The sequence below is a fragment of the Chitinophaga sp. CF118 genome (assembly GCF_900112615.1).
Taxonomy (GTDB): Bacteria; Bacteroidota; Bacteroidia; order Chitinophagales; family Chitinophagaceae; genus Chitinophaga.
The window spans coordinates 230,686-461,371 of record NZ_FOMK01000005.1 but is presented as its reverse complement, the minus strand read 5'-3'; the positions used below and the strand labels follow the sequence as shown (position 1 = coordinate 461,371).

At 42.2% G+C, this 230,686-nt stretch carries 184 protein-coding genes, 4 tRNA genes and 3 pseudogenes (2 of these 191 running past the window's edge); 80 read left to right on the top strand and 111 right to left on the bottom strand.

Annotated elements, in window-relative coordinates; translation table 11 throughout:
- A protein-coding gene (locus tag BM176_RS22190) for a M1 family aminopeptidase (protein WP_090106506.1) crosses the window boundary here: on the top strand, positions 1-2,443 show its 3' portion. It extends 98 nt beyond the left edge of the window; the window shows 2,443 of its 2,541 coding nt (coding positions 99-2,541); its start codon lies off the left edge, out of view; the stop codon is at positions 2,441-2,443.
- Between the two features lie 67 nt (positions 2,444-2,510).
- On the opposite strand, the gene BM176_RS22185 is transcribed toward BM176_RS22190, so the two are convergent.
- The 4 genes from BM176_RS22185 to BM176_RS22170 are packed head-to-tail and all read right to left on the bottom strand — an operon-like array spanning position 2,511 to position 7,823.
- Positions 2,511-3,914 carry an MBL fold metallo-hydrolase gene (locus BM176_RS22185; protein ID WP_090106505.1) on the bottom strand — a complete coding sequence of 468 codons (1,404 nt, stop codon included), beginning with the start codon at positions 3,912-3,914 and terminating at the stop codon, positions 2,511-2,513.
- A gap of 13 nt (positions 3,915-3,927) precedes the next feature.
- Positions 3,928-4,410 carry a DUF4442 domain-containing protein gene (locus BM176_RS22180; RefSeq protein ID WP_090106504.1) on the bottom strand — a complete coding sequence of 161 codons (483 nt, stop codon included), beginning with the start codon at positions 4,408-4,410 and terminating at the stop codon, positions 3,928-3,930.
- 1 nt (position 4,411) lies between these two features.
- Entirely contained in the window at positions 4,412-6,466 is a 2,055-nt protein-coding gene (gene ppk1 / locus BM176_RS22175; RefSeq protein ID WP_090106503.1) for a polyphosphate kinase 1, read from the bottom strand.
- Positions 6,467-6,479: 13 nt separating this feature from the next.
- Entirely contained in the window at positions 6,480-7,823 is a 1,344-nt protein-coding gene (locus BM176_RS22170) for a Pycsar system effector family protein (RefSeq protein WP_090106502.1), read from the bottom strand.
- A 142-nt stretch (positions 7,824-7,965) separates the two neighbouring features.
- On the opposite strand from BM176_RS22170, the gene BM176_RS22165 reads away from it, so the two are divergent.
- Complete coding sequence (locus tag BM176_RS22165) at positions 7,966-8,811, top strand: SdiA-regulated domain-containing protein (RefSeq protein ID WP_090106501.1); 846 nt, start codon at positions 7,966-7,968, stop codon at positions 8,809-8,811.
- 10 nt (positions 8,812-8,821) lie between these two features.
- A complete protein-coding gene (locus tag BM176_RS22160; RefSeq protein WP_090106500.1) occupies positions 8,822-12,478 on the top strand; it encodes a BamA/TamA family outer membrane protein in 3,657 nt (1,218 codons plus the stop codon).
- Positions 12,479-12,551: 73 nt separating this feature from the next.
- Here the strand turns inward: BM176_RS22160 and BM176_RS22155 are convergent, their stop codons facing one another.
- The 4 genes from BM176_RS22155 to BM176_RS22140 all read right to left on the bottom strand — a co-directional run bounded on the left by BM176_RS22155 (position 12,552) and on the right by BM176_RS22140 (position 18,663).
- On the bottom strand, positions 12,552-14,888 hold the full coding sequence (locus BM176_RS22155; protein WP_090106499.1) for a GAF domain-containing protein: 2,337 nt from the start codon (positions 14,886-14,888) through the stop codon (positions 12,552-12,554).
- Between the two features lie 281 nt (positions 14,889-15,169).
- Positions 15,170-16,390, bottom strand: coding sequence for a diaminopimelate decarboxylase (gene lysA / locus BM176_RS22150; RefSeq protein WP_090106498.1), 1,221 nt, complete (start codon positions 16,388-16,390; stop codon positions 15,170-15,172).
- Between the two features lie 117 nt (positions 16,391-16,507).
- Entirely contained in the window at positions 16,508-16,963 is a 456-nt protein-coding gene (locus BM176_RS22145) for an RNA-binding S4 domain-containing protein (RefSeq protein ID WP_090106497.1), read from the bottom strand.
- 329 nt (positions 16,964-17,292) lie between these two features.
- Positions 17,293-18,663 (bottom strand): dipeptidase, encoded by a 1,371-nt coding sequence (locus tag BM176_RS22140; RefSeq protein WP_090106496.1) that lies wholly within the window; start codon positions 18,661-18,663, stop codon positions 17,293-17,295.
- A 181-nt stretch (positions 18,664-18,844) separates the two neighbouring features.
- Here BM176_RS22140 and BM176_RS22135 point away from each other — a divergent pair, with 181 nt between their 5' ends.
- Positions 18,845-19,216, top strand: coding sequence for a sigma-70 family RNA polymerase sigma factor (locus tag BM176_RS22135; RefSeq protein WP_090106495.1), 372 nt, complete (start codon positions 18,845-18,847; stop codon positions 19,214-19,216).
- A gap of 31 nt (positions 19,217-19,247) precedes the next feature.
- Complete coding sequence (locus BM176_RS22130; protein WP_090106494.1) at positions 19,248-19,880, top strand: hypothetical protein; 633 nt, start codon at positions 19,248-19,250, stop codon at positions 19,878-19,880.
- 13 nt (positions 19,881-19,893) lie between these two features.
- Here the strand turns inward: BM176_RS22130 and BM176_RS22125 are convergent, their stop codons facing one another.
- Positions 19,894-20,358: a response regulator gene (locus tag BM176_RS22125; protein ID WP_090106493.1), complete on the bottom strand. Its 465-nt coding sequence runs from the start codon at positions 20,356-20,358 to the stop codon at positions 19,894-19,896.
- A gap of 422 nt (positions 20,359-20,780) precedes the next feature.
- Between BM176_RS22125 and BM176_RS22120 the strand changes: the two genes are divergently transcribed.
- The 3 genes from BM176_RS22120 (at position 20,781) to BM176_RS22110 (ending at position 22,746) form a co-directional block, all read left to right on the top strand.
- On the top strand, positions 20,781-21,371 hold the full coding sequence (locus tag BM176_RS22120) for a LemA family protein (RefSeq protein ID WP_090106492.1): 591 nt from the start codon (positions 20,781-20,783) through the stop codon (positions 21,369-21,371).
- 11 nt (positions 21,372-21,382) lie between these two features.
- On the top strand, positions 21,383-21,838 hold the full coding sequence (locus tag BM176_RS22115; RefSeq protein WP_090106491.1) for a TPM domain-containing protein: 456 nt from the start codon (positions 21,383-21,385) through the stop codon (positions 21,836-21,838).
- Between the two features lie 116 nt (positions 21,839-21,954).
- The gene (locus tag BM176_RS22110) at positions 21,955-22,746 is read left to right on the top strand and encodes a TPM domain-containing protein (protein ID WP_090106490.1); all 792 of its coding nucleotides are present in this window, start codon (positions 21,955-21,957) and stop codon (positions 22,744-22,746) included.
- A gap of 183 nt (positions 22,747-22,929) precedes the next feature.
- On the opposite strand, the gene BM176_RS22105 is transcribed toward BM176_RS22110, so the two are convergent.
- The 4 genes from BM176_RS22105 to gap all read right to left on the bottom strand — a co-directional run bounded on the left by BM176_RS22105 (position 22,930) and on the right by gap (position 29,844).
- Positions 22,930-26,094 carry a two-component regulator propeller domain-containing protein gene (locus BM176_RS22105; RefSeq protein ID WP_090106489.1) on the bottom strand — a complete coding sequence of 1,055 codons (3,165 nt, stop codon included), beginning with the start codon at positions 26,092-26,094 and terminating at the stop codon, positions 22,930-22,932.
- A 54-nt stretch (positions 26,095-26,148) separates the two neighbouring features.
- Entirely contained in the window at positions 26,149-27,396 is a 1,248-nt protein-coding gene (gene dctA, locus BM176_RS22100; RefSeq protein WP_090106488.1) for a C4-dicarboxylate transporter DctA, read from the bottom strand.
- A gap of 123 nt (positions 27,397-27,519) precedes the next feature.
- Positions 27,520-28,716: a phosphoglycerate kinase gene (gene pgk, locus BM176_RS22095; protein ID WP_090106487.1), complete on the bottom strand. Its 1,197-nt coding sequence runs from the start codon at positions 28,714-28,716 to the stop codon at positions 27,520-27,522.
- 111 nt (positions 28,717-28,827) lie between these two features.
- Positions 28,828-29,844, bottom strand: coding sequence for a type I glyceraldehyde-3-phosphate dehydrogenase (gap, locus tag BM176_RS22090; protein WP_089782300.1), 1,017 nt, complete (start codon positions 29,842-29,844; stop codon positions 28,828-28,830).
- Positions 29,845-29,997: 153 nt separating this feature from the next.
- Here gap and BM176_RS22085 point away from each other — a divergent pair.
- The 3 genes from BM176_RS22085 to BM176_RS22075 all read left to right on the top strand — a co-directional run bounded on the left by BM176_RS22085 (position 29,998) and on the right by BM176_RS22075 (position 32,825).
- A tRNA-Glu gene (locus BM176_RS22085) sits at positions 29,998-30,069 on the top strand.
- A 328-nt stretch (positions 30,070-30,397) separates the two neighbouring features.
- Complete coding sequence (locus tag BM176_RS22080) at positions 30,398-31,408, top strand: J domain-containing protein (protein ID WP_143097878.1); 1,011 nt, start codon at positions 30,398-30,400, stop codon at positions 31,406-31,408.
- 247 nt (positions 31,409-31,655) lie between these two features.
- Complete coding sequence (locus tag BM176_RS22075) at positions 31,656-32,825, top strand: ATP-binding protein (RefSeq protein ID WP_090106485.1); 1,170 nt, start codon at positions 31,656-31,658, stop codon at positions 32,823-32,825.
- Positions 32,826-32,982: 157 nt separating this feature from the next.
- Here BM176_RS22075 and BM176_RS22070 read toward each other — a convergent pair whose 3' ends face one another.
- The 5 genes from BM176_RS22070 to BM176_RS22050 form a co-directional block, all read right to left on the bottom strand.
- On the bottom strand, positions 32,983-33,318 hold the full coding sequence (locus tag BM176_RS22070; protein ID WP_143097877.1) for a hypothetical protein: 336 nt from the start codon (positions 33,316-33,318) through the stop codon (positions 32,983-32,985).
- A 96-nt stretch (positions 33,319-33,414) separates the two neighbouring features.
- Complete coding sequence (locus BM176_RS22065; protein WP_090106483.1) at positions 33,415-34,455, bottom strand: Fic family protein; 1,041 nt, start codon at positions 34,453-34,455, stop codon at positions 33,415-33,417.
- Positions 34,456-35,570: 1,115 nt separating this feature from the next.
- Entirely contained in the window at positions 35,571-36,578 is a 1,008-nt protein-coding gene (locus BM176_RS22060; RefSeq protein WP_090106482.1) for a hypothetical protein, read from the bottom strand.
- Between the two features lie 8 nt (positions 36,579-36,586).
- Positions 36,587-37,567, bottom strand: a complete 981-nt coding sequence (locus tag BM176_RS22055; RefSeq protein WP_090106481.1) for a hypothetical protein — start codon at positions 37,565-37,567, stop codon at positions 36,587-36,589.
- A gap of 351 nt (positions 37,568-37,918) precedes the next feature.
- The gene (locus BM176_RS22050) at positions 37,919-38,146 is read right to left on the bottom strand and encodes a transposase (RefSeq protein WP_218162262.1); all 228 of its coding nucleotides are present in this window, start codon (positions 38,144-38,146) and stop codon (positions 37,919-37,921) included.
- Between the two features lie 210 nt (positions 38,147-38,356).
- On the opposite strand from BM176_RS22050, the gene BM176_RS22045 reads away from it, so the two are divergent.
- The 3 genes from BM176_RS22045 (at position 38,357) to BM176_RS22035 (ending at position 41,355) form a co-directional block, all read left to right on the top strand.
- On the top strand, positions 38,357-39,160 hold the full coding sequence (locus BM176_RS22045) for an aldo/keto reductase (protein ID WP_090106480.1): 804 nt from the start codon (positions 38,357-38,359) through the stop codon (positions 39,158-39,160).
- 116 nt (positions 39,161-39,276) lie between these two features.
- Positions 39,277-40,254: an aldo/keto reductase gene (locus BM176_RS22040; protein ID WP_090106479.1), complete on the top strand. Its 978-nt coding sequence runs from the start codon at positions 39,277-39,279 to the stop codon at positions 40,252-40,254.
- A 186-nt stretch (positions 40,255-40,440) separates the two neighbouring features.
- Positions 40,441-41,355 carry a helix-turn-helix domain-containing protein gene (locus BM176_RS22035; RefSeq protein WP_090106478.1) on the top strand — a complete coding sequence of 305 codons (915 nt, stop codon included), beginning with the start codon at positions 40,441-40,443 and terminating at the stop codon, positions 41,353-41,355.
- 697 nt (positions 41,356-42,052) lie between these two features.
- Here the strand turns inward: BM176_RS22035 and BM176_RS22025 are convergent.
- Both BM176_RS22025 and BM176_RS22020 read right to left on the bottom strand, forming a co-directional pair.
- Positions 42,053-42,496 carry a hypothetical protein gene (locus BM176_RS22025; protein WP_090106476.1) on the bottom strand — a complete coding sequence of 148 codons (444 nt, stop codon included), beginning with the start codon at positions 42,494-42,496 and terminating at the stop codon, positions 42,053-42,055.
- 90 nt (positions 42,497-42,586) lie between these two features.
- Positions 42,587-43,291, bottom strand: coding sequence for a DUF4386 domain-containing protein (locus BM176_RS22020; protein WP_090106475.1), 705 nt, complete (start codon positions 43,289-43,291; stop codon positions 42,587-42,589).
- A 295-nt stretch (positions 43,292-43,586) separates the two neighbouring features.
- On the opposite strand from BM176_RS22020, the gene BM176_RS22015 reads away from it, so the two are divergent.
- The 6 genes from BM176_RS22015 to BM176_RS21990 all read left to right on the top strand — a co-directional run bounded on the left by BM176_RS22015 (position 43,587) and on the right by BM176_RS21990 (position 53,668).
- Positions 43,587-44,168 carry an RNA polymerase sigma factor gene (locus tag BM176_RS22015; protein WP_090106474.1) on the top strand — a complete coding sequence of 194 codons (582 nt, stop codon included), beginning with the start codon at positions 43,587-43,589 and terminating at the stop codon, positions 44,166-44,168.
- Positions 44,169-44,242: 74 nt separating this feature from the next.
- Positions 44,243-45,172, top strand: a complete 930-nt coding sequence (locus tag BM176_RS22010; RefSeq protein WP_090106473.1) for an ABC transporter ATP-binding protein — start codon at positions 44,243-44,245, stop codon at positions 45,170-45,172.
- A complete protein-coding gene (locus BM176_RS22005; protein WP_090106472.1) occupies positions 45,169-47,418 on the top strand; it encodes a Gldg family protein in 2,250 nt (749 codons plus the stop codon). Before BM176_RS22010 ends, BM176_RS22005 begins: the two co-directional genes overlap by 4 nt.
- A gap of 6 nt (positions 47,419-47,424) precedes the next feature.
- Positions 47,425-48,489 (top strand): FecR family protein, encoded by a 1,065-nt coding sequence (locus tag BM176_RS22000; RefSeq protein ID WP_090106471.1) that lies wholly within the window; start codon positions 47,425-47,427, stop codon positions 48,487-48,489.
- 176 nt (positions 48,490-48,665) lie between these two features.
- Positions 48,666-52,292, top strand: a complete 3,627-nt coding sequence (locus tag BM176_RS21995) for a SusC/RagA family TonB-linked outer membrane protein (protein ID WP_255373570.1) — start codon at positions 48,666-48,668, stop codon at positions 52,290-52,292.
- Positions 52,293-52,303: 11 nt separating this feature from the next.
- Positions 52,304-53,668, top strand: coding sequence for a RagB/SusD family nutrient uptake outer membrane protein (locus BM176_RS21990; RefSeq protein WP_090106469.1), 1,365 nt, complete (start codon positions 52,304-52,306; stop codon positions 53,666-53,668).
- Between the two features lie 186 nt (positions 53,669-53,854).
- On the opposite strand, the gene BM176_RS21985 is transcribed toward BM176_RS21990, so the two are convergent.
- Together BM176_RS21985 and BM176_RS21980 are read right to left on the bottom strand one after the other, a co-directional pair.
- Positions 53,855-54,043: a hypothetical protein gene (locus BM176_RS21985; protein ID WP_090106468.1), complete on the bottom strand. Its 189-nt coding sequence runs from the start codon at positions 54,041-54,043 to the stop codon at positions 53,855-53,857.
- Between the two features lie 226 nt (positions 54,044-54,269).
- Positions 54,270-55,205, bottom strand: coding sequence for a hypothetical protein (locus BM176_RS21980; RefSeq protein ID WP_143097876.1), 936 nt, complete (start codon positions 55,203-55,205; stop codon positions 54,270-54,272).
- Positions 55,206-55,679: 474 nt separating this feature from the next.
- Between BM176_RS21980 and BM176_RS21975 the strand changes: the two genes are divergently transcribed.
- Positions 55,680-56,492, top strand: coding sequence for a dienelactone hydrolase family protein (locus BM176_RS21975; RefSeq protein WP_090106466.1), 813 nt, complete (start codon positions 55,680-55,682; stop codon positions 56,490-56,492).
- A gap of 193 nt (positions 56,493-56,685) precedes the next feature.
- Here the strand turns inward: BM176_RS21975 and BM176_RS21970 are convergent, their stop codons facing one another.
- Positions 56,686-57,141, bottom strand: a complete 456-nt coding sequence (locus BM176_RS21970; RefSeq protein ID WP_090106465.1) for a MaoC family dehydratase — start codon at positions 57,139-57,141, stop codon at positions 56,686-56,688.
- Between the two features lie 734 nt (positions 57,142-57,875).
- Here BM176_RS21970 and BM176_RS21965 point away from each other — a divergent pair.
- Positions 57,876-60,884, top strand: coding sequence for a glycoside hydrolase family 9 protein (locus BM176_RS21965; protein WP_090106464.1), 3,009 nt, complete (start codon positions 57,876-57,878; stop codon positions 60,882-60,884).
- Between the two features lie 60 nt (positions 60,885-60,944).
- Here BM176_RS21965 and BM176_RS21960 read toward each other — a convergent pair whose 3' ends face one another.
- Positions 60,945-61,721 (bottom strand): CHAD domain-containing protein, encoded by a 777-nt coding sequence (locus BM176_RS21960; protein ID WP_090106463.1) that lies wholly within the window; start codon positions 61,719-61,721, stop codon positions 60,945-60,947.
- Positions 61,722-61,789: 68 nt separating this feature from the next.
- Positions 61,790-62,476, bottom strand: a complete 687-nt coding sequence (locus BM176_RS21955; RefSeq protein ID WP_090106462.1) for a sterol desaturase family protein — start codon at positions 62,474-62,476, stop codon at positions 61,790-61,792.
- 305 nt (positions 62,477-62,781) lie between these two features.
- Here BM176_RS21955 and BM176_RS21950 point away from each other — a divergent pair, with 305 nt between their 5' ends.
- The 3 genes from BM176_RS21950 to BM176_RS21940 all read left to right on the top strand — a co-directional run bounded on the left by BM176_RS21950 (position 62,782) and on the right by BM176_RS21940 (position 67,193).
- Positions 62,782-65,799, top strand: coding sequence for a T9SS type A sorting domain-containing protein (locus BM176_RS21950; RefSeq protein WP_090106461.1), 3,018 nt, complete (start codon positions 62,782-62,784; stop codon positions 65,797-65,799).
- A gap of 87 nt (positions 65,800-65,886) precedes the next feature.
- Entirely contained in the window at positions 65,887-66,258 is a 372-nt protein-coding gene (locus tag BM176_RS21945; RefSeq protein WP_090106460.1) for a nuclear transport factor 2-like protein, read from the top strand.
- Positions 66,259-66,404: 146 nt separating this feature from the next.
- Positions 66,405-67,193, top strand: a complete 789-nt coding sequence (locus BM176_RS21940) for a glycoside hydrolase family 16 protein (RefSeq protein ID WP_090106459.1) — start codon at positions 66,405-66,407, stop codon at positions 67,191-67,193.
- Between the two features lie 92 nt (positions 67,194-67,285).
- On the opposite strand, the gene BM176_RS21935 is transcribed toward BM176_RS21940, so the two are convergent.
- The gene (locus BM176_RS21935; RefSeq protein WP_090106458.1) at positions 67,286-67,672 is read right to left on the bottom strand and encodes a response regulator; all 387 of its coding nucleotides are present in this window, start codon (positions 67,670-67,672) and stop codon (positions 67,286-67,288) included.
- Between the two features lie 184 nt (positions 67,673-67,856).
- On the opposite strand from BM176_RS21935, the gene BM176_RS21930 reads away from it, so the two are divergent.
- Positions 67,857-67,928 (top strand) — tRNA-Glu (locus BM176_RS21930).
- Between the two features lie 86 nt (positions 67,929-68,014).
- On the opposite strand, the gene BM176_RS21925 is transcribed toward BM176_RS21930, so the two are convergent.
- Both BM176_RS21925 and BM176_RS21920 read right to left on the bottom strand, forming a co-directional pair.
- A complete protein-coding gene (locus BM176_RS21925) occupies positions 68,015-69,271 on the bottom strand; it encodes an ATP-binding protein (protein WP_090106457.1) in 1,257 nt (418 codons plus the stop codon).
- A gap of 419 nt (positions 69,272-69,690) precedes the next feature.
- Entirely contained in the window at positions 69,691-70,551 is an 861-nt protein-coding gene (locus BM176_RS21920) for an SDR family oxidoreductase (RefSeq protein ID WP_090106456.1), read from the bottom strand.
- A 173-nt stretch (positions 70,552-70,724) separates the two neighbouring features.
- Between BM176_RS21920 and BM176_RS21915 the strand changes: the two genes are divergently transcribed.
- From BM176_RS21915 to BM176_RS21905, 3 genes and pseudogenes are all read left to right on the top strand, one after another.
- On the top strand, positions 70,725-71,099 hold the full coding sequence (locus BM176_RS21915; RefSeq protein WP_090106540.1) for a winged helix-turn-helix transcriptional regulator: 375 nt from the start codon (positions 70,725-70,727) through the stop codon (positions 71,097-71,099).
- Between the two features lie 302 nt (positions 71,100-71,401).
- Positions 71,402-71,608, top strand: a pseudogene (locus BM176_RS21910) (helix-turn-helix domain-containing protein); the annotation flags it as partial.
- A complete protein-coding gene (locus BM176_RS21905; RefSeq protein ID WP_090106454.1) occupies positions 71,605-72,480 on the top strand; it encodes an aldo/keto reductase in 876 nt (291 codons plus the stop codon). The pseudogene BM176_RS21910 and the gene BM176_RS21905, both read left to right, overlap by 4 nt.
- Positions 72,481-72,659: 179 nt before the next feature.
- On the opposite strand, the gene BM176_RS21900 is transcribed toward BM176_RS21905, so the two are convergent.
- Both BM176_RS21900 and BM176_RS33145 read right to left on the bottom strand, forming a co-directional pair.
- The gene (locus BM176_RS21900) at positions 72,660-73,661 is read right to left on the bottom strand and encodes an aldo/keto reductase (RefSeq protein WP_090106539.1); all 1,002 of its coding nucleotides are present in this window, start codon (positions 73,659-73,661) and stop codon (positions 72,660-72,662) included.
- Positions 73,662-73,751: 90 nt separating this feature from the next.
- The gene (locus BM176_RS33145) at positions 73,752-73,871 is read right to left on the bottom strand and encodes a helix-turn-helix domain-containing protein (protein WP_369823750.1); all 120 of its coding nucleotides are present in this window, start codon (positions 73,869-73,871) and stop codon (positions 73,752-73,754) included.
- Positions 73,872-74,004: 133 nt separating this feature from the next.
- Here BM176_RS33145 and BM176_RS21895 point away from each other — a divergent pair, with 133 nt between their 5' ends.
- The 7 genes from BM176_RS21895 (at position 74,005) to BM176_RS21860 (ending at position 81,063) form a co-directional block, all read left to right on the top strand.
- Positions 74,005-75,579, top strand: a complete 1,575-nt coding sequence (locus tag BM176_RS21895) for a Na+/H+ antiporter (protein ID WP_090106453.1) — start codon at positions 74,005-74,007, stop codon at positions 75,577-75,579.
- Positions 75,580-75,702: 123 nt separating this feature from the next.
- Complete coding sequence (locus tag BM176_RS21885) at positions 75,703-76,491, top strand: HipA family kinase (RefSeq protein ID WP_090106452.1); 789 nt, start codon at positions 75,703-75,705, stop codon at positions 76,489-76,491.
- Complete coding sequence (locus BM176_RS21880; RefSeq protein ID WP_090106451.1) at positions 76,469-76,852, top strand: DUF3037 domain-containing protein; 384 nt, start codon at positions 76,469-76,471, stop codon at positions 76,850-76,852. The genes BM176_RS21885 and BM176_RS21880 overlap by 23 nt, the downstream gene beginning before the upstream one ends.
- A gap of 3 nt (positions 76,853-76,855) precedes the next feature.
- Positions 76,856-77,542, top strand: coding sequence for a VIT1/CCC1 transporter family protein (locus BM176_RS21875; RefSeq protein ID WP_090106450.1), 687 nt, complete (start codon positions 76,856-76,858; stop codon positions 77,540-77,542).
- A 119-nt stretch (positions 77,543-77,661) separates the two neighbouring features.
- Entirely contained in the window at positions 77,662-79,068 is a 1,407-nt protein-coding gene (locus tag BM176_RS21870) for an ATP-binding protein (protein WP_090106449.1), read from the top strand.
- Positions 79,069-79,092: 24 nt separating this feature from the next.
- A complete protein-coding gene (locus BM176_RS21865; protein ID WP_255373569.1) occupies positions 79,093-80,784 on the top strand; it encodes an FAD-dependent oxidoreductase in 1,692 nt (563 codons plus the stop codon).
- A gap of 6 nt (positions 80,785-80,790) precedes the next feature.
- Positions 80,791-81,063: a UBP-type zinc finger domain-containing protein gene (locus BM176_RS21860; protein ID WP_090106448.1), complete on the top strand. Its 273-nt coding sequence runs from the start codon at positions 80,791-80,793 to the stop codon at positions 81,061-81,063.
- Positions 81,064-81,285: 222 nt separating this feature from the next.
- Here BM176_RS21860 and BM176_RS21855 read toward each other — a convergent pair whose 3' ends face one another.
- The 9 genes from BM176_RS21855 to BM176_RS21815 all read right to left on the bottom strand — a co-directional run bounded on the left by BM176_RS21855 (position 81,286) and on the right by BM176_RS21815 (position 93,961).
- On the bottom strand, positions 81,286-82,437 hold the full coding sequence (locus BM176_RS21855; protein ID WP_090106447.1) for an acyltransferase family protein: 1,152 nt from the start codon (positions 82,435-82,437) through the stop codon (positions 81,286-81,288).
- The gene (locus BM176_RS21850; protein ID WP_218162260.1) at positions 82,430-84,628 is read right to left on the bottom strand and encodes an alpha-N-acetylglucosaminidase; all 2,199 of its coding nucleotides are present in this window, start codon (positions 84,626-84,628) and stop codon (positions 82,430-82,432) included. Before BM176_RS21850 ends, BM176_RS21855 begins: the two co-directional genes overlap by 8 nt.
- Before the next feature lie 9 nt (positions 84,629-84,637).
- Positions 84,638-86,005 carry a glycoside hydrolase family 27 protein gene (locus tag BM176_RS21845; RefSeq protein ID WP_090106445.1) on the bottom strand — a complete coding sequence of 456 codons (1,368 nt, stop codon included), beginning with the start codon at positions 86,003-86,005 and terminating at the stop codon, positions 84,638-84,640.
- Between the two features lie 89 nt (positions 86,006-86,094).
- Complete coding sequence (locus BM176_RS21840) at positions 86,095-87,690, bottom strand: RagB/SusD family nutrient uptake outer membrane protein (RefSeq protein ID WP_090106444.1); 1,596 nt, start codon at positions 87,688-87,690, stop codon at positions 86,095-86,097.
- Positions 87,691-87,709: 19 nt separating this feature from the next.
- Complete coding sequence (locus BM176_RS21835) at positions 87,710-91,006, bottom strand: TonB-dependent receptor (RefSeq protein WP_090106443.1); 3,297 nt, start codon at positions 91,004-91,006, stop codon at positions 87,710-87,712.
- A 316-nt stretch (positions 91,007-91,322) separates the two neighbouring features.
- A complete protein-coding gene (locus BM176_RS21830) occupies positions 91,323-92,489 on the bottom strand; it encodes a FecR family protein (RefSeq protein WP_090106442.1) in 1,167 nt (388 codons plus the stop codon).
- Between the two features lie 73 nt (positions 92,490-92,562).
- Positions 92,563-93,138 carry an RNA polymerase sigma factor gene (locus BM176_RS21825; protein WP_090106441.1) on the bottom strand — a complete coding sequence of 192 codons (576 nt, stop codon included), beginning with the start codon at positions 93,136-93,138 and terminating at the stop codon, positions 92,563-92,565.
- Between the two features lie 120 nt (positions 93,139-93,258).
- A complete protein-coding gene (locus BM176_RS21820) occupies positions 93,259-93,513 on the bottom strand; it encodes a hypothetical protein (RefSeq protein WP_090106440.1) in 255 nt (84 codons plus the stop codon).
- A gap of 64 nt (positions 93,514-93,577) precedes the next feature.
- Positions 93,578-93,961, bottom strand: a complete 384-nt coding sequence (locus BM176_RS21815; protein WP_090106439.1) for a hypothetical protein — start codon at positions 93,959-93,961, stop codon at positions 93,578-93,580.
- Between the two features lie 811 nt (positions 93,962-94,772).
- On the opposite strand from BM176_RS21815, the gene BM176_RS21810 reads away from it, so the two are divergent.
- Positions 94,773-94,994, top strand: a complete 222-nt coding sequence (locus BM176_RS21810; RefSeq protein WP_090106438.1) for a hypothetical protein — start codon at positions 94,773-94,775, stop codon at positions 94,992-94,994.
- A gap of 232 nt (positions 94,995-95,226) precedes the next feature.
- Positions 95,227-95,451: a hypothetical protein gene (locus tag BM176_RS21805; protein WP_090106437.1), complete on the top strand. Its 225-nt coding sequence runs from the start codon at positions 95,227-95,229 to the stop codon at positions 95,449-95,451.
- Between the two features lie 388 nt (positions 95,452-95,839).
- Here BM176_RS21805 and BM176_RS21800 read toward each other — a convergent pair whose 3' ends face one another.
- From BM176_RS21800 to BM176_RS21780, 5 genes are all read right to left on the bottom strand, one after another.
- Entirely contained in the window at positions 95,840-96,130 is a 291-nt protein-coding gene (locus tag BM176_RS21800; protein ID WP_090106436.1) for a helix-turn-helix domain-containing protein, read from the bottom strand.
- Between the two features lie 13 nt (positions 96,131-96,143).
- Entirely contained in the window at positions 96,144-96,359 is a 216-nt protein-coding gene (locus BM176_RS21795; RefSeq protein WP_143097875.1) for a hypothetical protein, read from the bottom strand.
- A complete protein-coding gene (locus BM176_RS21790) occupies positions 96,305-97,321 on the bottom strand; it encodes a hypothetical protein (RefSeq protein WP_090106434.1) in 1,017 nt (338 codons plus the stop codon). The genes BM176_RS21795 and BM176_RS21790 overlap by 55 nt, the downstream gene beginning before the upstream one ends.
- A gap of 443 nt (positions 97,322-97,764) precedes the next feature.
- Positions 97,765-98,256 (bottom strand): hypothetical protein, encoded by a 492-nt coding sequence (locus BM176_RS21785; protein WP_090106433.1) that lies wholly within the window; start codon positions 98,254-98,256, stop codon positions 97,765-97,767.
- Positions 98,257-98,376: 120 nt separating this feature from the next.
- On the bottom strand, positions 98,377-100,914 hold the full coding sequence (locus tag BM176_RS21780) for a phosphocholine-specific phospholipase C (protein ID WP_090106537.1): 2,538 nt from the start codon (positions 100,912-100,914) through the stop codon (positions 98,377-98,379).
- Between the two features lie 141 nt (positions 100,915-101,055).
- Between BM176_RS21780 and BM176_RS21775 the strand changes: the two genes are divergently transcribed.
- Positions 101,056-102,486, top strand: a complete 1,431-nt coding sequence (locus BM176_RS21775; RefSeq protein WP_090106432.1) for a cation:proton antiporter — start codon at positions 101,056-101,058, stop codon at positions 102,484-102,486.
- A gap of 353 nt (positions 102,487-102,839) precedes the next feature.
- Here the strand turns inward: BM176_RS21775 and BM176_RS21770 are convergent, their stop codons facing one another.
- From BM176_RS21770 to BM176_RS21730, 9 genes are all read right to left on the bottom strand, one after another.
- Complete coding sequence (locus BM176_RS21770; protein ID WP_177230482.1) at positions 102,840-104,171, bottom strand: lytic transglycosylase domain-containing protein; 1,332 nt, start codon at positions 104,169-104,171, stop codon at positions 102,840-102,842.
- Between the two features lie 13 nt (positions 104,172-104,184).
- On the bottom strand, positions 104,185-105,627 hold the full coding sequence (gene gatA, locus BM176_RS21765) for an Asp-tRNA(Asn)/Glu-tRNA(Gln) amidotransferase subunit GatA (RefSeq protein WP_090106430.1): 1,443 nt from the start codon (positions 105,625-105,627) through the stop codon (positions 104,185-104,187).
- 212 nt (positions 105,628-105,839) lie between these two features.
- Positions 105,840-106,076 (bottom strand): Sec-independent protein translocase subunit TatA/TatB, encoded by a 237-nt coding sequence (locus tag BM176_RS21760; RefSeq protein WP_090106429.1) that lies wholly within the window; start codon positions 106,074-106,076, stop codon positions 105,840-105,842.
- A 384-nt stretch (positions 106,077-106,460) separates the two neighbouring features.
- Positions 106,461-106,808: a 50S ribosomal protein L19 gene (rplS, locus tag BM176_RS21755; protein WP_090106536.1), complete on the bottom strand. Its 348-nt coding sequence runs from the start codon at positions 106,806-106,808 to the stop codon at positions 106,461-106,463.
- Positions 106,809-106,930: 122 nt separating this feature from the next.
- Positions 106,931-107,602: a tRNA (guanosine(37)-N1)-methyltransferase TrmD gene (trmD, locus tag BM176_RS21750; RefSeq protein ID WP_090106428.1), complete on the bottom strand. Its 672-nt coding sequence runs from the start codon at positions 107,600-107,602 to the stop codon at positions 106,931-106,933.
- Positions 107,603-107,604: 2 nt separating this feature from the next.
- Entirely contained in the window at positions 107,605-108,126 is a 522-nt protein-coding gene (gene rimM, locus BM176_RS21745; RefSeq protein WP_090106535.1) for a ribosome maturation factor RimM, read from the bottom strand.
- Between the two features lie 89 nt (positions 108,127-108,215).
- Complete coding sequence (gene rpsP, locus BM176_RS33070) at positions 108,216-108,659, bottom strand: 30S ribosomal protein S16 (RefSeq protein WP_090106427.1); 444 nt, start codon at positions 108,657-108,659, stop codon at positions 108,216-108,218.
- 135 nt (positions 108,660-108,794) lie between these two features.
- Entirely contained in the window at positions 108,795-110,120 is a 1,326-nt protein-coding gene (gene ffh / locus BM176_RS21735) for a signal recognition particle protein (protein WP_090106426.1), read from the bottom strand.
- 399 nt (positions 110,121-110,519) lie between these two features.
- Complete coding sequence (locus BM176_RS21730) at positions 110,520-111,395, bottom strand: sigma-70 family RNA polymerase sigma factor (protein WP_218162259.1); 876 nt, start codon at positions 111,393-111,395, stop codon at positions 110,520-110,522.
- A gap of 361 nt (positions 111,396-111,756) precedes the next feature.
- Here BM176_RS21730 and BM176_RS21725 point away from each other — a divergent pair, with 361 nt between their 5' ends.
- Positions 111,757-112,137: an START-like domain-containing protein gene (locus BM176_RS21725; protein ID WP_090106424.1), complete on the top strand. Its 381-nt coding sequence runs from the start codon at positions 111,757-111,759 to the stop codon at positions 112,135-112,137.
- Between the two features lie 9 nt (positions 112,138-112,146).
- Here the strand turns inward: BM176_RS21725 and BM176_RS21720 are convergent, their stop codons facing one another.
- Positions 112,147-112,755 (bottom strand): hypothetical protein, encoded by a 609-nt coding sequence (locus tag BM176_RS21720; RefSeq protein WP_090106423.1) that lies wholly within the window; start codon positions 112,753-112,755, stop codon positions 112,147-112,149.
- A 134-nt stretch (positions 112,756-112,889) separates the two neighbouring features.
- Between BM176_RS21720 and BM176_RS21715 the strand changes: the two genes are divergently transcribed.
- The 3 genes from BM176_RS21715 to BM176_RS21705 all read left to right on the top strand — a co-directional run bounded on the left by BM176_RS21715 (position 112,890) and on the right by BM176_RS21705 (position 116,763).
- A complete protein-coding gene (locus BM176_RS21715) occupies positions 112,890-114,344 on the top strand; it encodes an LptF/LptG family permease (protein ID WP_090106422.1) in 1,455 nt (484 codons plus the stop codon).
- 42 nt (positions 114,345-114,386) lie between these two features.
- A complete protein-coding gene (locus BM176_RS21710; RefSeq protein WP_090106421.1) occupies positions 114,387-115,049 on the top strand; it encodes a phosphatase PAP2 family protein in 663 nt (220 codons plus the stop codon).
- 88 nt (positions 115,050-115,137) lie between these two features.
- Complete coding sequence (locus tag BM176_RS21705; RefSeq protein WP_218162258.1) at positions 115,138-116,763, top strand: ArnT family glycosyltransferase; 1,626 nt, start codon at positions 115,138-115,140, stop codon at positions 116,761-116,763.
- 51 nt (positions 116,764-116,814) lie between these two features.
- On the opposite strand, the gene BM176_RS21700 is transcribed toward BM176_RS21705, so the two are convergent.
- Positions 116,815-117,555 (bottom strand): superoxide dismutase, encoded by a 741-nt coding sequence (locus BM176_RS21700; protein ID WP_090106419.1) that lies wholly within the window; start codon positions 117,553-117,555, stop codon positions 116,815-116,817.
- A 442-nt stretch (positions 117,556-117,997) separates the two neighbouring features.
- On the opposite strand from BM176_RS21700, the gene BM176_RS21695 reads away from it, so the two are divergent.
- From BM176_RS21695 to BM176_RS21670, 6 genes are all read left to right on the top strand, one after another.
- Positions 117,998-119,101, top strand: coding sequence for a ThiF family adenylyltransferase (locus tag BM176_RS21695; protein ID WP_255373568.1), 1,104 nt, complete (start codon positions 117,998-118,000; stop codon positions 119,099-119,101).
- 38 nt (positions 119,102-119,139) lie between these two features.
- Positions 119,140-119,850 (top strand): hypothetical protein, encoded by a 711-nt coding sequence (locus tag BM176_RS21690; protein WP_090106417.1) that lies wholly within the window; start codon positions 119,140-119,142, stop codon positions 119,848-119,850.
- Positions 119,851-119,914: 64 nt separating this feature from the next.
- Positions 119,915-122,068, top strand: a complete 2,154-nt coding sequence (locus tag BM176_RS21685; protein WP_090106416.1) for a sensor histidine kinase — start codon at positions 119,915-119,917, stop codon at positions 122,066-122,068.
- A 99-nt stretch (positions 122,069-122,167) separates the two neighbouring features.
- The gene (locus tag BM176_RS21680) at positions 122,168-123,265 is read left to right on the top strand and encodes a sensor histidine kinase (RefSeq protein ID WP_090106415.1); all 1,098 of its coding nucleotides are present in this window, start codon (positions 122,168-122,170) and stop codon (positions 123,263-123,265) included.
- Positions 123,249-123,665 carry a response regulator gene (locus BM176_RS21675; RefSeq protein ID WP_090106414.1) on the top strand — a complete coding sequence of 139 codons (417 nt, stop codon included), beginning with the start codon at positions 123,249-123,251 and terminating at the stop codon, positions 123,663-123,665. Before BM176_RS21680 ends, BM176_RS21675 begins: the two co-directional genes overlap by 17 nt.
- Positions 123,666-123,721: 56 nt before the next feature.
- Positions 123,722-123,794, top strand: a tRNA-Ala gene (locus BM176_RS21670).
- A 47-nt stretch (positions 123,795-123,841) separates the two neighbouring features.
- Here the strand turns inward: BM176_RS21670 and BM176_RS21665 are convergent.
- The 3 genes from BM176_RS21665 to BM176_RS21655 all read right to left on the bottom strand — a co-directional run bounded on the left by BM176_RS21665 (position 123,842) and on the right by BM176_RS21655 (position 126,884).
- Complete coding sequence (locus BM176_RS21665) at positions 123,842-124,318, bottom strand: DinB family protein (protein WP_090106413.1); 477 nt, start codon at positions 124,316-124,318, stop codon at positions 123,842-123,844.
- A 49-nt stretch (positions 124,319-124,367) separates the two neighbouring features.
- Positions 124,368-126,296 carry a gamma-glutamyltransferase family protein gene (locus tag BM176_RS21660; protein ID WP_090106412.1) on the bottom strand — a complete coding sequence of 643 codons (1,929 nt, stop codon included), beginning with the start codon at positions 126,294-126,296 and terminating at the stop codon, positions 124,368-124,370.
- Positions 126,297-126,503: 207 nt separating this feature from the next.
- On the bottom strand, positions 126,504-126,884 hold the full coding sequence (locus BM176_RS21655) for a SnoaL-like domain-containing protein (protein ID WP_255373567.1): 381 nt from the start codon (positions 126,882-126,884) through the stop codon (positions 126,504-126,506).
- A gap of 480 nt (positions 126,885-127,364) precedes the next feature.
- Between BM176_RS21655 and BM176_RS21650 the strand changes: the two genes are divergently transcribed.
- The 7 genes from BM176_RS21650 to clpX all read left to right on the top strand — a co-directional run bounded on the left by BM176_RS21650 (position 127,365) and on the right by clpX (position 134,848).
- The gene (locus tag BM176_RS21650) at positions 127,365-128,273 is read left to right on the top strand and encodes a helix-turn-helix transcriptional regulator (protein WP_177230481.1); all 909 of its coding nucleotides are present in this window, start codon (positions 127,365-127,367) and stop codon (positions 128,271-128,273) included.
- Positions 128,274-128,290: 17 nt separating this feature from the next.
- Positions 128,291-129,466: a M20 metallopeptidase family protein gene (locus BM176_RS21645; protein WP_177230480.1), complete on the top strand. Its 1,176-nt coding sequence runs from the start codon at positions 128,291-128,293 to the stop codon at positions 129,464-129,466.
- A 43-nt stretch (positions 129,467-129,509) separates the two neighbouring features.
- Positions 129,510-130,703, top strand: a complete 1,194-nt coding sequence (locus tag BM176_RS21640; RefSeq protein WP_218162257.1) for an MFS transporter — start codon at positions 129,510-129,512, stop codon at positions 130,701-130,703.
- 418 nt (positions 130,704-131,121) lie between these two features.
- Positions 131,122-131,203, top strand: a tRNA-Leu gene (locus BM176_RS21635).
- A gap of 230 nt (positions 131,204-131,433) precedes the next feature.
- The gene (tig, locus tag BM176_RS21630; protein ID WP_090106532.1) at positions 131,434-132,816 is read left to right on the top strand and encodes a trigger factor; all 1,383 of its coding nucleotides are present in this window, start codon (positions 131,434-131,436) and stop codon (positions 132,814-132,816) included.
- Positions 132,806-133,507 carry an ATP-dependent Clp endopeptidase proteolytic subunit ClpP gene (gene clpP / locus BM176_RS21625; RefSeq protein WP_090106409.1) on the top strand — a complete coding sequence of 234 codons (702 nt, stop codon included), beginning with the start codon at positions 132,806-132,808 and terminating at the stop codon, positions 133,505-133,507. The genes tig and clpP overlap by 11 nt, the downstream gene beginning before the upstream one ends.
- Before the next feature lie 105 nt (positions 133,508-133,612).
- Positions 133,613-134,848, top strand: coding sequence for an ATP-dependent Clp protease ATP-binding subunit ClpX (gene clpX, locus BM176_RS21620; protein WP_090106408.1), 1,236 nt, complete (start codon positions 133,613-133,615; stop codon positions 134,846-134,848).
- Positions 134,849-134,979: 131 nt separating this feature from the next.
- On the opposite strand, the gene BM176_RS21615 is transcribed toward clpX, so the two are convergent.
- The gene (locus BM176_RS21615; protein ID WP_090106407.1) at positions 134,980-135,969 is read right to left on the bottom strand and encodes a hypothetical protein; all 990 of its coding nucleotides are present in this window, start codon (positions 135,967-135,969) and stop codon (positions 134,980-134,982) included.
- Between the two features lie 140 nt (positions 135,970-136,109).
- Between BM176_RS21615 and BM176_RS21610 the strand changes: the two genes are divergently transcribed.
- On the top strand, positions 136,110-136,304 hold the full coding sequence (locus BM176_RS21610) for a hypothetical protein (RefSeq protein ID WP_090106406.1): 195 nt from the start codon (positions 136,110-136,112) through the stop codon (positions 136,302-136,304).
- Positions 136,305-136,613: 309 nt separating this feature from the next.
- Here the strand turns inward: BM176_RS21610 and BM176_RS21605 are convergent, their stop codons facing one another.
- From BM176_RS21605 to BM176_RS21580, 6 genes are all read right to left on the bottom strand, one after another.
- Positions 136,614-138,239 carry an NADP-dependent glyceraldehyde-3-phosphate dehydrogenase gene (locus BM176_RS21605; protein WP_090106405.1) on the bottom strand — a complete coding sequence of 542 codons (1,626 nt, stop codon included), beginning with the start codon at positions 138,237-138,239 and terminating at the stop codon, positions 136,614-136,616.
- 515 nt (positions 138,240-138,754) lie between these two features.
- Positions 138,755-139,894, bottom strand: coding sequence for an acyl-CoA dehydrogenase family protein (locus BM176_RS21600; RefSeq protein ID WP_090106404.1), 1,140 nt, complete (start codon positions 139,892-139,894; stop codon positions 138,755-138,757).
- A 10-nt stretch (positions 139,895-139,904) separates the two neighbouring features.
- Positions 139,905-140,801 (bottom strand): ComEA family DNA-binding protein, encoded by an 897-nt coding sequence (locus BM176_RS21595; protein WP_090106403.1) that lies wholly within the window; start codon positions 140,799-140,801, stop codon positions 139,905-139,907.
- Between the two features lie 127 nt (positions 140,802-140,928).
- Positions 140,929-141,693 carry an MBL fold metallo-hydrolase gene (locus BM176_RS21590; RefSeq protein WP_090106402.1) on the bottom strand — a complete coding sequence of 255 codons (765 nt, stop codon included), beginning with the start codon at positions 141,691-141,693 and terminating at the stop codon, positions 140,929-140,931.
- Positions 141,690-142,346 (bottom strand): hypothetical protein, encoded by a 657-nt coding sequence (locus BM176_RS32975; RefSeq protein WP_255373566.1) that lies wholly within the window; start codon positions 142,344-142,346, stop codon positions 141,690-141,692. Before BM176_RS32975 ends, BM176_RS21590 begins: the two co-directional genes overlap by 4 nt.
- 34 nt (positions 142,347-142,380) lie before the next feature.
- The gene (locus BM176_RS21580) at positions 142,381-143,940 is read right to left on the bottom strand and encodes a T9SS response regulator signal transducer PorX (RefSeq protein ID WP_090106401.1); all 1,560 of its coding nucleotides are present in this window, start codon (positions 143,938-143,940) and stop codon (positions 142,381-142,383) included.
- A 291-nt stretch (positions 143,941-144,231) separates the two neighbouring features.
- On the opposite strand from BM176_RS21580, the gene BM176_RS21575 reads away from it, so the two are divergent.
- From BM176_RS21575 to BM176_RS21530, 10 genes are all read left to right on the top strand, one after another.
- Positions 144,232-145,458 (top strand): HD domain-containing protein, encoded by a 1,227-nt coding sequence (locus BM176_RS21575; protein WP_090106400.1) that lies wholly within the window; start codon positions 144,232-144,234, stop codon positions 145,456-145,458.
- Between the two features lie 45 nt (positions 145,459-145,503).
- On the top strand, positions 145,504-146,553 hold the full coding sequence (gene lpxD, locus BM176_RS21570) for a UDP-3-O-(3-hydroxymyristoyl)glucosamine N-acyltransferase (RefSeq protein WP_090106399.1): 1,050 nt from the start codon (positions 145,504-145,506) through the stop codon (positions 146,551-146,553).
- A gap of 36 nt (positions 146,554-146,589) precedes the next feature.
- Entirely contained in the window at positions 146,590-148,011 is a 1,422-nt protein-coding gene (locus BM176_RS21565) for a bifunctional UDP-3-O-[3-hydroxymyristoyl] N-acetylglucosamine deacetylase/3-hydroxyacyl-ACP dehydratase (protein WP_090106398.1), read from the top strand.
- A 2-nt stretch (positions 148,012-148,013) separates the two neighbouring features.
- Positions 148,014-148,808, top strand: a complete 795-nt coding sequence (gene lpxA / locus BM176_RS21560; protein ID WP_090106397.1) for an acyl-ACP--UDP-N-acetylglucosamine O-acyltransferase — start codon at positions 148,014-148,016, stop codon at positions 148,806-148,808.
- Positions 148,805-149,431, top strand: coding sequence for an ABC transporter ATP-binding protein (locus BM176_RS21555; RefSeq protein ID WP_090106396.1), 627 nt, complete (start codon positions 148,805-148,807; stop codon positions 149,429-149,431). The genes lpxA and BM176_RS21555 overlap by 4 nt, the downstream gene beginning before the upstream one ends.
- A gap of 55 nt (positions 149,432-149,486) precedes the next feature.
- A complete protein-coding gene (locus BM176_RS21550; RefSeq protein ID WP_090106531.1) occupies positions 149,487-150,785 on the top strand; it encodes an MFS transporter in 1,299 nt (432 codons plus the stop codon).
- Between the two features lie 2 nt (positions 150,786-150,787).
- Complete coding sequence (locus BM176_RS21545) at positions 150,788-151,627, top strand: MBL fold metallo-hydrolase (RefSeq protein ID WP_090106395.1); 840 nt, start codon at positions 150,788-150,790, stop codon at positions 151,625-151,627.
- 74 nt (positions 151,628-151,701) lie between these two features.
- Complete coding sequence (locus tag BM176_RS21540; protein WP_218162256.1) at positions 151,702-152,082, top strand: co-chaperone GroES; 381 nt, start codon at positions 151,702-151,704, stop codon at positions 152,080-152,082.
- 46 nt (positions 152,083-152,128) lie between these two features.
- A complete protein-coding gene (locus BM176_RS21535; RefSeq protein WP_090106394.1) occupies positions 152,129-153,679 on the top strand; it encodes a helicase HerA-like domain-containing protein in 1,551 nt (516 codons plus the stop codon).
- Between the two features lie 24 nt (positions 153,680-153,703).
- Positions 153,704-154,756, top strand: coding sequence for a Gfo/Idh/MocA family oxidoreductase (locus BM176_RS21530; protein WP_090106393.1), 1,053 nt, complete (start codon positions 153,704-153,706; stop codon positions 154,754-154,756).
- A 192-nt stretch (positions 154,757-154,948) separates the two neighbouring features.
- Here BM176_RS21530 and BM176_RS21525 read toward each other — a convergent pair whose 3' ends face one another.
- Both BM176_RS21525 and BM176_RS21520 read right to left on the bottom strand, forming a co-directional pair.
- Positions 154,949-156,865 (bottom strand): RecQ family ATP-dependent DNA helicase, encoded by a 1,917-nt coding sequence (locus tag BM176_RS21525; protein ID WP_090106392.1) that lies wholly within the window; start codon positions 156,863-156,865, stop codon positions 154,949-154,951.
- Between the two features lie 267 nt (positions 156,866-157,132).
- Positions 157,133-159,235 carry a heavy metal translocating P-type ATPase gene (locus tag BM176_RS21520; protein WP_090106391.1) on the bottom strand — a complete coding sequence of 701 codons (2,103 nt, stop codon included), beginning with the start codon at positions 159,233-159,235 and terminating at the stop codon, positions 157,133-157,135.
- 115 nt (positions 159,236-159,350) lie between these two features.
- Here BM176_RS21520 and tsaE point away from each other — a divergent pair, with 115 nt between their 5' ends.
- Positions 159,351-159,764, top strand: coding sequence for a tRNA (adenosine(37)-N6)-threonylcarbamoyltransferase complex ATPase subunit type 1 TsaE (gene tsaE, locus BM176_RS21515; RefSeq protein WP_090106390.1), 414 nt, complete (start codon positions 159,351-159,353; stop codon positions 159,762-159,764).
- Positions 159,765-159,832: 68 nt separating this feature from the next.
- A complete protein-coding gene (locus BM176_RS21510; protein ID WP_090106389.1) occupies positions 159,833-161,050 on the top strand; it encodes an alanine dehydrogenase in 1,218 nt (405 codons plus the stop codon).
- A gap of 5 nt (positions 161,051-161,055) precedes the next feature.
- On the opposite strand, the gene BM176_RS21505 is transcribed toward BM176_RS21510, so the two are convergent.
- The 4 genes from BM176_RS21505 to BM176_RS21490 all read right to left on the bottom strand — a co-directional run bounded on the left by BM176_RS21505 (position 161,056) and on the right by BM176_RS21490 (position 164,450).
- The gene (locus BM176_RS21505) at positions 161,056-162,297 is read right to left on the bottom strand and encodes a PorT family protein (protein WP_143097874.1); all 1,242 of its coding nucleotides are present in this window, start codon (positions 162,295-162,297) and stop codon (positions 161,056-161,058) included.
- 120 nt (positions 162,298-162,417) lie between these two features.
- Positions 162,418-163,218 carry an undecaprenyl-diphosphate phosphatase gene (locus tag BM176_RS21500; protein ID WP_090106387.1) on the bottom strand — a complete coding sequence of 267 codons (801 nt, stop codon included), beginning with the start codon at positions 163,216-163,218 and terminating at the stop codon, positions 162,418-162,420.
- A gap of 71 nt (positions 163,219-163,289) precedes the next feature.
- Entirely contained in the window at positions 163,290-163,559 is a 270-nt protein-coding gene (locus BM176_RS21495) for a DUF3098 domain-containing protein (protein WP_090106386.1), read from the bottom strand.
- A gap of 15 nt (positions 163,560-163,574) precedes the next feature.
- Complete coding sequence (locus BM176_RS21490) at positions 163,575-164,450, bottom strand: cell division protein FtsX (RefSeq protein ID WP_090106385.1); 876 nt, start codon at positions 164,448-164,450, stop codon at positions 163,575-163,577.
- A gap of 98 nt (positions 164,451-164,548) precedes the next feature.
- On the opposite strand from BM176_RS21490, the gene leuS reads away from it, so the two are divergent.
- Complete coding sequence (gene leuS / locus BM176_RS21485; RefSeq protein WP_090106384.1) at positions 164,549-167,317, top strand: leucine--tRNA ligase; 2,769 nt, start codon at positions 164,549-164,551, stop codon at positions 167,315-167,317.
- 182 nt (positions 167,318-167,499) lie between these two features.
- Complete coding sequence (locus BM176_RS21480; protein WP_090106383.1) at positions 167,500-169,029, top strand: ATP-binding protein; 1,530 nt, start codon at positions 167,500-167,502, stop codon at positions 169,027-169,029.
- Here BM176_RS21480 and BM176_RS21475 read toward each other — a convergent pair.
- Together BM176_RS21475 and BM176_RS21470 are read right to left on the bottom strand one after the other, a co-directional pair.
- Positions 169,026-169,697, bottom strand: coding sequence for a peptidoglycan DD-metalloendopeptidase family protein (locus BM176_RS21475; RefSeq protein WP_090106382.1), 672 nt, complete (start codon positions 169,695-169,697; stop codon positions 169,026-169,028). The genes BM176_RS21480 and BM176_RS21475 overlap by 4 nt on opposite strands.
- Positions 169,698-169,759: 62 nt before the next feature.
- Positions 169,760-171,061 carry a M20/M25/M40 family metallo-hydrolase gene (locus BM176_RS21470; RefSeq protein ID WP_090106381.1) on the bottom strand — a complete coding sequence of 434 codons (1,302 nt, stop codon included), beginning with the start codon at positions 171,059-171,061 and terminating at the stop codon, positions 169,760-169,762.
- A gap of 96 nt (positions 171,062-171,157) precedes the next feature.
- Between BM176_RS21470 and ruvB the strand changes: the two genes are divergently transcribed.
- Positions 171,158-172,186, top strand: a complete 1,029-nt coding sequence (gene ruvB, locus BM176_RS21465; protein WP_090106380.1) for a Holliday junction branch migration DNA helicase RuvB — start codon at positions 171,158-171,160, stop codon at positions 172,184-172,186.
- Positions 172,187-172,319: 133 nt separating this feature from the next.
- Here ruvB and BM176_RS21460 read toward each other — a convergent pair whose 3' ends face one another.
- From BM176_RS21460 to BM176_RS21430, 7 genes are all read right to left on the bottom strand, one after another.
- On the bottom strand, positions 172,320-173,228 hold the full coding sequence (locus BM176_RS21460; protein WP_090106379.1) for a bestrophin family protein: 909 nt from the start codon (positions 173,226-173,228) through the stop codon (positions 172,320-172,322).
- A gap of 33 nt (positions 173,229-173,261) precedes the next feature.
- Positions 173,262-173,741 (bottom strand): hypothetical protein, encoded by a 480-nt coding sequence (locus BM176_RS21455; RefSeq protein WP_143097873.1) that lies wholly within the window; start codon positions 173,739-173,741, stop codon positions 173,262-173,264.
- A gap of 97 nt (positions 173,742-173,838) precedes the next feature.
- Entirely contained in the window at positions 173,839-175,200 is a 1,362-nt protein-coding gene (locus tag BM176_RS21450) for a HAMP domain-containing sensor histidine kinase (RefSeq protein WP_090106377.1), read from the bottom strand.
- Positions 175,197-175,886 carry a response regulator transcription factor gene (locus tag BM176_RS21445; RefSeq protein ID WP_090106376.1) on the bottom strand — a complete coding sequence of 230 codons (690 nt, stop codon included), beginning with the start codon at positions 175,884-175,886 and terminating at the stop codon, positions 175,197-175,199. Before BM176_RS21445 ends, BM176_RS21450 begins: the two co-directional genes overlap by 4 nt.
- Before the next feature lie 70 nt (positions 175,887-175,956).
- Complete coding sequence (locus tag BM176_RS21440; RefSeq protein WP_090106375.1) at positions 175,957-176,658, bottom strand: response regulator transcription factor; 702 nt, start codon at positions 176,656-176,658, stop codon at positions 175,957-175,959.
- An 80-nt stretch (positions 176,659-176,738) separates the two neighbouring features.
- Entirely contained in the window at positions 176,739-177,530 is a 792-nt protein-coding gene (locus tag BM176_RS21435) for a DUF3108 domain-containing protein (RefSeq protein WP_090106374.1), read from the bottom strand.
- Positions 177,531-177,537: 7 nt separating this feature from the next.
- The gene (locus BM176_RS21430) at positions 177,538-178,497 is read right to left on the bottom strand and encodes a lysylphosphatidylglycerol synthase domain-containing protein (protein ID WP_369823749.1); all 960 of its coding nucleotides are present in this window, start codon (positions 178,495-178,497) and stop codon (positions 177,538-177,540) included.
- 64 nt (positions 178,498-178,561) lie between these two features.
- On the opposite strand from BM176_RS21430, the gene ruvC reads away from it, so the two are divergent.
- Both ruvC and BM176_RS21420 read left to right on the top strand, forming a co-directional pair.
- Entirely contained in the window at positions 178,562-179,122 is a 561-nt protein-coding gene (ruvC, locus tag BM176_RS21425) for a crossover junction endodeoxyribonuclease RuvC (protein ID WP_255373565.1), read from the top strand.
- A gap of 144 nt (positions 179,123-179,266) precedes the next feature.
- Complete coding sequence (locus tag BM176_RS21420) at positions 179,267-179,974, top strand: response regulator transcription factor (protein ID WP_090106371.1); 708 nt, start codon at positions 179,267-179,269, stop codon at positions 179,972-179,974.
- On the opposite strand, the gene BM176_RS21415 is transcribed toward BM176_RS21420, so the two are convergent.
- From BM176_RS21415 to rsmA, 4 genes are all read right to left on the bottom strand, one after another.
- The gene (locus BM176_RS21415; protein ID WP_090106370.1) at positions 179,952-180,347 is read right to left on the bottom strand and encodes an HIT family protein; all 396 of its coding nucleotides are present in this window, start codon (positions 180,345-180,347) and stop codon (positions 179,952-179,954) included. The genes BM176_RS21420 and BM176_RS21415 overlap by 23 nt on opposite strands.
- A 95-nt stretch (positions 180,348-180,442) precedes the next feature.
- On the bottom strand, positions 180,443-180,916 hold the full coding sequence (gene greA, locus BM176_RS21410) for a transcription elongation factor GreA (RefSeq protein WP_090106369.1): 474 nt from the start codon (positions 180,914-180,916) through the stop codon (positions 180,443-180,445).
- A 153-nt stretch (positions 180,917-181,069) separates the two neighbouring features.
- Complete coding sequence (locus tag BM176_RS21405; protein WP_090106368.1) at positions 181,070-181,999, bottom strand: NAD(P)-dependent oxidoreductase; 930 nt, start codon at positions 181,997-181,999, stop codon at positions 181,070-181,072.
- 1 nt (position 182,000) lies between these two features.
- On the bottom strand, positions 182,001-182,753 hold the full coding sequence (rsmA, locus tag BM176_RS21400; protein WP_090106367.1) for a 16S rRNA (adenine(1518)-N(6)/adenine(1519)-N(6))-dimethyltransferase RsmA: 753 nt from the start codon (positions 182,751-182,753) through the stop codon (positions 182,001-182,003).
- 104 nt (positions 182,754-182,857) lie between these two features.
- Here rsmA and pdxA point away from each other — a divergent pair, with 104 nt between their 5' ends.
- Complete coding sequence (gene pdxA / locus BM176_RS21395) at positions 182,858-183,922, top strand: 4-hydroxythreonine-4-phosphate dehydrogenase PdxA (protein ID WP_090106366.1); 1,065 nt, start codon at positions 182,858-182,860, stop codon at positions 183,920-183,922.
- Here pdxA and BM176_RS21390 read toward each other — a convergent pair whose 3' ends face one another.
- The 10 genes from BM176_RS21390 to BM176_RS21345 all read right to left on the bottom strand — a co-directional run bounded on the left by BM176_RS21390 (position 183,923) and on the right by BM176_RS21345 (position 196,790).
- Positions 183,923-184,768: a class I SAM-dependent methyltransferase gene (locus BM176_RS21390; RefSeq protein ID WP_090106365.1), complete on the bottom strand. Its 846-nt coding sequence runs from the start codon at positions 184,766-184,768 to the stop codon at positions 183,923-183,925.
- 227 nt (positions 184,769-184,995) lie between these two features.
- Positions 184,996-185,643, bottom strand: coding sequence for a hypothetical protein (locus BM176_RS21385; RefSeq protein WP_143097872.1), 648 nt, complete (start codon positions 185,641-185,643; stop codon positions 184,996-184,998).
- Between the two features lie 37 nt (positions 185,644-185,680).
- Positions 185,681-187,834 (bottom strand): TonB-dependent receptor, encoded by a 2,154-nt coding sequence (locus BM176_RS21380; RefSeq protein WP_090106363.1) that lies wholly within the window; start codon positions 187,832-187,834, stop codon positions 185,681-185,683.
- 170 nt (positions 187,835-188,004) lie between these two features.
- On the bottom strand, positions 188,005-189,582 hold the full coding sequence (gene atpA / locus BM176_RS21375; RefSeq protein WP_090106362.1) for a F0F1 ATP synthase subunit alpha: 1,578 nt from the start codon (positions 189,580-189,582) through the stop codon (positions 188,005-188,007).
- A gap of 85 nt (positions 189,583-189,667) precedes the next feature.
- Positions 189,668-190,228: an ATP synthase F1 subunit delta gene (gene atpH / locus BM176_RS21370; RefSeq protein ID WP_090106361.1), complete on the bottom strand. Its 561-nt coding sequence runs from the start codon at positions 190,226-190,228 to the stop codon at positions 189,668-189,670.
- A gap of 94 nt (positions 190,229-190,322) precedes the next feature.
- The gene (gene atpF, locus BM176_RS21365) at positions 190,323-190,817 is read right to left on the bottom strand and encodes a F0F1 ATP synthase subunit B (RefSeq protein WP_090106360.1); all 495 of its coding nucleotides are present in this window, start codon (positions 190,815-190,817) and stop codon (positions 190,323-190,325) included.
- Positions 190,818-190,930: 113 nt separating this feature from the next.
- Positions 190,931-191,203 (bottom strand): ATP synthase F0 subunit C, encoded by a 273-nt coding sequence (atpE, locus tag BM176_RS21360; RefSeq protein WP_089782152.1) that lies wholly within the window; start codon positions 191,201-191,203, stop codon positions 190,931-190,933.
- A 42-nt stretch (positions 191,204-191,245) separates the two neighbouring features.
- Positions 191,246-192,421 carry a F0F1 ATP synthase subunit A gene (gene atpB / locus BM176_RS21355; RefSeq protein WP_090106359.1) on the bottom strand — a complete coding sequence of 392 codons (1,176 nt, stop codon included), beginning with the start codon at positions 192,419-192,421 and terminating at the stop codon, positions 191,246-191,248.
- A gap of 124 nt (positions 192,422-192,545) precedes the next feature.
- Entirely contained in the window at positions 192,546-194,309 is a 1,764-nt protein-coding gene (locus BM176_RS21350; RefSeq protein WP_255373564.1) for an ABC transporter ATP-binding protein, read from the bottom strand.
- 276 nt (positions 194,310-194,585) lie between these two features.
- Positions 194,586-196,790: a hypothetical protein gene (locus BM176_RS21345; protein ID WP_090106357.1), complete on the bottom strand. Its 2,205-nt coding sequence runs from the start codon at positions 196,788-196,790 to the stop codon at positions 194,586-194,588.
- A gap of 441 nt (positions 196,791-197,231) precedes the next feature.
- Between BM176_RS21345 and BM176_RS21335 the strand changes: the two genes are divergently transcribed.
- The 3 genes from BM176_RS21335 (at position 197,232) to BM176_RS21325 (ending at position 200,064) form a co-directional block, all read left to right on the top strand.
- Positions 197,232-197,978 carry a DUF1003 domain-containing protein gene (locus tag BM176_RS21335; RefSeq protein ID WP_090106355.1) on the top strand — a complete coding sequence of 249 codons (747 nt, stop codon included), beginning with the start codon at positions 197,232-197,234 and terminating at the stop codon, positions 197,976-197,978.
- 159 nt (positions 197,979-198,137) lie between these two features.
- Positions 198,138-198,821, top strand: a complete 684-nt coding sequence (locus BM176_RS21330) for a response regulator transcription factor (protein WP_089782147.1) — start codon at positions 198,138-198,140, stop codon at positions 198,819-198,821.
- A gap of 196 nt (positions 198,822-199,017) precedes the next feature.
- Positions 199,018-200,064 carry a sensor histidine kinase gene (locus BM176_RS21325; protein WP_255373563.1) on the top strand — a complete coding sequence of 349 codons (1,047 nt, stop codon included), beginning with the start codon at positions 199,018-199,020 and terminating at the stop codon, positions 200,062-200,064.
- A 185-nt stretch (positions 200,065-200,249) separates the two neighbouring features.
- Here the strand turns inward: BM176_RS21325 and BM176_RS21320 are convergent, their stop codons facing one another.
- The 7 genes from BM176_RS21320 to BM176_RS21290 all read right to left on the bottom strand — a co-directional run bounded on the left by BM176_RS21320 (position 200,250) and on the right by BM176_RS21290 (position 209,566).
- Positions 200,250-201,563, bottom strand: coding sequence for a porin (locus BM176_RS21320; RefSeq protein WP_255373562.1), 1,314 nt, complete (start codon positions 201,561-201,563; stop codon positions 200,250-200,252).
- Positions 201,564-201,778: 215 nt separating this feature from the next.
- Positions 201,779-203,263, bottom strand: a complete 1,485-nt coding sequence (locus tag BM176_RS21315) for an MBOAT family O-acyltransferase (RefSeq protein ID WP_090106353.1) — start codon at positions 203,261-203,263, stop codon at positions 201,779-201,781.
- A complete protein-coding gene (locus tag BM176_RS21310; RefSeq protein WP_090106352.1) occupies positions 203,260-204,501 on the bottom strand; it encodes a GDSL-type esterase/lipase family protein in 1,242 nt (413 codons plus the stop codon). The genes BM176_RS21315 and BM176_RS21310 overlap by 4 nt, the downstream gene beginning before the upstream one ends.
- Positions 204,473-205,870: a GDSL-type esterase/lipase family protein gene (locus BM176_RS21305; protein ID WP_090106351.1), complete on the bottom strand. Its 1,398-nt coding sequence runs from the start codon at positions 205,868-205,870 to the stop codon at positions 204,473-204,475. The genes BM176_RS21310 and BM176_RS21305 overlap by 29 nt, the downstream gene beginning before the upstream one ends.
- An 81-nt stretch (positions 205,871-205,951) precedes the next feature.
- Positions 205,952-206,482, bottom strand: a complete 531-nt coding sequence (locus BM176_RS21300; RefSeq protein WP_143097871.1) for a glucosaminidase domain-containing protein — start codon at positions 206,480-206,482, stop codon at positions 205,952-205,954.
- A gap of 207 nt (positions 206,483-206,689) precedes the next feature.
- The gene (aspS, locus tag BM176_RS21295; protein WP_090106349.1) at positions 206,690-208,438 is read right to left on the bottom strand and encodes an aspartate--tRNA ligase; all 1,749 of its coding nucleotides are present in this window, start codon (positions 208,436-208,438) and stop codon (positions 206,690-206,692) included.
- An 81-nt stretch (positions 208,439-208,519) separates the two neighbouring features.
- A complete protein-coding gene (locus tag BM176_RS21290; RefSeq protein ID WP_090106348.1) occupies positions 208,520-209,566 on the bottom strand; it encodes an NAD(P)/FAD-dependent oxidoreductase in 1,047 nt (348 codons plus the stop codon).
- Between the two features lie 262 nt (positions 209,567-209,828).
- Here BM176_RS21290 and BM176_RS21285 point away from each other — a divergent pair, with 262 nt between their 5' ends.
- Positions 209,829-211,055, top strand: coding sequence for an alginate lyase family protein (locus BM176_RS21285; protein ID WP_177230478.1), 1,227 nt, complete (start codon positions 209,829-209,831; stop codon positions 211,053-211,055).
- Between the two features lie 112 nt (positions 211,056-211,167).
- On the opposite strand, the gene BM176_RS21280 is transcribed toward BM176_RS21285, so the two are convergent.
- The 9 genes and pseudogenes from BM176_RS21280 to BM176_RS33135 all read right to left on the bottom strand — a co-directional run.
- The gene (locus BM176_RS21280) at positions 211,168-213,543 is read right to left on the bottom strand and encodes an ABC transporter permease (RefSeq protein WP_090106346.1); all 2,376 of its coding nucleotides are present in this window, start codon (positions 213,541-213,543) and stop codon (positions 211,168-211,170) included.
- A 15-nt stretch (positions 213,544-213,558) separates the two neighbouring features.
- Complete coding sequence (locus BM176_RS21275) at positions 213,559-214,944, bottom strand: alpha/beta hydrolase-fold protein (protein ID WP_090106345.1); 1,386 nt, start codon at positions 214,942-214,944, stop codon at positions 213,559-213,561.
- A 760-nt stretch (positions 214,945-215,704) separates the two neighbouring features.
- Positions 215,705-221,740 (bottom strand): alpha-2-macroglobulin family protein, encoded by a 6,036-nt coding sequence (locus BM176_RS21270; RefSeq protein ID WP_177230477.1) that lies wholly within the window; start codon positions 221,738-221,740, stop codon positions 215,705-215,707.
- 214 nt (positions 221,741-221,954) lie between these two features.
- Positions 221,955-222,839 (bottom strand): succinate--CoA ligase subunit alpha, encoded by an 885-nt coding sequence (sucD, locus tag BM176_RS21265; RefSeq protein WP_090106343.1) that lies wholly within the window; start codon positions 222,837-222,839, stop codon positions 221,955-221,957.
- Positions 222,840-222,903: 64 nt separating this feature from the next.
- Positions 222,904-223,707 (bottom strand): ABC transporter ATP-binding protein, encoded by an 804-nt coding sequence (locus BM176_RS21260; RefSeq protein WP_090106342.1) that lies wholly within the window; start codon positions 223,705-223,707, stop codon positions 222,904-222,906.
- A 13-nt stretch (positions 223,708-223,720) separates the two neighbouring features.
- Positions 223,721-224,467 carry an MlaE family ABC transporter permease gene (locus BM176_RS21255; RefSeq protein WP_090106341.1) on the bottom strand — a complete coding sequence of 249 codons (747 nt, stop codon included), beginning with the start codon at positions 224,465-224,467 and terminating at the stop codon, positions 223,721-223,723.
- 31 nt (positions 224,468-224,498) lie between these two features.
- A complete protein-coding gene (locus tag BM176_RS21250; protein WP_090106340.1) occupies positions 224,499-225,530 on the bottom strand; it encodes a hypothetical protein in 1,032 nt (343 codons plus the stop codon).
- Between the two features lie 386 nt (positions 225,531-225,916).
- Positions 225,917-226,912, bottom strand: a pseudogene (locus tag BM176_RS33140) (phosphate acyltransferase); the annotation flags it as partial.
- A gap of 75 nt (positions 226,913-226,987) precedes the next feature.
- Positions 226,988-228,214, bottom strand: a pseudogene (locus BM176_RS33135) (malic enzyme-like NAD(P)-binding protein); the annotation flags it as partial.
- A 123-nt stretch (positions 228,215-228,337) separates the two neighbouring features.
- Here BM176_RS33135 and BM176_RS21240 point away from each other — a divergent pair.
- Positions 228,338-228,778 carry a DUF4293 domain-containing protein gene (locus tag BM176_RS21240; RefSeq protein ID WP_090106338.1) on the top strand — a complete coding sequence of 147 codons (441 nt, stop codon included), beginning with the start codon at positions 228,338-228,340 and terminating at the stop codon, positions 228,776-228,778.
- A gap of 352 nt (positions 228,779-229,130) precedes the next feature.
- Here the strand turns inward: BM176_RS21240 and uvrA are convergent, their stop codons facing one another.
- Positions 229,131-230,686, bottom strand: the 3' portion of a protein-coding gene (uvrA, locus tag BM176_RS21235) for an excinuclease ABC subunit UvrA (protein ID WP_090106337.1). Its footprint extends 1,261 nt past the window's final position; 1,556 of the gene's 2,817 nt are visible here — the last part of the coding sequence; its start codon lies off the right edge, out of view — the gene reads right to left on this strand; the stop codon is at positions 229,131-229,133.

Sequence of the window (230,686 nt, the reverse complement as noted above, 5' to 3'; positions counted from 1 at the left end):
CTCCAAACAAAATGATCCCCTGTTAAAGATCTACCGGGGCACAAGCACCAGAGTAAACGACCTGATAAACACCAAACTGGATGTTCGTTTCGATTATGCCAAAAGATACCTCTACGGAAAAGCCTGGATAACACTGAAACCCCACTTTTACGCTACAGACTCTCTGACACTGGATGCTAAAGGTATGGAAATCAAACAAATAGCCCTGATAAAAAATGGTAAAAATACTCCTCTGACATATAACTACGATAGTTCCCGTCTATATATAAAGCTGGATAAGTCCTATCAACGTACAGAGTCCTATATAATATATGCTGAATATACCGCCCGCCCGGAGCAAGTGAAAGCAGAAGGCAGCGCGGCAATTACGGATGCTAAAGGATTGTATTTCATCAATCATGATGGTGCCGAACCTAATAAACCTATCCAAATATGGACACAGGGCGAAACAGAATCCAACTCCGTATGGTTCCCGACAATAGACAGGACCGCTCAGAAAATGACTGATGAGATCAGTATGACTGTGGAAAAGAAATATGTGACCCTCTCCAACGGTAAACTGGTAAACCAGAAAGATAATGCAGACGGTACCCGCACGGATACCTGGAAGATGGAACTCCCCCATTCTCCCTACCTGGTGATGATGGCTGTAGGAGATTTCGCGATTGTAAAAGACCAATGGCGTGGTAAAGAAGTAAACTACTATGTAGAAAAACCATATGCTCAATACGCTAAAGCCATTTTTGGGAATACCCCGGAGATGCTTACTTTCTACTCAGATATTCTGGGATATGAATATCCCTGGGCTAAATATTCCCAGATAGTGGTAAGAGATTATGTATCAGGGGCGATGGAAAATACCACCGCTACCCTGCATGGTGATTTCCTACAAAAAACTGACAGGGAACTCATTGATAATAACCACTATGATGAAGCTGTAGTGGCACATGAACTGTTCCACCATTGGTTTGGTGACCTTGCTACTGCAGAATCCTGGAGCAACCTGACCCTCAACGAATCTTTTGCCGACTATAGCGAGTATCTCTGGCTGGCACATAAATACGGAAAAGATATGGCCGATGATCATGCCTACAAAGCAGCTCAAAGCTATATCCAGTCTACAGAATACTCGGGAGACAAAGATCTGGTTCGTTTTCACTACCGCGATAAAGAAGATATGTTCGATGCCGTAAGTTACCAGAAAGGTGGCCGCATTCTGAATATGCTGCGTAATGTAGTGGGGGACAGTGCGTTCTTCAAATCGCTCAATCTTTACCTGAAAACCAATGCCTTTAAACCAGCTGAAGCGCATCAGCTACGCCTTGCTTTCGAAGAAGTAACCGGCGAAGACCTGAACTGGTTCTTTAACCAATGGTACTTCGGACAGGGATATCCTGTTCTGGATATCAGCTACAATTATGATGATGCGGCCAAAAAAGCCACTGTAATCATCCAGCAGAAACAAAAGGGAGATAAAATATTCCAGCTGCCTATTGCTATAGATGTATATGCAGGTGGTAAAAAACAACGTCATCTCGTTACCATCAATGATAAGTCTGAAACGTTCACATTTGCCAGCGCAACAAAACCCAGCTTCATAAATGTGGATGCAGAAAAGGTAATCCTGGATGATAAAGACGACCACCGCGATATCAACACTTACATTTTTGAGTATGCAAATGCACCTCAATATCTGGATCGCCGTGAGGCTATTGAAGCCTGTCTGAAAGAACAAACAACAAATCCGGCTGCACGCAAAACTGTGATAGCTGCAATGAAAGATAAGTTTTACGGACTTCGGGCAATGACTATCTCAGGTTTGGACTTAGAGGATGAAAGCGTAAAAACAGCAGCTTTACCAATATTACAGGACCTGGTTAAAAATGATGAAAGCTCCTCTGTAAGAGCTGCTGCATTGAAACAACTCGGAAAACTGAATGACAAACAATTCATCCCGTTGTTTGAAGCATCTACGAAAGACCGTTCTTATGCGGCAGCTGGTGCGGCATTAGCGGCCTTGTCTCAATTGGACATTGATAAGTCGTACACCGTGGCTAAACAGATGGAAGCTGAATCCAAAGGTGCGCTGAGCAATGCTATTGCTACCATATACGCCCGGAAAGGTAATGACGGGGATGTGGCCTTCTTTGCAAAAACATTTGACGAAGCTAACGGACAAGAAAAATTTGAAGCGGCCATGCAGTATATAGGCATCCTTGCCAATGTTAATAATACCGAAACAGTGATCAAAGGATTGGATCAGATCAAAAACATGGCAAAATTGTTCAACAATAAAATGGTGAATAATTATCTGATCAAGATGCTTCAACCACTTGCTAAGAAGAAACAGGATCAGGCATCTCTGGCTACTCCAGAACTGAAAGCGGCATTAACAAAACAAAGCGATTATATCACACAGCTTGTGAATGAGTTGAATAAATAAACATTTACATTATTATCAAACTCCGTTAGAACTCCTCCTGTAGGGGTTTTCTAACGGAGTTTGTATTTTATAGAAGATTCACTACTGAATGCCTTTCAGGAATTTCAATTGCTGGAAATCCTTTTTTAAGTAGCCAGTCGCGCAGAACCTGCTGTACTTCATACTCACCATGTACCAGGAATAATTTCTTTACATCCTGAGGATGCTGACATGCTAACCACTGTCCAAGATCTTCGTAATCCCCATGTGCACTCATGGAACGGATAACGCCTATTTCTGCCTTTACTTCATGATGCGTACTATAGATAGAAACTTCCTTGGCCCCCCTCATAAGCTTGCCACCCAATGATTGTGGCTCACAATAGCCCACAATCAGGATGGTATTCCGTGGGTTATCAATATTATTGGCGATATGATGTTTTACCCGTCCTGCTTCTGCCATACCAGAAGCTGAAATGATCACACATGGTTCTTCCCGGAAGTTAAGCTGCTTGGATTCGTCTACTGTTCTGATATAATGTAAGCCGGGAAAATCAAATGGATCTTCATCTATCTCCAGCAATTTCGACACAGTTTTATTAAAAACTTCAGGATGGCTTCTTACTACTTCGGTAGCTTCCAGTGAAAGTGGGCTATCCACAAATATGTCTACCTTCGGTAACTTACCCTCCAGTTGCGCACGATTCAATGCATATAATAGTTCCTGGGTACGCCCTACACTAAATGCCGGAATGATTAATTTACCTTTCTTTTCTTTACAGGTGTGCCGTATATAATATATCAACCGGTCATCGGAAGCTTCTGCTTCTGCATGTAAAGTACTGCCGTAAGTAGATTCCATCAGGATGTAATCTGCCTGGGGAAATATATCCGGAGCACGGAGTATGGCATCATTATACCGGCCAATGTCTCCACTAAAAGAAATCTGTGTGGTCTTTCCGTTTTCAGTGATACGTAGGTGAACGGCTGCACTTCCTATAATATGTCCGGCATCAGTGAATAATATTTCCAGGTCATCATCTACCCGGAACCACGTTTTATAATTGACTGCCTTAAGGGCGCTTACACTCTTTTCTGCGTCACTGATCTTATACAAGGGTTCGATTAATGGCTGCCCTTCTTTTTGCCGTTTTTTATTGCTATATTTTACATCATCTTCCTGGATCTTTGCGGAATCCAATAACAGGATTTCTGTAAGATCGCGGGTAGCGGGCGTACAATAAATAGTTCCTTTGAATCCTTTTTTTACCAGCAGGGGAATCAGTCCGGAATGATCTATATGCGCATGAGACAGGATCATATGTGTGACCTGTGCGGCATCAAAACCAAAATTTTCATTCATGACACCCGTTTCCTTTCCCATTCCCTGGAACATACCACAATCCAATAAGATCTTTTTGCCGTTATTTAAGGTAATGAGGTGTTTCGAGCCGGTTACGGTGCGTGCCGCACCATGAAATGCTATCTTCATATCGTCGTTTAAATTATGCCTTTGCCTTAAAGGACCAGGTGATTGCGAAAGTTGCAATTACTGTACCATCCTGACTCTTTCCAGTACTGACAGCAGTAAAGGTCACTCCTTCTCCGGACATAATCGCTTCATCTATAGCGTTTGATATCGCCACCCCGTCTTCACAGGTAAACCATGTTTTACCAGTTGCTTTTTTGAGGAAGGTTGCTTCCATTCCGGTTACCAGCATAGATACCTGTTTTGGAGAAGCCGCCTGCGTATACATGATTGCCAGCAGCCCCGTGCTCATCTCTGCCGCCATACTCAGGCAGGCAAAATAAGTGGACCGGAAAGGGTTCTGAGATAACCACCTGTAAGGCACCACAGTTATACAACTTTCCTCCTTCAATTGTTTTACCCGCACTCCTGCCAGCCATGCGCTGGGTAATTTCCATAACAGGTAAAGTGAGAATTTAAGGGAATGCTGTGCAAAGCGGATAAATGCAACTTTAGTCATATCAGTTGTTTAATGCTGTTACATAGGCATGAATCGCCATCTGAGCATTTACCGGAGTGCTACCCGGCTCCTGTTTCACCGGAATGTTATACATATTTTCATCCAGCATCACGGCGTTGGTATTATCTGCCAGCTGCAAGCGGATAATCTCTTTCAGCTGTTCCTGTAAGGCCGGGTCATAAATAGGGAAACAGACTTCAATACGGCGATGAAGATTTCGGTTCATCCAGTCGGCCGATCCCATATATACCTCTTCTTCTCCATTATTATGAAATATGAATATCCTTGCGTGCTCCAGGTAACGGTCTACGATTCGCCTTATTGTAATATTACTATTTTCCGGCAAAATGCAGCAGATACTGCGTACAATCATCCGGACTTCCACACCGGCCTCACTGGCTTCATACAGTTTGGCAATCATATCCTTTTCCTGCAGGTTGTTCAGCTTAATAGTAATCCTGGCAGGTTTACCTTCCCTGGCATTAGCAATTTCCCGGTCTATCATTTCTGAGAAACGGTCTACCAGGTTAAACTGAGCTACCAATAGATGTTTAAATGGCAGATAATTATACCGGACTGGTTGCTCTCTTGTTTGCAGGTAAAGGAATAACAGTTCCAGCTCCTGCGTCATACCCCTGTGGGCAGTGAGCAGCACATGATCTGTATAGAAACGGGCGGTGCTTTCATTGAAATTTCCGGTTGCCATTAATCCTGCATAATCCCAAACATACCCACGACGCCGTTTAACCAGCGCAATCTTGGCGTGTACCTTTAGTCCGGGAATACTATAAATGATCTTAACGCCTGCCGCCTTCATCTTCTTTGCCCAGCGGATATTATTCGCTTCATCAAAACGGGCTTTCAGTTCCACGAAAACAGTTACCTGTTTGCCATTACGGGCGGCACTGATTAATGCATTGGCTATCTGTGAGCTGGCAGCAATCCTGTACAATGTGATATATATTTCCTGTACGGTAGGATCCAGAGCTGCTTCATTAAAGAAACGGAGAATATAATCATATCTCTGATAAGGAGCATGAATCAGGATATCCCTGTTCAATACTTCTTCCAGCAAACGGGGCACCGTTTCCAGTGAATGTATATTCACTGCAGGCTGACGGGGATATGTGAGCTGGGGTGACTTCACTGGCATAGGCAGATCCATCAGATCTTTCAGGTTGTGATAACGGCCTCCCCTTACCATCTCTTCCGGCAGGATCCGGAAAAATCCAGCCAGCAATTGTCTCAGCGGCAAAGGCATGGCAGCATCATACAGAAAACGGGTAGGAATGCCCAGTTCCCTTTTGGCAATCATTGTTTCTACCTGTTCAAGCACATCATTCGCCAGTTCATTCATATCTGTTTCAGCATCCCTGGTAATCTTGATACTATAACAACCATTCACTGTATAACCGGGAAAGATAAAACCGATATTCTCACGGATCACATCATCCAGCATCACAATGTAAAATACATTGTCTACAGGAGCTAATTCCGTAAAACGTGGCAGCTGATTGCTGGGAATATTAACCAGTGCATATTTCAGCATATCCGGCTCTGCCTCCGAAGAAAGAGAAACCACTACGTACAACTGGTTATTTTCCAGGAATACCTCTTCCGGTTTACTTAAATGCAGCCATAATGGTTGCAGGAAACTTAATACACGCGTCAGAAAATATTCCCGTATATCTGCCTGATGAGAGGCATGAACCGGTTCATTATAATAAAGATGAACATGATTGTTGTGTAAAGCTGGCAACAGATCCCGGGTAAGGGTTTGCCCAAATTCTCCCAGTTGCCGGCTTATTTCCTCCTGTATAGCGGGAAGTGTGCTACCTGAAATAGCATTGTTTCCTGCCGCAGCCGGATCATTGCGCAGCAGATGGTCTACTGCCAATACCGCCGGCATCCGCACACGGAAAAATTCATCCAGGTTGGAGGAAAAAATAGAGAGAAATTTGATACGCTCGTATAAAGGTACTGAAGTATCGTTAGCCATGCATAACACCCGGTAGTTGAAGGACAACCAGCTTAGATCACGGTCAAACAGCGACATATTTATCCATTTATTAGTTCTTCACCGGGAAAAAAAGTACGGCTATCATGAATGCCAGTACCGATATAACCAAACCAAACATAAACACGTTGTACGCTATACGTAGTTGTTTATATTTCTTACCCAGCACTACTCCCAGATGATAAATATCCTGGATCATGCTTGCATATACATAGTCAGTATCTTTCATCATTTCTGTCATACCCCATGTATAATCTTCAAGGGACACCTTATGAAAATTACCGAAGAATAGCAGATTGGTTTTCTTCCTGTCAATATCCTCCCGGGTAAACGTACCTGTATTAACATTGGGACGGGTAGCCAATACTGCAAAGATGATAGTGACTACTCCCGTAAGTAAGAAGATCACTGCAGGAATAATCAGGTTAGGATAATCTTCCAGTCTTCTAAACAGTACACCCAGTATCACGGATACGATAATTGAATTCACCGAGATCATGATATGTGCCTTACTGTCTGCCATAGAACTCAGGCGAATATGATTAGTAGAAGTGGTACGGAACATGGTTTCGACGCCGCGTCCCGGTTTGGGTTCCTTTTCCTTTTCCTTCTTCTTATCTTTGTTGTTTTTCTCAGGCTCTTTTACATCTCCATTTTTACGCTCGGCAATGAGCTTTTCAACAGTTGCATAAGCAGCTTCTGCATCGTCTTCTTTTGCACCTTTTTTGCCGGCAGCTACTACCACAGCCTCTACCTGTTTGGCTTCGCCCTTATTTTTTTTCCTTGCTTTCTCCAGCTGTTTTTCCAGCTTCTCTTTCAGCCGGGCAATGTTCTCTTCTATCTGCTGTTGCAGCAATGTTCTGCAATAGGCTGTATGATAATGCTGTTCTTCCAGCAGGCGAAGGGAACCTTCGGTCCATACAGCTCCGGGAATTTCCTTGCCATAGGTCAGTTCCATTTCCTGGTGCAGCAGTTTGGTTCTGTTTTTAAAGTCTTTAGTTCCCAGGTTAAACAGATCTGCATCACACACAATCTGCTCTAACAGGTTATGAGGATCCTGTGGCATTTTAGTGGCCATGATACAGTCCTTCACCTGCTGTTGTATATTTAACGGAACCTGTTGTATATTTAAGAAGTTCACTGCCAGCTCGGCTCCCTTCTCTTCATGCGTTTTTGCCTCTCCCAGAAGGTACCCAAGATCATGAAACCAGGCAGCTATATACACGATCAGCAGGTCTGTATTTTCCAACCTGTAATGTGCTGAAATCTGCTCTGCTGCTGCTACTACCTGTCTTGTGTGTTCTAGATTATGATACACCAGCTTTGGATGCGGGTGTTCCTTGTACTGTGCCGTTACATATTGTTGGGCAGCCTCTATGATTAAACCTGTTTGCATAAGCACTAGTTAAAAAAGCAATACTGATTACAGCAAGTTACTGCATTTTTAAGTTAATTTTATTTCATGAATGCTAAATACAGAGTGCTTTAATAAAACGTTCACAATTCTTTATTAAGCATCCAACACTAATTCTTTCATTATGCGCATACGTTATTTTGTTATTTTTCTCCTGTTGCTGTCCTGTAACCAGTTCAAAAACCGGCAGGATAAGAATTTCACATCTCCCAAAGGATATGATTTCCGTGAGTCCTCCCGTTTCTACGTAAGGCAATCCATGCAGGAGATTTCTGGTATTGTGCTGGCTCCCGATGAACAGCATATCCTGGCTATCAATGACGAACAGGGCAGGGTATTTTCCCTGGATATTACAGCCAATAAGCCCTATACCTCCTGGAAGTTTGACAAAAGCGGGGATTATGAAGACATTGCTACCAACGGAAAAGACTGGATGGTACTGAAAAGCAACGGGCATCTTTATGAGGTAACCGGTCTCTATTCAGACTCTACAGATGCCATCTCCTATAAATTTACCGGAGGGGGTAAACAGGAGTTTGAAACACTTTATTTTGATTCTGCCCGTAACAGCATGGTGATGATCTGCAAGAATTGTGAAGTAGATAAAGGATCAGGGAAGACAACAGCCTACGGCTTTAACATGGGTAGCATGGAATTTGATGAGAAACCTGTTTACCAGATTAATATAGAAGATATCGCAAAACTAACAGATACAAAAATCGCACAGTTCAAACCTTCTGCGGCAGCTATCCATCCTATTGAGAAAAGGTTATATATCGTTGCTGCTGTAAACAGGATGCTGGTAATCACAGATCTTAATGGCAAAGTACTGGAAGCGCACAATTTAAAGCATTCAATATTCAGACAACCGGAGGGGATTACGTTTGCTCCAAACGGAGATATGTATATATCAAATGAAGCAGCAGATGAAGCACAGGCAAATATTTTAAAATTCAAATATCACCATTGAATTTATAACGATGATGAAAATATTAAAACATATACTCCCATTTTTACTTCTTCCTATCCTTTCACACGCCCAAACAGATAGCCTGGCCCGCAGGATAATCTTAATAGGCGATGCTGGAGAACTCCATCAGGATGGGCATAACCCAGTAGTAGATGCTGTAAAAAAACGTTTTGATCTGCAGGATGCCCGGAACACTGTATTGTTCCTGGGCGATAATGTATATCCGCTGGGTATGCCCGATGCGGGATCTTCCCACTTTGCTGAGGCCAAACAGATCCTGGATTACCAGGTAGACCTGGTGCGTAATACCGCGACACAGGCCATCTTCATTCCGGGTAATCACGACTGGAAAAAGTCTAAACCCGATGGATGGCAAACCGTGGTGAATGAGCAGCTTTATATAGATTCATTACAACTGCCAAACGTAAATTTCCTGCCCAAAGATGGTTGTCCTGGTCCCGTAGAAGTTGCACTGGACAAGAACGTGACGCTCATTATCATGGATACGGAATGGTGGTTATTCCCCTTTGAGAAGCCGGGAGCAGAATCGTCCTGCAACAGTAAAACCAAAGAAGATGTACTGACGGAACTGAGTGATATTGTGAGCCGGAACCGGAACAAACTGATCATCTTTGCTGCTCATCATCCTTTCCGCAGTTATGGAATTCATGGTGGATATTATACTCTCAAACAACATATCTTCCCATTTACAGATTTCAAATCAGGCCTCTATATTCCGCTGCCTGTTGTGGGATCCATTTATCCTCTCACGCGCGGCGTGTTTGGCACTCCGGAAGACATTCCAAATCCGCAATACCAGCAATTGATCAAAGGCGTGGAAGCCGCTATGAAACCACATGGCCCGGCCGTATTCGTTTCCGGTCACGACCATACCCTACAGTTGATCAAAGACCAGCAGAACTATTATGTGGTTAGTGGCAGCGGGGCTAAAGAGACCCGTGTGAAGAAAGGCAGTAAATCACTGTTTGCCAGTAATGAAAATGGTTATACTGCCCTGGAGATCTCCCGTAGCGGAGTGGTATCTGTAAAATACTATACGGTAGAGAAAGCTGATGTTCCTGTATACACAGCACAGCTCTTCAGTCTGCAGGATATTCGTTTACAGGAAATAGCCAATACCACTCCCCCGGCAAGCGCACTTCCGCCTACCGTGCTAATGGCTGCAGATACACAGTACACCAATAAAGGCAGTTTTCACCGCTGGCTGCTGGGTAGCAACTACCGGCAGGTATGGGCTACACCACTGAATTTCCAGGTGCTGGACCTGCATAAAGAACAAGGCGGATTAAAAGTTTTACAACGTGGAGGCGGACAGCAAACACTGTCATTACGACTCGAAGACAGCTCTGGTGAGGAATGGGTATTACGCTCTCTTAAAAAGTATCCTGAGAAAGCTGTTCCGGAAGCATTAAGAGAAACGGTGGCTAAAGATGTAGTGCAGGATCAGATCTCCGCAGCTAATCCTTACGGCCCGCTGGTAGTCGCTCCCCTTGCAGAAGCTGCGGGGATACCTCATAATAATCCTAAGTTCGTATACCTCCCGAAAGATACTTCGCTGGGCATCTATATGAATACTTTCGGTGATGACGTATACCTGTTTGAAGAACGGGAGGCAAACGTAAAAGGCAAAACACTCAATACCACTAAACTCCTGGAACAGATCCACGGAGATAATGATAACACCGTTAACCAACAAGCTACTTTAAATGCCAGGCTGCTGGATATTATGGTGGGCGACTGGGATCGTCACGACGATCAATGGCGCTGGGGTGTAGATAAAAACAAGAAAGAAAAGACCAAAGTATATTATCCTATTCCGCGCGACAGGGACCAGGCTTTCTTTGTCAACGAAGGAGCCCTCCCCCGCCTGGCAGCACGTAAATGGGCATTACCGAAATTTCAGGGATTCCGTAAAACCATTCCGATTGTAAGCAGACTTAATATGACTGCCCAGCCCTTCGACCGTTCCTTCATGAATGAACTTGATGAGCAGGAATGGAAGGACATTGCCCATACATTTGTACAAAAGATGACCGACAGCGTACTGGCAGATGCAGTAAAACACTTACCTGATACCATCAGATCCCTGGTAGGTGAGCGTACTTATACTACCATGAAAGCACGCAGGGATATCCTGGAAAATGAATCACAGAAGTTTTACCGCTTCCTGGCTAAAGATGTAAATATTACAGGTTCACAAAAAAACGAACTGTTCTCTATCGAACGTTTACCTGAAGGCCGTGTATCCGTTAATGTGAATAAGCTGAATAAAAAAGGAGAAGTGGAGCAAAGCATCTATTCCCGCATCTTTGATCCCAAAGATAGCCATGAACTAAGGCTCTACGGACTGGGAGGTGAAGACCGCTTTGAGATCAAAGGAGATAATCATACTTCTATAAAGATCCGTATCATTGGAGGAAAGGATGCTGATACTTATGTTGACAGCTCTGGCATGCGTGCCGGCAACCATATCCGCATCTATGACCTTACCAATGGTAAAGACAGTTTCTTATTAAGTGGACATGAAAGAAAGACACTGTCTTCAGATCCCTCTGTAATACGTTATGAGCGCACTCCTTTCAAATATGATTTGCTGTTTCCCCTGGTTGCAGGAGGATTCAATAAAGATGATGGTCTCTCCCTCGGGTTAGGCTTTCAGTTCGTTGGTCAGGGATTCCGTAAATCTCCATTCGCAGTAAGACATACCCTTACCGCAAGCCATTCACTGGCAACAAAGGCATGGCAGTTCCGCTATCTCGGGGAATTCACAGATTTCTTCCGTAATACGGACCTCATGTTATCTGCTACTGTTAAAGCTCCGGATAATACTATCAACTTCTTTGGATACGGTAACGAAACAGTGTTTGATAAAAGCGGAGGCAAAACAATCAGCTACTATCGCTCACGTTTTAGCCTGTACGATTTACAACCATTACTACAAACAAAGATATCACCGGATGTGCGGTTGATCTATGGTCCTACATTCACTTACTACAAAATGGACAAGGATGATAATACCAGCCGCCTGATAAACGACTTTGTTCATAACGGTCTTGACTCCCTCGATGTACACCAACCAAAGACCTACGCAGGTTTAAAACTGGGATTACAAATAGATACCCGTGACAATAAAATTGCGGCGACGAGAGGAATATTCTGGAGTACTTATCTTCATGGTAACCAGGGGCTGAATCAGCAACAAAGGCATTACCTCCAGTTGCAAACAGATCTGAGCATCTACACCAGCTTTAACGTTCCGGCCAAACTGGTATTGGTTACCCGCTTTGGTGGTAGTAAGATCTGGGGAGCATATGAATACTTCCAGGCAGTTACTGCAGGCGGCGTACAAAACCTCCGTGGTTATCGTAATTACAGGTTCACCGGCAACAGTATGGTATTTAACAATACTGAGTTACGACTGAAACTGTTTGAATTCCGTTCTTATCTGTTCCCTGCCAGCGTAGGACTCATTGCGTTTAACGATGTGGGACGGGTATGGCAGAAAGGTGAAACTTCAAAAGTATGGCATGATGGTTATGGTGGAGGATTATATTTCTCGCCCATCAATATGTTCATTCTTTCGGCAACTATCGCAAGATCCGAGGAAGAAGTATTACCATATATTTCATTTGGATTCAAATTCTGATAGTCTTATATAAAAAGAGAAGAGCCTGTATCGCAAATGCTATACAGGCTCTTCTCTTTTTATATAAGAAATATTAATCTTCCATATTTACTTTCACACGTAAAGCCCTTAAACCACTTACACCCTGCAGGTCTTCAAGATCCAGGATCTCAACATCAGATGACAGGATCTTTTTATTTTGCAGAAAGTTGATATATTTCAGATATTCTTCCATCTCTTTCGCATATGCATATACGATAGCGATAGTACCTGGCTGGGTAAGGCGTTCTCCCGTTTGGCGGATTCTCACTTTATCAATCCGTTTTTTGATAATCTCATAACGGATATTGTAAGCTCCTTCCACATCAAAGCGACGTTCATCCTGTCGGAAACTAATATCGATTGGATTACTATGAGCCAGCACCAGTTGTGTGGTTAACAAAGGTACTTTCAGGCTTGGAATCAGCCGGTGTGTGAGCCTCGCAATTTCTGCCATAGAAGAAATCTGCCACAGGCGCAGGTTACGCAGATACAGCAGATCAAACTTACGGTTCTGTGCAATGGCCTGTCCTATATATATATTATATTCTACCCCATCTGTGCGGTACTTTTCAAAGTAACATGGGAACGACTGCTGAATCTTCTCCTTTTCTACATCCAGGTAATCACTTATTTCGGCATTGATCTGCGCCAGACTTTCTTCATACTCCTCACGGTGATGCTGGATATGTCCTTCAGACCTGTCTACAAGTGAAAAATAACGTTCCAGTGCCGGCTGTAATACAGGATGGCTCTCGTACAGATGGCGGAACAGTGGCTGAATCTCCTCATCCAGGTAATCATTCACTTTCAGTTCATCTTCAGAAAGCATTCCACTGGTAATACCGGTGATCAGGTCATTATTTTTAAACTGTAACTCTTCAAGGAGAGGCAGATAGATGGTCTTACTGGCATACTCCAGTGTATCTTTTATCAGCAGTAACTGTTCCTTGAGGTCATCATGAATTGCATTACTACGTTCCGTAGAAGAATTCCTGATATCTACTGCGCCATATAAGGGATATACATCTTCAAATGCGATGTTCCCGATATCTTCACGTTCTTTCTTTGGTGTATGCAGATAATGCCATGCAGCATCTACAAACTTCCATTCAACAGCAGGCTGTAAGGCAGTGAACTGTTCTTTTATTACCTGGGTGATCCGGTTTTTCACGATATCCAGTCCGCGGTTCAGCAACATAATCACCAACGGATAAGCAGGTAAAGCTTTACCCATCGTTTGTGCCGTAATCTTGTTGGGTTCAGAAGAAGCCAATTCTACGATGCCCAGCAATTGATCATCATGCCATACAGGGCACATTACAAAGCTCCTGATTCCTTTATGCGGCAGGTATTTCAGGAATGGATAAGTAATGGGTGTTGTTTCATTCACATCGGAAATGAGCAGTGGCTCATGGTTTGTCATCACATGCTGCTGTAATTGCTGAAACAGCAGCTGCTGTTGTTTATTATTACCGATTACGCCCAGCATCAAACCACTATCACAACGATTACATTCCAGTACATAACGCCCGTTTATTTTAGGAACCGGAATAATATGTACGCTGATATCAGGTTCCTGCATCATAGATTGTACTTCTTCTTCCATGCGGCGGTAAGTTTGATTTTCATTACCATCTGTCATGTTAAGAATCAGGTTCCTCATACTATTCTGCACTTCCTCATGGGTAACATCCTGCATGGTCCATATCACAAATCCTTCAAGCGCAAAGTTCTTCAGTGGTATTAATTCCTGTAATACTTCCAGCGAAAACTGTCGTTTACAAAGGCTATCATAAGGGACTGCAGGAATTTCTCCTTTTACCTTTACATCTACAAAGCGGGGATCGACATGTAGCTTTACATATTTCTTCAATCCATTTCCACCAGGCACTGCTATCTGATGAATAATTTCATCCTGATAAGTTACCGGGTATTGATATACTTTTTCCAGTATCAGTTTATATAGCCATTCCTGTTTATCACGTTTTACCTTTTCCTCGGACATACCTTCCGGTACTTCTATCAGTTGATCGCCTTCGGGTGTAAACAGTTTTTTGAAGAGATCTGAATAATAAAAAATAGCAAATTTATTGGGGATACCTATGCCATAGATATCCTTATCCATGTCTATTGTAACTGGAAAAATAGTAGCCAGGATCAGGTCAAGATATTCCTGGTAAGCAGACATGTCATCAGCTCCGGCGATAGGTCCCAGCAGAGCCGGATTACCTTCAAAACGTTTTATGATCTGTTGATAATATGCGGCACGTGCATCTTCCTTGTTTGTTGCCTTTTGTTTCAGAAAATTTACATAAGGGGCGAAAGAGATATGGCTGTCTATCAAGGCCTCTTCTTTAAATATTTCCGAATTGGCGGATAATACTTTCATAATCTAAAGTGTGTAAAATTGACTCATCTTATATATGCAGACGGTTGAGAACATAAAATATTGTGTCTGTTCAAAGCAGGTGACAGTATGCAGGATTAAGCTGAAGGTTGATAGATAATTTTAGCAAAGTTATAACAAATCAGGTATATCAAACGCAAAAAAAATTGCAGATCTGCCGTGGCAAACCTGCAATAATATTTTAACATTTGTAATTGTTTATAATTCTATCTGGTAACAAAAATGCAATTTATCTTGTTACGCAGCGGTGACTTTTGTCTTACTTATAATTCGATCTGGTTACGTAGTAAATCCTCTAAAACATCTCTTTTACGGATCAGTTGAGCTTTGCCATCTTTTATTAATACCTCAGCTGGTTTCAGGCGGGAGTTAAAATTTGATGACATTTCAAACCCATAGGCGCCGGCATTATAGAATACCAGGTAATCACCTTCTCTTACTTCGTTCAGTTTGCGATCCCATCCGAAAGTATCTGTTTCACAGATATTTCCCACTACGGTATAGATCCGTTCTGTTCCTTTAGGATTGGAGATATTACGGATCAGGTGGAAGGCATCGTAGAACATAGGGCGGATCAGGTGGTTAAAACCTGAATTTACACCTACGAACACAGTTGCTGTTGTTTGCTTGATTACATTCGCTTTTACAACAAAATAACCACTCTGGCTTACCAGGAACTTACCTGGTTCAAACCATACCTGAAGGGGACGGGTATATGTTTTATTGAATTTATTGAAGGCATCTGACAGTTTTCTACCCAGCAATGACATATCTGTTTCCGGATCGCCAGTCTGGTAGGCTACTTTAAATCCACTACCAAGGTCAATAAATTCAAGGTCGGGGAAGTTAATAGCCAGTTCAAACATGATATCTACTCCACGCAGGAATACATCCACATCTTTGATCTCGGAGCCGGTATGCATATGCAAACCAGTCACTTTCAGTTTGGTGCTCTTCACGATCCGTTCAATATGACGCATCTGGTGAATAGAAATACCAAATTTACTGTCTACGTGGCCGGTGGAGATCTTGTAATTCCCTCCTGCCATGATATGTGGGTTCAGTCTGATACAGATAGGATAGCTATCGCCGAAGCGGTTACCAAACTGTTCAAGGATGGAGATATTATCAATATTGATGTTCACCCCCAGGTCTTTCGCAGCAATGATCTCGTCGAGATCCACACAGTTAGGGGTAAAAATTATGTTTTTAGGATCAAAGCCGGCCTTCAGTCCCAGTTGTACCTCATTGATAGATACAGTATCCAGTCCGCAGCCAAGGGAGTTGATATACTTCAGGATATTGATATTGGTAAGGGCCTTACAGGCATAGAAAAAGCGGGCATCCGTTTTATGGAAAGCGTCTTGCAGCTTTTCGTACTGGATTTTTATTTTCTCAGCATGGTATATATATACCGGTGTTCCAAATTCTTCTGCCACTTTTACCAGGAAATCTGTGGAGAGGACATCGCTTTGTTTAGACATTTATGAATTCAGATTTACAATTTTCGCATGTAGGACGGCCTCAAAAGTGAACAGGCACTTTTGGATCTTCCTAAAAGTCTGCGAATTTACTACGCAAAATCCAGAAAAGAGAATATACTATTCTTCTTCATCTCCGTCCATGAAACCGTCCAGACTACGTCTTTCCTTTTTGGTAGGACGGCCAATCTTACTGGGACGTTTTCCGGTATCGAAGCTGAAGGCAGTACTCTGTATCACCTTATCCTCTTCGGGAGTAATATCCAGGTAGTGTTTAATGGCTTCGGCATATTGTACCCTGCTGGGTAACAGGCTGAGTACTTCAATCTTCCATTTACGGGCTTCGTTCCTGATATCATACTTATCACCTATCGCAACAGCGCGGGAAGCTTTCACGGAATTACCATTCAGTTTTACTTTCCCGGCTTCGCAGGCAGCTGATGCCTGGGAACGGGTTTTAAATATGCGGATAGCCCAGAGATATTTATCTAGCCGGAGTTTTTCTGTGTTCTGCACTATTGAAAATACTTTTTGCAAAAGTAACCCTTTTCTGGTTTTGCCTGGGTTAGTTGCCATTGAAGGTTTATCTCAATAAAGTGTGGTTTATCTTTAAACGCATGCCTAAACTATGTGTAAAGCATAGATAAAGCATATCTCTAGAGGTATGCTTTATCTATGCTTTATCTATGCTTTATCTATGCTTTACATATGCTTTATATATGCTTTATCTCTCTGTAACTGAGCATAGCAGAGTCTTTCCAGCGATTTTAAAGCACTGTTTCAGATCATTTTTACAGCTAAATTGGAATATTTATAATTTCAGATAATATATATGACCACTATTATCAATAAAAAACCCGGCTTCTGAGAAGCCGGGTTCTATGAATTATATCTGTAAAACGGGATTATTTACCCATTTCTGCGAAGTATTTGTGGAAATAAGGGATGGTTTCAATGCCCTTATAGAAGTTAGCCAGCCCGTATTTCTCATTGGGAGAGTGCAGGTTATCGCTATCCAGACCAAAGCCCATCAGGATGGTTTTAAGTCCCAGCTCTTTCTCAAAAAGCGCTACGATAGGAATGCTGCCACCACCACGCACCGGAATAGGCGCTTTGCCAAAAGTGGCTTTAACCGCTTCACTTGCTGCTTTAAAAGCAACATGATCTATAGGTGTAACATAAGGGCTACCGCCATGGTGAGTTGTTACTTTTACCTTTACAGACTTAGGAGCGATCTTTTCAAAATGTGCTTTGAACAGCTCTGAGATCTCAATCCAATCCTGGTTAGGTACCAGGCGCATTGAGATTTTGGCAGATGCTTTGGAAGGCAACACTGTTTTTGAGCCTTCGCCGGTATAACCACCCCAGATGCCATTCACTTCCAGCGTAGGCCGGATACCGGTACGTTCTATTGTAGAATATCCTTTTTCGCCCCACAGTTCATTTACACCCAGGTCCTTTTTGTATTCTGCTTCGTCAAATGGAGCAGCATTCAGGGCTGCTCTTTCTTCTTTGCTGAGATCCTGTACTTTATCGTAGAAGCCGGGAATAGTGACATGATTATTCTCATCGTGCATGGAAGCAATCAACTGGCACAGGATAGTGGCAGGATTGGCAACAGCTCCACCATATACACCGCTGTGCAGGTCACGGTTAGGACCGGTCACTTCAACTTCCATGTAGGAAAGTCCGCGCAGGCCGGTATCCAGGGAGGGATTTTCAAGGCTTAACATAGAGGTATCTGAAATCAGGACTACATCTGCTTTCAGGCGTTCTTTGTTTTCTTTAATAAAGATCCCCAGGTTGGCAGAGCCTACTTCTTCCTCCCCTTCTATCATAAATTTGATATTGCAGGGCAGGGTGTTGGTTTTAGCCATTGTTTCAAATGCTTTGACGTGCATATAGAACTGGCCTTTATCGTCCGCGCTGCCGCGGGCGTAGATCTTATCGTCTTTAATTACGGGCTCAAACGGACCGCTGTCCCACAATTCAAGCGGATCGGCAGGCTGTACATCATAATGACCGTATACGAGTACGGTAGGCAGTGCTTTATCGATGATTTTTTCACCGTATACGATCGGGTGGCCAGCAGTAGCGCATACTTCCACATTATCGGCTCCCGCATCCTGCAAACCCTGCTTTACCATTTCAGCACAAGCCTTTACGTCTTTGCTGTAGCCAGAGTCTGCACTAACAGAAGGAATGCGTAGCAGTGCCAGCAGTTCATCCAGAAAACGATCTTTATTCTTTGCCTGATAATCTTTCCAAACTTGCATGTTTCTGTAGTTAACTTTTTAGAATGGGTGCAATTTAAGGGAAAGTCATAAATTAAACTTTATTGGATTTAGCTGTTATTTACTCTCGTTAACAAGGCATTAACAATTTTATGAATCTTTTATTCGACCTTAAGCGCCTGTTTCCATTAAATCGTACACCAATACAAAACCCCTTTATAGTATGCAAATCAGCGAGGATACCGCTATGTTATCCGCATTAAAGGATAACAGCCTCAATGCCTACCAGTATTTTTTCATGAAGTATTATAAACCCCTTTGCATTAAAGCATGCCAGATGATCGGCAATATGGAAAAAGCAAAAGAAATAGTACAACAACTATTCATTGAAGTATGGAAAACTGGTACATACAGAAGTATTGAACATTCACCGGGAGGTTTTTTTTATCAGCTTGTTTGTCAGCAATGCAGAGAAATAAAGACAAATGAGGACAAGGAAACAGAACGTTTGAAAACACAATGCCCTCCCTGTAAAACAGGACCAGCATTGATACCTCAGGCATTGCACTCACATTTGCTTGTAACCACACAATAAAACTATTGTCTATAATCTCTTCTTTATAAAAATGAAGTACGACCAAGAGTATATATACTCATTACTATTGCGAAAGCAACTTGGCGAATTGTCTGAAGTGGAAAACAAGTTGTTGCAAAAGGTGATGGAAACCGACGAGCAGGTGCGTAACTGCTATTACGAACAGGAAGAAGCAAAACGTTATACATTCAATGCTTTCCTGGAAGATCTTCGCGGGGAGCATGACTGGTACAAAATAAATGCGGTATTAAAGCCCAAGCCACTATACACCAGGATTTTTTATTTCCTGAAAAGATACAGCACTCTTGCTGCGATTCTTTTTACGGGAATGGCAATAGCGGTGTTTCACAGCAGGCGTAATACCCGCAAAGTTCCTGCTACGGCTGTACATCTTGCTCAGCATAAACTACGGTATCATTCTTTTGTAAAACGCGTTAAGAACGACACCATCTATAAGCATAATTCTATTAAATGGAATAAACTCATAATTCCTCCGCAAGCGGATTCTCTAATTGAGGTCTCTGGTGGGACTAAAGTACATCTGAATGGCAGTCTTACTAAAGACAAGCCACTGATAGGCTTTCTGAATGAAGTATGTAAAGGATTAGAGCTTGAATATAAAGTGTATGATGAAACTATACATTTCCCATTACGCAAGCCTTAAAATAAAGTTTTCTTTAAGAAATTAATTTCTGACGCAATAGAAACTCCAGCTTCTCATTTACGTCCAGCAGTTTTGCTGTTAACTCCTTATTTTCTTTACGGAGAGAGTATACTTCGTATGCTTTTTCAATATTATGCCTTAATTCTTCTTCGTTCCATGGTTTAGAAAAGTATTTATATACCTGACCTTTATTGATGGCATCTATTACGGCATTAATATCCGCATAACCGGTGAGTAAAATACGGATAGGTTCCGGATACTTATCAAGGATGGATTCGAAAAACTCTATGCCTGTCATTTTGGGCATCCGTTGATCGGAAATGATGATCTGGATTTCTTCTTTCCCGAGCAACGCTTCTGCCTCTTCCGCAGAGACTGCCGTAAAAACTGTATAAAGTCTACGGAAAGATGCTTTAAAGGCATTTAGATTATGGATTTCATCATCAATATACAGAATATGGATGTGTTGTGCACTCATTGACGCAGACTTAAATTCAATTTAATTAAAAATAAAAGCGTTACAAACGAATGAAAGAAGGGATAGGTATGAATAATTAAAGTTTGTCTATTAAAAATAGCATAACTCCCTAAAAGACAGGGTGTTCCATATCTTTTCATTAGGAAATAACAGTAAAATTATAGAGAAACATGCATTTGGAGTGTGTTTTTTTCGACAATGACAATAACTTTTCTGTGAAAGTAAAGTAACGACGTTTTATCGTTCTACGAACACTTACAAATTAAAAAAAGCGATCAGGTTTGTTTTTGCTTTTTGACTAATTTCGTGTAGGTTTGAACAACTCAGTACGGTTATGTACTAATATGCACATAACCAAAGTGATATACTCATCGTATTGTTTAATGTGACGAACCGGCATTTAACTCTAAATTAAAACTCAAATGAAAAAAAGTACACTCGTTATCGTGATTATTCTCGCCGTTGTTGTTATTTTCGGCGGTTGTGGCGTTTCAAAATATAACTCGCTGGTACAGCAGGATGAAGTAGTAAAAAATAAATGGGGAGCTGTGCAAAGCCAATATCAGCGCAGAGCAGACCTGATACCAAATCTGGTAAGTACTGTAAAGGGAGCTGCCAATTTCGAGAAAGAAACTTTAACGCAGGTCATGGAAGCCCGTGCAAAAGCTACGCAAATCACGGTGAATGCAAACGATCTTTCTCCTGAAAAAATACAGCAGTTTCAGGCAGCACAGGGACAATTAAGTGCTGCATTGGGCAGGTTACTGGCAGTGTCTGAAAGTTATCCTGAATTAAAAGCTAACCAGAATTTCCTTGATCTGCAGGCGCAACTGGAAGGTACAGAAAACAGGATCACTGTTGCACGTAACGATTTCAATGATGCTGTAAAAGGCTATAATAGTGGAGTACGTACTTTTCCTGGTAATATCATTGCAGGAATAGGTGGATTCCATCAGAAAGGATATTTTGAAGCCGATAAGGGGTCTGAAAATGCACCTAAAGTGCAATTCTAAAAATCTGTTTTATGGGCATATTTTCTTTCAAAAAGAAAGAGTTATTGACCGAAGCTGAAAAGCAACGGCTGGTACAGGCCGTTCGGGCAGCCGAAAGGCTTACAAGCGGAGAAATACGGCTGTACATAGAAAGTCATTGCAAGTTTGTTAATCCGGTAGACAGGGCACAGGAAATATTCCTGCAACTTGGTATGGAGAAAACAAAACGCCGCAATGGAGTACTACTCTATATTGCCCTTAAAAGTCGTCAATACGCCATTGTAGGCGACAAAGGTATTCATGAAAAAGTGGGGAGTGATTTCTGGCAGAAAGAATCCCAGTTATTACGCACCCATTTTGCCAACGGCCGGATATTTGACGGCATTGAGGCCTGTATAAAAGAAACAGGAGAATCATTATGCCTGTATTTCCCGTTTGAAGCAGGCGATGATAATGAATTACCGGATGATATTGTTATCGGGAGATAAATAATAATGGGGCTGAATCAATAAAATTCCTGCTACAACTATAAGTGTTTAAGCACTTATTGCAGCTTTATCAGGAAACCTTTGTTGGATCAGTCCCATTTATAAAATTATATACAATGAGGAAATTTGGCTTGATTTGGCTGATTGCGTTATTGATCTCTACAGTTACCGGATGGCAGGTACAGGCACAGGATATTCCTCCCCGTCCTAATCCTCCGCGACTGGTAAATGATCTGGCAGGTGTACTGCTGAGAGATGAGGCAGATATGCTGGAAAGCAAACTAATAGCCTATAACGATAGTACCTCTACGCAAATAGCTGTAGTTACCGTAAAAACAACAGGGAACTATGATGTTAGCGAAGTAGCCCTGAAAATACTACGGGACTGGGGGGTAGGGACCAAAGAGAAGAATAACGGTATAGTACTGCTGATAGCTGTTGATGACCGGAAAATAAGAATAGAAACCGGGACCGGTATGGAAGGAGTACTTCCTGATGCTATCGCCAACCGGATCATTGACCAGATTATCGCTCCTAACTTTAAAGAAGGACATTATTACCAGGGGATAGATGAAGGCGTAGACAAAATTATACAGGCAGCAGCTGGTGAATACAAAGGTATTCCCAAAAGCCGCAAAGGTGGCGGCGGAGCTGCCATGCTGATAGGATTCATAATCATTGTAATCATCATTTCCATTATTAATAACCGCCGTGGTGGCGGTGGTGGTACTACCATCAGCAGACGCGGATGGGGAGGCTGGATAGGACCTATTATTGCCGGTGGCCTTAGTAGCGGTTTTGGAGGTGGCAGTCGTGGCGGAAGCTGGGGCGGCGGCGGAGGAGGAGGCGGTTTCGGGGGCTTTGGAGGAGGCTCCGGGAGCGGTGGAGGAGCAAGTGGAAGCTGGTAATGTCTTAATTATACCTTGTTAATGTAGCTTTATAAATTGTTAATGATCAATAAATACGCTGTATTTATTGATCATTAACAATCCCTCTTTATCAGCATCCCTACACGTGTTAATTTTTAATTCTGTCCGTAAACAGGATATTGGCTTTTACAAGAAAGGATATTGACCCTTATACAAGAAATCTTATACCTCACTCATCGGGAACCATACATTTACCCTTGTTCCACAGGGTGTCCCTGCATCATCAAAAAGATCTTCAATATCAAATGTGGCATCCAGGTTAAAACGATTATTATATAGTGTCAGTCTGTCCCTGGTAATTTGCAATCCCCTTGAATGATGCATATGCCCGGATTGCTGACGTAAAGCGGAAGCACCATCTCTCCCTATCCCATCATCCTTAATAATACACAACACACGATCTTTAATCTTATGAAAAGCAATGCTCACATGCCCTTTTTCTTTTTTATACAGTAATCCATGCCAGATGGCATTCTCTACAAATGGCTGTAATACCATCGTCGGGATATCTGTGAAGTCTGCATCCAGGTCATCATCCACGGTAATACTATAGCTGAACTGATCGGCAAAACGAAGTTTCTCCAGTTCCAGATAATTTTCCAGCATCTTTATTTCCCTGGAAACCGGGATGATATTCAGTTGGGAAGTATCCAGCACATTCCTTATGAGGCGGGCAAAACGACTCAGGTAAGATAATGCCTGCTCAGTTTCATTCTTCATCATAAATGTCTGGATAGAGTTAAGCGCATTAAAGATGAAATGAGGATTCATCTGCGCACGCAGCGCTTTCATTTCCAGTTGAGCCATCTGTTGCTGAACCGCTGTTCTGCGTCTGGCTTCCTGTTTAATATAGTATATGCGTAGTTTGAAATAAAGGTATATCAGGAAGATGATCAGCAATAAACACAGCACCTTAAACCAGGTGGTTTGCCAAAAGGCTGGTAGAATATTGATCCGTAATTCTGTGATACCGGCAGAAAAAGTACCAGCCGTATTCACACTCCTTACCCTGAAGGTATAGTTACCAGGTGGTAGATTGGTGTATCTGGCTACCAGCATACCTTCTGCTTTTACCCATTTTTCATCTACGCCTTCCAGTTGGTAGAGATACCGGATTACCTCATGATGATATTGCAGGCTTTTAAATTCGATACTGATAATATTCTGTCTGTAAGATAGCATAACCGGCTTCCCCAGAGATAAGTGTACAGAGCTGTCCATTGTTTTGAAACCGATGATGGTTACATCAGGAGGAGGAGGCGCAGTTTTCAGTCCGTCCGGGTCAAATATTATAAAATGGTCGGATGCACCCACCATCAACCGCCCATCCTGCAGCCGGGTAATATATCGTCTTACCTTGCGGTTATTATCAATAATATCATCTGTTTGTGTAAATGTGCTGATGGAAAAATTGGTGCTGTTAAAACGGTAGAATCCAAGCTGCGTAGTAAACCACAGGCCGTTATGGTCATCCTTCTGTATGCTCAGGACCCATTCATCAAAGAGGGCACCGTTTATCTTTAATGATTTCACGTTACCCGTCCGGGTATTATAAAACCATAATCCATGGTCTGTACCGGCTACCAGGGTAGTATCGTTCAGCATATTGATGCTGGTGATATTGCTGATAGAGAGTTTATCGATATGAAAAATAATTGCCGAACTGACAGTTTGAGTAAAGCGGTTAAACCTTATCAGTCCGGCATCGCTGGTAGATAACCAGAGCAGAGAATCCTGCTGTAAGGCAATATCCATGACCGTTATAGGGCGCTTCAGATAATTGGTGAGCGCCGGGTAGTGATAAAAACGGTTATGCTTAGGGTCCCAGCGGGCCAGTCCTTTTTTGTATAAGCCTATCCATACCGCTGTATCATTTTCCACCTCCATGGCCATCAATGTTTGTTCACCGAAGAGAGGGGATTGGTGATGTGCTGTAAAAATTCCTTTCTGCGGATCGAAGACGGATAACCAGCCATTTTCTTGTCCCACCAGGACTTTTCCATCGGGCATTTCAGCAAAGCTCCATACAAGGTTGTGATCTTCCGGCAGGAAATGCAGGGAATCATTCTCTCCGTGTGCTAATTGTTTTTTGAATGCCAGTGTCGGAGCCAGCCAACTGAAACCTTTGCCCCAGTAACCTGCATAGATATTGCCTTTACTATCCTGGAATAATCCCGTCACTTCGGCTTTGGGTAGTTTGCCGGAAGAGCCTTTAAATACGGTATGATTATTCATGATCCGGAAGGACTTATCTGACAGGCTCAGAATATTCACGCCTGCATCAGTGCCTATCCACAGGTAGCCATCACGGTCGCTCAGGAAACAATTTGCTTCGAAAGCGTAGTGTAGTCCACTTTCATCTTCATTATCGGCAGTGATATTTATTGTAAAGCGATGGCTGCTATCGTCGAAACGGTAAACACCTCCCAACTCGGTAGCAACCCATGTATTATGGTCCTTGTCTGTACAGAAGTCGGTGATTATATTACCGGGAGGATCTCTTTTACGGTCAGATTTCAGAGGCAGTTTATACCTATCAAGAACACCACTATCAAGATGATAACAATAGAGCACACTGTGGCCACGGACGGACGCCCACAATCGGCGTTGTTCATCTATATAAAATTTCCGGACGCTGCCATTTACAGCCAGCAAAGGGTTTCGCAATGGATTATTAGTTGCACTGTACAGGCGTCTCCGGCTCTCATCCAGCATATATATACCATTCCTTCCGCTGATCCACAGATTGCCCATATCATCTTCAATGATGGCACTATACATTTCCCGTCTTAATACTTCCGGAAGATGAGCCGGTTTTACAAACTGTTCTTTTGAGGCATCATATTGCAGTAGTCCTTCCTGTGTGGTGATCCAAATTATTCCAGTGTGGTCTTCAATGATCTGACTACAATTCAGGTTTCCCTGTACAGCCGGCAGAATATCTGTCTTCAGCACTTTTACCTTTGCCATAACGGGATCATAATACCGGATATTATCCGGCGCCCCCATCCAGATACGACCTTGTTTGTCTTCGCACAGGCATATATCGTCATAATAAATAGAACCGGGAACTTTATCGAAGCTGGCGATAGTCACCAGGTTTTGTCCGTCATAGCGTTGCAATGCGGTACTGGCTATCCAGATAAAGCCTTTTCTGTCCTGCATAATAGCAGATACATGATTGCTGGCCAGACCGTTCCGGATATCCAGGTGCATGAAAGAATAAGAGATATCGGAATCCTGTGCTTTTGCAGGCAGAAAGCAAAAAGCCACCACCCATAAAAAGGCGGTAAAGCAACACAGACCTTTGGAGAGGATCGATATCATACAGTGGGAAAAGATAAGGGGTTATTCAGCAAATGGTTGCACCCTTATCTAAAATTAAGTATTATGTGTTGCTTGACGATACATTTCTTCATCAAACGCATTTTCGCTTTTAGCCATTACGATAGTTGCCACTCCGTTACCTATGAGGTTGGTAATAGCACGGGCTTCAGACATAAATCTGTCTACCCCTATCAGGATGGCCAGTCCTTCTACAGGAATCACCTTGATCACTGATAAGGTAGATGCCAAAACGATGAATCCACTTCCGGTAATTCCTGCAGCACCTTTTGAGGTGATCATCAGGATGCCCAGTACTGTTAGTTCCTGCCATATTGTTAAGGGCACATTAAATACCTGCGCCAGGAATATAACTGCCATAGACAGGTAGATACTGGTACCATCCAGGTTAAAGGAATATCCCGCAGGTACTACCAGGCCCACAACCTCCCGGGAACAACCTAGTTTTTCCAGCCGTTCCATTAATCCTGGCAGGGCAGATTCGGAAGAAGAGGTACCCAGCACCAGTAATATTTCGTTACGTATATATTTCAGATAGCGCCACAGGCTAAAACCATAAAAACGGGCAATGCCATTCAAAACCACAAAAATGAAGAGGAACATTGTCAGGTATACACACCCCATTAGTTTCACCATTGGGGTGAGTGATTGCAATCCAAAACTGCCAATAGTGTAAGCCATGCCGCCAAAGGCTCCCAGTGGTGCCAGCCGCATAATGAACTTCAGGATATTAAAGAAAACCTCTCCCAGTCTTTCAAAAGTTCCAAGTAATGATGAAGCAGCGGGGCCATTCAGTTTGGTGATACCATAACCAAACAGAATAGCAAACACCAGCACCTGCAGGATATCCCCTTTCGCAAAAGCATCTATAGCGTTTGAAGGCACGATATGCATCAGAAACTCTGTCCAGTTGAATGCCGCAGCATCTTTTTCTATTTTGGCAAGGGCAGATGCATTTGTATTGGTAAAGATAACCCCATAGCCGGGTTTCAGCAGATTTGCAACAACGATTCCTATTGTAATTGCCAGGGTAGTAACGATCTCAAAATACAGCAGGGCCTTTCCTCCTACCCGTCCTACTTTTTTCATATCTCCCATCCTTGCAATACCCAATACGATGGTAAGGAATATGATGGGAGCTATCAGCATTTTGATCAGGTTAATAAAAACTTCGCTTATCACTTTGCCGGTACCGGCAAAACCGGGAAAGAATGCACCTACGAGTATACCGAGTATTATTGCGATGATTACCTGGAAATATAAATGCCGGAAAAGTTTGCTCATACTCATCAATATACTCAAAAAATGTAAAATGTTTAATAGTGGCAGGAGATATATAATTCAAAACGCCCGACACTGGCTGCAAAAGCAACCGTGTAGGGCGTTTGAATTATATGTTGAAGGAGATTATCCTTTGATTGCAGCGATACCTGGTAAGGTTTTACCTTCAAAGTATTCCAGCAGTGCACCACCACCGGTGGATACGTAGCTTACTTTGTCGGCCAGGCCAAACTGGTTTACAGCAGCAACGGAGTCGCCGCCACCTACCAGAGAGAAAGCACCCTGTGAAGTAGCTTTAGCGATAGCATTTGCCACTGCTTTTGTACCATGCTGGAAGGCAGCCATTTCAAACACACCCATAGGACCGTTCCACAGGATGGTTTTTGATTGCTGGATAGTTTCGCTGAATATTGCTACTGATTTTTCGCCTATATCCAATCCCATCCAGCCGGCAGGGATGTTATCGTTGCTAACCGCCTGGGTATTTGCATCGGCAGCAAACTTGTCTGCAGCGATAGAATCTACCGGAAGGATCAGCGCAACGCCTTTAGCTTTTGCTTTCGCCAGCAGTTCGAGTGCCAGGTCCAGTTTTTCTGTTTCACACAGTGAGCTACCTATTTCTTTACCCTGAGCTTTCAGGAAAGTGTAAGCCATACCTCCACCGATGATAATATTATTTGCTCTTTCCAGCAGGTTTTCTATGATGAGGATTTTATCGCTCACCTTAGCACCACCGAGGATAGCGGTAAACGGTCTTTCAGATTTGTGTAATACTTTTTCTGCGTTACCTACTTCAGCTTCCATCAGCAGGCCGAATATACGTTTATCTGAAGGGTAGAATTCAGCAATAACAGCGGTAGAAGCGTGAGCACGGTGAGCGGTACCGAAGGCATCGTTCACGTAAACATCTCCCAGTTTAGAGAGTTTTTCTGCAAATGTTTTATCTCCTTTTTCTTCTTCTTTGTAGAAGCGGAGGTTTTCCAGCAGTAGTACCTCTCCAGGTTGCAGGCTGGCGGCTGCAGCTTCTGCTACGGGGCCAACACAGTCTTCTGCAAACTTCACGGTAGTACCTTCCAGAAGTTTCACCAGGTGGTAAACCAGGTGTTTCAGGGAATACTTATCAGTAGGACCATCTTTTGGACGACCCAGGTGAGACATCAGGATCACGCTACCGCCATCTTTCAGGATCTTTTTGATCGTAGGAACGGCAGCAGTCATGCGGGTATCATCAGTAATTTCATATTTATCATTCAGGGGCACGTTGAAGTCAACACGCACGAGAGCCTTGTGACCGCTGAAATTGAAATCGGAGAATTTGCTCATTTGTGAACTATTTTAAGATGGAGAGGTCTGGTGAGTAAATGGTAAATGGTGAACAGTGAATGGTGATCATTCACCATTTACCATTCACCATTTACACGATCATGTGATAACTTATTTGCTGATCAGGCCGGCAAAGTACTTAACGGTACGTACCAGCTGGGATACGTAGCTCATTTCGTTATCGTACCAGGAAACGGTTTTAACCAGTTGTTTGTCGCCAACAGTGATTACTTTGGTTTGTGTAGCATCGTACAGGGAACCGAAGTGGATACCGATGATGTCGCTGCTCACGATTTCGTCTTCGGTATAACCGAAAGATTCGTTAGAAGCTGCTTTCATAGCGGCGTTGATTTCTTCTGCTGTTACTTTTTTGTTCAGGATGGTAGTCAGTTCAGTTAAAGAACCGGTGATGGTTGGTACGCGTTGAGCGCTACCGTCCAGTTTGCCTTTCAGTTTAGGCAGTACCAGGCCGATTGCTTTAGCAGCACCGGTGCTGTTAGGAACGATATTAGCGGCAGCAGCACGAGCACGGCGCAGGTCACCTTTTGGATGAGGAGCATCCAGGGTGTTCTGGTCGTTTGTATAAGCGTGGATGGTGGTCATGAAACCTAATTCAATACCGTATTTATCATCCAGAACTTTTGCCATTGGAGCCAGACAGTTGGTAGTGCAGGAAGCGCAAGAGATAACGGTTTCGCTACCATCCAGGATGTCATGGTTTACGTTGAAAACAACAGTTTTCAGGTCGCCGGTAGCAGGAGCGGAAATAACAACTCTTTTAGCGCCAGCAGTAATGTGAGCAGCAGCTTTATCTCTATCTGCGAAGAAACCAGTAGATTCAATTACCACGTCAATGCCATGCTGTCCCCAGGGAATTTGAGAAGGATCTCTCTGTGCGTATATTTTAATTTCTGCACCGTCTACAGAAATTGAGTTTTCAGAATGCTTAACGTCTGCATCAAAACGACCCTGAGCGGAGTCATACTTCAGCAAATGAGCTAATACAGCGGGACTTGTAAGGTCATTAATAGCTACCACGTCTATGCCGGGCATTTTAGAGATCTGACGGTATACTAAACGGCCAATACGACCGAAACCATTAATACCGATTTTAAGAGTAGTTCCCATTTTACACTGAGTTTGTTAAGATTGAAAAAAATTGAGTAGCGAATTTACAAGCAATACAGGGATTAAGCAATATAAATTTAAGTTAAGCAAGTTTTTTTTGAAAATATCAAAATAGACCCTACCTTTGCAGTCCTAAAATATAGGAATGTATTCGCCGCGTTGGTAAATCGGTTAATACACCTCCCTTTCACGGAGGAATGACGGGTTCGACTCCCGTACGCGGTACACGAATTATAAAGCCTTGTAAATGAAAGTTTACGAGGCTTTTTGTTTTAATCTCCTGATAGATAAATCGAACCTGGAATATTTACAATATCAATTACATCATCACGAGCCTTATTATTAATACAATCCCAGAAAATCATATATGCATTTTTGGGCGTTTATATACACATCCTTATTTTTGAAATAAAAAAACATGCAGCGGAATCTGTTTGACAGCACCCAAAACAATAATGACGCTCCTCACAAACCTGTTCAGATAAAAAACAGTAACATTCCATTATCAAAGGAACAGCAAGCCTTCAACAGGCTCTCCAAACGTATAGAAAAATTGCAAAAACAGATATCGGACGAAACTGATAAGCTGGAACATTTAAACAGCTTGTATCAAAAAGATGTCCATCCTCATATACTTGAATTGGGAAGATTGAAGATCGAAATTTGCCATTTGCTGAATAAGAAAAGAACAGATATAAAATTATCCCGTACTCAAAATCAAAAGCTAGATACTTTGCTACTTGATTTCTTAAACGATGCTTTTAGCGTGATAGAACCCACTGATGAAACTAAAGAACTATATAAAAAGTATAGCGGCTTAAACTATGAGGAAGAACTTTCGCGGCAGGAATCTGCTATGAAAGAAGACTTCAGTGCAATGCTGTATGAAGAGTTTGGACTACAAATTGACCCATCAATACTTACAGAGAACCCCGACTTCGATAAGATAGAGGAAGAACTTAAAAAGCAGTGGGAGCAGAAAGAAAGCGAGAAAGGCGCGAAACCCAAAACTAAAAAACAACTGGAAAAAGAAAAGCTGGAACAGCAAAAGGAAGCGTTAAAAAATAAAAGCATTCGCAGCATTTACATTGCCCTGGCTAAAATTTTACATCCTGATACCGAACCAGATGAGATATTGAAAATAGAAAAAGAGGAAATGATGAAGAAGGTAACGGTTGCATACGAAAATAAGGATTTGATGCAATTGTTGCAGCTCGAAATGCAATGGATAAAAGGACACGATGAAAATTTCAATAATATGCCCTCCGCAACGTTGAATGTTTATATTCAATTATTGAAAGATCAGGTGAAAGAACTTGATGAGGAACTGCACATGTTACATTTAAACCCTATATTTTCTGCTGTACAGGCATTCTCCCATTTAAGTAAATCTATTGCTCCACTGGAATTAATAAGGGAAGGGGTAAATTATCGGGCATTAAACAAAAAAATACAATCCGATATTCATCAACTGATGCATAGCCATAAAACTCAGGTCGCTGTTACACAGTTTATCAAGGACTTTTATATTGATCCTAAGGAAACTTTTTTTTATGAATTATGAGGGCTTTTAGTTAATTGCTTAAAATCTGGCAGGTATAAGTTGGACATTTGTCCGGTCAGTTGGACACTAAAAGGGAACAATACAGTTGATGCATTGTTCCCTTTTTATTTTCTGCCAATAACCTTGCTAGTCCGGCCACATGGAGGTAAAAACAAATATGCGTCCCATCCTCGGATTTCCCCATTAACCATACTAGTTTTAAGAATTTATCCTTGCAAATCGAATATTTAATATTATAATTGCAAGGATGATTACACGCAAAGCTAAGTCTGAAATTGTCCAATTACTGGAAGAATTCTCTGCTGTAGGCGTTTTAGGGCCACGGCAGGTTGGAAAAACCACTTTGGCAGAGGAAATAGCGGCCTCATTTACACCTGACCCCATTTATCTTGATCTGGAAAGCCCCACTGACAGAGCTAAACTTAACGAGTCAGAAGCATATTTTGAATTGCACAAAGGCAGACTAATTATTCTTGATGAAATTCAGCGTGTTCCTGAATTATTCCAAATTTTACGTGGGGTTATCGACCGACAACGTCGGCAAGGGCACAAGACCGGACAATTCCTTATTTTAGGATCGGCTTCTCTTGATCTTTTAAAACAATCTTCAGAATCATTAGCAGGGCGTATTGCTTATAAGGAACTTTCAGGTTTGACGGTATCTGAAGTCAATCAGGCAGATCAGGACCAATTATGGTTAAGGGGAGGCTTCCCGGATAGCTTCTTAGCCAGAAATGATCCGGCGAGTTTACGGTGGCGAATGAATTTTATAAGCACCTATCTGGAACGAGATGTTCCTCAATTCGGGGCCAGAATACCTGCGACAAGCTTGCGATTACTCTGGACAATGTTAGCACATAGCCAGGGCGGACAAATCAATATAGCGCAAATGGGTGCAAATCTGGGCGTTACAGCCCCAACAGCAAAACGTTATATTGAACTATTAGAAGATTTACTATTGATACGTACATTACGACCGTGGTCTGGAAATCTCGGAAAACGACTTGTAAAATCTCCCAAAATTTATATTCGTGACAGTGGACTGACTCATGCTTTATTAAATCTTACAACACTGGATGATGTTTTAGGCCATCCGGTTGTCGGTGCAAGTTGGGAAGGCTTTGTCATTGAGAATCTATTATCATGTTTACCTATTGGTGCTACCCCCTGGTTTTATCGTACATCCGCAGGAGCAGAAATAGATCTGGTAATTGAACAAAGCCCCGGCAAAAGATGGGCAATAGAAATTAAGCGATCGCTTGCTCCAACCCTGTCAAAGGGTTTTCATTTTGGATGTGAGGATATTCAAGCCACTAACCGCTTTATCGTTTATCCGGGCAAAGATCGTTTCCCCGCGGCTCATGATGTGACTGTTTTGCCTTTGATCGATATAATGAATGACTTAAGAAATATGTAATAATACAATTTAGAGCATTAAATACTAAACATTCTATAGAAATCTTCCACCCAGAAGTTCGACAGTTGTCCGGTCCGTTGTACACGAAACGTAAGGCCTTGTAAATGAAAGTTTACGAGGCTTTTGTTTTAATCCCTGATAGGTAAGTCGAACTCTACTATCCCATAGCAGCATATATGATATCATTGCGCACATCAGGGTTCAATTCAATCAAATCTTCTTCACAGATAAGGTTGCCCATTAATTGAGCAACTAGAATCAGCAGATAAGTCGATCCTTTCATATTATCATATCGCCGTGCTATGTGCTTATCAAAGTCGTGAACGGATTTAAATAAGTTATGATAGATATCCCTGTTATCCTGTTGCTCATTTTTCCACTTTTGCAAAATGGCATCAAATTGTTGCAAGCCTTGCTGAAATTCTTTCTGCAAACCCTTTTCTATCACGTCCCTAGCAATGCGCTTATCTTTTTTGGAAAGTTCGACTGACATATTAAATATGTTGATCAATTTCGTAATCATTATGCGGACCGGCTTCACTCGTGATTCAGATCAAATATTTATAAACTGCCTGCTCTTCCTCAATTACTAAAAATAAGTCTTCACCGCGAATTCAAATTGACTCTTAAAAATCTCTTTAAAAGCGCTCATATTATTTTGTTCGTAAAATATAAGCATTGCTTTTTTATATTCGATAGAATCCACTGTCCGGAATGAAATAGGGCAATATTGATGTGCAATTAATATAGCATTGCTCACTATACGCGCTGTCCTCTTATTCCCATCTACGAATGCCTGAATATATGAAAGCAAGACTAGCGTAAGAAGTGCTTTCTCAAATACGCTGCTTTTGCTATTTACTAGTTCGCACATGTCTCTTAATGCATCTCTGATCTGATGCTCATTATCCAACGGCTTATAATTTGTTCCTGAAATACCAACCCTTCTTTGCCTGATATTTCGATCAACGCCTAAATCTTTGACTAATAAGCTGTGAATATCTTCTATTCTTGATACTGTTAAGGGAACAACGTAATCCGGATGCTCAATGATAAAATTTATTGCTTCTTTATGATTAAGCAGCATGATCGCATCATCCTTTGGTTTACCTGCCGCGGTTTCTTTTTCCTTAAGTAAACGTTCTGTTTCAAGAAGTGAATATGTATTGCCTTCAATCTGGGATGATTTCCAACTTAAGTCAATGGCAAGTCGTTCCATCTCTTTATCATATGATGATGCCGACAGATGGGAAACATTATTTTTAAATTCATGTTGGAGAGAATTCAGGTATCGCTCTTCATCATCTGTAAAAAGGTTTGCACGACTTAAGACTTCAGCAATTAATGATAGATTAAAGTTCTCTTTTATTTGCCTTTCATCAATTTCCTTTTCAAAGTATGCCTGAACATCAATTGGGTGGGATAATTCATAGGATGGACTTAGGACATATTTCGTTCCTTTACCCTTTCCCTCTGTTATTATTAAATTATCTGATGTCAGCTTAACTAATATCCGCTTTAATGAAGTATACCCAATAGTAAACTCCAGACTTTCGTGGATCATTTTAGAAGAACTAGAGGGATTTTCTTTGATAAATCTGAGGATTTCAGTTTGATGGTTATCTGCCATTTTTATGCATTTTTCATTTCAAGCCCAAAAAAAAGACAAATGTAGCCCAAATAATGCATTTTTTGGGCTACAATCAGCCTATAAATGGGCTTGAAATTAATTGGGAATGGATTTTCCTGTTAAATCGCATGCTCCCTATTCCCAAAGGCTGCAGATTCTCCTTAATGACCTGCTTATTAACAAGTGGAATTACCCGTTCAGTTATATAATGTCCTTTGGATGAGTTTCATGTATATGGTAAACTTTATTTAAAGATTGTAAAGTTTCATGTATATCGTAAACTTAATATTGTCGTGCCCTCTGTGGCTTAAAGTGTTGTCTAAAAAATGAGGTAAGGTGATGAAATCCTCACATAGGCCGTCAAATTCATTGGCGTAGATCAATATTTGGCCCCATGCGACAGATAATTAATTTAATCACTAGCCTTATCATATTAAAATCCCCCACCCAAAAGTTCGACAGTTGTCCGGCCCGTTGTACACGAAAAAAGGAACATCGAAACGATGTTCCTTTTTTCGTATTAGCAATTCCTCACGGTGAGATCAATGAGATAGACTTGAATCTGAACACGAAATTTTGCCGTATTACCGGGTAATTCTGCATTATCATTAACGATTGCTGCATTTCTATCAATTAGCGGGTAATGAGGGATCGCCAGTTCACCATTACCTGCCAGCTGCCGGAGCAGGTCACTTCTAAGAAGCTTATTGGCGCGCACATGCAGGCAGGCAGTTTATAATACTTAATCATATCTCTCCATTTTTTGTGTATGCGAACTCCTCTATGCAGGGCACGCACCATATGGATCATACATCTACATAATATATACTGTTCCCTCCAGGGAGTCTGATAAATCATCCAGCGTATAAGCTGCCTACATCCTGCCAAGATATCAACTCTCAACTCATTGTCCTTTTTAACAGCTTGATTAAATGCAATGATTGAATCGATATCGTCCTTTATAATTTTGATGTTGCCTGTAATCGATATGATGAATGACCTGAAAAATATGTAGGTATTTCTTTTACATTACTTAAGTAAATTATAAAAAATTAGCCTTCTTTATGATAGTGCTGCGCATTATCATAAAGAAGGCTAAAACAGGCAAACTATAATTAGAATTGCACCGTGGTACCACCTGCAAAAGCGGTATCTGTAAGGAAGATATTTGTATTCACATCAGCTGTTCTGCCGGCGGCCGGCTGTGTAACATTGATTGTTGTGAGCATATTTCTTCTTGGATATAACGACTTAGTTCCCATTGGCACAATTGTACCATCAAATTTTACAAAAGTAAACGTAAGATTAACCGGTTGATAGATCGTATCGCTATAACGGAAATGATCCGCTGTATAAATACTTAAATGTTCATCATAGCCTCCGTACTGGCTGAATGTTTTAGTTTTCATCTCCCCGTCATATTCGACTTTCAGAGTACCATCTTCAAAATTGATCAGGTTATAATTAATACCAAAACAGATCCTGCGGAGAGCAAGATTAAGAGATGAAGAAGTATCTGCGGCACTAAACTGCACCGACTGATAATAAGTTTCCAGTTCCGGATATACATACGCGCCGGTTTCTCCTGTAAAGGGATTCTCTAATACAGGCATGTAGGTTACGCTATCCAGAAAAGTTGGATTCAGTGCATCAGGCGAATTAGGAACAGCAGTATTATATACCATTTCATTTTTTACCGGCTTATCAAATGGTCTGTAGAGATACACATATCCTCCGGAAGTACCTGCCGGTGGTATGCCATAACTGGTTCCTTTTTTAATGGCAGCTACCCGTATCAGATATAGCTCATTCTTTGTCAGCTCCAGCACAATTCCTTCAGGTGAATTGTAAAGGCCCTGAGCATATGGAGCTCCGTTTAGCAGCCGTACATCTACGGCATAAAAAGTACTGTCGAAGATCGATCTGGCAGCTACAGAAACTGGCAATTTCTTCCCATTTTCCATAGGGGTTGTGACGGTAGTGATACCGCTTATTCGTACACCTACCTTTATTTTCTCAACACTGATCTCAGTTTCAGGTGTCAGCTTCTCAGACTTTTTACATGCATAAAAAGCAGTTACCACTGATAGACACAGCGCGACTAATATATATTTCGTTTTCATGTTGATAATTAGAGATTAATGATGTCAGAACTACTCCAGTCTGTTTCTGTAAGCTGAATATTTACACCCTCATTCACAGTAGATGTAGAAGTTGGCAATGTAACATTAACTGTAGTTACATAGTTTCTTTGGGGAGGGTATAATTCTTTACTACCAAGGGTAACAACTGTGCCATCAGGTTTTTCCCATTTAATAGTGGCCAGGATACGCAACCATGCAGTAGGCTGATCAGCATACCTGTAATCATCTACAGTATATATAGCGATGCCGCCCATATCCTGTGGTGTAAAATATTTGGTAAGCATAGCACCAAAGCTATAACTCACAATTAATCTTCCACCGGTAAAATTGGAAGCTGTATAACGTATGCCAAAAGCGATCCTTTTCACCGGTATCGTGATGGTTTGGGAAGAATCTGCATAGACATCTACTTTGCCAATGTAAGTATCCATTTCAGGATAGTATGGAGAAAATGCACTGACAGTATCCTGATCGAACATATTAGAATAGGTAAAGTCTTGAAGGAAAGTACTGTCTGTTACATTGTAGCTTAATGTGTTGTCGAGATACCTGTTAAAGGGGCGCTCAAAGCGACGTCCTGAACCAGGTAATTCTTCGTACCATGGTCCAAGGCCACTGCCTCTTGTTACGACAGCTACCGTCACAGTATAATTTTTATTGGCAGGTAATGACAACACGATACTGTCTCGATTTGTAAAAAGGCCCGCAGCAAATGGCTTTGCATCACTACGAACATCAACAGCGTACATTATACCGCTTAAAATAGATTTGGCATATACATAGTTATGCGCTTGTCTTGTTCCGTTTAAAGGAGTTTCGGTGAATGTAATATCACCACTCAGACGGATACTGATGTTTTGTTTGAAATCGTTTGTCGGCTGAGGAGCAGGAAGTGTATCGTGGGTTTTATTACAGGAGAACGATACACCCACAAAGCAACAAACAATCAATACAGATTTTAGGTTCATTGTATAAGGGATTATGTTTTTATAAAGATATGTCAATTATATAATTCAACTTATTAGTTTCTAAAAGGAAATATTAATAGATGGCGTTGCAACTTTCAATTATGATTAAGACGGAGTAATTCGATACAATATTTTTACATTATCCGGTAAAAAACCTAACAATCTCTTAAAATCATACACATAGAACTTCGACATTTGTCCGCCCCGTTGTACTTAACGAAATGTTAATAATTTTAACATTTAGAATACTAAAAAGCTCATCTTATAGATGGGCTTTTTTATTGGTTTACAGCTAGTTATTCGGTTCGAACTTTTACGGATCAATCCCCAATGTTGTGGAGCTGGAGCTTTTTAAGCATACAATTGTGTTAGTCTGAACAGAAAGAATTCGACGCTTCTTACTCCTCTAAACTGACTTCTGAATGCCTTGATCTTTGCATTAAAAGATTCGGCAGATGCATTTGTAGATCTATTATCGAAGTAATTCAGGATGGTTTCATAATGATGCTCTATGGATCTGGATATGGTATTGAAAGCTTTAAAGCCAGATTGCCTGACGCTTTCATGCCACCTGGCCAATCTTGCCAGACCAAGTAGTTTTGGTAGTGTGGATGTCTGTCTCCGTTTTTCTCAAAAGCAAAGTCAGACACTCAATTGACCGACAAGACAAAACGGACAACCAAGCCCAGCCACCACGCTATACAATTTGACTACAACAAATACCAACTCGGATACATTTCATCGGACGACTATTAAGAATTTTGCAATGAAATTTAAGTAAGTGCAAAAATGGAAAATGTAATATTAAACAATGGAGTAACGATGCCGCTGCTTGGTTTTGGCACGTACTTGCTTCGAGACGGTTTTGAGTGTGAGCAGTCTGTACTAAATGCTTTAAATATCGGCTACAGACTTATAGACACAGCTTCGGTATACAATAATGAGGAATCGGTGGGCAGAGCGATTAAAAAAAGTAATGTCAAACGGGAAGAAATCTTTGTAACTACAAAATTTTTGCCAGCGGATATAGGGTACGAAAAAACAAAGAGTGCCTTTGAAGCATCACTAGCAAAATTGGGTCTTGACTATATTGATCTGTACTTGATACATCTCCCGCAGGGAGACGTAAGCTCATCCTGGACTGCAATGGAAGAATTATACAGAGAAGGTAAAGTAAGGGCTATAGGTGTAAGTAATTTCAATATGAATCAGATTCAGAATTTACTGAAGCAGCATAGTGTGATACCAGCAGTCAATCAAGTGGAAACACATCCATTTTCCCAAAAAACAGAAATGCAAAAAGGTTTAAAATCTCAAGGCATACAGTTGGAGTCCTGGGCACCCTTTGCTCAGGGTAAAAATAATCTTTTTAACAATGAACCTTTAATAATGCTTTCAAGCAAATATAATAAAAGTATTGCCCAAGTGGTTCTACGATGGTTAATTCAGAAAGAAGTCGTTGCTATTCCAAAATCAGCAAATGTGAAAAGGATCAATGAAAATTTCAATGTATTTGACTTTGAGTTGTCTGCCGATGATATGGAAACTATCAAATCGTTAGATCAAGGTGGCGGACTAATTTATAGTGTTTGAAAAACGTTTGAAAACTTGACTACAACAATTACCAATCTAACTACTTTTTATAGAACGACAATCAAGAATTTTGTACTTGAGATTTATTCAGTTTTAGAAACAATCAAAAAAGAATTATGCAAAAAAGAAAATTAGGGAATAGCGGATTAGAAGTTTCCGCATTAGGTTTTGGCTGTATGGGTTTAAACTTTTTGGATGGCAAAGGTCTTGATAAAAAAGATGCCATAACACTACTGCGCAACGCAGTTGAAAGGGGTATCACATTTTTTGATACCGCAGAAGCCTACGGGCCTTACACCAATGAAGAACTTGTTGGCGAAGGATTACAGCCTTATAGAAAAGACGTTGTTATAGCAACAAAATTTGGTTGTAAAGATGCTAGACCAACAACAGGTTTAGACAGCAGACCCGAAACTATCAGAGTAGTAGTCGAAGCATCTTTAAAAAGATTAAAAACAGATTACATCGATCTGCTTTATCAGCACAGAGTTGACCCCAATGTTCCAATAGAAGATGTTGCAGGTACAGTAAAAGACTTGATACAAGAGGGTAAAGTAAAATATTTCGGTTTATCGGAAGCAAGCGCAAAAACTATTCGCAAGGCACATTCAATTCAACCTGTAACAGCATTACAAAGCGAATACTCTTTGTTTTGGCGTGAGCCCGAAAATGAGATCATACCAACATTAGAAGAGTTAGGAATTGGTTTCGTTCCGTTCAGTCCTTTGGGCAAAGGCTTCCTCACAGGTACAATAAATTCAAAATTAGCGGATGTCGACCGCAGAAATGTCATTCCTCGTTTCAGCGAAGAGAACATAAAAGCCAATCTGGTTCTAGTGGACGAACTTTCTAAGATTGCTAACCAAAAAAATGTTACAACCGGGCAATTAGCATTGGCTTGGATCTTAGCTCAAAAGCCCTGGATAGCACCAATCCCGGGGACTACAAAATTGCATCGTTTAGAGGAAAACATTGGCAGTACAAATATTGTACTAACAGCTGATGAGCTAGCAAAGATTAACACAACAGTAAATGGAATTACACTTGTGGGTGACCGCTATCCTGAAGTTTTAGAAAAACAAATAGATAGATAATAAAGCAAAACAAAGTGTGTGCAACAATAAGGTGTGTGCAGGAACAAGTAATGAGCTTGCACACAAAACCTTACACAGCAGACGAAAGAATATGCAATATCTTAAAGAAAAAGTTGTAGCTGTTACAGGTGCAAGTAGTGTCATTCGTCTGTCAAAACAAAGTTGATTACATTTATAACTAAAAAAATGCAACGAGAATCTAACATAACTCATATTAAAAGTATATCGCAACTTGTACGGATATTGGGACTTCCTGCGCCATTGCATCCATTAATTGCATTGGTTGATTACAATAATGTTTCGATTGAAATGTTTCCAAGAGGGCAAAAAACAAGTTTCGATTTTTACAAAATTTCCTTTAAGCCTACATTCACAGGACAAATAAAATACGGACAAGCATATTACGATTTTGAAGAAGGCGGATTAGCATTTTTGAAGCCAAAACAAATTGTTTATCCACCAGAAAACATAGAAAGCTATGAAGGTCTTGCTTTGTATTTCCATTCGGACTTTATACGAAATTATCCATTAGGAAACACAATGAATCAATATGGCTTTTTCTCTTACGATGTTTCAGAAGCCTTATTTTTATCTGCAAGAGAAAAAGAAGTTATAGCCAGTTTATTTGCTTCAATAGCCAATGAATTAGACAATAATATTGACGGTTTCAGCCAAGATGTTTTGGTGTCGCAAATAGAATTGTTGTTGAATTACAGCAATCGTTTTTACAATAGGCAATTTATTACGAGGAAAGCAATCAATCACGACATCATAACTGCTTTGGACAAACTTTTAAACAACTATTTTGAAGAGGAAAACAGCCTGAAGAACGGTTTGCCATCCGTGAAATATATCAGCACAGAATTGAAGCTATCGCAACGCTATTTGAGTGATATGTTGAGTTCATTGACAGGACTAAACACACAACAATACATTCAGAATGTAATCATAGAAAAAGCCAAAGAAAAATTATCAACGACAAATCTATCCGTTTCGGAAATTGCTTATGAATTGGGCTTTGAACATTCACAGTCGTTCAGCAAACTTTTCAAGACAAAGACAAACGTTTCGCCTCTGGAGTTCAGACAGTCGTTTAATTAAAAGACGACAGAAAAGCAGCCTGCTAAAAGCCAATGCCACTAACAAGGGTTTGGTGTCCAACAGCCAACCCTTTGGAATCAATTATAATAGTTGCCAGAATAGCTTCTCCTTTAAGAGCGGGACGTCCGGACGTTTATCAACATAGATATCAAGTAATGCCGATATTGCCTTTTCAAAATTAATTGTGCCTATTACAACCTGATAGTATAAACGGTAATTAGGCTTACTTTTTTCTTCAACTCCTTCCCATGGCAATGCTTCTTCATTCAAATATGCAATAGAACCAAAAGAACTTGTCAGATCCTCGGGCCTATTAAATGTTTGTGGTGATAATACTTCAAGAGCCAGGAAGAAAGTACATCAGATGGGTTATTAATTGGGGGTTTGTTCATAACAAATAAGTGGAAAGAGGTCAAAGAGTAAAATTTACATAATTCAGATCGAAAACATGTCTTTAAGGCAGGTCTTTAAAGATTAGTTTATAGATGATATACTTATCAGATATATTTAATATAACAAATTCTATCCTTACAAATCGAATATTTAATGTTATAATTGCAAGGATGATTACTCGTAAAGCTAAGTCTGAAATTACTCAATTTGTACCAAAGGAGACGAGAACAATACAGACGTGTTCTTCTCGTTTTTATTTTGCCGGCTTTTAAGACTACACTTTATCGTGTTCAAATATTTTGACTTACTTCCGCTTCTCATCATCTTTAGTCATAAGGACATATTTTCTGAAAGCATACTTCCAAGGCATCGCGATAATCGGCAGAGGCACTAATGCAAATACGAACGTCATCCCTTCTGCTGGTGAACCGGCTAGCTGATTTGACATCCACAATGGATAAGCAACCAGTATTAACCATATGGTTTTATAAAGTATTTCCAGCATCACCAGAGGAAGCATCCTGAGCGGATACAAGATGCCCAATAATGATAGAACAGAATAAGATGCCCAAACGGAGAAGTTCATAGCTTCTGCAGGATCCCATGCTCCTTTGTGCGTAAAAATAAAGGTCCAGGCATCCTTTCCCAGAAAAAGAGCCATCAGTACATATAATAATCTTAAAAGGTAAATCTTAATTCTGGAGACTCCTTCCCATCGTTCGTAATCGGGACTGAAAATGTTTATCATGATAATGATTTATGTTAATGGTATGAGATAAATACTATACACCTTATTCCATAGGGCGCCTTCTTTTGCACCTCGTCCTGTTTAGTCCAACTATTGTATGTCTTTTTCAGATGATTTATTCTCTTTCACTCCCATAATCAGAAGCCATAAGCTAACTGAAAATTCTCCGACAAAGGAAGGAATCATAATGTAAGGAAAAAGCGTGCTCGCAAAATTTGGTGAAAGAAACATGGCATAGCTGTTAATTACATAGCATAAACCAGCGAGACCATAGAGTACTCCTAATATCCGGGGTAAAAATGTAGACTTAATAATAAGATAGCCAATTATTAAACAGTAAAATCCAAAGAATACCAAACCTATAGCATACCCTTCTGCCTGAAGATCAAGAGCATGATTTGACAACATTGCCAATTGATCAGGTTGAAATGATTTCAGGTATTGTCCTCCTCCTAAAAAAAGCAAAGGAGAAGCCTGATTCAGTAAGTTAACTGCTATAATTGCCGTTTGTATAATTACAAAGAAGATAGCAAGTGTGGCAAGATATTTATTGACCTGCTTAAACAGAATATAAAAAATAAGTATACATGGAAGACCGATAACGAAATTAGTGAGGTCCGCAACAAAACCCAAACGATATAACATTTCAGATGCCTGAATGTTGTGAGCAGTTGTTATAGCATCGCCAGATACCCTTAATGCCTGACGAACAAATACTTCGGCGAAAAGACCCGTGCCAATAACGATCAGATAAAGCAGCCCTGCTATCCTTGCTAATTTTTTGTTTGTCATCATTTTAATCTGCTCTTTTGTAGATATATTATTTTATAGCACAAGCGTTGATTTTCACTATAGCTATAATTTGTTATTTAAAACTTAAGAAGAAAATAAGTCAGAAGAATGTCCCTATACAATATAAATATAGAATTTTATATATTAAAATACTGTTACCCAGCTAAAATCTGATGTAAATTAAAACCAGGGTGTAAACCTGCATGTAACCAGTGACGGTGCCTTTGAGCCGATAAAAGAGTATGTCCTGCTATTTGCGGCTGAACATTTGTAGCATTTTTCATTAATTTGCAAATTAATGAACCGGTATGGAGAAATGTCGAATGAGGAATTGACAGACCTTTTAAGGTCTGGCGACAGGTCTGCATTTGCTGAGATCTATCACCGTTATAAGTTTATCCTTCACAATCATGCGTGGCAGAAGACCCGCAATCAGGAAGAAGCACAGGATGCAATCCAGGACGTATTTACCACATTATGGGATAAACGGGAAAGTATCAATGTAGGCAGCAACCTTGCCGGATATCTGTATAATAGTGTACGTAATCATATCCTGAATACGATCGCCCATAAGGAAGTACAAACCAAATACATTATTTCTATACAGAAATTTACTAAAGAACAATCTGTTATTACAGATTACCGCGTTCGGGAGAATCTGTTTAAAGCATTAATAGAAAAAGAAATTGCGGCCTTACCCCCAAGAATGCGCGAAGTATTTGAACTGAGTCGTAAACATCACCTGAGTCATAAAGAGATTGCTATAATCATGGGCACAACAGAGCAGACTGTCAAAAAGCAAATGACCATTGCCCTTAAAATTTTGCGCAGAAAATTAGGGTTAATGACCTGGATTATATTCTGCCTCCTTTACCGGTAAATTTTTTTTTATCTTCTTATACCTCCACACCAGGTATCTCCCTGTCTTACTATTATCAACCATACATCCATACATTGGGACAACACATAGTAAGAATAGAACACCTTTCCCACAGATATAGCAAAGACTGGGCTATATGGGATATTAATATAGAGCTCAGCCAGACAGGCGTTCTGGGGCTTCTGGGATCAAATGGGGCGGGAAAATCGACAACCATGAACATCCTCTGCGGGGTATTGAACCAAACCGCAGGTAAGGTATATATTGATGGTACCGACCTACAGCAATACCCCGAGAAAGCCAAAAGATTACTGGGCTTTCTGCCACAGCATGCTCCGCTACACCTTGATCTGACAGTAGATGAATACCTTATCTATTGTGCGCATATCCGGGATATTGCTCAGAAGGACATCAAAACCATGCTTAATGAAGTAAAAGACAAATGTGGCATTGCCGCTTTTGGTAAAAGACTGATCCGGAACCTTTCCGGAGGATATCGCCAGAGAGTAGGTATTGCACAGGCTATCATTCATAAACCGAAACTGGTTGTGCTGGATGAGCCAACTAACGGGCTCGACCCTAACCAGATTCAGGAAGTACGTAAACTGATCCGGGAAATCGCGGAAGAACGTTCCGTCATTTTTTCCTCACATATTCTTTCCGAAGTACAGGCCACCTGTAAACATATCCGGATGATTGAAGGAGGCAGAATGGTGTTTGCAGATACAATGGACGCCTTTAATAATTATATCCTTCCCAATTCCATGCTGGTATTCATGCATAACCCTCCGGAACTGAACGAACTGTTGTCCATACCCGGTATTACCAGCGTAGAACTATTACATGATCAAAGCATCCGTATGCAGTTTAATGCATCTACTACCATCTCTAAACAAATTATAGAAATGAGTGTGTTCAAAGGCTGGCAATTGAGTGAGATTATACTGGAAAAAAGTTCTCTGGATGAAATATTTGCACAGCTCTCTAATAGGAATTCAAGATGAAAAAGATATTAAAAATTGCTAAACTGGAGTTGAGCGTCCTTTTTTACTCTCCTGTAGCCTGGCTGGTGCTCGTAATTTTCATGGTGCAATGCAGCATGCATTTCTTCAGTTTGTATCAGAGTATGCAGGAAGGCTTATCTGCGGGAATAAGTATCAATAACCTTACCTATTCAGTATTCCCGGATCAGCCGGGCTTATTTGAAGATGTACTGCAAAATCTGTATCTGTATATTCCTTTGCTGACAATGGGTTTAATGAGCAGGGAAACCAGCAGTGGCTCTATTAAACTGCTATTATCATCCCCTGTAAAAATCCGGGAGATCATACTTGGCAAATACCTTGCAATGGTGGGTTATGGCTTCCTGCTGATTATCATCCTTGCCATTTATTCAGTGATTGCCATTTTCACTATTAAAGATGCGGATACCGGTCTGATAATTTCCGGATTAATTGGCTTGTTCCTGCTCACCTGTACTTATGCAGCAATTGGCCTGTTTATGTCAAGCCTTACTTCTTATCAGGTGGTAGCAGCTATTAGCACCCTGGCCGTTTTTGCAGTGCTCAGATTTGTAGGATCTGTAGGGCAGGAAATTAATTTCCTGCGGGACCTTACTTATTTTCTATCAATTTCGGGAAGAGCTGATGATATGCTGAAAGGGCTAATCAGTACCAAAGACGTACTTTATTTTATACTGATCATCCTGTTATTTCTCTCTCTGTGTATCATGCGCTTACAGAATGGCAGAAAAAGGAGTTCACTGATGGTACAAACGGGAAAATATACTGCCATAGCTGGTGTGATATTGATGTTAGGATATATAAGTTCACGCGCTGCACTAACTGGGTATCTGGATATGACAGCTACAAAAAAACGTACGCTGACAAGAGAGACACAGGCGATTGCCAGACAGGTGGACGGTGCGCTGAAAATAACTACCTATGTAAATCTGCTGGATGATAATATATACTTCGGATTACCTGCAGCAAGGAATACTGACCTCCAGAGATTTGAACAGTTCCGGCGATTCATACCAGGATTAATATTTGACTACATATATTACTATGACGATCCGGTAAAGGAAGATTATGTACCTGGCATGAGTAGTTATCAGCTCGATCTGAATGGCTTAAATACACAACAGAAAGCAGAAAAAATAGCTGAAAACATGGGACTGGACATTGATATGTTTATGCCACCTTCGGCCATTCATAAGATAGCAGACCTGACACAGGAGAACAATAATATTGTGCGGACCGTTGAATATAAAGGAAGGAAAAGTGTATTACGCCTCTATAATGGTTTTGACCAGTTTCCTTCAGAAAGGGAAATTGCCGCAGCCATCAAACGCTTACTGATGCCGGCACCGAAGGTCGCTTTTATTACGGGTGATAATGAAAGAAGTATCACTAAAAAAGGAGACAGGAACTACCATATGATGGCTGTGATGAAAAGAAACAGGATTGCGCTGATCAATCAGGGATTTGATGTGATAGATTTAAATCTTCACACACAAGAGATTCCGGATAGCCTGAGTGTATTGATATTGGGAGATCCGGCAATTGAACCAGATAGCGTTGAAATGAAGAAAATTACTGCTTATCTTGATAAAGGAGGGAATATGTTTATCGCTGGCGAGCCCGGCAGGCAGCAACTTCTAAATCCCCTTCTTCGGTTAATGGACATACAGATGAAAGAGGGCATACTCGTAACACCAAGTAAAGACGATGCCCCCGATCTGATGTACGGACAACTTACACAGGGCGATGCAGTAATAGCGATGCCGGGTGCTGCTGCACTGGAATATATGGATCATGGCAGATTTGCGGTAGATACCCAGGTTGTAAGTGCTGCTACGGGTTGGAACAAATCAGGTAAGGTCGATCTATCAGCCGCACTGAGCTACCAACCCGGTGATCAGAAAGGCGTATTTCCTATTATACTGGCATTAACGAGAAAATTAAATAATAAGGAACAAAGGATAGTAGTTTCGGGAGATGCAGACTTTATGAGTAATACAGAACTGGCACATCCAAGAGGTTTCAACCAGGTTTTCGTGAATGAGCTCTTTAAATGGTTCAGTTATGGGGCATTCCCTTTAGATATCAGCAGACCTGCTATGACTGATGATTCTCTCCTCCTGAACAGGAAACAGATTGCAGGATTAAAGCTGCTCTTTCTGGATATCGTACCTGGATTACTGATAGCACTGGGGGCATTTATTCTTATCAGAAGAAAAAGAAACTGATCTTATATGGATGAGCAGGCAATCAAAGTTTTGCTGGATAAATACAAAGAAGGAAGAGCTACGGAAGAAGAGTTGGCTTTACTGGAAAGCTGGTACTTAAGCTACGAGGAACAAGGACCTTCAGAATTGTCTATGAACGACCGTTTAAAAGCGGTAGACAAGGTATGGCTGAAACTGGAAGGACATAAGACCCGGACGATAAGGGCATGGCCCAGAATAGCCGCCGCAGCAGCTATACTGATCCTGTTTTCTGTGGGGATGATATATTTTTACGGTCGTCATGAAACAGTTACTGTAAAGCAGGATGTTGCACCCGGATCAAACAAAGCTATTCTGACTTTAACGAACGGGAAAACGATCAACCTGAGTAATCTTAAAACAGGTGTTGTCATTAATACGTCTGCGCTTACCTATAATGATGGTACCCGTATAACTGATGATAGTAAAACCTCCTCTCTGCAGCAGATGATCCTTCATACGCCGAAGGGAGGTACTTATCAGATCGTTCTGCCAGATGGGACAAGAGTATGGCTGAATGCGGCATCAACACTGAAATTCCCGGCAACATTTGCAACACAGAAAGAGCGGAAGGTAGCACTGAACGGGGAAGCTTATTTTGAGGTAGCACTCAATGCAAAACAGCCTTTCAGGGTAGATACAAAATCACAACAGGTAGAGGTATTAGGCACCCACTTTAACATCAATGCTTACGATGAGGAGATGACTGCAAAAACAACATTGCTGGAAGGTAGTATCCGTGTGGGGGCATTGTTACTGAAACCGGGAGAACAGGCCGTGGGGGCAGTAAAAGTCACCGATGTCGATATTGATGAAATAGTGGGCTGGAAAAATGGCTATTTCGTTTTTGAGAATGAACAGCTTCCTTCCATCATGCGTAAAATTGCCAGATGGTATGATGTGGATGTCGTATTCAAAGGAGATATACCTGCTGATGAATTTGGTGGCCGGGTAACCCGGTTTGTCAATCTATCGCAGGTGCTCAAGAAGCTCGAGTTAACAAATAAAGTTCACTTTAAAATAAATGGGAGGACAGTTACTGTAACTAAATAAACGGGGATCATACAGTGAAAAGCCAGCAGTGCTCGTAACACAACTGGCCTTATGACTGGATCACGGTAATAGAATCGGGGATTATATCAACCAAAAAACCAGACAAGCAAATGTATCAAAATTATGCCATGAAAATTGGCGTGCTGAGAAAGCATGTCCAGAAACTATTGTTAATAATGAAATTAACAACCATCATATTGCTGATAACTTTCATGCAGGTAAGTGCGGCTGGATATGCACAGAAGATCACGCTATCTGAAAGCAATGCGGGTTTAAAACAACTGTTTATTAAAATCCAGCAGCAGAGTAATTATGATTTTGTGTATACAAAACAACAGTTACAAATTGCGAAGACTGTCAACATTCATGTAAACGCAATGGAGGTAAAGGATGTTTTAAATCTCATCTTCAAAGATCAGCCATTAACCTATGTTATAGATGATAAAACAGTTGTAGTTAAAGAACGGGAGATGATTTCCACAGAAGATCTTCCAAGCTCATTTGATATACGGGGACAGGTATTGAATGAAAAGGAATTACCGTTGCAGGATGCTACTGTGAGAATAGCCGGCTCCCGAAAACAGCAATTAACAGATATAGATGGGAAATTCTTTTTTACGAATGCGCCCAATCAGGGAAAGCTGATTATTTCTTATATAGGCTACCGGACAGATACGATTGCTATCAACGGGAAAACGGACTTTACCGTTAAGCTTGATCCCCAGGCAAAAGCAATTCATGAGATCAGCATCGTATCTACCGGGTATCAGGATTTGCCCAAAGAACGGGCAACTGGTTCATTTGAGATAATTACTAAAGAACAGCTCCAGCATAGTACAGATCTGAATCTTATCAGGCGGCTGGAAGGGATCACTAACTCAATGGACTTCAGGAATGATCTGCGTCCCGTAAATTCAAGCAATCCCAATGCACAGCGTTCGCCGCTGGCCAACTTAACTATCAGGGGAAAAAACACGTTGAATGAGGCTGTCAATGCTGATCTGAATGGAAATTTCAGTGGTCAGCCGCTGGTAGTGATCGATGGTATCGCCAGCCCGTATTCTATTGACAGGATCAATCCTAACGATGTAGAAAGTATCACCATTCTAAAGGATGCGGCAGCAGCATCTATCTGGGGGTCGAGGGCAGCGAATGGGGTGATTGTTATAAAAACAAAACGGGGAGGCTATAACAGGGCTGCCCGGGTTTCATTTAACAGTAGTGTTACCACATCTCAAAAGGTAAACCTGTTCTATAATAAAACCATGAGTATTTCGGACCTGATAGATGCCCAGATACTACAGTTTACCAATGCGGATAAGCCCTTACCTTCTATCAGTATCAGCAGTCTTTACGGACAGGAACCTGTTTCACCGGTGGCAGAAATAATGGATGCGTGGAAGAATAAGGGTACCCTTACAGCAGCAGAAGCTAATGCACAACTGGACGCCTTAAGAGGGAATGATATCCGAAGAGATTATACCAGATACTTCCTGCGCAATCCGGTAACGCAGAGTTATTCACTGGCTGTAGATGGTGGTTCTGAAACCTTTAACTACCGCCTGTCCGGCGGTTATGACAGAGGCATCAATAATACAAGAAATTCAAGTCAGGACCGGTTTGCGCTGACTTATAATTCTGCATTCCGGCCGGTTGAAAAACTGGAATTACAGGCAAATATTTCCTATAATTTTCAACAGAATAATGAACAGGCCGCAGATAACAGGATCACAGGTGTTTCTAGTGCCCCGTTTTATCCATATAGCCGTCTTGCAGATGATCATGGTAATGCATTGGAGATTGCCAAAATGTATCGTCCGGGTTTTGTAGATCTTTTTGAGAAAACATATCCAACGCAGTTCCTGAGCTGGCGGTATAAACCATTGGAAGATATCAATGAAGGATATAATAAACTCAGGGCGCAGAATATCAACCTGAATTTCAATGCTAACTATAAGATCGTAACAGGATTGTCTGTTCAGGTTTCTTATAATTACAATACAGGCCGGACTGAAGATAATACCCTATACAGGCAAAATTCTTTTTTCATGCGTAACCTGATCAACTATTTTACTACTTCGCTGGCCTCCAGCAATCCTATAACCGGCGATCCCGTTACGCCTTACGTAAGACAGCTTCCACTGGGTGGACAGTATAATATCAGTCTGAACCACTCCGGTAATCAGGCATTAAGAGGACAACTGAATTATGATAAAACATGGAAGAACAAACACCAGTTGTCTGCTATTGCCGGAATAGATGTAGCACAGAATTATAATATTGTAAGAAGTAATGGTTTCTATGGCTATGATGAAAATACCCTGCAAAGCAATAATAAACTGGATTATAAAACCATGCTTCCAATTGTTTTTTCGGAGGATTTCAGTGGGTACAACGGAGAGTATATCCCAAACCTGGATGCCGGTTTTATAGACAATAAGATCAGGACGTTCAGTTGGTATTCAAATGTGGCTTATACATATGACAGCCGGTATACTTTATCTGCCAGTATCCGTAAAGACTTGTCCAGTGAATTCGGACGTGGAACAAATCAGAAAGGGGCACCTTACTATTCAGCAGGAGGTAGCTGGAATATTCATCATGAAAAATTCTATCCCTTTGAATTCTTACCGGTGCTAACATTCAGAACCACTTTTGGTTATAACGGAAACGTTAATCCATCTGTACTGGCCAGACCGCTGGTAACCTATTCTATAATCAATGGTGTTAATGGTCTTCCTTATGCCTATACCAGTTATGGTACCGGCATTTCCAACAGTAAGCTACGTCCTGAAAAAACAGGGATCTGGAATATAGGAGTGGATTTTGGATTGAAAGGCAACCGCATATCAGGCAGTATACAGTACTATGTTAAAAAGACTTCTGACTTAATTGCCAATGGAGCATTGGACCCCAGTACCGGTTATTCGAACATCACCTATAACACAGGTAACTTACTGGGACATGGTATTGACATCTCCCTGAATTCATTAAATGTACAGGCCGGAAAGTTCAGGTGGAACAGCAATTTTCTTTTCAGCTACAATCGTGTAAAAGTTACGAAGTTATACGCGACGGCCGCAAGTGCTGCAGGCCAGGTGGTATCAAACAGTTCCGGGTCTTACAATGAAGGGTATGATCTTTCCCGGTTATTCGGGTATAAATGGGCCGGGCTGGATCCAGCAACAGGTGATCCGCGAGGATATATTGATGGGCATCCGGTTACTATTGCTAATTCAGCTGATGGTAATACAGCCTATACTAATATCCAGAACGCACCCATTACCTCACTGAAATATTTTGGATCGGCAGTACCGGTATGGTATGGATCTTTTCGTCATACTTTTACTTATGGGCCTCTTTCTATTTCTGCCAGCATCTTATATAAAATGGGGTATTATGTAAGAAGGCCGCTTGCTCAGGTATTGAATTACAGTCAGCTGTACAGCACAAATGCTACAATACAGGGTATCGAATATCAGAACAGATGGCAGAAAGCCGGCGATGAATTAACCACAAATGTTCCTTCTGCAGTGTATTCATCTTCTAATCAGAACCGTGATAACTTTTATTATTACTCAGAAGTAAATGTGTTGAAGGGGGATCATATCCGCTTACAGGAAATAAACTTCTCTTACCTGATACCTTTTGCAAAAAGCAAGTTTATTAAGAATCCAAGAGTGTATGCGAACATCAGTAATCTGGGAATCATCTGGAAAGCGAATAACAAAGGAATTGATCCGGAAGTATTTGATTATCCTAATCCAAGATCCTATAGCCTTGGTTTCTCTACAAACTTTTAAATCTTACGATAATGAAAATATTCTCAATACTATTACTGTTCTGTCTGGGGTTTGCTTCCTGCAAGAAATATGTAGATATAAAAAAGAGCAGCGCACAATCTTTCCTGGAAACAGCCAATGACTGTCAACTGCTACTGGATAACTACGATCTGTTTAATACCAATTATCCTTATGACGGAGAATTATCTGCAGATGATTATTACCTCGATGATGCGGGTTACAACCTTGACCGTGTAACGATCGAAGCCCGTACCTTTTATACCTGGCAGTCAAATGCGATCCGGACTTCAGCTGATGAATGGGTAGGACCGTATAATAAAATTTATCATGCTAATCTGATACTGGAAACATTGGCTACACTATCAGGTACAGACATCAATAATCTGAAAGGTAGCGCACTGTTTATGAGAGCATATGCATTATGGAACCTCGCACAGTTATATATCAAACCATATAGTACTGCTACGGAACAGGATCCCGGACTGCCCATTCATCTGAAATCAGATATCAATGATGTACCAGGAAGAGGCACTATTAAGGACACCTATAATCGTATTATAGCAGACCTGCAGGAAGCTGCTACCCTGTTAAACATTACTTCAGCAATATCATCAAGGCCAAATAAAGCAGCAGCCTACGCCATGCTGGCAAGGGTATATTTATCTATGGGAGATTACCCCAATGCCCTGACCAGTGCAAATGATGCGCTACAGTTACAAAAAAACTTACTGGATTACAATACTATTGATACAAACACATTAACACCATTTGTACGGTTTAACAAAGAAGTCATATTTCAATCCGTCAAAGGGAAAGAAGATGCACTGGATCCAGGTTATGGTGAAGGCAACAGCGCCATTATTGTTCCTGAACTTATTAATGAATATGCCGACAATGATCTCAGGAAAGCTCTCTTCTTTAAAGAAAATGTGAGTGATGTAGATTATACTACCCCACTGGGCACTTACCGTTTTACAGGTAACTATGAACCTTCCGTTTCCTCAGCTCAGTTTAATGGACTGGCGGTGGATGAATTATACCTTATAAGAGCAGAAGGTTATGCCCGGACTAATAATGCAGCGGCTGCCATAGCAGATATAAATACCTTACTGCGTAGCAGATGGACAACCGGCACTTACACTGACAAAACGACAACTGACACTTCCGCTGCATTGGCGATAGTATTGACAGAAAGGAGGAAGGAATTGGTAATGCGTGGACTGCGCTGGACAGATTTGCGCAGATTGAAGGACAAAACCCTGACGCGCACTGTTAACGGAACTACCTATACCCTACTACCAGCTGATAACCGGTATACCTTGTTGATTCCACAGGAAGTGATTACAAATTCCAAATTAGCCCAGAATGTAAGATAGGAATTCAATAACCAACCATCCAGCCCCGGTCAATGAAAGTTGTACCGGGGTTTTTACTTAGTATAATCATTTACGTGGTACTCAAGCCCTGTTTTTATTTTTGATGCACTCCCTTTTTTATTGGAATTATACATAAATTGTACAGATCTATAATAAATTCCCATCTACCATGAATAAATGGAAAATCTATGCAATAGTCATGAGTTTCTTAACATTTGGAGCTTTAAAAGAAACATTCCGCGTATTCACTTCAAATGATAAGGATATTGTCGATAACAGAATGTCGGTCATACCAATTGCAGTCAGCATGTCCGTCGTTTTTTTATTCCTCTCTATTCGGTTCTGGAGAAAGTCTTCAAATAATATGTAATTCATATCTATAATTTAGCAGGATGTCAAAATCCTCTACATAAAAGTTCAACATTTGTCCGGTCCGCGGTATATAAAAAGGGAATGATACTGTTAGATGTATTGTTCCCTTTTTTATTTTCTGTTAATCTACTCACAACTTGTCATATAGTTGATGCCTCAATGACTCAGTTGCAGAAAAGGTAGGCATCCATTTCAGATGCCTAAGCCTCATTGATAATTTTTATACGGATTACTTATTTTTCAATTCTTTTAAACGGTTATCCAGTTCGGATAGTAACCTCTGCTGATTTAATATGAGTTGTTGTTGTGTAGCTAATTGTTTATTCTGATCAATCAGATATAAAGTCAATTCTTCAATCTTCTGTAATAGCTTAGCCTGATTTTCGCCTACATCAAGACCATTCTTTTTGACCTCTGTTTCGGAAGGTATTTCAGGTAGATGTTTTTCCCGCTTAATATATTCTTCCAGATCCATTAAAGATGGCAATTGATAATCCGGCTGAAATACAAAATCTGACCATCCCGTCTGGGTCACCTTTAATTTGACAGCCGTAATTGTTCCATTCACAGCTAATTTTGATTGAGGAATGACTGTACCTATTCCTACATCACCAGTCTTCGTTATCCTTATCCGTTCCGCATTCCCGCTCCAAATCGCGAAATCTGAAGTAGTATTAATTGTACCAACATAGGGTGTATAATTTGTACTAACATCCCAGGTCAATATACCTATATTACCATTTGGAGCAGAGGCAAACACCGCTTTTGAACTACTTATTAGATCACTGGCATTAATGCGACCATCTACATCAAGTTTTACAGAGGGGGCAAGAACACCAATACCTACATTCCCACTATTAAAAATATGATTAGTAGTATTCTCTCCTGTATAATAAATTGAATTATCGGGTCCGGAACCTATAATTCCTTTTCTTACACCGTTAGGTCTGAAAAATTCAATATATCCTGCATTACTGGCATCTCCTGAATGCATACTCACAGCGCCTCTTGTTCCCGTATAATCTGCCCCTACCTTTGCTGTTCCAGAAATAAAAAGATTCGAATTAGCCTGGGGGCCTGCAAACTGGTTTTCAATATAAGTTTGTCCTTTTGTCAATAATGTAACAGTACTGAGACAAATAGAGAGAAGTAGTGTCTTTTTCATAAATAAAAATTAGTTTAAATAGAACGATTAAAAATAGTTTATTCCAGCCTACTATTTCTGATTGTATCTCTTTGCTTTCTGCCAAAATCAACATCGCCAGATTTATAACTAGCACACGTTACTATTCTGTCAAAATCCCCCACCCAGAAGTTTGACATTTGTACGGTCCATTGTACACAAAAAGGGAAGATTACAGTTAATGTATTGTTCCCTTTTTACTTTCGGCCAATCCTGCCATCTAGAGGTCAGGCTTCTTACATCTTATTAAGATGAAGCGCAGGTAATAGCAGCTTCAGCAACTGCTGAACTTCATTTTCATCCTGATCCTTAATGCCATACTGAGTGAAGCGGAAACTATTGCATATCTTTTTCAGATGATTTATTCTGATTTTCGACCTCAACTCCGATGAGGCGATTCAACCTGTACTGAAATGGTTATATTAGTATATGTTCAATTCACTCAAATACTATCAAATGAAATTCAATTTAACTAACCTGATCGTTGCTATCATAGTAGCTTTCAGCATGACTGCCTGTAATATCAGCACTGATACCCATCAGCTTATAGTTAAAAATGAAGACGTAACCATCCTGGCAGACAGTGTTACAATGAATTGTTTCGTTGCCTATAGTGATGACACTACTTCTAAAAAACCAATTGTGCTAATCGTACCTGAATGGTGGGGCCTGGATACCCATGTAAAAACCAGGGCTAACCAGCTGGCAGAATTGGGTTACCTCGCTGTTGGTATCGACATGTATGGTAACAGTAAAGTAGCTTCGGACCCAGGCACCGCCAAAACTTATGCGACTCCTTTCTACACGAATCCACAGTTGGCATTAAGCAGACTGCAGGCTGCACTGGCCAAAGCAAAAACTTATTCTCTGGCAGATACTTCCCGAACTGCTGCTATTGGTTACTGCTTTGGTGGTGCTATGGTATTAAATAGTGCCAAACTGGGTCTTCCTGTAAATGGCGTAGTTAGTTTCCATGGCAATCTTGCAGGTGTGCCTCCTGTTAAAGAACTGCTCAAAGCACAGATTCTGATTTGCCATGGTGCCATAGACCAGTTCGTTTCCGCTCAGGAAGTGGCTACTTTCAAGAAGCAGATGGATTCTGTGGGTATTCCTTATACTTTTAAAGAATACGCTAATGCAACACACGCGTTTACGAATCCTGCGTCTACAGAGAATGGTAAGAAGTTTAATTTGCCTATTACTTATAATGCGGCTGCAGATACTGCTTCATTTAATGACATGAAGGCATTTTTTGGAAGGATATTTTGAAGAATAAGACGTGCACTATAAAACTCAAATCTCCCACGAAAAAGGCCCGGCATTTTGTCCAGTCCGTTGTACAAGATAAGAAGGTTGCTCCAGTGAGCAACCTTCTTATCTTCCTAGCCATTTCTTTAACTATTAATCTTTTAACATGAATTAAAAATATAAATCTCCTAATCATAGGAGCGGTTTACATGCCTCAAAAGTGGTATAGAAATACCACATCACCTGTGTAAGCCGGTTTTGCCTTCCCCTTAATACTGAGAGTGGCTCCAATTATCACTTTCGTAACACCTCTTAAATCCACTATAGATTTGAGTTTCGCTTTCAATTGAACTTCGTCGTTCACAAGCACCGCCTGGCCAAACTTAAACTGCTCTATACCGTAGTTTATTTCCATTTTAACATTGCGGATTTCTGCAATTTGCTTCCATAGATAGGGAATTAACGCCAACGTCAAATAACCATGAGCAATGGTGGTTTTGAAAGGTCCTTCATTTTTTGCTCTTTCTTCATCGCAATGGATCCACTGATGATCAAGCGTTGCATCCGCAAATTTATTGATCTGTTCCTGATCTATTTTATGCCACTCCGAACTGCCTATTTCTTTACCCTCGTATGCTTGATACTCTGCGAAACTATTGACGATTACCATAATTTTCCCGTTTATTATTTATAATTTACAAAAACCTGGCGATACAAAGTACATCACCAGAATAAGCGAATTTATAACCTACTCCTATTTTTTTATATATCCAAACATTATTTCATTTATACTATCCCTTTTCTAAAAGATTCCCATTGATCTTCTAATAATCCGAATACCCCAAAGATAGGCTCAATTAGTTTCCAATGTCTATTGATATTGCTCTGATATAACCGGGTTCTTGCCTCTACTCAGTTTCTCTTATATGCTCACCTATCGAATATTGTTTACGAATTCGGTTTAAAGACTGAGGGCGGACCAGCATGAGGAGAAACTAAGAGCGGTAATCGAAAGAGAAAAGAATGATCGCCAATTCTAAAAAAGAAAACTTAATACCCTTTTCTAAAAGAGTTTAAAGGTAAATATGCAAAGCTTTTTTATGTATAACTGACAGCTTTTAATCAGATTAATATTTTTTTTAATAAACGTTTGCTTATCGCATATAATTCCCGTAAACTTGTAAAACCATATCGTTCACCTTGTCAAAGGAAGAAAGACTGATAATAATGCTGCTTTGTCAGGTACTTTTCTCTTGGCTAAAACCTATTTTCACCCAACACTTTCTTTTAAAAACCATATCGAACCTATATTAAAGGCTATTCAACCCATAATACCTGATAGCATCAGATAAGTTCCAATGGAATAATCATTGTTCATTAAATTTTAATCATAAACTACTCCTGATGAAACCCAGATTTTTACTCGTAAAACCAGCGCGCGCGAATAAATTACGCCTGCACATTCCCTTATTCATCCAAAAATGCAGCATGTTAGTTGCCATTTTACTAATGGTGTCCCTCAAACTAACTTATGCACAGAATTTCAATTATGCAGAAGCATTGCAAAAGTCGATGTTCTTCTATGAGGGCCAGCGATCCGGACAACTTCCTTCGGATAACCGGATAACCTGGCGTGCTAACTCTGCCATGAATGATGGTAGTGATGTAGGCCATGACCTGACAGGCGGCTGGTATGATGCCGGAGACCATGTTAAATTCAATTTCCCAATGGCCTTCTCTGCAACCATGCTGGCATGGGGCGCTGTAGATTTTGCCGGGGGGTATAACGCCTCCGGACAAATGAAATACCTGAAAAGCAACCTTCGGTTTGTAAATGATTATTTTATACGCTGCCATACAGCTCCCAACGAATTATATGGGCAGATTGGCAACGGTGGCACTGATCATGCCTGGTGGGGATCGTCAGAAGTAATGGCAATGTCCCGCCCTTCCTACAAGATCGATCAAACGCATCCGGGTTCAGACCTTGCTGCCGAAACCGCAGCGGCTATGGCAGCAGCAAGCATGGTGTTTAAAACAGACGATCCGTCATACAGTTCCACATTGCTTAGCCATGCCATACAGTTATACAATTTTGCCGACACTTATCGCGGAAAATATAGCAGCTCAATTACCGATGCCGCAGGATATTACCAATCCTTTAGCGGCTATAATGATGAACTGGTATGGGGGGCTATATGGTTATACCGCGCTACCGGCGACGCAGCATGGCTCGCAAAAGCAGAAAGCTATTATGCTAACCTCTCTACAGAATCACAAAGTTCTATCAAGTCTTATAAGTGGGGAATTGCCTGGGATGACAAATCATTTGGATGTTATGCCCTGCTGGCAAAACTTACAGGCAAAACTCAGTACAAAGAAGATATAGAACGGCACCTTGACTATTGGACAGATGGCTATAACGGGCAGCGTATTACCTATACTCCCGGTGGCCTCGCGTTCCTGGATGTATGGGGCGCATTAAGATATGCTATCAATACGGGTTTCCTGGCAGTCTACTACAAGGATGCGGCCACTACAACTGCAAAAGGAACAAAGTATAATACTTTTGCGCTGCAACAAATGAATTATGCACTGGGTAATAATCCCGGCAATCGCAGTTACGTATGCGGTTTCGGAAACAATCCTCCTACCCAGCCGCACCATCGTACAGCTCATGGAGCCTGGGCGAATAATCTTAATGGTCCCCCAACAGCAACAAGGCATACCTTATATGGTGCATTGGTAGGAGGCCCGGGAAACAATGACGCCTACACGGATGATCGCTCTAATTATGTAAACAATGAAGTTGCCTGCGATTACAACGCCGGCTTTTCAGGACTGCTTGCAAAACTTGTTGAAGATTATGGAGGAACACCACTGGCCAATTTCCCGGTTGCAGAAACTCCTACCGGCGAATTCCTGATCGAAGCAAAACTAAATGGTAGCGGAAATACCTATACTGAATGGTCTGTTTGGGTAAACAATCACACAGCCTGGCCTGCCCGCATTGCTTCAAAACATGCCTTCCGGTTATTTATTAATATTACAGAAGGACTGACTGCGGGTTACTCTCCTGCAGCTTATGTTGTTTCATCTAACAATTCGGATGTTACTTTTACTCAATTAATGCCCTGGGATTCTGCTCAGCACATTTATTATACTGAAGTAACGTTTAATTCCAGTATCAAAATCTGGCCAGGCGGACAGGGTGAGTCAAGAAAAGAATCTCAGATACGCATACGACTTCCTTATGAAGCCAGTGCTGCTGCCTGGAATCCTTCAAACGACTGGTCGACACAGGGCGTTGACGGCACCCTTAAAGAAGTTTCCAACATCCCTCTTTATGTAGATAATGCACTTGTATATGGTAGTACGCCAACCCAAGCTGAGGTGGTACACGTTACGGGAGCAAGTATAAGTCCTGCAACAGGTTCCCTGAATATCAACACTACCCTACAGCTCACCGCCGCTGTAGTGCCTGCCAATGCTACAAATAAAAGTGTGACCTGGAGTTCCAGTGCTCCCGCTATTGCAACAGTAAGCAGCACCGGCCTTGTAACAGCCCTCGCCCAAGGCACAGCCATCATCACTGCTACTACTGTAGACGGAGGTTTTACTGCCAGTTCTAATATCACAGTTACCAATGTGGTAGTACCGAAACAATATACCCTTACCTCAGCTGTAACCGGCTCAGGATCCATCACCCTCAATCCTGCAGGTGGTACTTACGCCGAAGGGACTCAGGTTACAATTACTGCAATCCCGTCAAATGGATATAAGTTCAGCAACTGGAGCGGAGCGATATCAGATACCATCAACCCTGTTACTGTTACAGTAAATGCTAACATAGCCATAACGGCAACCTTTACTCAAACCGTAAACCAGGGCAGCTGTGATAATCCTAGTGTTGTAACACTTCCATTCCAAAAAGAAGGTACAGGAGAATACTGCTTCGTTATTTCAGGTAATATTTCATACATCAATTCCTGGAACCTGACCCTTCTGGAAATTAATGGAGTTAACTACACCAACACATGGTCTAACAGTTTCCCGGCAAGGGTGAACGGTAATTATTATGTTCATTATGTTGGCCCGTATGCATGGTCACACTTTGAGGCAGCCGGAAGTGAGTCTGGTGCAAGACAGACCCTTACAACTGAGGGAAAGTTCGCCAGTGCCATTTATCCTAACCCTGTTACACAACACAGTTTTGCTCTCCGTTTGTCCGACCCGGCTATTACGGATGTGATAGTAACACTTACGGATATGTCTGGTAAGGTAGTATTGAAGAAAACTGCAAAAGCGAATGAAACTTTTACTATTAGTTCTTCAATACCTGCCGGGATCTATAATGTTGATGTTATAAGTAAGAATAAAAAAGTGATGAGTACGAAGTTGATGATACAGTAATCATTATATAATTAGAAAAAACCAACCTAAAGTAAAAAAGCTGTCAGCACTGACAGCTTTTTACTTTATATCTTCCTGTTTAACCTTATCCCAAAACCCATCGCTGATTGCATGAATAGTTGTATCTGTTTTTTCCTGTTCTTTCTGAAGCTTGTTGAGTGTTACTTTATTCCCGGCTTTGCGGGAAATTAACAGATTAACAGCTAAGGCCGTATCATGCCATTTACCGATAGCATCCTGCAACTGGTCGAGATAATTAATGTTTAACTTCAACGTGTCAACTAACCGTTTGTGAAGTATCCCATGAACATATATGAGCCTTTTTATTTTCTTTCGGGCCTGATGAAGTTGATCCGTGGATGATACAACAACAATGCTGGCTATTGCCTTTAATTGCCTGGAGAACCAATGTTTGATATCGCTATTCCGGACAGGACCTAATGCTTTTAGAAGAGATTTGACTTCATTACTGATATCCTTATTGTAGCGGGTTGTATGTGAACGGAACTTCACGGATTCCTCCTGGACGATATGAGTCTCTTCGGTGCCAAATTCTTTATGATTATTATCGAACTTTTTCATCATTTGCAGGTTGATATTGGCTTCCCGGATAATTCCTGCATGATGAAATATTTCCTTTATGTTCTTAAGCTGCACGGCTCGCTCCTTCCCCTTATATAACTTCATGAATTTTGTGAAAGCCTTTATCTTTTTAATTTCCACACGTAATTTGTGTAGTGCTTCCTGGTTCCCTGAGTTCACAAAGGCGTGTAACTGGCATCGCATCTCCAGCCATCTTTTAATGAGGTATTTTTGTTGCCTTTTCCTTTTAAGCATACCAGCACATTATAGCCAAAGGTAGCACTATTTCCCCTGCAGGTATTCTATCACTAAATACCCTTCTTTTACTTTTTATATGTACTTAAAATCCTATCCCATATACTGGTATAAAAACCAAAGTTATAGTGTATATCCTGGTGATGATGATGATGGAAGGTAGAGGTACCGAGATACTTCACCAACGGCAAACCCCGTACTTTCTCCGGTAATGGCTCCATACCAAGATGTCCCGCCAATCCGAAGATTACATTTACAATAAGGTAAACCATCACAGCGTAAATATTAAACGCATACAGCATCAGTAAGATCAACCACAAACCTCCAAAACCGAGGGCTTCTACCGGATGAAGCACGAACAGATCAATAGGTGTTGGATTTATCGATTGATGATGTAACTGATGTACATCTTTGAATAAAAATGTTTTATGAATGATATAGTGGAATATAAACATGAGGAGATCCATAGCAAAAAAGAGGAAAAGAAAATCCAGGATTATGATCCACGAAACATCAGTTGCAATACTGATAATATCATGTTTCCACATCAGGAAACCGGCGTAAGTAACAACGGTATTTAATATATTAGTAAGGCCACAGATCACCCACTCCCTTGATGTATAGGAATACGAACCTTTATAAAACAACTTACCGGATAACAATACGAGTATAGTGATCAATCCATTCTCGGCAAGAAAGATAAACCACAGTGCTAATGCTGGAAGATGCAATAAATAATCAAGTACATTACCCATAAAGACACAATTTAAATTCTTTTATTATTAAATCCGTGAGCACTTCTCAATAATAATATCTCTTTTCCTGTGTTCTATGTTTTCTAAACACCCCTCTCTGGTGATCAGGCATTAACTAATTAATAATCAATTATCTCCTGATTTTTAAAATCAGGAGATCTATAAAGATTCCACAACGCCCTCCACATATAGATAAAAAATACGAATACCGTGACATTCCTTCCTCAATGGCTGTTCACAATAAGAAACATTCCTATACCGTTTAATATCAAACCTAAGAGACTACCGTACTATAAAACCTATACATGAAACAATCTAATTTCCTATTTGCTCTATTATTTGCCGTACTGTCTGCCCATGCAGGGGATATTGTGCTTCCGGCAGTAGCTTCTTCAATAAAATTTACCAATCCTGTAGTAGCATCCAACATGTCGTTCGGCATTGAGACAAATACTACCGGAGAAGGATATACTGAAATTACTACCATTGATGGCGTTCCATGCAGAAAGATTCCAGCAGGTAAATTTATGTATGTAAACTGTAACCGAACGGCTGTCCCTTCCACTGCAAAAAAGATCATTCTGTCTATCACCTACTATGATAACAGTATGAGCTACCTGTGGCTGAACTATACGCGGACCGGCACCGGCTGGGGTGGCGCCGACTTTAAAAAATCAAATACAAAAAAATGGATCACCCGTCTTGTAATTATCAATGATGCCGGATTCGACGGCTCTATGGGTTATGGTGGCGACATCAGAATGGGCTTCGGTAGCGAAGATAATTACATCAAAGACATAACTGTATATATAGGAGCATTAACACCTGATGCACAGCCAGTTCCTGCCAAACCTAATAATCCTACCGAATTTAAAGGCAAATCATATGCAGGTTATCAGCTCTGGCACGAAGCTGGTCCACAGCCGAAAGACTGGAGCCATTGGGCATATGGTATGCTGCCAGCTGCAGGAAGAGGAAATCATAACACAGAAACATTCCCTTATCTGGCAGATTATCAGAACAATGCTAATGTAACCATGTACCCTACCAACTTTGCAAACCTGGGAAATGGTAGTCCGGCTAAATTGTACAACTCTACAGATAAAAGTGTTATCGACGTACAGATGTCATTACTTCAGAAAGCTGGTTTTGATGGTGTAGCTATTCAAAGAAATGCTCCCGTGGGCAAAGATCTAAAATATACTTCTTCGGATGATTATTATGTAAATATTAAAAATGCCTGTGAAGCAAATGGCCGGTCATTCTATGTGATGTATTGTATGCCGGATATTAATAACGGCGCGGGATTATCAGATGATCTTGTAGATGGGATCAAAAGAGATTGGGTATACCAGATGGAACAGATTTATGCGCTTACTTCATCATCTGCATACGCTACTGTAAATGGCAAACCCGTAGTTGAATTATGGGGATTGGGATATTCAACTATTACTGTTGATAAAGCACAGGCATTAGCACTTGCGCAATTTTTCAAAGACAGAGGTTGTTATGTAATTGCGGGTGTACCGCGCGACTGGCGACTGATGGACGGTGGCTCCCGTAAAGATTTTGCCGACGTGTATAAGGCTTACAACATGATCTCTCCCTGGACTGTAGGAGTATATAGCGATACAACTGGCGCCAATAGTTTCAGAACAGATTACATGATCCCCGACAAACAATACTGTGATCAGAATGGAATGGATTTTTATCCGGTGATATTTCCCGGAAGTGCATGGTCACAACATGTTTACGGATATCCTAACGATACAAAAAGATTAGGCGGACAATTCCTCTGGAAACAGGCACGCAACATAAAAAGTCTGGGCATTCAGTCAATGTATTTTGCTATGCTGGATGAATTTGAAGAGTCTACCAATATCATCAGTGCGGCAACAGATTATTTTGATATTCCTACCGATCAGTATTTCGGAACTCTTTCTATGGATGGTATCTGGACTTCGTCCGACTATTACCTGCGACTGGCAGGGGCTGCATCAAGGATGCTCACCAGTACAACTACACCAGCAGAAATACCTATTCCTTATTCGAATGGTCCTATTTATTACAGGAATAGCTTTGAAAGCAGGGTAGCCAAATGTCTTATAGATAATGTAGCAAAGGATATCATCTCTCCCATTGATGCCTGCTTCTATAAGAATACCTTACTGTCCGGAACATCAGTAAGCAATACTACAGTAGCTATCGTAAACGAACCAACTTTCACTAAAAATGGTATTTACTCTGTAAAAATTAATGGTACTGCCACTGGAGCATCTAACTATTATTACAAAATATCAGAAACAAAGATTGCGGTAAAAGCAAACCAACAACTGAGCTTCTGGAAATATACAGTGAGCAATCCCGGTAAATATACTTCAGTGGATCTCTCCTTTAAATCAGGTAAAGTGCTGCGTAATCTAACCGCATACAAAGACAATAAGGGGAATATAATGCATCCCTCCACAGCCAGGGGTACCGTTGGCGCATGGGAGAAATTCAGCTGCCAGATTGGTAAGGGAGAGCTGATAGGTGATGAGATCAACGGTATTATTATCGCTTACGATAATCCTTCTTTAAACGGAAATTTCACTGCATACTTTGATGATATTATTATTGAAGATGCTAAAGATACCACTACAACTACTACCAAAGCTCCTATCGGAAGCACTATATCATTAATGAATGGCGGTTTTTATGTTTCTTCCGAAAATGGAACTACTGCTATGAACTGCAACAGAACCAGCGTTGGTGTGTGGGAAAACTTTGAAGTAGTGGATGCCGGCAATGGCGCTATCGCGTTGAAAGGGAATAATGGATTATATGTTACATCTGCAAGCCCGATGTATTGCACAGGTACCGCCATCAATAACGATACAAAATTTACCTGGATAGAACTCAATAATAACTTGGTAGCATTACAGGGAACCGCAGGAACATATGCCTGCTCAGAAAATGGCGCCGCTGCCATGAATTGTAACCGCACAGCTATCGGCGGCTGGGAAACCTTTAACTGGACCGCGCTTTCATCTGCAAGAATGGCTTACGTTGTAAAAGAACCTATCATCCTGCAAGCAGGATTAAAAGTATATCCTAACCCTGCCAGTTCTTACGTGATTGTTAGTTATGAATTGAAAACACCATCGCCTGTAGTGATCCAGATTGCCAACATGCATGGTGATGTAGTGAAGTCTGCCAGGGTTAATTCCCAGTCAGGTCAGCAACGATTGAATGTTACCCTGACGGATCTGACTTCTGGAATTTATATGGTAAAGATTATGGCAGGCGGTACAACTGAAACAAAAAAATTAGTTGTTTATTAATAATGTCCTCGCATGATGTAACCCCGGGAAGCTGTCTCCTGACAGTGGGGGCAGCTTCCATATTGAAGTTATTCGTAACTTTAATCAATGAAAACTTTAAAAGATAATGTACTAGCTCTGAATGAGCTGATCATAAATGATGAAACAGTAAAGGCAATGGAGTTATTCTATGCACATGATGTGCAGATGCAGGAAAATGAGGATACACCAAGAAAAGGAAAAGAAGCATGCATAGCGTATGAGAAGATGCTACTGGAAACATTTAAATTAGTAAGTACCCTTATTGATCAGGCTATTAATGAAGAAAGGAATGTTGTATTTAGTGAGTGGGAACTTCTGATCACCAATAAGGAAACGAATAAAACAAGTCGGCGGATTGAGGTATCTGTACAGCACTGGCACGAAGGACTGGTGGAAAGTGAAAAGTTTTATTATAACAAAGCACCGCAAAAAATGTAGAAAGCCCTGAGGGGCTTTTTTTATTATCCCCCAAAAAGTTTAGCCCAACATCAAAGTTTAACATTTTTAGATTGTCATTATTACAGACACCTGCGCAGGAAAACCTATCCATATATTTTTTTCACCTTAAAATAAACCATTCTTTTATGCACAAAATTGCAATGCTGATCATCTCTTTGGCTGTATTATCCAGCTGTAGTAAAGAGGTTGTTCAAAACACCCCCGCCCCACAAACAACAGTACAAAACGAGTCGGCCCGCAAATCTGTTGCTGCAGCTTCTACCATCAGTTTCAGCGGTTATACCTGGGAAGTAAGAACACAGTCCGGTACTTCCGGTCCTGGTCCAAACTACTGGAGCAACAGTTCCAGCAATGTATGGGTAGATGCTAACGGTTTCCTGCATCTGAAAATCAGAAAAGATGCTACTACCGGCAGATGGTTATGCTCAGAAGTAACTACCACCCAATCTTTCGGTTACGGTTCTTATGTATGGGAAGTAGAAGGCGCTGTAGACAAACTGGATAAAAACATTGTACTGGGCCTGTTTAACTACAAAGCTGGTGATGATGGTCATCATGAAGTAGATATCGAATTTGCACGTTGGGGTAACAATGCATGGCCTAACTTTAATTACACTGTATATCCGGCTTCAGGATCAGGCAACGTTTCTCAATCTTATGAGTTGGCCTTGAATGGTACCTATACCACTCATACATTCACCCGCACCAGTACTGCCGTATCTTTCAAAGGATACCACGGACATACAACAGCTCCGGCAAACGCATTCTTCCCATGGACTACCCCCAGTGGATACAATGTAAGTACACTCGCATTACCAGTACACATGAATCTATGGTTGTATGGAGGCAATGCTCCTTCAAATCAGACAGAAGTAGAAATTATCATTCACTCTTTCAAATTTACGGCAGCGTAATATTGAGGACATTTCAGTTCATATAAAAAATAGAGGGCGTATCATCTTTTTGATGCGCTCTCTTTTTGTTGCCATGTACCCTGGGTTGATTGTTAGTCGTCAGAAATGAATCCATATAGTTCTTTGGCAAACTCATGGTACCGGGCTTCATTATCCGGTTTTTCAAAATGCCTCACGGCTCCCAGTTGCTGACATTTTTTTATATTATCATCAGCAGGTGAACTGGCAAACGTGACTACAGGGATTTCTCTGAATGCCTCACTTGTTTTTATATAATACAATACATCGTATCCTGGAACAACGTCAGACAGGATAAGGTCAGGGTAAAAGATATCCGACTCCTCCATAATACTCTTCAGTTCATCTCCATTTTCTGCTATGGCTAATACATTGAAGAGACCGGAACCTTCAAAGGTTTCTTTAATGAATACCTTCCCTTTTGCATCATTTTCTGCGATCAGGATGTTAAGCTTTCTCATAATACTCCAAAGGTAACTCCTTCATTTACATATTTACAGCTGTCTTTTAAACATCCCATATAGTCTTGATAATCAAATTTCAAAACATGGAAAATCGGTGCATACAAGTATTTCTGTTTTGTATTCAAAAATAAATTTTGAATGATTCAGTATTTTCATACCTTTGCCATCCCAAACACGAAATGCCGCGTTGGTAAATCGGTTAATACACCTCCCTTTCACGGAGGAATGACGGGTTCGACTCCCGTACGCGGTACACGAAAAGAAGGTTGCTCAAATTGAGCAACCTTTTTTATTTTGACTACCTTACCATTATACACCCAATCTGGAATTTCAACCGCATTATTGCCATAATATATGAAAAGGAACAGCCCAGAGATTTTTTCCAAAAGGGACAACTTCCTTTCCTGAATACAGCACCGCTCCTCCTATAAACTCTTTTTCTGTAAGTTCCGCCAATGTCTGAATTCCTTTGAAATCGTGAATATTGACCGACTCTGATTTTTTTATTTCTATAGCAAACACAGAGCCATCCGGTTTTTCCAATACAAAATCAGCTTCTTTTCCATCGCTTGTCCTGAAATGGAAAAGCTTTGCTTTCGTTTCACTAAAGGTCAACAGCTTTGTGAGTTCCGTGGCGATATAATTCTCGAGGACATGCCCGAAAAGATCCGGCTTATTTTTTTCAATATCTTCCAGATTTAAATCCAACATATGGCAAAGCATCAATGTATCCGTCAGATAACCCTTCGGCGATTTGACAAGCCTCTTACCAATATTGCGATACCATGGCTCAACATCAAAATTCAGAAACATCATTTTTAAGATATTGCGATAGAATTTCGACGTTACAGGATTAAGACCTATATCACGAGCAACATCTGCATCATTCAAAAGACTACCTGAGCGAATTGCCAGAATGCGCAGGAGGTTAGGAAGAACAGATATTTTTTCCAACTCTGCCAGAAGCCGCACGTCCCGCTGCAAAATAGTAGTAAGGTATCCATCAAACCATATTCCCCGCTCACTAGCACTTTTATCAGCGATTTCTGGAAAGGTTGCTAGTTTTATGGCGTCAGTGATACTTAATCCACGGTTACTGATATTAGCAAAGTCAAGATTAACCAGTCTATCCAATCCGTTTCCTTTGCCTTGTGAGGCCTCTGCCGTACAAAAAGGATAAAGTGTAAGGACTGTCATACGTCCCACAAGTGGATCAGATAATTTTGGCAAGGCTAGAATATTGGCGGAGCCTGTTAAAAGATACCGGCCATTCGCATTTGCTTTATCGTGTAATCGTAATTCATCAACGACAACCTTTAGAGCACGGAAAAGTTCAGGGACAAGCTGAACCTCATCAATGATTAAAGTGTCTTTATAAGCAGATAAAAAACTTTCCGGAGCTGATGCCGCTGCCGCCATTTGCGTAGGGCGATCAAAGGAGACATAAGCCGCAGGGTTATTACTACCAATTTGTTCCCGAAGATTTTGTACGAGCGTACTTTTACCGGATTGCCTTGCTCCATTCAGGAAAACTACAGGACTTACATTTAGAGCCTGTAGCAATCGTGGGGTAATATGGCGGGGTAATGTTTTCATATTTTGCAAAAATAAAGATAACCTTTATAATTTCAAAAGCCAATCTTCACTTTTGCAAAGCCAAATTCACCTTAATTACCAATAAGGATAGCTCTTTTCAATGTAAGAAGGGAAAACAACAAGAGAGCATGAATGATAATGTTGTTAACAAACCCATCTTTATAATTCGGCTATCATATTCATTAACATTTTATGCCATATCTTTTCTACCCTCACATCACTCCTCCTGACCGCCTTTGTTCTATAAAGATTAATAATAATCCCTATTTCTCTCAGGCTACATATCCGCCTAAAATCACCCACCCAAAGTTCAACATTTGTCCGGTCAGTGGTACACGAAGAAGGGGTGCTCACTTGAGCAACCCTTTTTATTTAAATAATTCCAAAATCTGGTAAGACGGAGGATGAATAACGTTTCTTTACACCAGCATTTTCAGGCAATCTTTTAGATCAACAGGCTTCCTGCCTAGTATGTTTTCAAGTGAAGTATCTGTTATATCAAACTCGCCGGCATCAATAGCTTCAATACCGCTTGATACCATAGCAATAATAGTTTCAGGAACTCCGACTTTCTTCATTTCTTTTTTCATCATTTCAAGCGAAATGGTGCTATATATTAGTGGCTTGCCGGTATTGTAGCTAATCATCGCAGCAATTTCACCACAGGAATAAGATTGGCCGGAAGCAATTTCATATACCTTATTTTGATGCGGCAATGGCTGGCTGATAACATTAGCTAACGCCTCCGCGATGTCCGTTCTGGAAGCAAAATTATTTTTGGCATTGCCTGCAGGAAAATACCATGTTCCACTTTCCAGGGCATTACCCAATAATTGAGGTACCGCTTCTGCATACATTGTGTTGCGAAAAATAGTGTAGGGAATACCGGTTTGCTGAAGATACTGTTCTGTATGACAATGTTCAATAGCAGGAAGGAATTTTGCTGTGTCAGAAGCTTTCAACACGCTTGTATAAACAACATGTTTGATTTTATTTTCTTTTGCTGCATTGATCACATTGATGTGCTGCTGTTTTCGTTCACTGCTCTCCGGGGATGCAGATGAAACAAACAATAATATGTCCACTCCCTCAAATGCCTGTACCAATGAACCATAATCGTTATAATCAGCTATCCGTATTTCTATTCCCTTTGTTGTTAATGTAGCTGCCTTTACTGAGTCTCTTGCCATAGCTACAATGCTGCTAATATTTTCTTTCTTCAAAAGAAAATCAAGAGTTGTTCCACCTAAATGGCCTGTTGCGCCGGTAATTAAAATCATCTTTGTGTGAGTTTTGAATATTATTGTCTTTGTTTGTTACTGTAATGCCAGTTACTTTTGAGGTGGTAAAAGTAGATACACAATAAGGGTATTTCCAATATGGCACCTGAACCTTAGCTACTTACCTTGACGAAACAATTGCTGACAACCAATCTGATAAAATGGAAAATAATATGGAAAAATATATGGATCATGTTGATTGCCCTATCCGAGACATACTAGACAGGTTTGGCGATAAATGGTCTATTCTTATTTTATGTCTGCTTGGCAGCAAAGGAAAGTTACGGTTCACAGAGATCAGTAGCCATATCAGTAACATCTCACAAAAGATGCAAACGGCATCATTGCGGTCACTGGAAAAAGACGGATTAATAGTGCGAAAATTATACGCGGAAGTACCCCCACGCGTGGAATATGAGTTGACCACTCTGGGTAACAGCCTTGTTCCCTATATAGAAGGTTTGGCAGATTGGGCTTTAAAAAACAAAGAGACTATTACAAAACACCGGAAGATGTACTCAAAGCATCCACAGCAAAACAAAAATTAAGTTCTTTTATGATGACAGCGTAACATCTGAGATGTTTCTCTTTTTTATTTTCAGCCAATACCTACGCTAGTCCAACCATATAGTGGAGTACTTCATTACCCGAGGTGTTCCACACTCATCTTTAACAATTGGTGGTAATCTTCATTTATATCATTGAAAATATTGTGCAGACTAAAGCAAATACTTGATACCTCACCATTTTGTATCAATCATCCTCTATACTTTTACAACAGTAATACAAGACGAAATGATGGCTAAGATAGAAGTAGGAAACGGGGCACCATGCCTGCTACTTCTATGAGCAAAGAATCTTACTGGAAGCTAAAAAGCTACTGGCCGATACAGCTTTGCCCATCGGAACGATAGCTTACAAGCTGGATTATGATGTTTCAAATTTTACCAGGTTCTTCAAAAGGTTCGTGGGAATAACTCCTTCATCATACAAGAAATCTATAGTCAATCATCCAGAGTGGACATTTCATTTAAAAAGAAAAAATAAACTAAAATGAGTAATAGAATAATCACTATTGGAGCGGGCACGGCAAGCCCTCTAACCGCCCGTACACCAGGTTACGGAACCATGCGCCTAACTGGTAACGAAGTATGGGGCGAACCACGAGACCGCGATGGGGCCATTGCACTTTTGAGAAGAGCCGTAGAGTTGGGTGTCAACTTTTTCGATACCGCAGATTTTTATGGCCCCGGGGTAACCAATCGACTTTTGGCAGATGCATTGTATCCTTACCCTGCTAACCTTATTATTGCTACAAAGGTTGGAGCGATACGAGGGGCTGACAAAAGCTGGCTACCATACAGTAAGCCTGAAGAATTAAAGAGAAGTGTAGAAAACAACCTTAAAGAATTGAAACTGGAGCAGCTGCCCCTGGTGCATTTTGGAAAGGCATTGAATAGTCCGGGAGATTATGAAGAATCCTTTGCCACCATGTTAGAGCTGCAGAGAGAGGGTAAAATCCTGCATTTAGGACTTACTAATGCGACCATTGATCAGTTTAACACCGCCATTACAATGGGTACAATTGCCAGCGTAGAAAATATGTATAGCTATACTCAACGGGTTACTGATCCTAACAGTCCTTACGGAATGCAGGGAGGTGAGATACTCTCTTTGTGCGAGAAACATCAGATTCCTTTTGTTCCTTATTTTTCACTCCAAACGTCTCTGCCAACTGAGCAGAACAAGATGAAAGAGGTAGCTGATGCTAAAGGTGTCACTGTTGCGCAGCTCAACATCGCGTGGCTGCTTCATCAATCTGCGTGGATACTACCCATTCCGGGAACTACATCCATCCAACATCTGGAAGAAAATATAAAAGCAACTGACATTTCGCTTTCAAAAGAAGAGTTGACTTTTTTAGGCTAACCAGTTGACAATATTAATTTCTCCCAGATATTCTACGCTTTTAAACCTCGCCAATTATCAATACATTTTTCATTGTTCTATATATTTTCTTTTCGGGTATATCAGCAAGCTCAATATTTAATCTTCCAACATGGAAAGCAGGCCCTAATCAAGCCTTGTACGAATTGATCTTAACTACATTACCTGTCTACTAATTTTTGCAAATTTTCAGGATAGCGGTTGCCTTGCACTTCAATTTGTGACGCGGCACTGTCAATTTCCTGTAAGTCGTTTGCGGTAAGTTCTATATTGATTGCACCAATGTTTTCTTCCAAACGATGCAGCTTAGTAGTACCCGGTATTGGAACTATCCAGGTTTTTTGTGCAAGCAACCAGGCCAATGCTATTTGGGCAGGCGTTGCATTTTTGCCTTTGGCAATATTACCAAGCAGATCAACCAATGCCTGATTTGCTTTGCGGGCCTCAGGTGAAAAGCGGGGAACTATGTTGCGGAAGTCGCTACTATCAAACATAGTGTTTTCGTTGATTTTTCCTGTAAGGAAACCTCTGCCCAATGGACTATATGGCACAAAGCCAATACCCAATTCTTCTAATGTTGGGATGATTTCTTTTTCTGGTTCTCTCCACCAAAGAGAGTATTCGCTTTGTAGAGCGGCTACAGGTTGTACAGCGTGTGCTTTACGGATGGTTTGTGCTCCTGCTTCTGAAAGTCCGAAGTGTTTTACCTTGCCTTCTTTAATTAAATCCCGCACTGTGCCAGCAACATCTTCGATTGGTATGTTAGGATCTACACGGTGTTGGTAGAATAAATCAATGGCGTCAACTTTTAATCTCTTAAGTGAAGCTTCGGCTACTTCCCTAATGTGTTCAGGGCGGCTATCCAATTCGTTCCATCGGCCACTCCCATCTGCATTAGGTTTGAAGCCAAATTTAGTTGCAATAATTACTTCGCCACGGAAAGGTGCAAGGGCTTCGCCAACTAATTCTTCATTTGTGAAAGGGCCATAAACTTCGGCAGTATCAAAAAAAGTAACGCCACTTTCTACAGCAGAGTGGATAAGGGTAATCATTTCTTTTTTATCAGCAGCAGGGCCATAGCCAAAGCTCATACCCATACAGCCAAGACCTAAAGCTGAAACCTCTAAACCACTATTCCCAAGTTTACGTGTTTGTTGTTTCATATCCATAATTTTTTGTCGTTAATTATGGATACAAAATTAGAGATGCTTAATATGGCAACCTTACGAAAAAGAAACAATATCTTACGAAAATCAAACATTTCTGAATTTAACAGGGCTCTGCTGTACGTGCTTCTTGAAAAAGTTATTGAAATGGGTTACCTCGTTAAAACCTAAAGCGTAGGCAATTTCGGATGCTGTCCGGTAAACCACTCCCAAAGCCTGAAAACTCTTGTATAGCAAGTCTTTTCAAAGTATAAGTTATGCCAATAAAAACTGTTCCTTTAAAGCTGAATCAATCACATATCAATCCATATCTTCGTATATTGTTTAAATAATTATATAAATGCTGGAACATTTTCCGTTTTACCTGACCCTTATCGTAGCCATTGTATTACTCATAATGCTGGCTAACAAAATAAAAGTGGCATATCCTGTATTGCTGGTGTTGGCCGGATTAACAATTAGTTTTATCCCTGGTATTCCTACAATACACATTGATCCGGAACTTATTTTTATCATCTTCCTGCCCCCATTGCTCTATGAAGCTGCCTGGACTATATCATGGAAAGAATTGTGGCGCTGGCGACGTATCGTCAGCAGTTTTGCCTTTCTGGTGGTGTTCCTTACGGCAATGTCGGTTGCTTTTGTGGCCAATCATTTTATTCCCGGGTTTTCACTGGCCCTGGGCTTTTTGTTAGGGGGCATCGTATCTCCACCGGATGCGGTAAGTGCAAGTGCGATATTAAAATTTGTAAAAGTACCCAAACGGATGTCTTCTATTCTGGAAGGTGAAAGTTTGCTGAACGATGCATCGTCGCTCATTATTTTTCGCTTTGCGCTAATAGCAGTAGCCACCGGGCAATTTATCTGGCACGAAGCTGCATTGAGTTTTAGCTGGATGCTGTTAGGTGGAGTGGGCATAGGTTTGCTGGTGGGATGGTTGTTTATGAAAGCTCATAAATACCTGCCTACTGATGCCAATATGGATATTGCACTGTCTCTTGTTACACCTTATATGATGTACATTACTGCGGAAGAAGTACATAGTTCTGGTGTGCTGGCTGTGGTAAGCGGTGGTTTATTTTTATCTAACAAAAGGCATCTTTTCCTGAGCAGCACTTCACGACTGCGTGGTGTAAATGTTTGGGAAAGTTTGTGCTTTATACTGAATGGGTTAGTATTTATTATTATTGGATTGGATTTGCCCGAAATTACGGCCGGACTTGAAGGGGTAAGCATTTCATCTGCTATTGATTATGGTGTATTGATTACTCTTGTTTTGATCCTGGGAAGACTTTTATCTGCGTATGGTGCTGTAATTGTTACGCTTATTGCGCGATACTTCATAACAGTTGCGGATAGCAGAAATCCTGGCTACAAAGTTCCATTCGTACTCGGTTGGACGGGTATGCGTGGCGTGGTGTCACTTGCAGCTGCTTTATCCATACCGGTACATCTTAGTGATGGTTCTGCCTTTCCACAAAGAAACCTTATCCTCTTTATCACGTTTATCGTTATCCTGTTAACCTTATTATTGCAAGGATTGACATTGCCGTATATAATCAGAAAAGTAAATATGCCTGATCTTGACCCAACCTTGCCCGAAGAAGAAGCATATAACCTGATACGAAAGCAATTGGCTGAACATGCCCTGCAGCATTTGAAAACGAATTATAGCGAGCAATTAAACAATCAACCTGTATTGCAACAAATGGCCCGTAAATGGGAAGATAGCAGTCTTTCAGCTAATTATACAGATATGGTAGTAGAGTGCAAAACCATATATCTTGATATTCTAAACCAACAAAGGCAGTGGCTGATAAATAAAAACAAAGAGGAAAAAACTTTAGACGAAGATATCATCCGCAAGCATTTTAGATACCTGGATTTGGAGGAAGAGAAACTTGGTTTCATATAAATCCTCCTCCTGCCAGCATACTCGCACAGGTTAATAAATTATTCAGGGAAGATGTTCTGATAGAGATTGAAGCAACGGCTGTTATTCCTGTTAAATAAAATTTGGTTAATTTTCGGCTCACTTATGGATAATAATCTCAGAACTGTTAATGTGATAAGATATGTCACACCATTGCGCGAAGGAGGCTCATTACCTGCTATCGCGGAAGCCGATGATGGCTTCCTGTATGTACTGAAATTTCGTGGCGCCGGACAAGGCGTGAAAGCTCTCATTGCCGAATTGATTGGTGGAGAGATAGCCCGTGCACTGGGCATAAAAATACCAGAACTTGTATTCGCCAACCTGGACGAAGCTTTTGGAAGAACAGAGCCCGATGAGGAAATACAGGATCTGCTCAAAGCCAGTGTAGGACTCAACCTTGCACTGCATTATCTTTCAGGTGCCATTACCTTCGATCCTACTATCACTACCGTACCACCGAAATTGTCCTCACAAATCGTATGGATGGACTGCCTGCTTACCAACGTAGATCGTACCGCCCGCAATACTAATATGCTGATATGGCACCAGGAATTATGGCTGATAGACCACGGTGCTTCACTTTACTTCCACCATTCCTGGCAAAATTGGGAAGAACAGGCTAAACGCCCGTTTGCACACATTAAAGATCATGTACTTTTGCCACAGGCATCCGAACTGGAAACTGTAGATGCGGAATTCCGCGCCATCCTTACTCCTGAAAAGATCCAGGCAATAGTAGCAATCATACCCGACGAATGGCTCACCGCCGGCACAACAGATGAGACAGCAGAAGAACGCAGACAGGTGTATGCTCAATTTTTGATAACAAGAATCGAATCCTCAGAAATCTTTGTAAAAGAAGCACAAAATGCAAGAAAAATACTTATTTGAGTATGCCGTTATACGCGTTGTGCCACGGGTTGAACGGGAAGAGTTTCTCAACATCGGTGTCATTCTCTATTGCAAACAGAAACGCTTTTTACAAACGATCTATACTATCAATACAGAACGGATACTCTCCTTCTGTGATTCTTTAGATATCGATATCCTGGTGGCTTATCTGTGTGCTTTTGAACAGATTTGCAAGGGCACTGAAGAAGGTGGCCCCATCGGCAAACTTGATATAGCATCCCGTTTCCGCTGGCTCACAGCTACCCGTAGCAGCATCCTGCAAACATCCAGAGTACACCCGGGATTCTGCATAGATCCACTCGAAACATTGATGAAATTACATACCCAACTGGTTTTATAACTTATGAAGCATACAGAACAACATTTAAAAAGCTCTGACTTTATTACGGATATGGTGATTGGCATGAGCGACGGACTAACCGTTCCTTTTGCGCTGGCAGCAGGCTTAAGTGGTGCTGTAAACAGTAATACTATAATCATTACGGCGGGTATTGCCGAAATAGTAGCCGGTTGTATCGCAATGGGCTTAGGCGGTTTCCTGGCAGGGAAAACTGAACTGGAACATTACCAGAGCGAATTAAAAAGAGAACATGATGAAGTGGAAAGTGTGCCTGACAAAGAAATGGAAGAGGTAAAGGAAATCTTCGCAGAATATGGATTAAGCCCGGAAGCCCAGAACATAATTGCCCAGGAACTATCGAAAGACAAAAACAAATGGGTGGACTTCATGATGAAGTTTGAACTGGGACTGGAAGCTCCAAATCCTAACCGTGCGCTGCAGAGTGCTCTTACTATTGGTATTTCCTATTTCGTTGGCGGATTACTTCCTCTGTCCGGTTATATCTTCACCTCCACTCCACAGCAGGGATTGGTAGTATCTGCCATCCTCACCATCATCTGCTTATTCGTATTTGGATATTTTAAAAGTAAAGTAACAGGACAACCACCCATGTCCGGTGCATTAAAAGTAACCCTGATAGGATTACTGGCTGCCAGTGCGGCATTTGGTATAGCCAGACTGGTGGCATAAATAAAATACTCCTTTTCCCGGTTTCCATCAATGTCAATATAACGGATGGTTTTATACATATCATCGGTCACAATAACTAATATTGGTTTTATAAGTAACTTTAATAGAACTACATCTTTATGAATAAAAAAGTAACTGTTGAATGGCTTCAATCTATTGAGGCTATAAAAGATGTTCCTGCTGATCAGCTCCAATGGCTGATAGACCAGAGTGAGCAGGTGACCATCCCTGCCGGTGGGTTTTTATTCAAAGCCGGTGGACCGATGGAAAATACCAATTTCATCATATCAGGGAAAGTAAGAATATGCCGGATAATGAATAATAAGGAGGCACAGGAAGTAGCCCGGTTTGAAGAAAAAAGTATTATCGGTTATCTCCCGTTTTCACGAGGATTAGTGTCCGCGAATGACTGTGAGGCAATCGTTGATACAGAAGTCATGAACTTCCCCCTGGGAAGAATGAATAACCTGATCAAGAGTCATTTTGAACTTACGCAGGCGCTTGTTCACATAATGACCAACCGGGTACGCGACTTTGCTGCCTATATCCAGCAAAATGAAAAGATGGTGGCATTAGGTAAACTCTCCGCCGGACTGGCACATGAACTGAATAACCCGGCGGCGGCAGTTGTACGTGGTGCTGTATCTTTAAAAAAACATTTACAGCTATTACCGGAAACCTTTAAAGACATCATCTCCATACGCATGAGTCCTGAAGATGTGGATATTGTGAATGACAGAATGTTCGCTGTATTAAACAGGAATGAACATCCAACATTGTCTCTCATGCAGCGGTCAGATAAAGAAGATGAATTAACAGAATGGCTGGACGATCATAACATAAACAATAGTATTGAACTGGCTGAAAATTTCGTTGAATTCGGTTTTGGCATTGCAGACCTGGAGGCCTTTAAGGAACATATACCAACTCCTTTCCTCCCTCCCATCTTCAACTGGATCAATAAAAACCTGGTCACCGAAAGAATGGTAAGTGATATTGAGGATGCTTCTTCACGAATCGCACACCTCGTAAACTCCATCAAAACATTCACTCATATGGATCAGGGGCTGGAAAAACAGCTTACAGACATTCATTCGGGTATCCAGAACACACTGACCATCCTCCAATATAAATTGCGTAAAAACAATATTGAATTAATCCAGCACTTTGATACTAACCTGCCGGCAATAACAGCGCATGTAGGCCAACTGAATCAGGTATGGACAAATCTGCTCGATAATGCACTGGACGCAATGGAGGTGAATCAGAAAGGGATACTTGAAATAAGAACAGAGATAGATGGTGATTGCATTCAGATAACCATCACAGATAACGGACCGGGTATACCAGCCGATGTTAAATCGAAAATCTTTGACCCCTTCTTTACTACAAAAGAAGTAGGAAAAGGCACAGGACTGGGACTTGATATTGTGAATCAGATAGTACGCCGGCATCGTGGTACTATCAGGGTCAACTCTGTTCCGGGTCATACCGAGTTCATTGTTCACCTCCCTATCAATGGATAATTTGTATATTTAAACTGGTAGTCTATGCCAATCAAAGACGCTGAAAAAACAATGAGTTTACCTATCATTCTATGTATTGATGACGATGCACAGGTATTACGTGCATTAGTACGGGATCTTAAAACCAAATACCGCGACCACTATAAAATAATCAGTACCGCAGTCGTTAACGAAGCACTGGATAGCTTACTGGAACTGAAGAACAAAGGGGAAACAATCGCCATGTTCATTACAGACCAGCGGATGCCTGTCATGGAAGGAGTTCCCTTCCTTGAAAAAGCTATCAAATTTTACCCTGAGGCAAAACGTGTGCTGCTCACTGCTTATTCCGATACAGATGCTGCTATCAAAGCGATCAATACCGTGCAGCTGGATTATTACCTGGTAAAACCCTGGGATCCACCTGAAGAGAAATTATACCCTATTATAGATGGATTACTGGAAGACTGGCAAACTATCTATCATTCGGACTTCAAAGGTATTAATGTAGTTGGGCATCAATATTCGCAGAAGTCTCATGCCATCAAGGATTTCCTTGCCGGGAACCTTATTCCATACAAGTGGCTGGATATCCAGACAACAGAAGAAGCGGAACGGCTACTCACCCTGAATAACCTTTCCAGCAATGATTTGCCCGTTGTTTTCTTCGAAGATGGGACTTACCTCGTAAACCCATCTATCCTGGAGATTGCGGGAAAAGCCGGACTGAATCCACATGTTAAACATGATGTGTACGATGTTGTAATAATCGGTGGAGGCCCTGCAGGATTAGCGGCCGGCGTATACGGTGCTTCAGAAGGTTTAAAAACATTACTGATTGAAAGACGTGCCCCCGGCGGACAAGCAGGTACCAGTTCCCGTATAGAAAACTATCTCGGCTTCCCCACTGGATTGAGTGGCGCAGAACTCACACGCAGGGCTGTGACACAAGCCGCTAGACTTGGTACTGAACTGATCACTCCTCAATCAGTAAAAGACATTCAGCAGAAAGATGGTTATAATAAAATCATTCTGGAAGATGAAACAACGATCAATACCCGAAGTGTGATCATTACCACAGGTGTCGATTACAGAACACTGGACAAGAAAGGGATTTCCGACTTTACAGGAGCCGGCATCTACTATGGTGCTGCGATGACGGAAGCGACAGCCTGCCGGGATAAAGAGGTCTTCATCGTTGGTGGCGGTAACTCTGCCGGTCAGGCAGCTATGTACTTATCCAAATTTGCCCGGAATGTATATATCATGATTCGCAAAGAAGGGCTGGAAAGTACTATGTCTGCTTATTTGATAGAACAGATCAAAGGAACCTCCAATATTACGGTCAGAGGCTGTACTGAAATTGTAGAAGCAAAAGGATCTGATAAGTTAGAACAACTCGCTTTAATCAATGTTGATACCAAAGAAACAACTCTTGAAAAAGCCGATGCACTTTACATCTTTATTGGAGCAAAACCTTTTACCGACTGGATTGCACTCAATATTATCAAGGATGAAAAAGGGTTTATTGAAACAGGCCGGGAATTGAAGAGTTATGAAAATTTCAATAAAATATGGAAACAAAACCGCGATCCCTATCTGCTTGAAACCAGCTGTCCGGGCATCTTTGCTGCCGGTGATGTGCGTGCTCACGCAATGAACCGGGTAGCTGCCGCTGTGGGCGAAGGTTCAATGGCCATTAGTTTTGTACATAAATATCTTGCTGAAGTAAAATAATTAAAAATGGAACAACCAGATATCTGTAAACACCTTCAGGAAATACATACCTTAAAGGTAGAACATGAACATGTATGTGAAGAGTGTATAAAAACCGGAGATGAATGGTTACACCTGCGCACCTGCCAAACCTGTGGTGTTACCTTATGTTGTAATGATTCACCTAACCAGCATATGGATAAACACTACCATAAAACCAAACATCCTGTGATCTCATCGGCAGAACCGGGAGAAAGATGGTTGTGGTGTAATGTGGATGAGATCTTTGTAGAATACTAATTTATTATTATCGGGACATTGAATGCTATTGATCATAAATACACTGTATCTGCCTGTTTAGTTTCTTAATTTAACTTTAGAATAAGATTTTAGATCAGAACATTATTGTGCTTCACTTGATCATCACGGCAGATAAGGTATTTATTGATCAATAGCTCCCACTTTATCAGCAGTTCTATACTTTCCTTGGTTGTGAATTGGGCAGCATAAAAGTGTTACGAACTATACTTTCAAAAACAACTTGTTCCTATATAGAAAATAAAGAAAACATAATTGTACCAGCGTAACAGATATCGCAGCAAATACAGGTTGCCATATCAATGGCATAAGATGAATCAATCCACCGAAGATGAAATTGCTGGTATACGCAAAATTGACCATCCCTTCTGCTGCCATATAGATAACGATCGAATTAGTACCTATGATGATGAATGGGAAAGCCCAGCGTTTCCATTCCAGCACATCTATCACAAAGTAGAACACTGAAAACAGTATCAGACTCCACCCTCCCACATACAACACAAATGAACTGGACCATAACCGCTTGTTGATAGGAAATACTATATCCCATAACAATCCCAATAGCAATAAAAGAATTCCTGCAGCAAACAATGCTGCTGCTTTTTTATACATGGAGAGAGCTGATCTTTGCAGGAAAGTTCCTGTTAACATACCAAGTAATGCAGTGGCAATAGCAGGCATGGTGGATAAGAAACCTTCCGGATCATGTACCCCATCATGTAGCTTACCGGGAATCAGTAACCGATCCATATAAGATTCCAGCGAGCCTTCCATCGTCAGGACACCGGCACCATGACCAGGAACGGGCACCCACATCATCAACGCCCAATACCCCAGCAAAATGCCGGCAAACCATACGATCTGTTTGCGCACATTAAAGTTGAGATAGATCAATCCTCCAAAGAACCAGGCCAACCCTATTCTACCCAGTACACTGGGCAAACGGGTATTCTCCAGCCCATTGAATTTCAGCAACCCATTCACTACCATCCCCAGCAAAACCAGGATCAGCATACGCCGCAGCATAGACCGGTAAATCTTCCGCTTTTCAGCACCGGGAAGTAACTCCGGCGAGGCCACACCTGCCAGCTCCATTTTCTTTTGCAGCGAAAATGGCATTGTCATACCTGCAATAAGCAGGAACAGCGGAAAAATCATATCATAAAAGGTGCATCCATTCCATACGGTGTGATGCAATTGATCAGACATCCAAATAAATACAGGCCAGTGAGTAGCCTTCGCCAATTCATGCACGATGTGTTCCCCACTCATGATCCAGAACATATCAAAACCACGCAATGCATCTAATGAAAGTAACCGCGAAGAGCGAGGTACAGTGACTGTCTTATTCATATGCAGCTTCTATTTCAAGATGATACTTATTGTACATCTCCTGCGCTACTGTAACAGGATTACCCGATACTTTCACAGGAAAAACTTTCTGTTCATTCACCCATTTCCATTCCCACTGACTGATCTTCTTCTCAAATGCTGTTAGATCAGGAGTAATATCTGTTCGCAGGGAAGAGTCAAGCAATCCAAAGAACTGTTGCCAGCGTGCTTTGTAAAAATCATGCAGCAGGCCACTCCATTGCCGGTTGGAATATTCATGTAACGGACTTTCCGCATCTCCCCAGAGGGTAATCAGGTCACGGGCATTACGTTCATATAATGCTTTCTCTTGCGGCGTAGTTCCCCACTTCCTGGCATCTGCCAGCCAGGGTCCCAGCATGAAATCCTTTTTCGTTGCCAGCAACCTGTCCATGTCTTCGATCAGTTGTAAGAATGCGCTGCTTGTTTTCTTGAAGGCGACGCTGTCTTTTGCCCTGTAAGCACTGATCCATTTCTTTTGTAATGGTAAAGCATAGTTAGCCATTACCTGCCGGGTTACATCTATCAGGTCATATGTAAAGCCGTCTGTATTAGCACTTGATTTGATAAACAATTCCCATGCAGACAGCAACTCCTTTGGTGGATAGTTCAGCAATGTTCTGGTCCATTTTGTTGTAGAATCAAAAGTTGGACGACCGGTAATAATAGATTCCGCCCCATCTCTGATCAGTTGACCATTATAAACGGTATGCCGTAGTATCTGCCAGGCTTTCAGCAAGCTATCGCTTTGCGTACCGTATCTGTTTAACACATATTTGCGCAACCATTCGTTCAATTGTACCGGCTCCGTTTGCCACGTATGCTGCATAGTGAGTTCATACATCACAGGATTTTGCTCAATGGCTTCCATCGTCAATCCTATCCCGGCTAACCTCCGGGAAGCGCTATCATGCAACGCTAACGCCGGACCGGCAGCCACACCATCCATACGGCCAAACAGATTCACGTTCCCGCCAAAGTTGTTCAGCATATTCCAGATCCAGGGCTTCCCATAAAAAGCATCCGTTCTTTTCCATACCGGTTCTATTTCTGCTGCCAGATCCAGTAAGATCATCTTATTATCAGGTACAGCTTTTAGCAGCGCTTCTATCTGTGGTGCTTTCCAAAATTTACGATCACTATAAAACAACCATCCCTGCATTACCCAGGTGGCAGCGGTATCGGCCTGTTTCATTCCTTCATAGATCCGGGCGCTCAATGCTGACAGATAAGCTGGTTCGTCAGAAGGAGGTTCGTTCTCATTAAATGTATCTGCGGAGTATAAATGATCTGTGCCGAATAAACGGGTTTGTGTTTGCAGAAACTGTTTTCCTATTTGAGCAAACATAGGATCTTCAGCATCCAGGATATAAGTATCAGCAAAACCATTGCTCCAGTTGGTAGCCTTTAGTTTTGCATTTGGAAACTTCTTTTTAAATGCTGCTGGAACATGCCCGGTAAACGCCGGTAATACAGGGCGCATACCTAATGCCCTCTCCTGCTTAAGAATCTTCTCTTGCAAAGTTTTGTGGCTCTTCATCCAACTGAGTGGTAGCGGGCCTCCCCATCCATCCAGATTACCCATCCAGAACCATCCAAAATATGCCGGTCCGCAAAAGAAATCTTCCAGGTCTTTATCTGTGAAACCCATTCCTTTATACACTTCATACCAGGTATATTCTTCTCCGGTAACAGCCAGCGGCATGTTGATTCCATGCAGTGCCATCCAGTCTATCTCTTTCTGCCACCGCTCCCAATCCCACCAGCTCATACTGTAGTTGAAGGTGCAATAATTCAGATAATAACGGTATTCATAAGGTGTGGTTTTTCTAATCTTTGCTACCGCAGGTATTTTAGCCGGCAGTTTTAAGTTGGTGCCATTCCAGGTGATCTGGCAATGACAGTACTCTGTGAGATAATAATACAATGCAGAAGCTACGGCCACACCATTGTTTCCCCGCAATACGATCTTATTCTGACGGCTTTCTATTTCAAACACATCTTTCTGTAACTCCTGTGGCAAAGGTTCTACCACGAATACAGCGGCTTGTTGCGGTACCACTCTTTTTATCAGTGCAAGAGAAGCCTCTTTATTCAACTGTGCAACAGCCGGAAGTTGCATAGCAATCACTATTACGCAGATCATACGTAACAATTTCGTATATGTTTTCATGAGATACTATTACCTGGTAAACCGGAACAAGGCTGTTCCATGTGGATTGACCAGTTGTTTAAAACTATTTTTAGCAACACCTGCCGTTGTCTGTTTCCAGAGATCTTTTACCTGCCAGCTGCCTTTAATTCCCAAATCAGAAAAATTAACAGACACCTCACGAGGTTCATCTCCCAGGTTAAAGAAAGCAACATTCCAGTTGTTGGTTCCAGGCATCTGCGATACCCATACTACCGCATCATCTTTCCGGTATAACTGCCGGTTATTAATACTATGCTGATCAATATCCAGCACATCTTTATTAGTCAGTAACTGTAATACAAACGGAGTGTTCTCAGGCATATTACCTCCCATCATCAGCGGAGAACGGAACATGCACCATAATGTCATATGTGTACGTTGCTCATCTTCCGTGAACCGGGAAAACCTTTCCTGCAATACAGGACCGCGTTTAGATACTTTACCGAATTGCAGCATATCTGCATCTGGCCAGTAACCGGGAGCACCTATGCCCATCCATTCAGCACAATGATCAAACTGCTGCTTCAACTGTTTCCAGCTATCCCAGAAATCACCAGAGATACGGGATAGGTTGGAGTTCGCCTTTATGCTGGGCATATCCTTCTTAAGGTTCTTTGGAGAAAGACTTAATACAATAGGCCGGCCACTTTGCACTATTGCTTTGTGAATAGCTTCCGCCTCTGCCTGGTGATACACCATGTTAGCATCATCGGCCGTCATATCATCCATTTTAATATAATCCACTCCCCATGATGCATAGAGTGTAATCAGCGAATTATAATATTCCTGTGCGCCTTTTTTAGTAAGATCAAGGCCATACATATGATTCAACCAGGGACAGATAGATGCCTGATCCGCTACTGTAGCCGCAGTGGCATCAGTACCCAGGATCTTTGTGTTAGCCCATACTGCCTGCCTGGGAATGCCACGCATAATATGAATACCAAACTTTAAACCGAGTGAGTGTACATAATCAGCCAGGGGCTTAAATCCATTGCCATCTTTAGCTGATGGGAACTTTGTAACATCAGGCAACAATCGACCGTATTCATCCATTGTACACCAGGGAACATAAGCACCATCTTCCAATCTGAATTGTGGGGCATTGGAAACCTTTGCTCCGGGAGGGTGTGGATAGTACCAGCAATAATCAACAATTACATATTCCCAACCGTATTGCTTCAGGTTTTTCGCCATGTAATCAGCATTCGCTTTTACTTCATCTTCATGCACAGCACCACCAAAACTGTTGTAACTATTCCAGCCCATTGGAGGGGTAGTTGCTAATTCTTGTCCGAAAGACACTTTACTGATAAAACAGCAGAAAGAAAAGAGAATAAGATGTGAGACCTTCATGATTGATTATTTTATATTCATAACGGGGTCCGGAATAAACTAAATGCTCCGGACCCCGATAAGGTATATAAAAAAATTAATTACACCAACTAGTATCCAGGATTCTGATCAAGTTTTGGATTCAGCGCCCGTGCAAAAGTGGGTATAGGATAGATGCGGTGATTTACGTCTGCATCCGTTTTATATCCCCATGAGCCTTCAAACTTACCAAAACGGATCATATCATTTCTGTGCCAGGCTTCGTACACCATTTCACGATTCCTTTCTGCATAAAGATCGTCCAGTGTTACTGAGCCTAAAGCAGCCGTATTACGGATCGTTCTTACATTATTGATAAGGGAAAGTGCGGTTTGTCCATTGGTTTCTGCAGCTCCGCGTAAAATAGCTTCAGATTTCATGAGAAGGATATCTGCATACCGGAAAATCGGAAAGTCATTATCCTGGTTACGGGAAGTAGAGGTACTGTCCGGATAGAATTTAATACAACGGTATCCTTCTGCCCAGCTCTTTTCATCATTACCACAATCAAAGTTATCTACATTGGTAAGCACGATAGCCGGAGTAAGGTCTAACTCGTAGTTATATGCCGCTGTTGGATTACTACCGGAATAGCTGGCATCATAACCTATATTGGTAGTAGAGATCACAATAGGCTTTCCACTGTAATCATACTGTTTGCCCTTTAAAAAAATATCATTTCGCACATCACCAGTCTGATTAAAGTAACTATAATACTCTGGCATTATGCTGATAGCACCACTGGGTGTATAAGGCAGGCTGTATTTGGCTTTCATTGCCCGGTGAAGATAATACCGCGCAAAGAACTGCCCGCTTGTTTGCGAATTCTGAGTAGCTGAATTAGTACAAGGCACAGCAAAGATAAATTCCTTGATACTGGGGCCATTGTTGATGGCAAACATGCCTCTGTAATTGCTTTCCAGCGCAAATTTACCTGCAGTGATTATACTATCGCACATTCTTACAGCGTCAGCGTTACGCTCTGTGCCTGTATATATTGTTGCATTCAGGTACATTTTAGCAAGTAATGCAAATGCACCATACTTTGTTGGCCGGCCGTATGTACTGGCGTCTACTGTTGTACTGAGACTAGGCAAAGCGTCCAGTACTTCTTTCTCAATGAAGGCAAATACATCTGCACGTTTGGTAGTACCGGGCTGTGTGGTATCTCCGAAAGTAGTGATCACCGGAACATTACCATAACTATCCATTAGGAAATAATAAGCCAGTGCACGCATGGTCTTTACTTCTCCAACGATCTGCGGATCAGGTACTACAGCAGAATTAGCAAAGGTAGATAACACCTGGTTACAGGTACTGATGGTGGTTGTCAGGAATGACCATGCTCCCCCCACATTACCATTATCAGGATTCCAGGTATGCAGATGCGTCTGCTGGTACTTACTACCATCAAACCAGTTACCACCTCTTGCGGGTAGTATGCTTTCATCGGTACTTAATGATTGCAGGAACCAGTATTCTCTGGTTAATGTAGCATTACCAAAAGCCGTATACACCGGGCCGGATGCCAGGATAAACTGTGCTTGCGTTTTTGGAAAGTTTTCAGGATTCAGTTTACTTTCTACGGGCACATCCAGATCATGACAGGCGCTTAAACAACCTGCCATCAGGAATGTGAATAATATATGTTGAAGAAGCTTATTCATAACTAATAATTTTATTTATTTAAAACGAAGCGTTTAATCCTACCAGGACAGTGCGCGTTTTAGGATAGAAATTATTTGAGTCCACACCAGGGGTTAACCCGCCCAGGTTTACCTCAGGATCAATGCCTTTGTATCCTGTAATGGTGAACAGGTTATTACCGCTTACATATACACGCAGGGAAGAGAGGTTCTTTGAAATATTCTTAAAGGTATAAGCAACCGTTGCATTATCCAGTCTCACATAATCTCCCTTCTCAATAAAACGGCTTGAATACCTATAGGCATTGATATCCTTTGCAGATTCCCCGGCAGAAGATACCAGCAAATTGTTTATACTGGCAGTAGAAGGTCTGTTCAGATCCGCCTGGGTTGCATTGAAGATATGGTTACCTAATGTTGAACGGAAGAAGAAATTAACTGACAGTTGTTTGTAGTTAAATGTATTATTCCATCCCAGCAATAATTTAGGTTGTGCATTACCGGCATAATAATAATCCTTCAGATTCGTAAGCGTAGCTACATTCGAAGTAACTTCCCCTTTTGAATTATAGAACTGTGAAACGCCGTTTGCATCCTTACCTGCATATTTAAAAGTGAAGAACTGTCCTACCGGATGGCCTGATTTTATCAACTGCAGGGTGGATCCTGTCTGCCCGCCACCATCTGGTTGCATCAATGCAATAGAATCCAGTCTGAACCGGCTGTTAGACATCGATTCAATATTATTTACATTATGCGCCACGTTCAGGGAAGTAACCCACGAAAAGTCTTTACTCTTTACAGGCGTCACATTAATACTGAATTCTATCCCTTTATTAGTCATTGTTCCTGCATTCGCAAGTAAAGTAGATACAGGATATTGTGTGGTTGATACGGGATAATTCCAGATCAGATCGGATGTTTTCTTGTTATAGACATCTACCGAACCTGTGATCAATCCATTTAACAATGTATAGTCCAGACCAATGTTACTCATTGCTGTCTTTTCCCAGCGCAAATCAGGGTTTGCATTCTGCGAAGGACCAATAGCAGTTACCCATGCACCGTTGTAATAAAGATAACCGGCAGCACCATATTGTAGTTTAGAAATGTATGGATCAAATCCAAGGGAGTTACCTGTTATGCCATAGCCTACACGTAATTTCAGATCACTCACAATATGCTGTCTTTTCATGAATTCTTCGCTGGTAATATTCCATGCTGCAGATATGGAAGGAAAATATCCCCACTGATTATCTTTACCAAAAGCAGAAGAGCCGTCACGTCTCACTGCTGCCTGTAAAAAATATTTACCTGCATAATTATAATTCAACCTGGCAAAGTCCGATATAAGACGCAGCTTGGTATAATAGTTATTTCCCCAGTCTACTTTGTAACCCGATCCACTGCTTCCAAGGCTGATGCCATAATATCCCAGCGCATCGGAAGGGAAATTGTAGTTATTACTCTGGAACCCATCGTTATTGCCATCCTGCTGATAAGAATAACCAAACAGTGCATTAATGGAATGTGCGCCTAATTTCTTATCATAGGTCAGGTAGGTTTCTGCAATAGTATTGGTATTCTGGAATGATGTTCTGTAAGCAAGGCCATTAGTGGCTCCTGTAGGAAGCAAAGAATTATAGTTGGTCGTATAATAGCTGTTATAATAAGTGCCTCCTGTTTTTTGTACATTCTGCCAGGCCACGCTGAGATTGTATTTAAACCCGAAAGGCAATTTCAGTTCTGCAGTTACATTTGCGATCATTGCCTTGGTTTGCAGCTTACTGTATGCATTGGTCTGCAAGCCTACCGGGTTGAAATACTTTTCACGCTTAAAGTTCTCTGTAAGACTGCCATCTGCCTGGTACACAGGAACAGTCGGTAAATACTTTACCATATTCTCCAGCAGATAACCTTTGTTGGTATTCTCCGGGGAATTTACAGCACTCGTCAGATCAGTAACCTGCAGGTTAGGAATATTGTCGGAATTCGTCACTGAATTACTGAGAGAGAATCCCAGTTTCAGCTTATCATCAAAAGCCTTTTGCTCAATGAATAAACGACCGTTATAACGTTCCGACTGTGTCCCTTTGATAATCCCCTCTTTCTTAAAATAATTAAGACTTACGCTATATAAAGTTTTATCGCTTCCTCCGCTTACTGCTATATTATGATTATGAGAAACACCGGTTTTACGTTCTACTTCTTTCTGCCAGTCTGTATTACCTCCCTGGTCATCGATAGGATCAAATGCAAGGCTGTTCTTTGTCACAAAGTCTCTCAACTGAGAAGCATTCATCATCTTCATTTTGTTAGACACTTTCTCGAAACCTACATAGCCGCTATATGATAATTGAGTAACTCCTCTCTTCGCTCTCTTTGTGGTGACCATGATTACACCATTCGCTGCGCGTGTGCCATAAATAGAAGTAGCGGCAGCATCTTTCAGTACATCAATAGAGGAAATATCATCCGGTGCAATCAATGTGATGTCTACACCCGGTACACCATCTACCACATAAAATGGTTGTTGTGCTGCTCCGGTACGCAATGTAGATGCACCACGCAGTACCATCGTAGATGTTTTATTTGGATCCCCACTGCTGGTTACATTCAAACCGGATACTTTACCCTGTAACAATTGCGCAGGATCATTGATAGGTCCACGGTTCAGATCTTCACTTTTAACAGAGGTTACAGCACTGGTCAGTTCTTTTCTACTCTGACTACCATACCCTACTACCACCACATCGGTGAGGCCCAGGGCACTGGTAAGCATGGAAACGGCAATATTACTACGCCCTCCAACAGCTACTTCCTGTGCCTTGAAACCGATAAAGCTAAACACAAGTACGGCATCATCAGCTACACCGCTAAGTGTATACTCACCACTGCCATTTGTTTGTGTTCCTTTAGTAGTTCCTTTTACCTGTACGGATACACCAGGTAAGGGGCTCCCTTTATCATCAGTTACTTTACCCACTACGGTCAATGCAGGTGCGGCTGCAGGTTGTACCACCATAGTGCCGGCGCTCCCGGCCAGCTTAGCCTTTACCACCACTGTTTTATTTACCATCTCATAGGTAAGTGGCTGATCTTTGAATATGATGTCCAGTACTTCGTGCAGATCTTCATTCTCAACGCTTACACTTACCTTTTTTGCCTGCTGCAACATTTGCAGTTTATAAAAGAAGGTGTAGCCGGTCTTCTTTTTGATCTCCCGGAACACATCCTCCAGCGGACGGTCCTTAAGCGACAAGCTCAACTTTTGTGCATAGCCTGCGGCATTAACCTGCAGGAAGGCGACGGTGAGCAGAAAAACAGTTAGTTTCATAACGAGAAATATTTTACGGTGCATTCGGGCACCCTTGCAGCTAGCTGCGATTCTGGTTGGTAAAAGCCCCGACAAAGAATGGGCCTTCACTTGATCATGCAATTGCATAACTTTACAGTGTTAGGGTTTAAGTAATAAATAGTCTCAGCGGATTGTTAATTAATGACCTGGCAATTCAGGGGCGGGCTCAATCGCCCCTTTTTCGCGCCATATGGGCAGTCTTTTCTTACGGTGATTTTTCCATAACGAATAACGTGTTTAATATTTGGTGGAATCGTGCTCTTCTCTAACGCTTTACAATAACCTTTCTACAGCATTATGGTTTTACGATAATCTTCCTTCCCTGTACATTTAAATTCACGCCGCTTGCTTCCAGGATCTTTAATACAGAAGACATGTTTTCATTCCTGAACATTTCCCCCCGGAAGTGATCTTGTGGAATGCCCTCAGGATAAACAATCTCCATATCATACCATCGGCCCAGCTGACGCATTACATCTTCTATAGTGGCATCGTTAAAAGTAAAAAGTCCGTTCTTCCATGCGATTGTGGCATCGAGATCAGCCTTTACTACTTTCATATCTCCGTTGTCGTCTAGTTGTGCCTGTTGTCCCGGTTTTAGCACCACATCTTTATTTTCCTGTTTCACTTTCACTGCGCCATCTACCAATGTTGTTTTGATGGCCTGCTCATCTGCATAGGCCATCAGGTTAAAACTTGTACCTAATACCTGCACTTCCATCTTATTCACCTTGACCATAAAGGGCTGCTGTGCATTTGTGGCAACTTCAAAATATGCTTCCCCCTTCAACTGTACCTGCCTGGTTTTGCCCGTAAAAGCGGTAGGAAAAGTGATACTGCTCGCAGAGTTCAACCATACAATTGTACCATCAGGCAGGGTTACCTGATATTGTCCGCCACGTGGAGTAGAAAGGGTATTCATTGCTGCCGGTTCCCCGCTGGCAGATTCGTGGCCATTATTATATGCCAGCTGACCGCTTTTCAATTTGATCACTGTAACTGTTCCCTGTTTGCTTAATGCACCGTTCTGCGCATCTTCCAGCACAATTACGTTTCCATTTGCGAGAGTAAGAGTGGCTTTATTACCACCGGGAGCAATATCAGACACATTGCCGGATTTCTGCCCTAAAAGTTGTTGTTTGTTGTCAGGATGTATGAGCCACCGGCCTCCAGCCAGTATTAGCAATAATACTGCGGCAGCAGCACTGCCCCACCAAATCTTCCTGTTACGTCCTGAAATATGTTTTACTGAAATTATTTCGTGTAGTAGTTTCTGGCTTTGCTCTTCGGTATAAACAGGAGGAATGTTTCTTGTTTCCTGCCACACATCATCCATCACAGCTTTCAAAGCATCTTCATTTTTGCTGTCCGCAAGCAGTTGCATCAGTTCTTCCTCCTCCTGCGGAGTCACTGTACCATTAAAATAACGGCGCATTAGATCTTCTAATAACTGGTCAGACATGATAGTGATTTTGGTTCCTTACATATTAAAGACACCAATAAAAACAAAACCGGGTAGTCCGTTTCTGTTTTTTTTAAAAAATTCTGAAAAGGATGAATAAAATGATGTGGTGGAGATGGGCGCGCACATAGGTAGTGATTGAGCGCAAAGCGGCTGACAAATGTTTACGGGCGGTTTCAGGAGATATCTGCATATGCCGGCTTATCTCTGCATATGCCATACGGTGATGCTGTTTCAGGAGGTACACCTTTTTTTGTTGGGTAGGCAATTTGGCGACTGCCTGTTCTATTAGTGGGGTATAATCGTTCTCATCTGCTACTTCGGGAACAACTTCCTGCTCATGTTCCCAGGTTTCACGACGTACGCGTTCCCGGGCAATCTGCCGCAGACAGTTAAATGTCTCATTACGGGCTAATATATACAGGTAACTTTCGATTTGTCTTACTTCCAGCAAGCGTTCCCGCTGCGTCCAGATCTTCATAAATACATCCTGGACAATCTCTTCTGTAAGGGCTGCAGATTTAGTCCACCCCAGCACAAAGCCACCTAACCTGTTATGGTTGGCGTGGAATAACTCAGCAAAGGCAGCTTCGTCTCCGGCAGCTATCCGTTGCAACAGTTCATTGTCCTTATGCTCGCAGTTATACATACTGAACACCCCTTGGCAAAATAGGTAAAATACTCCCCCTTACCTAAAAATACAAAAATGTCCGGATGAACAAAGCGGATTATAAAATAAACGCTACAAATGATTGCTCACAAGAATTAGTTAGAGACTTACTGGCAGCCCGTTATAAAATGCCTGAAATGCATTCTTTTCAGACCAAACGCTAACGCTAAGATTCTCTTTTTTCTCATCCAATTTAATTTGTATTTCCAAACTATCCGTACCTAATCCCATTTCCTCTTCAGAAATCAAAAATTGAAGTTGATCATTTGGAGGTAGCATAAAAGTTTCTCCAACAGGTTCAAAGGCAATTAACATATTGTTATTAGTACTATTTGATAATTTAAAGCTTTTCATTTTATTTAAATAATGTGAGGAGGTTCATAGTATTTATCCCCTGCCGGAAAGTACCTGCAGCTTATTATCCTAAATAAGAATCAAAGGAATTCTTTAAATACATCTTCCCCTTTGTATAAAACTCATAATTATTCTCGTCATTTATTACACCTATTGTTACTCCATCAATATCAATAGAATACCTGAGTTCTACGCTTTCCAAACACGAGTCTGTTTCAATTATAACGTCTTCTCCTACAGGAACCATAAATAGGAATCCTTCTGGCTCTACAAAACAAGAAAGCTCTGAAAATCTAGAGTTTTCTTGTTTTACAAACTCGCCAAAACCCTTTGCTGGCTTACATATACAACAAATAACATCATTTGCCCTCTTAGTTCGATATGAATCTTTCTCAAAAACTAATTTTTCAGGAAATACCGCCCCAATGCTTTGTTGCTTTTCGCTCAAATTCGCTGTAGCATAGTGTTTGGATATATTGGGCAGTAGCTATCCGCAAAAGTTAAGTTGTTCTTTAACATTGGAATAACAAAAAGAAAATCTTTAAAGTGTAGTTTAGCATAAATAGTAAATAAATAAAATCCGTTTAGCCTTTTCAGACAAACGGATTTAAAGATGGTACTACCTACAAATGGTAGAATATATGCGAAAATCTATACGAGGGAATCAGCCTAAATTCCCGTGGAAAACTCTGGTGGAGTTAGTCCTAAAGGCCGTACCAGTTTTGATCCTTTTACATGATCATTTCTAGTAGTTTAACAAATGGCTGGGAGTCGGAAGCTCTCAGCCTATTTGTTTGAAGGCAATTTATCACCTTTTAGTCAAAAAAGTGAATTTAAATTATTCATGGAATCCCTTTTTCTATTGCTATAAGAATTAAAATTCATATTAAATTATTGATTTTCAATTATTTGAATAAAATCATGTAAGACTTAACTGCTTTATATTTTTTAATTAAATACATTCTTTCCAAGTTTCCCTTTTTCTATTGTTATAAGAATGGTACCTGTTGCTGCTAATAAATTCGAAAATAGATTGACAAGGTCTATAACTTATCGGTATTGTAGCAGAGCTTGTTTATAATTCAGGAATTTATACCTTGATTACCTTCCAGCATACCGGATAATACTTTCAGTTCGGACCCGACTTTGTCCTCATGTGCTAGAAGGGTGTTTTCATAATCACACCCTGTTCTTACAGGTACTAGCTCTATTGGTCTTGTCGTTCCATTTTTCGTATATTTAGTATCAAAATATTTTATATGGCAATATTTGTAAAATCTTCAGAAGAACAAGAATTCGGAAGGTTAGTAAACCTTGATTTGGTTACTTGCATAAAAAAGGGAGATAATAAAATCTACTTTTCTTTTGATAAGGACAATGCAATATTATGGGCATACCATGATATTAAACTATTAGAATCTGACTATCGACTAATTGAGGGCAAAGCTGTTGCATTAGTTGATTGGGGGCAGGAAATATAATTTATGCTCAAACTTATCATTTGCAATGTTCTTAACATCCCCTATCTCTGAAATATTTTCACTACCAGAAGCCCCTTCATTTATATAGAATCCCCTTTCCATTTTCCGTATCCAGAGCAATGTAATAGTCTATATATCTTTTCAAGGCCTAATCGATCGCGATTTCTTATATGTCCATTATATCTTTGAATTGTCCATATTGGGTTATATTTAATAGATAAAAACCACTGTTATGCATTATTATCAAGTGAGTTATTTGTTACATGAACCAGGTAATGGATCTTCTGGACATTGGTATCTTTATGATTCAACTAAACCCTATAATCCTAATACTTTGAAAGATCTACTGAGAAGTCTACATCATGGAGCTGCTGTAACATTAATAGAACCTCTTACAGAACTGACGAAAGAAAAATATGATGAGTTAAAGAGGTTACTTACTGGTAAGGCTTTTTAATAGTGTGGAGCGTTCAGTCCCCTTTTATTTTATCTTAAAGAAGTTAAAACGGATTGGGATAAGTTTCATCCCTTCTGCTAAATTAGCAGCTGGGCATTAATTTTTGCGCTTGTAGACATGGAAGAGACGGAAAATTATTTTTAGTTCTGAATCACTCTCTATCATGGTCATCATATATTTATTGAAAGCAAAGTATTCATAGTATTGGCATGCGAAGTGGAATATTTTTATAAGCTGTGGCCGGAACTGAATTTCTCGGTTGAAAGCGATCTGAATAAAGTGTTGGAAGTGAATAAGCGTTTATGAAGCTGCAGTAACAATACGGATAAAGAAAAGCCCGGCATGAAGAAGCGTATCTCTCCACCGGGCATTTTCGTTTATGCATTAGCTATTTTATGAACTGCAGAATACGCTGCTGGAAATTAGGGAAGAGATCATTGAATTTTTCCCTTGCCTCTTCATTCATGTCCGTCTCTGGGTTAATAGCCACCAGCGCTATGAATGCCGGATCGGTTTTAAACACCTTTGCTATTTTGTCCAGTGTTTCCTCGCTGGGGTTTTTCTTCCCACTTTCAATAAGGGAAATAGCAGATGCTGACAGTCCTGTTTTTTCAGCCAGTTCAAGTTGCTTCATGCCATGTTTCCTTCTAATTGTTGCAACAGCGTCTCCCCAATTCATATGTTTAGATTTTTTAATTATCAAAGAAATCTGAACCCTTATCGATCAGATGGAGGATTACATTCCAGAAACCGTTCCAGTCCACCCTATAAGACTTCATTTTTATCTTTTCCCTGAGTGCTATCAGGTCTTTATATATCTCTGTGTCCACTCCATTAAGTGGGCCTTTACTTTCTAATTTAGCGATGGCGTGTTCAACCAATTGCTGCTGTTCCTGCTTATCTGACATTTGATGATAAATTTAAAGTGATTAAATGTTATTCCGTTTCCAATGTTTGTTGTAACGAAATCACTATCACTGTCTTTTCCATCAAATGGGGTGATGCGCATAGATCTTATGATTGTACGGATAAAAGACCGTACGTCCGTAGTTAATTGTTGCAGCTGCTTATAGGCCCACTTAATCTGGCGTCTAATCTTCTTCTGTAGCTTTTCCACCTGCTCCTCAATAGCAGTTTCTATCTTCCAGAACTGAGCTGTGAGCGTTTCGATAAGAGTTGTTCCTCCGTCCTGACCCTCACCTCGCACAAGACCCCAATCCTCTTCATGAATGGGATCAGTTAGAATGCTTAATTCCAGAGGTTCGGGCAAAAGTTCAAATATCGCAGGCGTTAAATACTTCCGCCTATCTCCTGCCACCTGGTGTTTTAATCTGCCATTCTTTCCATCTTCCAAAAGCTCGCAACTCAGCGCTTCAATTCCCTTTGGGCTTCTGAATGGGCGACAAACGAAGAAATAATTTAACAGCCGAGCAAAGGGCTCAGCAAAGGCAATATTAGCGGTTGTTAGGGTCTTAAAGGCACCGGTATACCCAGTGACTATATTACCTAATATCGAGTTAATCGGATATAAATGCTCAATATAGTGGTCCCAGGTTTTATAGCCACTAAACTGATCATAATAAGCTTGCGCAGCATTGATATTACGCTGTAGGGTTTTCGTTGCCCCCCCATGATGTAATGATCTGGTTTTGTCCCAATAGCTCATATTGTACAATGCCTTATTTGGAACACGAGCAGTTTTAAGCACATTTCCCAATTTTGCTCCTTGTGCAGTGCAGTTTGCTACTTTCACCCAGTTCTCGATGCCACGGGATTGTATCAGGGCTTTGGGCACCGTGATCTTTTCAACCGCCGTTACTGTCGGTTGAATCTTCTTTTGTGTGGCTATGAGCTGATGTAGCAATTTCATATAGCAAATCTACGGCGCGGTTGCGAAGTTTCCAAGAAAATCTTTAGCTTTCGGTTAAAATCTTTAGCTTTAGGTAAATAAAATTACCTGTAGGTAAACTGTATATATTGAATTTTGCTATTGCTTTTCGTGCTGTGTCAATATCGGCAGCTGGATAGTCAGGTCCATTGTCGCCCTCCGATTAAAGGGACCGTACCTACATATGGCCCGAAGGCGATTAGTGGGCGGGAAGGCTTTAAAGTGAAAGTGACGTTGTACGGAATGGTATTGTTGGAACTTCCTAAATGTAGGTACATTTCTGAGGACGACGATTGGAATAGCCGAGCCTTGCTTAGCAGGGCTTGTAGTATCATATCGGTACGACATACCTGTAGGTAGGAGGGCAGGTATCCTTTCCCTTCGCAAAACTGTCGGTTTGCTAAACCGACAGTTTTGCGAAGGGATTAGACGTCAATTTTATAAACTCCCCCTGAACTGAATTCATATCCTGAATCTTCCCCTGCTGCCAAAACAAGTGCAATATCTCCAGGAGTATATTTCGCCTCAAGCATTGCCCAATAATCTATTTTAGATGAAGTCGCAGCATCAACAAATTGATCGTAATCAGAATTAGAGATAAAATCAATAAAAATGCTCTCCTCAACAAAAACAATTAATCCTGTATCTGTAGCAAAACACAGAGCAGCATCACTAGAGTCGATATCTTCATCCAAATATTGAATAAATTCTATACTAAATAGGTTATTTCTATTTAAGAACTTAGCATAGGGTGTATCCAAATCGGGAAATAATTTCACCTTAATGTCCTTTCCAAAATTACTTGCATCCAGTACGTTGATGTTTTTCTTTATTTTAGTACAATATAAAACGTCAATGACAAAATAGACCTTATCAATGTTCAATTTTATCTGGCCTCCATTAACTGATATATTCATATAAAATATTAAAATTCAAACTTCTTCCTACACTTCACACATAGGAGATTTCCAAGACCAAAACGACTTAGCATTCCTTCTGCCTGATAAAATATTTCCGCTGCCTCAGGATGATAGTTCTTAAATCTTCACTCTTCCCATCAACGGATCGCTGAAGCTTTCTTTGCCGTTCTCTACACGTCCTGCAAAGCGTTGTTCAAATGCTTCAAATCCTTTCACGCATACGCTGAAATCATACCAGCCAAAGCTGCGGCTCAGATCAAGGGCAATTTTAGTGGTACCAGATGGCTCAACTACCAATGTATGATTCCCACTTTTATAAGCATGATCCGTAATCTCAATAGTATAGTGTTTGCCACCAGAACAAACCACTTCAAGGTTTCCCGTAAACAGTTTACCCTTTACTTCATTCCGGCAAATAATCTCCAGATCGGGATCATTGACATTCCCTCTAAACTCACGGAAAAATCCATTTGGCCCATATACTCTCAGATGATGTTCCTGATTTTCAAATTGAGAAAGTGGCCATGCATCTGAAAGCTGATCACCTGCTGCAACAGCATACGACCATGCCCTCACCGCTTCCATTTTATCTTTATCGTGTCTTGACTGATACTTGCCCGGCGCATATACATTGAATGGTGCACCAGCTGCCTGCTTTCCGAAAATGTTATTCCCTGCCTGAAAATTGATGACGAATGTATTATCCTTTGAAACACGTCCATTTACAGACAGCTCATAAGGTAATGCGCAGGAATGACGGATGCCTTCTTCCTGCCTGGGCATCAATGCTGAAGAGGCCGGATCATGGTTGATGGCTGCAACATCGGCCGGTGTTAGCTGCCGGAAACCTGATGGAACATTCTTAAACTGTGCCTTATGAATACTTTCAATAAATGGAACTTTGTCTACATAAGAAGGCAACTCTATTTTCTCTCCGTTGTATGGACGGAATACAGATGTAAGATCTCCACATACCGTACGACGCCATTCGCTGATATTTGATTCAGTGATCGTCTTCTTTGCTTTATGCTCAAGGAATTTCTCCAGGAACTGTAATGAAGAGGTGTGATCAAATACTTCAGAATTTACCCACCCGCCTCTGCTCCACGGAGATGCAATTACAAGAGGAACCCTGTAACCAAGACCAATTGGACTTTCGCGCACATCCTCCTCCTTCATTCCTACTTTACGTAGCTCCTGTTCGCGGGTAACAAATTCTGTTGCTGTATCGATATTTTTAGAGGTAACTCCTGTTCCAGGTTTGTGAGGTGCTACAAATGGAGGTACGTGGTCAAAGTCACCATCGTTTTCATCATAAGCTAATATAAACACAGTCTTCTTCCATACTTCCGGGTTCTGCGTAAGGATATCCATCACTTCAGATACATACCAGGCACCATACCATGGAGAGCCGGGATGATCAGAGAAATTCCCGGGAGCGATCAGCCAGGATACTGTTGGCAATTCTCCTTTTTTCACATCTTCCCGGAACTGATGTAACACATCTCCCTTTGGTACTTTCATCTCCCTTTCGGTATCACCATCCTTATAACGAAGTGTGGTTAATTGATGATAACCTGGATCTTTTTTATTAGTGACGAAAGCCTTTTCATGCAGGTTCTTTTCCCGCTGTGACAGCTGATCAAACTTTTCAGGACGCCATTGTACCACATATTCTCTCCGTGTTGTCAGTTCTTCCTGTTTTTTCAGTAATAATTCCTGGCTTTCCTGCTGCTCTTTTCCTGCAGGTAATGTCTTTACTTTATCTTCCAGCGTCTTTATTTCAGCAGGTAATTCGGTCAATCTTTTTTGAATATATTTATAATGGGAGATAGAGAATCCTACATGATACTGCGTAAACCATTCCAGCGGATTATCTGTGAAATTAGCTAGCCAGTCATCTTCATCTCTATCAAAACCAACACCCACACTAATTTCATTCTGATATACCTTCCAGGAGATCCCATTCTCTTCCAGTCTTTCAGGGAAAGTAGTCCAGTTGCCAGGAACACCATAATCAGATTCACTATTTCTCACATTAGGCCGGGAATCGGCTTCGGGTCCGGAACGAAGTTTCCCTGTCCAGAAATAAAGCCGGTTGGGAGTGGTACCCGTCAGAGAGGAACAGAAATTCTGGTCGCATACCGTAAAGGCATCTGCCAGGGCATAATAAAATGGAATATCCTCCCGGGTGTAATACCCAAGGGTAAGCGGCATATCCTCATACTCCTTATTTCCTGATTTTTTCACATCCAGCCATCTGTCATATTTTCCATCATTGCGGGCATCTACCTGGTTTTCCCATGCATGCGGGAGAGAGCTCATCCAGGTAGCCTTTGAATCTTTTAGGTCCAACCGGAAAGGTGCATAAGTCTGGCCAGCTTCGTTTGACTGTAACCATACCAGATTTTTATTGGGTAGGGTAATGGCCCTCGGATCATTGAAGCCACGTACGCCTTTCAGTGTGCCATAACAATGATCAAAGGAGCGATTTTCCTGCATCAGCAGTACAACATGTTCTGCATCCAGGAAGGTACTTCCTGCAGCAGGATCTATGGCCAGCGCCTTTTGAATAGAAGCCGGCAATACGCCCAGTAAACCTGCACCGCTTGACAATAATGCGGCCTTTTTAATGAAATCTCTCCTGGTATCCATATGTTGTACAATATACCCCATAAAGAGCTAAGCGACAATTACTCACTAAAAAGTTTAAAGCTATTTAACATGCAAAAAGGGACAAACATGCCTTCAACATGATAATAATTATTATCTTTCTCGCAATTAATAAGGACTGATATGAATAAACGACTGTTGTTGTACCCGCTGATTATTGGTTTTTTCGGATGCCTGATCTGGTTTATCATCAAACAAGGTGATAATTTGTCTGTGCGAAACAGACATAATATTACGACTACTGAAGTAGCTCCGGCTGCTGCAACAGCCAGTACAGGAGAAACTGTATGGAACGCAATAGTGCATAATATACAGCATCCGCTAGCTCTGTTGCTATTGCAGATCATATTGATTTTAATAACAGCAAGAGTATTCGGCTGGCTTGCCGGACGTATTGGGCAACCTGCTGTGGTAGGAGAAATTATAGCAGGTGTTTGTCTTGGACCTTCCCTGCTGGGCTGGCTTTCGCATAGTACGAGTCAATTCCTGTTTCCTGCAGATAGCTTTAAAAATCTTCAGTTCCTGAGCCAGATCGGACTTGCGTTCTTTATGTTCGTAGTAGGAATGGAACTGGATACACATAAGATAAAGAACAAAGCCCACGACGCTGTAATGATCAGTCATGCCAGTATTGTGGTGCCTTTCTTCCTGGGTGTCTGGCTTGCATATTATATTTATCCGCAATTCTCACCTGAGAATGTTAGTTTTCTCTCCTTTGCCCTGTTTATGGGTATTGCTATGAGTATTACCGCATTTCCGGTGCTGGCGCGTATTGTGCAGGAGCGAAAACTGACTGGCACACCATTGGGATTACTGGCTATTACCTGTGCTGCTGCGGATGATGTTACTGCCTGGTGCATCCTTGCTGTTGTGATCACTATTGTAAAAGCAGGAAGCCTCTGGAGTGCTGCATTAACCCTTGGAATGGCTCTCATTTTTGTAGGGACTATGTTGTATGTGATCAAACCCTGGATCGCTAAAAAGTTCCAGCAATTTGCAGCAAAAGACAAAGAGAAATCTATTGTAGCCCTGGCTTTCCTCATGCTGCTATTTTCCGCATGGGCTGCTGAGGTAATCGGTATTCATGCTTTGTTTGGTGCTTTCCTTGCAGGAGTGATCATGCCTGCAGAAGTTTCCGTGCAGAAATTATTAACGGATAAACTGGAAGACGTGAGTGTATTATTGCTGCTTCCAATCTTCTTTGTTTTCACCGGACTGCGTACACAAATAGGTTTGCTGGGACAAGGCCATCTCTGGGCTGTATTTGGAATGATCATGCTGGTAGCTGTAGGTGGTAAACTGGGAGGAAGTGCTGCCGCTGCCAAACTCATGGGGCAGTCATGGACAGATTCACTGGCAATAGGCGCCCTCATGAATACCCGCGGATTAATGGAACTGGTAGTATTGAATATCGGTTATGATCTTGGTATCCTCTCTCCTGAAATATTTGCGATGATGGTATTGATGGCATTAGCAACTACCTTCATGACTGGTCCTTTACTGGATCTCGTGAAAAGGATAGAAGCAAATCGTTTGCAAACTAGCAGGGTATAACACTAATACCCTTTCTATAAAGCAGAAACCCGCAGAGCCTATGGTTTTGCGGGTTTCTTATTTATAGAAATGAGTCATCATAAAAGAATGGAATTGATAAGATCATCGTGTAATTTCTTTCTGAGTACAGCACTCATGGTAAGTGTCATTGCTCTTGTTGATCATAAATACACCTTGTCTGCCGTGATGATTAGGTGAAGTTTAATAAAGATCTGATCTACAATCTTATTCTAAAGTTAAATTAGAAACCAAAACAGGCAGACGCAGTGTATTTATGATTAACAATAGCAATGCACGAAAACAGGAAAGGCTAACCTTGCGGCTAGCCTTTCCTGTTTATTATAATATCTTATTTATTTTGCTGTCTTCTTTGCAACAGTTGAAGTAGTTTTCTTAGCAGCAACTTTTTTCTTAGTTACTGATTTGTGCTTTACTGTTGTTTTGTGTTTTACCGAATACTTGGAAGACTTTGCTTTAGTAGTCTTAGTATGGGTATATGTAGATGTTCTCTTAGCCTTAGCTTCCGTAGCAACAGCCATTTTTGGTGCTGGTGGTGGGAACTTGGATTTATCTACACCTGCAACTTTATCATCCAGCATCATCTGAATAGATTCTTTCAGGATCTCTTCTTTTTCTGCCTGGAATGCTTTCATTTTATCTTTAGGTACGCGTAAGTCGTAACTATTATCAGGGCCGGACATCATTCTCTCAAAATCAGGATTCAGATGATCCAGTTCTGCCTTTTCCATATTCAGGCGTTTGGCGATTGCCTCCATCCTGTATTTACCTGTGATATTGAACTCTACGGTATTGAACATTTCATCTTCGGTCAGTTCTGCTGATGCAAGAGATACAGCAGCTGCAGCAGCAGGTATATTTGCAGGAATGATTTTCACTCCGTCATCACCTACACCGAAGAAGTTATTAAAGCGATCCAGAATATAACCGGTCGCAATGAATTTGTACACATGATTACGGGATTCTGCAGGCAGAAAATATTGCATGCCCCAGAAATCACTGCGTCCACTCGCATTCATAGCGCGCTGTACGCCACCCGGACCACAGTTATAAGCAGCTACAACAAGCAGCCAGTCGCCGAATTGGTCGTATAATTGATTTAAGAATTTCGCGGCAGCCACGGTTGATTTGTAGAAATCTTTCCGTTCGTCAGTTTTTTTACCAACGCTCAGTCCGAAAATGCGTGCAGTACCGGACATAAACTGCCAGGCACCTACAGCACCAACGCGGGAACGGGCATTAGTATTAAAGCTGGATTCAATCACTGCCAGGTATTTCATTTCTTCAGGAATACCATTTTCTCTGAAGATTTTCTCAACCATAATAAAATATGGTTGTCCTTTGGCAATCATTACTTGTAAATGCTGGCTATACCTGCTTGCGAAGTTATTGATGTAACCTGCTACAATGTTGTTGTTGATTTGTTCGTAGACTTTTGGGCTACTGATGTTGGCAGGTAAACTTTGTGCATTTTTGCGCACAGCCATTGATGTTGCCGATGGGGCCACCGTAGTGTCCTTGGGCAAATGAACTTTGTGATTCAGCACCGTTGTATCAGCCACTTCATAAGAAGCCACCATCTTTTCGGGTACTCTGCTGTTTCCTTTCACTTCTGAATGCCATGCACCCAGAGTAGGTAACAGCAGTGCTAGTAAGATTTTCCTCATACACATATTTATTTTAAACAGGAGTGACCTGTCTGATTTGCATTACATGCGCTGCAATGCTTAACAGGTTCGCTTCGCTAAATTGCTTTGTGATGATCTGTACACCATACGGCATTCCGTTTGAATGCCGCTGCAAAGGGACCGAAATTGCCGGAACCCCTGCCAGATTTGCTAGTACCGTATAAATGTCAGCGAGGTACATAGCTATAGGATCGTCTGTTTTCTCCCCTATTTTAAATGCCGTTGAAGGCACTGTTGGCATTATGATCGCATCGTACTGGGACAGGATCTCTGATAATTTATCTACTACCAGTCGTCTAACTTGTTGAGCTTTCGTGTAATAGGCATCATAATAGCCTGCACTCAGCACAAATGTTCCCAGTAATATACGCCGTTTTACTTCCATTCCAAACCCTTCAGACCTACTTTTTTTATAAAATTCAACCAGGTCCAGGTTCTTCAAGGGAGTTCTATGCCCATATTTTACTCCATCGTACCTTGAAAGGTTGGAGGAGGCCTCTGCTGTAGTGAGCACATAATATGCCGGCACTACATAATCCAGATAGGCGAAATTCGCGGCTGTGACAGTATTTCCCGCGTTTTCAAGTTCTTCAAAGAAACGGCTGTAGCCTTCCATCATTTCAGCATCCAGTCCCGGGTGATGCTGCGCATCTTTTAAATACGCTAATTTCCAGGATTTATTGTGCATGGATGTTTGATAATCAGGTACTTTTTCTGTAGCCGCTGTACTATCGTACTCATCTGGTCCTGCAATAGTCTGCAGAACTATTGCCACATCCGCAATATCCCTGCCAAAAATGCCTATCTGATCAAAAGAAGAGGCATAAGCAATCAGCCCGTACCGTGAAATGCGGCCATAGGTAGGCTTTAAGCCTACTATACCGCAAAAATCCGCCGGCTGTCTTACCGAACCGCCTGTATCACTACCAAGGCTTACCATACACAGATCAGCCTGCACAGCCACTGCCGATCCACCGGAAGAACCTCCGGGTACCCGGGTGTTATCCAATGCATTAAGAACAGGACCATATGCTGAGTTCTCATTTGTGGAACCCATTGCAAACTCATCACAGTTAAGATTACCAATGATAATAGCATCTTCTGCCAGCAGCCTTTCTACGGCAGTGGCAGAATACAGGGAAGTAAAGTCTTCCAGCATGCGCGAAGCGGCGCTTATTTTATGCCCTTTATAACAGATAACATCCTTGATGCCCACAACAACACCCCCAAGCGTACCCAACTGCTCCCCCTTTTGCAAACGGGCGTCGAGTGCCTGTGCTTTTTCCAGGGCTTCTTCTTCAAAAACTTCCAGGAATGCATTCAGGTGTTTTGTCTTTCCAATACGGACAAGATACTGTTGTACCATTTCCGTACAGGACGTTCTGCCGGCGTATAATGCTTCGTGAAAAGCCGATATACTGCTGAATTTAGACAAAGACCAAACCAGTTAAATTGCTTGAAAAAATAAGATTAATCAGTCAAACGTGAAAGCCAGGATATACTGGTTAAATAACTCAGTCGGCAACAACCCGGGATATACCGGTGGCGTATTGGTCAGATGTAGCATTCAAGCTCTCGTCCCCCAATTCAGTTTGATAGGTCAGGATATCATATCAAGTCCCTTTTTACAGGGACTGCCCAGGTATATCAAACACTCTTCTGATCAGTAGTAGAAGGCTGTTCTTTTATACCATCTTCGATTTCCTTACGAACATTGTTCTTGGCATCGTTAAATTCACGGATACCTTTTCCAAGTCCTTTCATCAGTTCAGGTATTTTCTTACCACCAAACAATAACAATACAACCATTGCAATTAAAAGTATTTCTGTCATACCTAAGTCTTGGAATAATAAGAAAGGAGATTTTACGATAACAGCAGTCATTTTCTCAGTTTTAAAATGTTAAGCAAACAAAGATAGACAAATATATTCGGGAATTCTTCACTCCTGGGTTGGGTTGGGAGAGTTTTAATTTTATTTTAAGCGTAAGGGCCTGCGGCTTATAAACATGGGGTACAGGCTCTGCTGATAGAATACTGATGCCTGTTCACCACAAGAAAAGAAGCCTGTTCGGAATGCTTACAGGCATTGGCTTAATTTTAACTTTTCCATAACCTGGACAAAGAGGTTCCAGCTATTGGAATAGAAGCGTTCGTTAAACACATAAAATAGAAAAGGTGAAGACTGCAAGTTCATGCGACCTTCACCAATTAAATAAAAACGGAGACCGGAAGGGTCCCCGTTATCACTAATTTCCCTGTATTTATACTAAACCCTTTTCTCTTTAATACGGGCAGCTTTACCAGCACGTTCGCGCAGATAATACAATTTAGCCCTTCTTACTTTACCTACTTTATGCAGTAAAATACTATCGATGTTTGGAGAGAACATAGGGAATACCCTTTCTACACCTACTCCATCAGATATCTTTCTAACTGTAAAAGAAGCAGTAAAGCCAGTACCCTGGATTTTAAGAACGTCGCCCTTAAAGGACTGGATCCTTTCCTTATTACCTTCTACAATTTTATAATTTACAGTGACGTTGTCACCGGCCTTAAACTTAGGGTATGTTTTGTTACCTGTCAGTTGCTCGTGAACAAAAGAAATAGCGTTCATCATTCAAATATTTATCGGAGTGCAAAGGTAATTTAAGAAATATCAAAATCCAAATTAAATCAGAAAGAAATTTGAGAATCTGGCTGCACTACCTTTCCCATCAACTCAAATTGCCCGGATTTTTATAATAAGTCAGGACGGCGTTCCTTAGTGCGTTCTACTGCCTGGTCATGCCGCCAGTTATCAATCTTTTTATGATCCCCGCTCAGCAGCACATCCGGTACTCTCCAGCCACGGAACTCTTCCGGACGGGTATATACAGGAGGTGCCAGCAGATTATCCTGAAAAGAGTCCAGCAAAGCCGAAGTTTCATCATTGAGCACCCCGGGTATCAGACGGCCGATGGTATCTACCAGTACCGCAGCTGCCAGCTCCCCACCGGAAAGCACGTAGTCTCCTATCGAGATTTCCTTTGTAACAAAATGCGTGCGGATGCGCTCATCAATTCCTTTATAATGCCCGCACAACAGTAACAGGTTTCCTTTAAGGGATAACTGATTAGCTATCTGCTGGTTGAGCGTTTTTCCATCGGGGGTCAGATAAATGATCTCGTCGTATTTCACGGTTTCCTGTAAGGTCTCAATAGCCCTTACCACTGGTTCTATCATCATCACCATACCAGCCCCGCCGCCAAACTGGTAGTCATCTACCTGTTTTTGCTTCTGCGTGGAGTAATCCCGGAGGTTATGCACATATACCTCCAGCAGGCCCTTTGTTTGCGCTCTCTTTAAAATGGAGTGCGAAAAAGGGCTTTCCAGCAGCCCGGGTTGTACGGAAATGATATCTATTCTCATGATTACGCTAAGTATATATCCACTAATCCTTCCGGAAGGTCTACATGTACGATCTGCAGCTTCTTGTCCACCTTTACCAGCGATTGCTCATTCAGGGGCAGCAATACTTCCTTTTCACTGATCACTATCTTGGCCAGAACCTGCATCGGCATCTCAATAATCTCTTCAATAACACCCAGTATACCCAGTTGCTGATCATGTACCGTAAAGCCCAGTAAAGATAAAGGAGCAGAAGAGGCTGTCTGTTTCTTGAAATCCGCTTCTTCCATATATACCCCCATTTGTAACAAACGGCGGGCATCTTCCTTATTATCAATGCCTTCGAACTTTACAAACACATGCTCATGGTCTTTAATACTCGTCTTTTGTACAAAGTACGGAATAAAACTATTCTTGCGTTCTTCCACGAAAAGCGCTTCCACTCCCTGCAGACTGGTTCTTTTACCCAGACTATGTTTGAGGATGAACTCTCCCTGTAAGCCGAATACGGCAACCAGTTTACCGATACTAAAGTAATTATTCATATGCTTTTTACGACTCCTCCCGGCCATGAAAAAGGGAAATATTTGCACGCAAATATTTCCCTTTTCAATATGATTTTTAAAAAGCTGGATTAAGCTTCAGCGCCGCTTTCAGATTGCGAAGCAGAAGCGTCTTCTACCTTCTTAATAATTGGCTGAACTGCTCTTGGCTTTTTGTTATCACGACGGGCAGCAACTTTCTGCTCGTGTTCAGCCTGCCATTGTTCAAATTTCTGGAAAGCAGTAGGCTCATCAAACAGACCCAGCTTAACACCTCTCAGCAAGTGCTTCAGGTAAAGAACGCCCTTAAATGACAGGATTCTTCTAACTGTGTCAGTAGGTTGTGCACCTTTCTGCAACCAACGCAATGCTTTTTCTGTATCTATATTGATAGATGCAGGAACAGTCAGCGGATTGTAAGTACCGATCTTCTGGATGAATTTACCATCTCTGGGCGCGCGAGCGTCGGCAACTACAATAAAATAAAATGGTCTCTTCTTAGCGCCATGACGTTGTAATCTGATCTTTACTGGCATAAATAATTCGAATTATTTTTTTGCGAGTTTAAAAAAAATATTTAATCGGGCTGCAAAAGTACGTAGTAAATAAGGAAGTTCAAAATATTTTCTATAGAATTAAGATAACAGGCCTCAATTCCAGCTAAATATCTCTTATTTCCCCAACGCTCTTAAGCCTTTCCCGCCTGCTCCAAATTTATTCATCGTTTTCATCATTTGACGCATCTGGTCAAATTGTTTCATGAATTGATTTACATCCTGGATCTCTTTACCTGCTCCTTTGGCAATACGCTTGCGGCGACTGCCATCAATCACATCCGGATTACTACGCTCCTGGGGGGTCATTGAACCTATCATCGCTTCAATACCCTTGAACGCATCATCACTGATATCCAGGTCTTTAATAGCCTTTCCAACACCCGGGATCATCCCCATCAGGTCTTTCAGGTTACCCATTTTCTTGATCTGCTGTAACTGCTCACGGAAGTCATCAAAGTCAAACTGGTTCTGACGGATCTTCTTTTCCAGTTTCTTTGCCTGCTCCTCATTGAACTGCTCCTGAGCACGCTCTACCAGGGTAGTGATATCACCCATCCCCAGAATACGCTGTGCCATACGCTCCGGATAGAACACATCCAGCGTATCCAGCTTTTCGCCCATACTTACAAACTTGATGGGTTTCTCCACCGTATATTTGATCGTAAGGGCCGCCCCGCCACGTGTATCACCGTCCAGCTTGGTCAATACTACCCCGCTGAAATCCAGCCGCTCATTGAACGCTTTGGCTGTATTCACCGCATCCTGTCCTGTCATGGAATCCACCACAAAAAGGATCTCGTTGGGCTTTACTGCTGCCTTCACGTTCGCAACCTCTGCCATCATCACTTCATCTACAGCCAAACGGCCGGCAGTATCTATGATGATTACATTATAACCATTCTGTTTTGCATGCTGGATAGCATTCTCCGCTATCTTTACCGCATTTTTATTCTCAGGTTCGTTGTATACTTCTACCCCAATCTGCTCTCCAAGTACTTTCAACTGGTCAATCGCCGCCGGGCGGTAAATATCTGCCGCTACCAGTAAAGGTTTCTTTCCTTTCTTCGTTTTCAGGAAGTTAGCCAGTTTACCGGAAAAGGTCGTTTTACCCGACCCCTGCAAACCTGCTATCAGGATTACCGTAGGATTGGATTTGAGATCCAGTTCGGCCTCTGCCCCTCCCATCAGTTCTGCCAGTTCGTCCTTTACGATCTTCACCATCAGCTGGCTGGGAGAAATGGCGGTAATTACCTTTTCACCCAAAGCCTTTTCTCTTACCCTGTCGGTAAAGTCTTTGGCGATCTTATAGTTTACGTCAGCATCCACCAGTGCGCGGCGTATTTCTTTCACCGTGCTGGCCACATTTATTTCACTGATACGGCCTTCACCTTTCAGTTGCTTGAATGCTGAGTCGAGCCGCTCTGATAATGATTCGAACATTAGTAATTTATTTTTTTTAAAATCAACCCCGCTGACAACAGGGCTCAAGGGTTGCAAAAATAGTATAAAGTAGCATGCAAACCAGTGGGTAGCTATAATTAACAAAATTAAATGATCCTGAAAGTTAGAGTCTGCAATAAGAGCCTGCCACGAAAAGCATATTTAACAGGTGGTAAACGGGAGGTAAACGGGAGGTAAACAGGTGTTTGTTCGGTAAATACCTGTTTACCTCCCGTTTACCTCCCGCTTACCACCTGTTTATATATTAACTCATCAGCCACTTATTACGGTAGTACACCAATGCAAAAAGGGTGAATACCTTCCGGTACTCACCCTTTAAAATATATTAAAGAGATCCTCTAATCAGATTTACTAATTTGATTTAGCAACTTTCCCGAATTAACTTCCGAGATAGTTTCTCAACAGTTTGCTGCGGGAAGTAGTACGCAATTTGGTAATTGCTTTATCCTTGATCTGGCGTACTCTTTCACGGGTAAGGCCAAATTTTTCGCCTATATCTTCCAGGGACATCGGATGTTCAACCGCAATACCAAAGTAAAGGATTATCACATCTTTCTGCCTGTCTGTCAGCGTAGAAAGGGACCGTTCTATTTCGCGACGTAATGAATCATGATGTTCCAGCGCCTCATCTGCACTTACTGCATTGGGATTAGCCAATACATCCAGCAGGGAATTGTCTTCACCATCTATGAAAGGAGCATCCATTGAAACGTGACGGGCGGCAACGCCTAAAGTAGCTTCTACCTCTTCCGTATTGATTTCAAGAATGGTAGCTAACTCATCGGGAGATGGTTCTCTCTCAAATTCCTGTTCCAGCTGGGAATAAGCCTTGCTGATCTTATTGCTCAAGCCCACTTTGTTAAGCGGCAGGCGCACGATACGGCTTTGTTCTGCTAATGCCTGGAGGATAGATTGACGGATCCACCATACAGCATAAGAGATAAATTTGAAACCACGGGTTTCATCAAAACGCTGGGCCGCTTTAATAAGGCCGAGATTCCCTTCGTTTATCAGATCACTCAATGACAATCCCTGGTTCTGGTACTGTTTTGCAACAGACACCACGAAACGCAGATTGGCTTTGGTGAGCTTTTCGAGGGCTCTCTGATCCCCTTGCTTAATGCGGATAGCCAGATTCACTTCTTCCTCCGGAGTGATTAAATCCACCTTCCCAATTTCCTGCAGATACTTCTCCAGAGATTGAGATTCTCTATTCGTGATGGACTTCGTGATTTTCAGTTGGCGCATTGACATAAAGACTCGGAACAGTTACAGGTGAATAAAATGTTACCTTTTTGATGAATGCAAGACAAAAATAAGTTTTTTTAGACAGTACCCAAAAAAAATGTTTACTTATTAAATCCTTTTCAAGCAAAAACGTTTGATCATTCATAAGTTTGTTATTGAAACCCTCAAACGTATATCAGGCAACAAAAAGCACCTGAATTTCCCTCTCAAATGCTAATGTATTTCTATTTTTTATAATAGAATTGTTATTTATAAAGTGTAAAAAGATTTGGGCTAATTATTAAAAAAAACGTGAAATAATTTTGACAGAATAAATAATTTTCTATAATTGCAGCCAGATGATATTGAATTACTAATTACTTGAGCGATGTCAAAGAAAGTGCAATATGAGTTAGAATACCCCGTACGGTGCTCACCAAGTATCTTATACGAGTTCCTATCTACCCCGGCAGGTTTACAGGAGTGGTTTGCAGATAAAGTAGATTACCGCGACGGCGTGTTCTCCTTTTCATGGAATGGTTCACCCGAAGAAGCAGAAGTACTGGAACAACAGGAAAATGAGTACATACGTTTACATTGGAAACATGCACCCAAAGAAGAATTCTTTGAATTTCGCATCCAGATATCCGAAGTAACTACTCAAACTATCCTGATTGTCAAAGACTTTGCCGAGAAAAAAGAAATAGCAGATCAATCCCAGCTGTGGGATTACCAGGTAAAAGACCTGTTCCACAGAATTGGTAACTAGTTGATTATGTTACTTATTAACTAATATCTGTAGCAGTAATGCGTAGTCCATTACTACTTCAGGTATTATTTTTTCCCAAAGAGCTAATTTATAAGGTTTAGCGAGTTTAATAAAAGGTAGCTGGTATATAAGATGCGCAAATTCCTGTGCCTGCATAGCTGATATTAATTTGTAATTCCCATTCCCGAAATCATGCTCCCAAGGATTGTTCTGAACGTAGATCTGGAACTGATGTGTGGCCAGTATTGACCATGCGCCTGCCAGTATTTCGCTATACCTGTCTTTTATCCCTCCGGATAAATGCAGGGTGGCACTAAAATAATGTCCCCACCAGAACATCGTCCTGAAGGCAAAAATATCCTCCCGGCTAAAATAACGGGGGTAATCCAATATTGCATACGGTAACTCCTTATACCGCTCTCCTCTGGAAATCTTCCCCCCTTTTTCAAGACAACCCTCCGGAAAAGGGAAATAAGCCGTTACAGGATCCGCTTCCAAAGCAGGCTGTAATGCTCCAAAAAGCTCCATCACTTTCTGTAAAGCACTGTTTTTCAAATAGATCCAGCTTGCATTATTAATTAATTCCTGCTCTTCAGGCGTCAGTGAGGAAATCTTCATCCTGTAAATTTAAAGTACCTATTAAATAATTTAACTGTATTTTAAACTGCTCTTCTTACGGAAATCATCTTAAATTTGTAAGATTTGTACAAAGTTCGGATTGCGATCCGGAAGTATATAACTAACTGCCGGCTGTGAAAAAACTGGATAAGCTACTTGTTAAAACGTTTATTGGCCCATTCGTGGCTACCTTTTTTGTTACCTTATTCGTATTGGTGATGCAGTTCCTATGGAAATACATTGATGACCTTGTGGGTAAAGGACTGGATACACCTGTGATTATTGAACTGATTACCTATACAAGCGCAAACCTGGTTTCCCTGGCATTGCCCCTGGCCGTACTCCTTTCTTCTATCATGACTTTCGGGAATCTGGGCGAAAGCTTTGAACTGGTTGCACTTAAATCATCCGGCATCTCCCTGCTCCGCTTCATGCGCCCTCTTCTGTTTGTTTGTACTACTATCGCGGTGCTGGCATTCCTCTTTAATAACTATGCTATGCCAGTGGCCAACCTCCGGGCTAAGTCACTTCTATACGATATCACCAATTCCAAACCTGCCTTTAACATTAAAGCAGGAGTATTTTATACCGATATACCGGACTATACCATTAAAGTAGCCAGCAAGGAAAAAGATAATAAAACCATCCACCAGGTAATGATCTTTGATCACACCTCCGGTGGCGGAGATAAACTCATCCTGGCCGAAAAAGGCACCATGCTGCTCTCGGCAGATAAACGCTTTCTATATTTCGTACTCGAAAAAGGATGGCGCTACGAAGAACGGAACAGCCGGAATACTACCACTCCGGGAGATCTTATCCGTCTCGGCTTCCGGGAATATAAAAAAGCATTCGACCTTAGCTCATTTGCCTTCAGCCGCCTGGATATGGGCCTTTTTGCCTCTAACCAGCAAATGCTGAATGTACGCCAGCTGGATAAAGCTATCGACTCCCTGGCTAAACAGGAAAAGATCTTCAGCCGTACCGTGAATGCCTATATCACCACACGTTACCCTTTCTATAAATGGCAGGATACCGGCTGGCTGGCAAGCGCACCTCCACTTAAAGTAAAACATTTTAAAGATATAATACCTGAGAAGTCCCTGCGTTATGTAACAGAGAGGACTGAACAAAATATCCGTGACGGAATCAGTAACCTTGAAGGACCTGCTAAAGAATTTGCAGATAAACATTCTACCCTGCTTCTGCATAAAGTAGAATGGCAACGTAAATTTACACTGGCGTTTTCCTGCATCGTTATGTTTTTGATTGGTGCACCACTGGGATCAATTATTCGTAAAGGAGGCTTAGGTACTCCACTCATTTTTGCCGTTATATTCTTTGTGATATTTAATATATTCTTCATGGTTGGGGAAAAGATGGCGCGTAAAGATGTAATGGCTACCTGGAGTGGTATGTGGCTTTCGAATATTGTGCTTATTCCAATTGCCGTTTTCCTGATTGTGAAAGCGCTAAACGATTCCCAACTGTTCAACAAAGATTATTACAACAAGTTTTTCAGATTGGTTAAACAATTTGTTCAAAACCTGAGAGAAAAGAAGAGTATAAAAAAGACTGCCGGCATATAGGTCCGCCGGGAGGACACAACCTACAACTTTAAAACGCGATATTTGAAAACGCTGATTACACTGTTCGGTAAGAACCTGTGGTTCTTTATACCGTTCCTGTTATGGGTAGTAACAGGTGCCGTATTACAGATTTTTTTCTTCACACATGAAGAACTGTTTCTGGCAATTAATCAGGCACATGCGCCATGGGCCGATGTGCTAATGACTGGAGTTACTTACATCGGAGATGGAATCACCTTCGGCATTATGCTGGCCATTATCCTGATGCTCAGAAAAATAAGATTGTTCTGCAATGCAGCGGCCATCTTAATTCTGGTAACAATAGTAGTACAGACTGCTAAACACTTTTTCAATGCACCAAGACCCATGCATTATTTTAGTGATCCTTCTTTGATCCATACTGTAAAATGGGTAACTGTACACGGTAGCTGCAGTTTTCCGTCAGGACATACCACCACTGCTTTTGCTATGTTCTGCTTCCTTGCATTAATCAGTAAAAATAAAATAGCAGGCGCACTGTTCATGTTCATGGGACTGATAGCTGCATGGTCCAGAATTTATCTGGCACAACATTTCTTTATTGACGTATATGTAGGTAGCATCATCGGTACTTTGTCCAGTGTATTCATTTACATGCTGTTCGAACAACGAAAAATCAATTCATCGCCCGAAATTTGTCAGGAAGCGATGGTAGGTCTAAGTTGATTTAGTTATTTTTGTTGAATTGTGAATTAGGGCAGATCAACTTAATTAACCAGGTCAACAAAAATTAACGCATCAACTAATGAATGGAATGAGATACCTGTTGATTGCCATTGCGGCTGCCATCCTTTTCATACCCTTTCTGGGGGCTGTGCACCTGTTTGACTGGGACGAGATTAACTTTGCTGAAGCTGCACGGGAAATGATTGTAAGTCATAATTACTCCCAGGTTCAGATAGATTTTATGCCCTTCTGGGAAAAACCACCATTATTCATATGGTTACAGGCGGCCAGTATGCACCTGTTTGGTATCAACGAGTTTGCTGCCCGCTTTCCAAACGCCATCATCGGAATCATTACCCTGCTCTGCCTCTACGGAATTGGTAAGAAACTGGCAGATGCCAAACTGGGACTATGGTGGGCACTGGCTTACGCCGGATCATGGTTGCCTCATATCTATTTCAAATCAGGTATCATTGATCCTGCTTTCAACCTCTTAATATTTCTCGCTATCTATTTTGCTTTCCGGATCAGCTATGCTTCCAAACCTTCGCGGATGGCGATATTGAGCGGTATATTCCTGGGACTGGCCGTATTAACAAAAGGACCGGTAGCCATCCTCGTTAGTCTGCTCACATTACTGGTATACTGGATCTGTAAGAAAGGAAAGACCGGTATCCAATTCCTGCAACTGGGTGTCATCGTGCTTTCTACGGCTATTACCACTGCCCTCTGGTTCGGTTATGAGATCATTTCTCATGGCTGGTGGTTCGTAAATCAATTCATTACTTACCAGGTGAGATTGCTCACCACTCCCGATGCCGGACATGGAGGCTCCTTCTTTTATCACTGGATAGTACTTCTACTCGGTTGCTTTCCTGCCAGTATTTTCCTGTTCTCCTATCTTAAAGGGCGTAAAGGCAGGTCTATTTACAGCGGCTCACAATCAACTGAAATAAAGGACTTCAAAATATGGATGTGGGTGTTATTCTGGGTAGTACTAATCCTGTTCTCTATCGTTGAAACCAAGATTGTACATTACTCCTCCCTCTGTTATTTCCCGCTCAGTTTCCTGGCGGCGTGGCAACTGTACCGTATTACAGAAAAGAAAGTACAACTGTCTGCATGGAGCATTGGGTTGATATTATTAACAGGGCTAATACTGGGGTTCGCGATCGCATTATTACCAATTGTAGGTGTGTACAAACAGGACCTGATCCCACATATCGACAATAAGTTTGCACAGGCTAATCTACAGGCTAACGTACCCTGGTCTGCCTGGGAAGCGTTTTATGGTGTAGGTTATATGTTGCTGATCATTATCAGTGCTGTACTACTGTTCCGGAAAAAAATGCAGACAGGTTTATTATGCCTGTTCCTGAGTACCATTTTAGCTGTGCAGGTCACAATTGTGCATTTCACGCCTAAAATTGAAAAGTATTCACAGGGAGCAGCAATTGAATTCTTCCAGTCTTTTGAAGGGAAAGATGCATATGTGCAGGTGCTCAGCTATCATAGTTATGCGCATCTCTTCTATGCGAAAATGCTGCCACCAGCTAATAAGAACTATTATAACAGGGACTGGCTGTTAAGCGGCCCGGTAGATAAGCCTACTTATTTCATTTGCCGGATTACAGATAGCGAACCGTGGAGAGCTAATCCCAACCTGGTAGTAGTAGGAGAAAAAAATGGATTCGTATTTTTTAAGAGAAAATAAAAGAAGCCCGGCACTTTTGGTAGCCGGGCTTCTTATTTATTAAAAAAGATATTAACCTTTCAGAGCTTCATTATACCTGTTCTCTACTTCTTTCCAGTTAATCACATTCCAGAAAGCAGCGATATAATCAGGACGTACATTATGATATTTCAGGTAGTATGCATGTTCCCAAACATCCAGAGCCAGGATAGGTGTACCATGTTCTTTCACGATATTATCCATTAATGGATTATCCTGGTTTGGTGTTGAGATCACAGCCAGCTTTTTAGCTGGTGTTACAATCAGCCAGGCCCAGCCTGAACCAAACACGCCTTTTGCAGCAGTATTAAAAGTTTCCTGGAATTTCTCCCATGAAGTGAAGTTGCCCGTAATAGCTGTTTTCAGTTTATCCGATGGCGTTGTTTTTTCCGGAGAAAGCAACTGCCAGAACAAAGAGTGGTTATAATGGCCACCTGCATTATTACGGATAGCTTTATCTTCCGGTTTTACTTTTGACAGGATTTCATCAAGTGTAAGGCTTTCATAAGGAGTACCTTTGATATTATCATTCAGATTTTTTACATATGCTGCATGATGTTTATCATGATGAATCTCCATTGTTGTTTTATCAATATTCGGCTCCAGTGCATCGTACGCATATGGTAATTTTGGCAGTTCAAACGGAGCTTTCGGACTGTTGGCAGATGATCTGTTTCTTGAAGTGGCAGTAGGAGCGGCAATAATGCCGGTTGGATTACTCAATGCAGCTACGCCAGCGAGGCCGGCCAGCTTAATAAATTCTCTCTTATGCATATTACAAAGGCATTAATAAATGTGAAGAACTTTTCTGATTAAACGATGTATTCAGATTGCAGCAAATTCTACACCAAATATTATTAAATTTTAATTTGTGATAATGTATCAAAAAGAAAATGAGGATTATCTATAAAATAACTGCCCTCTTGCACAATATTTTCAAATTAATTGTTATTTTACCTTACGCTTTCATGTGAAACATTTAGATTCTAATTTTATTTGACCACTTTAAAATAATTTATCCCGGTCTGCATATCAATTGTCAAGCATATGTAGAGACAGCTAACTTGCCTTTTTATCAGGCCAACACTTTATACCGGAACAGACTACTTACATTTACATGTGCTACCAGTGCGGCGTTACATAGAATCTTTTTCATATACTATATACACCATCCAGTGCCCGTAGATTGTTCAATAAAATTTTTATGCCAGGCAAAATGATAGAACTAGAAGAATATATAAAACAACAGCAACTTGAACAGGATAATTATACACCAGTATTTTACCGATTAGGGAATCAGAAAGAATACGATGCATTATTAACCCTGCTGACCAGTCAGCCCAACATAAGGGTCTACGATCAGATCCACTCTCAACTGAGTGAGTTGATGAAGATCCGTAATCCTACAAAACGCCTCACGGCAGCCGAATCGGAACAACTGCTAACTGAGTTCGTAGGTACAGCGTCTCTATTAACGGTAGGAGTATGGGTTTATTATCCATGGACCAACCGGGTAGTACATATTCTGGATGAAAAAGAATTTATCGAACTTCGTACAAGCCGGAACAAACAGAAGATCACTGACGAAGAAGCTGAAATATTAAGAACAAAGAAAATAGGTGTAATCGGCTTATCAGTTGGGCAATCGATTGCTCTTACACTGGCAATGGAAAGAATCTGCGGGGAATTAAGACTGGCAGATTTTGATACCCTGGAGTTATCTAATATGAACCGGATAAGAACCAGTATACACAACATAAATCAATCAAAAGTAGTTATAGCAGCAAGGGAAATAGCAGAACTGGATCCTTTTATTAAAATCGTTTGTTATACACAGGGAGCTACTGAAGAGAACCTGTTGGATTTTATGACGCTCAACGGCAAACTGGATATCCTGGTGGAAGAATGTGACGGGATAGATATCAAAATCATCAGCCGGATGAAAGCAAAAGCTCTCAGCATCCCGGTGGTAATGGAAATGAACGACCGTGGAATGCTGGATATTGAACGTTACGACCTGGAACCGGAATTACCCCTGCTGCATGGATTAATACCCAAAATTGATATTGCTACCTTGCAAAACCTTACCAATGAAGAGAAAGTGCCTATTCTCGGCCCCATGGTAGGAATGAATGATATGTCACCCAAAATGAAGTTCTCACTGACTGAAATCGGGAAATCGATAACTACCTGGCCACAACTGGCATCATCTGTGGTATTGGGAGGTGCACTCGTCGCAGATACCTGTCGCAGAATTATCCTGGATCAACTCCGCAGTTCCGGGCGTTATTATGTAGACTTTGAACAACTGATCAAATAAGGTAAGCGCTGCAATCTTAATATTTAAGAGCAATTAAAATGAGTATAACAATCAATGTGCGGGCCTTTATTGCTCCAGATGATCCGGAGGCATGCATGCGTTTTTACGAAGGCCATAGCAAGCTCCTGGAAATTCATTTTGGCATCGCCAAAATCACATCAGGCAATATAGACTGGCTACAGCACAGGAATACCATCGTCGTAATAGTGGAAGATGAAACCGGCACCAAAACATATGGCGGGGCCCGCGTACAGGTAGCCGACGGTGTATTACCCCTTCCAATCGAAACAGCGATCGGAAAATATGATCCAAACATTTACTCATATGTACGCAAAGGCAGCGCTGAGATCTGTGGCATGTGGAACTCCAAGGAAGTGGCAGGTATGGGAATCGGGAGTCTTATATTATGTCGTGTATGTGTTGCATTAATGCCCCAGCTCCCGGTAGATAAAGTACATGTACTCTGTGCCCCTATCACTACCCGCATGGGAAAACGTGTGGGTGCCGTTATCGACAAATCCCTGGGTAATGAGGGAACTTTCTTTTATCCCAAAGACGACTTTATCGCTACTGCCATGGTCATTGACGATATCCATGGCCTCCCCAATGCAGATCAATCCGAACAGGAACTAATCCATATTTTACGGGAAAACCCCATGCAGCACAGGCAGGAAAAAGGCCCCAAAGGCATCTTTGATGTAAACTATCAACTGGAGGTTCCAAACCTCCATCAGGTACGCAGTTTGTAATTCTGGCGAACATAACATCAAAAAGTAATAATTTACAGTTGTCTTTTATATTTAACAGGTACAAATGTCAGTACGTGCATTTTTTTCGTTTTTCATTACGGTAACACTGTTTGTTCATTCTACGCGGGCAGCGGTACCAGTCGTTTATTCGGATAGCACCAAACTACTCCAGATGGGTAGATGGGTGGATCTGTATACGGATAAGACTGACAAACTCACCATCAGCCAGGTACTTAATCAAACTTTTATAAACCTGAATGAACAGGTACCTAACCTCCAGATATCACCATACACCCACTGGGCAAGGTTTACCATTACCAACAATACCACCCTGCATAAGTTACTGCTCGAAATAGAATACCCCACAATAGATGATATCAGCTTATACGAACCACTGACAGATGGTACCTGGAAAGTAACCAGGATGGGAGAATTTCAGCCATTCAGCCTCCGGCAGTTCAATCATCAGAATTATATTTTTTCGCTTGGACTGAGGCAGGGAGAAACCAAAACCTATTACCTGAAAATCAAAGCAGGAGAACAGGCACAGCTCCCCGTTTTCCTGGGACCGGAAACCCTGATCGATAATAAAAATGCCATGAGGAACCTTTTCTTCGGCATCTACGTCGGCATTATATTGGTAATGGCACTGTATAACCTGTTTATTTACTTTTCCATCCGCGACAGAAGTTACCTCATATATGTAACCTATATTGTTTGTGTGGGCCTTACACAGGCTTCACAAAATGGTTATGCTTTCCGCTATCTCTATCCAAACAATAGCTGGCTGGCAATGCATGACACAGTACTCATTCCAATTCTAAACGGGCTTACGGCAGCCCTCTTCATACAGTCATTCCTGCATGCAAAGGAGAAATTCCCCCTGGGATATAATATCCTCACCGGTATAAGCATTGCTTACCTGGGCTGCCTGGTTCCCATGTTTGCCGACAACTATTACGTGGCACAGATATGGGTACAACTGGTGGCCCTCGCAGGATCTATCCTGGCATTATATATAGGCTTCAGGGTAGCCAAAACAAATTATGTTCCGGCTAAATTCTTCCTGGTGGCATGGTCCATCTTTCTCACCAGCGTGTGCATATTTGTAATGCGAAACTTCAATGTGCTGCCTTATAATGACTTTACCTACTATGCTTTACAGGTAGGGTCGGCGGCAGAAGTTACCCTGCTATCGTTCGCACTGGCATACAGGATCAACATCTACCGACAGGAAAAGGAACTCTCACAGGCACAATCCCTGGAGGTATCCAAAGAAAATGAACGGCTGGTACGCGAACAGAACGTGATCCTGGAAACCAAAGTAAATGAAAGGACTGTTGAACTACAACAAACCAATGATCAGCTGAATGTGGCATTAGTAAGCCTGAAAGATGCACAATCCCAACTGGTGGAAAAAGAAAAGATGGCCTCCCTGGGTCAGTTAACCGCCGGTATTGCCCATGAAATCAATAACCCAATCAATTTTGTATCATCCAATATCAAGCCTTTAAAACTGGATATAGAGGATATCAGATCATTGCTGGGCAAATACGAGCAACTTGGAAATGAAGCCGATTTCAAATCCGGATTACAGGAAATTCAACGGTACCGGCAGGAAATTGATATCGACTATATTCATGATGAGATCAATTCCCTCATTAAAGGAATTGAAGATGGAGCCAGCCGCACAGCAGAGATAGTAACAGGATTAAGAACCTTTAGCCGCCTGGATGAGAGCGATCTCAAATCTGTAGATATTCATGAAGGGCTTGAAAGTACACTCGTACTACTGCGTACTAACATTCCAAAAAATGTTACCGTGATCCGGAATTATGCAACACTGCCCAAAATAGAATGTTATGCGGGTAAGATCAATCAGGTGTTCATGAATATCCTCACCAATGCTTTCAATGCGATCAAAACATATACTTCAGGAAAGGAAGAATTTGTAACAATCACCACGAGCCAGGAGAACGGTCAGGCCATTATCAGCATAAAAGATACCGGCCCCGGCATGACACAAGCTGTGAAGGAAAAGATTTTTGATCCTTTCTTTACCACCAAAGATGTGGGCGAAGGTACTGGCCTCGGGCTCTCCATTGTATTTAGTATTATAGAAAAACATAATGGCCATATTAATGTTGTATCTGCCCCCGGAGAAGGAGCCGAATTTATTATATATTTACCTATGAGCATAAATGTCCAAACTTTCTAATATCTTTAAGTAAATCACATTTCTATGTTCCAACACGTTGATGATGAAATGTTCCCCGAATACCAATACACACAATACTGCGAAATAAAATACTAACGGATGAAAGACAACCGTATCAGGATACTGTACATTGACGATGAGATTCATAATCTAAATGCCTTTAAAGCAGGCTTTCGCAGAAGCTATGAAATCTACACAGCTAACTCGGCTCAGGAGGGCAAACAACTGCTGAAGAATATTGATGTACACATCATCATTGCAGATCAGAAAATGCCCGTATCCACCGGGGTAGAGTTTTTCAATGAGATCAAGGAAACATTACCCGATCCAATGAGGATCCTCCTTACTGGTTACACTGATGTAGAAGATATCATAGATGCCATCAACAAAGGGCATATCTATTCCTACATTAAAAAACCCTGGGATGAGCATGAATTGCACAAAACAATCAACAATGCTTTTGAAATATACCAGACACGCAGGCAACTCAAGGAAAAGATCGTAGAGCTGGAAAAAATCAATGACGAGCTGAATCGTTTCATCTATTCAACTTCTCATGACCTCCGTTCTCCCCTGATGTCTGTGCTGGGCATTATCAACCTGAGCCGCCTGGATAATTCAGTGGTAGATCCAAACGGTTATCTTGAAATGATAGAAGTCTGTATCCTCAAGCTGGATGGATTTATTCAGAAGATCATTGAATACTACCGCAATTCCCGCCTGGATGTAGAATATGAGAAGATAGACTTCAATAATCTGCTACAGGAATGTATAGGTTCATTCAAGCACCAGAACACCGCTATAGAATTCCAGGTGAATGTAGAACAGCCAGTGGATTTCAAAGGTGATACTTTCCGTATCAGCGTTATCCTGAATAATCTTATTTCGAACGCTGTGAAATATCAGAAACCGGACGAGAGTAATCCAAAAGTAAATCTGACGGTGAAAGTGGAGCCTCACAAAGCCACACTGTATATAGTCGATAATGGTATCGGTATCTTAAGTGAACATCTGAATAATATTTTCAAAATGTTCTTCAGATCTAAAAACAACAATAAGCCAGGTAGTGGCATAGGATTGTACATCGTGAAAGAAGCATTAAATAAGATTGGTGGCACAATTAATGTTGAATCCAAGTATGGAGAAGGTACACAATTTGAAATAAGCATCCCCAATAGAAATGATTTCGATTCCTGATTTGCGTGTTATTTTGATTGATGATAATGAAGTAGATCTGTTGTTGCACGAAAAACTGGTCACAATACAACAGATCAGCAGAACCGTGCTTGCTTTCAATAATGCAAATAAGGCACTGGAATTTCTATCTTCCAATATTGCATTACCTAAAATCCCTCCTACTATACTCCTGCTGGACATTCAGATGCCGGAGATGGATGGCTTTGAGTTCCTGGAGGCATTTGACAGCTACCCTTTCAAAATCAAGTCACAATGTCACATTATTATGGTTTCCTCTTCACTTGATTATCGCGATATCAGTCGTACTTACGCCAATCCGATGGTCATTAAATTATTGAAGAAACCTTTGCTGGCAGAAGAGCTGAAGAATACGATAATGGAGATTTTCAAAGAATTTTAAGGAAATGCTTGCAATTACAGGAAAAAATTTAAATTTGCACCTCGTTAAAGCCGAAAGGGGGATTAGCTCATCTGGTAGAGCGCAAGCATGGCATGTTTGAGGTGATCGGTTCGAGTCCGATATCCTCCACAATAAAAAAGTCTCACATTAAAAATGTGAGACTTTTTTTATTCCGCTTAATCCCGTTTTATAAAAACTAACTGCCCCAGGTGATAAGCCACATGCCCCGTACGACTCATCAATACACTCAACTTATTCCGGTGTGGCTCTCTTACCAGGTCTTCGTCTGTCATTGCATTATGCCGCTGCAACCATTGCTCCGGAGTCAACGCATTAAATTGAGCAGATAACTTACTGTGAATAGCCGTCCAGTATTCCCGCAACTCTTTTACAACAGGTATCGTCAACCCCGACTTATCCGGAGTCTTAATAAATGGCTCCTCTAATTCCGGATATAACTTTTCTCCAAGTCCAAGTAGCGGTAACATAGCATCGTGAACAGCAATCAGATGCCCCAGCAGGTAAACTCCGCTATTTTTCCCGGGAGCTACTTCCTGCAATAACTGCTCGTCAGAAAGGCCATTGAATAACTTTTCAGCTCTTTTTATTTGTGCATCCCATGCCAGTAAAACCGTTTTGATAACTACTTCCATTTTGTCGTTTTTTTTATTGTGATAAGCTAAGATCTATAACATTTTAAAATCACCACCCAATACCATAATCTTCTCCGTGATTACTGCTGCCACCCCATAAACTATTATGTTTCGTATCTATCAATATCGCATTGACCGGGCCGCTGGTACGTTCTCCAAAGGTGGTTATATATCCCATATTTTTCAGTGCTGTTCTTACACTGTCCGGTGTATTTTTATTGAGCAGAATACTACCGGGATGTGGCTGCCGGTCTTTGGTGGAAGTACCTCCCAATGACAACCACAACTGGTTGGTATTAATATTTGCAGCCTCAGTAGCCTGTTGTACAGTCATTCCAAATTCTACTACATTCAGGAAAAATTGCAGCAGGTTCTGATCCTGTGTATCTCCACCCTGCACACCAAAAGCAAGGAAAGGTTTCCCATCTTTCAACGCAAGAGAAGGCGTTAGTGTAACCCGCGGACGTTTACCGGGGGCAATCACATTAAAAGGACACAAAGCAGAATCAAGTACAAAACTTTGTAAACGCTGACTCATACCTACGCCTGTATGTCCCGCAATACAGGCCGGTGTCCATCCGCCGCTGGGTGTAATAGAAATGACCCAGCCATTTTTATCAGCCGCTTCCACACTTGTAGTACCACGCCACAAACGATCCATATACATACTATCAGTATTCACAGCCAGCATATTCTCTGACGCAGGATTATTCAGCAAACCGGTAACATCATGTTTGGGTACAAAACCGCCCTGCTTTTTATTGTTGACAGTATCTGTCAGTGAAAGCCTGTGCTGCAGCAACGAATGGAATGGATTTACTTTCCCTTCGTATGGATAAGGATCACCGGGACTTATATCAGAATCATTCTTTTCCGGGCGAATCAGTTTTGCACGGTCTTTTGCATATGCCTTACTTAATAATCCAACGATAGGTGTTTTAGGTGTAAAGTAAGGGTCTCCATAATAAAAATCACGGTCTGCAAAAGTGAGATTCATTGTCTGGTAAAGCGTGTGGATATATTGAGTACTATTATATCCCATCCCTTTCAGATCAAAGTTTTCAAGAATATTAAGGCTTTGCAGTAACATGGGACCTTGTGTCCATGATTGTAATTTGTACACCTCTATTCCCTTATAATTGATGTGTAAAGGTTCTTCTTCAATTGGTTTCCAGGTAGCCAGATCTTTCATTGTAATCAGTCCTCCCTGTTCCTGACAACCGCGAACAAATTCTTTTGCAATATCTCCTTTGTAGAACCTGTCGCATGCCGCCATAATAGCCTCTTTCCGGCTTTTATGTTTGCTGAGGGCCTCCTGTTCTGCTTCTACCATTTTGGTTAATGTAGCCAGCAGATCTTTCTGCACAAAAATCTCTCCGGCCTCGGGCGCTTCTCTTTTTTCACCGGGATGCGTCATGAATACCGCTTTACTGTATGGCCATTCCTTAATACGTTGTTTATTATTCTCAATACTATTAGCCGTCTGCGCTTCAATAGGATAACCTGCAGCCATTTCCATAGCAGGCGCCAGTACCTCCTTCAAACTGAGTGTACCATATTCCGCCAGCATGTAACAAAGTCCGCCGGGAGTACCTGGTGTTACAGCCGCCAGTGGTCCGTATTCGGGAGGAAAGTTATATCCCTTCCCTTTAAAGAAATCAACGGTAGCTCCTGTGGGCGCTACTCCCAGGGCATTGATGGCAATAACTTTTTTCGTGTTGGGATTATAAATGAGAGCCTGTGTTTCGCCCCCCCAGCTCAATACATCCCACATGGTACAGGTGGCCGCCAGCATGGCACAGGCAGCATCAATTGCATTCCCGTTTTTCTGAAAAATCATTGCTCCGGCGGTAGCAGCAAGCGGTTTACCGGTAACTGCCATCCAGTTTTTCCCATGTAACGGCGGTTTCTGTGTTTGCTGAGCTATTGCAATTCCTAAAACAAGGAAGAAGCTCATAAGGAGGAATAAGTGTTTCATAAGCCATTAACAGATTTAGATACGGAAAGTAAAATAACAAAATCGTGGGTATTACAACGATTCCTTACATAAGCGGCGGGTTAAAAATGGCTCAAAAGAAAACATGGCTCAGAGATACGATGTAACTTTAATTACAACATCTCTGAGCCATGTTTACAAAGTCACCGGGGCAGAATATCTATGCAGTCAGCCCCGGGGAATAATTTCTCACATGAAGAATTGTTCGGAAGCTACTTTTCCATCTCTTACTACATACGTACAGATTTCAGACATCTTACCACGGTCACGTCCTTTCATTTTTACGTCCATCACAAGTGCCAATGCGAATGCACCACCTGCCACGATCGGCTCAGAAACGGTGATACCGAAAACTTCATCTACTCCAGCCTGGAACTGATGTCCTTTTTCAATAATGGCAGAGAGCCCTTTTGTTTCCTTCTCAAATCCACCCCCGGCTTCCTGTTCAATGCTGATAGCATCATCTGCAAAAAGTTCTGTTTGTGCTTTTTCAAATTCGCCCTGGCGACAAAGTGCTGCCAAACGGCTCGCAACTTCCTGCGTAGTCATAATAACGTCTTGTGCAATCATAATAAAAGTGTTTATGGGGTATGATAATTAACTAAGTTATAGCTATTTCCCTTTAGATTCGTCTTCCTGTTACCCCGTGTTATGAAATATAATATTGGGCCTTGCCGCATTACCCTCATAGTTATTTTAGCTATGAGGATAATACACCTTTCTTTCTATTTTCCGTTGCATTTACACATACTGCATAACTTGCTGATCATGGCCCTATCACTGGTTTCGCAACAAAAAATGCACCATCATTACTGGTGGTTGTGATATGATTAAACACAGATATCGCTGATAGTAGTTCAATCGCAGTATTACGTCATAAATTGCAGAATATGCACTCCATGAAAGAACCAGAATCAGTCTTACTTTTTAATCAGCCTAATATGTGAATAATATATGATATCCAGCCAATATCCCTCAGCGCTGCAATTTGGGATACCAGCAAATATGCAGTCTCATATCCGAGTGTCATCTCAACTACCGGACCAATATATGCAATACCGGATTCCTCTTCCGGCAGAAACAAAATATGTGGAAGCCCCCTTCGGTAGTTATATAACGCAGGAGATAAAAGATCCCGACTGGGTTATTTGCTGGCAGCAATGTTTTATCAGGGAAAGAGTACGGTTGCGCCCATCAGCCAGCCAGCCTATGCTGGCAATGTATTGTATCCTCAAAGGCAATGTACCCTGTCGCCTGCAGGGCCAGGGTAAATTAATGCTGATCGAAAAAGAATATGGGTTGTATTACATTCCTTCACAATCCCAGAACATTGCAGATCTCAAAACGGGAAATTATGAAATGATCTGTATATCTTTTTCACCATCGTTTTTCAGCAAATATATTTCCCGGCACCCTTCTTTTGAAGAGATCCATCTTCAACAACAAAAACAGGCGCGCAAAGGCACTATGCTCCCGGCCATCCGGATGGATAATCCTGATCTGAAAATACTGAAGGAGATCCGTTACTGCCCCTCAGATGAAACTGCCAGAAAAACCTTCCTTCAGGGAAAACTTGATGATCTGCTTACTCTCTATTTCAATGCACTTACCCCAAAATATCTGCAGAACGGAGAGCTGACCAAAAAGCTCCGGCAGGTTTGTATCTATATCCAGAATCATTATCACAAAACACTCAACATAGCAGACCTCAGCAAGCAGGCAGGAATGCATATCAATACTTTCGAAAGAGCTTTTAAAGAATTACTCGGCACTTCTCCCAGGGGGTATATTGAACATTTACGGATGAAGAAAGCAGCCTTGTTATTATTACAAACAACACTGAGTATAAAGGATATCAGCACGAATACAGGATATAGCGGCGCTAATTATTTCACGGCCGTTTTCAGAAAGCGTTACCGTTGTTCCCCCAGAGAATATCGTAAAAACCGCTTATCTTAATGCAAAATCCGGCATTAATGGAAAAGCAGTTAACGGAAAGGCTCATCAGTATCAGAAGACAGATTCATACACAACCCGAATTAGGCTACCAGGAAATAAATACATCAAAACTTGTACGTAAAGAATTACAGGCACTGAACATTCCTTTTATCCAGGATGTAGCAGGCACAGGTGTTATTGCTACCATCACAAAGGGAACTGGTCCATGTATAGCACTGCGGGCCGATATGGATGCATTGCCGATCCAGGAAGATACGGGCCTGCCATTTTCTTCTGAGATCAATGGAAAGATGCATGCCTGTGGCCACGATCTGCATACTACTATGCTCATTGGCGCAGCCACACTGTTAAAGGAAGCATCTTTTGAAGGCACCATAAAACTCCTTTTCCAACCTTCTGAAGAAGGTCCAAATGGCGACCCGGAAAGCAAAACAGGTGCCCGCAAAATAGTAGAGGCAGGTCACCTGGATGATGTGAGGGCCGCACTTGGATTACATGTTCATCCGCTGATGCCCGTTGGCCGGATCTCTTATGCACTGGGCCCCGCACTGGCATGCACGGGCTTCTTCACAATAGAAGTACTCGGCAAAGCTGCACATGCAGGAGCCGCTCCACAACTGGGCATTGATGCCGTACTGGTGGCGGCACAGCTGGTACAATCCGCTCAGAGCATCGTTTCCCGCCACACCTCCCCTACAGAAACTGCCGTACTCTCTTTTACCAAAATAAATGGTGGCGTGGCACCAAATGTAACAGCCGATAAGGTAACCATTGAAGGCACCATCCGGTCGCTCAACCTGGATACCTACCAGATTATTATCCAGCGCCTGCAAAAAATCATCGACGGACTGATGACCGCCTTCGATGCAAAGATCATCTTCGATCTGTATTATGATCTGCCGGGCGTGATAAATGATAAACAGGTTCATAGTTATCTGCAAAACAGTTTACAACAGACCTTCGGAGAAAATAATGTAATAGAAACCGAAGCCATCCTGGCAGGAGAAGATTTCGCCTATTATTCCCGCAAAGTGCCATCCATGTTCTACTTCCTGGGTGCCCAGCATCCCGCTAATGATGGTTACTTCCTCCATCATCCCAAAGTATTATTTAATGAGGACTGTATCCCTTATGGCGCCTCTTTCCTGGCAAACGCAGCAGTTGATATGATCCGGACTTACAGTCAGGCATAAACAATTCACGTACCTTTGCAGCCGTCATGTAATTAAAAGGGAAATGAATCAACAGCATTTAAAAAAAGCAGATATTGCTTTTATGGCAGCCTGCACAGGATTGATAGTTGCCAACATTTACTATTGCCAGCCACTCGTTGTTTTAATATCAAAGGAGTTTGGCATAAAGGAAAGTATAGCCGGACGGGTTACCTACCTCACTCAAATCGGTTATGCACTTGGGTTGTTATTACTCGTTCCGCTAGGGGATATCCTGGAACGGAAAAAACAAATCCTGTTTACCACAGGTATCACTGTATTGGCATTACTGCTGGCAGCAAAAGCACCAAATTTTTTCGTATTACAGATAGCCAGTGTACTTGTAGGCATCAGCTCTATCATACCACAACTTATCCTGCCGCTGGCAGCCAGTATGGCACCTGAACATAAAAGAGGCAGCGTTATCGGCACCGTTATGGCAGGATTACTGGTCGGCATCCTTGCCTCCCGCTCTTTAAGCGGAGCCATTGGCACCCTTTACGGATGGAGGGAAATGTACCTGATTGCAGCCGGGATCTGTTCGGTACTGCTGGGATTAATGTGGCTTCGTTTTCCTACCAGCACACCTGCCTTTTCCGGAAACTATAAAGAACTGATGGCATCTGTGGCTCATTATGCCAGAACCCAGCCGGCATTACGTCTTGCCGCTTTATCCAATGCCTTATCTTTTGCAGTAGTCAGTGCTTTCTGGGTAACGATGGTACTTTTTCTTTCTGCACCGCCTTTTGGCTTCAAATCTTCAGAGATCGGTCTCTTTGGCATTGCAGGAGCAGCAGGAGCACTGGCAGCACCGCTGGTAGGCAAAATCAGCTATGGGCGGGATCCCGGGAAAACTATTCTCATAGGACTGATATGTGAACTGATCAGCTTTGCTGCTTTCTATTTTACAGGCAGTGGAATTTTCCTCCTGTTGGTGGGTATTATTTTGCTGGATGTAGGACATCAGTCCGCACAGATCATCAACCAGACAATCATTTATTCCATTCTGCCGGAAGCCCGCAATCGTTTTAATACGGTATTTATGACAACAACCTTTATAGGAGGAGCCAGTGGTTCTGCCCTTGGGTTTTTACTCTGGAATATTGGACGATGGCCTGCGGTATGTATAGGCGCTTCGCTTGTAATAATACTTAATGTATTCCTTATCTTCAGATACTATCCTAATAAAACAGGTAATATACAATCAGTAAAAAGCTAGTAAAAAGGCTCATCCTTCGTTCATCCTACGTCTTTTAACGAAGGATGAACGAAGGATGACCGAATCTAAAACCCGTCCCCTCACTGTTTACGGCCTTTTTACAGCCTTTTTGAAGTATATCTGACCAGTATTAGCCCACTTTTCTGATAGTAAATTACCATTTCTGGATTAAGAGTTTGCCTGCCCGTGAATCCTTGATCCCACACTGGATCCGCAACTTATATATACCCATGCCTTCTCTGTGCAACTGGCTTCGCTTTTAAAAGGATTGTAACAGGAGTTGATATATAATAATTTACAATACATCGATTTTCAAAAATCTCCAAAGCACATTTTTTTAATCGATAAATTATAATACCTTTGCAGACCTTTTTCGGCATATTTAAATACTGAAAAGGCAGCTCTTATAAATAGGATCGCGGGTGTGGTGAAATTGGTAGACACGCCAGACTTAGGATCTGGTGCCTCACGGTATGCGGGTTCGAGTCCCTCCACCCGCACAGAATGCTGAATGCAGAACGCTGAATTTAAAATGCTATAAACATAATTAGATGAAGCCTTCTGCATTCAGCGTTTTAACTCATAGCTTACGATCGAACTTTGCCATTTAGGCGCTAAGTCACCAAGTAACTCCCACATAGCTGCCATTCCTTCGTGCCTTTGTGACTTCATGGCAGAAATTTCAAACAAGGAATTATTATTGCTTCATACAAGAACATTTAAAACTATTATGGCAACCGTTACCAGAGAAAACATCGGTTTATTGAATGATAAGATCACTGTGAAAGTGAGCCAGGAAGATTATCTTCCGAATTTTGACAAAGCAGTAAAGCAACTCAGCAAAACCGCCAATATACCAGGATTCCGCAAAGGCATGGTGCCCGTAGGAATGGTGAAGAAGATGCATGGCCAGGCCATTTTTGCAGATGAAATACTTAAAACTGTAGAAAAAGAGCTCACCGGATACCTGCAGAGCGAAAAACTCGAGATCTTCGCACAACCCCTGCCACTGGATAGTGACAGTAAGAATTTTGATCAGTACCAACCAGCTGATTACAACTTCGGTTTTGAAGTTGGTCTGAAACCAGCTTTCAGTGTTACTCCCCTGGAAGCAGGCAAAACTACTCTCACCCGCTATAAAATAAAAGCTACTCCTGAAATGATCAACGAAGAAGTTGAGCGTTTACAGATGAAGGGTGGTAAAATGAGCGAGCCTGAAACAATCACTTCTGAAGAAAACGTGCTGAACGTAGAATTCGAAGAAAGTGATGCACAGGGCAATGTGATAGAAGGTGGTATCAAAAAAGACAACTCTCTCCTGTTAAAATATTTTTCTTCCCCAATCCAGGCACAACTGCAGGGTAAGAAAAATGGCGACACTATCGTATTCCAGCTGGCTACTTCTTTTGAGGGCGACAAACTGGGATGGATTCTGAAAGATCTTGGTTTTGACGAACACGATAAAGAAGCTGCACAGAAATACTTCAAACTCACTGTTACCAAAGTGGGTCTGATAGAAAAGAGAGAGCTGAATGAAGAATTCTTCAAAGAGATCTATCCTGCAGATAGCATCACTACTGAAGAAGCTTTCCGTGAAAAATTGCAATCAGAAATAGAAAAATACTGGGATTCCGAAAGCAGGAACCATTTGCACAACGAATTATTCGAAGTGCTGGTTCACGAAACGCCTATAGAACTGCCCAAAGATTTTCTGAAACGTTGGCTGCAAACCGGCGGTGAAAAACCAAAAACCGCCGAAGAGGCTGACAAAGAATATCCTGGTTTTGATCATCAGTTGCGCTGGACACTCATCAGCGATAAACTGATCCGCGAAAATCAACTGGATGTTTCCTTTGATGAACTCAAAGAAAGCGCCAAACAGAAAGTTATGGGCTATTTTGGTGGCGCTGCAGCTACTGATGGTGCTGACTGGCTGGATAGCTACCTGGAGCGCTTGCTGCAGGATGAGAAATTTGTGGATCAAACCTATCGTGAAATGGTGACGCAAAAACTGTTTGACTGGGCAGAAAATAAGGTAAATGTAAAGCAGGAGGAAATTACCGCCGAAGAATTTGCTAAATTACCCAATAAACATCATCATCATGAACATTAATAACGAATTCAGGAAATATGCCATCCAGCATAGAGGGATCAGCAGCCTGGTAGTAGATAGCTATACGCGTCATCAGATTAACGCCTTAACACCAAATATCATTGAGGAACGCCCAATGAATATGGCAATAATGGACGTTTTCTCTCGTCTGATGATGGATCGTATCATTTTCATGGGAGATCCCGTGAATGACTATGTAGCGAATATCGTTACCGCTCAGATGTTGTTCCTGGAATCTACAGACCGTACCCGTGATATTCAGATGTATATCAACAGCCCCGGTGGTAGCGTTTATGCAGGTTTAGGTATCTATGATACCATGCAGATCATCGCTCCTGATGTAGCAACTATCTGTACAGGTATGGCAGCCTCTTTTGGTGCCGTATTGCTGGTAGCTGGTACAAAAGGCAAGCGTACTGCTCTTAAACATGCAAGAGTAATGATTCACCAGCCTCATGGTGGAGCAGAAGGACAAACATCCGATATCGAAATCACAGCACGTGAGTTCGTTAAGTTGAAAAAAGAACTGAACGAAATCATTGCCGGTCATTGCGGCCAGCCCGTTAAGAAAGTGGAAAAGGACTCTGACCGTGATTACTGGATGACTGCTGACGAAGCTAAAGAGTATGGCATCATTGATGACGTACTGAGCAAGCACCCAAGAAAACAGCAGGAAAATAATCCTCAATAATATTTAATTCAAAAGAAGATAAGAAGGGAAAAAGGGCACCGTGTACTATGCGGAGTACCCTTTTTCCCTTCTTCCTTTGCCCCTTTTATCGTACATTTGTAAGCTATGAAAGAGTCCAAAATACGTTGCTCATTTTGCAACCGCTCTAAAGATGAAGTGCAGATACTGATTGCTGGTGCAGAAGGCCACATATGTGAGAACTGCGTAGCAAATGCTCAGGAAATCATAGAGCAGGAGCTATTTCAGCAAGCAGGCAAAAAAGCGCCTTCCCACTTTGTACCCAAAGTGTCTAAGCCGGTGGAAATAAAGAAATTCCTGGACGAATACGTAATTGGCCAGGATGATGCTAAAAAGATTCTGGCAGTAGCCGTATATAATCACTACAAACGCCTGAATCAGCAAGTTGGTGATGATGATGTGGAAATTGAAAAATCCAATATTATCATGGTGGGCGAAACCGGTACAGGTAAAACCCTGCTGGCTAAATCCATCGCACGTTTGCTGAATGTGCCCTTTACCATCGTAGATGCTACTGTATTCACAGAAGCAGGTTATGTAGGTGAAGATGTGGAAAGTATCCTGACCCGCCTGCTGCAGGTATGTAATTATGACGTGGAAGCTGCAGAGCGTGGTATCGTATATATTGATGAGATAGATAAAATTGCCCGTAAAAGCGATAATCCATCTATCACCCGCGATGTAAGCGGCGAAGGTGTACAACAGGGCCTATTGAAGCTCCTGGAAGGTACAGAAGCGCTGGTACCTCCACAGGGCGGTCGTAAACATCCAGAACAGAAACTGATCAAAGTAAATACCCAGAACATTCTGTTCATTTGTGGTGGAGCTTTTGATGGGGTAGATAAAATCATCAGCCGCAGAATCCAGACGCACTCTATCGGGTTCACTGTCAACAAAGAAAAAGAAGAAGAAAACAAAAAACATATCCTGCGTTATATCAACTCACAGGATCTGAAAGCTTTTGGTCTTATTCCTGAATTGCTGGGCCGTTTACCTGTAGTTACCTATCTGAATACTCTGGATACCGAAGCACTGAAAGCGATCCTTACAGAGCCTAAAAATGCCCTGTTAAAGCAATATAAGAAGCTCTTCATGGTAGAGAACATAGAATTCTCCATAGAAGACAGCGCTATTGACTACATCGTAGAAAAAGCACTGGAATATAAACTGGGTGCACGTGGTCTCCGTTCCATCTGTGAAGTGGTGCTGAGTGAAGCCATGTTCAACCTGCCTTCTTCCAATGAAAAAACTTTTGTACTTACAAGAGCATACGCAGAAGAGAAATTAGGCAAGTCAACACTGGTGCAGCTGAAAGTAGCATAAGATATAAGATCCTTAATAAAAGAATAGGGTGTATCATCAATGATGGTACACCCTATTCTTTTAAGATATTTCTCTTTTACAGTTGTCCCGTTATTGTTATGATTAATAACAATTGAATTGATATCTCCCTTTTACAGTTGTTTGGTTATAACAACTGAATGATCCGGAAATCCTTTTCCCGTTATCAGGTATTTATAAATATTATGTTTTCTGTCCTCACAGGTGATCGCAAATGCAAATTCTCCATAACTGTTTTTATCAGGAAACGTCACATTAAAATTGATATCATCTCCATAGATACAGGTATCCGGCATTGATCCGCCAAATGTCACATCTGTCTTCATTTTATCTATAGCCGTGAAATAGACAAGTTCTCCCTCATTTTTCAATTTAAAATCAAACATCGATCCGGCAGCACCCATGAGTGAATATGTCAGTACAGGCTCTCCCAACCTTTTGATCTCTTCCAGATGAAAAGTGCCCAATCCGAATAATGTGGTATCAAAGCGATTTTTGTTGTCTGCCATTTTCTTCAGCGTACTTTTATTCACCCATACCGGTGGAAAGTTCTTAGTAGTGTCTTCAAGTAATGCCATTATCTCAGGCACTTCGCTTGTTCTTGGTTCCATTACAGCTGCAGACAGTAATACTGCTTTGTCGTTTGCTCCTATCACCTTCGCATATTGTCTCCGCTCACCGGAAAACCGATAATAATCTTCGGTAGCAGGATGCATGATCATTCCTTCTTTTTCTTCATACTCTTTTTCTATGCGTGCTTCATACCTTACGCGACTGGCATAGCTGTCATACATATTGTAAAAGTAAAAGAAAATAAACCCGGCTATGATTAAAAGCGGGCCCGCAAAAGCGGCCAGACCAGAAGTCCAGGAATAAGGGATGGCATTGAGCCGCTGCTCCAGTGCCGGATTGATCTTATACAACTTCCCGTCTCTTGACCTCGCGCTCCAGGATAACTCAAATGGGAAGAATGGGATCCAATAAAGATGGGCGTATCGCTGTGTCAGTTCAAAATGCCTGATATCTGACTCTGAAGTGAAAATACCAACTTCATGCAGCTGTACCTTCTTTCTGCAATAGTTATTATGTCCATATATGATCATGAGATATAGGGTGTAGGTTCCTACAAATATAATCAAATTAATAATATACATAATACGTATATCTGCTCTTACTGATCATCAGCCATTTATTTCCTCCTTTTTTCAATTCTCAGTACCTTTAATCCTCAAGCTATTAAATTATGGATCTGTTACAAGAATTAAAAGACAAAGCTGGCCTTACTAATGAGCAGGCAGTAAAAACTTTCGAAATACTAAAAGAATATGTAAGTGGTAAAGTACCAAGCTTTCTGGCTGGTACAGTGGAGAAATGGTTTAATGATATTGAAAAGAGAGCTGGCGAAAGCAACAAAGAGAACGACTTCCTCGAACACTAGAAAATATTGACTGTGCAGGCATTACATGCACAATTGCACTAAAGTAAAAAGCATCCTGGTTGAGAGGATGCTTTTTTTTGCGTAGAAATTTTTCGAGTGTCTGACTTGTTGAAGGTTGATAAATGGTAAAGAGTGATGAATTAACCCAAATTTAACGTTCTTCATTGAATATTCCATCACACTAACGGGTTAATACTCATTTTTTTCGTAAAAAAAACAATCAATTACAATACATTATCAAATTTACGAATGGTTAAATAATTAGTTAATAATCCCGTATCTCTCTTTTTCAACCTAATAGTATCTTGCTTAAAAGATATATTTTGTTGACAAAAAGTTAGATTTCTGGTCACTTATGATCTTATTCAACAATTTTTTATTCTCTTCTGTTTGCTTTACTGCCACCATTGTGCGAATAGAAAATGCACGCAATGCATCCGGAACACTTAATGTACCTTCTGCAGAATCCTTGCGACCGGTAAATGGAAAAATATCCGGGCCACGCTGACACTGACAGTTGATATTTACTCTGCTCACCTGGTTCACCAGCGGATCTATCAGTGATGCCAGTTCATCGGCATCATTGGAGAACAGGCTCACCTGCTGACCATGATCAGAATGAATCAGGTATTCTATCGGCGTTTCTATATCATCAAAAGGCAATACCGGAATAACTGGTCCGAACTGCTCTTCCCTATACAGCTTCATCTTTTCGTTCACCGGGTATAACACTGCCGGATATACAAAAGATTCAAAAATAGTACCTCCGTTTTCATTCATCACCTTCGCTCCGTTAGCCAGCGCATCTTCAATACATTCCTTTAAATAAGCAGGTTTCTGTGGCTCAGGCAGCGGCGTCAGGAACACATCCTTTTCCCAGGGCATGCCCGGTTTCAGCTTCCCAACAGCTGCACTCAGCTTTTCCAGGAAAGCATCTGCCACCAGTTTATGCACAAAAATGATCTTAATAGCTGTACAACGCTGACCATTAAACGATAATGATCCCAGCACGCATTCTTTCACAGCAAGGTCCAGATCGGCCTTATCAGTGATAATAGCGGCATTCTTGGCATCCAGTCCCAGAATAGCACGTAACCTGTTCACTTTAGGATGCATCTTCTTCAGCTGGTTGGCCACTTTGCTGCTGCCTATCAGGGTCAGTACATTGATATTACCGGATTCCATTAATGGTGCAATGATCACATTACCACGTCCGTAAATAGTATTTACAACGCCTTTTGGAAAGCAGGTACGGAATGCTTCCAGCAATGGATAGTGCAATAAAGTACCATGCTTCGGAGGTTTGAAAAGGATCGTATTCCCCATAATAAGTGCGGGAATCAACGTGGTAAACGTTTCATTAAGCGGATAGTTGAACGGTCCCATACAAAGTACCACACCCAATGGCGACCGGCGGATCTGCCCGATAATTCCCTGCTCTATTTCAAAACGGCTGGAATTACGGTCAAGATCCTTCAATGCATCAATTGTACTATTAATATACTCTATGGTACGGTCAAATTCTTTAACGGAATCTCCATAAGACTTTCCAATCTCCCACATAATTAACCTTACCACTTCCTCCTTTTTTTCGATCATCTTACCTGTGAATTTCTCCATACAGGCAATTCTTTCGGCAACAGGCATGGTAGGCCATTCTCCACGGCCATCATTATATGCCAGCAACGCAGCATCCATGGCTGCTATAGCTTCTTCTTGTCCGGCCAGGGGATAGGAACCGATTACTTTCCTTTGAAGTCCTTCGGCTGTTTGTATACAAATGGGTGAGAGTACCGTATGTACATCTCCGTTCCAGGGTTTCATTTCACCGCCAGATAAATACTCCCGCTGGTGAACTTCCGCGGGCAGCTGATATTGAGCCGGAATGGCATCTGCCTTAGGGTACATCTGATGTAATTGCTCTGCAAAATTCATGACATGGTTTTATGTACTGAAAGATAAGAAGTTTTAAAAAAGTTATTGGGGTTATAAATTTGCGCTTTCTACTAATTTTAAGTGTGTTGTTACTAACATATTTAGCTATACGTATTGATAGTTGACAGTGTTTTCTCTTGTTAACCGGGGAAAGTATATAGAACTGCTGATAAAGTGTGATTGTAATTGTCCGTAAATACACTGCGTCTGCCTGTTTAGTTCCCTGATTTAGCTTTGGGATGTGATTTTAGATCTGGTCTTTATTGTGCTTCACCGGGTCATCACGGCAGACAAGGTGTATTTATGGACAATTACAATCCATGCCCGGGTCATACCTCCCCCTTTTTGTTAGTGCTAAAACCCCTCTCCTCCTTATCAGATTCATTGCGTTTCACCTAAGCATCACGGCGGATAAGGTGTATTTATGGACAGCAGGTGTATTTATGGACAATTAAAAAAAAGATCCGGTCCTTAACAGAACCGGATCATCCAAATTGTATTATATAGCTAAAAAGTTATTTCAATGCTTCTCTGGCAATAACCAGCTTTTGTATTTCTGATGTGCCTTCACCAATAGTACACAACTTGGCATCACGATAAAACTTCTCTACCGGAAAATCTTTCGTATAACCATATCCGCCAAAGATCTGCACAGCTTCATTGGCAGCTCTCACCGCCACTTCAGACGCATAATACTTTGCCATAGCAGCATGTTGTGTTACTTTCTTGCCCTGCGTTTTACCTGCTGCTGCCTGCATGGTGAGCAGTTCTGCAGCCATAATCTCCGTAGCCATATCTGCCAGTTTAAAGGAGATACCCTGAAATTTGGAAATTGGCTGATCAAACTGATAACGCTCCTTAGAGTATTTCAGGGCTGCTTCATAAGCACCTTTGGCAATACCGAGTGACAATGCAGCAATCGAGATGCGGCCACCATCCAGTACTTTCATGGACTGAATAAAGCCGTCTCCCGGTTTCCCCAGCATATTCGCTGCTGGTATGCGGCAATTATCAAAGATCATTTCTGCGGTTTCAGAAGCTCTCATCCCCAGTTTATTCTCTTTCTTGCCACCGCTGAAGCCTGGTGTGCCTCTTTTTACCACAAAGGCGCTCATTCCATGACTGTCACGTACATTCCCGGTACGGGCAATTACTACGGCCAGGTCTCCACTTTTACCATGCGTGATCCAGCATTTGGTACCATTCAATACCCACTCATCACCATCCTTTTGGGCTACGCATTTCATGTTCATTGCATCAGAGCCGGTGTTGGGTTCTGTTAGTCCCCAGGCGCCTATCCATTCTGCACTGGCCAGTTTGGGCAGGTATTGCTGTTTCTGTTCTTCTGTTCCAAACTGTAATATGTGGCCTGTACACAGGGAATTATGTGCAGCTACACTTAGTCCGATAGCTCCACAGATTTTGGAGATCTCACTTATTACGGTAACATACTCCAGGTATCCCAGTCCGCTGCCACCGTATTGTTCTGGTACGAGTACGCCCATTAATCCCAGTTCTCCCAGCTGTTTGAATAATTGCACCGGAAATGTCTGGGTTTCGTCCCATTCCAGTACGTTTGGTTGAATGTGCGTTTTGCCAAAGTCGCGGATCACCTGTGTGATCTGTTGCTGCATTTCTGTAGGCTCAAAGTTCATAATGGGGACTTTAATTTATTGTTTTGATGTATGGTTCAAGTTTACGATAAATCTTATCATCTACCAATGGTATGGCAAGAAGCTCATCAGCCTGTTTGAAAGGCCCGTTGCTATTGCGATACAGTACTATCAGACGCGCCAGTTTGTAGTGTATGTATGGATGTTGGGCCAAAGACCGCTCATCCAGATGGTTGATATCAAGAAATTTTAGTGAAACCTTATTCAATTGCAGCGAAGCTTGAATTTTCACAAATGTGCTATCTGGCAAACCGTATGTTTCTCTTACCTGGCTGATGTCATAAAAGCCGCCCAGCTTATCTCTGAATCGTATAATGCGGCCTGCAAGCACTGGTCCTATTCCATTCAGGGATTCCCATACGGCAGAATCTGCCTCATTTATATCAATCACACGTGCTTTCGTCACTACCCGCTCGCGCTCCCATTTTATAGCCTGGGTTCTGTATTCAGATCTGCTCAGCGAATCCCGTTCAGGGACTGTGATTTGTATATAAGGAGCCAGTTTCGCGAACATATCTGACGGAAAACCATAAATCCGCAGCAGGTCTTCCTTTTTCCTGAATACCCCGCCTTTTGCGCGATAGTGCAGTATCGTTTGTATATTACGGGGAGCCACTCCCAGTTTTATCCAGCCTTGCTCTGATAATCTATTAGGATCAAAACTGAACAAAATCCCCTTTGTTGCAGGTGCTGTTTTCACAACATCAGTTGTTTGTAAAGGCATCCATGCCTGTGCAAGAGTATCATCGTCTGCAATAACCGGGGGATAATAATATTCCCATGCAGCAGGTATGGAAACACAGATACTGATTAAAACCAGCAATGTGGTAATACCAAGTCTTTCCTGCCGGGAAAAGGAAAAGTATGTTTTCCAAAATGTCTGCTTCATGGGTTAACTTAACTGCTAAAGGGCGGCAAGTTATGGCATAAATAAAAAAAGTTCAGTTAATAACCAGTTAATTATCGTTCAATATCCAGTTGGTAATCAGATCAGGATCGTTATTATTCTTAGTTAATTATAGCTCTATTTCCAGCCCATCATAAGCCAAAGCCATACCGGGAGGCAGTTCTGCCGAAACTTCATCATGCAGACCCAGCTGGTGGCTGATATGCGTAAAATATACCTGGGGAATAGCCAGTTCACGGGTTAAAGCAATGGCTTCGTCCAGTGTAAAATGAGAAATATGTTTTTCCCTTCGCAGCGTATTCAGCACCAACACTTTAGAACCACGGATTTTCTCTTTTTCCTCTTCTGAAATGAAGTTGGCATCCGTTATATAGGTGAAGTCACCAAACCGGAAGCCCAGTACAGGCATCTGGTGGTGCATCACCTTTACAGGCAGGATGGTCAGTCCGTTCACATCAAAGGGGCTACCATCAATTGTTTTAAGGTTCATTTCCGGAACACCCGGATATTTATGTTCTGCAAATGCATAGGAAAACTCCCGTATGATTATTTCCTGTGAAAATACACTGGCATAAATGTCTATAGATCGTTTCTGAAAATAATTGAACGCACGGATATCGTCCATCCCGGCAATATGATCTTTATGAGAATGAGTGATCAGTACCGCTTCAAGGTGTTTTACGTTTTCCCGCAACATCTGGTAGCGAAAATCCGGTGTTGTATCTACCACAATGTTTCCGGCTCCTGTTTCAGATACCATAATACTGCTGCGCAACCGTTTATCTTTTGAACTGGTTGAAGTACAAACCTGGCAGCCACAGGCTATTACCGGTACTCCATGGGAGGTTCCTGTTCCTAGAAAAGTTATTTTCAATTCTCTGATGATTGTTCAGGTGAAGGTTTTTCCTTTGCAGATTCTTCATCTGCCGGAGATTCGTGGGTTATCGTTTCTGTAGAGGATGTTTCTACATCATCACTGGCCGTCGGAGATTCCTGGCTCGTAGTTTCTGTAGTAGATGTTTCTACATCATTACTAGCCGCCGGAGATTCCTGGCTTGTACTTTCTGTAGTAGCTGTTTCTACATCGTCACTGGCCGCCTGAGATTCCTGGCTTGTACTTTCCGTAGTAGCTGTTTCTACATCATCACTAGCCGCCTGAGATTCCCGGGCTGCCATTTCCACTGCTTTATTACTGGCAGCGGCAGCCTCTGTAGCAGCGGCTTCCGCTATTTCTTCTGCCGCTTCTGCTGCCTGAGCTGCATTTCTGTTATCCACTATTTGCCGGTATAACTTCAGTGATTCTGCTGTCAGCAACGTTTCATCTATCTGCATGGTGGATAATATATCCAGCAGGGAATTGATACGTCCTTCCAGGTTCAGGAATTTATTGACCACCACCACTTTCTTATGTTCCAGCACACAGTAGCCCGAGTTGAACGTACCTTTTTCAAAACGCAGTTCATACTTGATCTCGCTAAAGATCTTTTCAAGACGTACCAGGTTATTCGGTGTGACTTTAAAGTTCATGCAGCAAAAATAAGGAATCGCTTCAAGTAGTTCACTACTTACTCACCAGTCTTGCTACTGGCACAATTACTTCTTCCAGGGAAATACCTCCATGTTGAAAAGTATTACGGTAGAAATTCGCGAAATAATTATAATTATTCGGGTAACACAGATAGCCATCTTCCTTTGCAAAGATATAGGAAGAGTTGACGTTTGGTCTTGGCAGTCCGGCTTCACGCGGGTCACGGAAGGCAAGGACTTCCTTATCATTATAGTTCAGGTTACGTCCGTGTTTGTAACGCAGATTTGTTGTTGTTTGTTTATCGCCGATCACCTTTACCGGTGTTTTCACACGCACATTTCCGTGATCTGTAGCCAAAATAATATTGATTTTCTTATCCGCAATGCGTTTCAATGCCTGGTGCAATGGAGAATGTTCAAACCAGCTGGCGGTAATAGACCGGTAAGAAGCCTCATCCCCTGCCAGTTCTTTCAGTACTTCCATTTCTGTACGTGCATGACTGAGCATATCCACAAAATTATACACGATCACATTGATCGGATATGCCATCAGGTTATGAATATTGTTTACCAGGTGCTGGCCGTCGTTGTGTGTGGTCACTTTAGTATAAGAGAAGCGGGTATCCATTTTCAGGCGGTATAGCTGATCCGCGAAAAACTCTTCCTCATGCAGGTTTTTGCCCCCATCTTCATCATCATTCTTCCATTGTTCCGGGAAGTCATGTTCAATATCTATTGGTAGCATACCTGCAAATATGGCATTACGGCTATATTGGGTGGAAGTGGGCAGGATGCTGTAAAAAGTATCTTCATTCACCAGCCTGAAAGATTCCATGAAGATGGGCATGATAGCTTTCCACTGGTCCAGCCGCAGGTTATCTATAATAATAAAGAAATTAGGCACTTCGCTGTCCAGGTTCGGTACTACTTTTTCCTGGAACAGGGTATGCGACATCACAGGCGCATCTTTACTCTTTGGGCCTACCCAGCTGGCATAATTGCGGCCTATATATTTGGCAAACTCTGTATTCGCTTCTGCCTTTTGCATGTTAAGAACTTCCAGCATTTCCGGGCTGTTTGTCTTGGCCATCTCCATTTCCCAGTAAACCAGTTTCTTATAAATGTCCATCCACTGGTTATGATCCGGGTTGGAGCTCAATGCCATGAACAGGGAGCGGAACTCCTGCTGATAGGCGGTAGTGGTCTTTTCGGCCACCAGTCGTTTATTATCTATAATTCTTTTAAGCGATAGTAATACCTGGTTTGGATTTACAGGTTTAATCAGGTAATCAGTGATTTGTGAGCCGATAGCCTCATCCATCACGTTCTCTGCCTCATTTTTTGTGATCATCACCACGGGGATCTGCTGATCTATTTCTTTGATCTTGGCCAATGTTTCCAACCCTGTAATCCCAGGCATTGACTCATCCAGCAACACAACATCTATTATCAGGGATTTCTCTTTCAGAAATTCCAGTGCATCATAACCATTGGTCAGCGCAGACACTTTGTACCCCTTATTCTCAAGGAACATGATCTGCGATTTCAAAGATTCTATTTCGTCATCAACCCAGAGTATATTTATTTGACTCATGCAAGTATAATATTATGATATGGTGAAATTTAAGGTCCAATTTACTCAAGTTAACATTCTATTTGGTCAAAAACCGTTTCCCATAGCCAATTGAGGCACAATTAATTGTTAAAAAGCACTTGGGTTTCTTTATAATATTCAAATATTAGTATTTTTAATCATAAAATTACGAAAAGGGGAAAAATGAGAAGAAAATAGGGGAACTTTCATTCTCCATCGTCTATACATTAGAAAAAGTTACAGATAATAAATCCTTAACGTAGCTTTGCTAAGCTAAAGGAGAAACGGTAAATGGCAGAACGCAAGCGTAAAATTGTAAACGATCCGGTGTATGGCTTCATTACGATAGATCATCCACTAATCTTTACCTTAATTTCACATCCTTACTACCAGCGTTTACGCCGGATTCATCAGATGGCATTGGCTCATCTGGTATACCCAGGTGCAATGCATACCCGTTTCCACCACAGCATGGGGGCTTTTCACCTGATGAGTTGTGCATTGGCAGAACTGAAAAGTAAAGGAGTAGATATTACGGAGGAAGAGGAAATTGCTGCCAAAATGGCTATTCTGCTCCATGATATAGGTCATGGGCCCTATTCCCATGCCCTGGAAAACGGTATTATAGAAGGCGTATCCCATGAAAAAATCAGCCAGTGGCTGATGAAAGAGTTGAATAAGGAGATGGATGGGGCATTAACATTAACAATAGATATCTTTAACGGGCGTTATCATAAAACTTTTTTACATCAGCTGGTTTCGAGCCAGCTGGACGTTGACAGAATGGATTATCTGAACCGGGATAGCTTTTATACCGGAGTATCAGAGGGAGTAATAGGCTACGACCGTATTATAAAAATGCTCACCGTGCATAATGGTGAGTTAATGGTGGAGGAAAAAGGGATTTATTCAATAGAAAAGTTCATTGTAGCCCGCCGATTGATGTATTGGCAGGTTTATCTGCATAAAACCGTGCTCAGCGCGGAGAATATGCTGGTAAATATCCTGCGGAGAGCAAAAGAACTGGCATCAAAGGGGGTAGAACTCTTTGCCTCTCCTGCTTTGCAGTATTTTCTGTACAATACCGTCACTGCGGCTAACTTTGAAGAAGAACCAACCTGTCTCCAGAAGTTCTGTCTACTGGATGACTATGATATTATGGGGGCGATCAAGGTGTGGGTACAACATGAAGACAAAGTACTCTCCCTTCTCTGTAACTGGCTTATAAACAGGCATTTATTTAAATGCATGCTTAGTAATGTGGATTTTGGTGCAACAACTATTCAGCAATGGAAACAACGGGTGGAAGAGCAATACGGTATAACTGGCAAGGATTTGGATTACTTTGTTTTTACTGGAATGGCCAGCCTGAGCGCATATAATATTAATACAGAAAAGATTAATATTCTATTCAAAGACGGGACTGTGAAAGACATTTCCTCTATCGAGAATGCACTGGTAAGCCATACACTGGCTATACCCGTAAAAAAATTCTACATTTGTCATCCTAAAATCTAGGCGCCGTTAAAGACAAAGCTTAGGTAACTATATCAATTTATAACTATGCAGTTTAGCGCATTACAATTGGCTACCATGTTGGATGGTAAGCTGGAAGGCAACCCGGACGTAAAAGTGAGCAACATCGCCAAGATTGAAGAGGCCGGTGAGGGGATGCTCAGTTTCATTGCCAATCCTAAATACGAAGAGTTCATTTATACTACAAATGCTTCCATACTGATAGTAAATGAGAGTCTGGAAACTGAACGGCCTGTAAAATCTACCCTGATAAGGGTAAAGGATGCTTACAGTGCTTTTGCGCTCCTGCTTGAAAAATACAAGCAGATGACAAGTAATAAAACTGGTATCCAGCAACCTTCTCATATTCCGGCATCCGTAAAAACAGGACAGAATGTTTTCATTGGTGCTTTTGCATATCTCGGTGAAAATGTTGTGCTTGGCAATAATGTAAAGATCTACCCCGGCGTATATCTGGGAGATAACGTGACCGTAAATGATGATAGCACCCTCTTTCCCGGTGTAAAAGTGTACGACAACTGTGTATTGGGTAAAAGAGTGATCCTGCATGCAGGTTGTGTGATAGGTGGTGATGGCTTTGGGTTTGCACCTCAGCCCGATGGTACTTATAAAAAGGTACCACAGATAGGAAATGTAATTATTCACGATGATGTTGAAATAGGTGCCAATACCACTATAGACAGAGCTACAATGGGTTCTACTATTATCCGTCAGGGGGTTAAACTGGACAATCTGATCCAGGTAGCACACAACGTAGATGTAGATACCAACACAGTTATAGCGGCACAGACCGGTGTATCCGGCAGTACCAAAATCGGTAAGAATTGCGTAATTGGTGGCCAGGTAGGTCTTGTAGGACATATCCATCTGGCTGATGGCACCAAGATTAATGCGCAGAGTGGTTTATCTAAATCTGTAACAGATCCCAATACTGCTTTAATGGGTTCTCCTGCATTTGATTATAAAAGTTCCTTAAAAAGTCAGGCAATTTTTAGAAATTTGCCCGATCTTGACAAACGCGTTAAGGAATTGGAAGACATGGTAAAACAATTGCTTTCCGTGCGGGAAGGTGTTTAATTGGTATTGTTAGGATAAACACAGTTATATAAGAATATGGAGAATCAACAGTCGCAAAGTCAACACACGATAAATGCCCCTGTTACTATATCGGGTGTAGGCTTGCACACAGGAGCCCATGTAAACATGACCCTCAAACCGGCTCCTCCCGGTTCTGGTATTAAGTTTCAGCGTATAGATCTGCCAGACCAGCCTATAGTGAAAGCCGATGTGGATTTCGTAGTAGATACCGCCCGCGGTACTACTCTTGAATACAACGGCGCCCGCGTTAGTACTATTGAACATGTGATGGCAGCCCTCGTAGGCACCGGTGTAGATAACGTGCTGATCGAAATCAATGGTCCTGAAATTCCTATCATGGACGGTAGTTCACAGCCTTTCGTTGAAATTCTCGATGAAGTAGGTGTGGCTATGCAGGACGCCAAAAAAGTATATTATTCCATAGATACGAATATCACATTCTATGATGATAAGAAGAATGTGGAAATGGTAGCATTACCTGCTATTGATTACCGTATCACTACTTTAATAGATTTTAATTCTCCTGTATTAGGTACGCAGCATGCGAACCTGAACAGTATCCTTGATTTCAAAAAGGAAGTGGCTCCCTGCCGTACTTTCGTATTCCTTCATGAGCTGGAATATCTGATCTCCAATAACCTGATTAAAGGTGGGGACATCAATAATGCCATCGTAATCGTGGATAAACCGGTAAGTGAAGAAGAACTGAAACGCCTGGCCAAAGTATTTGAACGCGAGCATATCAGCGTTGAGCAGCGGGAAGGCATTCTCAATAATATTCAACTGCGTTTCCCTAATGAACCAGCCCGTCACAAACTGCTGGACGTTATCGGAGACCTCGCACTCGTAGGTTATCCTATTAAAGCGCATATCATTGCCAACCGTCCGGGACATGCTTCCAACGTGGAGTTTGCCCGTAAAATCAAGCAATACATCAAGAAGAACAAGCATATCAAAGATGTGCCTGTATACGATCCTAACAAACCGCCGATCTTTGATCTGCCACGTATTGAAAGGACCCTGCCTCACCGCTATCCAATGCTGCTGGTAGATAAGATCATTGATCTGAACGACTCGACAGTAATCGGTATCAAAAATGTCACCTTTAACGAGCATTTCTTCCAGGGTCACTTCCCCAATAACCCGGTAATGCCAGGTGTATTGCAGGTAGAAGCACTGGCACAATGTGGTGGTATCCTGGCACTGAACACCGTACCGGATCCGGAGAATTATGATACTTATTTTATCAAAATCGACAACTGTAAGTTCAAGCAAAAAGTTTTCCCGGGAGATACTATGATCCTGAAAATGGAATTGCTGAGCCCAATAAGGAGAGGAATTGTAGAAATGCGAGGAACTGTATTCGTAGGGAATAAGGTAGTGACAGAAGGAGACCTGACTGCTCAAATCATAAAAACTAGAGACGCTAAAAAATAGCAATGATCCATCCGCTAACTTACATTCACCCTGACGCCAAAGTGGCGCCCAATGTAAAAATCGATCCTTTTACTGTAATTCACAAAAATGTTGAGATCGGAGATGGCACCTGGATTGGTTCCAATGTAACTATCATGGATGGTGCCCGGATAGGTAAAAATTGCCGCATCTTCCCAGGCTCCGTTATATCTGCAATTCCACAAGATCTGAAGTTTGCCGGAGAAGATACTATTACCGAGATAGGAGATAACACTACTATCAGGGAATATGTAACCGTCAACAGAGGTACCAAAGACAAACAGAAAACTGTTATTGGCAACAACTGCCTGATCATGGCCTACAGCCATATTGCGCACGATTGCGAAGTAGGTAACTACTGTGTATTTTCCAATAACACTACACTGGCCGGACATATTACCGTGGGCGACCATGTAGTACTGGCAGGAATGGTAGCCGTTCAGCAGTTCTGTAAAATTGGCGCACACGCCTTTGTTACCGGTGGTTCACTGGTAAGAAAAGATGTTCCTCCCTATGTGAAAGCTGCACGCGAACCATTATCATATGTTGGCGTGAACTCCGTTGGTTTGAAAAGAAGAGGTTTCTCTCTTGAAAAAATCAACCACATCCTGGACATATACCGCGTAATATTCGTAAAAGGATATAAGCTGTCAAAAGCAATCAGCATTATTGAAGCAGAATTTCCTGCCACTGATGAAAGAGATGAAATCTTATCATTCATCCGTGAGTCAGGACGAGGTATCATGAGAGGATATACCTCTCTATCAAATGACGAATGAAGATAACTCTTGACCAGGCAGGTAAGCGTTTCAACTACGACTGGATTTTCCGTCGGGTAACCGCCACCTTTAATGAGGGCGAACGCTATGCTATACTGGGCCCCAATGGTTCAGGAAAATCCACTTTATTACAGGTAATCAGCGGACATATTCATCACAATGAAGGCTCCGTTTTATATAGCACAATGTCGAAAAGACTGATCCCCTCCGATCAGTTTTTCCGGCATTGTGCCATTGCCGCTCCCTACCTTGAACTTGTAGAAGAGTTCACACTCGCTGAATCCCTCCAGTTTCATTTACAGTTTAAACAATTCATCCCGGCCATAAAACCAAAGGATGCAGTCGCGCTGGTAGGACTCGAGAAATCCATGCACAAACAAATCCGTTATTTCTCTTCCGGGATGAAACAACGACTTAAACTTGCCCTGGCCATCTTCTCAGATGTGCCAGTACTCCTGCTGGATGAACCCTGCACCAATCTGGATGCCGCCGGCACACAGCTCTACCAGCAACTGATCACCGAATATGGCGGTAACCGCATGATGATCGTCAGCTCCAATGATGAACAGGAATATTTCATGTGCCCAAACCATATCAATATCCAGGATTATAAAAATACTTAACGCGTAACGTATTCAGCCTTTAATTGTATATTCATCCCCACAATTTGAGATGCATATGCAAACTGCAAGTAAAAAAGTTATTAACGGCTGGGCTATGTACGACTGGGCAAATTCAGTATACAACCTTGTCATTACCACCACATTTTTCCCTATTTATTTTACCGGTGCCACCAGTTCTCATTTCCACGGCAACCGGATTCCTTTCTTTGGAAAATACTTTGTCAATTCTGCACTATACGATTATGCCATGGCAGCTGCTTTCCTGGTGGCAGCCATCGCCTCCCCCATTCTTTCCTCTATAGCAGATACAAGAGGAAATAAAAAAAGATACCTGATGATGTTCACCTGGCTGGGTGCTATCAACTGCAGTGCTCTATACTTTTTCAATGGTGCGAACGTGGAATACGGTGTAATCTGTTTTATCCTGGCTACACTAGGCTATTGCGGCGGACTGGTATTCTATAATTCTTATCTGCCCGAAATAGCCTCGCTCGAAGACCGTGACCGTATCAGTGCCAGAGGTTATGCAATGGGTTATATAGGTAGTGTATTATTGCAGTTGGTAGGGTTTGCTCTTGTGGCATTACAACCTTTTGGCATCAGTGAAGGACAGGCAGTACTGATCACCTTTTTACTGGTAGGCATCTGGTGGGCCGGATTTGCACAGATCACATTTATCCGCCTCCCCGCTACCACACCTACTATAAATGAACATAAAGGCAATGCCTTAACAGAAGGTTTTTCCGAATTACGTAAAGTATATTCCCAGGTAAAACAAATGCCGGTACTAAAGATGTTCCTTCGGGGCTTCTTCTTTTACAGCATGGGTGTACAAACGGTAATGATGGCCGCTACGATCTTCGGCAGTCAGGAACTTCATCTGCCTTCTACCATGCTCATCATCACTGTGGTGGTCATTCAGCTGGTAGCAGTTCCCGGTGCCTGGGGCATCGCGCGCCTGTCTACCCGCTTTGGTAACCTGCCAGTGCTGATAGGAGTTATCTTCTTATGGATAGGCATCTGTGTTGCAGGCTATCGCATGCAAACGGCAAACGATTTCTACCTGCTGGCAGTGGGTGTAGGCCTTGTAATGGGTGGCGTACAATCTCTCAGTCGCTCTACTTATGCGAAGCTGATGCCGGAAACAAAAGATACCGCCTCTTTCTTCAGTTATTATGATGTAACGGAGAAAATCGCTATCGTAATAGGAATGACTACCTTCGGTTTTATTCATGAACTAACAGGTAGTATGCGTAATTCCGTACTGGCTCTGGTGCTCTACTTTGTGCTGGGAGTGATCTGCATTATTGCTGCTTTAAGAAAACAGAAAGGTCTGGCGTTTAAAAACGTATAACCATGAAACTTTACACAATAGATACGGGTTTCTTTAAACTGGATGGTGGCGCCATGTATGGTGTAGTTCCAAAAAGCATCTGGCAGAAACTGAATCCTGCAGACGATAATAATATGTGTACCTGGGCCATGCGCTGCCTGCTCATAGAAGATGGCAACCGTCTGATCCTGGTAGACAATGGCATTGGCAACAAACAGGAAGAGAAATTCTTCCGACATTACTATCTTCACGGCGATGCAACCCTGGACAGCTCACTGGCAAAACATGGCTTTCACCGGGATGATATCACCGATGTTTTCCTGACGCATCTGCATTTTGATCATTGCGGAGGTAGCATTATCCGGGAAGGCGACAAGCTGGTACCTGCCTTCAGGAATGCCACCTTCTGGAGTAATCCGGATCACTGGAAATGGGCTACACAACCCAATGAACGTGAAAAAGCATCCTTTCTGAAAGAAAATATCCTGCCCATCCAGGAAAGCGGTCAGTTGAAATTTATCGAGCAAAGGGAAAACATCTCTTTTACCAATAACATCCAGATCCGCTTTGTTCATGGCCATACCGATGCTATGATGCTGCCCCAGCTGCAATATGGAGATACAACTATCCTCTACATGGCAGACCTGCTGCCCAGTATAGGTCATATACCTATCCCATATGTAATGGCATACGATATGTTTCCACTTACAACCCTGCAGGAGAAAAAACGCTTTTTGCAGGAAGCAGCAGATAATCAATATGTTCTGTTCCTGGAACATGATCCGCTGGTAGAATGTTGTAAGCTACAGATTACAGAAAAGGGTATCCGGGCAGGTGATACCTTTAAACTGTCTGAAATATAATAATATAGTGCCATATTGGCATTATACACGCTACTGCACACATTTTGTACTAGTTGAAGTATAGTACTTATATCATGGCCATACATCTAACACCCGATAATAAATTGAAGAAGCTGATCGTCGTAGGAGATCGAGTTCTGATAAAACCATCAACGCCCAATGAGCGGACTGATAGCGGGCTTTATTTACCTCCCGGCCTCCAGGAGAGGGAAAAAATCCAGCAGGGATATATCATCAAAACAGGTCCGGGATATGCTCTGCCATTACCATCAGAAGATACTGAGTCCTGGAAGCCCGAAGAAGATAAAGTAAAATACATTCCTTTACAGGCAAAAGAAGGCGATCTGGCCATATTTCTAGTAAGTGGCTCTACAGAAGTCATGTACCAGGGCGAAAAATACTTTATTGTACCACAGGGCGCTATCCTGATGCTGGAACGGGAAGAAGATCTATAGTAGCATTCGTGATTAAATTTTTTATCTTCAATAAAAAATTTCTGTCATGGCTACTAAAGAAGCATTCCTGGAAAATATCCAGAACGGCTATACTTTTAAAGGTGAGCATTTTAAAGTGGGATGTGCCATGCTGGATGGCGAAGTGATAAGTGGGGCAGATATCTCCCTTCCTTTGAAAACACTCAACCGTCATGGTTTGATAGCAGGGGCTACTGGTACCGGTAAAACCAAAACACTCCAGGTAATTGCAGAAGGCCTCAGTGATGCCAGCGTACCCGTATTACTCATGGATATTAAAGGAGACCTCAGCGGTATTGCCGCTGCCGGTACCCAAAATGCAAAAATAGATGAGCGTTATCAGAAAATAGGTGGTACCTGGGCACCATCCGCTTATCCTACAGAACTACTCTCCCTCAGTAATGAAAAAGGTGCCCGTTTGCGCGCTACCGTTAGTGAGTTCGGACCTGTACTCCTTTCTAAAATTCTTGAACTGAATGATACCCAGGAAGGCCTGGTATCCATGATCTTCAAGTATTGCGACGATACCAAACTCCCCCTCCTTGACCTCAAAGATTTCAAAAAGGTATTACAATACGTGAGTGATGAAGGGAAAGCCGAACTTGAAAAAGAGTACGGTAAAATCTCTACTACCTCCGCCGGCACCATACTCCGCAAAGTAATAGGACTGGAACAACAGGGTGCCGACATCTTCTTCGGTGAAACCTCTTTCCAGGTAGAAGATCTTATGCGTATCAGCGATGATGGCCGCGGTATGATATCCATTGTAAGAGTGGCAGATATCCAGGATCGTCCCAAACTGTTCTCTACATTCATGCTTAGCCTGCTGGCAGAATTATATGCCACCCTACCGGAAGAAGGCGATCTGGACAAACCCAAACTGGTGATGTTTATCGATGAAGCTCACCTCATTTTCCAGGAGGCCAGCACAGCACTACTGCAACAGATAGAAACTATCATAAAACTGATTCGTTCCAAAGGTGTAGGCATCTTCTTCTGCACACAGAACCCTATGGATGTTCCTCCATCCGTATTGGGACAACTCGGCCTCAAAGTGCAGCACGCACTGCGAGCATTCACTGCCAACGACAGGAAAACCATCAAACAGACAGCAGAGAACTACCCGCTGTCCGATTTCTATAAAACAGAAGACCTCCTTACCCAGATAGGTATTGGAGAAGCTCTCATTACCTGCCTGAATGAAAAGGGGGTACCAACTCCACTGGCAGCTACTATGCTGGTATCTCCGCATTCAAGGATGGATATCCTTTCTGCTGCAGAAATAGACACACTCGTAAATTCATCTAAACTGGCAAAGAAATACAACCAGGAAATTGATAACGAAAGTGCCTACGAAATCCTGACAGCCAAACTGAACGAAGCTGCTGAAAAAACAGCGGCGGCAGCTCCTGCGGCAAAGGGTGGAAAACAGAAAGAGGAAAAGAGCATGCTGGAAACAGTGCTAAGCAGTTCTGCTGCCCGGCAGGTTGGTCGTACTGCAGCTAACATGATTACCCGTAGTCTGTTAGGAGCACTGGGACTTGGCGGTAAGAGCAGCAAAAAAAGCAGTTGGTTTTAATTTCATCTTCAAAACATAATACTCATGGATAAGATTATCAAAGCAGGGATTTGTTCCTACGGGATGTCTGGTAATATTTTTCACGCACCGTTCATTCATGTACATCCGGGCTTTTCATTCACTGCCGTAGTGGAAAGAAGTAAACATACAGCTCAGCAACGGTACCCCGACGTGAAAGTATATGCCAGCGTGGAAGAAATGTTGCAGGATGCATCGCTGGACCTTATCATAGTGAATACGCCCAACTATACACATTACGATTATGCCAAAGCAGCTCTAAACGCTGGCAAAAATGTAATTGTTGAAAAACCGTTCACCGTTCATACTCATGAAGGACAGGAACTGATAGAACTGGCCAAATCAAAAAACCTGCTGCTGAGTGTATACCATAATCGCCGTTATGATGGTGATTTCAAAATAGTGAAACAGGTTATCCAGAGCGGTGACCTTGGGGATATTTTAGAGGCTGAAATTCACTACGACCGCTACCGCGAAGAACTGAGTTATAAGAAACATAAAGAGGCTTCATTACCCGGCACCGGTGCTCTGTACGATCTGGGCTCACACCTGGTAGATCAGGCTCTGTTGCTATTCGGCATCCCTGATGCTGTATGGGCAGATATCCGCATTATCCGTAAAGACTCCCTGGTGGATGATTACTTTGAACTGGTACTGTTCTATGAAAACCTCCGCGTGCGTTTAAAAAGTAATTACATTGTAAGAGAACCACTACCCTCTTATCAGTTCCACGGACGTAAAGGCTCTTTCATTAAAACTAAAGCAGACATGCAGGAAACAATGCTGCAACAGGGATTAATGCCGGGAGCTCCAGGATGGGGTATAGAAGCAATCAATGAGTGGGGATTGCTGCACACAGAAAAAGACGGACAGGTAATAAAGCAGTATCTGCCTACCCCCAAAGGAAACTACCTGGATTACTATGATGATATTTATAATGCTCTCGCCAAAGGAGTTCCGAACCCGGTACCTCCTTCAGAAGGATTGAATGTAATCCGCATTATCGAAACTGCTTTTGAAAGTAATAAAGCGGGGAAAGTAATTCCGGTAAAGAAATAAGATGTATCAAAATAAATGAAAGTCTCAATCTGACAAGAGAGGGATTTATAAATGAAAAAAGGTTGTATCAAAAATATGGTACAACCTTTTTTCATTTAGGAGAGCTATGCTCGTTTATACGATCCCTGGGCCCTTCGTTTATTTTTGATATACCCTCTTATATTTTTACATCCTGCACTTTTCCGGAAGCATTTAGCTTTTTGCGGGCAACAGATATACCTTTCCATCCTGATCCCTTCCAACTCTCCCTTCCGAGATCAGGAACTGAATTACGTCTTTCAATGTCTCTTCCTTAATATGTGATAATCGCTTGTATAACAGGCTCCACTCTTCCGGTTGCGGTTGTAGTTGTAATAACAACTCATCAGAAAGTTGTTTGAAAGTCTGCCCTGTAACAGGTTTTACTTTTTGTTTTATACACACATCACAAATACCGCAGGCAGTAGCATCTTTCTCTCCGAAATATTTCGATATCACCTGTGTACGGCAGGTAGTACTGTTATTAATATAATGCAGCATTGCATCCAGCCTTTCCTTATATGTTCGCATACGTTCCCGTATGCGTAACATATCTACATACAAATGCTGTGCAGATACTCTGTCTTGTAAAAAAGTAAGTTGTGGTTCATCCTTACGCTGCCGGTAATGGATCATTCCACGGGTGTGCAGTTGCTTCAATCCTGCTACCACCTGTTCTTCTGTTAACCTTAACAGGCGGGCCAGTTGTTTTTCATATATTGGTACCGGGTTATCAAAAATACCTTCATAGGTACGCAACAGCCTTTTCACCAATGGTTCAAATGCAGGTTGTGCATCCTCAAAAGCATATAAGGTATCTTTATTCACAACAAATTCTACCATAGAAGGAAGGAACACGCTTTCACTCAGCTGTAGCACGCCTTCCTGTTCAAGGATGCGCATTGCACTGTATGTCATTGTCATGTTCAACTCAAACCGGCGGGCAAAATCGTTGATATCGAAATCATAGTAAACACCTTCGGCACTACCTACAGCCACTTGCAGGTAATTGACCAGGCACTGGAATACTTCTTTGATCTTGGGCAACTCCGGAAATTGCAGGGCGACGTTTTCCATCATATGCTCTACTTCCTCTGTATTATAAAGCAATACAGCGTATGCCTTCTGCTCATCTCTTCCGGCTCTTCCCGCCTCCTGATAATATGCTTCCAGGCTGTCCGGCGCATCGAAGTGAACCACTACCCTTACATCAGGTTTATCTATTCCCATCCCGAAGGCATTTGTACATACCATTACCCGGATCTGGTTTTTGAGCCATAACTCCTGACGGGCACTACGTTCATCTCCTGTAAGGCCGGCATGGTAATAACTGGCGGAGATACCATTTAATTCCAGTTGGTCCGCTATTTCCCGGGTTCTCTTACGACTACGGCAATAAACAATTCCACTACCGTTCACCCGTTGCATAATATGCAGGAGTTTAGCGTGTTTATCATCTTCCTGTAATATGTTATAGGAAAGGTTATACCGCGCAAAACTTTTGATGAATATCTGCGGCTGTTTCATCAGCAGCCTGTCACAAATGTCTGTCTGTACTTTAGGAGTAGCTGATGCAGTTAATGCCAGCACCGGTATGTTGGGGAAGTAACCGCGGATAGCCGCTATTTCAAGATATGCAGGTCGGAAATCATATCCCCATTGGGAAATACAATGTGCTTCATCTATTGCCAGCAGGTTCACCGGCATACCATCACAATACTCCAGGAACCGTTTGCTCTGCAATCGCTCAGGCGAGATATACAAAAACTTGAAATATCCCCGGCGGGTATCTTCCAGCAACCGCTCTACATCCTGATAATACATTCCGGCATAGATAGCCGCAGCAGGAATATTACGTCTTTGCAGATTGGCTACCTGGTCTTTCATTAATGCGATCAGTGGCGTTACTACCAGACATACTCCTTTCTTCATTAATGCCGGTACCTGGAAGCAAATAGATTTCCCACCCCCTGTTGGCATTAATGCAAGAGTATCCTTCCCATCACAGATGGACTGAACGATGTCCTCCTGTAAAGGCCGGAATTGGGAATAGCCCCAATATTTTTGAAGTATATCAGAAGGGGTAGACATAATAAAAATGCAACCGCAAAAGTAACAAAAAGCTGCAGGTCAGCGTACTTTTTTATATCTCACAAAATTGAAAACCAGATTCCTATCAGGCGGACTGAGGGAGTTTGCAGTTGATTATTAAATACACCTTGTTTGTCGTGATAACAAGGTGAAGTACAATCAGGGGTTTAATCTTTAATCTTATTCTAAAGCTAAATAGCGAACTAAACAGACAGACTCAGCGTATTTAATGATCAACAGCAAACGGATGTCAAATCATTAAAAAAATCAAAGCACTCTCTTATATCTCAGTCTGATGGAATTCACTGCCAGCACAATATCCGAGAGCGCCATTACGCCCGCACCCGTAATAGGGCTCAGCACGCCAAAAGCAGCAAAAGGAATAGCTATGATATTGTAGATAAAAGCCCAGAAAAGATTCTGTTTGATAGTCAGATAAGTATGCCGGCCTAATCCCAGCGCCAGCGGTAACGATGACAAATGATTATTCAGGAGAATTACATTCGCACTCTGCATAGCCACATGAGTGGCATCACTCAGGGAAATACCGATACTTGCCCTTGCCAATGCAGGCGCATCATTGATCCCATCTCCCACCATTGCTACCGGAGCCTCTTTCATCAGGGCATCAATCTTTTGCAACTTTTGTTCCGGTGTCTGACCGGCAAACACTTCTGTGATTCCTGTCAGTTCTGCTATTTCCTGGCACTTGCGTTCGGTATCGCCACTTAAAAGTACAGGTTGAATACCCCGCTGTTTTAACTGTTTTACCATAGTGGCAGCATCTGGTCGCAGTTCATCGGTAAAATCAATCCAACCGGCCAACTGTCCGTTCTTCAGTAAATAGATATTATGACTATCATCTTGTGTAGCCTGCTGTGCCATGATAAATGAGCCCAACTGCCATTCATTTCCCTGCTTGTCTGCCGCCTGCATACCTTTACCTTTCAACTCCCGGACCTGCTTTAAAGCCACCTCTGCAGCACCTTTCCAGATAGAGGTAAGAGAACGCGCAATTGGATGTGAAGAGTATTTTTCCAGGCTGTAAACTATGGATTTGAATTCAGCCTCCGTCATATCCAGATAGTTATATCCGCCCAATTGTAACTTGCCGGTAGTCAGCGTACCTGTTTTATCCAGCACCACATATTTAATATCCTTAAATGCTTCCAGGGTATTGGCACCTTTTATCAGGATACCGCTGCGGGCAGCACGGCCCAGTCCCACCATCACGGCTGCCGGTGTGGCCAGTCCCATTGCACAGGGGCAGGCTATGACCAGCACAGCTATGCTGCGCATAATCGATTCTCCTGCCGTTACATGGCCGAAAGCGAACCAGCCCAGGAAAGTGAGGACGGCAATGCCCAACACCAGCGGCACAAAAATGGCGCTGATCCTGTCGGCCAGTTTCTGCATCGCCGGTTTGTGCGATTGTGCCTGTTTTACAAGTTCTATAATATAGGAGAGTACAGTATCTTTCCCGGTAGCAGTGATGAACATTTTAATGCTGCCATCTTCCATAATGGTACCACCAATCGCTTTGTCTTTTTCTCTTTTTGCTACCGGTTCACTTTCGCCGGTGATCATTGCCTCATTAATATGTCCGCTCCCCCAATAGATAGTACCATCCATCGGGATTTTATCGCCCGTATTCACTAGTACGCGATCTCCCGGTTTCAGGAGCTGGTTATCTACTTCGTGAATATGTTCGTGATCTCCGTGAGTCTCTATTAACCGGGCAGTGGTCACCTGCATTTTTGCAAGAGCGGTGATAGCAGTAGTGGTTTGTTTTACAGAACGCTCTTCCAGCAGATTGCCCAGGAATACCAGGGTGATGATAGCAGCAGCCGTTTCATAGAACATATAATCGGGCCCCAGGTGTAACAGGGTTCCTGTAATACTGTAGCCATATGCAGCGGTAGCCCCCAATGTGATCAGTACATCCATATTGGCCATCCTGTTCACCAATGATCTCCAGGCGCTACGTCCAAAATGCCATAATCCAACCAGATACACGGGAGTAGACAATGTCAGTTGCACCAGTGGATCATGCAGCCATGCCCATTGTACCCACATATGCAGCAGCAAGGGCGCTGTAAATATTGCACAAAAAATGAATTTGAATGTGAGGGTATTGAGAAAGGCCGTTTTTGACTGTGGCTGGTTTGGCAATACTACCTGGTACCCCATTTGGCTGATCCCTGTCAGCACCTCATTCACTACATGTCCTTCCGGTAATACAAAACTCAGATCATCTGTGGCGAAGTTCACGTTCACTTCCTGCATACCTTTTTGCTCCAGATATTTGGATACAGTGAGTGCACAGTTTGTGCAATGCATGCCTTTTACTTTCCAACTAATCGTTTCCATGATAAAATGTATATAACATCAATATCAAAATACCACTACAAAGGTACCCTACACTGTTTTATGCTAATAAAATATTAATGCAACGGAGTAGCAATGCATTAGCTAAATTTACTCCATGGAATGGATCTTTTCTGAAGAACAATTGCCAGCTACAGTACAACTCTTCTGGCAATATTACAAGGAGCAACATGTATTTACCCTGGAAGGACCAATGGGAGCAGGTAAAACTACTTTGGTAAAGGCATTGTGTGCGGCGAGGGGTGTAGAAGATGCCACTGCCAGTCCTACTTTTTCTATTATCAATCAATATCTTTCCGGGGATGGGCAGCCTATCTACCATCTGGATCTTTACCGGCTCCGTGATGAAGAAGAAGCGATAGCTGCAGGCGTAGAGGATACTATTTACCAGCCCGGGGCCATCTGTTTTATAGAATGGCCGGATATTATAGCCCCCCTGCTACCTTCGGATACTATCCGTTTGCAGTTGTCAGTTTTACCCGACCAAAAAAGGCTTTTACGTGTCGGATAATGCTGTGAACAAAATCCTGTATCTTTGGAGACAAGGTAATAATCACCCGGTTCAATTCTGATATTCATATGGAGCAAAGGCAAAAACCTGTTGTGAGTGCTGGTTTTACATATTCACCGTTGGAAGAAACGCTGGATATCCCTCAAAAAAATTCCCGTTTATTTATAGGCATCCCGAAAGAAACCTCCTTCCAGGAAAACCGCATTGCATTAACACCAGATGCAGTAAGTGTATTGGCTAGTAATGGTCATCATATAGTGGTGGAACATAGAGCTGGCGACGGCTCTCATTTCTACGACACAGACTTCTCAGAAGCAGGAGCAGAGATCCTGTATGATAAAAAAGAAGTATTTAAAGCGGAGATCATTGTAAAATCGGCTCCGTTGAGTGATGAAGAAATAGAACTGCTGCGTCCTCACCAGATAGTGATATCCCCTATTCATCTGGCTGCACTGAAAGCGGAGCAGGTGCAGAAGATGATGGAAAAGCGGATCACACTCCTCTCTTTCGAGAACCTGAAAGATGATGCAGGTACTTATCCAATTGTAAGAGCGATGAGCGAAATTGCCGGAGGAGCAGTAATGCTGCTGGCCGGACAATACCTGAGCAATGGCAATAAAGGGAAAGGTATCCTGTTGGGCGGTATCACAGGTATTCCTCCTACCAAAGTAGTAATTATAGGTGCAGGTATTGTAGGTGAATTTGCTGCCCGTACGGCACTCGCGCTGGGGTCTTCCGTTAAAGTATTTGATAATAACATTTATAAGCTGAAGCGCCTGCAGAATAATATAGGCGTACGTTTATTCACCTCAGTGATCCAGCCGAAAATACTGGGAGACCAGCTACGTACAGCAGATGTGGCTGTAGGTGCCCTCTCTTCACAGAGCGGACGTACTCCCATCATCGTTACTGAATCTATGGTCAGTAACATGAAAGCCGGTGCTGTAATTGTTGATGTAAGTATAGACCGTGGCGGGTGTTTTGAAACATCAGAGATCACCAGTCATGAGAACCCGATATTTAAAAAATATGATGTTGTACATTATTGTGTACCCAATATCCCATCGGGATTTGCCCGTACCGCCTCACAAGCAATCAGTAATGTACTGATGCCACTGCTGCTGGAAGCAGCAGATGATGGCGGTTTTGAGAACCTTGTATGGATCAAGCGTGGCGTACGCAATGGCATCTATCTTTACAAAGGAGCACTCACCAACTATCACCTGAGTGAGAAGTTCAAACTGAAATATACAGATCTGGAATTACTGCTGGCTGTAAAAGGATAACGCTTTTAAAAGCGATATCCTGCAATTACCTGTAAAGAGTTCACTTTTACACCACTGGATGAATAAGGAGAGAATCCGTTACTGGTTGCATATCTGAACTCTACATTCAGTTTATATACCTGTACGCCAGCTCCTGCAAAAAAGGACTGCTCATAAGTACGCGGACCATCAATACCCACATCCTCTCTTCCTGATGAGCGTTTCCAGGTATTATCTTTTGTTGATAGCACCAGTGAGTTGCTGATCCCCACATTAGCGATAGGTCGTATCAACCCTTTAGGATAAGTGTACCTTATCATGGTATTTAACCCCACATAAGAAAAGCCAAACTTTACAGAAGAACCGTCTTTTGCAGTGCCCTCCGTTTTTACTGTCTTATACATCAATTCATTAATAAATGAAAATTGTCTTCTGTTGCGGTTAAATGCCAGATCCATGAAAACTCCTGCAACCGGGCTGGTAGAAGAATGATAGTTACTTCCGTCGAAGATGTACACCGGCCCCGAAAATTTGAAGCTATTGGAAGATATACCTGCTATTACACCAAATAACAACGTTTTTTTCTCCTTCTTTCTTACAAATTGCTTCCCGGAAGGATTTTTACAATTGTTGTAACCAAGAAACAGATTCATGATATTATCTTCTCTGTATGCGACATGTAATGCCCTTTTGGCCACACCCGGACAATCTGCAAATATTGCAGCCAGCTGCTGCTGGTATGTTCTACCTTCATAGATCCCTGTAATGGTACTATTGGAAATAAATGATCTTACATACTCCAGCTCCCAGACAGATCCAGGTTTACTGGCAACTTCATATACAAAATGATGCCTCGAGCTTGCATCTGTATAATCATAGAGATTATATTCACCTGTTACTATCACCTGCAGGAAAACGAGTGTATCCTGTATAACACGTTTTGTAAATTCGTCCAGGTTTTCCATATTCTGGTTGGTAATATCCAGTTTTACCTGCCGGCTTACATATGCTTCATCAGGCGTTGCAACCCGGAATGCTTTAATTTCTCCAGGGCCAAAATGCTGCTCTTTTTCATCAGTGAGGCTCTCTTTAAAACGGATTTCTGATGGTGAAATATTCCAGTTACGGTAATCAACAAATCCTCTGAGCGAATCATTCTGGAGAGTTGTAATAACAACAGGAACATAATTACGTTGTGCAGATACAACAGTCGTAAAAAAGCTCAGGAACACAAACAATAACGATAATCGAATAATTGGCGCTGACATGAATATAGGAATTTTATAAAAAGGTAGAGTTGATTAAAAACAAAACAGGGACACCTGAAACCACATACAAGAGGTTTCATCACTGTCTCTTATTGGAAGGGGGACCTTTTTTAGTCCACCCTATATGTAAAGTTTATACCCCATACCAATAGCAACCAGGATAGCAATCCCTACTATGATACGGTAATAGCCCCATACCCGGAAGCCATATTTTTTCAGTGTAGTAATAAAGAATTTTATAGCGATCATTGCCACAATGAAAGCAACGATATTTCCTACCAGTAAAAGTTTGATATTCTCAGGATGGGAGATCAGCAAATCACGTTCTTTCAGCAGCTTATAACCCGTTGCAGCAGCCATAGTAGGTACTGCCAGGAAGAAGGAGAATTCTGCTGCTACGTTACGGGTCAACTTTTGCTGCATTCCGCCAATGATAGTAGCGGCACTACGACTTACGCCGGGAATCATGGCGATACATTGCCAGAAACCAATCCTTAATGCCCTGAATAAACTGATCTGTTCATCATCCTTTACTTCCGGTTTGGTAAACCAGTTGTCTACAAAGAGCAATACTATTCCCCCCAGGAATAATGTAATTCCTACCACCAGCGGTTTTTCCAACAGAGCATCTATCTTATCTGCCAGCAGGTAACCGATTATGAGTGCCGGTAATACTGCAATGATCAGTTTTATATAGAAGTTGATCCTGTTCTTATCAAATACAAAAAACTTTTTCCAGTACAATACCACTACAGCCAGGATAGCTCCTAACTGGATACATACCTCAAACAGCTTGGTAAATTCATCCTTATTAATGCCCAGCAAGGCACTGGTGATAATCATATGCCCGGTAGAAGATACAGGCAAAAATTCGGTCAGTCCTTCAACAATTGCAATAATAACTGCTTCCAGTATGCTCATGACAACTTACTTATTTATTCAAAAAAAAAGCGATGAACGTTCATCGCCAATATTATTTAAACTGAATAAAATCAGGCTTTCGCTTTAGGCTTACGCATAATAGCGTAGATCTCTACAATAAGACCTATTACTATAACGGTAGGAGCAACTGTGATGCGGCGGAAGCTATATACTTCTTCTGGTTTGAAATGATTAGGATCATCGGTATAACCACCCATCATTAACAGAAAACCTATAACAGTGATTGCCAGCCCTGCTATTACTATTTTGTAGTTATCTTTCGCGATAACAGGCTTGCTTTCTATTACTGCTTTTTCGATGTGTTTGGTTTCTTTACTCATAGTATGTTGAAATTATCAATAGAGATCATCCAGTTTCAGACGCAGATACTTCATTACCGAGCGATGGGTACTTACCAGCGATATACAGATACCGATGAGAATCATACCCAGGAATAATACAGAGATCATGAAGTAATCCCGCATGCTGCCAAGCTCAGGCAGCAGCTGGTCTGCAAAATATAAAATGCCTACCAATCCGGCAATAGCCAGTATAGCACTTAAGGCACCGTTAATAATACTGCGTATATCAAATGGTTTGGCAATGAACCAGCGTGTAGCCCCTACCATTTGCATGGTTTTTATGAGGAAACGATTGCTGAACATAGCCAGACGGATAGTATTATCGATCAGGAAAATCACGACCAGGGCCAGGAGTAAACTTACTCCCAGGATTACCAGGCCTATTTTACGCACATTTTCATTCAGCTTGCTTACCAGCACTCTCTGATAGGAAATTTCCCTTACAATACTCTGCTGGGTAAGATTAGCTTCAATAATTTTAAGGCTGTCCGGGTTCACATAACGCGCATTGCCTTTGATATTGATACTGGCATAAAGCGGATTATATTGTAACAGGTTAATGAAATCTTCGCCAAATTCTGTTTTAAAGCGCTGAGCTGCCACATCCTTGGAAACATACTCAATCGATTTGATGTAAGGTCTCTGGGCAATGGAATCTTTCAGTGCAAGTGCCTGATCTTCTTTTACATTGTCCCTCAAAATCACCTGTATCTCAATACTTTCCTTAAAATACTCACTTAATTTATTGGCATGGATAACAATCAGCCCTAGTATTCCCAACAGGAATAACACCAGCGCGACTCCAATAATGGAATATAAATAGGAAGGTTTGGATTTTTTTGATGATGATTTACCGGGTTGCTGCGCCATTAATCTACCGTTTACAGGCGAAAATAACAAAAATTAGCAGTTATGTTTACTTTTGTCATCCTTTAACGTTATTTTAAGTTAGTTAGATAATCAGAAATATGGAATACAATTTCAGGGCTATTGAGAAAAAGTGGCAGGAACACTGGGCAAATACCCACGCCTACCGGATAAGCAACAACAGCCCCAAGCCCAAATGTTATGTACTGGATATGTTCCCTTACCCTTCGGGAGCAGGCTTACACGTAGGTCACCCGCTGGGATACATTTCTTCAGATATCTATGCCCGCTATAAAAGACTAAAAGGCTTTAATGTACTTCATCCTATGGGATGGGATGCCTTTGGTCTGCCAGCAGAACAATATGCCCTGGAAACAGGTCAGCACCCTGCAGTTACAACTGCACAGAACCTCGCCGCTTTCCGTAATCAATTGGATAACATCGGCTTTTGCTTCGATTGGGAACGCGAAATTAAAACCAGCGACCCGGCTTATTATAAATGGACACAATGGATCTTCCTCCAGCTGTTCAATAGCTGGTTCAACCGCTCCCTGCAGAAAGCAGTGGGTATAGACTCCCTGATAGCTCTCTTTGAAAGTAACGGGAACGCAGGCCATGAATGCCCCGGCGACCGCCATATAAAATTCACCGCGGCAGAGTGGAAACAATATAATGAAGCTCAGCAACGCGAAATATTAATGCACTACCGCCTGGCATACCTGGCCTATGCAGAAGTGAACTGGTGCCCTGAGCTGGGTACTGTACTGGCCAACGATGAAGTGGTAAACGGTGTAAGCGAACGTGGCGGGTATCCTGTTATCAAAAAGAAAATGCGTCAGTGGTTCCTGCGCATCACAGAATATGCCAACCGCCTGTTGGACGGACTGGATACTGTATCCTTCAGCGATGCCATGAAAGAAATGCAACGCAACTGGATCGGTAAGAGCCAGGGCGCTGAGATAACCTTCAAAATTGATGGTGCTGCTGAAGATACCATCACAGTATATACAACCCGCCCGGATACTATTTTCGGTGTCGACTTTATGGTACTGGCACCGGAACACGAACTGGTAGCTAAGATCACCACCGATGCAAAAAAGGCGGAGATAGAAAAATACCTGGACTACGTTCAAAGCCGTTCAGAAAGGGAACGTATGGCAGAGGTGAAACAGATCACAGGTGCCTTTACCGGTGCTTATGTACAGAATCCTTTTAACGGGAAACTCATTCCTGTATGGATCTCTGAATATGTACTTGCTGGTTATGGTACCGGTGCTATTATGGCCGTACCATGTGGCGATCAGCGCGATTTCCTGTTTGCCAAACACTTCAATATACCCATCACCAATATTATTGGCGATGCCTTTAATGGTGAAGAAGCAAATCCTACCAAAGACGCTACCCTGCAGAACAGTGACTTCCTCAACGGAATGAATATGAAAGCTGCTATGGATGTTGCAGCCGATAAGGTAGAAGCATTGGGCATAGGCAAACGTCAGATCAACTATAAGATGAGGGATTCAGGTTTCAGCCGGCAGCGCTATTGGGGCGAGCCTTTTCCTGTCACCTACAAAAACGGTATTCCATACGCACTGGAAGCTAAAGATCTGCCGGTAACATTACCTCATGTGGAAAATTATAAACCTGGAGATGAAGGTGAAGGCCCGCTGGCCAACATCACAAACTGGGTGAATATCGACGGCGAAACCAAACGCGAAACGAATACAATGCCCGGTTATGCAGGCAGCAGCTGGTACTTCCTCCGTTATACAGATCCGAACAATTCAGAAGTATTTGCAGATCGAAGTGCGACTGACTACTGGAACCAGGTGGATGTATACGTAGGCGGTACAGAACATGCTGTAGGTCATCTGTTGTATTCCCGTATGTGGACAAAAGCACTGTATGATCTGGGTTATATTGGCTTTGATGAGCCGTATAAAAAACTGATCAACCAGGGCATGATCGGTGGAAGTTCCCGCCTGGTATATCGCGTACGTGGTACAAATACTTTTGTCTCTCACGGACTGAAAGATCAGTATGAAACAGATGCATTACATGTAGATGTAAATATAGTGGATGGTGTAGAGTTGGATCTTCAGGCATTTAAGAAATGGAAACCCGACTATGCCAATGCTGAATTTATCCAGGAAAATGGTAAATACATTTGCGGTACACAGCTTGAAAAAATGAGCAAACGCTTATTCAACACAGTGAATCCTGATGATGTAGTGGAGAAATTCGGTGCAGATACTTTCCGTATGTATGAGATGTTCCTGGGGCCCGTAGAGCAATCCAAACCCTGGGAAACAAAAGGCATTGAAGGCGTGCACCGCTTCATAAAAAAACTGTGGAGATTGTTTGCCGACGAACAGAAAGGACTGATCGTAAAAGATGGTGAAGCTACTCCGGAAGAACTGAAAGTATTACACAAAACCATTCAGAAGATAGATGCAGATACCGAGAACTTCTCTTACAATACTGCTGTAAGTCAGTTCATGATCTGCGTGAATGAATTGAGTACACTTAAGTGCAATAAGCGCAGTATCCTGGAACCTTTACTGGTCCTGTTAACGCCTTATGCACCTCACGTGAGTGAAGAACTCTGGCATTTATTGGGTAATACTTCCAGCATTCTCGATGCACCTTATCCTGTATTTGAAGAGAAACATGTAAAAGAAAGTGCCTTCAATTACCCCATCGCTGTAAACGGGAAAACCCGCACAGAGCTTAGCTTTGCTCTCGATGCAGATAATGCTGTTATCGAACAGACCGTAATGGCAAATGAAATAGTCCAGAAATGGATGGAAGGGAAACCGGTGAAAAAGGTGGTGATTGTGAAAGGAAGAATGATCAATATTGTGATATAGCAGATTTTATTTATAAATATTTTATAAGAATGATCAATTGCGAATGCAGTTGATCATTCTTATTTTAAACAATACTGCTAAAACATCACAATGACATTAGCGGTAACAGCAGCGGGGTTTACAGGAAATATATACTGTTCTTTTTTTTAGCAGGTTTTCTCTTTTTAGCTATATTTGTTAGTATGCGGAAGTATCCAATAGGTTTACAGGATTTCGGAGAAATAAGAAAAGGAGGGTTTTTATATATTGATAAGACCCATGCAATCTATAATCTTATCGAATCCGGAAAGTATTATTTCCTTAGCCGTCCAAGACGGTTTGGTAAATCCCTATTGCTATCAACCATTAAGGAGATTTTCAGTGGTAACAAAAAGCTATTTGAAGGACTCTGGATAGAAAATCAATGGAACTGGGAAAAGAAACACCCTGTAATACATCTGCGCCTGAGTAAAATTGATTATCAGAAGTTTGGTTTATACGAGGCCCTTAACATGGAAATGGTTGCCCTGGCAAAAGAACTCGATATAGAACTGGAAGCTAATAACCTAAAAGGAAGATTTGAAGAACTAATTCGCAAAGCTTCTGTTAATGAGAATGTTGTAATACTGATAGATGAGTACGATAAACCAATTATAGATTACCTGGATGATTTATCCAATGCAGAAGAAAATCGTGCTGTATTTAAAAGCTTCTATTCTATTCTAAAAGATTCGGATGAATATATTCGTTTACTTCTTATTACAGGTGTAAGTAGATTTACCAAAGTGAGCATTTTCTCTGATTTGAATAATCTTAGAGATATTACCCTCCTTCCTCAATTTGAAACATTAACTGGTATTACACAAGAAGAACTGGATACTAACTTTAAGCCAGAGCTAGCAGAGCTCAGTGCTGAGGATGCCAGTTTCCCTGCGCAGATAAAGGAATGGTATAATGGTTATTCCTGGGGAGGGAAAACTACAGCATATAACCCTTTTTCGATTCTGAATTTTATGGCTGACAGGCAGTTTAATAACTACTGGATAGCAACAGGTACTCCTTCTTTCTTAATTAAACAGGTACGTTCACGCCCTGATTTTCTTTTTACAGAAGATAATCTTGAAGTAGATGTATCTAGCCTCTCGGATCTTTACATTGATAATATTAAGCCACTGACACTCATGTTTCAGACGGGCTATCTTACTATAAAATCCTACAATAAAGAGGATCGTTTATATACATTAGGATACCCTAACAGAGAAGTAAAAGAAAGTGTGCTGGCACATCTGGCAACTGCCTATAGCTTCACTGATACAGGCCATGTAAGACCTACAATTATTGAACTGAAAAAAGCTTTTACAGATAATAATATAAAGAAAGTAGTAGACATTATAGATACCCTCCTTGCTAACATTCCCAACCCTTTATGGATAGATGCCAAGGAATCTTTTTATCACGGTTTGATTCATACGGCATTTCAATTACTGGGTATTGAAATATCAAGCGAAGTACATTCTGCCAAAGGCCGTTTAGATGCAAGAGTAATGACGAAAACACATATTTATGTGTTAGAGTTTAAGCTGGATGCTACTGCTCAACATGCACTGGATCAGATCATCAATAAAGACTATTTAGGGTCTTACAAATTGGATCCACGTAAGAAGGTGGCGATAGGTATCAATTTCTCTTCCGCAGAAAAGAAAATAAGCGAATATCTGATACAGGAATTCTAAATCATTTGTAAAATAATATTCGGATCGGGACAATTCGCAAGGTACTTCTCTCTTTCACTATACCTGCAAACACCAGGATAATCTCCTTTTTTTCCTTCCATATCTTCAATTACCTGGAAATGTAAATGAGGTGGCCAATGCCCATTCTCCGGAATATCTCCGAAATGTGCCAGTACCTGCCCGGCAACAATTTTATCATTCTCAGATAATCCTTCCAGATCTGCTAAAGAGAGGTGTCCATAAAGTGTATGAAAAATGCGGCCTTCTAACTCATGACGGAGAATAATAGTGGCGCCATAGTCTCCATCTATATCATTAAAACGAAAGCTATGTATTTCTCCGTCCAATGGAACGTAAACCGTTGTTCCTGCAGGTCCCCATATATCAACGGCAAGATGAAGTCTGCGGGGTTCCTCTTCTGTATCGAAATGCGCACTGCGTGCATAAATACTACGATGTTCTGCATATCCGCCAATCCCAAACAGGCATTGATGTTGCGCTAATTGTTTTGTAACATAATCTGTAAACAAATAAACGTCATCCAGAATCTCAGGATTAAGATCTTTATTCGCAGCCGTAAAATCCATCGGTAACAGGCGATCATTTGCAGCATTATATAATACTACGGGTTGGAATGGCTGATGCTGTTGCAATATTCTGTCTAACATACACTCGGGTTATGATACAACAAAATACTGATTTGTCGCTGCAATATTCTATCTAACATAAACTATACTTTCTTTTTATCAACCCGTTTAGGAGTATCCGTTCCATTTACAATAGAACGGGCGCTTGTAGCAATCCCTTTTATGATATTGGTAAGATTCGGCAGGTCCAGCGTTTTTACTTCATCCCTTACATTATGATATAGGGTATCTGTATCTATACGCGCTGTGGAAATAGTATGTGCCGGTACTCCTTGTTTTGCTAAGGATGCATTATCCGCGCGGTAAAAAAGATGCTGATCCGGGTAAGGATCAGGATATACGCGGAAAGACGAGCCTCGTAGATTACGTTTCAGAATCTGCCCGAAATCTGAGCGTTCCCAGCCTGTAATAAAGATGCTGTTTTTACCAAATCTGGAGATCTTTCCCAGCATGTCTATATTGAACATGGCTACTATCTTATCCGGATCTGAATGATTCGCATAATAGCGCGAGCCATATTCCCCAATCTCTTCTCCGGTAAAGGCAATGAATAACAAAGTGCGCGCTGGAGGTGGTTGCTTTTTATAATAGCTGGCCAGCATGATAATAGCAGTAATTCCACTGGCATCGTCATCGGCTCCGTTTGCAATACTGTCTTCCGCTACCGGAGATGTTATCCCGAGATGGTCGTAATGCGCAGAAAAGATTACATACTCTTCCGGTTTGGTAGTGCCAGGAATCATTCCAATAATATTGAACAGTGGTAAAGGTATTACCTGCTGATCAACCTTTACGGCCCATGTTTTTATATCAGTGTCTGTTGCCGGTTTCAATACCATGATTACATTGCTGCCGCCGCTATTGTCAAGATGCCTTCCGCTCTCTTGTATGCCATAGCTATAATTGATGAATTCTTTATGATGTGAAGTATCTACCCACACAATAATATTTCGTTTTGCTCCGCGCTGTAATTTGTCGAGCTGTTCATAAAAATTATCGGAGGCTTTGATCTGTTCGCTTTTAAGTGAACTATCCTGGTTCCAGTTCAGGTGACTGGCAGCACTGAGTACCAGCACCCTGTCGCCAGCTTTCTCCTCATGACCGTTTATCCACAATTGCTGATGTTCCGGCTTCACCTCATAATGATGAAATGATTGACGAAAATCCTTATGTCCGGCAAAAGGCTGTAACTGTGCTTTGGTATATTCCTGTTCAATAAAAACAGCAGCTTTTTCAGCGCCGGGAGTGAATGTTTTCCGTCCCTCCATATCATCTGCAGCCAGCGTTGAGATAATCCGTTTTACTTCTGCCACTTTAATATCCTGTGCTGTAGTGCACATGGATAAAAAGCTTATTATGGGGATAAGGAACCATTGTTTTTGCATAGAATCTCTATTAAGGCTAACGTGTTATACAATATAGCAAACATTGTTTAACAGACCTACTCAGACAGCCATATTTTTGGTAACTTTCGCCCTGATATGTCTAATCCGCTAAGACCAGAAGAAAACCGCCCGGGTGCGGCAGAAAAGGAGTTCGAGAACAGCATCCGGCCCAAAGAAATCGTGGATTTCTCCGGGCAGGACCAGATCATTGATAATCTTAAGATATTTATCAAGGCTGCAAAACTGCGGGGTGAAGCACTGGATCATATTTTATTCCATGGCCCTCCCGGCCTGGGAAAAACCACGCTTTCCCGTATTGTATCCAATGAAATGGGAGTGAATATCCGCGAAACATCAGGACCGGTTATTGAAAAGCCCGGCGACCTGGCAGGACTACTCACCAATCTGGAAGAAAGAGATGTGCTGTTCATTGATGAAATACATCGCCTCAGCAATGTGGTGGAAGAATACCTGTATTCTGCTATGGAAGACTATCGTATCGACATCATGATAGATACGGGTCCAAGTGCACGGTCCATTCAGATCACCATACACCCTTTTACACTCATAGGCGCTACAACCCGTTCAGGATTGCTCACAGCACCGCTCCTCTCCCGCTTTGGTATTAAATCCAGGCTGGAATATTACAATGCGGCTACCCTGCAAAAGATCATCTGGCGGGCTGCCGGGCTCCTTCAAACCAAGATCACCTCTGATGCCGCTATGGAAATAGCCCGGCGCTCCCGCGGTACTCCGCGTATTGCCAATGGCCTGTTGCGCCGTGTGCGCGACTTTGCACAGGTAGTGGGCAATGGCGTGATCGATCTTGACATTGCAAAGTATAGCCTGAAAGCCCTGAATGTAGATGAGTACGGACTGGATGAAATGGATAACCGTATCCTGCTCACCATCATCGAAAACTTTAAAGGCGGACCGGTAGGTATTACTACCATTGCAACAGCTGTAGGAGAAGAATCCGGTACCATCGAAGAAGTCTACGAACCTTTCCTGATCCAGGAAGGCTTCATTAAACGCACTCCGAGAGGACGGGAAGTAACTGAAAAAGCATATATCCATCTGGGCAAAGCTCCAAGAGGAGGTGCCGAAGGCGGGCTCCTGTTCTAAAACAAAGCAGTCCAAAATCCTCAATTCATTTGTATAAAATAAATAGCGGTCAGAGAGGACTTAACCCTTCTGACCGCTTCCACACTAACGATTCTTATTTCCTTACCCTCATTAAAAGGGAACTCATCCGGTTTTACATCACATAGTACTTATAAACGGCAGCACTCTCCGGTAGATGATGATCATTCAACATCTGCTTCAGATCCTTTTCTATATTCCGGGATATCGCCGTCATCGGCGTATCTGTAGGTTTATTATCAAACGGATCCTGCAGATGGATCGCCATCTTTTCTATCAGCAGAAAAGACGCGGCAATTGATACCACCATGGGTATTTCCAATATCCCAAAATCCTCGATCAGGGCAAAGGGTAATAACAGAATGAAAAAGTTCATAGAGAAGTGAATATACAGGCTGTAGGTAGCCGGGAACACGGTATTTTTGATCCGTTCACATTTCCCCATCGCATCGCAAAGTCTGCTAAGTGTCCGGTCTATTTCTACCTGCTGATAAGTATTCAGCCACTCCTGTTTTAAAGCATAGTTCAGATCCCGCGCATGCAGTTCCAGCAATGCCATAGGAATATTAGCATAGCGGGATACAAATGCAATCTCTCTCTTCGACAAATGTTTTTCCAATCCCTCTTTTGCATCCAATCCCCTCAAAGTCTGACTCAGGGCATAACACCATGCTATCTGCCGCCGTACCATCCGCTCCCGGAAGTTCACAATCTCTTCCGTCTTATATTGATCATCCATAAAAGACAGGATCTGTCTCGTTAAAGAACGTGAATCATTCACAATAGCACCCCAGATAGTACGTGCTTCCCACCACCGGTCGTATGCCTGGTTTGAACGGAAAGCCAGCAACAGGGAGATCACGGTACCCATGATCATGGGTACAGATAAGGGAATCGCCATATCCCTTAAATTAAACTGGTCGTGCAGCAGCACTATAAAAAGCGTGTACACGGCTATCAGCAATACTTCATATTTTATTTTCCCGAAAACATACTTCAACGGGATATTTTCTTTCAGCAACATATACAACGGTTTTTAAGATAATTCTGCAATTGTTCATACTTCGAACAGCTCCGACATTGCAGATACCAGGAATTTCTCTTTACGCTGTTTTAAAGGCACCTTGTAAACAGGATATTTACTTTTACTGATAAGGGTAGCCGGATTATAACTATCCTTACCTGCCAGCCTGAATTCTTCCGTAGCGGCACATGCAATCACATCAATATTCTGGTACTGAAGGAAATTCCTGAAAACACTACTGGTATTACCGAATAAGAATTCTGTCTTCAGCAGATGGATGGAAGAAGCATATTTATTCCGGATAATCTCACACGCATCTTTGTAATCTTCAGTAATCAGGTCATAATGTGCAGACCTGCGGGACAGCATCATCAGATCTGTAATAGAAGTGGGCATCCGCAACGCGTGCATCATAACTATAGTCAATGGCTCATGTCCGAATTTCTCTACAACGCTATGGAGTACACGAAGAGACCGGATGGAAAAATCTGTAGGTATCAATACATGTTTCATATGTCTTGTTTTAACACAAAACTATCAGCATGAGGTTAGTAACCCGTAAGGATCAGATAAAAGAAAGGTAAAAATGTGGTAAGAATCTGGTAAGAAACTATTCAATATAGGTTGGCAGAGTAATCCTGATCTCTGTTCCCTGGTCCTGCTGACTATTCACTATCATATTTCCTCCATGCAGGCGGATGATATTACGCGCCAGTGGTAATCCGATGCCATATCCCTTGTAACTGCTGGTATTGGATGCCCGGAAAAAGGGCTCATAAATAAATGGAAGATCATGGGCGGGGATGCCAATGCCATTGTCTTTTATGATGATGATGTTACTCTTATCTGTAGCTGCAAGCGCTATATAGGCAGGACGGTTGTCTGAATACTTACAGGCATTCTGTACAATATTGCTTAATGCAAGTTGCAGCAGTTGAGCATTTCCCAGCACGCAAAGTTTATCCTCATCTTCCGGCAGCATTGTATAATCAATCTCAACCTTGTTTTCCGGGTTAATCCGGTCAATGGTATTCTTTACGCTAAAGATCAGCTCATCTGTCCGGATCTTTTCCAGTTGCTGGCGTTTGCCGTCAAATCCTGTCTGGGCAAGATTAAGCAGGCTCTTAGTGATATGCTCCAACCGCTCCGCCTCCTGTAGAATTACCTGTAATGACTGACGGTACTGCTCTTCCGGGCGTTGTTTATTTAATGCCAGTTCGGCCTCTCCTATGATGGCAGTCAGCGGTGTACCCAGTTCATGAGAAGCATTGCTTACAAAGTTATTCTGTGTTTCAAAAGCTGTTTCCAGGCGGTCCAGCATATTATTGAAGGTTTGCGCCAGTTCACTCATTTCATCCCCGCTGTTCTGTGCATTCAGCCGCAGGTGCAGGTTATGGGCTCTGATATTCTTTACCTGGGAAGTAATCTGCCGCACCGGTTGCAGAATATAACGGGAAAAGAACAGACCCGCTGTTACTACTACAATTGCGGCAATAACAATGCACAACAGCAGCACCTTCCGGAGATCTGCCAGGTACCGCGAACCGTAATCATTACGGGCAGATACAATCACTACATACGTCGTTTGTTCCTTCACGTAACGTACCCCTTCGTAAAAGGTATCATTGTGCCTGTAGGTAGCTTTGCCTGCTGTAAGGGCTTTGCTGATAAAGGTTCGGGGAAGATCTTTTAATCGGGGATCTGTTGCAACTTTTCCGCTGCTATCCCTTTTAAGGAAATATTCCTGTTCATATGGTAAGCGTTCGAGGTGTTCATTCCTGATCTGCTCGTAGGCAGCACCGTTTTCTTCAAATGCTGCTCTTGCAGCAATGTAGGCCCTTATTTCCAGCCGTTTATAGAAGTCAGCGAATGAATGCCGGTTAGTCAGCAAATAGGCAAATGTGGCCATTAAGAGTATAATGGACACCGTTAGTACCGTAAACAGGATTAATATCTTATAGCGTATCTTCATTCTTCTTCCTTCAACATGTAACCCATACCTACCACCGTCTGGATCAGGGTAGACAATCCTTTTCGGTTCACTTTTTTGCGCAGGTAATTGACGTACACATCTACTACTTTGGTATTCATATTAAAATCCACGCCCCATACATTTTCCAGAATCTCCATCCGGGATAATACCCGGCGGGGGTTTTTCATCATATACTCCAGCAACCGGTATTCTGTAGCAGTTAATACTATCGTTTCATTGCAACGGCTGGCGCTTTTGGTATGTGTATCCAGTTCCAGGTCTGCAATCTTCAGAATATTGGAGGGAGATAATGCAGATGTAGCTTCCGGCTGTCTCCTGAGTAGTGAACGGATACGCGCCAGCAACTCCGCCTGTTTAAAAGGTTTTACCAGGTAATCATCGGCACCGCTATCCAGGCCCGACACCACATTTTCTGTAGAGCCAAGGGCTGTCAGCATCAGAATAGGTGTGGTATCCTGCTGTTTGCGCAATTGCTTGCATACTGCAACTCCGTTCATTCCCGGCAACATAACATCCAGTATGATCAGCTGAAAAGCATTGTCTGTGGCCATCTGCAGCCCGGCATGTCCGTCCAGTGCCACACTCACATCATACCCAGCTTCTGTAAGGTATCGCCGGATAAATGATACTACGGATGGTTCATCTTCTATCAGTAATAATTTCATCTGCGCGGCTAAAAAATGAAAAGCTCCTGACAATGAATTTCGTCAGGAGCCTTAATATAATTAATATGTTCTATTCTTTTACCACCAGCCGGAATCCATTTCCATGGATGTTCACAATCTCAATATTTGTATCTTCTTTCAGATACTTACGCAGTTTGGCAATATATACATCCATGCTGCGACCATTGAAGTAGGTATCGCTACCCCATATTTTTTTCAACGCCAGTTCACGCGGCAGCAGATCGTTTTTGTGTTCACACAACATACGCAGCAACTCATTCTCTTTAGGAGAAAGCGTATGTGTTTCACCGTCACGTGCTAATGTGCGCAGGCGTGCATTGAATTCATACCGGCCTATCTTAAACTCATGAATATCTTCTTCTTTGCTGTTTAATTCCTGGTTACGTTTCAGGATCGCCTTTATTTTCAGCAGCAGCAATTCACTGTCGAACGGTTTAGCGATGTAATCATCTGCCCCTAGTTTATATCCCTGAATGATATCTTCTTTCATTGTTTTGGCAGACAGGAAGAATAATGGAATATCAGGGTCTACATCGCGGATTTCTTCTGCAAGTTTAAAACCATCCATATTAGGCATCATGATATCCAGCAGGCAGATATCAAATTTATCTCTTCTGAACGCAGCCAGCGCCAGGATTCCATCACGGGAAAGCTCTACTTCATAGTCATTCAGTTCGAGGTAATTTTTAAGTACCATTCCCAGGTTGGTATCATCTTCTGCCAATAATATTTTTGGTTTACGATCTTCCATATTCAATAAAGTATTAATGTAGAACAAATATAGTTAGTCCATTGTTCACAGAACGTTAAGATAAGACTAAAGTCGTTGAGTTACTTACTAATAAGTGAACTAAAGTTATAACGCAGGTTCTTATATTCCACCATATCAACCTTGATACTACCAACAGAAATGGGGCTGTCTATACGAAGTGGAACTTTATTTCCGTCATCACTTACCCAGACGTTCATTTTTTCGCCACCTTCAAACAAGGTTCCTTTAATGAGCAAAGGTGTAAACTTGATGGCCCGGAACTTTCCGAATTTGGTTTCCACTACCTCCTTACCCACGTACCGGATATAGATATTATAGACTTTATCGTCCAGGAACATATTGAAAGGGATCTTATCGCCGGGTTTGTATTTGTCAAAGTTGATGTTACGGGCATAATAGATGGTACTGATTACATCCTGGGAGCAGTCTGGTATCTTAAAGGTGCCGTTGGTACTGGTAGCGGTGTTTTGCGGATGGTTGAAGCTAACATTATTATAGATCTTATATCCGCCTTCATCCACGTTGCGCAGAAAGCGAAGCGGGAGTAAGGTAGCGGTATCTATGAAGCTTTCGTATTTGTCGCGTACTTTAAAGAACCAGTCGTATGTACGAAAAGTTTTACCGGTACCGGCTACATGATATACATCCTTTCCGTTCAGTTTTTCCAGCTGGCAGGTGAACACGGCTTCACCGGCTCCTACGAAGAGTCTTCCGAGGTTGTAATATACTTTGAAGGTAATGCTTTCACCAGGTTTGAAGCTGGTATTGGAAATACCGCAAAATTCAGTTTGTGCAATTACAGGGCGGACAATGGCCAGACTACTTAATACGATGAGTAAAATAAACCTCATTGGTGAGCTATTTTTCCTTAAAAATCTTGATTCCCAGCAACAACACACTGCCCAATATAGCGGGCAGTAACAGATTAATGCACCAGATACCCACTGTAGCTGCAATGATAGCCGGGCTGTTCGTACTGAGCAGCCCCATGAAATACAGGCTTACTTTGCCACGGAGGCCTAGTTCGGCAATGGCGATCGTTGGCACCAGCGCCATCACTAGATAAATGACCGCATTCATCAAAAATCCTTGCCACCACAGCATTTCCACGCCCAAAGAGTTTAGCAAAATCAAATACTGTGCCGAGAAGACTATGTATCTGCAAGCTGAGAGCAGTAACAAACGTTCAAGGTCCCCTGCGGAGTAACGAACAATGATCTGCACAAACACTTTGGCTTTCTTCAGAAACGGGATCTTTTCAAATATAGCCAGAATGATCTGCAACCGAAAATATAATAATATGATCAATACGCAAACAACAATAAGCAATCCTAAGAGTATTTTCTCCCAGAAGCCAGCTGCCAAATGACCATCGTCCTTTACCAGCGTGTATTTGCTGATATAGTACATCAAACCAATTAACCCAAAGATAATAGTAATGATCAACTGGCTGAAGCTACCAACCATTGTGGCAGCAATAGCCTTCAGCTTACTACGGTTGTTTTTCAGATAAAGCACGCGTCCTCCGTATTCGCCAATGCGGTTAGGGGTATTAATAGAGAAGGATACCCCCGAAAGTACTGCACTGAATGCACGCAGGAAAGATATCTTCTGTAAAGGTTTTACGAGCATCTGCCACTTACGGGCTTCCAGCCCCCAATTGAACAACATACCGATAAGCACCATAACCATGGCCATTCCGCCCTTATTTTTCAGGGCGAAAAACATCTGCCGGAGGGATACCTGCAGATCAGGTTTGGTTAACACCTGGGTGTAAATAGAATAAGCTAACCAGGCAAAAAGCACTGCACCCAGCAGGTAATTGAGAATTATTTTGGTACTTTTGTTCAGACATCAAGATTTTAGCAAAAATAAACTGTGGTTGGCAAACAAGGCAAAAATAATTCTGGGCATTGATCCCGGTACACTGGTAATGGGTTATGGACTGATACTGGTAGAGGGAACAAAGGCCAGCCTGTTGAAAATGGATGTATTAAAATTGTCCAAACATAAAGACCACTACGAAAGGCTGCAATTAATACACGCCCGTGTACATGAGCTGATACAAACGCATAAACCTGCTTCCTGCGCAATAGAAGCCCCCTTCTTTGGCAAGAACGTCCAGAGTATGTTGAAACTGGGCAGGGCGCAGGGAGTCGCAATAGCAACCGCTATGCATTCCGGAGTACCTGTAACCGAATATTCCCCAAAAAAGGTAAAGCAATCAATTACAGGTAATGGGAATGCAGATAAAGAGCAAATCTGGCAAATGTTACAAAGGATCCTGAATTTTTCCGAACGCCCTGATTATCTGGATGCTACAGATGCCCTGGCAGTAGCAGTCTGCCACTTTTTCCAGGAATCCAGTGCATTACCGGATATGAGCAAAGGCAAAGGATGGGGGCAGTTTCTTCAGAAGCACCCGGATAGAATAATTGGATAATTCTCGTTTTATAGCTTGCCGTTTTTCAAGAAGTTAATAAATTGCGTTTACTTTGAACTAAATTCCTCATAATATGCTCCAAAATATGGTACATGGAGCTTTACACCATAGATTATGGTATTTATATAATCAGCATCACAAGCTATGAAAGCAAGAATCCTATTGGTGGAAGATGATCAGAATGTTGGTGCGGTAACAAAGAAACGTTTAGAAGAAGCAGGTTACGATGTAGTTCATTGCACAGACGGACAAATGGCCTGGGACCAGTTCCAGTTGAGAACCTTTGACATATGCCTGTTGGATGTAGTAATGCCTAAGAAAGACGGGTTTACACTGGCAGAGCAGATCAGAAGGAAAAATGATTTCATCCCCATCCTCTTCCTGACCTCAAGGGCAATGGATGAGGATAAGATCAAAGGTTTCAAAACAGGGGCTGATGATTATATCACCAAGCCATTCAGTATGCAGGAATTATTACTGCGTATAGAAGTGTTCCTGAAAAGAAGCAAAAGCTCTACGGTAGTAACAACGGAGAAGCGCACCCAATACGTTATAGGCAAACTAACCTTTGACTATAATGATCTTATCCTGCGTGAAAAAAGCGGAGAAGTTTCCAGTACGCTTACACAAAAAGAAGCCGACCTGCTGAAATATCTCTGTGATAACGCAAACAAAACGCTCAAACGAGAAGAAATACTGTTCCATGTATGGGGCAAGGATGATTATTTCCTGGGCCGGAGCATGGACGTATTTATTACCAAACTGAGAAAACATTTCAGAACAGATCCGGCTATTAAACTGGAAACACTACACGGCGTTGGATTCCGGTTTAATATACCAGGACAGATATAATCCGGGCCTGTATCTCTTCAAATTCGCTTTTTGACAACTTCAGCTTAGGACGTCCAAAGTTCATATCATCTGCCGTATTAATTGGAATAAGGTGCATATGAGCATGAGGAACTTCCAGGCCTATAACACTTACACCTACACGATTACACGGAAAAGCTTTCTCAATAGCCTTTGCTACAGGCTTTGCAAACAACAGCCACTCTCCCAGCAGATCATCCCTCACATCAAAAAATTTGTCTACTTCCTCCTTAGGCACTATCAATACATGCCCTTTTACCAATGGGGCTATATCCAGGAATGCATAAAAACTGTCATTCTCTGCTATGCGGTAACTTGGGATCTCTCCCTTGATAATCTTTGTGAAAACAGACATGGAATCGGATTTAATGAGGGCTAAGTTATGAAAAAGTCCCCTCCCTGATCAGAGAGGGGACTTTTTCTTCATCATCTTATTACTGTATAGTGCTCCTATATGGTAATATTATCTATTTTGAATTTCATACTTCCATTAGGCGCCACCACTTCGGCAACTTCACCTACATGCTTACCCAGTAATCCTTTACCAATAGGAGAAGTAATAGAAATTTTACCCATCTTCAGATCGGCTTCTTTTTCTGATACTATTTGATAAGTAACGGTCTTTTTACTCGCCACATTTGTAATCGTTACCTTACATAATATGGATACCTTTGAGGTGTCAATGGAATCAATTTCCAGTATTCTTGCTGTTGCTACCGCATTCTCCAGGGAAGCCAGCTTAGCTTCATGTAATCCCTGTGCTTCCTTTGCAGCATCATATTCAGCATTTTCTTTGAGGTCACCTTTTTCCCTTGCTTCTGCAATGGCCCTGGCGATTTCTGCCCGGCCCTTTGTTTTCAGGAAGTTGAGCTCTTCCCGCATCTGGTCCAGGGTTTCTTTGGTAACGTAGTTTATACCAGACATAACGTTATGTTTTAGAAATAGTAAAAAAAAATCAACGCTCCCATTTGCATAGAAGCGTTGTATTATTGGTATGCTGCAAATATAATTATTTTTTAATTCCGGCGATAAATATTGTCACATATACAGTATTTATAATACCTGTGTCCGGAATGCTCAGATAATATTCAACTTTTCCAATACTATCCGGGGCATCTTGATACTTGCTTCGTGAGAATACCCTGCAATATGCGGGGTCAGCACTACATTGGGTAATTGCAATAACCGTTCCAGCTGCTCCTTTTCTACTGCAGAATAAGTGCCCAGCTTCTCATTTTCCAGTACGTCCAGGCAGGCACCCGAAATAGTACCTCTCTCCAACGCCAGGATCAGATCTGCAGTATCGGTAAGTTTGCCCCTGGCGGCATTGATAAACCACACAGGCTTATGAAAAGAATTGAAAAAAGAGGTGTTTGCCAGGTACTGCGTTTCTGCTGTAAGCGGCAGGTGTACACTCACCACATCAGCTTCCTTAAACAGCTGGTCCATAGTGGCTTCCTTCACATATTCATCACTGAACCCCGTTTTATACTTATCATATGCAAGGATCTGCACATCAAACCCACGCAGTTTGCGGGCAAATGCACCACCAGTATTACCATACCCAATAATCCCCACAGTTCTGCCATTCAACTCAAAACCACGGTTACCATCCCGCTCCCAAATACCCTTGCGCAATTCCAGGTTGCTCTTCAATACATTGTTCATCAGGGCAAGCAGCATGCCTAGTGCCTGCTCCCCTACTGCATCACAGTTGCCTTCGGGACTGCTTACACAATGAATTCCCTTACTTTCTGCGTAAGGCACATCTATCAGTTCCATTCCACTTCCCAGCCGGCCTATCCATTCCAACTGCCTGGCCCTATCTATTATTGCCTTATCTACCTTTATGCGGGTAGTAACAATCATTCCCACATACTCCGGAATAATAGCAATCACTTCATCATAAGTAATGGAGGGCTGGTAAGTCACCTCAAATCCCTTTTCCTCCAGCCTGTCTTTCAAATAATTATGCGCTTTCGCTGTAATTAAAACTTTCCTGCTCATATCACTTCATCTTGTGTGTCAATGCTGCAAAATCTGCTACTGTCAGAGCTTCTGCTCTTTTAGTGAAAATCTCGTCCTGCAGATATTCTTTATCGAATAATGTTTTTAACGGATTACGTAGTTGTTTACGGCGTTGCCCGAAAGCTGTTTTTACCAGGTTAAAGAATTTCCGTTCACTGGCAATATCATATGGCTGCTCCAGCCGGCTAAATCTCACCACGCCTGATTTAACCTTCGGTGGAGGATTAAAACAGTTCTCATGCACTTCAAAAAGGTATTCTACCTTGTAAAAGGCCTGGATCAGCACACTTAAAATGCCATATTCCTTATTACCATGCCCGGCTGCAATACGCAGGGCTACCTCTTTCTGGAACATTCCTACTACCTGGGGTACCTGATTCCTCCATTCTAAGATCCGGAACATGATCTGCGAAGAAATGTTATAAGGGAAATTACCAATAACACTGAACTCCCCTTCAAATGGTGCAGGTGTTTGCAGTATGTCCTGATTAATCAGTTTACCTTTTATTTTGGGGTACGTCTTTTCCAGGTAATGTACCTTTTCGGTATCAAGCTCCACTGCCTTGAAATTGATTCCAGGCAGCTCCAGCAGGTATTTCGTAATGGCGCCTGCTCCCGGGCCTACCTCCAATACTTGCTGATTTTCAATTACAGGTAAGGACGATACAATGTCCCTGCAGATATTCTCGTCTTTCAGGAAATGCTGTCCAAGCGATTTTTTGAGTGTATACATTCGTCTGCGAAATTACGTAATTAGCTACAAGCGACAAGGGATGTCCTTTCTGCTAACTACTTGCGGCTATTATCCGTATATTTGCGCATTATTCTCAAACAAGCATGAGTAGCACCATCCATACGAACAAACCGGTAATTGGTATCACTATTGGTGATATTAACAGCATAGGCGCTGAGATTATTATCAAAACCTTTGCAGACAACAGGATGCTGGAGTTTTGTACCCCGGTGATATTTGCTTCTAACAAAACCATCAACTTCTACCGGAAGCTGATGAATGAGAACAATTTTAATTACCAGAGCCTGAAAGATTTTACCCGCCTTAACCACAAGCAGGTGAATGTTTTCAACTGCTGGGAGGAAGAAGTACAGATCACCCCGGGCGTATTGAACGAAATAGGTGGCAAATATGCTGCCCGTTCCCTGGAAGTGGCTATACAATGCCTGAAAGATGATCAGATTGAAGGACTGGTAACAGCTCCCATCCATAAAAAGAATATCCAGGGAGAACAATTCAACTATACAGGTCATACTCCTTACCTGCGCGACGCTTTTGGTGCAAAGGATGTACTGATGTTCATGACTGCCGAAAATATGCGGGTGGGATTGCTCACCGAACATGTGCCAGTGGCTGAAGTGGCTAAATATGTAACCAAAGAAAATATCCTGGATAAACTCCAGATGATGAAAGATAGCCTGGTGAAAGACTTTGGGATAGATAGCCCACGCATTGCTGTATTGGGACTAAACCCACACGCCGGCGATGAGGGATTAATAGGCAGGGAAGAAATAGAACAGATCTCTCCTGCTATTAACCAGGCTAAAAGTAACGGAATCTTATGCTTTGGCCCATATAGTGCCGATGCTTTCTTCGCAAGAAGTATGCACACCAGCTTTGACGGGGTACTCGCAATGTACCACGATCAGGGACTGATCCCCTTTAAATCACTGGCTACAGGTGAGGGTATCAACTTTACTGCCGGCCTGCCGATAGTACGTACCTCTCCCGATCATGGTACAGCTTTCGATATTGCCGGTAAAAATCTCGCAGATCCGGACTCCTTCCGCCAGGCCATCTTCTCCTGCCTGGAGATCCTGGATAAACGTGAAACATATGCTGAGAATACCAGCAATCCATTGAAGAAGATCCAGCTGGCATCTGAGTAGCTAAATACTGAAAGCTACCATTTCCATCATTCCTTCTCCCTTTGTATGGTACATTTTGTTGCGGCCGTTCAGAACATATTCTGCGGCCTGCATGTCATATACGTCAAAGATCTCCGCTTCCAGCAAAGACAACAGATTCATAATCTTTTTCCGGCTATACTGCTTCAGACGACTTCCAGTGGCTGTTTCCATCACTTCCAGCATATCATTTGCCCGGGGCACAAAAGCGGATGGAAGATTTTCCTGCGGCAAAATATAATCCATGATCACAGCATTATTCCTTGCTCTGGAACAGAACGCACGCATAATCCGCAGAAACTGTTCCTCCGTGATAGAATGCATGATCCCTTCAAATATGATCAGGGTGGGCTCATGCGGCGTATAACCAGCTTTGATCAGTGTTTCCATCATTAATGGTGGATTAGTTATATCTGCATACAGATGGTGTAACCGCACTTCATTAAAGGAAACAGATGCATACAACTCCTGCTTTTCGTGCATATGAGCTTTATCTATTTCATAGATACTACGCAGTTGTGTGGGATAGTGTTCTGCGATCTGCAATCCCAGGGGATCCAATCCTGCGGCCAGTATACATATCTGCTGCCGGGGATGCTGCTCCAGCAACTCATCTATCAGGTAACGGACCATTCTTTTTCTAAGCTGTAGCAGAGTATGATACAGCGGAGAAATAGTGTACAGTTCTGCTGCCAGTTTTTCTACAGCACTGAAATCTATACGGGAAATATATTCGCGGCTCCAGCCACTATTATACAGGCTTTTTGCAATCGTTAATATTAACGCAGAAGAGGAAGCAGCGCTCAGTTTATACTCCACGAGTCTCATGGGGGTTACATTTTAGGTTAACGCATGCACAGGGTTATTTTATTTACACGCTTTATAAAGATAACCGTATCAACTGAAACAGGACAGCAGGACTGGGGATAAGGGAAGAGGATAAATAAAGGGCTTGAGGATCTAAATAGAACTTCTTCTACATCAGAGATTTGAATAAAAAGAGGGAAATGGCTCATACTTATTATATACAATGAGCATGAGCCATTTAGCCTGATCTATTTAATCTGTGCTAACAACTGCTTTGTATATGTTTCTCCCCAATGAGGAGCAATACTGCTGGCAGGTTTGAATGTGCTGAACTTCTTCAATGCTGTTTCGAATTTCGCTTTCGCACCGGCTTTACTGCCGCCAAATTGTTCAGGCGTATAAAACAGTGATTGCCCCTGTAACATATACACACGGGGATTCTCACTGTTGATCTGCGCTGCTTGTTCCTGCATGCTGGCAGCTTGAGGTCCATATTGCCGTCCCCTGCTTGGAGGGTCAACACTGATGCGGGAAGTAGCTATAAGAGATTTGATGCAATATATTTCATCATTTTGAGGACTCAGGCTATCCGCTTTAGTAATATTCGCTTCGGCCTTGTCTGCAATAACATCTACTTTGCTCTGATCTTTCTCCATAAAAGCAACCATTACATTGCAGTAACCTGCATAATAGTAAGGTAGCCACTGTGTTTTTTCTGCGGCACCAATACGCTCAAAAGTATTGGCCATTTCCTGTAATTTCTGTGGAGTAAAATTAGCAGGATCATCCAGCAAGGTTACCTGTTTGGCCATAGCTCCTTCATATTGGGCGCTCTGCGCCATAGATACAGATGCTATACTGGCAGACAGAAAAAGGGCAAGCATTATACGTTTCATAATTGTGAGATTTTGTGGTTATGATTAGTGAATGAGTTTATAAATTATTGATCACATCCTGTCTTCTGTCGATACCAAAGTTCATGAACATACCTATATAAACAAAGCGTGGTATGTTAGGTGTAATCTCTTCCCGGCGCAGTTTATCGGTTGAATAACGATAACCATATACCTGCTTGAAATTACCCGCATTGCTGACAGACAATACGAATACAGTGAATGCTTTCCTGATAGAGGTCAGATAACTGGCACTAAATCCGAGAGAATTGTAGTCGATTGTTTTTTCAGACATGAACTTACTGTTTTCCAGAGTAGGATTATAATACGGACGGCCTGTTGAGAAGCTATAGGTAATCCCGAAATTGGTAGTGATAGCGGGAATATAATACTTGTAAACTACGCTGAAGGTATGTTTTGCTGCAAAGTCTGGCTGTACTTCATATGGATAGTTCAGGTAGTTACGCTTTGTATCCAGGTAAGAATAAGAGATCCAGTAGTCCATATTCTTAAACGTTTTGTGGTCGCGCCAGAATAGTTCTATTCCTTTTGCATAACCGGTACCTGCATTACTGGTATCAGGACTTGTTTTCATCAGGCCATGATACTTTTTATAGAATGCCTCTACACGCAGGGTATAATTCCCGGTGATGCGCTGGACGCTTGCAATGTAATGTGTAGCCTTCATGTAGTCCAGGTCGGGTTTAAAGCGGATGTATTGCTGTTCCGGTTTCTGGTAATAGTCGCCATATGCCAGGGATACCTGGCTATAGTCGTCCAGTTTGTATGCGATGGAAATACGGGGAGCCACATTCGTTTTTTCCAGGATGGAAGAATGCTCCACACGGCCACCTACCCGGCCTACCAATTGAGGCGTGATGTAAATATCTCCTTCTAAAAAAGCAGCTGAATAGTTTTCCGTATAGTCGGCATGCATACTGTTGAATCCTGCTTTCTCCACATTGTACTGGTATTCCCCGCCCATGCGGATAGAAGAATAACTGCCTATTCCTTTGGTGAGCATCACTCTTACCTGCGATAACTGCGACTGGTTATTAATTTTTGCAGGAGCTGATTCTTCCAGTGTATCAGTATTGATCTTATCACTGTTACTACTAAAGGATACACCAGTGCTGATGCGCCATCCTTTCCCCAGTCTTTCTTTGTATGTGAGGTTCGTATACACATTCTGGTTACGCAGTTCAAACAGTTCGTTATAACCGGGATGTTCCAGGCTGGGACGCAGGGTACCCATATGTGTCCAGTTAGCATAACCATAAAACTTCAGCATACCTGTAGCAGATGTCTTTCTCCTGAAGTTGGCAGATGTTCCTATTATTTCAGGATTTACACTAGGTTGGAATTTAGACTTCACTACATCAAGGTAAGGCCCAAGGTTCGTATAATCTGCCTCAACACCATAAGAACTCTTTTTATCTTTGGTCAGTTGGTCCACTCCCACACTGCCTCCCAATACGGACAAACCGACAGAAGAGGAAGAACGCTGTGGTAAGTCCTGTGATTCCAGGATCAATGCAGATGACAGTCCCTGGCCATATTGGGCGGAATACCCTCCACTGCTGAAGGTAGTGCCTTTGAACAGGAAAGGTGAAAACCTTCCACGACCGGGCATATCGGGCAGGCCGGAATAAAAGGGATTGCGTACCATCAATCCGTCAATGAATGTTTGTGTTTCATATCCTGTACCACCACGAACAAACAGGCCCTCACGGTCATTTGTCTGTTGTGTACCTGGTAATGTTTTCAGGGCATTTACGATATCCGCACCAGCGCCGGCAGTGGTAACAATATCCAGCGGTTTCAACACTGTTCCTTTTCTTTCATCGCTGGCTTCAAAACTACCGGCAGAGATAGTCACCATTTTCAGTTCACTGATTACCTCTCTTAAAACAATATTGTATTCCTGGGGATTGTTGAAGTTGACTTTCTGCTCAAACGGGCGGTAGCCATTCAGGGTGACTGTCAGGATCTGTTCTCCTTTGAGATCGCTTACAAAAGAGAAGCTACCGTCGGGTCCACTGGTTGCTCCATCATAAGTATCTTTTATAGCGATGTTTACTCCTGGCAGAGGGCGTTTTTTGCTATCAGTGATCTTACCGGTAATTTTCTGTTGTGCCATCACGCAAACCGGTAAAAACAATATTACGACCAGATACAGGCTAATCTTCCACATAGGGGGTATGAATTTTTATCAAAACTACTCGTGTTTGGGGTGTAAATCAACTGCTAACAGGTTAATAAGGGGGAGTTTACCGGTAAAAACGGGGGAATTGTCGGTTAGATCTGAAATGAAAAAGGCTGCCTCATATGATTGAGACAGCCTTTTTTCAGAATATATTGAGACTATGCAAATCTTGGTTTCAGTTCGCTAGCCAGTGCTGTCATACGTTTCAGACCATCTTCAGGCAGGTTACCCTTTTTGAATTCAGCCAGTACTTCAGGAAGGCGAACGGCCATTTCATGCAGGAAAGCTTCTTCGAATGCTTTTACATTCTTTACAGGAACTTCACGCAGTAAACCGTTTGTACCCAGGTAGATCATAGCCACCTGTTTTTCTACGGTATATGGAGAGAACTGTGCCTGTTTCAGGATTTCCACGTTACGTGCACCTTTATCGATTGTCTGCCTTGTAGAAGCATCCATATCACCACCGAATTTAGAGAAAGCCTCCATTTCACGGTATTGTGCCTGGTCAAGTTTCAGTGTACCTGATACTTTCTTCATGGATTTGATCTGAGCGTTACCACCCACACGGCTTACAGAGATACCTACGTTGATTGCCGGACGGATACCTGCGTTGAACAGGTTTGATTCCAGGAAGATCTGACCATCCGTAATGGAGATCACGTTTGTAGGGATGTAAGCAGATACGTCGGCAGCCTGTGTTTCAATGATAGGCAATGCTGTCAGGGAACCACCACCTTTTACGAGGTGTCTGATAGACTCAGGCAGGTCGTTCATCTGGCGGGCAATCTCATCCTTGCTGATTACTTTCGCTGCACGTTCCAGTAAACGGGAGTGCAAATAGAATACGTCACCAGGATAAGCCTCACGTCCGGGAGGACGACGCAGCAACAGGGAAACCTCACGATAAGCCACGGCCTGTTTGGACAGATCATCATAAACGATCAGAGCAGGGCGACCTGAGTCACGGAAGAATTCACCGATAGCAGCACCCGCAAATGGAGCGTAGAACTGTAAAGGAGCCGGATCAGCAGCAGTAGCAGCTACGATAGTAGTGTAAGCCATAGCACCTGCTTCCTGCAGGGTTTTCATTACACCTGCAACGGTAGATGCTTTCTGTCCTATCGCTACGTAGATACAATATACTGGTTTACCAGCCTCGTAAAATTCTTTCTGGTTGATGATAGCATCGATACAGATAGCAGTTTTACCAGTCTGACGGTCACCGATTACCAGCTCACGCTGTCCGCGGCCGATAGGAATCATCGCATCAATTGCTTTGATACCGGTTTGCAGTGGTTCTTTTACTGGTTCACGGAAAAGTACACCGGGAGCTTTACGTTCCAGGGGCATTTCATACAGTTCGCCAGTGATAGGGCCTTTACCATCGATAGGGTGCCCCAGTGTATTTACTACGCGACCAACCATTCCTTCACCTACGTTAATAGATGCGATCTTGCCGGTACGGCGTACTTTATTACCTTCTTTAATATTTCCGGATTCACCCATCAATACCACACCCACGTTATCTTCTTCCAGGTTCAAAGCGATAGCTTTTACGCCATTCTCGAACTCAACCAGTTCACCAGAACGAACATTGTTCAATCCATAGATACGTGCAATACCATCACCCACCTGCAATACTGTACCTACCTCTTCCAGGTCGGCAGCAGCATTGAAGTTGCTTAGTTGCTGGCGTAATATCGCCGAAATTTCATCAGGTTTTATCTCCACCATGTTTATGCTTTTTAGAAAGAGTCGTTAAGATTAATAATATAACGACAACAGCTTTGCGTGTACGCAGCGGCTGCTGTTAATTTTTTTATTTAATAGCGGCTACGTAGATATTCTGCGTAAACTGCTTTTTGATATCGTTCAGATCGCGTAATATAGAAGCATCAAACAGCTGGCCGTCTGATTCCAGGACAAAACCACCAATCAGTTTAGCATTTACTGCTGATTCCAGTTCAATGTGTTTGTCACTTCCTGATTCTACTTTCTTCTTAATTACATCCAGTGTAGCAACATCTACCGGAACAGCCGTTGTGATTTTCACTTTGCTGATGTTCTTCAGTACATTATACTGTTTGATGAATTCAGTGGCTATTTCAGGTAAGTTACTTTCCCTTCCTTTTCCTACCAGTAAAGCAACGAATGCTGCGGTAAGTGCACTTACTCTTTTATCAAGAATAGCTGCCAGGATCTGCTGTTTTTTGTCCGGTTTAATAATCGGGCTTTTCAGCAGGGTTACCACATCGGGGTTTGTTTTGGACATCTGCTGTACGAACAGCATATCTGCATGTATCGCTTCCAGCTGTCCTTTTTCAGAAGACAGATCTACCAAAGATTTCGCATACCGGGATGCTAAACGGGGATTCTGCATAATTTATATCTTGTTAGCTGTAGGCAATCCAATATAGTCTGTAAATACATCACTCCTTACAGGAGTTGCTGATCAACCTAAGGAAGCTGTAGCTTTAGTTTAATTTTATTTCTCCTGCCAGTTCTCTGATGTAACCTTCCTGTGCAGTTTTATCTGACAGTTCTTTACGCAGCACTTTCTCAGCTACTTCGATCACCAGTTTACCTACCTGGTTCTTCACATCTGTTAAAGCGGCCATCTTCTGGTTATCAATAGCAGTGTATGCTTCGCTGATAATCTTCTTGGCTTCTGCCTGAGCTTGTGTCTTGGCTTCGCTGATGATATGATCTTTAGCGTCTTTGGCTTCCTTCAGAATTTTGCTTCTCTCTGCTCTGGCTTCTGCGAGTACGTGCTCATGTTCAGCCTTCATCTGCGCCATTTCTTCTTTCACCCTTTCAGCAGTGGCGATAGAGTCGGCAATGGAAGTTTCTCTTTCTTTCAATACAGAAAGGATAGGTTTCCATGCAAATTTCTTCAGTATGAGAAATACAATTATGAAAATTAACAACGAGATGGTAAACAAGCCTAACGCTGGCTGTAACAGATCCATGATTATGAAAATTTATTTGGTTCGCATGTTATTGATGAGCAATCTCTTCACACAGCATAAAATGAATTACTGCATTCTTTGCCCTGTGCGCGGAATGCAGTAATAAGTTTCGCTTAAAGCACTACAGCCAGCAGACCTGCGATAACGCCGAACAGGGCAACACCCTCTACCAGCGCCGCTGCCAGGATCATGTTTGCACGGATGTCGTTAGCAGCTTCTGGCTGACGAGCGATAGATTCCAGTGCGCTTTTACCGATGTTACCAACACCAATACCTGCTGCAATAGCAGCGATACCAGCACCGATTGCACCACCAGCCTTAGCCAGTCCTGAAGCGGCTGCAGCTGCATCCGCAGAAGCCTGCAGTAAAACAGTTAAAATTGCCATAATTGAAATGTGTATTTATTGTTTATTACGAATAATCTAAGATTAATGGTGTGCCTTTGCTTCATGATGATCATCATGGCCGCCTTCCATTACCTGGCCGATAAATACGGCGGTAAGATTGGCAAAAATGAATGCCTGTATAAAGGCTACCAGCAATTCAAGCATCATCATAACGATATTGAACAGGATAGTGACAGGCAGAAAACCATAACCAACCATCTGATTCAGGGACCCGAAGATAAACACCAGGGAAATAATACTCAGGATGATAATGTGACCCGCCAGTATGTTGGCAAACAGTCGGATCATCAATGACACAGGCTTGGTAAAGATGCCAATTATTTCCACAGGCACCAGAATCACTTTTACCAGGAACGGTACATCAGGAGGATTCAGTGTATGTGCCCAGAAATGCTTGTTTGAACTGAGCATAGTAGCCAGGAAACTAATCAGGGCTAAAGCTGCAGTTACTGCCAGATTGCCCGTTACGTTGGCAGAACCAGGTAACAAACCTAACAGGTTGTTGATCAATATAAAGAAGAAGATTGTTAAAATGAAAGGAGTATATCTCTCAAAATGTTTGCTGGGAATGTTAGGCTTTACCACTTCATCACGCATGAAGATGATAACCGGCTCAACCAAACCCTGAAGCCCTTTAGGTGCCTGTTTGGAACCTCTTGTAGTATATGCCTTTGCAACAGCCAGCATCAGCCAAACCAGCAGGATAGCGCCAATCAGCATAGATGTGATGTTCTTGGTCATGGAGAAATCGTAAATCTCCTCGCCGGTAGGCATGTCATTCGCATCTACTGCAATGACTTTACCCTCCATATATTTAGTGGCATCCAGCCCTTTCTCCTCCAGGTAATGATGATTTACCAGGCGGTAGCCTTCATAAGCAACATGTCCATGATGGAAATGAGAGGAAGAAAATACAGTGAGTCCTTTTACTTTGCTGTAAATGATCACAGGAAGAGGCATTGTTACAGGGGTACCTGCTATGTCCAGCAAATGCCAGTCATGAGCATCCTTAACGTGACCAAGAATTACCTCCTTGGCGTTAAAACCCTTTTTTTCTTCGTGTCCGGGGGCTGCCGCATGTTCACCATGCTCTTGTGCTGCAGGTTCCTGGGCATACGCAAACGAACAAAATCCACTTATGTTAAGAGCAACAACAAGTGCTACCAGTCTATGTTTGAACAGATTCAAGGAAATCACCGCTTTCTGAAATTTTGCGCAAAGATAGCTGATTTATTATCAAAAAGGTAGGGGCCACGCAAAAAAAAGTGAAGGAATGATATTACGAATTTAACACTTTAAAAATAATACGCATATACAACGTTTATGCTACTCCAGCCTGCTTGAACTGCATACTGTGCAATTTGTAATAAACTCCACCCAGTTTCAGCAGTTCCTCATGTGTACCCATTTCCCGGATCTCCCCTTTATCCAGCACAATGATCTTACTGGCTTTACTGATGGTAGATAACCGGTGAGCAATGACAATAGAAGTCCTGTCTGCAATCAGTTTATCAATAGCATTTTGAATCAGCGTTTCTGATTCTGTATCTACAGAAGAGGTGGCCTCATCCAGGATCAGGATAGCCGGATCGTACAGCAGTGCCCTTACAAAGGAAATCAATTGCCGCTGTCCCAGAGAAAGGGTGCTCCCCCGCTCCATTACCTGGTAATCATATCCGCCAGGCAATTGCATAATAAATTCATGCATGCCTATCAGACGGGCTGCCTGCTCAACCTGTTCCCGGCTGATGGCTGTATTACGAAGGGTGATATTCTCATATACTGAACCGGCAAACAGGAATACATCCTGCAACACTACCCCTATTTTACTACGAAGTGATTGCAGAGTAAAGTCTTTCAGATCTGTTCCATCTATCAGAATCTTACCCTGCTGGATCTCGTAGAGCCTGTTCAGGATACTGATAATAGTCGTTTTACCGGAACCGGTATGCCCTACAATAGCAATGGTTTCGCCCTGGTTAGCGTGGAAATTTATATCCCGCAGCACATAGTCGGCCTCTTTATAGGCAAAATATACATGATCAAAGGTGATAGCTCCCTTCATAGCGGCAGCACTTTCCTTCCCGCTGTTATCAATATAGTCGTCACTGTCCATGATGCGGAATACCCTTTCGCTGGCTACCATCCCCATCTGCAGGGTATTGAACCTATCCGCCAGCATTCGCAGCGGGCGGAAAAGCATATTCAGGTACATGATGAAGGCGATCATTACTCCCTGTGTCACTTCATAGTTCAATACCTGGTTGGCTCCCCACCATACCATCAGCCCCAGCGATATGGCCAGGATGATTTCTACCACAGGGAAGAACACGGAATAAGCAAAGATGGCTTCTATGTTAGCCGTGCGATGCTCTTTATTAATCTGCTTGAATTTGGCAAACTCCCGTTTCTCTGCAGAGAATGCCTGTACGATAGCTACTCCGGTAAGATGTTCCTGTACAAAAGCATTCAGGGCGGAAACAGCATTTCTCACCTTATAGAACGACTTGTTCACACTCTCTTTAAAAACATAAGTAGCAATGATCAGGATAGGGAAAGGAGAAAGACTGATGAGTGTTAATCGCCAGTCTGCCACAAACATCACCCCCAGGATGGCAATGATCATCAGCATATCTGCGATGATGGAAATGAGCCCTTCGGAAAATACATCATTGATTGCTTCAATATCATTGATTGTACGGGTAGTAAGTGTACCGATAGGGGTTTTATCAAAAAACGCCAGGTTCAGGTGTACAATCTTTTTGTATATCGCTACCCGCAGGTCCTTTATAACGGATTGTCCCAGCCAGTTAGTAAGATAGGAAAAGTAAAACCGCATTACTGTTTCCAGCAACAGCAGCAGGATCTGTATAATAGTAACCGTGATCAGCATCTGCATGAGCTGCCCTGCAATATACTTATCTACTGTTAACTGGATCAGGTAAGGACGCATAGGCGATATCAATGCCAGTAAAACAGTCAGGAACATTGACATGTAAAAGGACTGCCTGTAAGGAACCGCAAAAGAGAGTATGCGTCGTAATAAACTTGTATTAAAAACCTTCTTGACTGCTAAATTTTCCACCGTACAATTTTCGCTATAGCTTCCGCCTGGCATACATTTACCGACCACCTGTTAGTACTTCCTTAATAATTTCTTTTGTGCGGAGAACGGACGCTAAAATCTGATCTGTGATCGGTAAGCAAACCTACTGCTTTTTGAGCAATCGTATCTTATCCAGCAAAAATTTGATATAACAATAAATATCAGGCATACATCAAAAGCCGGGGAATAACTCCATATCCATTATGGGGCTAAAATAAAAGGCCTGTATTTGTGGTACAGGCCTTTTTGAAATATTTAGTTTTTCTTCTCGTCTTTCATTATCTGGCGGTAGGCCTTGATGAAAATGGCTCCCAGGTTCTTATGAGGTGGTACATAATCACTGAACAGCTCCTTATTATGAGCATCACCTGCAAAACGCTTACCTAAGCTGGCCCACATCTCCACCCAATCTACATTCTTACCTGCACGGATCGTTTCATCAAGGGTGCGGATAATAGGTTCATTTACAAAACGGGTACCTACCTGCTTAGAGGATATGATATGTGCTTCCGGTGATTTTTCCAGTACCACAGACATATTATGATAACCACCGCATGATCCCAGTACAACTATCCTGGCAGAACTCTGCAGATTATCCAATGTTGTGTTAATATGATAACTGTGACCTCGGTGAATAAATATAGTAGGATGAATATCATTCTCATCCAGGAATTCACTCAGCTTCTGAATAGCAGTTTTATCTTCCGGCTCTTCTATTGGCAGATTAGCAAAAATAGTGATCGGCTTTCCTTTCAGGGAAACGATGGTTGTCCAGTATTTGTTCTTGTTTATTTTCCATTCTCCTGCGGGGAAGTTACTCATAAAACTCACATATGAATCATGACCGTCTTTATCTCCATAAAAGAATACCTGCTGATATATTCTACCACTATCATTCTGTAAAGAGTTGAATGATACAAAGTTGATTGGAGGCAACTGCAGCTTGGCCGACATCTCACTGGCTTTGGAAGAATCATTACTCTTTTCAGTTTCTGTATCAAACAAACTGCCCAGCAGTTCATAGATAACAGTACCACGCTTTTCCTTTTTCTTTGACACGTAATTATAGTTCTTCCTTACTTCTTCACGTAAAAAAGCCAGCAGCTTGGGATCGCGAATACTACCAAATGAGTTGGCCACATCTACCGCATCTTCCAGATCTTCTGTTTTCTCCAGGGCACTTACATACTTTTTCATCAGGTAGTTCGAGTTCTCTGGAGCCATAGACTTCAGGAAGTTGTCCAGGGTGTTAAATCCTGCTGCCATCGCTATAAACTTCTTAAAACGGTCAAATTCAACCAGCATCAGAAGGCTGTCTCCATGAGGAGGCTTCATACGGGCCATCATCTGGTCGTACAGTCCGGCGTTATTATGATTGGTATAACTGGATGTATATAATTCTTCCTGACCGTTTACAATCAGGTAATACAGTTCTTCAGGAGTGAAATCTTTCACTACATGGAACCGAACAGGAGCTGGTTCTTCATGCAGGTCGTTCACTTCACGGATATATTTCAGTGATTTGGCCTGCATATTTTCCATCATCGCTTTTAGTCCTAATGGATTCTCTCCATTATTCTTACGATGCTGGAGGATGATGGATGTTTTTACCATCTGCTTAAAGTACTGATCATCATCAGTTACAGTGGCAGATAGTTTATCTATAGTAGTGGTACCGGCCAGCAGTTCATCAATGAAAGGCAGGATCCGGGTTGATTGACCGGAGTTCCCGATTTGTACAATCTGCTGTACCAGTGGATCCTGGTTTCTTTTAATAGCGGTAGCTACCGGAGTGTAAGAAGTTGCGTAAGTCAGTACCTGGTTAGGATATTTCCTGGCTACGGCAGCAATGATAGAATCAGTGGCGGGATACTCCAGGTAATTACCGATTTCGGTCATCACTGTGGCCAGATTATTAAAAGCATATTTTGCAAACATCACCCCTTTGGCATCTTTATACCCGGAATTATCTTTGAATGCTTCTATCATCCGTTCTCCCGCATCGAAAGAGAGGTTCTGGATATATGGAAGGATGCTCTGCCCCCTAATATCTGCCTTCATCATTTCTTTGAAAGCCTGTACCATACTGGGGGCTTCTTCAGCAGCTATTTTGTGATAAGCACGTTTTACATTGTAATCGTGCAGCATAATATACAGAGCGGAGAGGTACTTGATCTTTAAACGGTGATCCAGAGTGCTGTCCAGCTCTATTTCTGTCTGCATATCGTCTACCTGTTTGATCAGGGCATTAGTCACCTGCAGGTTAATAGTCTGATCGTCTGAGACCTGTACAAGGTCATCTGCTTTGCCATCGAACTTTTTAGCGGCCAGTTGTTCTTTATCGATATTATCATGGAAACCGATCCGGCCAATAGGAATATCTACCTTCTGAGAAGTTTGTGCAAATAAAAGGCTACTCTGTGAAGCAGCCAACAATAAGATGAGTATAAATCTTTTCATTAATATAAATGTGCTTTTCACTTACTTGATCAAGCTATTATAGCAAATTTACTACCAAAATCCTGGATTCTTTCTAAGAGGGCCGTTTGAGCCTTTCCGGAGGGGAGTTTTACAGATTGTTAATGATCCATAAATACGCTGCATCTGCCTGTTTTGTATCTTAATTTAGCTTTGGGATAAGATTATTGATTTGATCGTTATTATGCTTCACCTAAGCATCACGGCAGATAAGGCGTATTTATGGATCATTAACAATCGCGGACTATCAGCACACCTGCAGGCATCAGCTTTCCCAAAGTGGTTGTTTTCTTCCGGGATTATAGAGCCCCTGTTAACTTGTGGATACCTGGGCCTTAACCGTCTGCTCCTAAATGATCCAGATACCCGGCCTCATTCCACTAAATTGAACTAATTTTGAGGCCTTCAAAGCACAACATTACTATGCAAAGTTTCGTGAGCGACCTCTCTGGTAAGGAGTTTCCTCTTACCGAGAAGGTACATTGCCGTACTATACGTAAGCCTTTAATGGATATTATCCGTAAAGATCATCCTCACCTTACCCAGAAGTCACATTTATCAGTTTCCGAATTGAATCATTACCGGCAGAAATATTTTGCAAGCCTTTTCTCCAAAGAGATCGATGAACTGACACAGCTGGAAAAGACGGTGATTGAGAAATTACGTGACCATAAAACGCTGACAGACCACCTGGATGATGAAGAAGCCGGTTCCATGACCCTTGGTCAGCGGGTGGCTGATAAGATTGCTACATTTGGCGGCAGCTGGACGTTTATTATCTCCTTCCTGACATTTATCTTAATCTGGATAGGCGCTAACCTCTACCTATTAATGAACAAGGGCTTTGACCCTTATCCTTTTATCCTCCTGAACCTGATCCTCTCCTGCCTGGCGGCATTACAAGCACCTGTGATTATGATGAGTCAGAACCGTCAGGAAGAGAAAGACCGCCTCAGGTCAAAAAATGATTATATGATCAATCTGAAGTCAGAACTGGAGTTGCGTATCCTCCACGACAAGATAGATCACCTGATCACTCACCAGCAACAGGACATGATGGAGATGCAGGAAACCCAGGTTGAGATGCTGACAGAATTAACGCATGCACTCAAGAAATTGTCAGGGAATGGTGATAATCATAAACATACAAATAAAGATCAAACGGTATAATGGCAAGGGACTATGTAAAAAAAAGTGTAAATTTAGATACCATTCTCAGTGTCAGGGTTGTGTCATGTGGCCGAATTAACAATTACATAATGTTAACTTTCCATTAATAGCGGAGCCTGCGATATAATTTTGTGTCGTCTTTAAAAAACGTCAAAGAATATGATAGACCAAGCGGTAGTAGGAAAAATTTTAGTGGTGGATGATGAATTGGACATTCTCGAAATTATAAGTTACAATCTCAAATCGGCAGGATATGATACTGTAACTGCCAAAGACGGTAGCGAGGCTATTCAGAAAGCAAAGGTGTTTCGTCCAGACCTGATCATGTTAGATATCATGATGCCAAACAAGAACGGCATAGATACCTGTCGGGAAATCAGGAAAATTCCGGAATTTAAAGATACCATGGTGCTGTTCCTCACAGCACTGAATGATGAGAAATCAGAAATTGATGGTTTAAATATGGGTGCGGATGATTATATCGCCAAGCCTATTAAACCAAAATTGCTGGTAAGCCGTATCAATGCTCTCTTTCGCCGTTTACACAAACCGGAAGAAATGCAGGTACATCTGGGAGATCTCATTATTGATCGTGAGAAATTTACCGTTACATACAAAGGTCAGGAGATCATCCTGGCAAAGAAAGAATTCGAGTTACTACAATTGCTCGCTTCTAAACCAGGCCGCGTATTCCTCAGAAACGAAATATTGAATCAGGTATGGGGTACAGAGGTAATCGTGGGCGATCGTACAATCGATGTACATATCCGGAAAATACGTCAGAAAATAGGAATCGATCTTATTACCACTGTGAAAGGTGTGGGATATAAGTTCGAAATGTAGTCTTTGTTCTAACGGTAGCAGAGAATCAATTCGTTAAGCTCCTGCATTTGTACCCGTAATCTTTTTATTATCAGTTTATAGTCTTAAGCAAAATGCCTTTAGCGTATAGCTTTCAGCATTTCGCACCGTGCGAGTTATGTCAAGTGAAAAATTTGGATTAATTTCCCAATATTATAAGAATTACTCACTATGGAGTATGTTTAAAGCTAAGAACCTTTCCCCACAAAAACTGGCAGGATTTACTGCCCTGATACTTTCAGGTATTATTACCCTTGGTACAGCACTAATCAGTGCCGACTGGAAAATAATACTGACTGCCTTTGTCCTTACCTTCCTGGTGTCGTACTACCTGTATCTATATACGTTACAGAACTTCATCTACCGGAAAATAAAACTCATATACAAATTCATTTACCAAACCAAAGCCTCCAAACGTGAAGAGTTCTTTAACAAGAATCTCCTTCCGCTGAAGACCATCGAAGAGGTTAGTGAAGACGTGGAAAAATGGGCCAGTCAGAAAAAGGAAGAACTTGACATGCTGCGCCGTAACGAAGAGTTCCGTAAAGAGTTCCTGCTCAATCTGAGCCACGAATTAAAGACTCCCATCTTTGCGGTACAGGGATACATTCATACCCTGCTGGACGGGGCACTGGATGATCCTAATGTGAATAAACTGTTTCTGAAAAATGCCACCAAGAATATTGACCGTCTCTGTCGGCTGATAGATGATCTGGATGAGATTTCCAAGCTGGAAAGCGGGGAAATGACCATCAACAAGGAAAACTTTACTATTCAGGATATGATCAGGGATGTATTTGATACCCTGTCGCTTAAAGCCAATACCAAAGGCATTAAGTTCCTGGTGAAGAAGGGCTGCGAAGCTCCTATTCATGTTATGGCCGATAAAGAAAAGGTAAGACAGGTGCTGATCAACCTGATAGACAATTCCATTAAATACGGCCGTACAGATGGTCAAACTGTAGCCAGTATCTATGTGATGGATGATAAAAGAGTGCTGGTAGAGATTTCTGATAATGGTATCGGTATATCTGAAGAACACCTTCCACGCGTATTTGAACGGTTCTATCGTACAGACAGAGCCAGAAGCCGCGATATTGGTGGTACTGGCCTGGGATTGGCAATCGTGAAACATATCATAGAAGCACACGATCAGACTATTAATATTCGCAGCAAACCTGAAATAGGGTCGACCTTTGGGTTCACACTTGAATCAGGGGAATAAATAATTAACTTTTTATCAGGCGCCTTAACATTGATAGAAACTTCTTAAAACAAAATATGGTGCATCAAAAATTTGATGCACCATATTTTGTTTTAAGAAGTTTAAGTAGGAATACAGCTCATTCAGTAAGATTGGGAAAACTGGAAATGCAAGATCCTCCTTTGTTCTGGAAGCTTAACACTCCGTTAAAAGCGAAACTGCAAACGACAGGTAAACACATTATCCTTCACATCTGATGTATAACCGGCCAAAGTAGTCGATTCGTTCTTTACAATATCGTAGTACAACATCAGTTTCATATGCTCGTCAAAGTAGTAAACATACCCTGCGCCAAAAGTATCATAGCGGATATCTCCTTCTGTGAAGCCTGCACCTGTTTGCCCAATCTGCTTCCCCTTTACACGTGAATTAGGATCATACCAGTCGTACCGTAATACCAACTGGTGCTTCGGACTGCCCAGGCTTTGGAGAAAATAAAAATAAGCCCCGGTAAAATCACGGATATATAACGGCGCATTTCTTGTTCCATCCAGAGGAATTGTTCCAGGTGTTTCGGTACTGAGTGCTGTGGCAGTCTGCTGTCCCCTGATATATTCTCCCCTTATTTCCGTTGCACCCTTTTTCGCTCCGTTTGGTATTTTCAGTTGTACATCTGCCCCATAATAATGACGGGGGGCTATCTTCCCGATATTAGTGGCAGATGAATCCAGTTTAAGTACATTATTGTGATCTGTTTTATAAATAGATGGTGTGAACTGCTCCATTCCGCCGTACAGGCAGGAGATGGCGCCAGACAAACGCCAGTTACGGCTGTTCAACCGTTGTGGTTTGATGGCAATACGGGTGATGAAGTCCTTATGACTGTCAAAATCACTGGTAGCGGTGAGTCCCTGTCCATTGAACAGTCCGGCATCTATACGCAGGAAGCGTAAAGGGTGATTTGTCCGACGGGGCTCAAAAGAGACCATTGCCCCGATATCACGTTCTGTTTTCATCAGAATTTGCGACATACGCCCACGCTCAGGTGTTTCCCTGTCTCCGGAAGAAAGGTTCACTTCGTAACTGAAGGGACGGGCAAACATCCCGGCAGTGATGGAAAATACATCCCATCTGTTTTCAAAAACACGTCCGTAAAAGTCGCGGATAAACACGCCCCTTTCAGTACCATCAAACTGGAAGGCGAACTGTACAACAGGCATGCGTTGCTCATTGTAGCGGGAGTAGTCGAGTCGGAAACGGCCACGACGCAGGGTAAAACGGTTGTTTACATGTTCAGGGAAGTTTCCACCGGCATAACTTTGAATGCCTTTGTCCTGCGCATACTGGAACTGGGGCTGGATATAACCACTAAAGCGCACGGCATCGTATTTCTGGTAAAGGGAGAACATTCCTTTCCCCAGGCTGGTCGTAGTATCAATCATGTCCATCAGGAACTGTGCCTTCAGTACGTTTGAGAACAACAAGAGCAGCACGATGGCCGACAGATGCTTTAGCCGCATGTAATTGAAAATTTGCCGCAAAGCAAAGCAAAAAAATTAACAATAATGTAATTGATAAAAAACGGGTTATATTGAAAATTACTGTACAGATCTATAGGGGCCATACATTCTATAGAATAATAACGGATTGATAAACAGTGGAGATTATATATCCGGCCATTATCTAAAGTCTGCGAACTGGTTGGCCAGGTCTGGACTACCAGTTCGCAGACTTGCTAAAACTGCAAATATATAGGCATCATCGTTTCGGAGGATTTCACCTGAACCAGCAACCAGATGAATAACACCATTACCGCAACGCTACCCCATACCGGGAAACGACCCAGGGTAGCTTCAGCAAAATTCTCGCTGCGTTTGGGCAGAGCATGCAGCAAAAATGCCAGTAACATTACCCAGAACACTGCTGTATACCCATTATAAAGTTCCAGCCATACACCCGGCTGAAAGTCATAAGCTATTTGTTGGATCAGCGCCCAGGCATCATGAAAGGTAGCTGCTTTAAAGAAAATCCAACAGAAACACACAAAGTGAAAGGTCAGCAAAACGCCGCCTATCTTTAATACGGAACCTTTCCATCCGGATGGACCTCCTCCCCGTTTCTTCAGTCCGTCAATCCTTACTTTATCCAATGCCAGTGCAGTACCATGCAGTCCTCCCCAGAAAATAAAGTTCCAGCTGGCTCCATGCCAGAACCCGCCTATCAGCATGGTCAATGCAAGATTGAGAAATTGACGGGCTTTACCTTTACGGTTACCTCCTAAAGGAATATACAGGTAGTCCCTTAGCCAGGACGACAAAGAAATATGCCAGCGACGCCAGAACTCCGTAATAGAGGAACTCTGGTAGGGAGAATCGAAGTTGGGCGGGATCTTGAAACCGGTCCACCGCGCAATACCCAGCGCCATATCCGAATAACCGGAAAAGTCGCAATAGATCACCATCGCATACCCATAAACACCTAACAGACATTCCAGGCCGGTATGTTTGGAGGGATCGTCAAAAATATACTGAACAAAGTTCTGATAGATGAAGTCGGAAATTATCACTTTCTTGAACAACCCGCTGATGATCAGGTACATGCCCTTTCCTATATCTTCAGAATCCAGCTCATAGGGTTGGGAAATCTGCGGAATGAAATCGGCCGCACGTACAATTGGTCCCATCATCAGTTTGGGGAAGAACGACAGGAAGAACAGGTAATCCATGAAATTATCCACCGGCTTGATCTCCCTTCTGTAAACATCTATCGTATAACTCAGGTTCTCGAAAGTATAGAAAGAGATACCGATGGGTAATAACAGGTGTAATGGCCGCAGGTGTCCCAGTGCCAGGTCATTTGTTATCCCTATAAAAAAGTCCGTGTATTTGAAGTAGAATAAAAGGCCAAGGTTAAGGATGATACTGAATGCCAGCAATCCTTTCCGTAATCCCTTTTTCTCTGTATTATAAATCCACCTGGAAAGGTTGAAATCCACGATCGCAGAAAGGATTACCAGGCCAACATAAAATCCGCAGGCCTTATAAAAAAAGTAAAGAGAGAAGATGCTATAGATCGCCACTCTGGCACTTTTGTTTTTGGCCGCAGCCAGGTAACACAAAAGGAAGAGCGCAAAGAAATAGAAGAAAAAAGCGCTATTAAAGAGTATAGGATCTTTAGGATTATATAATAATTCCCCTAACAGTTTATTCAGGTCTATCATTGGGTAATCTTTGCTTCTTTTAAATATTTCAGGTATCCCTCATTTAATGCTTCATACAGCAATTTCCCCTGCAACTGGTATCCGCGGGCGCCAAAGTGGATATGATCTGCGGCCCAGGTACCAGAAAAACTACCTGCCATGGACCTCGTTAATCCATTAAAGTTCCAGCATGCCAGCCCGTTTTCCCGGCAGTAATTCATGATCTGCTGTGTAACGACTGTCACATACGGATTCGGATAATAAGCAATCTTGTAATAGGTGCGATACTTCTTACCTGATTTCTTTCTGAATGCCCGTTTGCTGATCCGCTTGGATTCTGCCGGCGTAGTAAGTACGATGGAAGCTTCCGGATGAGTGCGTTTTATTAATTGAACAGTACTGTCTATCTGCATGCGGAATGCATGTGCATTCAAACTGCTGTAGGCCTCATTGGTACCAAGGGAAATGATTACCAGTTGCGGCTGCATAACGGCCATCTGTGCTGTCAGGATACTGCTCTGTTCATTATAATGCTGGTACATCGCGCCGTTTATACCAATAGCACTATACAATACACCGTTTTTACCGTTACGTATCATAGCACCATAAAAGCGAAACGGGTTGTTCCCCTTTTCCTCCCACCTTGCCTGAAAGGACTGTACGGCATCCGGGAATGTTAAAGTGGCTTTACGCACTGTTTCTCCGGCACCCGGGAAAGGAATGCCTGAAACAACCACCTCAGCCCCCGGCACAGCAATCCTGCCATCTTCCAAACCTGCATCATAAAAGAGCTCTGCTTCACGGATGCTATTGTCTATTCCATCCTGTTTACCACTATAGGCAATGGTAGGTGCCCCGCTCTGAGAAGTGATCACAATCGCTCCCGGACCAAGCGGATCGTTTTTATACCGGTCTACTACCCGGGCAGCGTCCCAACGGCAGGTACTATTCCACCTGTAATCTTCCGGGCCATTGGTACCTGCAAGATTAAAAGGGAATACCCATCCACGCCCTGCACTGCCAAATGTCTTCTGCAGATAGTTTGCCGTAGTTAAAGGAAAGAACCCTGCCTGAACATGAGAATCTCCAATATGTAAGATTGATATAACGTTGCTATCCGAATGACGCAGTGCTGCATAAAAACGGTTCAGCGCGGTATCCTGTGCTATTGTGTTATTCTGTGCGGTTGCAATGGAGCCTGTTATGGCCAGCAACCCTGTAAAAAAAGATCTACTGATGTTCCAGCTGCTTATATTCATCCATCATTGCTTTATACAGCAGCGCCCCTACTCTGGCCGCTCCCTGTCTGTTAAAGTGTGTGTAATCTTTATTTGCCAGTACTGTATCTCCTTCTACCCAATGGGTCATGGAGCCATCTCCACCCATTGCAGCATAAAGATTCCAATATGCGGTACCATGCTCCTTGGCCAGTTCATGCTGTGTTTTCAACAAGGCTGTAACCCCTGGGGCGGTCACGTAATTTCCACCTTTTTTGTAAGATTTATCTGCTGTAGAGATTACCAGGAAAGAAGTATTAGGCAGATCACTACGAAGTGAGTCCATTACTTTTTTCATGGGACGGCCATACCAGGTATAGTCTGTCAGTTCCGGCTTCCAGAGAATGTTGGCTCCATAGTGCAACACGACCAGATCGTATGGATGTTCGGTTTGCATCTGTTCCAGGATTTGTCTGGACAAATGCCCCAACTCCACCCCGCTGATACCACGGAAAGAATAGTTATCTACATATACTCCGTTATTCGCCTCAAAACAAACCCCATAAAAGGGCAGGCTATTGCCTCCGCTCCACTTGATGGTTACCCCATGCTGGGCAGAATCCTGTTTCCAGGAAAGCAAATTCACAGGCCGGTGACCGGTTAATGAATAGGATTTTTCGTTTACGGAGATATTACCGCCGGAAGCAGGGCCATACAACAGGCTTACTTCTTCAAATTTGTCAAGCCCCCTTTTACGTACAGGTGAATACTTGATCCAACTGGCATCGCCTGGTACAAAAGTATGACCGGATATGCCCAATGGAACGTTGGCGGGAGGCATTTCCTTATAACTATAGTCTTTCCAGTCTTTGGAGAAGGTATGATTGATTGTGGTTCTGAAACCGGCCACAACAGAAGTAATAGGTACAAACCCAACACCAGAACCACCAAACAGGATCTGCAGACTGTCCCGCAGGTCTTCTGTGATCAGATCTCCCTCAATCATGGAATCCCCGAAGTAAGCAATGCGTACTTTTTTCCTTTTACCGGCCTTCAGCGCATCCAATGCCTGGAGGAAATGTTCCAGCCCGCTGGCAGCAGTGTCCCGCACCGCATAGTTCAGGATGCCTGTATAAGAAGTAAAGTCATGTGAATGATCGGGATCAGGAATAACGGCCAGTTGTACCGTGTCTGTATTTGCAGTTTGTATAGTGTCTGTTACAGCGATTACAGCAGTATCTGTTGTTTTTATTGGGGGAGTTTCCTTCCGGAGATCTGCCAGCATATCCAGCGGACGGGAGGTATATTGCTCCAGGGAAAAGCTGTTATTGACCAGTGATAAGGCCACCAAACACACTAAAGACCCTACAATGATATAGAAAGGATAGGCGGACTTGTTTTTGCCGGACATAGCTCTAAATCGGATTTGAAATTCATGGTCCCGGGACCGTATTGGCACACAACAATATAGTTAGCAGTACAAATCTATAAGTTAATTGCTGGAATATGCCATTTGTTCATCCAATTTATACAATTTATGTTTTGTAATCATATTACTTACTCTTCTTACCCATTCCTGGCCAGCTGAAGAATAGCCCCCATGGTTCATATGTTTCAGCCACAACTTGTATTCGGGCTTACCTTTTATCTGTGCAAACCATTTCTTGCGGGAAAGCATATTTACAAAATACTGATAGGATGCATCATCTGATTCAAACTCTTTATATTTTGAACGATAGGTAGCCCCTTTGATCTTATGCAACTTATTGCGTCCTACTATGCCGAAATGATTATGTAGTAATTTGGCATTTCTGCTGGTTCCTGAACCAGATTCCAGCATAGCCACACCCAGTATTACACTGGCCGGGATACCGGTTTCATTCATCAGTTTCACAGCTGTTTCTTTATGTTTGTCTACGTAGCGGGTAACAGAACGCTGCGCGAATGCTGTATTGCCAGCAAACAAAATGATACATAGCACTGCACAAAACCATCCCCTATTGAATAAGCGGTTAAATGACATGGCATTGTTATTTATTGTTCCGGCAATATAGTTTAAATATTTATACAATATGACTATTAACTTGTAAATAATTACTAATCTGTTAGATATAAGTATATCAACATTTAGCGTATCCTCTTCTTTGCACTGATCCCCCTTGACACTGTTTTTTCAGCATCAAGGGGGACCCAGTTATAAAACAACTCCTTTTAGCAAATTTTATGCCATCTACTTCACCAGTGCTATTTTTAATTCATTTAACTGTGTCTGGTCAATACTGCTAGGTGCGTCCAGCATTACATCACGGCCGGAATTATTTTTCGGGAACGCAATAAAATCACGGATGCTATCACTTCCACCCAGGAGAGCACACAGGCGATCGAATCCAAAAGCGAGACCACCATGCGGAGGTGCTCCGTATTCAAATGCACCGAGAAGGAAGCCGAATTTATGACGGGCTTCATCCGGGCTCATGCCTAATGCTGCAAACATTCTTTCCTGGAGTTCACGCTGGAAGATCCTGATAGATCCACCACCAATTTCGGTACCATTAAGTACTATATCGTAGGCGTTTGCCTTTATATCTGCGTATTTAGATGTATCCTCCATCCAGCTGATATGCTCTGGTTTTGGAGAGGTAAACGGATGATGCCGTGCTACCCAGCGGTTTTCTTCCTCTGCATATTCGAACAGCGGGAAGTCTATTACCCATAACGGTTTATATTCGTCTTTATTACGCAGGCCCATACGATCGCCCATTTCAAGGCGTAGCTCGCTCATTGCTTTACGGGTGCGTTCTTCCTTACCTGCCAGTACCAGTATCAGATCGCCGGGCTGAGCCTGGCATTTATCTGCCCAAACCTTCAGCTTGGTTTCGTCAAAGAATTTATCTACAGAACTCTTTACTGTTCCGTCTGCATTCACACGGGCATAGATCAATCCGCTCATGCCTATCTGTGGGCGTTTTACCCAGTCAGTCAACTCGTCCATCTGCTTGCGGGTATACTCACTGCAGCCTTTTGCACAGATAGCCACTACCAGTTCAGCCTCATCAAATACCTTGAAACCGTTGCCTTTAGCTATATCAGTAAAGTTTACCAGCTTCATATCAAAGCGGATATCCGGTTTATCGTTACCATAGAACTCCATAGCATCGTCAAAGGTCATACGGGGGAATGGTTCATTAAACGTGATCCCTTTTATTTCCTGGAAGATGTATTTCAGCATCTCTTCGAAGTTGTTCAAAACATCTTCCTGCTCTACGAAGCTCATTTCACAGTCGATCTGAGTAAACTCCGGCTGACGGTCGGCCCTGAGATCTTCATCACGGAAGCACTTCACAATCTGGTAATAACGGTCGTACCCGCTCACCATCAGCAGTTGTTTAAACGTTTGTGGCGACTGTGGCAGCGCATAGAACTCATTAGGGTTCATACGGCTGGGTACAACGAAGTCACGGGCACCTTCCGGCGTGGATTTAATCAGGAAAGGCGTTTCGATATCCATGAAACCTTTGCTATCCAGGAAGTTACGTGCAGCCCTGTTCAGGCGGTAGCGCAATTCAAGATTCTGCTTCACGCTGTTACGGCGCAGATCGAGATAGCGATACTTCATACGCAACTCATCACCACCATCAGTATCATCCTGGATAGTAAACGGAGGTGTTTTGGCAGCATTCAGGATAGAAAAGCTGCTTATGGTGATTTCTATATCACCGGTAGGAATATTTTTATTTTTACTTGAACGCTCTGTAACGGTACCGGTTACCTGTATCACGAATTCACGTCCAAGTGGCTGATCATCAAGCTGCTGATTCAAAGATTCACCAAACAGCAGCTGCGTGATACCATAGCGGTCGCGCAGATCCACGAAAGTGATACTTCCAAATTTCCGGACTGTTTGTACCCAGCCGGATAATGATACCTGTTGTCCGTTGTGCTCCAGTCGTAGCTCGCCACAAGTGTGCGTTCTGTACATATAATTATATTATAAAGTTCAAAGTTGCTCCCGGAACTTCGTTACCGGGGTCGGCAAAGATACAGTTTGATCCCTGCATTTCTATCCTTTACGCCTGTTAAAAAAACGCTTAATATCTGTTTCTGGCTGCAGTGGCTCATTTCTGAGCAGGTAAGCCGCAAACTGAGCCGCCATAGCGGGTGCCAACGAAGTCCCTTTGGTTCCCAACCCGTTAAAGATGCCTAAAGCAGGATATTCGGGATGTAATCCCATGATTGGGCGACGGTCTGTACCGGAAGGACGGACACCTGCCTGCTGCTCCAGGATCTCATAAGGCACCTTTAGCAGCTGCTGCAAACCAGCTTCCAGGTACTCTCTTTTTTCAGGGGTAGGCATTTCATCCGGATAATCCCAGGCAAAAGTAGACCCTACCCAGTAAGTTTCGGGCGACTGTGGCACCAATGTTATACTTCTCTTTATGATATCCTCTGTATTAAACCCGGGGATTCTTACCCTCAACACCTCTCCTTTGTTCAGCAGGAAAGGGATCTGGTTAAACCAGGGATTCGATATCGTTTGTGCTCCTTCACAGAAAATAATACGCCCTGCGCTGATGTCCTTATATTGAATACCATCCGCATTTATTTTCAGTGCAGCCAGATCGATCCGTTCTTCCCGCAGGGACTTATGCTCTTTCAGATATTCCCTCCAGGCCGGCAATAAATTATGCAGTAATACTGTAGCGCCTTTAATAACGGCAGCACCAAAAGGCTGATGCAGAAACTGTTCATATGGATCTGTTTCCGGTACCTGCATATAGGCCAGACCGGATGTTCTTTCCATAAACGCGTCACGCAATTGTTCGGATGGAAGCACATTCCAGATATTACGATCCTTAAATACCGGCACTCCCAGCAACTGCTCAAAGTGCTGATAGGTTTTTACAGCTACCGGGTAAATATCATCATACAACCAGGAAATAGTAAAGCGACGGCCAGACACCGGGTTAATCACACCGGCAGCAATACGCGAGGCACTGTTAGGCCTATACTCGTCTATTACCAGAACAGAAGCACCGGCTTCCAGTAAAGTATGGCTTAGCAACGTACCGGCAATACCCTGCCCTATAATGAGGAAATCTACATTCATTTGGGCTGCAAATTACAATAAACAGAATGCTCCGGACAAGTCAAAGTTTGCATGGGAAAGACCAATACTGATAAATAGTATAAATACAAAAGCATAACATACAATCCTTTAGGGCCATCTACTCATTTTAATAAATAAATATTTATATTTACGATCATATTGTCGTCGTAAACAATGAGCTACTGTCTTTTATTCTATTGAAAAACCGGTCGCAAAAGACCTAAACAGTGTAACAATAAACATACCTACTAAACCTAAATTCATGAGAACCAATTACATGTTCGCATTTCTCAGTGCGTTATCGCTATCCATTTTATTTGCTGTGGCATGCAAAAAAGATAAAGAAACAACTTATGCTCCTTTAGCTATCAAGGATCATGATACGGTTTTCGTACATCCCGGCCTGTTACATACAGCTGCAGATTTTGAACGTATGCAGGCAAAGGTAGCGGCAAACGCGGAACCCTGGTTATCCGGCTGGAACCAACTTACGGTTAATAGTCATTCCTCATTAAACTATTCTGCCAGTCCGCAGAGTATTGTTTACCGGGGGGCTGATGGTGTACATGATGAGAATTACGCTATATTATTTAATGATATAGCTGCTGCTTATGCTTCTGCACTGAGATGGAAAGTATCTGGCGATGAAGCATATGCAAAAAAGTCGATCAGCATCATGAATGGATGGTCGGCCAAACTAACCTTACTGGCAGGAACAAACGATTCCGTACTGGCAGCAGGTTTGTACGGATATGAATTTGCCAATGCAGCAGAGATTATGCGGACATATAAAGGATGGTCTTCTTCAGATCTTTCACGTTTTCAGCGAATGATGCTGAATGTATTCTATAAAGTAAATCATAATTTCCTAACAAGGTCAGAAAGATGTATGGCGCATTATTATGCAAACTGGGACTTGTGTAATATGTGTGCGGCGCTGTCGATCGGCGTTCTTTGTGATGACAGGGATATTTATAATGAGGCCATCACCTATTTCAAATACGGAGCAGGAAATGGTAATATTAAAAATGCGGTGTATTACATTCATGATGGAGGACTTGGACAATGGCAGGAAAGCGGTCGTGATCAGGGGCATACGATGTTAGGTATGGCATTGATGGGTGCTTTTTGCGAAATGGCCTGGAGCCAGGGAGATGATTTGTATGGATATGATGACAACCGTTTTCTGAAAGGAGCCGAATATGTAGCAAAGTATAATCTAATCGAAGATGTACCTTATGTTGCATATACCAATTGTTTGGGTGTGGATCAGGAGATCATCAGTGACGCTTCACGTGGTAACGCCCGCCCGGTATGGGAGTTGATATATAATCACTATGTAAAACGTAAAGGATTGTCTGCTCCATATACAACCCGTTATGCTGAAAAGGTAAGACCTGAAGGCGGAGGAGGAAACTATGGAACAGGTAGTGGAGGATTTGATCAGTTGGGGTATGGAACACTTACCTGTACACGGGATCCTCAGTAATATATTTTTCAGCCAGGTAGGGAGAATGGAACTCTTTCTATTAAAAAACAGGATGCTCCTGATAAAGCAAAATTTGCTTTATCAGGAGCATTTAATATAATAGCATGATCCGTTAGTCTGTCTTCAAACTCTTTACAGGATCCATCAATGCTGCTCTTACCGATTGATAACTCACCGTCAGCAATGAGATCAGCACAGCGGCAGCACCTGCCGCAATGAAAACCCACCAGTGAATAGATACCCGGTAAGCATAATTCTGTAACCATGTACTCATTGTCCACCAGGCCAGCGGGAAAGCGACCAATGTAGACAAACATACCAGCTTTAAAAAGTCTTTGGAAAGCAATCCGGCTATCCCCGCAACACTTGCGCCCAGTACTTTGCGGATGCCAATCTCTTTGGTTCTGCGCTCTGCAGTATAAGCCGCTAATCCGAATAAACCGAGGCAGGAGATGATAATCGCCAGTGAGGCAAATACACTTGCTAGTTCACTGATCAATGTTTCAGTTGTAAACATTGCATTGAACTGATCATCTACAAACCGGTATTCAAAAGGATATCCGGGGTTATCTTTTAACATGACCCCTTCCATCTTCGCCAATACCTGTTCAGGATGATATCCCGCTTTTGTACGGACATACATTAAGTTAGTAAATCCCGGCAAACACACGAAAATAACGGGATCCGGTTTACCATACATATCACCATATACATAATCTTTTACCACACCTGCTACCTTCATAGAAGAGGTAGAGAAAGGTAGTCCGGGAACATGTAACATTTTACCTACCTGACTTCCCTTCCCCATCAATTTTGCCATCGATTCAGTAATCACCACACTAAAACTATCGGTTGCTGCATTTGACTGAAAGTCCCTGCCATCAATAAGATGCAGGCCGACAGTAGACAAAAAGTTGTGATCTACCAATCTCTTTGAGACCAGAATTTTACTGTTAACGTCCTTGCCATCCCATTCGATATTACTGGTATTATTGCCACCATACATTGTCATATGATCTGCCAGCGCAGCATTCTCTATCATTCCCGTATTCTGCAAATCCTGTCTTATGGAGGAGAAATTCTTTAGCATGTCACCCTGAACATTCATCACAATCAGGTTATCCTTATCATAACCAAGGTCCCTGCTTTTAATATGACCGATCTGCTGATAAACAATCACCGTACTGATGATTAGTACAATAGAAACGGTGAACTGCAATACAACTAATCCCTTCCTTATAAATGCAGCACCTCCTGTTTTTATATTCCACCCTTTGAGCACAGATACAGGATTGAATGATGACAAGTATAATGATGGATAACTACCTGCTACTACTCCACAAACAAGGGTAATCAATACCAGTGTCAACAGATGAACCGGGTTACCCAAACCTACTGTAAGACTCTTTCCCATCAGTGCATTACAAGCAGGTAATACCAGTGCAATGATGATCACAGCTACCATACATGCCAGCATAGACATGAACAATGCTTCTCCCATAAACTGCATAATGAGTCCATTTTTTCCTGCACCCATTACTTTTCTTACACCAACTTCTCTTGCACGTTTTTCACTGCGTGCTGTTGACAGGTTCATAAAATTGATACAGGCTATAAAAAGAATGATCCAGGCTATGAGAGAAAACAAGTGAACATATTCTATACGACCTCCAACCTGTTCCCCATTCTTAAATTCTCCACGCAAACGCCAGTCATTCATGCTGAACAAAAATGCTTGCTGTATAGCATCCGGGTTTTTACTCTTTAAATAATTCCGGAGCTTTTTATTAATGCCATTAACATCTGCATTTGCTGCCAGTTCCACGTATGTTAAAGGAGAATTACTTCCCCAATTACGCAGATTCTCATTCGTCTGTGCGTATACTTCAAATGGGATTAACCATTCAAATCGTACGGTCGTGTTTTCTGGAAGATCCTTAATAACACCGCTTACAATATACTGCTGTTTATTATCAACAGTCAATGCTTTTCCCAATACATTCTTTTCATCACCAAAGAATTTCTTCGCTGTTTTTTGGGTAATTACAATAGAATGTAATTGTTTAAACGCATCGGTTGCATTACCCTGTACGAATGGCATGGTGAACATACTGAATACAGAAGAATCCGCATATAAACCTGATGCATATACAGATTTATCACCTATGCTGAATAAAAAGGAAGGAGAGAAATTCGTTACCCGGCACACATTGGCAATGCCCGGTATGTCTGCCTTTATAGACGCGGCCAGCAACCCTGAAGTAGACCCGAATGTACGGATATCACCATCGTAGTTCCAGTTCTGCATTACTGAATAAAGCCGGTCTTTTTTTAGGTTTACATCATCATAAGTCATTTCATCCTCTACCCATAAGAAAATAACACCAGCACATACAATTCCTATAGCTAATCCAAAAATATTGAGGAAGCTATATGTTTTGTTCTTCCACAGATTGCGAAGCATTGCTTTGAGATAACTCTTAAACATAGCAGGATAATTTTATTAATGATATTGTATTTCTGTTGGAATAGGGCTGGGATCTTCTTTCCCGGGCGCTAAATACATCAGATCCGGCGCTTTATTCCCAGCGTATTTTATTTGTATCGGATAAAATCCTTTTGTCAGCGGAAGGATATAAGATTGATCACTACCCTTACCTGTCGCAGTATCATAATCAAACAAGGGTTGGTTTCCCAGTGATAGTTTAGTATTCATTGAAGGATGCATTAATCCGAAAATATAATACCCTTCTTCTTTAATTTCGATATATCCACCAATGGTACCCGCTAAAGTATCCAATCCTCCGGGCTTTATTTTCCCCGGTTTCTTAACAACAGGCAGTACGGTTCCTATTGTGAAATCCCCTTTCATTGTCCTGTCATAATCCTTCCTTGCGTCAAATGCTTTTATTATTAGTTGAGATGATATTGTAACCGGGGTAATACCATTTGTAATTTTAGGAGATGCCGGGGTAGGTTCGGTACCATCTGTTGTATATCTCACCGTTTGAAACTCGTTTGGAAAACAGTATAGGTTAAATGGTTTGTCTTTTAACACAATGCCGGCCATAGGATGAAATTCTATCGGCTCTGAAGTATACCCTTCATACGTGAATTTAAATCCGTCATACACTGTTTTAAAGATCATGGAATTATGCGTTTCACCGTTATATACAGCACACTTCCAGTGTAAGGCCGCAGGAGCCTTTGCCCGGAAAATAGAATCCATCTGTTTAACCCCCATTTCCTGTAAAGGTTTTCCTTCACGACCTGTGAAGAAGAGCGTCCTCTCCGGATTAGGCAATGAATCCAGTTTTTGGGATGCCATCTTCATCACCAACCCATTATCCCACCAGAAAGCAGGATCCGACAGTGTATAAGACTGGAATAATTCCGGTTCTTTAAAAAAAGTGTACAGCCCAAACAACCCGCCCAATGATCCACCGTGGTACGTTCTCGCTCCCTTTGTGGGATATTTTTTCTCGATGTAAGGGATCAGTTCTGTTTTCAGAAATGCAATGTAATTATCTGCACCACCGGATAATTGATTCTGCACTATATGAGTAGGTGTAAGATCCCTGTTCCGCATATTTTCCTTGTTTATATAAGTATTGGGAAGACTTACAATTATATTCGGCGGCATAAACTGGTATCCTGCAAAACGCTGTAGTTGTGCAACTATTTTTGTGTTCCATTCACCATCTGTTACATAGGTTACTTCATATCTTTCGCCGGAACCAGGTTTGTATTTATCCGGGAGCACCACTTCTATTGCCCGCTGTTCTTTCAGAATATTGGAATAAATAGAATCCTTAATGATCTCTTGGGAGATAGCAGCATGCGATGAGTAAAATAAAATAATGACCAGTGCAAATGTTTTATTCTTCATTATTCCGTTTTTAAACTTTTAACAGGAATTACCAACGTGGCCCTCAGGAAGAGAACAAGAAACTATTCAGAAATGGTTGTTGTTAAAAATAGCCATTCCAATAGGCCATGGTCAGGACAAAAAGAATACCACCGATTAAACAATTGATAATCATAAATATAAAAAGAACTGAGGCTACATTTTTGTTCGATTCCGGAATGATGGTGTACGTTTCTGAACAGCTCCGTTCACTAACGTTATATCCCGACAGGTCATGTATGCTCCAAAACTGAGAAAGGGACGAGTTTACAACTCATTTACAAAACAGCATATATATAAAGCACTGTTATTATGGGTTTATTTTGAAACTACTATTCTTTAATTCATATTACAACCTGCTCTAAATGTACCATAGTAGTACCTTACAAGTGGTATAAGCCTTATATAAGCCTTATCCTAGTCTTATTTTAGCCTTATATAACCCTTATCTATAAAGATAAGGGTTATATAAGGCTAAAATATCTTTTTATTATATCAAATAGTACTGTATGGATACTATCTCAGTACTTATTACCAGGGGTTAACTAACAGGCATCCCCGCTCTTGGGGAGTGGTGGAAGACAAGTTGCTTTTTCACGATTCTTAACGTCTTCATTTTATTTTGTAGCCAGCTCCAGTACATGAAAAACCTATCAGAACCAGAGCTGTTACTGCATGAAAAAGGGGGATCAGAAAGACAATGCTTTCTGATCCCCCTCAGAGGCTTTATTCCGGATTTGAGTTATTCTACCACTTTCACCCTCACCCCTTCACTATGAGCGCTAAATTCGGGCGCATACATACACTGGGCAGTACTGATCCCATTGCTGAAGTTACCCTGATGGGTTACGAACAGGGTGTATTCAAACACATAGGTCCCTTTTGGTAAACGGCTGAAGAAGAAGTTAGTGGAAGCATCTTTGGTGCTTTCATAATAACTCACCCCATTCTGCCACTTGCTGGCGCTGATCACATTTTCCGGTTCAAAGCAGGCAGCACGCATATCTTTCAGATGTACATACTCCATATCCCTGTCAACCTTCATTGTTACCTGCACCTTTACCTTATCACCCACTTTCAGTTCATTGCCTTCCTGGATTGCTGTCAGCAACGGACCGCTGGCAGTGTTCTTCTGAATGAATAAGCGCTTTTGAAGAGTAAGCGGTGTGGCGGCGCTGGTTATTTTATCCAGCTGCTCAAAATACTGCCAGTAAACTGCTCCCCATGCAGGCTGTCCGTGACTACCCTGTAACGTTACATCAATCTTACCCATGTCAGGTTTCACGTCCTTCGCGTCAAAACGTTTCTTAAAGTAAGCGGTACCTGCTTCTGTTTTTTCAGTAGCAGAACTGATCGTTTTACTACCTACATGAATATCTACCTGTGGAGTAGCTGCCAGCCAGTTGCTGCTACCCAGTAACATGGCATAACAGGCATCAGCAGTTGCCTTCGTGGTTTGCCAGTTATTGGTTTGTTTGTTTTTCAATAACCAGGTTTTCATATCACTTACCGCAGTGGTATCATTTGTTACCTGTTCAAATGCTTCTATCAGGATAGACTGTGTTTCAATCGGCGCTTCATACCACCAGTAACCAGCGCGAACATCTTTCCAGTACATGCCCATTTCATCATTTACGATAGCATGCTCTTTCAACGAACGCATAATCGCTTTTGCTGTAAGGCCGTCATCACTTCTCTGCAATGCCAGGGCCAGCATTGCCTGCGTATATTTACCCTGTTGCAACCAGTACTTCTTAGCCTGTGAAAGATAGTATTTATAAGATTCCTCGTATTGTTTGGGAACCTGCTTGCCAGGGAACAGGCTACGCAAATACAGATAATGCGCTTCAAGATAGCCGAGATGTTGTTTGCTCAGATCTACCTTTTGTTTTTTCATCCTTTGATAATCCTCATCTATCCGTTTTTCTACATAAGCCATCCCTTTGTCCACCATCGATTGGGTAGCATCGTCAGACGCTTTAAGTGCCTTTACATGTTGCAAACGACCAATACCTACCAGGATATATTGTGTGATATACTGATCTTCCCACATACCGGTAAACCATGGGAAAGCACCGGAAGGCAATTGTTTCTGCTTTAACTGTGTGATCGCTTTCTGCTGCTCACCACTCATCTTCTGAAGATCAAACAATAATGCAATACGCCTTTTCTGCTCTGCTTCATCTTTTGCGTCGAGCACCCAGGGAGTTTCCTGTAACAATACCGATTTTAACTCTTCATTCTTCTGCAGATTGCTTTGTAAGGCAGTGGTATCTTCTGTCTTCCATTTCTCAAACATATCCTTTATACCAGGAATTGAATTGGCCACATACGATGCCAGTGTGTTGGCATAAAAACGGTTAAATACCTGTTCTGAACATTCGTACGGATACTCCATCAGATAAGGCAATGCCTGTACCGCGTACCAGGCAGGATTGCCAGAGAACTCAACAGTGAAAGAATGTTGCTGTAATGTTTCTGATGTATCGCTCGTTAACAGCTTAGGCATTGTAAAGGAACGGGTACCATCTCCACGCATTGCCAGTGGCAATGTTTCAGTCACCAGCATTGTGTTGGTCAATACCGGTAATGCATTTTCTTCACCATCGCTGAAAGCGCCTGCTCTTGCTATTACACGGTATAAAAGTGAACTACCAAAGTTGAAAGGAATATCTATAGGGAAACTCACAGCAGTACTTTGTCCTTTCTGTACGGTGAAATGCTGTACAGGGAAAATGTTCTGGAACCAGCCATCTACCGGTTGCATGGTAGTGGCATCCAGCAATTCCAGATGTGCTTCGCCTGTTAAGCTACTATCAGACAAGTTGCTGATCTTGGCAGAGAATGTTATCTTATCTCCTTCACGCATAAAACGTGGGGCATTCGGCTGCACCATCAATGATTTCTGTGTAACAACACTGCTTACCGCATTACCAAAAGAAGCATCTTTTGTATGTGCAAGACTTAAGAAATTCCATTTGGTAAGTGCTTCCGGCACCGTGAACCCAAAGGTGATATTACCTTCTTTATCTGTACGCAGATCCGGGAAGAAGAAAGCTGTTTCATTGAAGTTAGTACGAGGAGCTACTTTCTCTTCTGTTTTCTTACCGGCATCAGGAGCCACTTCATTATCTGCTACTTCCTTTTTAAAAGAGCCGCCCGGTTCAGCCATTACACTCATCATTTGCGGGGCACCTTTAGCTAAGTCCATACGAGCTGCTGCCGGTGATGGTGGTGCCATATTCCTTGCAGCATCAGAACTAACGCCTCTTATCCTGATACCAGAAGCCTCCTCCTTAGTTTTAAGATTATTGCCATATTCATAGAACCAGTTCAACGCGTCATAACTGAATGGCTTAGCTTCCGGTAATTCCGGAGTTTTATAATCCTCACGATTAGTAGATACAATTTCTCTGAAATTTACAGCGCCAGTCCATACGCGACTTGAATACAAAGAAGGATACAGATCAGGCTGTGACCAGCCATGCCTGCGGAAGGCATCCAGTGAAGCATCATACATTGTTGCCAGCATTTCTGCGGCCACAGATGTTCCTTTATACCCTTTAATCTGCACCTGCCACTGTTCTTTTGCTCCAGGTAATAACTTATCACGGTGCGTAGCAATTGTGATATCCAATTGTTTGTTAGTCCATGGAACAATAACGTTTTCCTCAAGGGTATATACACGATTGTCTTTCACAAATACAAACTGAAACTGGATATTACCCCGGTCTTCTTCACTTGCAGTATAAGATCTGTCTGTTATCTTTCCGTCTATAACAAATGAACTGATTACTTCTTTCTGATTTAATTTCTCTACAGTCTGCAATACCTGCACATCCTTTGCAGCAGTACCCAGCAGCAACTGTGTAGTCTCTCCGGGTTCTATACTTTTCTTATTGCCATAACTCCAAAAATAGGCCGGATAAGGTAATGTTTTTGCAGTAGGATCTACCAGCTCGAATGTTTTCTTCTGTACAATTGTTTCGCCATATTTATCAACTGTACTTACTTCCAGTTCATAAAAACCTGCGGGTAATTTTGCATCCAGGGAAACAGTGCTGTCCTTTTGTGTAACAACCTGTTGTTTTATCAGCGCTGCACCTTTTTCCCAGTTCTCCTGCTTGTTTTCATCCTTATAAATATCTACCGGAAAATCTTTGATATATCCATCCTTTGCAATTACAAACTGATCCGGCATGCCCCAGTAACGTTCACGTAAAAGACGACCTGGATGCTGCAGTGGTTTTACGACCACCGAAACATTAGCCTGTTCAAAATTACCGTTCATATTTTGCGTGACAATATGCAACGCACTCAGATCTTTCTGAACTAAAGTATTATTGATATTAACAACTATTTCTAACGACTGATAACCGGCACTGATGCTTTGATTACCGCTATGTGTTTCCCCATTAAGATCTGTAATATCAGCTTCCACCGTGTAGGTAAAGATGGGCTTTAAAGATTTGTCTACAGTCTCATCGGGCAATACAGGGAACACAACATTGAATGTGCCATCTGCAGATGTAGTAGTTTCTCCCTGTGCTATTTCCCGTGGAGCAACATTATAGAATGTACGCCACATCAGCCATGGATAAGGGAATCGCGCTACTCGTACTACCTTATATTTCACCTTTGCACCATCAATGTTATTTCCAGCGTAAGCCAGTGCCTTTCCGTTGATAGTAACGGAATCACCTAAACGATAATTCCCTTTTATATTATCAAATTCAACATAGAATTTAGGCCTTTTATATTCTTCTACGGAGAAAGAAACACTTCCGCTATTCACTTTTTCCTCTAACCGGAATTCTCCGTTCAACCTGCCTAACGGTAAGCGGAATGTTCCTGAATATGCACCGTATTCATTCGTGGTCACAACCAGGGAATCTGCTTTATCTCCATTTTTATCGTAAAGGTATACTACTGTTTTATATGCAGGCAGAATACGGCTTTTACCGGGTACTTCTCCCTGTTTTATAACGATTCCTTTAAAGTATACTGTTTGCCCCGGACGGTAAATAGCACGGTCTGTAAACAGGAATGTTCTGTGTTTGGAGGTATCCTGATCTTTCCCGTAGTTGTACGAATAAATATACCGGTAGTCATCAGGGAAGAAATCATCTTCTCCTTTAATCCATTGCATCCTGATGTTGGTACCATTCTTAAATGTCTTTATCCGTACAGCACCATCCTTTTCGCTAACAGCACTGTATATAATGCTTGCATTGTCTTTATCCGTACGCGGATCTCTTACGGTTTGCCATACGTTCAGCTTAACATCAGCCATAGGTTTCCCGCTCTGGCGATGTAAAACATAGAAGAGATTTGCATCATCGCCGCCATTATCCTTGCTGATATGACTGATCTCTGATACATGAATAAACTGTGCTGCAAGGAGATTTTCTTTCAGGGGGAAATCGGGTGTTGCACTTGCCAGGATCATATATTGGCCTAATGGCAATGCATCTATTTTAATCTCTGTACTATGCTGCAGGAAATCTTCCGATCCAGGTAAAGGCTGTTCCCATGTTTTGAGACCGGCCCTCTCTTTTATCAACTTCCAGTAACCCTCTTCACTATCATAACTCATGGATTTATCCCGCAGTGCCTGACGAAAGGCTTCGTCAATACGGGCTACCCGCAGATAAATTTTATTAATATTCTTATAAGTGACAAGTGTGCGGAATGGTAAACCAGGAATGTTCACCAGTTCAGTTTCCATTTTCAGGTCTTTGGATGTGATATCCCGCAGTAAGTTAGCACAATCAATACCACCATGGGAGGCCGGTGCCATTTTTACTGCTTTATCACATAATGCCTTTGCCTTGAGTATATTTTCTGCCCTGGTTGGTTTCCCGTCGGCCTGACTTAAACCATAATAATGCTGTGCCAGCAGGTATATTACCTGTGTTACATCCGGAGTTCCGGTGTAAGTCTGCTCCATTTCAGTCAGCAGTTTCACATATAACGAATCTTTACCTGCTATTACAGCTACCTGATTCATGTATCCGATCCTTTCCAGATCAAGATCCAGCAGTACTGCTTTACCATCCTTTTCGTGGAAACGCAATAAATCCTGCAACAGTAATAATGCTTTGTATTGCAGGGATGTACTATCTTCTGTTGCGAAATGGTGGGCTGCAAATACAGGCAACGGAGCAAAAGCAGCGGGATCACGTAGTATAAACTGATTGGCCGGGCGGGACATCATTATTTCTCCGGATTTGAAATAATCCAGTGCACGATGTGCCAGCAGATCGTATAACGTAGGCCGTAATTCCCTGGTATTCTGTCCTTTTTCCAGGATGGCATCATAAGTGGCAATGGCTATCTTTTTCAGTGCAGCATCCTGTTCCAGGGAACCTTCGTATGCTGTTGCTATTTCTTTATTCAGGCGTGTGATACTCCATGCAGCCACATCTGTAGTAGTATCATTTTCTACAGCGGTACGGCGGTAGAATTTATACCTGTTCTGCTGCAGGTAGTTCCACAGCTTCTCCCCCTTCATACTAAGCAGTATGGCTTTTACCGGGCCGTTGAACTGACTGATATGGGTATTAATGTCCTGCAGGTTCTTCAGCGTTTCATCCTCTTCGGTATTACTGATATACTTTATGCGCAAAATGAGTGCTTTCAGCAGATGGACATCCTCCTTTTGCTTAACGGCCTGCGCATAAATGGTGTTCACTTCTTCCAATGCCGATTTGGGTAATCCTTTTTTGTCGAATTCACCTACTTTCTTCCAATGGGCATCATAGTTAAACTGGGCCATAAGACTAGTACTGATAAACGTTAAAAAAAAACATAAACTTAAAATGAGGCGCATACGGACAGCGTTTAAGGTTAATTGTATGAATAGGATGCAGAATTTCAGGGTATTCCACAATGCACGGGTATAAAAGTCAAGAAAATAAACCTTTAAGCAAAAAAAATCCTTCTCCGGCAATTCCGAAGAAGGACTTTCTATATCATTAACTGACTGATCTCTATGCTTTCACGCCTTTCAGCACTGATGCCATAGTCTGACCAATGTTAGCAGGACTATCTACTACGTGGATACCACACTCTGCCATGATCTTCATTTTAGCAGCAGCAGTATCATCAGCACCACCGATGATAGCACCGGCATGACCCATACGGCGGCCCGGAGGCGCTGTCTGGCCAGCAATAAAGCCTACTACAGGCTTGGTACCGTTTTCTTTGATCCACAGTGCAGCTTCAGCTTCCATGCTACCACCGATCTCACCGATCATGATGATACCTACAGTTTCAGGATCATTCATGAGCAGTTCAACTGCTTCTTTGGTAGGGGTACCAATGATTGGATCTCCACCGATACCAATAGCAGTAGAAACACCCAGACCAGCCTTAACTACCTGATCAGCAGCTTCATATGTTAAAGTACCGGATTTAGATACGATACCAATGTTACCTTTCTTGAAAATAAAACCAGGCATGATACCTACTTTCGCTTCATCGGCAGTGATCACACCAGGGCAGTTTGGCCCGATCAGGCGTGATGATGTATGGCCTACCAGGAAGTTCTTAGCCCTGATCATATCCTGTACAGGAATACCTTCTGTGATACATACTATCAGTTCTATACCAGCTTCGGCAGCTTCCATAATGGCATCTGCTGCGAATCCGGGTGGAACGAAAATGATAGATACATTAGCTCCGGTAGCTTTTACGGCATCGTCTACTGTATTAAATACCGGACGATCCAGGTGCTTGCTGCCACCTTTACCTGGTGTAACACCGCCTACTACCTGCGTGCCATACTCTATCATCTGTGAGGCATGGAATGTACCTTCTGTACCGGTAAAGCCCTGTACAATCACTTTGCTATGCTTATTGACTAAAACACTCATCGCGCTTGGTTTATTGTTTTATAATGATATCGGCAAAATTAAAGTCCTAATCTTAAATTCCCAATCAATCTTTTTTCAGCTTATCCCTCCAGTCGGTCTGCTGGAATATTTCCATTTGCCGTATTTCCTTGGCTTCCCGGAGGAAGTCGGACGCAAATATAAAATCATTCAGTTTCTCATCCTTACTAAAAATAATATCCTTATTACTTCCTTCCCACTGTTTACGTCCTCTGTACATATAAACAATATGATCCCCGCTTTCCATAACGGTATTCATATCATGTGTATTAATAACCGTTGTTATATTGAATTCCTGTGTCAGTTCCTTGATCAGCTTATCTATAAGCAGGGAAGTTTGAGGATCCAGCCCTGAATTAGGCTCATCACAGAACAGGTACTTGGGGTTGAGTACAATAGCCCTGGCAATACCTACCCTTTTTTTCATCCCTCCGCTTATTTCGGCTGGGAATTTCTTTGCGGCATCCTTCAGCTGTACTCTTTCCAGGCATTCCATTACCCGTTTTTTCTTTTCCCGGAGTGTTCCATCTCCGAACATATTCAGGGGAAACATCACATTCTGCTCCACAGTCATACTGTCGAACAGGGCAGATCCCTGGAACAGCATACCTATTTCACGTCTGATCTCCTTCCTGTCACGTTCCTGCATTCCGGTAAAGTCCTTCCCTTCATATAATACTTTACCACTATCCGCTTCCATCAGTCCCACCATACATTTCATCATCACCGTTTTGCCGCTTCCGCTGGAACCTATAATCAGATTCACCTTCCCCGTTTCCATCACAGCCGATACTTCCGGCAGGATCACCTTATCGCCAAAACTCTTCTTGATATTTACCAACTCTATCATACAATACGAATGATCAATTTAATAACAGTGCTGCCAGTATGTAGTCCATAAACAATATAAGGACACAGGTAACTACCACCGCAGTAGTACTCGCTTTACCAATTTCCAGCGCTCCCCCCTGTACGTTATAACCGTAATAGGAAGGGACACTTGCTATAATAAAGGCAAATACGAATGATTTAAATAAGGCAAAGAAGATATTATATGCCTTGAATTCCTGTCTTAAGCCCTGCATGAACTCTTCCGGGGAAAGGATACCTGCCAGAGAACCCGCTTCCAGCCCACCCCAGATACCCAGGAAGCCGGCGATAGCAATCAGGCAGGGGATCATAATAAGAGCTGAGAGGATTTTGGGACCGATAAGATATCCTTTTGTATTGATTCCCATAATCTCCAGGGCATCAATTTGTTCGGATACCCTCATATTTCCCAGTTCAGAGGCTATCTTGGAGCCTACCACACCCGCTAATACAATACAGGTTAGCGTAGGTGCAAATTCCAGGATGATGGTATCCCTTACTACCTGTGCAATGGTAGCCTTGGGAATGATTGGACTTACCAGCTGGTAAGAGATCTGTAATGTGGTTACACCTCCCATGAAAATAGAGATGATAAGGACGATACCTAATGAACCAACGCCTATATCAACGCACTGAAGCATAAACTCTTTCCAGTACATCTTCATGTTTTCCGGTCTGGAAAACATTCCTCTAAGCATAAGCAGGTAACTTCCGAAATGATGAAAGAATCTAAACTCCATAACTGGCCAAAGATAGTGGAAAATGTTATAATCATCTCAGGCTCCTGACAAGCAAACGCTTCAAACTGCGCTCTATGATCTCTCCCATTGTTTTACAGCGGGAAAATACCGAGTCATCATAGTATTCTGCCAGCTCATGGCCCAACTGGGCTATTTTTTCAGGAAAAGATACCCTGTCTGTCATAATCACATCCCTCAGATCTTTCATCCGGTGCCTCTGTACTTTGATTCTGCGGGCTATCAGCGAGCGTTCTTCCTGCTGGTATTGCTTTACTACTTCCGCATTGAGGTGTTTCATTGCCAGTTCCACAAATACCCGGTTTTCCTTAAAAAACTGTGGCATATACAACGTACGCTTCCCCTCATAGAACTGCTGATCAAAGTCGATAGCCCGGATTCTGAATTGTACATCGTCAAAGTCCGGGGTAATATCAAACACGAAGTTGTAGGAGCGCATGTCACCCAGCAGTCTCACAAAACAACGCTCATTAAACTTCACAAATTCTTTGGCAATACGTTTGGGATTAAATTCGGGACGATCCAGGTAATGCGCCGCAAACTGATCGCCCGGTACGCCGGCAATATGTTCTTCTACCAGCGTATTACCGTCTATCAGGAAATTCATCCAGTAAGGGGATAAAAGATGTTCCAGCTCCAACCCGTAAATCCGGGACGCATCAGCAACCTTAATATAAAAATAATCGTACACCTCATTATAGGTGTTCACAATCTTAATACGGAAAGGATGGGAGTTGCCAAAAGTGCAGAAATCTATCCGCTCTATATGCAGATGCTCTTCTGCTGTCTGGTCGCCGCCGGCCTTCATAATGGAATAGACCCTTTTCAGTCCGGCCTGCAGCTGCCCGAACATACTTTGTGGATAAAATACCGATTCCCAGAGGGTATCCTTCCCCTGTTTGTCGTATACCGGAATACTGTTATCGAAATAACGCAGTTCCTCATAAGAGATGGGCAGGGACACTTCTCTCTCATAGAGCTTCAGATAACCTCTGAATGCCGGGTTGATCGGGAAAAATGCTTTCTTTTTTGAGATGTGCTGCATTATTCAAATATCGGAGGTTTTTATTTATAGTGGTCTTTCTGACTTGCCTATGCCGTAGAATACAGGCAATTATATGGTTATAGATTGGAATTGCTTGTTTAGTGTCTTAATTGGGTAATAGATTGGTAATGATCAATAAATACACTGCGTCTGCCTGTTCAGTATCTTAATTGGGCTTTGGAATAAGATTATAGATCAGATCTTTATTTTACTTCACCTAAGCATCACAGCAGACAAGGTGTATTTATTGATCATTAGCAATCCAGCTTTACCAGCACATCCCTGGAGCTCTTATGTCCCAAAATGAAAACATGGCTTCGGGACACTATGTAATAAAAAATATTATATAGTGTTCCAGAGCCATGTTTATAAACCACTTAAGGTTACTATTTCTTCTTAGTCACTACTTCTTCGCAACATTTATGCTGAGCATCCACCACGGCAATATTCACCATGTTTACAATCTGTCGGACGGTACTACCTAACTGAAGAATGTGTACCGGTTTCTTCATGCCCAGCAGAATGGGACCTATAGCATCAAAACCAGCCACTTCCTGTAACAGGTTATAAGCCACATTACCTGCCGTGAGATTCGGGAAGATGAGCGTATTCACTTCATGATCTATCAATTCACTGAAAGGATAATTATCCTTCATAATTTCCTTGTTGAAAGCCATAGCAGCCTGGATCTCACCATCCACCGTAAGGGTAGGATCTTTCTTTTTCACTATTTCACGGGCTTTGCTCACCAGCTGTGCTTCTGGTGTACCACTGGAGCCAAAGTTGGAATAAGATACCATGGCTATACGTGGGGTGATGTTGAACTGCCTTACTTCATTAGCTACCAAAAGTGTGATATCTGCCAGTTCTTCTGCAGTAGGATTGAAGTTCACCGTAGTATCTGCCAGGAACAGCGGGCCACGTTTGGTATTGATGATATACATACCAGCTACGCGCTTCACATTATCCTCCATACCAATCACCTGCAATGCGGGGCGGATCGTATCAGGATAATTGCGGGTGAGACCGGAAATGAGTGCATCTGCTTCTCCGGTTTCCACCATCATACAGCCAAAGTAGTTACGCTCACGCATCACTTTTTTGGCCTCATAAAGGTTAAATCCTTTGCGCTGACGCTTGCTATAGAATAACTCTCCGAAATGGTGACGCTTGTCATGCATCTCATCACTCTTGGGATCTATGATTACTGTATCCTCTAACTCAATGCCATTTTCTGCTGCCAGTTTTCTGATTTTCAATTCATTACCCAGCAGGATCGGGAAGGCAATTCCCTCATCGCGCACTACCTGCGATGCTTTCAGCACTTTCAGGTTATCTGCTTCCGCAAATACCACCTTACGTGGATCCTGACGAGCCTTGGTACCAATCACGCGGAATAGCTGATTATCCAGTCCGAGTCGTTTGTTCAGTACTTCCGTGTACTCATCCCAGTTAACGATCGGCTGTTGTGCTACACCACTTTCCATTGCTGCTTTAGCTACTGCAGGAGCCACATGGCTCAGCAAACGTGGATCCAGCGGTTTTGGAATGATATATTTAGGACTGAAAAAGAGATTTTTCTCGTTATAAGCCAGATTTACAATATCCGGAACCGGATCTTTAGCCAGTTCTGCCAGCGCATGTACCGCTGCCAGCTTCATTTCCTCATTGATCTGGGTAGCTCTTACATCCAGCGCTCCACGGAAGATGTATGGAAACCCGAGTACATTGTTCACCTGGTTAGGATGATCAGAACGGCCGGTAGCCATAATCACATCCGGACGGGAACTGATAGCCAGATCATATGCGATTTCAGGATCAGGATTGGCCATTGCAAAAACGATAGGATTCTTAGCCATTCCACGGATCATATCCGGCGTTACCACATTCCCTACTGACAGTCCTACAAATACATCTGCTCCTTTCATCGCCTCTGCCAGTTCCTTTACTTTTGATGTAGTGGCAAACTGCTTATGCATGTCTGTAAGGTCTGTACGGCTGGTATTCAGCACCCCGTTCTTATCAAACATGGTAAAATTTTCCAGCTTTGCACCTAATGCCACATACAACTTTGCACAGGCCATGGCAGCGGCACCGGCACCATTTATTACAATCTTTACTTTCTCTATTTTTTTCTTTACCAGTTCCAGAGCATTGAGTAATGCCGCACTGGAAATAATTGCCGTTCCATGCTGATCATCATGCATGATAGGGATCTTCAGTTCCTTTTTCAGGCGCTCTTCGATGGCAAAACATTCGGGGCTCTTAATATCTTCCAGGTTAATACCACCGAAAGTAGGTTCCAGGGCCTTTACCACCTGTACAAATTCATCTATATCCCTGGTATTCAGCTCAATATCGAATACATCAATATCTGCAAAGATCTTGAACAACACAGCCTTTCCTTCCATTACAGGTTTACTGGCTTCAGGACCAATATCTCCCAATCCTAATACAGCGGTACCATTACTGATAACCGCTACCAGGTTACCTTTGGCTGTATACTTATATACATTTTCCGTGTCTTTGTGAATTTCTTTGCAGGGTTCAGCTACTCCCGGAGAATAAGCGAGAGAGAGGTCCCATTGTGTTTTAGTGTTCTTTGTAGGTATTACTTCGATCTTTCCCGGCCGTCCCATAGCGTGGTAATCCAGCGCATCCTGCTTGTTCAATTTCTTTGCCATAATTCAAATGAGATTGTTCTTGGACGTGCAATATACAAAGTATTGCAAGAACAGAAAGTAGCACGAAAGAGTAGGTTCATAATATTTACTTACTTTTACAATGTTTAAATCTGACTGACTAACATGATACAACGCATTCAAAGTCTTTACCTTTTGTTAGCTGCTGCGGCCGGTGCAGCCACCTGGTTTTTTGATATATGGAAAGCTGTATTGGGTGATAACACTGTCACTTATTTTAATGCACAATCAAGCTATCTCATATTTGTATTGTATATGCTGATAGTAGCATTGGCGCTGGTATGCATCTTCCTCTTCAAGAACCGCAAACTACAGTTCAGATTAACAGTACTTAATATATTTTTATCAATCGGTGCTATTGTACTTCAATACTTTAAAGTATTGGATTTCGCGAATGCACTGCAAACAAGTGGTAAAACAATTACAACTTCCAGCTATCAACCAGCAGCATTCCTGCCAATACTTATATTAGTATTTCTTTTCCTGGCTGCCAGGGGAATTTATAAAGATGAAAGGCTGATTAAATCACTGGATAGACTGAGATAAGATTTTGTTTTTATAACAAAAATGAAGGGCTAAGGGATCGCTTAAACGGAGCATTGTTTCAAACATGGATTCCAATAAAAGTTTCCAAAACAGAGTTCACAAATAATAAAAGTCTTTAATCCAGTCAGAAAATATTCTGTTAAGAGGGCTTTTAAATCAACTGATTTTCAGCTACCTGGAGTCCCATATTAAAAAAGAAAAGAGGTGCATCAAAAGTATGATGCACCTCTTTTCTTTTTTAATATGGGACTCAATTCAAAGGCCCCGCCCACTTGGCTTGAGGGAAGGTTACCGTTTATATGATTATTAACGCAATTATTCTACTTTTTAGTCAATCCGATTAGAATATTTTTTACAAATATTTACCGGTATAACTGTTTTTCACCTTTTTCAATCCTTCCGGCAAACCGGCGTATAGCAATTGTCCGCCACCAGCACCGCCTTCCGGCCCCAGGTCTATTACCCAGTCGGCACACTTAATCACATCCATATTGTGCTCTATTACCAGTACGGTATGCCCTTGTTCAATCAGTGCATTAAAGGATGCCAGTAATTTCTTGATATCATGAAAATGCAGACCGGTTGTAGGTTCGTCGAAGATGAACATGATATGTCCCTGTGCTTTTCCTTTACCAAGGAAAGATGCCAGTTTCACACGCTGTGCCTCGCCACCACTCAGGGTATCACTACTCTGTCCCAGCTTCACGTAACCTAGTCCCACATCACTTAAAGGACGGATTTTGTTGCATACATCTTTCTCATCTTTGAAGAAATCCAGTGATTCTTCCACGCTCATAGAAAGTACATCGTAGATGTTCTTTCCTTTATAGGTTACTTCCAGCACTTCTTCCTTAAAACGTTTTCCCCCGCAGGTTTCACACACCAGGTGAACATCTGCAAGGAACTGCATTTCTACGACCACTTCTCCTTCTCCTTTGCAGGTGTCGCAACGGCCACCATCTACGTTGAAGGAAAAATGCTTGGGTTGGAAGCCGCGCATTTTGCTCATGGGTTGTTTGGAATACAGATCCCTGATTTCATCGTATGCTTTAATATAAGTGACAGGGTTGGAACGGGATGATTTACCGATAGGATTCTGGTCAATCATTTCCACCTGGGTGATATCATCCAATGCGCCTTTCAGAGCACGGTGCTGGCCTACTCTTTCGGCAAATTCGCCTTTCAGTTTCATCAATGCCGGGTAAAGGATCTGTTTGATGAGGGTTGTTTTACCTGATCCGCTCACGCCGCTTACAACTGTCAGCACCTGTAATGGGAATTCCACGTCGATATTCTTCAGGTTATTCTGCCGGCAGCCTTCCAGTGAAATGGTTTTTTTCCATTTACGAACATGTGCTGGCGGTTCTATTGTCAGTTGTCCGCTAAGATATTTTCCGGTGAGGCTTTTTGAATCTTTCAGGATCTCCTGGTAATTACCGGCAAAGATCACTTCTCCACCAAGATGACTAGCCAGTGGCCCCATATCTATAATATAGTCAGCCTCTTGCATCATCTGCTCATCATGTTCTACCACTACAACGGTATTGCCAAGGTCGCGCAGTTCTTTCATTACACCGATGAGGCGGTGTGTATCTCTTGCATGCAAGCCAATACTCGGCTCATCGAGAATATACATGGAGTTGGTGAGATTACTGCCCAGAGAGCGGGTCAGCTGGATGCGCTGGCTTTCTCCACCACTCAGTGTGTTGGCCAGGCGGTTCAGTGTAAGATAGCTAAGCCCCACATCCAGCAACGTTTTAAGGCGGTGATGAATTTCTACCAGGATCCTTTTACCCACTTGCTGGTCGTATTCTGTCAGTTTCAGGTTATTGAACCATTCGTTCAGGTTTTCAACAGGCAGATCTACGAGGTCAGCGATGTTGGTATCATTGATTTTGATGTACAATG

What these genes read in the sequence shown, in the direction of transcription:
- lysA (WP_090106498.1), bottom strand. Translation starts at nt 16,390, where the DNA reads ATGTCTAAACAAAGCGATGTCCTCTCCACAGATTTCCTGGTAAAAGTG.
- BM176_RS21475 (WP_090106382.1), bottom strand. Translation starts at nt 169,697, where the DNA reads ATGTTAGACAGAATATTGCAACAGCATCAGCCATTCCAACCCGTAGTA.
- BM176_RS21580 (WP_090106401.1), bottom strand. Translation starts at nt 143,940, where the DNA reads ATGAGTCAAATAAATATACTCTGGGTTGATGACGAAATAGAATCTTTG.
- BM176_RS21380 (WP_090106363.1), bottom strand. Translation starts at nt 187,834, where the DNA reads ATGTGGAAGATTAGCCTGTATCTGGTCGTAATATTGTTTTTACCGGTT.
- BM176_RS21955 (WP_090106462.1), bottom strand. Translation starts at nt 62,476, where the DNA reads ATGGGTAATGTACTTGATTATTTATTGCATCTTCCAGCATTAGCACTG.
- BM176_RS21280 (WP_090106346.1), bottom strand. Translation starts at nt 213,543, where the DNA reads ATGTTTAAGAGTTATCTCAAAGCAATGCTTCGCAATCTGTGGAAGAAC.
- BM176_RS21845 (WP_090106445.1), bottom strand. Translation starts at nt 86,005, where the DNA reads ATGAAGGTCTCACATCTTATTCTCTTTTCTTTCTGCTGTTTTATCAGT.
- ffh (WP_090106426.1), bottom strand. Translation starts at nt 110,120, where the DNA reads ATGTTCGAATCATTATCAGAGCGGCTCGACTCAGCATTCAAGCAACTG.
- BM176_RS21785 (WP_090106433.1), bottom strand. Translation starts at nt 98,256, where the DNA reads ATGAATATATCAGTTAATGGAGGCCAGATAAAATTGAACATTGATAAG.
- BM176_RS21655 (WP_255373567.1), bottom strand. Translation starts at nt 126,884, where the DNA reads ATGATTGCACAAGACGTTATTATGACTACGCAGGAAGTTGCGAGCCGT.
- BM176_RS21880 (WP_090106451.1), top strand. Translation starts at nt 76,469, where the DNA reads ATGCAAGAAAAATACTTATTTGAGTATGCCGTTATACGCGTTGTGCCA.
- BM176_RS21390 (WP_090106365.1), bottom strand. Translation starts at nt 184,768, where the DNA reads ATGAGACTCGTGGAGTATAAACTGAGCGCTGCTTCCTCTTCTGCGTTA.
- BM176_RS22040 (WP_090106479.1), top strand. Translation starts at nt 39,277, where the DNA reads ATGCAAAAAAGAAAATTAGGGAATAGCGGATTAGAAGTTTCCGCATTA.
- BM176_RS21830 (WP_090106442.1), bottom strand. Translation starts at nt 92,489, where the DNA reads ATGTCTGACCAGTTATTAGAAGATCTAATGCGCCGTTATTTTAATGGT.
- BM176_RS22065 (WP_090106483.1), bottom strand. Translation starts at nt 34,455, where the DNA reads ATGGCAGATAACCATCAAACTGAAATCCTCAGATTTATCAAAGAAAAT.
- BM176_RS21335 (WP_090106355.1), top strand. Translation starts at nt 197,232, where the DNA reads ATGCAAAGTTTCGTGAGCGACCTCTCTGGTAAGGAGTTTCCTCTTACC.
- BM176_RS21870 (WP_090106449.1), top strand. Translation starts at nt 77,662, where the DNA reads ATGAATAAAAAAGTAACTGTTGAATGGCTTCAATCTATTGAGGCTATA.
- rimM (WP_090106535.1), bottom strand. Translation starts at nt 108,126, where the DNA reads ATGAATAATTACTTTAGTATCGGTAAACTGGTTGCCGTATTCGGCTTA.
- ppk1 (WP_090106503.1), bottom strand. Translation starts at nt 6,466, where the DNA reads ATGTCGCTGTTTGACCGTGATCTAAGCTGGTTGTCCTTCAACTACCGG.
- BM176_RS21605 (WP_090106405.1), bottom strand. Translation starts at nt 138,239, where the DNA reads ATGAATTTTGCAGAGCAATTACATCAGATGTACCCTAAGGCAGATGCC.
- BM176_RS21255 (WP_090106341.1), bottom strand. Translation starts at nt 224,467, where the DNA reads ATGGAGTTTAGATTCTTTCATCATTTCGGAAGTTACCTGCTTATGCTT.
- BM176_RS21540 (WP_218162256.1), top strand. Translation starts at nt 151,702, where the DNA reads ATGGCCATACATCTAACACCCGATAATAAATTGAAGAAGCTGATCGTC.
- tig (WP_090106532.1), top strand. Translation starts at nt 131,434, where the DNA reads ATGGCAACCGTTACCAGAGAAAACATCGGTTTATTGAATGATAAGATC.
- BM176_RS22180 (WP_090106504.1), bottom strand. Translation starts at nt 4,410, where the DNA reads ATGACTAAAGTTGCATTTATCCGCTTTGCACAGCATTCCCTTAAATTC.
- sucD (WP_090106343.1), bottom strand. Translation starts at nt 222,839, where the DNA reads ATGAGTGTTTTAGTCAATAAGCATAGCAAAGTGATTGTACAGGGCTTT.
- pgk (WP_090106487.1), bottom strand. Translation starts at nt 28,716, where the DNA reads ATGAGCAAATTCTCCGATTTCAATTTCAGCGGTCACAAGGCTCTCGTG.
- pdxA (WP_090106366.1), top strand. Translation starts at nt 182,858, where the DNA reads ATGAGTAGCACCATCCATACGAACAAACCGGTAATTGGTATCACTATT.
- BM176_RS21825 (WP_090106441.1), bottom strand. Translation starts at nt 93,138, where the DNA reads ATGTATAACTGCGAGCATAAGGACAATGAACTGTTGCAACGGATAGCT.
- BM176_RS21965 (WP_090106464.1), top strand. Translation starts at nt 57,876, where the DNA reads ATGAAACCCAGATTTTTACTCGTAAAACCAGCGCGCGCGAATAAATTA.
- BM176_RS22075 (WP_090106485.1), top strand. Translation starts at nt 31,656, where the DNA reads ATGATTACACGCAAAGCTAAGTCTGAAATTGTCCAATTACTGGAAGAA.
- BM176_RS21725 (WP_090106424.1), top strand. Translation starts at nt 111,757, where the DNA reads ATGTCAAAGAAAGTGCAATATGAGTTAGAATACCCCGTACGGTGCTCA.
- BM176_RS21615 (WP_090106407.1), bottom strand. Translation starts at nt 135,969, where the DNA reads ATGATCATATATGGACATAATAACTATTGCAGAAAGAAGGTACAGCTG.
- BM176_RS21720 (WP_090106423.1), bottom strand. Translation starts at nt 112,755, where the DNA reads ATGAAGATTTCCTCACTGACGCCTGAAGAGCAGGAATTAATTAATAAT.
- BM176_RS22185 (WP_090106505.1), bottom strand. Translation starts at nt 3,914, where the DNA reads ATGAAGATAGCATTTCATGGTGCGGCACGCACCGTAACCGGCTCGAAA.
- BM176_RS21610 (WP_090106406.1), top strand. Translation starts at nt 136,110, where the DNA reads ATGGATCTGTTACAAGAATTAAAAGACAAAGCTGGCCTTACTAATGAG.
- BM176_RS21690 (WP_090106417.1), top strand. Translation starts at nt 119,140, where the DNA reads ATGAGTATAACAATCAATGTGCGGGCCTTTATTGCTCCAGATGATCCG.
- BM176_RS21510 (WP_090106389.1), top strand. Translation starts at nt 159,833, where the DNA reads ATGGAGCAAAGGCAAAAACCTGTTGTGAGTGCTGGTTTTACATATTCA.
- gap (WP_089782300.1), bottom strand. Translation starts at nt 29,844, where the DNA reads ATGGGAACTACTCTTAAAATCGGTATTAATGGTTTCGGTCGTATTGGC.
- BM176_RS21250 (WP_090106340.1), bottom strand. Translation starts at nt 225,530, where the DNA reads ATGCAGCACATCTCAAAAAAGAAAGCATTTTTCCCGATCAACCCGGCA.
- BM176_RS21800 (WP_090106436.1), bottom strand. Translation starts at nt 96,130, where the DNA reads ATGAATTGGGGAGACGCTGTTGCAACAATTAGAAGGAAACATGGCATG.
- leuS (WP_090106384.1), top strand. Translation starts at nt 164,549, where the DNA reads ATGGAATACAATTTCAGGGCTATTGAGAAAAAGTGGCAGGAACACTGG.
- BM176_RS21455 (WP_143097873.1), bottom strand. Translation starts at nt 173,741, where the DNA reads ATGAAACATGTATTGATACCTACAGATTTTTCCATCCGGTCTCTTCGT.
- BM176_RS21645 (WP_177230480.1), top strand. Translation starts at nt 128,291, where the DNA reads ATGGAAAAGCAGTTAACGGAAAGGCTCATCAGTATCAGAAGACAGATT.
- BM176_RS21885 (WP_090106452.1), top strand. Translation starts at nt 75,703, where the DNA reads ATGGATAATAATCTCAGAACTGTTAATGTGATAAGATATGTCACACCA.
- BM176_RS21260 (WP_090106342.1), bottom strand. Translation starts at nt 223,707, where the DNA reads ATGATAGAGTTGGTAAATATCAAGAAGAGTTTTGGCGATAAGGTGATC.
- atpH (WP_090106361.1), bottom strand. Translation starts at nt 190,228, where the DNA reads ATGCAGAATCCCCGTTTAGCATCCCGGTATGCGAAATCTTTGGTAGAT.
- BM176_RS21600 (WP_090106404.1), bottom strand. Translation starts at nt 139,894, where the DNA reads ATGAACTTTGAGCCTACAGAAATGCAGCAACAGATCACACAGGTGATC.
- BM176_RS22105 (WP_090106489.1), bottom strand. Translation starts at nt 26,094, where the DNA reads ATGATATCGATCCTCTCCAAAGGTCTGTGTTGCTTTACCGCCTTTTTA.
- BM176_RS21555 (WP_090106396.1), top strand. Translation starts at nt 148,805, where the DNA reads ATGAAGATAACTCTTGACCAGGCAGGTAAGCGTTTCAACTACGACTGG.
- aspS (WP_090106349.1), bottom strand. Translation starts at nt 208,438, where the DNA reads ATGTACAGAACGCACACTTGTGGCGAGCTACGACTGGAGCACAACGGA.
- BM176_RS22130 (WP_090106494.1), top strand. Translation starts at nt 19,248, where the DNA reads ATGAAGTACGACCAAGAGTATATATACTCATTACTATTGCGAAAGCAA.
- BM176_RS21470 (WP_090106381.1), bottom strand. Translation starts at nt 171,061, where the DNA reads ATGCAAAAACAATGGTTCCTTATCCCCATAATAAGCTTTTTATCCATG.
- BM176_RS21495 (WP_090106386.1), bottom strand. Translation starts at nt 163,559, where the DNA reads ATGAGTAAAGAAACCAAACACATCGAAAAAGCAGTAATAGAAAGCAAG.
- BM176_RS21860 (WP_090106448.1), top strand. Translation starts at nt 80,791, where the DNA reads ATGGAACAACCAGATATCTGTAAACACCTTCAGGAAATACATACCTTA.
- BM176_RS21505 (WP_143097874.1), bottom strand. Translation starts at nt 162,297, where the DNA reads ATGTCAGCGCCAATTATTCGATTATCGTTATTGTTTGTGTTCCTGAGC.
- BM176_RS22135 (WP_090106495.1), top strand. Translation starts at nt 18,845, where the DNA reads ATGCAAATCAGCGAGGATACCGCTATGTTATCCGCATTAAAGGATAAC.
- BM176_RS21520 (WP_090106391.1), bottom strand. Translation starts at nt 159,235, where the DNA reads ATGGAAACGATTAGTTGGAAAGTAAAAGGCATGCATTGCACAAACTGT.
- BM176_RS21810 (WP_090106438.1), top strand. Translation starts at nt 94,773, where the DNA reads ATGGCAATATTTGTAAAATCTTCAGAAGAACAAGAATTCGGAAGGTTA.
- BM176_RS21875 (WP_090106450.1), top strand. Translation starts at nt 76,856, where the DNA reads ATGAAGCATACAGAACAACATTTAAAAAGCTCTGACTTTATTACGGAT.
- rpsP (WP_090106427.1), bottom strand. Translation starts at nt 108,659, where the DNA reads ATGCCAGTAAAGATCAGATTACAACGTCATGGCGCTAAGAAGAGACCA.
- BM176_RS21900 (WP_090106539.1), bottom strand. Translation starts at nt 73,661, where the DNA reads ATGAAACAACAAACACGTAAACTTGGGAATAGTGGTTTAGAGGTTTCA.
- BM176_RS21530 (WP_090106393.1), top strand. Translation starts at nt 153,704, where the DNA reads ATGGATAAGATTATCAAAGCAGGGATTTGTTCCTACGGGATGTCTGGT.
- BM176_RS21595 (WP_090106403.1), bottom strand. Translation starts at nt 140,801, where the DNA reads ATGAAGCAGACATTTTGGAAAACATACTTTTCCTTTTCCCGGCAGGAA.
- BM176_RS22110 (WP_090106490.1), top strand. Translation starts at nt 21,955, where the DNA reads ATGAGGAAATTTGGCTTGATTTGGCTGATTGCGTTATTGATCTCTACA.
- BM176_RS21820 (WP_090106440.1), bottom strand. Translation starts at nt 93,513, where the DNA reads ATGAAAAGCTTTAAATTATCAAATAGTACTAATAACAATATGTTAATT.
- BM176_RS21270 (WP_177230477.1), bottom strand. Translation starts at nt 221,740, where the DNA reads ATGGCCCAGTTTAACTATGATGCCCATTGGAAGAAAGTAGGTGAATTC.
- BM176_RS22035 (WP_090106478.1), top strand. Translation starts at nt 40,441, where the DNA reads ATGCAACGAGAATCTAACATAACTCATATTAAAAGTATATCGCAACTT.
- BM176_RS22060 (WP_090106482.1), bottom strand. Translation starts at nt 36,578, where the DNA reads ATGAAAACGAAATATATATTAGTCGCGCTGTGTCTATCAGTGGTAACT.
- BM176_RS21695 (WP_255373568.1), top strand. Translation starts at nt 117,998, where the DNA reads ATGATAGAACTAGAAGAATATATAAAACAACAGCAACTTGAACAGGAT.
- BM176_RS21320 (WP_255373562.1), bottom strand. Translation starts at nt 201,563, where the DNA reads ATGCGGCTAAAGCATCTGTCGGCCATCGTGCTGCTCTTGTTGTTCTCA.
- BM176_RS21980 (WP_143097876.1), bottom strand. Translation starts at nt 55,205, where the DNA reads ATGAAAAAGACACTACTTCTCTCTATTTGTCTCAGTACTGTTACATTA.
- BM176_RS21775 (WP_090106432.1), top strand. Translation starts at nt 101,056, where the DNA reads ATGAATAAACGACTGTTGTTGTACCCGCTGATTATTGGTTTTTTCGGA.
- BM176_RS21770 (WP_177230482.1), bottom strand. Translation starts at nt 104,171, where the DNA reads ATGAGGAAAATCTTACTAGCACTGCTGTTACCTACTCTGGGTGCATGG.
- BM176_RS21330 (WP_089782147.1), top strand. Translation starts at nt 198,138, where the DNA reads ATGATAGACCAAGCGGTAGTAGGAAAAATTTTAGTGGTGGATGATGAA.
- BM176_RS21460 (WP_090106379.1), bottom strand. Translation starts at nt 173,228, where the DNA reads ATGTTGCTGAAAGAAAATATCCCGTTGAAGTATGTTTTCGGGAAAATA.
- BM176_RS21665 (WP_090106413.1), bottom strand. Translation starts at nt 124,318, where the DNA reads ATGGAAGTAGTTATCAAAACGGTTTTACTGGCATGGGATGCACAAATA.
- BM176_RS21895 (WP_090106453.1), top strand. Translation starts at nt 74,005, where the DNA reads ATGCTGGAACATTTTCCGTTTTACCTGACCCTTATCGTAGCCATTGTA.
- BM176_RS21500 (WP_090106387.1), bottom strand. Translation starts at nt 163,218, where the DNA reads ATGAGCATACTGGAAGCAGTTATTATTGCAATTGTTGAAGGACTGACC.
- BM176_RS22020 (WP_090106475.1), bottom strand. Translation starts at nt 43,291, where the DNA reads ATGATGACAAACAAAAAATTAGCAAGGATAGCAGGGCTGCTTTATCTG.
- BM176_RS21990 (WP_090106469.1), top strand. Translation starts at nt 52,304, where the DNA reads ATGAAAATATTCTCAATACTATTACTGTTCTGTCTGGGGTTTGCTTCC.
- BM176_RS21575 (WP_090106400.1), top strand. Translation starts at nt 144,232, where the DNA reads ATGGCAGAACGCAAGCGTAAAATTGTAAACGATCCGGTGTATGGCTTC.
- BM176_RS22125 (WP_090106493.1), bottom strand. Translation starts at nt 20,358, where the DNA reads ATGAGTGCACAACACATCCATATTCTGTATATTGATGATGAAATCCAT.
- BM176_RS22015 (WP_090106474.1), top strand. Translation starts at nt 43,587, where the DNA reads ATGAACCGGTATGGAGAAATGTCGAATGAGGAATTGACAGACCTTTTA.
- trmD (WP_090106428.1), bottom strand. Translation starts at nt 107,602, where the DNA reads ATGAGAATAGATATCATTTCCGTACAACCCGGGCTGCTGGAAAGCCCT.
- BM176_RS21945 (WP_090106460.1), top strand. Translation starts at nt 65,887, where the DNA reads ATGAAAACTTTAAAAGATAATGTACTAGCTCTGAATGAGCTGATCATA.
- BM176_RS21865 (WP_255373569.1), top strand. Translation starts at nt 79,093, where the DNA reads ATGCCAATCAAAGACGCTGAAAAAACAATGAGTTTACCTATCATTCTA.
- BM176_RS21325 (WP_255373563.1), top strand. Translation starts at nt 199,018, where the DNA reads ATGTTTAAAGCTAAGAACCTTTCCCCACAAAAACTGGCAGGATTTACT.
- BM176_RS21435 (WP_090106374.1), bottom strand. Translation starts at nt 177,530, where the DNA reads ATGAGGTTTATTTTACTCATCGTATTAAGTAGTCTGGCCATTGTCCGC.
- BM176_RS21700 (WP_090106419.1), bottom strand. Translation starts at nt 117,555, where the DNA reads ATGCATAAGAGAGAATTTATTAAGCTGGCCGGCCTCGCTGGCGTAGCT.
- BM176_RS21285 (WP_177230478.1), top strand. Translation starts at nt 209,829, where the DNA reads ATGAGAACCAATTACATGTTCGCATTTCTCAGTGCGTTATCGCTATCC.
- dctA (WP_090106488.1), bottom strand. Translation starts at nt 27,396, where the DNA reads ATGAGCAAACTTTTCCGGCATTTATATTTCCAGGTAATCATCGCAATA.
- BM176_RS21850 (WP_218162260.1), bottom strand. Translation starts at nt 84,628, where the DNA reads ATGAAAACATATACGAAATTGTTACGTATGATCTGCGTAATAGTGATT.
- BM176_RS21550 (WP_090106531.1), top strand. Translation starts at nt 149,487, where the DNA reads ATGCAAACTGCAAGTAAAAAAGTTATTAACGGCTGGGCTATGTACGAC.
- atpA (WP_090106362.1), bottom strand. Translation starts at nt 189,582, where the DNA reads ATGGTGGAGATAAAACCTGATGAAATTTCGGCGATATTACGCCAGCAA.
- BM176_RS21835 (WP_090106443.1), bottom strand. Translation starts at nt 91,006, where the DNA reads ATGAAACTAACTGTTTTTCTGCTCACCGTCGCCTTCCTGCAGGTTAAT.
- BM176_RS21275 (WP_090106345.1), bottom strand. Translation starts at nt 214,944, where the DNA reads ATGAAGAATAAAACATTTGCACTGGTCATTATTTTATTTTACTCATCG.
- BM176_RS22160 (WP_090106500.1), top strand. Translation starts at nt 8,822, where the DNA reads ATGATGAAAATATTAAAACATATACTCCCATTTTTACTTCTTCCTATC.
- BM176_RS22120 (WP_090106492.1), top strand. Translation starts at nt 20,781, where the DNA reads ATGAAAAAAAGTACACTCGTTATCGTGATTATTCTCGCCGTTGTTGTT.
- BM176_RS21940 (WP_090106459.1), top strand. Translation starts at nt 66,405, where the DNA reads ATGCACAAAATTGCAATGCTGATCATCTCTTTGGCTGTATTATCCAGC.
- BM176_RS21405 (WP_090106368.1), bottom strand. Translation starts at nt 181,999, where the DNA reads ATGAGCAGGAAAGTTTTAATTACAGCGAAAGCGCATAATTATTTGAAA.
- BM176_RS21975 (WP_090106466.1), top strand. Translation starts at nt 55,680, where the DNA reads ATGAAATTCAATTTAACTAACCTGATCGTTGCTATCATAGTAGCTTTC.
- BM176_RS21305 (WP_090106351.1), bottom strand. Translation starts at nt 205,870, where the DNA reads ATGTCCGGCAAAAACAAGTCCGCCTATCCTTTCTATATCATTGTAGGG.
- BM176_RS21950 (WP_090106461.1), top strand. Translation starts at nt 62,782, where the DNA reads ATGAAACAATCTAATTTCCTATTTGCTCTATTATTTGCCGTACTGTCT.
- greA (WP_090106369.1), bottom strand. Translation starts at nt 180,916, where the DNA reads ATGTCTGGTATAAACTACGTTACCAAAGAAACCCTGGACCAGATGCGG.
- BM176_RS21650 (WP_177230481.1), top strand. Translation starts at nt 127,365, where the DNA reads ATGCAATACCGGATTCCTCTTCCGGCAGAAACAAAATATGTGGAAGCC.
- rsmA (WP_090106367.1), bottom strand. Translation starts at nt 182,753, where the DNA reads ATGTATACACTCAAAAAATCGCTTGGACAGCATTTCCTGAAAGACGAG.
- BM176_RS21300 (WP_143097871.1), bottom strand. Translation starts at nt 206,482, where the DNA reads ATGTCATTTAACCGCTTATTCAATAGGGGATGGTTTTGTGCAGTGCTA.
- BM176_RS21905 (WP_090106454.1), top strand. Translation starts at nt 71,605, where the DNA reads ATGAGTAATAGAATAATCACTATTGGAGCGGGCACGGCAAGCCCTCTA.
- BM176_RS21240 (WP_090106338.1), top strand. Translation starts at nt 228,338, where the DNA reads ATGATACAACGCATTCAAAGTCTTTACCTTTTGTTAGCTGCTGCGGCC.
- BM176_RS22070 (WP_143097877.1), bottom strand. Translation starts at nt 33,318, where the DNA reads ATGTCAGTCGAACTTTCCAAAAAAGATAAGCGCATTGCTAGGGACGTG.
- BM176_RS21685 (WP_090106416.1), top strand. Translation starts at nt 119,915, where the DNA reads ATGTCAGTACGTGCATTTTTTTCGTTTTTCATTACGGTAACACTGTTT.
- BM176_RS21680 (WP_090106415.1), top strand. Translation starts at nt 122,168, where the DNA reads ATGAAAGACAACCGTATCAGGATACTGTACATTGACGATGAGATTCAT.
- BM176_RS21795 (WP_143097875.1), bottom strand. Translation starts at nt 96,359, where the DNA reads ATGTCAGATAAGCAGGAACAGCAGCAATTGGTTGAACACGCCATCGCT.
- BM176_RS21935 (WP_090106458.1), bottom strand. Translation starts at nt 67,672, where the DNA reads ATGAGAAAGCTTAACATCCTGATCGCAGAAAATGATGCAAAAGGGAAG.
- BM176_RS21805 (WP_090106437.1), top strand. Translation starts at nt 95,227, where the DNA reads ATGCATTATTATCAAGTGAGTTATTTGTTACATGAACCAGGTAATGGA.
- BM176_RS22025 (WP_090106476.1), bottom strand. Translation starts at nt 42,496, where the DNA reads ATGATAAACATTTTCAGTCCCGATTACGAACGATGGGAAGGAGTCTCC.
- BM176_RS21705 (WP_218162258.1), top strand. Translation starts at nt 115,138, where the DNA reads ATGAGATACCTGTTGATTGCCATTGCGGCTGCCATCCTTTTCATACCC.
- BM176_RS21790 (WP_090106434.1), bottom strand. Translation starts at nt 97,321, where the DNA reads ATGAAATTGCTACATCAGCTCATAGCCACACAAAAGAAGATTCAACCG.
- BM176_RS21960 (WP_090106463.1), bottom strand. Translation starts at nt 61,721, where the DNA reads ATGCTTAAAAGGAAAAGGCAACAAAAATACCTCATTAAAAGATGGCTG.
- BM176_RS22055 (WP_090106481.1), bottom strand. Translation starts at nt 37,567, where the DNA reads ATGAACCTAAAATCTGTATTGATTGTTTGTTGCTTTGTGGGTGTATCG.
- BM176_RS21970 (WP_090106465.1), bottom strand. Translation starts at nt 57,141, where the DNA reads ATGGTAATCGTCAATAGTTTCGCAGAGTATCAAGCATACGAGGGTAAA.
- BM176_RS21440 (WP_090106375.1), bottom strand. Translation starts at nt 176,658, where the DNA reads ATGGAAGATCGTAAACCAAAAATATTATTGGCAGAAGATGATACCAAC.
- clpX (WP_090106408.1), top strand. Translation starts at nt 133,613, where the DNA reads ATGAAAGAGTCCAAAATACGTTGCTCATTTTGCAACCGCTCTAAAGAT.
- BM176_RS21315 (WP_090106353.1), bottom strand. Translation starts at nt 203,263, where the DNA reads ATGATAGACCTGAATAAACTGTTAGGGGAATTATTATATAATCCTAAA.
- lpxD (WP_090106399.1), top strand. Translation starts at nt 145,504, where the DNA reads ATGCAGTTTAGCGCATTACAATTGGCTACCATGTTGGATGGTAAGCTG.
- BM176_RS21385 (WP_143097872.1), bottom strand. Translation starts at nt 185,643, where the DNA reads ATGAAACGTATAATGCTTGCCCTTTTTCTGTCTGCCAGTATAGCATCT.
- BM176_RS22145 (WP_090106497.1), bottom strand. Translation starts at nt 16,963, where the DNA reads ATGGCAACTAACCCAGGCAAAACCAGAAAAGGGTTACTTTTGCAAAAA.
- BM176_RS22155 (WP_090106499.1), bottom strand. Translation starts at nt 14,888, where the DNA reads ATGAAAGTATTATCCGCCAATTCGGAAATATTTAAAGAAGAGGCCTTG.
- BM176_RS21925 (WP_090106457.1), bottom strand. Translation starts at nt 69,271, where the DNA reads ATGAAAACATTACCCCGCCATATTACCCCACGATTGCTACAGGCTCTA.
- BM176_RS21660 (WP_090106412.1), bottom strand. Translation starts at nt 126,296, where the DNA reads ATGAAACACTTATTCCTCCTTATGAGCTTCTTCCTTGTTTTAGGAATT.
- tsaE (WP_090106390.1), top strand. Translation starts at nt 159,351, where the DNA reads ATGGAATGGATCTTTTCTGAAGAACAATTGCCAGCTACAGTACAACTC.
- BM176_RS21760 (WP_090106429.1), bottom strand. Translation starts at nt 106,076, where the DNA reads ATGACTGCTGTTATCGTAAAATCTCCTTTCTTATTATTCCAAGACTTA.
- clpP (WP_090106409.1), top strand. Translation starts at nt 132,806, where the DNA reads ATGAACATTAATAACGAATTCAGGAAATATGCCATCCAGCATAGAGGG.
- BM176_RS21985 (WP_090106468.1), bottom strand. Translation starts at nt 54,043, where the DNA reads ATGAATTACATATTATTTGAAGACTTTCTCCAGAACCGAATAGAGAGG.
- rplS (WP_090106536.1), bottom strand. Translation starts at nt 106,808, where the DNA reads ATGAACGCTATTTCTTTTGTTCACGAGCAACTGACAGGTAACAAAACA.
- BM176_RS21290 (WP_090106348.1), bottom strand. Translation starts at nt 209,566, where the DNA reads ATGAATGTAGATTTCCTCATTATAGGGCAGGGTATTGCCGGTACGTTG.
- BM176_RS32975 (WP_255373566.1), bottom strand. Translation starts at nt 142,346, where the DNA reads ATGAACTTTAAAGTCACACCGAATAACCTGGTACGTCTTGAAAAGATC.
- BM176_RS22000 (WP_090106471.1), top strand. Translation starts at nt 47,425, where the DNA reads ATGGATGAGCAGGCAATCAAAGTTTTGCTGGATAAATACAAAGAAGGA.
- BM176_RS21640 (WP_218162257.1), top strand. Translation starts at nt 129,510, where the DNA reads ATGAATCAACAGCATTTAAAAAAAGCAGATATTGCTTTTATGGCAGCC.
- BM176_RS22005 (WP_090106472.1), top strand. Translation starts at nt 45,169, where the DNA reads ATGAAAAAGATATTAAAAATTGCTAAACTGGAGTTGAGCGTCCTTTTT.
- BM176_RS22045 (WP_090106480.1), top strand. Translation starts at nt 38,357, where the DNA reads ATGGAAAATGTAATATTAAACAATGGAGTAACGATGCCGCTGCTTGGT.
- BM176_RS21840 (WP_090106444.1), bottom strand. Translation starts at nt 87,690, where the DNA reads ATGAATAAGCTTCTTCAACATATATTATTCACATTCCTGATGGCAGGT.
- BM176_RS21675 (WP_090106414.1), top strand. Translation starts at nt 123,249, where the DNA reads ATGATTTCGATTCCTGATTTGCGTGTTATTTTGATTGATGATAATGAA.
- BM176_RS21535 (WP_090106394.1), top strand. Translation starts at nt 152,129, where the DNA reads ATGGCTACTAAAGAAGCATTCCTGGAAAATATCCAGAACGGCTATACT.
- BM176_RS21420 (WP_090106371.1), top strand. Translation starts at nt 179,267, where the DNA reads ATGAAAGCAAGAATCCTATTGGTGGAAGATGATCAGAATGTTGGTGCG.
- BM176_RS21780 (WP_090106537.1), bottom strand. Translation starts at nt 100,914, where the DNA reads ATGGATACCAGGAGAGATTTCATTAAAAAGGCCGCATTATTGTCAAGC.
- BM176_RS21565 (WP_090106398.1), top strand. Translation starts at nt 146,590, where the DNA reads ATGGAGAATCAACAGTCGCAAAGTCAACACACGATAAATGCCCCTGTT.
- BM176_RS21855 (WP_090106447.1), bottom strand. Translation starts at nt 82,437, where the DNA reads ATGAATAAGACAGTCACTGTACCTCGCTCTTCGCGGTTACTTTCATTA.
- lpxA (WP_090106397.1), top strand. Translation starts at nt 148,014, where the DNA reads ATGATCCATCCGCTAACTTACATTCACCCTGACGCCAAAGTGGCGCCC.
- BM176_RS21915 (WP_090106540.1), top strand. Translation starts at nt 70,725, where the DNA reads ATGGAAAAATATATGGATCATGTTGATTGCCCTATCCGAGACATACTA.
- BM176_RS21480 (WP_090106383.1), top strand. Translation starts at nt 167,500, where the DNA reads ATGCGGAAGTATCCAATAGGTTTACAGGATTTCGGAGAAATAAGAAAA.
- BM176_RS21310 (WP_090106352.1), bottom strand. Translation starts at nt 204,501, where the DNA reads ATGAATATAAGCAGCTGGAACATCAGTAGATCTTTTTTTACAGGGTTG.
- BM176_RS21920 (WP_090106456.1), bottom strand. Translation starts at nt 70,551, where the DNA reads ATGATTTTAATTACCGGCGCAACAGGCCATTTAGGTGGAACAACTCTT.
- BM176_RS21345 (WP_090106357.1), bottom strand. Translation starts at nt 196,790, where the DNA reads ATGAAAAGATTTATACTCATCTTATTGTTGGCTGCTTCACAGAGTAGC.
- BM176_RS21490 (WP_090106385.1), bottom strand. Translation starts at nt 164,450, where the DNA reads ATGGCGCAGCAACCCGGTAAATCATCATCAAAAAAATCCAAACCTTCC.
- ruvB (WP_090106380.1), top strand. Translation starts at nt 171,158, where the DNA reads ATGTCTAATCCGCTAAGACCAGAAGAAAACCGCCCGGGTGCGGCAGAA.
- BM176_RS21450 (WP_090106377.1), bottom strand. Translation starts at nt 175,200, where the DNA reads ATGAAGATACGCTATAAGATATTAATCCTGTTTACGGTACTAACGGTG.
- atpF (WP_090106360.1), bottom strand. Translation starts at nt 190,817, where the DNA reads ATGGATCTGTTACAGCCAGCGTTAGGCTTGTTTACCATCTCGTTGTTA.
- BM176_RS21545 (WP_090106395.1), top strand. Translation starts at nt 150,788, where the DNA reads ATGAAACTTTACACAATAGATACGGGTTTCTTTAAACTGGATGGTGGC.
- BM176_RS22140 (WP_090106496.1), bottom strand. Translation starts at nt 18,663, where the DNA reads ATGCAAGTTTGGAAAGATTATCAGGCAAAGAATAAAGATCGTTTTCTG.
- BM176_RS21415 (WP_090106370.1), bottom strand. Translation starts at nt 180,347, where the DNA reads ATGTCTGTTTTCACAAAGATTATCAAGGGAGAGATCCCAAGTTACCGC.
- BM176_RS22170 (WP_090106502.1), bottom strand. Translation starts at nt 7,823, where the DNA reads ATGCAAACAGGTTTAATCATAGAGGCTGCCCAACAATATGTAACGGCA.
- BM176_RS21995 (WP_255373570.1), top strand. Translation starts at nt 48,666, where the DNA reads ATGAAATTAACAACCATCATATTGCTGATAACTTTCATGCAGGTAAGT.
- BM176_RS21525 (WP_090106392.1), bottom strand. Translation starts at nt 156,865, where the DNA reads ATGTCTACCCCTTCTGATATACTTCAAAAATATTGGGGCTATTCCCAA.
- BM176_RS21730 (WP_218162259.1), bottom strand. Translation starts at nt 111,395, where the DNA reads ATGTCAATGCGCCAACTGAAAATCACGAAGTCCATCACGAATAGAGAA.
- BM176_RS22165 (WP_090106501.1), top strand. Translation starts at nt 7,966, where the DNA reads ATGCGCATACGTTATTTTGTTATTTTTCTCCTGTTGCTGTCCTGTAAC.
- BM176_RS22115 (WP_090106491.1), top strand. Translation starts at nt 21,383, where the DNA reads ATGGGCATATTTTCTTTCAAAAAGAAAGAGTTATTGACCGAAGCTGAA.
- BM176_RS21445 (WP_090106376.1), bottom strand. Translation starts at nt 175,886, where the DNA reads ATGAAATTATTACTGATAGAAGATGAACCATCCGTAGTATCATTTATC.
- atpE (WP_089782152.1), bottom strand. Translation starts at nt 191,203, where the DNA reads ATGGCAATTTTAACTGTTTTACTGCAGGCTTCTGCGGATGCAGCTGCA.